This is a genomic window from Billgrantia aerodenitrificans, from assembly GCF_021404405.1.
Taxonomy (GTDB): Bacteria; Pseudomonadota; Gammaproteobacteria; order Pseudomonadales; family Halomonadaceae; genus Halomonas; species Halomonas aerodenitrificans.
In genome coordinates this window covers 1-192,436 of record NZ_JABFTV010000011.1, presented here as the reverse complement: position 1 = coordinate 192,436, position 192,436 = coordinate 1, and the positions used below count along the sequence as shown (strand labels likewise).

The following is a 192,436-nucleotide window of genomic DNA, read 5'->3' as shown; positions in this document are numbered from 1 at the left end:
GTGAACAGGCGCAGGGCGATATCGTAGAGCACCACCAGGGTGATGACGGCGATCAGTGGCGCAATGACCCGCCCGAACAGCTCGTTGAGCGTGTCGATCGCCTTGGCAATCGCATTCATGGGTCCAGTCTCCGACGTCGGAACGAAAGCCGCCCCGGGTGGGGCGGCCGGCACAGCCTTACAGACAGGCTTCGATCTCTTCGAGCGAGGGCAGGTTGTCCATGGTGCGGCTCATGTTGAACGGCGCGGAGATGTCACGCCAGGTGGCGTAGTGCTCCAGGTAGCCGATCATGGAGTGGTAGACCTTGGCGTGGTCCGGGTGCTCGCAGGCGCCGCGCAGGATCACCTCGTTGGTGATCTCCTGGATGCGCTCCAGATCCTCGTCGGAGAGCTGATTGATGGTCACACCGGCATCGATGAACTGCTCGGTACCTTCGGTGGAGCCGCGCTCGGACCAGGCGATGGACCAGGCCATGGTGGCATCGGCGGCGATCTTCAGCTTCTCCTGGGTCTCCTCGGAGAGGGCGTCCCAGGCATCGCGATTGATCATCACGCCGAATACGCTGGCAGACTGGTGCCAGCCCGGCACCGACCAGTACTCGACCACTTCGGCGAAGCCGGCATTGTAATCCACCCCCGGGGTGGAGAACTCGGCGCCGTCGACCACGCCACGCTCCACCGCCTGATAGATCTCGCCGCCGGCCAGCGTCACCTGAGAGCCGCCCAGCTGCTCGAGTACGCGGCCCTGGTCACGCCCGGAGAGGCGCAGGCGCTTGCCGTCGAGATCGGCCAGGCTCTCGATGGGCGTGCGGCCCATGAAGCCCGACTCGTTGTTGGTGATGCCGTAGGGCAGGTAGACCATGTCGTACTGGCCGTAGATCTCCTGGTAGAGGTCCCAGCCGCCCCACTGCTGAATCCAGTTCAGGTAGTCCACAGCGTTGAACAACATGGTGGTGGTGGCCAGCGGTGAGAAGGCCGGGTTGCGGCCGGCCCAGTAGCCGGGCCAGTCGCCGGCGGCTTCGATACTGCCGGTCTCGGTGGCGTCGAACACCTCGGTGCCAGGCATCAGGGTGCCGCCGGCGCGGAACTCGATCTGCAGCTCGTCGCCGGCGATCTTGTTGACCAGCTCCACCCAGTGGCGGTCGATCTGGATCAGATCGATGCTGTCCGGCCAGGTGGAGGTCATGGTCCAGCGCTCCTGGGCCTGAGCGGTGGTGGTGAAGGCGGCCAGAGCGATGCCGGCCGCCAGGCCGGAGATGGCGAATTTCGTCTTCATCTTCATGTCGTGCTCCCTTCTGGGTCTTATTGTGCTGCAGTAAAGAGAAGATCTTGCCAGGCGGCGTGCCGCAGTCGTTGTGATTTGCTGAATGATCGGTCAGGCCGCCAGAGAACATCGACAAGCTAGCACGCTGGCATGACCGGAATCGATAGCTGGCTACGGTGCTGAGCAGGGTTGAGCCGAGCATCGGTTACGTTTAATTAAGAAAGAATGGGAGGTGGATCTATCTGTATTGTAAGGTAAAACTTCGGCCTGCCGGCAGGGTGGGGCAGGAGAGAGAAGAGGGTGAGAATAGACCAAAGTCTATCCACATAACGCGGCAGACGGCGCCCGGTCGGGCGCCGTCGCTGTCATCAGCGTCAGCTGTAGACCTGAGCAGGCAGCCAGGTGGCCAGCGGTTCGTAGAAGAACACCAGGAACAGTCCCAGCAACTGCAGGGCCACGAAGGGAGCCACCCCTTTGTAGATGTCGAGCGTCGTGATGCCCGGTGGGCAGACGCCCTTGATGTAGAACAGCGCGAAGCCCACTGGCGGCGTCAGGAACGACGTCTGCAGGCAGATGGCGAAGAGGATGGCGAACCACACCGGATCGACGCCCAGGCTGAACACTACCGGGGCGACGAGCGGCAGGATGATCAGCGTGATCTCCACCCAGTCGAGGAAGAAGCCGAGCAGGAACACCACCAGCATGATGGTCAGCACCACGCCGGCCGGGCCGAAGGGCAGCCCGGTAATGGCGTTGCGAATCACGTCGTCGCCGCCCAGCCCGCGCAGCACCACGGCGAAGATGGTGGCGCCGACGAAGATGCCGAAGATGAAGGCAGTGGTGCGGGTGGTCTGATAGAGCGCCTTTGACACCACGTCGAAGTTCAGGCGGCGATTGAACAGGGCCAGCAGCACGGCGCCCAGCGCGCCCACCGCGGAAGCTTCTGTGGTGGTGGCAAAGCCGGTGAAGATCGAGCCGAGTACCGCCACGATCAACGCCAGGGGCGGCAGTACGGCGATCAATACCTCGAGCAGGGCGCGGGCATTGAGGGGCTGGCGGTTCTCCGGAGCCGGGGCCAGATCCTTCTTGATATAGGCGGCGATCACGATGTAGGCGATGTACATCACCCCCAGCATGATGCCGGGAATCAGTGCGCCCATGAACAGTCGGCCCACCGAGGCTTCCGAGGTGCCCAGGCGGTCGGCCATCAACACCAGCATGATGCTGGGCGGCACCAGGATGCCGAGGGTGCCCACCGAGCAGGCGGTGCCCACGGCCAGCGACTTGTTGTACTTCGCTTGCAGCATGGGGCCGATGGAGAGCATGCCGAGCAGCACCACTGAGGCGCCGACGATGCCGGTGGAGGCGGCCAGCAGCACGCCGACGATGACCACCGTGACGGCATAGCCGCCGCGCAGCCCGCCGAGAACGCGCACCAGGGAGTTCATCAGCCGCTCGGCGATGCCGGAGCGGTCGAGCATGATGCCCATGAAGATGAAAAGCGGCAGGGCCACCATCAGCTCGTTGGCAATGATGCCGTAAAGACGCCGGTCGAGAACGCCGATGGTGCCGCCCCAGGAGAACCACAGATCGGCCCCCATGTGCTCGACCAGCACATGGCCGATGACGGCGAACAGGAAACCGATGCCGGCCAATGCCCAGGCCACGGGGAAGCCGATCAGCAGTAGCCCCATGAAGCCGGCGAACATGCCGATGACGAGAATTTCTTCGAGACCCATGATCTTCCTCGCACAGGCACGTTAGCGGTGGTCCACCGGGCGCCGCAGAGGCAGCTGCCGGGGGAATCCGAAGAGATAGGTACAGCAGCGCAGCGCTCGTGATGACAAGGCGATGGCGATCAGCGCCATGCCGATCGGCAGGGTGCTCTTGATGATGAAGCGGTAGGGTAGGCCGCTGGGCGCCTGGGAGCGTTCGCCGCGGGCGAAGGAGCGCTGGGCGTACTCGGTGAGCCCGTCGACCATGAAGTAGAGCACCGGCAGCACCAGCAGCACGATACACAGCAGCTCGACCCAGGCCTGGAAGCGCAGCGAGAACTTGTCACGCAGCACGTCCACGCGTACGTGGTCGTCGGTGACCACGGCGTAGGCCAGAGTCAGGATCATCGTCGCGCCGAAAAAGTGCCACGAGAGCTCTTCCAGGGCGATGGAGCCGCGGCCCAGGATGAAACGACTGAACACATTGGTAAGCACCACGGCGAGCGTGACGAGCCATAGCCAGGAAAGCAGCTTGCCGAGAACGGCAATGGCCGTGTCGATCACATGGCTGACACGGTTGGTGGGTAGCTCCGGGCGCAGCGGGGTGTCGTCCGGGGGAGCGTCGGGAAGCGGTATAGACATCGTGCAGCCTCTTGCATGTTGCCGCTAGCCGGGAGGCCGGGTGCCGGTGGCAATGCCACCGGCACCCGGCACCCGGCGCCCGGCGCTTGCCGTCAGTTGGAGTTGGGCGAATAGTAGGAGCGCGGCAGGTAGCCTTTGGCGTGCCAGTTGCCATGGACCTGCATCCATTCACGCTGGCTCTCCAGCACGCGGGCGAAGAGCTCGTCGTTACTGGCCATCTCGTCCAGCACGCCCATGGTGACGCTTTCCAGCTCGGCCAGGATCTCCGGCGACAGGGTCTGGGCGTTCACGCCCTCGGCTTCGAAGCCGGCCAGGGCCTGGGGGTTCTCCCACTCGCTCTCGGAGAAGCCGAACAGCGTGGCGGAGCGGCAGCCGATCTCGATCTGGGCGCGGCTCAGGTCGGAAAGGTCGTCCCAGGTCTCCTGGTTCACCAGCAGGTGCGAGGTGGTGTAGGTCTGGTGCCAGCCCGGCATGATGTAGTTCTGCACGATTTCCTGCATGCCCAGGATGCGGTCTACGGCCGGAGCGGAGAACTCCAGGGCGTCGATGGTGCCGCGCTCCATGGCCTGGTAGAGCTCGCCACCGGGCAGCATGGTGACCGAGGCGCCGAGCTGCTCCATGACGCGGCCGCCGATGCCGGCAAAGCGGATGCGCAGGCCGTCGATCTGATCGAGAGATTCCAGCGGCTCGGCGAACCAGCCGGCGGCTTCCGGCCCGATCACGCCGCACAGCAGCGCCTTGACCCCGTAGGGCGCGTACACTTCCTGCAGCAGCTCGTTGCCATCGCCGAAGTAGTGCCAGGCCATGAAGGCGGGCGGCTCCATGCCGAAGGGAGGGCCGGAGAGCAGCGGCAGTACCGGGATGCTGCCCTGGTCGTAGCCGATCCAGGTGTAGCCGGCCGGGTAACGGCCTTCCGAGACGGCATCGAGGATCTCGAACGGCGGGATCAGCTCGCCCGGCTCGTAGTAGCGCAGGTTGATGTTGCCGCCGGAGATCGCTTCCAGCGTTTCGGACAGATGAACGACCGGCGTACTCAGGCCCACCAGGTGTGAAGGAAAGGCGATGGGCACCTGCCAGCGAACGCGCTCCTGAGCGCTGGCGGTGCTGGTCATGGCGGCGCCGGCCAGGATCACGGCGGCTGTCGTGCCGGCCAGCTTGAAGCGTGTGGACACCTTGGGGCCAGTTGAGGCTTGCATAGACGCGACTCCACTTGTTGTGACGGGTATTGTTTTAGGGAAAGGCCTATTCCAGCGCTGAATTAGCCATGCAACTCAAAGGGAAAGCAATAATGGAAAATTGGTCAGACCAATCGGCGTGCGTGAGACCTTGCTAAGGTGAATCATGTTTCGATAGGTAACTGATGGTGTTTTGTTGTGATCTCCCGGAAAAATTGCGCTTTTCCTCTAGATTCTGTGCTTATTTTTAGCGTGCTTAGGCTTTTCGGTGTGTTTGGAAGTGCGACCAATTGTTAATGCAAAGAGGCGTGTGGGGAGAGTGAGCGGTGAGGGGCGGAGCGATGTGCGAGCGAGAGGCGAGAGCAATATTTAATTGGTCTGACCAAATGGCTGCGCGTGGATGGCGCGGCCTTGTGTGGTCGACCTCGCCTGCCGACACGGCGCGGCAGCAAGCGCTGGCCATCTGGCAGGCCCGCGCTTGGCAGCGCCCCTGCTGGGTGTCGTCGGCGGCACCCGAAAAGGCGTGGCAGCAGGGATGGCTGCCGCCGGCCAAGGCCCGCACCCATCTGGGCGGCGAGCACGACCTGATCGTCTACGATGCCGCCAGTGAAGCGGGTTTCGATGCGGACGCGTTCGGTGCTCTCAGCGGTACCCTGCGGGCAGGCGGCCTGCTGCTACTGCTGCTGCCAGCGGCCGCTGGCGACCAGACGGCCAGCCACTACATGGCCCGCTTGCGTGAACGCTTGGCGCAGGCGACGGATGCCGTGCACTGGACACCCGGCGAGCCGCTGCGGCTGCCCGAGCCCAAGTCCGAGCCCGACCGGCCCCGGCCGCTACCCGACAGCGGCGACCCCGATTGCCTTACCCGCGACCAGCGCCAGGTGGTGGAGCGCCTGGTTGGCCTCAGGCGCCGGCGACCGCTGGTGATCACCGCCGACCGGGGCCGCGGCAAGAGCGCCGCGCTGGGTATCGCCTGCGCCCGCCTGCTGAGCGAAGGGCAGGAGAAGATCTGGGTGACGGCGCCGCGCCTGGCGGCGGTCGAGGCGCTGTTCGAGCGCCTGGAGGCGCTGCGTCCCGCGGGCCACCGTCATGGCGGACGCTTCGACGATGAGGGCGGCGGACGCGTCGAGTTCGTGGCCCCCGACGAGCTGAGCGCCCGGGTCGAGCGCGGCGAGGCAGGCGGTCAGGGAAGCTGGCTGCTGGTGGACGAGGCCGCGGCCATACCCGTCGCCCTGCTCGGGCAGTGGCTCGAGGCGTTTCCGCGCATCGCCTTCGCCACTACCGTGCACGGTTACGAAGGCTCCGGGCGCGGTTTCGCCCTGCGCTTTCGCCCGCGGCTCGAGCGCCAGACGCCGGACTGGCGCGAATGTCATCTCGCCGTGCCGATACGCTGGGCCGAAGGCGATCCGCTCGAACGACTGGTCGGCGACCTGCTGCTGCTCGATGCCGAGCCGCCGGGGGTGACCTCGAAGCCGCTGCAGGAGTGGATCTGGCAGCCCGAGGTGCTGGCTGGTGACGAGCCCGCGTTGCGCCAGATATTCGGCCTGCTGGTGCAGGCCCACTACCGCACTGCGCCGAGCGACCTTCAGCGGCTGCTCGATGCGCCGGAGCTCAGGGTCAGGACGCTGACGGACGGCCCCCATACCCAGGCGGTGGCAGTGTGCGCTGACGAAGGGGGCTTTACGCCCGAGCTGGCGGAAAAGGTGGCGCGAGGCGAGCGGAGGCTGCCGGGGCATCTGCTGGCCCAGTCGCTGGCCGCCCATGCCGGCTGCCGTGAAGCGCTCACGGCCCGACTGCGGCGGGTGCAGCGTATCTCGGTGCATCCCCAGCGTCGCCGCGAGGGGCTGGGGGCGCGGCTGCTGGAGGGCGAGCGCGCAGCGGCGCGGGAGGCCGGCGTCGACCTGCTGGGCGCCAGTTTCGGCGCCGAGCCGGGGCTGCTCGCCTTCTGGCGCTCTCAGAGATTTCACACGGTGCGGCTGGGGCTGTCGCGGGAAACCTCGACCGGAGAGCATGCCGTCATGGTGGTGGCGCCGCTCACGGCCAGGGGGGAAGCCCTGTGCGCAACGTTGACGCGGCGCTTCCATGAGTTGCTGCCGGTTCTGCTCGCCTTCGAGCTGGCCGAGCTGGAGCCGGAGGTCGCCCTGGCGCTGCTGGCGGAAGGGGAGCGAGCGGAGCTCGATGCGGCCGAGTGGTGCGACCTGGACGATGTGGCCCACGGCCACCGCGAGCCGGCGCTGGCGCGTCTCGCCCTGCAGCGGCTGATACGCCGCGCGGCCGTGGCGGGGCGGCATGACCCCGAGCTGGCATGGCTCGCCGCCTGGGCCTTCCAAGGGCGCGACATTGCCTGGCTGGCCGCCCGGGCCGGGGCCGACGGACGACGACAGGTCATGGCGCGGATGCGCGATATCGTGGCCACGCTGCTGGCCGGCGAATCGCCCGGTCGTTGAGCGGGCTTTTCCCGGCGTTGTCGGCCCGGTAAGGTAGGCCGGTTACCCTCATGCAGATCGAACATGAACGAACATCTCGAGCAACTCTCGCCACAACCGCTGTGGCGCCATTTCCGCACGCTGTGCAATACGCCTCGTCCGTCAGGGCACGAGGCCGAACTGGTGGCGATCCTCGAGCGCTGGGCAGAGCAGCATGGGCTCGCCCACGACCGCGACGACTACGGCAACCTGCGCTTGAGCAAGCCCGCTACGCCGGGCCATGAAGAGGCGCCGGGCATCATCCTGCAGGGCCATCTCGACATGGTGGCCCAGGCCAACGCCGATCATCCCCACGACTTCACCCGCGACCCGATCGACACCTACGTGGACGACGGCTGGCTGCGCGCCCGTCATACCACGCTGGGTGCCGACAATGGCCTCGGGGTGGCGGCGGCGCTGGCGATCCTGGAGGACGACACCCTGGTGCACGGCCCGCTGGAGGCACTGTTCACCCTTGAGGAAGAGAGCTCCATGGGCGGCGCCTTGCAGCTGGCGGAGCACTGGCTGCAGGGCAGCGTGCTGCTCAATCTCGATTCCGAGGACCGCGGCGAGGTCTTCATCGGCTGCGCCGGCGGTGCCGACATCGTGGTGGAGGCGCAACTGCCCACCGCCGATTCGGGAGCCGACGAGGTGGCCCTCGAACTCGCCCTGACCGGGCTGGTGGGCGGCCACTCCGGCATCGACATCCATCGCGGGCGCGGCAATGCCAACCGCCTGCTGGTGCGCGTGCTCAGGGCGCTGGAAGCCTACGACATCCGCCTGGTCAGCTATCGTGGCGGTACGCTGCGCAATGCCATCCCGCGGGAAGCCTTCGCCACCGTCGTGCTGCCGGCCGATGAGGTCTCCGCCGCCGAAAACCGGGTGAAGGCGCTCGAACAGCAGCTGCGTGCCGAGCTGGCCGGTGTCGACGAAGGGCTGGCCGTGACCGTGGCGCGAGTGGCGCAACGGCCCGCTCAGGCGCTCAACGCCCATGCCAGCAGCATGCTGCTGGCGGCACTCAACGCCGCACCCTACGGCGTGGAACGCATGAGCAGCGCGGTGCCCGGCGTGGTGGAAACCTCGAACAATCTGGGCGTGGTGAACCTCGACGAAGGGCGCTTCCATCTCTGCGCCCTGGTGCGGTCGCTGCGCGACAGCGCGGTGGCGGATCTGGCCGATCGTTTCCGCGGTCTGTTCGATCTGATCGGGGCGCGCACCCGGGTGGAAAACGCCTACCCCGGCTGGACGCCTGCCCCCGACAGCGCCCTGCTGGCGCGCTTCGAGCGTCTGCATCGGCAGCTGGTGGGACGCGAGCCGGCGGTCAAGGTGATTCATGCCGGGCTCGAGTGCGGCATCCTGGCCGGCAAGTATCCCGGCCTCGAGATGATCTCCTTCGGCCCCTCGATTCGCGGCGCCCACTCGCCCGACGAGCGGGTGGAGCTGGACTCCGTGGTGGAGTTCTGGAACCTGCTGCGGGCGTTGATCGAGGATCTGGCCGCGGACAGCGCTTGAGGCTGCTGGGCTTGAAACGACCCGGCGCCGCGCCCGATGGGCGGCGCCGGGCAGTGCCTCAGGCGTGCTGGCGGCTGTGCTTGCCCTCGGCGATCTCCTCGACCAGCTTGCTGCAGAAGGCGTCGAGGTCGTCGGGCTTGCGGCTGGTCACCAGGCCGCTATCCACTACCACCTCCTGGTCCACCCATTCGGCGCCTGCGTTACGCAGGTCCATCTCCACCGAAGGGTAGGAGGTCATGCGGCGGCCCTTGGCCACGCCGGCGTTGATCAATACCCAGGGGCCGTGGCAGATGGCGCCCACCGGTTTGTGCTGCTCGAAGAAGCGCCGGGTGAAGGCCAGCGCCTGCTCGTTCTGACGCAGGGTGTCGGGGTTGAACAGGCCGCCGGGAAGCTCCAGGGCGTCGTAGTCGCCGGCATCGACTTGGTCGAGCTTGCGATCGACGTCATAGGAAGGCCCCCAGTCGGTGCCGGCCCAGGCACGGATACTGTCCTTGTCCGGCGCGATGACGTGCACCGTGGCCCCTTCGCGCTCGAGCGCGGCCTTGGGCTCGGTGAGCTCCGACTCCTCGAAGCCGTCGGTGGCCAGGATGGCGACGGTCTTGCCTTTCAGCTTCTCGCTCATTCGCTACCTCCTTGCTCCTTGTGCGACGCATAGGGTTGTGCGACGCATAGGGCATCACTGCCCCTTACTCACCATAAAACGGCAAGAGCCGAAGGCAAGGGAAGTGGGGTATCGGACCGTGACTCGATGTAGTGGCCTGTGAGTCCAAGCGTCAGTGGTTGACCTGGATGCGAACCACGGGATAGCCCCCTACGGTGACCAGCGGGACATCGGTGTGGCCTCGGTAGTGATGGTCGTATCTAGGAGGAGCGTAATAGTGGTGCTCCACGACGCGATGGGCGGGTCGGGAGTGACGATGGGCGCGATGATGGCGCCGATGCTTCGGTGGTTTGCCGCGATGGTCGCGCACGTAGTAATGGTGATGATGAATCTGGGTGCCATGAGCGGCATATCGGCCATGGTCGGCGCTTGCCGACATTGAGAAAGGCAGCGACAAGGCGGCTACCAGAGCGGTGAAGATCAGACGTTTCATGGGGGGTCTCCTCAAGTGCCAACGACACGTTACGGTCACCCCTTCTTTTCCCTGACCCCATTATAGCGGTGAAAAGCGAGCATAGTGAACACTGTTCGACTATGCTCGTCGCTCCTGATCACCGCTTGTTACCCTGCGACCTCTTTGGACTGCCTATGGGCAGGTTCTCAGCCCAGGTAGGCGTTGAGCATCCAGACGGTTTTTTCCTGCTCACGGATGTAGTCGCCGGCCTGGGCGGCGGTGCCCTCGTCGTCGGCATCCGAGGCCAGTGCCAGCAGCTCGCGCTGCAGCTCGATCAGGGTCTGATAGCCCTGGAGCACACCGCGCACGCAGGCTTCGCCGTCGTGTACGTCCTTGTCCTCACGGATCTGCGACATGGCCACGTAGTCGCTGTAGGCGTGCACCGGCTTGTGTCCCAGGGTCAGGATGCGCTCGGCCACCTCGTCGACCTTGGTCAGCAAGTCGGTGTAGAACTCCTCGAACTTGGTGTGCAGCTCGAAGAACTGCGGCCCCTTCACGTTCCAGTGATAGCCGCGAACGTTCATGTAGAAGATCTGATAGTTCGCCAGCAGAGCGTTGAGCTTCTCGGCGAGCTGACTGGCGCTGCTCTCGTGCAGACCGATGGCATTGGTGTCACTCATGCGCGTTCTCCTTGTCGCGTAATGGGATTTCCTCAAGTCTACGTGTCGATATGGCGTCGCTTAAGCAATATCTCAACATCGGCACGATAGCCGCTCTGCATGATGTGCGCATGACGCCGGCGACGGTCAAGCGGGGGCGGCTCGTTGACGCAGTGACGATGCTCGGGAACCCCAGCGGCCGTTGGCACTCTCAAGACGGCAGCGGCACCCTTGCAAGGTGGGCTGTGCGGCGTAGACTGCGCCCTATGACGAAAGGAGACACCTCATGCGCCAGTGGTGGTGGATGATGCCCGGATTGGCCTTGCTGGCAGGCTGCCAGACGACACCGACGATGCTGCCCACCGCAGAGCCGCAGCCGGCCGCGGAGTGCCGCTGGGAGGCCGATGGCATCGAACCGCGTGAATGGGTGCGCCGTGCGCTCAACGCGCTTGAAGCGGACGGCTTCGTCGTGCGCGACACCGAGCCGGCGGTGGGGCTGGTCAGCGCCGACCGAACTCGGACGATACCCGGCTACGGCGATCGCTACGACAGCTGGGAGCGCACCGGCTTCTTCGGTGGCGTGGGTATCGGCGCTGGCCGCGGGGTTTCCACCGGCATGATGATCGGCTTCGGTGGCGCCGGCGGCAGCATCGCCCAGGACGCCACCCAGCTCGAGCGCGTATCGGTGATCGCCGACCCGGGCGGGGTGCGGGTCAGTCGCGACATTCAGGTGATCGACTGGCGCGGCGAACTGCGCGAGACCCGCAGCGGTAGCGACGCGCCCTTCTGTGGTTCGCTGCGCCAGGCCATGACGGCCGGGGAGGCGCTGTGATGCGTCGTGCTGTTCTGGTGTCGCTGTTGGCCCTGCTGCTGGCGGGCTGTGCGACGACCACACCGGCCCCGGAACCGCGTGAGCTGGCGTTTGCCGCAGCGCCGGAAGCGGTACTGCAAGAGGCCCTCGGCGTGCTGGCCGACGAGGGCTACGTGATTCGCCGTGCCGATGCCGAACGGGGCCGCGCAGAGGCGGCGCTGGCACGTTGGCCCGGCTATCGGGTCGACGTTGCTGTGGTGCCGGAGGGCCAGGGAGCCCGTGCTTCGTTGAGCGCCACCCGCGGCGGCAGGCCGCTGCCGCCACATCTGCTAGACCCTCTGTTGGCCGAGCTTCAGCGCCGGCTGGGCTTGGCGCCTTGATCGACGTCATTGGTTCTCATGAGAGACACGTTGAGACATGAATCGCTTGCATGATCTTTTTTCCATCAGGGCAAAACGTGCCTGGCTCGCAATCCTGCTGCTGGGCCTGCTGCCCGGCCTGGCGCTGGCCCACCCCCATGGCTGGATCGACATTCGCGTACGCCTGGTGGTCGACGACGAAGGGCGCCTGGAGGCGCTGCATCAGGCCTGGCGGATGGATCCCTTCTACAGCCTGGTGCTGCTGGAGGAGCTGAGCCGCACCGAGGGCGGCCTGGAAGCGGGCCTCGACCGCCTGGGCGGCGAGATCCGTGGCAACCTGGCACCGTTCGACTACTTCACCGAGATTCGCCTGGGCGAGGAGCGGCTCGGTCTGGGTGACGTCTCCGAGTACACCGTGATGGAGCGTGGCGGTCGGGTCGAGTTCATCTTTCTGCTGCCGCTGGAGACGACCCAGCCGCTCAATGGCCAAACGCTGCAGTACAAGGTGTTCGATCCCACCTATTACCTCGAGGTGGTACATGAGGCAGAGGGGGAAACGCCGCTCGACGACGCCTTGCTGGTGAGCGGCGAGCTGGGCTGCAGCACCCGGATCGTTCCCGCCAATCCCGATCCCGAGCTGGTGATGCAGGCCGCCATGCTGGACGTCACCGACGAGGCGGAGCCCGGCTTGGGGCGTCACTTTGCCGAGACCGGAGTCGTCAAATGCGAGTAGTGGCAAGAGCGCACCCCCGTACCCGTACCTGGCTTCTCGGGCTGGGCCTATTGGTCGTGGCCGTGCTGTTACTGAGCTTCTTCGTGCAAGGCGGTCTGCAGTCGCTGAGCCTGCAACTGGTGGCCTGGCAGCGCGACTTCCACCGCGCCCTGACCATGGCGATCACCAACTTTTCCGGCACCCCATCAGCGAGTGCCTGGGCGGCGCTGCTGGGCATCAGCTTCGCCTACGGGGTCTTTCATGCCGCAGGCCCGGGGCATGGCAAGGCGGTGCTGACGACTTATCTGCTCTCCCAGGGCGGCGCGGTGCGCCGGGCGTTGGGTCTCTCCTTTGCCGCTTCGATGCTGCAGGGGGTGGTAGCCATCAGCCTGGTGGTGGTGCTGGTGCATGGCTTGGGCTGGGTCACCCGGCAGGCGATGGGCAGCGTGGTGTGGGTCGAGCAGGCCAGCTTCCTGATGGTGGCGCTGCTGGGGGCCTGGCTGTGTTGGCGAGCGATTCGTCAACTGCGTCGGACGTCGCCGGCAGCAGCAGAGCGCTCTGCCCAAGCGCACGACCATGCACATGGGCATGCGCACGACCACGACCACTCACATGACCATGACCACGCTCACTGCTGCGGCGGGCATCATCACGTCGATCCCCAGCAGGCTGCCGATTGGCGCACGGCGCTGGCTACGGTGGTCTCTATCGGCATCCGTCCTTGCAGCGGCGGGGTTCTGCTGCTGGGGGCCGCCAGCCTGCTGGGTCAGTTTGCCGTGGGCGTGGCGGCGGTCATGGTGATGGCGCTGGGCACGGCGCTGACCGTTTCCGCGCTGGCGTTGGCCAGCGTCTTCGCCCGGGGCTGGGCCGAAAAGCAGCTGGCGAGGCAGAACGGTCTACAGCGGGCCAGCCGCCTGCTCGGCTGGGTGGCCCTGGCGGGCGGGCTCGCCATCATGTCGTTGGGTATCTCGCTCTCGGTGACCGGAATCACCCAGCCGACTTCTGCCCCCATGCTGGGCGAGCCCCCGGCCCGTAGTGCGCCGGCGCAGCCGCCGACCGGTGGGCACCCCTTAGGCGGCTGAGGGAATCACAGGCGCGACTTCAACCCACCCAACTGGGCCAGCAGGTGATCGCGCATGTTGGCCAGTTCATTCAGGTCGTAGGGCTGCGCCTCGCCCTGCCCCCACACCGGCCCCGGCCAGGCCGCGTCGGCCTGCCGGCGGGCCACCACGTGCACGTGCAGTTGGGCGACCACGTTGCCCAGGTTGGCCACGTTGATCTTGTCGGCCCCGGTCATCGCCTTGAGCATGCGGCCCATCTCGCTGGCCTCATGCCACAGCTGGCGCTGGTCCTCCTCGTCCAGGTCGAATACCTCGCTCACCCCCTCGCGCCGCGGGATCAGAATCAGCCAGGGAAAGCGGGTATCGTCCATCAGTCTGAGCTGACATAGCGGCAGCTCGGCGACCGGGTAGCTGTCTCTGACCAGGCGTTCATCCAGCTCCACTGACGACATATCGACTCTCCCTCACGATGGCGATAGCCCATCATGGCACAAGCGCGGGGGAGCGTCTGCCAGCCTCGGTGGGCGCTTCGCTGCGTTAGCGACTAAAGTGAAGGGGTCAGGCCAGACGAACAGGAGAACGACGATGAAACGGACGGTGGCGACTATGCTGGCATTGCTGCTCGGGCTGTCACTGCTCAGCGGGTGCAACACCATGCGCGGCATGGGCGAGGACATCGAGGCCGGCGGCGAGGCGATTCAGCGGCAGTCGAATTCATATTAGCGTTTTTCAAAATGGCAACCGGCTGTTACGCTGACAAAGGCCATTGCTTCACGGCAAGGAATGGAATTCCCGAAAGTTATTTCAAGGAGATACGACCATGAAGAGAGCGATTGCCTTGGGCTTTGCCCTGCTGATGACAGCCGGTGCCCTGGCGGGGTGCAACACCATGGAAGGCGCGGGCCAGGACGTCGAGCGTGGCGGACAGCACGTGCAAGACGCCGCCCAGTAAACCCTAGCGGTCCGGCTTGGCAGCATGCGGGCGACCTGGCAGTCTCCCCGTGTGCTGCCTGAATCAATAGACCCTTCCCCTCCCCTTTAGTGAGATCTTCGCATGGTTAGCCCATTGCGTTTTTGCCTGGCTTCTTTCAGTGCGTTGTTGTTGGCAGGATGTGCGCCTATGTCCAATTCGAATCCATCTCAAGCCCATGACCCTGCGCCCAAGCCGCCCGAGGTCAGTGAGGGAGAGGATGCCTGTGGCGCCCGTCACGTGCAGGATCGCGTCGGCCGGCGCTATGACGAAGCGCTGGGCGAGTCGATCCAGCGCGAGAGCGGTGCCGCCACGCTGCGGGTGATCCGCCCGGGCCACGCTTATACCATGGAGTACCGCGGCGACCGCATCAACGTCCATATCGACGACGGCGATACCATCACCGACATCGGCTGCGGCTGATACGGGCGCGGTCGGTCATACCTGGCCGTGCTCCGCCTGTGCGCGGCGCTCGGCCTCCTCGGCCTGCTTGCGCAATTTCTTGCGCAGGGCGGCTTTCTCGAAGCGTAGCTTCTGCAACGGCGTTGCCAGCTTCAGCGGTGGTACCGGCGCCGGTTTGCCGTCGGCGTCTACTGCCACCATGGTCAGGTAGCAGCTGTTGGTGTGGCGGATCACCTTGTCACGAATGTTCTCGGCCACCACCTTGATGCCGATCTCCATCGATGAGCGGCCCACGTGATTGACGCAGGCCAGGAAGGTGACCAGTTCACCAACGTGGATCGGCTGCTTGAACAGCACCTGGTCGACCGAGAGTGTCACCACATAGTGGCCGGAGTAGCGGCTGGCGCAGGCGTAGGCCACCTCATCGAGCTTCTTGAGGATGGCGCCGCCGTGCACCTTGCCGCTGAAGTTGGCCATGTCGGGCGTCATCAGCACGGTCATGCTCAACTCGTGCTGGCCGGGAAGTTCCAGGGGAAGACTGTCGGCGCCTGCCATGTGCATACCTCTCTCGGTCATCTTTTCGCGATTGCCATGTTACATGAGAACAGCAGCGCCGCCGGCGAGCCGGGGCGCTGCTGCGATTGGCGCCAACCTGGACTAGAACCAGGTCAGGCCCACCGAGATGATCACCCCGGTGATCACCAGCTGAATCAGACAATAGCCCATGATGTCCTTGGCTTTCAGCCCGGCGATGGCAAGTACCGGCAGGGCCCAGAACGGTTGCAGCAGGTTGGTCCAGGCATCGCCCCAGGCCACGGCCATGGAGACGCGCGCGACATCGACGCCGAGCGCTTCGGCAGCCGGCAGCATGACCGGTGCCTGCACGGCCCACTGGCCGCCGCCGGAGGGCACGAACAGGTTGACGATACCGGCACTGATGAAGGACCAGAACGGCAGCGAAGTTTCGGTGGCGAACGAGATCAACCCCTGAGACATGGACTCCGCCAGTCCCGACTGCACCATGATCGCCATGATGCCGGCATAGAAGGGGAACTGAATGACGATGCCGGCCCCGCCCTTGATCGCCTCGTTGAGGCTCTCCAGCAGGCTGCGTGGCGTGCGGTGCAGCACGATGGCCAGCGACAGGAACAGGAAGTTGACGATGTTCAGGTTCAAGCCGCCGCCGCGGAACACGAAATGGTCGAGCAGGAAGATCACCCCGGGTATGCCGACCAGCCAGGCCAGGGTGACGCTGTTCTCGAGACGTTCGGCAGGGCGGGTGATGCGCACCCGGGCGGCCGGGGCATCGTCGAGCAGTTTGGGGTCGACGTAGACGCTCTCTTTTTCATCGGGGAGCATGGCCCGGTTGACCAGGGGAATGGCGACGAACAGGCACACCACGATGGCCAGGTTGAAGAAGGCGAAGATGGTCGAGCCGGTGCCGATCACGCCGATCTGCTCGGCGGTGAAGTGGCCCTCGGTGGCGATGGTCAGCGGAATGGAGCCGGCCAGGCCGCCGTGCCACACCACGAAGCCGGAGTAGGCGCTGGCCACCAGCAGGCGATAGTCGACCCGTATCAGGCGCGCCAGCTCCTTGGCGAACAGCGCACCTACCACCAGGCCGAAACCCCAGTTGATCCAGCTGGCCACCAGCGACACATAGGTCACCAGCAGGATGGCGCCGCCCGGCCCGTTGGCCAGCGCGGCGAGACGCTGCAGCAGCTTCTTGACCGGCGGCGAGCTGGCCAGCATGAAGCCGGTCACCAGGATCAGCAGCATCTGCATGGAGAAGGTCAGCAGGTTCCAGAAACCGTCGCCCCACATCCGCATCACGGCAAGCGGCGTCTGGCGTTCCACGCCGATGGCGGCGGCCGCGGCCACCACCGTCAGCAGCAGCACGAAGATGAAAGGGTCCGGCAGATAGCGGTCGACCAGCCTGACGGCGGGTCTCGAGAGGAATCTGAGCATGGCAGCGTCGCTTCTTCTGGTTGTCGGGTGTGCGTCTGAGAAAAATAGCGCAAACTCATCAGCTTGCCCTAATTAAATGGCGCTCGGCTCAACGGGAGCGGTTGGCCGTTGCCGGTGGCGCTGGCTCATTGGGCTGGTGGCACCACCGGGTACGTCGATGGTGCCAATAGTAGCCGACCAGCACTGCCGATCGCACCACGGAGAAGGTGAGGAACGCCAGCCACAGAGCGTGGTTGACGTATTCGAGCGGTGCGATCGTGCTGGCTACCCACCATACCGGCAGATAGCTCGCTAGAGCGATAAAGATACTGTTGCGCATCTCGCGAATCGCCGTAGCGCCGATGAAGACGCCGTCGAACAGATAGCTCCATACCGCGATCAGCGGCATGGCCACCATCCAGGGCAGGTAGATGCCAGCCGTTTCCCGCACTTCGGGCAGGCCGGTCAGCAGAGTGATGAGATACTGGCCGCCAAGGGCGAAGGCGAGTGCCGCGGCACCTGCCGTTACCAGCGAGAACCAGGCCGCGGCGCGTACGGCATGACCGAACTCGTCCCAGCGCCGGCGGCCGACGCTGCGCCCGATGGTGGCCTCGGCGGCGTGGGCGAAGCCATCCAGCGCATAGCTGGTGAGAATGATGAACTGCAGCAGCACGGCGTTGGCGGCCAGCACGGTGTCGCCCTGCACTGCGCCGCGGGAGGTGAAGAAGGCCATGACGAACAGCAGGCCCAGGGTGCGCAAGAAGAGATTGGCATTGACCTGGAACAGCTCGCCATAGGCGACAAGCCGCAGCAGACGCTCGCGCATGAAACGACCTTCCAGCCGCTTCAGCTGGCGAAGCACCAGCCAGATGCCGAAAACGAATGCAGTGTAGTCAGCGATCACCGTGGCCCAGGCCACGCCGTCGCTGGTCATGCCCAGCCCCACCACGAACAGCAGGTCCAGGGCGATGTTGACGCTGTTGGTCAGCATCAGGATCGCCAACGTCACCCGCGAGTTCTGCTGGCCCAGGAACCAGCCTAGTATGGCGTAATTAGCCAGCACCGCCGGGGCCGAGAGGATACGGATCTGGGCATATTCGGCGGCGATTTCGGTAGCTATCTCGCTGCCGTCGAGCAGCCACAGCCCCAGTGATATCAGCGGCTGAGAGAACAGGATCAGCAGTGTTCCGATCCCCATGGCCAGCAGCAGTGCCTGCCCCAGCAGGTTGCGCACTTCACTGTCGCTTTCGCGGCCCACTGCCTGGGAGGTCAGCCCGGTGGTGCCCATGCGCAGGAAGCCGAAGCCCCAGAACAGGAAGCTGAACAGGGTGGCCCCCAGCGTGACGCCGGCCAGATAGCGCGAGTCCGGCAGGTGGCCGACCACGGCGGTATCCACCAGGCCCAGCAGCGGCACGGTGATGTTGGATAGTATGATTGGCCACGCCAGCGTCCAGATGCGCCGTCTTGCCGCCGCGGGTGTTTCGCTATGCAGGGTCGTCATCGTACGTTTTCAAGAGAAACGAACCGAGCAGCATGGCGACAGAGGCGGCAGAACGCAACCGCGGTTGGCTACACTGGGAGCGGGCGTCGCCTGTAGCGGCGAGACGTGAGGATTAGTCCGTTCGCGGCAGCGAGGACGTACAGGCAAGTGGCACGGCGCAAAGGGGGAAAGATGATACGCATGACGAGAATCGTGACGGCGCTGGCGGTGGCATTGGCTCTGCTGCTTGGCAGCCTGCAGGTGCAAGCCCAGCAGCAGCGTATGGAGGCGCGGCCCAGCGGCGGGGCGATGATCGCCGACGCGCTGATTGCACGACCCTTGCTGCTGGTGGCGACCCTCGGCGGTACGGCGCTGTTCGTCGTTTCGCTGCCGTTCTCGGCGATGGGGGGCAACGTCGACCAGGCGGCCGAAACCCTGGTGAAAACCCCGGCCGAGGCGACCTTCCGCCGCTGCCTGGGCTGTACCTCGATCAACCCGCGACCTGCGCCGGCGGAGCGCTGAGCGAGCCGCGGCGAGCGGCGAGTCAAGCCGCGGTGATCAGGCGGTACTTGGCCATCAGCTCGTCGCGGCTCTCGCGCCGCTCCGGGTCGAGGGGAATGCAGTCCACCGGACAGACCTGCTGGCACTGCGGCTCGTTATAGTGACCGACGCACTCGGTGCACAGGTTGGGGTCGATGACGTAGATCTCTTCCCCCGCCGAAATGGCATCGTTGGGGCATTCGGGTTCGCAGACGTCGCAGTTGATGCACTCGTCGGTGATCATCAGAGCCATTGGGGCTACCTCGCGATCGGGCGGGCCGTTTCGGCCGCGCGCCCAGGTAAGGTGGCTCGGGAAAAGCCGAGTATTACGGTCAGGTATTGTAATGCTTGCGCAGCGCTTCGGCGACCTTGGGATGCACCAATCGCGAGACGTCACCGCCAAGCTTGGCGATCTCGCGCACGATGGTGGAGGAGATGTAGGAGTTCTCCACCGCTGGAGTAAGGAACACGCTCTCCAGCTCCGGCGCCTGGGCCCGGTACATGTTGGCCAGCTGCAGCTCGTACTCGAAATCGGAGACCGCACGCAGGCCGCGCAGGATGATGTGTGCCTGCTGCTCGGCCATCATGTCGGTGAGCAGGCCCGAGAAGCCGATCACTTCGACGTTGTCGAGGTTGGCCGAAACCTCGCGGGCCAGGGCGATACGCGCATCGAGGTCGAGCGCCGGGTTCTTGCCGGGGCTGGCCGAGATGGCGACCACCACCTTGTCGAACAGCAGCGAGGCGCGCTCGATCAGGTCGTAGTGGCCGTGGGTGATGGGGTCGAAGGTGCCGGGATAGACCGCGATTTTCATGGCGCTCCGCTCACTTGCACAGCTAAGGGGGGCTCAGGGTAACCGCCAGCGGCCGAGCCGACAACGTCGGCGGGCCGCCTCGAATCACTCTTCCAGCTTGCCGAAGGGGTTGTCCACTGCAAGCGATACCGGGCGTGCGTAGCCGGGGATGACGATATGGGTATCGTTGACCTCGAGCTCGGGCCCTTCCAGCACACCCTCGCCGAAGCGATAGCGCACCTCGTACTCGCCGCGATCGGCTGCGGCCAGATAGGCCTGGCTGGCCTCGCGCACCGCTTCGCGCCGTTGGCGCCAGGCCGCGACGGCGGCCTCGCCATGGCGCTGCGCCAGCAGCCGCTCGGTCACCATAGGGGAGAGAACGACGCCGGTGGCGTTGTTGCCGCCGAACCCCTTGGCGTTGATGAAGGCGGCATCGGCCGTGAACCGCTGCGGCTCGCGGGAGAAGTGCAGCCGCTCGGCGTAGACGTCGTCGGCCACCGCATCGAGAGTGGGAATGCCCGGCAGCAGGCCGTGGGCGAAGCTGCCGAGTGCGCTGGCCAACTGGTCGCCGGCGGCGCTGCCCTGGGAGTGGCCGACGAAGGCCTTCACCGCCACCACCGGCCAGTTTTCGATACCGTTCGCCTGGGCGACCAGATCGAAGACGTGGGACTCGGTCACGCGGTTCTTGGGTGTGCTGGTGCCGTGGGCATGCAGAAAGGTGCGCTCGCGCAGGGCAGTGTCGCCCAGCATGTCGCGGACCAGCGCGGCCGCCTTGCCCAGAGTGATGTAGTTGCCGATGCCGGGTGCGGAGATGGAGCGCTTCCAGCCGTCGGCATTGACGTACACGCCCGGCACGCTGCCGAGGATCTCGGCGCCCAGCTCCAGCGCCAGGGCATCGTCGAGCAGCAGAATGAACTGGCTGGCTTCGGCGATGGTGAAGCCGCAGTTGCGGGCGAAGGGGCGGCAGGCGCGCTGATAGTCGGCATCGGTGAGCAGCTCCAGGGCGTCCAGCGCCTTGAGGCTTTCGTCGTCGGCCAGCGCGCCCATGGCGCGGAAGCCCTCGATGATCTCGGGCGTCACTGGGGCGTCGGAGGTGCCCACCATCACGGCACGACGATGGCCGTTGCGAATGTCCTCCACGCCCAGGCGCAGGTTGTAGAGGAAGCTGGCGCAGGCGCCCAGGGCCGCCCCGGTGCCGCCCACGCTGCCGAGCACGTAGGCGTTGAGGAAGTCAGCCGGCATCTGCCCGTAGCCCAGCGGCATCTGCTTGGAGGTGGCCCGGTTGCCCGACACGAAGCTCTTGAGCAGCCCGCCCCAGCCTTCATCGTCGAGCTGGCCGATGGAGTTGCCGGCATACACGGCGATGTCGTCGGGGTCGAGACGGTCGCGCAGCTCATCCCACGCCAGACCGCTGCTCGCCAGGCAGTCGCTGGCGGCAAAGATCGACATCGAAAGACCGCGCGGATGGTGCACGCTGCGGTAGTAGCGGCTGGGATCGAAGCCGCTGGGCAGCTGACCGGCGGCACGCACCAGAGCCGGCCGGGTTTCCGGCAGCAGCACGTCGAGTTCGCCGGCTGGCACCGTGACTTCCAGAGTGTGGCGGTCCAGCTCGCGCACCTGCCAGGTCGGCGGCAGCCGCTCGGGCAACTGACGGCGGCGGATACTGAAGGTCAGCTCCGAGCCCAGGCCCAGGCTGGCGCGGCGATTGGCCGGTAGCCCGTCGTCATTGAAGAGGGGATTCTCGATACGTCGGATCAGCGTATGGTCGAGCACCTGCGCGCGGCAGTTCTCGGCCAGGCGAGCGGCCTCGATAGGGTTTCCGGCGGTATCGTACCAGGTGCCTTCCCGGCAGGTGCCCAGCCCCATCATGGCGGCCAGGCCGAGCAGCAACGCCTGCTGCTCAACTTCGGGAAGGGCATCGATCACGGTGCGACGAAACGCTTGATGGCCAGAGGTACGACCGGCGGCGTTGACGCCACCCATGCCGACGATCACCGGTAAGTGAGACAAGCCGCTTTCCTCGTTGTGCTGTTCGTGCGAGTCGGTAATGTAAATATAGGACTGGCGATCATAGCACCCGCTTCGGGATGTCGTCATGGGCGTAGCGTGCAAGTTACGGCCAGCAAAGATAAAACAAACGTTTGAAATGTGACGGGAAACACGCTATCCTGATTCCGCTGTTTGAGTCATACGAGTGGGTATGTGGGCGCTTCCTTGTCGAAGCGCCTTTTTTTCGCCTTATCTCGTCCTTCTCTACCACCCTCTCTCGCCCCCCTCGCGCGCGCCGACATGGCTGCTAGAATGGCCGTTCGTCCGCTACCGATCGATCTGCCTAATGCATGCCACCTCCCGCCCCATCGCGACCAACCAGAGCGGCCCCCATCGGGATGTCGAGAAGCGCGTCGACCGCGCCCTGCGCCATCCGCTGCGCAAGCCCGTGGCCGAGCACACGCGGGAGGCGTTCGAGCAGGCCCGTGCGTGGTACGAGCGTGAAGCCGGGGATGAACAGCGTCCGCTGATACTCGACGCCGGCTGTGGCGTGGGGGTTTCCACCCGCGAGCTGGCCCGGCAGTTCGACGACCATCTGGTGATCGGCGTGGATCGCAGCGCCGAGCGGCTTTCCCGCGAGCACGGCGAGGTGGGCGACAATGCGCTGCTGGTACGTGCCGACCTGGTCGACTTCTGGCGCCTGGCACTGGCCGCCGGCTGGCAGCCGACGCGGCACTATCTGCTCTACCCCAACCCCTACCCCAAGTCGGTGCATCTCAAGCAGCGCTGGCATGGGCACCCTGTGCTGCCGACGATCCTGGCGCTCGGTGGCCGGCTGGAGCTGCGCTCCAACTGGCGGCTCTACGTCGAGGAGTTCGCCCTGGCGCTGGCGCAGGCGACCGGCACGGCCGCTGCGGTGGAGTCGTTCGACCCCGGCTCCCGGTACCTCACTCCTTTTGAACGAAAATACCACGCCAGCGGTCAGTCACTCTGGCGTCTGGTCGCCGAGCTGCCCCATGCTCCCGAGCTGGTACCCTGCGACACGGAGAGAAGCTGATGGCATTCGTGTATCTGGCCCTGGCCATCGTCGCCGAGGTCGTGGCAACCAGCGCGCTCAAGGCGACCCACGGCTTCACGCGGCTCGTTCCCAGCCTGGTGGTGGTAGTCGGCTATGCAATCGCCTTCTACATGCTGTCGCTGGTGCTGCGCACCATTCCGGTGGGTATCGCCTATGCCATCTGGGCCGGTCTGGGTATCGTGCTGGTGGCCCTGGTAGGCATCGTGGTGTACGGCCAGCGTCCCGATCTGCCGGCGGTGCTCGGTATCGCTCTGATCGTAGCCGGCGTGGTGGTGATTCAGCTGTTTTCACGTATGTCCGCCCACTGAGAAAGGTCACGTGGGCTTGAGATGGAAGGTTCGATGATTTCGAGAACTGTTGCTGGGCTGAGCTGCCTGCTTCTTCTGTTTGGCGGTTCGATGCTGCCGGTGGCGGCGGTCGGATCGGGTTTTGCCGAACTTGGAAAGATGACCGAGAGCGGCTTTCGTATCAGCGCCGAAGCGCGCCTGCTGGGCGACGGTGGGCGTGACGGCGTCCTGCTCGGCGCCATCGAGCCGCAGCGCCAACTGTCGCCGGCCTCGGTGTCCAAGGCCTACCTGGCGGCGGCTGCGCTCGACCGCTGGGGCCCTCAGCACCGCTTTGCCACCCGGCTGGTCAGCACCGCTGAGCTCGACGCCGACGGCGTGCTGCGCGGCGACCTGATACTCGACGGCGGCGGCGACCCGGGGCTCTCCAGCGAGGACCTGTGGCGGCTGACCCAGCGGCTGCATCAGGCCGGCGTGCGCGAGGTCGAAGGGCGCCTGGTGATCAGCCAGTGGCGCTTCGGCCCGGTGGAGTGCATTACCACCGATCGCTGCGAGGGGCAATCGCGCACCGCCAACAGCTACAGCGCGCTGCTCTCCTCGGCCGGGGTCAACCACGGCAACTGGTGCGTCAACGTCGCGCCGGGAGCGGCGGCGGGCGAGCCCGCTCGCATCACCAGCTGCGACAGTCAGGGGCTGATCCTGGAGGTCGACAACCGGATCGAGACGCGCCCGCCCGACAGCGGCACCGAGTTCAGCGCCGAGCGCGTGACCCGCGAAGAGGGCGACGTGATGCTGCTGCGCGGCCAGATTTCACTCAACGCCTCGCCTCGGGACGTCTACCGCGCCAGCGGCGACCCCGCCCGCCAGACCGCCCGCACGCTGATGGCCATGCTCGAGCAGGCCGGTATCGGCGTGGGCGGGGGCTACGTCACCAGCATCGATCAGCCTGCCGCTTCCGCGCGAACGCTGGCGCAGGTGGAGAGCAGGGCGCTGCAGGAGCTGCTGCTGCATGTGATGAACTACTCCAACAACTTCATGGCCGACGTGCTGGCGCTCAACCTGGTGGATACCCCCAGGGCGGACCTGCTCCAGGCCGGCGAGGCGATTCAGCAGTACGTGGACGGCCTGCCCGATCACGGCCCGGTGATCATGCTCAGCGGCAGCGGCCTGACCACGGAGAATCGCACCTCGGCCCATGGCAGCAACGTGCTGCTGGAGAGCATGTTCCACCGCTCATCGCTGTTCCCCAGCTTCGTCGCCAGCTTCCAGTCGCCGGCCAACGGCGTGTCGCGCTTCATTCGCCGCGGCTCGCCGCTGTTTCAGGACCACATCATGCTCAAGACCGGCACCCTCAATCAGCCCTATGCCGTGCGCGCCGTGAGCGGCTATTTCCGCACCCGCTCGGGGCGCTGGGGCGTGTTCACGGTGATGGTCAACGGCACCTCGTCCACGCCCTGGCTCAACTGGGCGCAGGTGCTGGACCCGCTCTCCGAAGACCTGGCGCGCATGATCGAGGCGCACTGAAGCCGACTCAACCCGCAACTCAGGATGCGAGACGATGAAACCAGCACGAACCGGATGGCGCCACCTCATCGATGCCACGGGCTACTCGATCAAGGGGCTCAGGTTCGCCTTTCACCACGAGACGGCCTTTCGCCAGGAGCTGGCCCTCTGTGTGGTACTGCTGCCACTGGCCTGGTGGATCGGCGCAGGGCCGGTGGAGTGGATCTTGCTGGTAGGCAGCTGCCTGCTGGTGCTTACCGTGGAGCTGATCAACAGCGCCATCGAGAGCGTGGTGGACCGCATCGGTACCGAGCATCATGAGCTGTCCGGCCGGGCCAAGGACATCGGCTCTGCAGCGGTGATGGTGGCACTGATCGCCGCCGGTCTGACCTGGGGCCTGCTCGCCTGGCAGAAGTTCTTCGGCTAAGGGCCTCGTTGGGGGTGCCGCGGCGTCGGCGCCTTCGATATGCTGGGGGCAATTCCGCTGCGACAAGGCGAGTTGCCCATGGCTCTTCCCGCTGATTTCCTGTCCGTCGATGACATCCCGACCGCGCTCAGGCCCGCCCTGGAAAAGGCGTGGCAGCGCCTGAGCGAGAGCCTGGCCCGTGCCGACAACGTGGCCGAGATGACCGGCCAGGAGCCGCCCTCGGAGAACTGGCTGGCGCTGGGGGCAGAGCGCCGTCGCCAGCTGGCCCACGTCATCGTCATTTCCGACTTCGCCCTCGACACCCTGGTGCGCTACCCCGAATGGCTGCTGCACCTGGACGCCGGCGGCGAGCTGGACGAGTCGCCAACGGCCGAGACGCTCACGGCCTGGCTCAGCGAACGGCTGGAGAGCGCCGAGGACGAGGCCGGCCTGCACGCCGTGCTGCGGCGCTTCCGCCGGGCGCGCATGCTGGGCATCGTGTGGCGTGACCTGGTGCGACCGGCGGGCACCGACATGTGGGCCACCGCCGCGGCGGTGTCTCAGCTGGCCGAAGTGTCGCTGGAAGGCGCCCTGGGCTGGCTCGAGCGTCACTTCGAGCCGCGCTGGGGGCGCCCGGCGGCGCGCAGCGACGGCAGCGAGCAACGCCTGGTGGTGCTGGGCATGGGCAAGTTCGGCGCCGGTGAGCTCAACCTCTCTTCCGATATCGATCTCATCTTTGCCTATCCCGAGCAGGGTGACACCGAGGGCGGGCGCACCTCCCTCGCGCATCAGGAGTACTTCACCAAGCTGGGGCAGAAGCTGATCGCCGCGCTGGATGCGGTCACCGCCGATGGCTTCGTCTTTCGCGTCGACATGCGCCTGCGTCCGCTGGGCGAAGGCGGTCCGCTCGTCGGCAACTTCAGCTCGCTGGCCGCCTACTATCAGGACCAGGGTCGGGAGTGGGAGCGCTATGCCATGCTCAAGGCGCGGCCGGTGGCCGGTGACCTGGAGGCCGGCGGCGAGCTGCTCGGCAACCTGCGCCCCTTCGTCTATCGCAAGTACCTCGACTTCGGCGCCATCGAGTCGCTGCGCGAGATGAAGGGACTGATCAACCGCGAGGTGAAGCGGCGCGGCATGCAGGCCAACATCAAGCTCGGCCCCGGCGGCATTCGCGAAGTGGAGTTCGTGGTGCAGGCTTTCCAACTGATCCGCGGCGGTCGCGACACCGAGCTGCAGGTCACCTCGCTGCGCACGGCGCTCTCGCGTCTGCCGGCGCTGGGGCTGCTGCCGCAAGGCGTGGTCGACGAGCTCGAGCCCGACTACGTCTTCCTGCGCGACCTGGAGCATGCGCTGCAAGCGCTGGAGGATCGCCAGACCCAGAGCCTGCCGGACGACGATCTCGACCGGGAGCGCATCGCCCTGGCGCTGGACATGGAGGACTGGCCGGCGCTGCTGGCGCGTCTGGAGGAGGTGCGCGGCCGGGTGCGAGGCCATTTCGATGCGGTGATCGCCGACCCCGAGGAAGAGGTCGAGGAGAACGGCGAGGCGGCAGAAGAAGGCGGCCTGTCGCTGGACGACTGGCGGGCGCTGTGGTGCGGAGAGCTCGAGCCCCAGGAGGCCGAGGCAATGCTCGCCGAAGCGGGTTTCGATGAGGCCGAGACGGCCCTGCGTCGTCTCGTCGGGCTGCGCCAGTCGCGCCAGGTGCAGGCCATGCAGCGCATCGGCTACGACCGCCTCGAAGCCCTGATGCCGCTGCTGCTCGATGCGGTGGCGGCAAGCGACGCGCCCGATACCGCTCTCGAACGGGTGCTGCCGCTGATCGAATCGGTGCTGCGGCGTACCGCCTACCTGGCGCTGCTGCGCGAGAACCCCGAAGCGCTGAGCCACCTGATGGGACTGTGCAGCGCCAGCCCGTGGATCGCCGAGCAGATGGCCCGTTACCCGATCCTGCTGGACGAGCTGCTGACCCCGGCCACCCTCTACACCCCCGCCGACAAGGAGCGTCTGGCCGATGAGCTGCGCCAGGCCCTGGGGCGCATTCCCGAGGACGACGAAGAGGCCCAGCTCGAGGCGCTGCGCGTGTTCAAGCACGCCCACGTGCTGCGCGTCGCCGCCTCCGACATCGCCGGCACCCGCCATCTGATGAAGGTCAGCGACTACCTCACCTACATTGCCGAGGTGCTGCTGGAAACGGTGCTGGCCATGGCCTGGCGCCACCTGGTGCGCAAGCACGGCTACCCGCTGCGCCGCGACGGCTCCCGCGCCGGCGCCGAGCCCGAGTTCCTGATCGTCGGCTACGGCAAGCTCGGCGGTATCGAACTGGGCTACGGCTCCGACCTCGACCTGGTGTTCATTCACGACGGCGACTCCCGCGGCGAGACCGACGGCGTCCGGCCCATCGACGCCTCGGTGTTCTTCACCCGCCTGGGCCAGCGCATCATCCACCTGCTCACCGCGGTGACCCCGGCCGGCACCCTATACGAGGTCGACATGCGCCTGCGCCCTTCGGGCAACGCCGGGCTGCTGGTCACCACCCTCGACGCCTTCGGCGAGTACCAGCGCCGCGAAGCCTGGACCTGGGAGCATCAGGCGCTGGTGCGGGCACGGGTGGTGGCGGGGCACCCACGTCTGGCCGCAGGCTTCGATGCCGTGCGCAGCGAGATTCTCGGCCGCGAGCGCGACCGTGAGGCGCTGCGCGAAGAGGTGGTCAAGATGCGCCACAAGATGCGCGAGCACCTGGGCGGCAAAAGCGAAGCGGGCCAGTTCGATCTCAAGCACGACCCCGGTGGCATGGTCGACATCGAGTTCCTGTGCCAGTTCGCGGTGCTCGCCATGGGCCACGAAACCCCGGAGCTGCTGCGCTGGAGCGACAACATGCGCATCCTCGAAACCCTGGAGAGCAGCGGTCGTCTGCCCGCCGAGGAGTGCCAGCGCCTGCGCGACGCTTACCTGGCCTTGCGCAGCACCGCCCACCGGGCGTCGCTGACCCGCGAGGCCGCCCGCGGGCGCGAGGCCGACTTCGAGGCGCACCGCCAAACCGTCATCGAGGCCTGGCAGCGGCTGCTCGAAACGCAGGCGTGAGGCAGGCATTTTCCTTCGTACACAGCAGAGAAGAAGAACCCATGAACAAGGTCCTGGTACTGCACGGCCCCAACCTCAACCTGCTCGGCAGCCGCCAGCCGGAAGTCTATGGGTATGAAACCCTCGACGACATCAACAACGCGCTCTACGAGAAGGCCGCCATCAACGGCTGGGACATCAAGGCGCTGCAGAGCAACCACGAAGGGGGGCTGATCGACGCCATCCACGCTGCCCGTGAGGACGGCACCGCGGCGATCATCATCAACCCCGCTGCTTATACCCACACCTCGGTGGCCATCCTCGACGCCCTCAACGCCTTCGACGGCAAGGTGATCGAGGTGCATCTCTCCAACGTGCACAAGCGCGAGAGCTTCCGCCACCACTCCTATGTCTCGCTGCGCGCCGACGGTGTGATCGCCGGCCTCGGCAGCCAGGGCTACCTGGCGGCGCTGGATGCCGTGATCAAGGCTGCCGCCCAGACGTGAAGGGCCTGGCGTAAAGCCGCTCGGTCATTGATCTGCCACTGACGGAACGGGCCCTCCCCCACAGGCGGGTCCGTTCCGTATCTTTTTGTAACAAATACTTGGGATGCTGGAATATTAGCTACCCTGACATCAGGAGGCTCAATAATAACTAGTGAGTGACGAGGGGAGAGGCATGGAAGACCCGGATACCATGGCGCCCGAGGAGCGGAAGAAGAAAGAGTTAAAGCTGTTCCTCTTCATCGCCATCCTGCTGTTTCCAATCCTGGCGATAGCCGTTGTCGGCAGCTTCGGCTTCTCGGTATGGATCTACCAGACCTTCACGGGCCCTCCCGGGCCGCCGAGCTGAGGGTCGCATGAACAAGGCGAACAATCACAATACACGTCGCCAGTTCTTTCGCTCCCTCGGCGGTCATGGCCCGCTCCAGCGGCCACCCTGGACCGATCCTGACTTCACCGAACGCTGCGTGCGCTGTGCGGCCTGTATCGAGGCCTGCCCCGAGGGTGTGCTGTTCCATGGCGGCGGCGGTTATCCCGAGATCCGCTTCGACCAAGCGGGCTGCTCGCTGTGTCGCGCCTGCGTCGAGGTCTGCGAGGCAGGCGTGTTCGACACCCAGCGCCCCGCCTTTCCCTGGCGCGCCCGAATCGAGAGCCACTGCCTGGCGCTGGCCGACATTCACTGCCAGAGCTGCCAGGATGCCTGCGAGTGGCAGGCCATCGTCTTTTCCCCCCAGTTGGGGCGCCCGCCCAAGCCGCGCCTGAACGGCGAAGCCTGTACCGGCTGCGGTGCCTGCCAGGCCCTGTGCCCCAACCACGCCATCACAATGACAAGCGAGGAGATGGCCCATGCCGAATGAAACCCTCCACATCGCCAGTCTGCTGGTACATGTCCGGCCCGAGCACGCCCGGGAAGTGACGCGATGGCTGGCTGCCCAGCCCGAGAGCGAGGTCAGCGCCGAGGATCCCAGCGGCAAGCTGGTGGTGGTGGTGGAGAGCTTGCGCGAGGCGCGGATTCTCGAGCTGATCGATGCGATCCAGATACGGCCAGGCGTGCTGGGAGCGGCGCTGGTGTATCACCAGGTGCTCGATACCGCGTCTGCCGATGAACCCGCCGATCCCGTCCCATCCCAAGCCGCTGCAGAAGGAATGCCGACATGAAGATGACGCGTCGTGAATTCGCCAAGGCCAACGCAGTGGCCGTGGCGGCGGCCACCGCCGGTATGGCCATTCCGGCCGGCGCCACCAATCTCATCACCAATGCCGACTTGACGCGGCTGAACTGGAACAAGGCACCCTGCCGCTTCTGTGGGGTGGGCTGCAGCGTGATGGTGGCCACCCAGGGCAACCGTATTGTGGCCACTCACGGCGACATGCACTCGGAGGTCAACCGCGGGCTCAACTGCGTCAAGGGCTACTTCCTGTCCAAGATTCTCTACGGGCAAGACCGCCTGCAGCAGCCGCTGCTGCGCAAGCGCAACGGCGTCTACGACAAGCGCGGCGACTTCGAGCCGGTCTCCTGGGACGAAGCCCTCGACCTGATGGCCGACAAGTTCAAGTCCGCCATTCGCGAGCACGGCCCCGAGAGCGTGGCGATGTTCGGCTCCGGCCAGTGGACCATCTGGGAAGGCTATGCCGCCAGCAAGCTGTTCAAGGCCGGGCTGCGCTCCAACAACATCGACCCCAACGCGCGGCATTGCATGGCCTCGGCGGTGTTCGCCTTCATGCGCGCCTTCGGCTCCGACGAGCCCATGGGCGTCTACGACGACATCGAGCACGCCAATGCCTTCGTGCTTTGGGGCTCCAACATGGCGGAGATGCACCCGATCCTCTGGACCCGGGTCACCGACCGGCGGCTCTCCTATCCGGAGACCCAGGTGGCGGTGCTCTCCACCTTCCAGCACCGCAGCTTCGACCTGGCCGACATCCCCATGGTGATGAAGCCCAACGCCGACGTGGTGATCCTCAACTACATCGCCAACCACATCATCCAGACCGACCGCGTCGACCGCGATTTCGTCGAGAATCACACCAACTTCGTGCGTGCGGTGGACGACATCGGCTACGGCCTGCGCGACGAGCACCCGCTGCAGCAGGCGGCCGCCAACGCCGACGAGCCCAACCGCTGGACGGAGATGAGCTTCGACGAATTCGCCGACCACGTCGCCGACTTCACCCTGGAACGGGCGGCACGGGAATCCGGGGTGTCCGAGAGCCGCCTGGAGCGGCTGGCCGAGCTCTACGCCGACCCCGACATCAAGGTCATGTCGTTCTGGACCATGGGGGTCAACCAGCACACCCGCGGCGTGTGGGTGAACAACCTCATCTACAACCTGCACCTGCTCACCGGCAAGATCTCCGAGCCCGGCAACAGCCCCTTCTCGCTGACCGGCCAGCCCTCTGCCTGTGGCACCGCTCGCGAGGTGGGCACCTTTGCCCATCGCCTGCCGGCGGACCGGGTGGTCACCAACCCCGAGCATCGCCGCGATGCGGAGCAGATCTGGAAGCTGCCCGAGGGCACCATTCCCGAGCGCGTGGGCTTTCATGCCGTGGAGCAGAGCCGCAAGCTCAAGGACGGCGCGATCAAGGTCTACTGGACCCAGGTCAACAACAACATGCAGGCCGGGCCCAACACCCAGCAGGAGATTCTGCCGGGCTGGCGCAACGAAGAGGCCTTCGTCATCGTCTCCGACATCTACCCCACGGCCTCGGCCCAGGCCGCCGACCTGATCCTGCCGGCTGCCTCCTGGGTCGAGAAGGAGGGCGCCTTCGGCAACTCCGAGCGGCGTACCCAGTTCTTCCATCAGCTGGTCGATGCCCCTGGGGAGGCGCGCTCCGACCTCTGGCAACTGGTGGAGTTCTCCAAGCGGATCGACGTCGCCGACGTGTGGCCGAGCGAGTTGCTCGACAAGGCCCCCGAGTACCGCGACAAGACGCTGTTCGAGCTGCTTTACGCCAACGGGCAGGTCGACAGCTACCCGCTCTCGGACATGGAGGAGGGCTACGCCAACCAGGAGGCCGAGGCGTTCGGCTTCTATATCCAGAAGGGGCTGTTCGAGGAGTACGCCCGCTTCGGCCGCGGCAAGGGCAAGGATCTCGACGCCTTCGACAACTATCACCAGAACCGCGGCAAGCGCTGGCCGGTGGTGGATGGCCAGGAGACCCTGTGGCGCTATCGCGAAGGCTACGACCCCTACGTGGAAGAGGGTCGGGGCGTGCAGTTCTACGCCAAGCCCGACGACCGCGCGCTGATCTTTGCCGTTCCCGACGAGCCGCCCCCTGAGTCGCCGGACGAGGAGTACCCCTACTGGCTCTCCACCGGGCGGGTGCTCGAACACTGGCACACCGGCTCCATGACCCGCCGCGTGCCGGAGCTGCATCGGGCGGTGCCGGCGGCGCTGCTCTACATGCACCCGGAGGATGCCCGTGAAGAAGGCATGCGGCGCGGCAGCGAGGTGAAGGTGATCAGTCGTCGTGGCGAGGTGCGCCTGCGGGTCGAGACCCGCGGCCGGGTCACGCCACCGCGGGGGCTGGTCTACGTGCCCTTCTTCGATGCCAACCGGCTGATCAACAACGTGGTGCTGGACGCCACGGACCCGATCTCCAAGCAGACGGACTTCAAGAAGTGCGCGGTTCGTCTCGAACTGGTCAGCCTGGCCTGAGGCCGAGACAGAAGGAGAAATGCGATGAAATGGCTCACTATGCTCAGTCTCTCGCTGGCGCTGGTCGTTGCCGGACTGGTAATCGCCGAAGAGCATCGGGACGATTCGGCACCGGATGGCTTGCGGCCGGGCGGTACCCTCAGCCAGTCCCTGCCGGCACCGCCGTTGGCCGGCGAGCCCCGGGACGCCGGGCGCGAAGTGCTCAACTACCCGGAGCAGCCGCCGGTCATCCCCCACGGCATCCGCGACTATCAGGTGGATACCCGGGCCAACCGCTGTCTCACCTGCCACAGCCGCGAGCATGCGGTTCAGGCCGGTGCGCCCATGGTCAGCATCAGCCACTTCCGCGACCGCCACCAGCAGGTGCTGGCGGCGGTGTCGCCCGACCGCTACTTCTGCACCCAGTGCCATGTGCCGCAGACCGATGCCAGCCCCATCGTTCCCAACACCTTCCTCAACGTCGACGAGGTGCTGGGAGAAATGCTCCAGCAGCAGCGTGAGGGAGGTGGCCAATGAAGCGCTGGTTGCTCACCTATTGGCGTATCCTGATGCGCCCCAGCATGCACTTCAGCCTGGGGTTCCTGACGCTTGGCGGCTTCATTGCCGGGATCTTCTTCTGGGGCGGCTTCAACACCGCGGTGGAGGCCACCAATACCCAGCAGTTCTGCATCTCCTGCCATGAGATGGAGCGCAATCCCTACCGTGAAATGCAGGGCAGGATCCACGACGTCAACCGCTCCGGGGTCGGCGCCCAGTGTGCCGACTGCCATGTGCCCCATGGCTGGACGCACAAGATGGGGCGCAAGATGGAGGCTTCCAAGGAGGTGTGGGGCTGGATCTTCGGCACCATTCGCACCGAAGAGCGGTTCGAGGACAAGCGGCGCGAGCTGGCGGAAAGGGAGTGGGCCAGGCTGGAGGCCAACGACTCGCTGGAGTGCCGCAACTGCCACGACTTCGAGTCCATGGACTTCACCCAGCAGAGCTCACGGGCCGCGCTTGCGCACTCCACCACCCTCGCCGACGGGGAGGCAACCTGCATTACCTGTCACAAGGGCATTGCCCATGAGCTACCCGACATGAGTGAGTTCTATCAGAGTACCGCCACGGGGCTACCCGGCATCGAATCCTGGGTCGCTCACTTGAAGCGGGATGCGCCGGTGCCGGGCTACCCGGCCGATTGAGTGGGGTGGGTGTGCCTCGCCTCGCGTGGGCGAGGGACATGCCCTTCACAGCCGCTCCAGGGCCGCCTCCAGGCCATGCAGGTCGCAAATAGTGACGGTGTCATCGGGGAAGGGCGAGGCTTTGGGGTCGGCGGTGACGCCGACGAAACGAGTGCCGTTGGAGCGGGCGGCGCGAAAGTCATTGTATGAGTCGCCGATCATGACCGTCTCCTGTGCCGCGAGCCTCCGGCGAGTCAGGAGGTTGCGCAGCCCGGTGACCTTGTCGGGAGGTGCACCGATGACCTCGCGAAAATAGCAACTGAGCTCGCGTTTCGCGACGATCGCTTTCAGCTCGGCTTCGGGGGTGGCCGAGAGCAGGTAGAGCGGACGCACAGTAGCCCAGCGCGAGAGAAACTCCACGGCACCGGGAATCGCCGGAGCCTCGAGCAAGCGCTGTTCGACGCTGGCCTTGAAGCGTGTGCATAGCTCCTGAATACGCGCTTCACTGGGTGGGCGTCCGAAGATCTGGCCCTCGATGTGACGAAACTTGACCTCGCGTGGCTGGCCCCCCTTGCGCCCCAGGTAGGCACACACCGCCTGGTATTGCGATTCGGGTGCCTCGGCATAGAGGTCGGCAAAGGCTTGGCGCTTGAGGGTGGCCGAATCCAGTACCACTCCATCGAAGTCGAAAACCAGCGCGTGGTGGCGGGTTGGGCCGGTCACACTCGCACCTCTCGTCACTCGTTTGTGGTCGCCGACGCGGCGGTGAGGCCGCGCCGGGGTACTTCAGCTTCTGCCGAAGCGCCGGGACAGCCAGCCCTTGAGCGGAGTGTTGCTCAGCAGTACCAGCGTGATCACGCTAGTCAGCACCAGCGACAGCGGATTGGTGACCAGGGCCAGCAGGAAGTCGCCGCCACGGTCGCCCACTGAGGACATGGCCTGACGATAGGACTCGTCGAGCAGTGGCCCCAATATGACGCCCAGAATGATGGGCCCCATCTGAAAGCCGAACACCTTGAGCCAGTAGCCGAGGATGCCGAAGCCGAGCATCCAGTAGACTTCCGTCATGTTGCTGTTGATGGAGTAGGTGCCGACCACGCAGAGCACCAGAATCAAGGGGATCAGCACGGCCTTGGGCACCTCGACGATCTTCGAGAAGATCTTGATGCCGGTGAGGCCGAAGATCAGCAGGAAGATGTTCGCCAGGGCCAGATTGCCTACGGTGAACCAGAAGATGTGCGGCGTTTCGATCATCAGCATCGGGCCGGGGTTGAGCCCGTGAATGACCAGCGCGCCGATGATCACGGCTGTGACCGCATCGCCCGGCATGCCCAGCGTCAGCATCGGCACGTAGGCGCCGCCCACTGCCGCATTGTTGGCGGTTTCAGGCGCCACCAGGCCTTCATAGGCGCCTTCGCCGAAGGGCCGAGTCGGATTCTTGACGCTGCGCTTGGCGTGATCGTAGGCGAACAGCGAAGCAATGTCGCCACCGGTGCCGGGCAGGGCGCCGACGATGACCCCAATCACCGAGGTGCGTACCGAAAGCGGCAGGAACTTCAGTACCATGTTCAGCGGCGGTACGATCTTGTCGACCTTCTGCTTGACCGGCACCTTGGCCAGGTTGTGCAACTGGTAGAGGGCCTCGGCCACGCCGAACAGCCCGATCATCACCACCACGTAGTGAATCCCGCCGAGTAGCTCCATCTGACCCAGGGTGAGGCGTGGCTGCGCAGTTACCATGTCCATGCCCACCAGACCGATGATGCCCCCCAGCGCCACCGAGAAGATACCGCGTGACAGCGACTTGCCGGACAGCGAGCTGACCAGCAGTAGGCCGAGCACGGCGATCAGGAAATAATCGCGAGGAGCGAACTGCAGTGCCAGCCCGGAGAGATAGGGCGCGGTGCCGGCCAGTACCAGCACACCGATCAGGCCGCCGATCACCGACATTACGGTGCTCAGGCCGATGGCGCGCCCCGCCTCGCCGCGCTGGGCCAGGGGATAGCCGTCGAAGGCGGTAGTCACCGCCGAAGGGGCTCCGGGAATGTTGAGCAGGATGGCGGTGCGCGATCCCCCGTAGACACCGCCGACGTAGATGCCGACCATCAATGCCAGGGCGTTGTCGATGTGCCAGGAAAAGGTGAAGGAGATCAGGATCGACACCGCCATGGTCACCGAGAGGCCGGGAATGGCGCCGATATAGATACCGGCCAGCACGCCGAGGGCGGTCAGGCCGAGCAGGCCGGGGTTGAGCCAGGCCATGAGCAGGAAGGAGAGAGTGTCACTCATCGAAGGCCTCGAGGGTCAGGGGAGGTAGACGCGGAAGACCACGGTGAAAAGGACGTAGATGACGGCAATGGCAACTGTCGTGATGATCAGCGAACTCACCACTCGGCCTTGGCGGAAATAGATAAACATCGCGGCCAGAAAGATGAAGGTACTGATGTAGAAGCTCGCCCAGACGATGGCGGCCAGGTAGATGATGGCAGCAATGGAAAAGACCACGATATGTGAGCGGAAGTGGTCGCTGAGAAATACCTGACATTCCTGCAGGGCGCTTTTGATGCTCTCGTCGCGACGCTTGTAGCGGTGGCTGACGATCAGGGCCAGGGAAGAGACCAGCATGACCAGCGCCAGACCGACCGGAAAGGAGCCGGCCGAGTTGAGTCGAAGTCCGCCATCGATACGATAGGCTTCGATCAATACGCCGATGCTCAGCAGCAGCAGCAGCCAGTCGAAGACCTTCTCGCCGGCCTGTACGCGTTCGATTTTTTTGCTCATCACATACTCCAAGGGGGGCGACGGAGCCACCCCCCTGCGCCACGGGGCGTGTTACGGACGCGGAATACCCAGCTCTTCAGGCGTGGCTTCCAACGCATCGGCATCGGCCTCGTACATGGACCAGGCGGTGACGGATTGCCAGTTGCTCAGATACTCCTGCGCTTCTTCGCCGCGCAGGTTGAGCGGTTCGGCACCGAAGTTCTGCAGGAATTCCGTGAACTCCTCCTTGCCCACGGCCTGCTCATAGGCGTCTTCCAGGGTGGCCTTGATCTCGTCTGGGGTATCCTGATGCACGAAGACGCCCCAGAACGGACCCCACGGCAGGAAACCCTCGATGTCGGGCAGCGCTTCGGTGATCGGCGGCACACCCGGCAGCGATTCAATCTCTTCGGCGGTGAGGATGGCCAGCCCCTTCAGCTTGCCGCCCCGAATCTGCTCACCGGCGGCGGCAAGACTCAGCGGCATGAAGTCGATGTGGCCGCCCAGCATGGCGGTGATGCCCGGGCCGTCGCCGCCAAAGGTGACGGTGCGCACGTCGAGTTCGTCCACGGCGTTGATCATGGCGTGAACCGTGCTCGGCAGGCCGCCGGCGCCGGTGCCGCCCATGCGCAGCTCGTTAGGATTCTCGTGGGCATATTCGAGCAGCTCGGCGAAACTATCGAAAGGGCTGTTTTCGGGAGCGGCGATTACCACCAGCCCCTGGCCGATGATATTGACGGTATGCATGTCGTCGTAGGTGAAGTCGGCCAGACCCATCAGCGGGTAGAGCTGCGGATTTTCTGCACCGAAGAGCATGTTGTAGCCGTCGGCGCGCTGGCGCATTACGTGGTTCATGCCGATCACGCCGGTACCGCCCGGTCGATTGGTCAGTACGATGGTAGTACCCAGGATCTCTTCGACATGGGGGGTCAGGCTGCGCACCACGTTGTCGGTGGCACCTCCGGCGCCCCATTGGATGGTGCCTTGGATGTTGCGCTGGGGATAATCGGCCAGGGCGCTGCTTGCCAGGGCAAGGGAGCCGAGAGAAACGGCCAGTGATGTAAACAGTGGCTTGAGCATGAAATCCTCCGGGGTGGTTGTTGTGCGTGCCGCTCGTCGGCGGCCTTCTGTCTCTGCAGAAGTGAACATGTGTTCGCTTTGCGAACGGTAGTGCTTTTAGCGAACACTAGAACTCCCTTCCAATAGTGTCAATGCTCGAAGGGTTTTATACGACGAAGGTTTAATGCCCGCCGACGCCGATCATCCGAATGGCGCGGACATCGCCAGGGACGCCGAATCCTCATGGTAGCCGCAGGCGCTTGGCAAGGGCATGTCCTGTTCGCTTGTGTTGCGAACTAAAGAACGCTATGCGAACATTGAAACCAAGTTCTATTTCCGTCCCTCGAGTGGTGGGGGCGGGTTTCGAGCCAACCACAAGGCTGCCCATTGCGACCAGACGATGGGCCGGGAGAGGTAGAAGATGCGTGCCATTGCCACGGTCTGCCTGAGCGGCGACCTCAGGACCAAACTTGAAGCCATCGCTCGGGCGGGTTTCGAGGGGGTGGAAATCTTCGAAAATGACCTGCTCTCCTTCGATGGGTCCCCCGAGGAGGTGCGTCAGCTCTGCGAGCGTCTGGGGTTGGCCATCGTGGCCTTCCAGCCGTTCCGCGACTTCGAGGCCATGCCCGAGCCGCAGCGCAGCCGCAACCTGCAGCGGGCCGAGCGCAAGTTCGACCTGATGGAGCAGCTCGGCACCGACTTCATGCTCGTCTGCAGCAACGTCTCTCCTCAGGCCAGCGACGACATGGAGCGGGCCGTGGCCGACCTGCGTGAACTGGCCGAACGTGCGGCCAGACGCAACCTCCGGATCGGCTTCGAGGCGCTGGCCTGGGGGCGTCATATCTCCGACTATCGCGATGCCTGGGAAGTGGTGCGCCGTGCTGACCACCCCAACCTCGGCGTGGTGCTCGACAGTTTCCATATTCTTTCCCGTGGGCACGATCTCTCCACGATCGCCAAGATACCCAAGGAAAAGATCTTCTTCGTCCAACTGGCCGATGCACCGCTGCTCGAGATGGACGTCCTCCAGTGGAGCCGTCACTTCCGCTGCTTCCCCGGTCAGGGACGTCTACCGCTCAAGGATTTCATGGCGGCGCTCGCAAAATCGGGATACGACGGTCCTCTGTCGCTGGAAATTTTCAGCGATGCCTTCCGCGCCGCGCCGGCTGACATCACTGCACTGGATGGGCTTCGTTCACTGATCTGGCTCGAGCATCTTGGTCAGCACGGGCTTGCCGACACCCTGCCTCAGGCGCCGTACTACCACGGGGTTCACTTCATCGAATTCACTCTCGACGAGGAGAGCGCCGCTCCCCTGGGCGAGTTCATCAATGCGCTGGGATTTCGTCACGTGGGTCGCCACCGCTCCAAGAACGTTGAACTGTGGAAGCAGGGTGAGATCCATCTGGTGCTCAATTTCGAAACCGACAGCTTCGCCCACACCTTCCGGTTGCTGCACGGCACCTCGGTGTGCGCCGTGGGCTTTCGGGTCGACGACGTGTCGCGTGCGCTGGAGCGCGCTCGTGCCTTCAAGGCACCGCTGTTCCGCAGCCAGGTGGGCGAAGGAGAGATGGAGATTCCGGCGATCCGCGGGGTCGAAGGCAGCCTCATCTATCTGGTGGACGAGTCGGCGGCAGACGACCTCCAGTGGCGCACCGACTTCGAGTTGTTCGACCAGGAGAGTCGCAACGAGGCAGGGTTGGTGCGCATCGACCATCTCTCCTATGTCTTGCCGGCCACCCAGCTGCTGAGCTGGCAGCTGTTCTACCGTACCGTGTTCGGCTTTGCCGCCGAAGCCGAGAACGAGATCGTCGATCCGCACGGCATGATGATCAGCCAGGCGGTGCTCAGCCCCGATCGCAGCATTCGCCTGCCGCTCACCGTTTCTCAGGCGCAGGAGACCCAGCCGGGACGTTTCCTCAGCGAGTTTCGCGGCGGCGTGCAGCAGATTGCCTTCGAAAGCAACGACATCATCGCCACCGTGGATGAGCTTCTGGCTCGCGGGCTGCCCCTGCTACGGATACCGGGCAACTACTATGACGATCTCGAGGCACGCTTCGACATCGACCCGGCGCTGCTCGACGCCATGCGCTCGCGCAATATTCTGTTCGACCGCAGCGAGGAGGGCGACTTTCTCCACGCCTATACCGAGACCTTCTCGGGACGCTTCTTCTTCGAGATCGTCGAGCGTCGTGGGCGCTACCAGAAGTTCGGTGAGGCCAATGCCGGCATACGCCTCGCCGCTCAGGCGAAGTCCGGCTGAAACCGCCAGCACTGGAAGCCGATCCGAGATTCATTTTCGAGTTCTTCGAGCGCATCACGCTCGCCCCGTTCAGGAAACAGCGCTATGAAACTGGGACTGATAGGAAAGGCCATCATGAACTCCAGCTCGCCGGACTTGCACGTGCGGCTTGGCGGGCTGACGGAGATTCCCACCACTTACGATCTGTTCGACGCCAACGAGCAGCCCATCGATTCGCTCGAGAGCCAAGTGCGTAAAGTGGTGGCCGCCGGGTACCGGGGCGTCAACGTCACCTATCCCTGGAAGGAGGAGGCGGTGCGCCTTGCCGATCGTACCAGCGAGGGCGCACGAATGGTGGGTGCTGCCAATACCCTGGTCTTCGAGGCAGACGGTATCTTCGCCGAGAACACCGATTTCACCGGCTTCATCAGCGGCTACCGTGCCACGCTGGGCGAGCGTCAGCCTGGGCGTGCGCTGGTGCTGGGTACCGGTGGCGTGGGCAAGGCGGTGGCTTTTGGCCTGGGGCGCCTCGGCGCCTCGGAGGTGATCCTGATGGATCTGGATCCGGCCAAGTCGAAACGGCTGGCCGAGGAGCTGCAGGCCCAGGGCTTCGCTGCTTCCACCATCACGCCCGACCAGCTGGCCGAGACGGTGTCGGCCTGCGACGGCCTGGTCAACTGTACCCCCATCGGTCACGAAAAGAGTCCCGGCTGTCCGCTGCCCAAAGAGCTGGTGGCGGCGCATCACTGGATCTTCGATGCCGTCTACGTGCCCGCGGTGACGGAGTTCGTCGCCGCCGCCAAGGCGGTCGGGGCGGAGGTGATGAGCGGCGTGGGCCTGTTCGTGTTCCAGGGCATCGACGCCTTCAAGCGGTTTTGCGAGGACGACGGCAAGCGCGCCGCGGTGGATGAACAGGCTACCATTCTCTATGCCCACTACCGTCGTGAGCTTCTGGGGGAGCTCTGAGGTGCTGACCGCAAGCGCCGGCACTCAGCGCTTGCGGGTTGCCAGGAAGATGCCCGCGCCGATGATCAGCACGGCGCCCAGGTAGGTTTCCACCAGCGGTACGTCGCCGAACACCAGATAGCCCGACACGGTGGCCCAGACGATCTGCAGGTAGAGGAAAGGCGAGACCAGGGATGCCGGGGCGCAGCGCATGGCCATGATCAGGCCGAGCTGGCTGACGGCACCCAGGGCGCCGACCAGCAGGAACAGCGGCACGTCGCCGCCGGCGATGGGTGTCCAGAAGAAGGGTACCACCACCGAACTGACCATGGCGCCGGCCAGTCCGGCATAGAACAGCGACGCCAGCGGATGGTCGTTGCGCCCGAAGCGCCGCGTGGCCAACTGGTAGAGCGCGAAGCACAAGGCCATGCCGAAGGGTAGCAGGGCGGCGGGTTGGGCACGCCAGTCCACGGGTCCCACTGCAATCACTACACCGACGAAGCCGGCGGCGACCGCGGCCCCGCGAGCCAGCGTCACGCGCTCCCCCAGTAACGGTATGGCCAGCAGGGTAACCAGCAGCGGCGAGCTGAAGTTGATGACGTAGACCTGCAGCAGCGGAAGCTCGCGGAAGGCCAGGAAGGCAAAGGTACTGGCAGCGAGCAGTAGCAGGCCGCGCACGAACTGCCCCGGAAGCGATTCGACGGACGCCATGATGGCCCGGCAGCGGGGCCAGCCCAGCATCAGCAAGTATCCCCCCAGCACCAGCATGTGGCCCGCATAGCGCGCCCACACCACCTGAACCGGCGAGTAGCTCTGGGTGAGCCACTTGACCCCGGTGTCGAGCAGGGTGAAGAGCAGGCCCGCGCCCAGCATGAAGGCGATGCCCAGCAGCGGACGGTCTGCAGCCCCGGCGGCGGGTGTGGCGATGCTCGTCGACATGGCCTTCGGTATCTCTTTGAAGAAAACTTAATGGTAGCAGGCTAACAGATTGGCGCCGGTAAGGCGCCATTCTTTGGATCAGCGCTGGTGAACGAGGCTGCGGGCCTTGTCGAGGGCCCGGCGGGCTCGCTCCAGCGGGGTGACGCCCTGACGGCGCAGCGACTCGGTGGGTATTTCGAGGCTCAGCGGCCGGCCAGCGGGCAGGGTTGCCAGCAGTGCCTCGAGATCGATGTCGCCGTCGCCGGGAAAGCAGCGCTGCTGCCTCGCCTCGTGAAGGATCTCTTCCATGCTGGCCGGGATCGGCCCAGCCACGTCGCATAGCTGCACGTAGCGCAGCCAGTCCGGTGGCACGTGCGCGAGTTCCTCCAGACGGCTGGCAGAGCGGTTGAAATGAAAGGCATCCACCAGCAGGCAGGCGTTGGCGTGCCCGGCCTGACGTGCCGCAGCCACGATACGATGTGCCTGGTGTAGGTTGCGCACACCCGTCCAGGGCATGAACTCCAGATGCGGATGCAGGCCCAGCGGGCGAGCCAGCTCACACAGCGCGGCGAAATTATCGATGGTGCGCATTTCGTCGTCGTCATTGCCGGCCACCAGCACCTCGCTGGCGCCCAGCTCGGCACCGATCTCCAGCACCTCGCGAAAATCCCGGGTCACGTCGCTATCGGGCTTGAGCCGCAGGATCTCGATGTCGAGCACCTTCAACCCCGTCTCCCGCAGCCGCTGCCGAGTCTGATGCCTCAGGGAGGGATCGCTGGCCAAAGGATAGTGATGCTCTTCCGGTGTGGCGGGAATCAACCGCAGGCCCACGGCTGCATAGCCGGCTCGGGCCGCTACCTCCACCATGTCCGGCGGCGACAGCTCGAGCACGGTGAGGGCGGCCAGAGAAAAGGTCGTGTCATGCATGGGCGGCATCGCCTTCGGCCATGCTAGCGGCGTTGTGCTGCTTGTCGGCGACATGCAGGCCGGCAATATAACCGAAGGTCATGGCCGGGCCGAGATTGATTCCTCCGGCCGGGTAGTGGCCGCCCATGATACTGGCCATGTCGGCGCCTGCGGCATAGAGGCCCGAGATGGGGCTTCCATGTTCATCAAGCACTCGGGCATGTTCGTCTGTCTTGAGGCCGGCGAAGGTGCCGAAGCAGCCCGGTACTACCTTGACCGCATAGAAAGGGCCTCGCTCCAGTGGCGCCACGCAGGGGTTGGGTCCGTGAGCTGCATCGCCGGTCTTGCGATTGTAGAGCGTGGAGCCGCGGCCGAACTCGGGATCTTCGCCGCGAGCTGCGTGGCGGTTGAACTCGGCCACGGTGGCTGACAGGCCTTCCGGGTCGATGCCGCACGCCAGGGCCAGTTCGTCGAGCGTCTTGCCGTGCTTGAGATAGCCCTTGCGAATCCAGTGACGAAAGGGCACCGGCGCCGGGCGAGTGATGCCGAGACCATAACGCCGCTGGAAGCAGTGGGTACAGATGAGCCAGGAGCAGACTTCCTCACCTTCGGGTGCCGCCTTGACCATGGCCTCCACGTAGTCGTAGTAGCCGTGGGCCTCGTTGACGAAGCGTCTGCCGTTTTTCAGTACGCCGATGATGCCCGGCTTGGCGCGGTCGATGATATGCGGGAAGTGACCGATGCGGCCGTTGCCCCAGGGCACCAGCGAGACCGGCGCCCAGGCCACCGGCGAGTAGTGGCTGCTGTCCACCACACCGCCTACCGCCTCACCCAGGCGCAAGCCGTCGCCGCTGGCTGAGGGCGGTGGCAGCGGCCAGTGCTCCTGGCCGGTGGGGGTGCGCGGGAAGAGCTCGCGGCGACGTTCGACGTCCCAGGGAAAGCCGCCGGCGGCCAGCATCACGCCGTAGCGGGCGTGCAGCGTCTCCTTCCCCTCGGGGCCCTCGATCACCACGCCGGTGACCCGCTCGCCTGCCTTGATCAGGCGTGTCACCGGCGATGAAACGCGAAACGTCACACCCAGGTCGTCGGCGGACTTGGCCAGTCGTCCGACCAGCGCTACGCCGTTGACCAACTGCATGGCACGGCCGTAACGGGCCAGGTCAAGAAAGTGACGAGCCAAGCGCCGGGCGACATGTGCGAACGACTTCAAGGAACGCGTGCAGGTGAGGAACGCCGCCAGATCCGGACCGGCCTGGATCGGCATGCCCAGGAACGCGGTCTCGGGCATGGTCCTGCGCAGCATTTTCAGCGTTCCAGGCGCAATCTTGCGGCCATCGAAAGGGGCGGCAATCACCGAGCGCCCGCCGGTGCCGGCACCGGGCGTGTCGCCATGGATGTCGGCAATGGCGTTGCCGTCGGCGAACTGCAATGCGGTCTTCTCATGAAAGAACTCGACCATCCGCGGTGCGCCATCGAGAAAGGCGTCGATCTTTGCCTCGTCATAACTCTCGCCCAGCTCTGCGCGGAGATAGGTGCGCACCGTTTCCGCCTCTTCGACGATACCGGCGGCGCGGGCCAGGGGATTGAGCGGCGCCCACATCCAGCCGCCGGACCAGGCAGTGGCGCCGCCCAGGGTATCGGCTTTTTCCACCACCGCCACTTTCAGGCCGTGATGGGCCGCAGTGACGGCAGCGGCGAGGCCTGCGGCACCCGAGCCCACCACTACCAGGTCATAGTCGTATCGCGAATCGGTCATTCATATTCTCGCTGGAACTTGGCTCTATTGAATCTAGAACCATGTTCCAGTTTTTTCAATAGCAGACAAACATTTTTCTGATGAGACGGTAGGCGGCATTAACGGGTGGGCAGTAGGCTGGCGAGGTCCATCAACCAAATGCCCATGCTCAGTGTCACGAAGGCGGCCAGGGTGGCGACCATCAGCGTGGCGGCGCTGACGCCGGCCAGGCCATAGCGCTGGCCCAGCAGCGGGAAGACGCTGATCATGGGTGCACAGGCAAACAGCAGCGCGCCAGCAAGCAATGCTGGGTCCGCTTCCGGCATCAGCAGGAAGATGCCGAGCACCGCCAGCGGGTGCAGGATCAGCTTGCCCGCCACGATTTGGCCTACGTCGTTCATCATGCCGCGCACCTGGAGGCCGAACAGGGTACCGCCGATGACGAACAGCGCCGCGGGGCCGGAGGCGTTGGCCAGCATGTCGACGGCCTGGGCCAACGGTCGGGGCAGGGTGGTGTCGGTCACCGCCAGTAGCAGACCCAGCGCCAGCCCTACCAGAATGGGGTTGCGTATCAGGCGGAAGAGGGTCTTGCGTGCCACCGTGGCGATGCCGGCGCCGCGCTGGCGACCTACCTCGGCGAGGATCAGTGCCATCGGGATGATAAGCAGGTTTTCGATCAGCATGTTCAGTGCCAGAAAAACCGCCGCCGGAGAGGCGCCCAGCACCATGGCCGCCACCGGGAAACCGATGAAGCCGCTGTTGGAAGCGGACATGCCTAGGGCATGAATGGCCCCTTCGCTGAGCGGCTTGCGCTGCAGGCCGAGGGTCAACAGCAGGGCGAAGGCGAACACCGCCAGCGAACCGAGGCCATAGGCCAGCAGATAGTGAGGCTGAAGAACCTCGTCGAGGGGGTTCTGGGTCACGGCGCGGATCACCAGAGCCGGCAGGGCAAAGTAGAGCACGAAGGTGGCCACTCCCTGCATTTGCTCCCGGTTCACCAGGCGCGTGCCCATGGCCAGGTAGCCGGCACCGATCAGCAGGAAGATCGGCGTGGTGATGGCGAGTATTTCCAGCATGGGGCCTCCTTGCCGGCGGCGAGCATGAGCGAGCCCCAGGTTATCCCCGGCTCCCACGAGCTCTATAGCTGAAGTGCGTCAGGTGAAGAGTTGTGAAGTTGGCGTGGCCTGGGAAAGCTCCTGGGCGGCGGTAACCAGCGCCTGCCCCAGTTCCTTGACCCGCTCGGCATCGAGCCGCACGCTGGGGCCGGCAATGCTGAGCACGCCCTGCGGATGCCCATCCAGGGGATGACGCACCAGGGCCGCCATGGCTGCGGTGCCGGGGCCCATGCTGTCGTGGGTCCAGCTGTAGCCGCGCTCACGGGTCTCACGCAGGTGGTCGAGCAGCGCCTGCTTGGTGCGAGGCGCATTGGGCCCCAGTGGGTGGTCGGTCTCCATACCCTGGGTATCCACCAGCGCGAGGGCCTGCTCATCGCTCAGGGCTGCCAGCCAGGCGTGACCGCTGGCGGTGCAGAACAGCGGCGCCTCCTTGCCCATGTCAGGATCGTAGCGCAAGCCGCTGCGGGCCCCCTGAGCCTTGGCGATCCAGGTCAGCCGGTTGCCCTCGATCACCGAGAGCCGTACCAGTTCGCCGCTCTGCTCTGCCAGGCGGTCGAGGATGGGTTGTACGATGTCGCTGGCACCGGTGCTCGAGAGGTAGCGAAAACTCATGGCCACCAGGCGGGTAGTCAACTGATAGCGCTGGCTGGCGGCGTCCTGGCGCACATGGCCGAGGCGAATCAGCTCATGACAGATACGGTGAGCGGCGCTCTTGGGAATAGCCAGCCGCTCGGCGATGACCAGCAGTGGCAAACCGTTGGCATCTTCGGAAAGGGCTTCCAGCACGCCCAGGGTGCGTTCGATCAGGCTGCCCGCCATGGGAAGGTCTCGCTTGGCAAAAATATTATTCTAGAACGATGTTCAAGAAACGTCATCCGCAGCCATTCAGCTGACGGTTTCGCGAATCTCCCGCGCCTTTCTCTGCAGCAGCGGCAAGTATTCCCGCATCAGGGTGTCGAGATCGACCCGGGCGGCGTTGGTGCTGATGTTGATCGCGCCGAGCAGCTTGCCGTTGGCGTCGAAGGCCGGTACCGCCAGCGAGCGCAGCCCCGAGTCGAGCTCCTGATCGGCAATGGCATAGCCCTGCTGGCGCACCTTGAGAATGCACTTCTTCAGCAGCGCCTTGTCGGTCACGGTCTTGTCGGTGTAGCGCTCCAGCGTGACCCGCTCCAGGAAGGCATCCAGTTCGGCGTCGGGCAGCTGAGCCAGCAGCGCCCGACCCATGGAAGTGTGAGCCGCGGGCAGCCGGGTGCCTACCGAGAGGGTGATGGCCATCAGCCGATGGGGAGCGGAGGAGCGCGCCACGTAGGTAACGGCGTCGCCGTCGAGTACGCCCAGGGACGAGGATTCGCCGCTTTCTGCGGTGATGTCCTCCAGTACCTGCTGGATCACGCTACGATAGTTGTTGGCGGAGAGAAAGGCGTAGCCAAGCTGCAGCACCCGTGGGGCCAGCTCGAAGTAACGGCCCTGCTTCCTCACGTAGCCCAGCGCGTGCAGCGTGAGCAGGAAGCGCCGGGCGCGGGCGCGGTTCATGTCGGTGCGCGCCGCCACTTCGCTGAGCGTCATGCGCGGGTGCGCCTCGTCGAAGGCCAGGATGACCTCGAGGCCGCTGGCCAGGGCGGTCACGAAGTCGCGGTCGTCTGGGCTGAGAACCTCTTCCTCTGGTGTCATTGTCGTTCCGTTATCGTGAGTTGCTCCCGGGTCGCACCCAATCTAGCATAGTGTTCGAATCACGAACACTTGTTCGACTATAGGCTGAGCGATTGGCAAGACCAAGCCGTGAGTCCGAGCCTGATCCCGGAACATGTTACCGGAGACATGATATGTCCGACGCCCTGCTTCAGCATCCCTTCATGAGCCAAGTTGCGCTGAGCGAATGCAACGCCGAGGCCATGGTGGCCGGCATGCTGGCCTTCGAGCTGGCCCTGGCCGAAGTGCAGGAGGCGCGTGACCTTCTGCCCGAAGGTACGGCGGCGCAGATGCGTAAGGCGCTCGAAGGGCACGCCTTCGATACCTCGGCCATTGGCGCCGGTGTGGCCAGCGGCGGCAACGCGGCGATCCCCTTCGTCAAGCAGGCGCGCGCAGCGCTGCCCGCCGAGCTGCGGCGTCATTTCCACCTCGGCGCCACCAGCCAGGACGTGGTCGACTCGGCGCTGATGCTGATGCTCAAGCCGCGTCTGGCGGCGCTGGATGCGCTGCTGCGGCGCTGCCGTAGCGCTGCCCTCGCTCTGATGCAGGCTCACGAAACCACGGTGATGGTGGGGCGCACCCTGATGCAGCAGGCGCTGCCGCTCACCTTCGGCGTCAAGGTAGCGCACTGGGGCATCGGCCTGGAGCAGGCGCGCCGTCGTCTTGCCACCCTCGAGCTGCCGGTGCAGTTCGGCGGTGCGGTGGCCGTTCACTCGGGCTTGGATGGTCCGGGCTTGGACGGGCAAGGATCGGATGGAGCCGATCCGGGCGGGCTGGGCCTGGAGCTGATGGATGCCCTGGCGCAGCGCCTCGAGCTGAGCGTTCCGGTGCTCCCCTGGCATACCGACCGCCAGCCGATCCATGCGCTGGCCACCGCGCTGGACGCCGTGGCCGGCGCCGCCGAGAAGCTGGCGCTGGACGTCGCGCTGCTGACCCAGACCGAAGTGGGCGAGGTGAGTGAGCCCGGCGGCGAAGGCATGGGCGAGTCCTCCTCCATGCCGCACAAGCGCAACCCGGTACGCTGCGCGCTGATTCGCGGCGCGGCGCGTCAGGTTCACGGCCATGTCTCGGTCATTCTCAACGCCCAGGCCCAGCCGCTGGAGCGTGGCCTGGGCGAGTGGCACGCCGAGTGGACGCCACTGCTCGACAGCGCGCTGCTGGTGGAGGGAGCCCTGGAGCAGGCCGCCGTGCTGCTCGAAGGGCTCGAGGTGCACCCCGAGGCCATGCGGCGCAACCTGGCGGCGACCGGTGGCGGCATCATGGCTGAGCCGGTATCGCGCCTGCTGGCGCCCACGCTGGGCCAGGAGGCGGCCAAGCGCATCAGCGCCGAGGCTGCCGAAACGGCCCGCCTGCAGGGCGTGGCCTATGCCGATGCGCTGCAGGCTCACCCTGAGCTGCAAGGGCAGGTGGAAGCGCAAGCGCTGCGCCAGGCAACCGATCCCGCCTTATACCTTGGTAGTAGCCAAGCTCAAGTGCGCCGTGCGGCTGCCTGGCTGCAGCGCGAATAATGTCCTGAAAACCCACCGGTTTCGTTGAACCCAACGAGGGGAGGCCTGGCCTCCCCTCGTTTTTTCATGTGCAGCGCATTTGACGATCAAGGGAGCTTGGCGTTAACTTGTTCGCATCACAAAACAAAGTTCGCTATTCGAACTTTTAACGAGAGCGCCCAGGAGAACACCATGGCCGAATTCCTGAGCCTCCGTGACGCGGTGGCACGCTACGTCGAAGACGGCGCCACCGTGGCCATGGAGGGCTTCACCCACCTGATTCCTTTCGCTGCCGGTCACGAAATCATCCGCCAGAAGAAGCGTGACCTGACCCTGATCCGCATGACCCCGGACCTGGTCTACGACCAGATGATCGGCGCCGGCTGCGCCAGGAAGGTGATCTTCTCCTGGGGCGGCAACCCCGGCGTGGGCTCGCTCCACCGCCTGCGCGATGCGGTGGAGAAGGGCTGGCCGCACAAGGTCGAGATCCTCGAACACAGCCACGCTGCCATGGCCTGCGCCTTCGAGGCCGGTGCCGCCGGGCTGCCGCTGGCCGTGCTGCGCGGCTACGTGGGCAGCGAACTACCCAGCGTCAACGACCAGATCAAGTTCATCGAGTGCCCCTTCACCGGCGAGCGTCTGGCCGCGGTGCCGGCGGTGCGCCCGGACGTCTCCATCGTCCACGCGCAGAAGGCCGACCGCGCCGGCAACGTGCTGGTGGAAGGCATCGTCGGCGTGCAGAAAGAAGCCGTACTGGCGGCCAAGCACAGTATCGTTACCGTCGAAGAGATCGTCGACGACCTGCGCACCGAGGCCGACTATCACCCCAACGCCTGCATCATTCCGGGCTGGGCCATCAGCGCCATCGCCGTGGCCGAGAAGGGCTCGCTGCCCTCCTATGCCCACGGCTACTACCCGCGCAACAACGCCTTCTACAAGGAGTGGGACGGTATCGCCCGCGACCGCGACACCTTCACCCGGTGGATCGAAGAGAACGTCATGAATGCAGGGGGGAACGCCTGATGAGTACCGTCGATAAGGGCCTGGACTACACCTCGTCAGAGATGATGACCGTTACCGCGGCGCGCGCGCTGGAGAACGGCATGACCTGCTTCGTCGGCATCGGCCTGCCCAGTGAGGCGGCCAACCTGGCGCGCCTGACCCACGCCCCCGATGTGGTGCTGATCTACGAATCCGGCACCCTGCAGACCAAGCCCGACGTGCTGCCGCTCTCCATCGGTGACGGCGAGCTGGCCGAGACGGCGCTCACCACCGTTGCGGTGCCGGAGATGTTTCGCTACTGGCTGCAGGGCGGCAAGATCGACGTGGGCTTTCTCGGCACCGCTCAGATCGACCGCTACTGCAACCTCAACACCACCCTGATCGGCTATTACCGCGAGCCCAAGGTGCGCCTGCCGGGCGGCGGCGGTGCGCCGGAAATCGCGACGAATGCCGGTGAGGTGTTCATCACCCTGAAGCACTCCAAGCGCGCCTTCGTCGACCGGGTCGACTTCGTCACCACCCTGGGCTTCGGCCGCGACGGCAAGGGCCGCGACGGCGTGCCCAACATCGGCAAGGGGCCGACCCGGGTCATCACCGACCTGTGCGTGATGAAGCCCGACCCCGAGACCAAGGAGCTGGTGGTGGTCTCGCTGCACCCGGGCGTGAGCCGCGAGGACGTGATCGAGGCCACTGGCTGGGAGATCCGCTTCGCCGAGACGCTGGAAAGCACCCCGGAGCCCTCGGCCCGCGAGCTCGAGGTCCTGCGCGAACTCAAAGACAGGACCGCCCGTGCCCATGCCGGTGCGTGACGCCGCGACGGCGCATTAGAGGAGATAAGGTATGACCGACGTATTCCTTTGCCATCCGCGGCGCACCGCCATCGGCCGCTTCGGCGGCACCCTGGCCAGCGTGCGCCCCGACGATTTCGCCGCCACCATCTTCAAGGCGGTGCTGGCCGAGGCACCGGGTCTCGACCCGGCCGCCATCGAAGAGGTCTTCATGGGCTGTGCCAACCAGGCCGGCGAGGACAACCGCAACGTGGCGCGCATGTCCGCCCTGCTGGCAGGCCTGCCCACCTCGGTGCCCGGCACCACCATGAACCGCCTGTGCGGCTCCGGCATGGACGCGGTGGGCACCGCCTTCCGCGCCATCAAGGCCGGCGAGATGGAGCTGGCCCTGGCCGGCGGCGTGGAATCCATGTCCCGTGCGCCCTACGTGCTGGGCAAGGCCGACAGCCCCTTCTCCCGCGGCCAGAAGATCGAGGACACCACCATCGGCTGGCGCTTCGTCAATCCGCTGATGAAGAAGGCCTACGGCATCGACTCCATGCCGGAGACCGCCGAGAACGTGGCCGAACAGTTCAACATCTCCCGCGAGGACCAGGACGCCTTCGCCCTGCGCTCCCAGCAGAAGGCCGCCGCCGCGCAGAAGGCGGGTCGCTTCGCCATCGAGATCACGCCCATCGAGATCCCCCGGCGCAAGCAGGAGCCGCTGGTGTTCGATACCGACGAGCACCCGCGGGAGACCACCCTGGAGAAGCTGGCCGGGCTGCCGACGCCGTTCCGCGAGGGTGGCAGCATCACCGCCGGCAACGCCTCCGGCGTCAACGACGGCGCCGCCGCCATGCTGGTGGCAAGCCGGGCCGCGGTGGAGCAACATGGGCTCAAGCCCATGGCCCGCATCATCGGCATGGCCACGGCCGGCGTCGAGCCGCGCATCATGGGCTACGGCCCGGTGCCGGCGGTACGCAAGCTGCTCGAGCGCACCGGCGTGACCATGGACGAGATCGACATCTTCGAGTTCAACGAGGCCTTCGCCGCCCAGGCACTCGCCTGCACGCGGGACCTGGGGCTCGCCGACGACGACCCGCGGGTCAACCCCAACGGCGGCGCCATTGCCTTGGGCCACCCGCTGGGCATGTCCGGCGCGCGCCTGCTGCTCACTGCCGCTCACGAGCTGCAGCGCACCGGCAAGCGCTACGCGCTGTGCACCATGTGCGTGGGCGTGGGGCAGGGGATTGCCACGCTGATCGAAAGGGTCTAAGCGAGACTGAGATTGGAACCAGGCCGGCGGTGAGGAACTGCCGGCTTTTCCCGTTGCACTGCAGGGAGAAGGAACATGGCATTTCTGAACGTCGACGGCCGCAGCGTCGCCTATCGCCTGCTCGGCCCCGAGGCACTGCCGCTGGTGGTGCTGGCGCATCCGCTGGGCATGAGTCAGGCGGTGTGGGACGAGCTGCTGCCGGCGCTGCTGCCGCGCTACCGCGTGCTGACCTGGGACCTGCCCGGCCACGGTGCCAGTCAGGCCTGGCCGGCCGAGGGCGGCGAGATCACCCCGGCGGCCCTGGCCCGCGAGGCGCTGGCGCTGGTCGAACATGCCGGTGCCTCGCGCTTCCACTTCGTCGGCACCTCCATCGGCGGCGTGGTCGGCCAGCAGCTGATCAGTGAGCACGCCGAGCGGCTCTACTCCGTCACCCTGACCAATACCGGCGCGGTGATCGGCAATACCGAACTCTGGACCACCCGCGCCGGGCGCATTCGTCAGGAAGGCCTGGCGGCCATGGCCGAGGAGATCGTGCCGCGCTGGTTCGCGCCGGCCTGCTTCGAGGCCGAACCGGCGCTCAAGGCCGGCTGGTGCACCCAGATGGGCCGCGGCGACGACGAATCCTACGCCCGCCTGTGCGAGATGCTCGGCCGCACCGACTTCCGCGGCAAGCTGAAAGGGCCGCTCGCCGAGCATCCGGGCATCGGCGTGCACCTGCTCGGCGGTAGCGCCGATGTGGCCACTCCGCCGGAGACCTTGCAGGCCCTGGCCGCCGAGTGTGACGGGGCGCCGCTGGAGATCCTCGAAGGCATTGCCCACGTGCCCTCGGTGGAGGCGCCCGCCGCCATGGCCAAGCGGCTGCTGCTGTGGATGGCCAGCGAGCGTGAGGACGTCGGCGAGCATGGCGTGAGCTATGCCGAGGGTCTCGAGACCCGCAAGCAGGTGCTCGGCGAGGAGCACGTTGCCCGCGCCAGCCGGAACGCCAACAGCCTCGACGCCCCCTTCCAGCAGATGATCACCCGGCTGGCCTGGGGCGAGCTGTGGAGCAACGACGACCTCACCCGCCGCGAGCGCAGCCTGATCACCACCGGCATCCTCGCCGCCCTGGGCCGTGAGGAGCTCACGCTGCACCTCAAGACCGCCAAGCGTATCGGCCTCTCCGAAGCGGAACTGCGCCAGGTACTGATGCATGTGGCGATCTATGCCGGGGTGCCGGCAGCCAACCATGCGTTTGCATTGGCGAAAGAGCTGGGCTGGGGCGAGGAGCTGGGCTGACTTGGGGCAGGACAGGAAGTCATCCGAGGCTTCCTGCCCGGTTCTCGATCTTGTGACGAGAAATAAAAAACCCGCGCAATTTTGAGCGTGAGGACCGAAGTCCACATAGGCTTGGCGGGTGTATTGATGCAAATGTTAGTAGCGGTGAGGATGTGACACAAGGGGGCAGGAGGCACGTGCTTTCTAAGATTTTTATTAGAGTGCTAATTAGCTGTGCCGCACGCATGGCATGATCCGAACCGGCCGCCTGGCCGGTTTCGGCTTTCCATGGTCGTCATTTCGTTCTTCGGGTACCTTCTGATATTCGCTGATAGCCGCTGATAGTCGGTTCGCCTCACGCCAGTAGGAAAACCCCATGCTCAACGCCCGTATCAAGCTGCGCCATTTGCAGGCCTTCCTCGAGGTGGCCCGCCAGCGCAGCTTCGCCCGGGCCGCCGAGCGGCTGGCAATCACCCAACCGGGTATCTCCAAGACCATTCGCGAGCTGGAGGAGAGCCTCGGCGCGGCGCTGTTCGAACGCACGCCCCAAGGCGTGGCGCTGACCCAGGCGGGCCTGACCCTGCTGCGCCATGCCGGGCCGGCCATGCGCGCGCTGGAAGAGGGCGTGGCGGCGGTCGGCGACGTGCACCTGGGCGCCCACGACCTGCGCGTGGGGGCGCTCTCCACGGTGGAGAGCCGGCTGCTGCCCGAGGCCATCCGGCGCTGGCACGCCGCCCCCGGCGGGCAGAACGCGGTGGGCGTCAACGTGGTGACCGGCGCCAGCGCCTTCCTGCTCTCACGCCTGCGCCGCGGCGAGCTGGATCTGGTAGTGGGGCGCATGACCGAGGCCCGCGAGATCCGCGACCTGGCCTTCGAGCACCTCTACTACGAGCCGCTGCTGCTGTGCGTGCGCAGCGGCCACCCGCTGGCCGGCATCGCACCGCTCGCCGCTGAACGGCTGGGCGAATTCCCCTGGGTGCTGCCGCCGCTGCAGACCACCCTGCGCCAGCAGGTCGACAGCTTCTGCGTGCGCCACTCGCTGACGCTGATGAGCCAGCGACTTGAGACGCTCTCGCTGCCCATCAGCCGCCACTACACCTTGGAGAGCGACGCCATCTGGGTCGTGCCCGAAGAGGCCGTGGCCGAAGACCTGGCGGCGGGGCGGCTGTCTCGCCTCGGCATCGAGCTGGAACCCCGCGGCGGCTCCGTCGGGCTGTGCTACAACGCCAGCATGCAGCCCTCGCTGGCGCTGGAAGCCTTCTGCGAAGTGCTGCGCGAAGTGAGCGCCGAGCGCGGCGCCGGGAGCAACTGAAAAACAGTCGCCATAACGGCGGTGCAGCATAACCCGGCGGTTATGAGGGGTGCCCGAGTCGTCAATTGGCGGGCCTTTGGCGAGAGGTCACACTGGGTGAGACAAGACCACTCTCCCCAAGAGACGACACGCCATGCAAGATCACAACAAGCGCTTCGTGGAGCGCGACCGTAACTGGCATCCCCCGGCCTACGCCCCCGGCTACAAGACCAGCGTGCCCCGCTCGCCGCAGCAGGCCCTGGCCAGCATGCAGCAAGCCACCGCTTCCGAACTCACCGGCCCCGACTTCCGCCACCTGCGCATGGGCCCCCACGACAACGACCTGCTGCTCAACTTCCGTGAAGACCCCTCGCTGACGGGCGCGGCGGGCTTGCCCGTGGGCGAGCGCATCATCATGTTCGGCCGCGTGATCGACCAGTTCGGCAAACCGGTGCCGCACACCCTGGTCGAGATGTGGCAGGCCAACGCCGGCGGGCGCTACCGTCACAAGAACGACCGCTACCTCGCCCCGCTCGACCCCGGCTTCGGCGGCGTGGGCCGTACCCTTACCGACGAGCAGGGCTGGTACCGCTTCCGCACCATCAAGCCCGGCCCGTACCCCTGGCCCAACGACCCCAACAGCTGGCGCCCCTCGCACATTCACGTCTCGGTGATGGGCCCCTCGATCTCCACCCGCCTGATCACTCAGATGTACTTCGAGGGCGATCCGCTGATTCCGCTGTGCCCCATCGTCCACACCATCAAGGATCCGGCCGCGGTCGAAACCATGATCGGACGCCTCGACCTGGCACGCAGCAAGCCCATGGACTGCCTGGCCTACCGCTTCGACCTGGTGGTACGCGGCGAGCTGCAGACCTTTTTCGAAAACCAGTAAGCGGGTTCGAGAATCAGTAAGGGGAAATCACATGAAACAGCCAAACAGCGTTCCCACCAGCGAACTGATGCTGCGCGAGACCGCCTCCCAGACCGCCGGGCCCTACGTGCACATCGGCCTGGCCCTGGCCGCCGCGGGCAACCCGACCCGCGACGAAGAGATCTGGAACGAGATGGCCCAGGAAGGAGCCGAGGGCGAGCCGATCGAAGTCGTCGGCACCGTGATCGACGGCAACGGCGACCTGGTACGCGACGCCTTCCTCGAAGCCTGGCAGGCCGACGCCAACGGCGTCTACCAGCCCGAGTTCGACCTCAAGAAGCCGTTCAACAGCTTCGGGCGCACCGCCACCACCTTCGACCACGGCAGCGAATGGTCGCTGAAGACCGTCAAGCCCGGCCCGGTGGCTCACCCCAACGGCCAGCTCATGGCGCCGCACATCAACCTGGCGATCTTCGCCCGCGGCATCAACATCCAGTTGCAGACCCGCCTCTACTTCGAGGACGAAGCCGAGGCCAACGCCGCCTGCCCGGTGCTCTCGCGCATCGAATCGCCGACCCGCCGCCAAACCCTCATCGCCAAGCGCGAAGAGGCCGACGGCAAGGTGCGCTATCGCCTCGACATCAGGCTGCAGGGTGAAGGCGAGACGGTATTCTTCGATTTCTGATTCGCCATCACCGCAGCGAATCTGCCCCAAGAGGGCCGCAAGACACCGAGAGCCGGCGCACGTGCCGGCTCTCGGTTTTTTTGGCTATTGGTATGACGCAGGTCATGCGACTAAAGGCGAATAAATCAGACCAAAGTCTAAATTTCGGGTATTCTGTTAGCATCCTCATGAAGTAACCGAGATACCCAGCCATGACCACTCAGACGCTTTCCCACACCGCAGTCGCCACCCAAACCAGCGCTCCTCTGATCAAGCGCATCGGCTCTGCCACGTACCGTCTGCTCGAGCGGATGAGCGAAGCTGCCTACCGCCAGCATGCGCCCCGTCTGCGCAACAACTACTACCTCTAACGGCCGAAGCCGTTTCAGGCCTGGCCCGGGAGCGGCCGACAGCGAGACACATCGAGAAGAGCCAGCGCCCTGCGCTGGCTCTTCTCGTTAGGGGGTGTCGATAGCGGGCGCACCCGTCCGATGAGTTCCGGAGACATGCGAAACGGCAAATGCCTGCCAATCGATGGAGCCGGAAAATGATGAAACTCTACGGAACGCCGCCGACCCGTACCCTGCGCGTCATCTGGTTGCTCAACGAGCTGGGCCTGGAGTATGAACAGGTCCCGGTGGATCTCATGCAAGGAGAGCACCACCAGCCAGACTTTCTCGGGCTCAACCCTGCCGCCAAGGTTCCGGTGCTGGTCGACGGCAACCAGATAATCACCGAATCGGCCGCGATACAGCTCTACCTGGCCGAGAAATATCCACAGGCGGGTTTCATCCCCAGCGCTGTGGAAGAACGCGCCCAGATGTACCGCTGGATCTTCTTCCTGATGACCGAGATCGAGCCACCGCTGTGGCGCATCGCTCGCCATACCTTCCTCTACCCGGACGAGATGCGCATACCCCAGGACGTCGACCTGGCCAGGCAGGAGTGCCTGGAAATGGTGGCGGTGCTCGAGCGACACATGAAAGAGCGCGAGTACCTCGTCGGCGACCGGCTCAGCGTCGCCGACTTCAACGCCGCCTTTACCCTGGACTGGGCAAACGAAGAGAACTTGCTCGACGACGCTCCGCGGCTAAGAGAGTACCTGGCAGCGATGTACGCACGCCCCACGGCACCGCCCACCATCGCCGTGGCGTTCGCGGCGATGGCGAGTTAGCCGCCCGGCGAGATCAGTGAGCGAGTCAGCACCGAGAGCCAGCCACTGCGCTGGCTCTCGGCTTTTTGGCGCTGCGTTGACATAGGTCGCTGGTGGGGGCTGAGTGAGCGTTTAGGCTTGTTGTATGGGTTCGTTTTCCTTTTCAGACTGCGACGAAGCCGCCGTCCACCAGCAATTCCTCACCACCGACGAAGCTGCTTTCGCTCGACCCCAGAAACAACACAGCCTTGGCAACTTCTTCGGTTTGGGCAAGCCTGCCGAACGGAATGGCCTGCTTCATCCACTCCTCCGCGCCGTCATTGGCTTGAAGATAAGTCTGCATGGCCGGGGTTAGGACCATGCCAGGTGAGACGACATTCACGCGTATCCCCCGACTTTTAAGGTCAACCGTCCATGTCCGGGCAAAGGAGCGGATCGCAGCCTTCGTTGCGCTATAAACCGAAAGGTTGGGAAAGCCCTTGCTCCCTGCGCCGGAGCCCGTTAGCACGATGGAGCCACCAGCAGACATTAGCGGCAAAGCCTTCTGGACCGTGTAGACCGTTCCCTTGACGTTGATGTCGAACAGACGGTCGAAGTGGTCGTCCTGAATGTCATCGATTGACGCGGATTCCGACACGCCAGCGTTGGCGTAGACCACATCTACGCGACCGTGTTCGCTTTTGATCTGGTCAAAGAGGCGGTCCATATCTGCAGGATTGCTGACATCCCCTTGAACCCCGATCGCACCATGGCCGATCTCGGCGAGCGCCTCTGCAAGACGGTCAGCGTTGCGCCCTGTGATGTAAACGAAGGCACCCTCGGCAGCAAAAGCCTTGGCCGTTGCGAGGCCAATACCATCCGTTCCGCCCGTGATCACCACGACTTTTTTGTCAAATCTCATTTTCATTCCTCTACCTAGCATAAGTGGAGAGTTGCTCCACTTAATATATGGAGGCATCGTCCACTTCGCAAGCCCCCGTGTTGAAGGAAACAGTCTTGACCGATGAAGCCCCCTAGTGGACTTCCCACCCGAAAACGGACACCCGGATAAGCACGGGGTGTATTGCTGGGACAATGCCGTGGCCGAGAGCTTCTTCGCCACGCTGGAGTGGGAGCTGATTCAGGAGAGCTACTGGCATACGCACGAGGAGACCCGCCGAGCGGTGTTCGACTACATTGAGGTGTGGTACAACCGTGAGCGTCTGCACTCCAGCCTCGGGTACTGCTCGCCGGCAGAGTACGAGGCTCAGCTCGCCCTCACCCCGAGGGTGGCTGCTTAACTCCGTGTCCGCTCACTGGGGGGAAGTCCATTGAGAGCCGATGCCAAGCGCAATCGGGAACGCATCCTCTCGGCCGCAGAGGAAGTGTTCGTGGAACAAGGTGCTAACGTAGCGTTGGAAGAGGTAGCGAAGCGTGCCGGAGTTGGAATTGCGACGCTCTATCGACGGTTTCCGACGCGCGAGGAGCTCCTGGCCGCAGCCTATAGCGCTCGGTTCGAGACGTTCGCGGAAACAAGTCTGTCGCGGGATGCCGAGCTTGATCCCCTTAGCGCAATACGTGCCTACCTGGAGGGGCTGGTCCAACACAGCAACGTCTATCGCGGGCTTGCGGCATCGCTTGGAACGGTCCTAGCTGTTGGCACGCCCGGTTGTGTCGCTACCAGTAATGAAGGTGCCCGGCTTCTGGATCGTGCACAAAAGGCGGGAGTGGTTCGGCCTGATATTAGCTTCGACGATCTCGTCTGCGTTGCGATGGCGATCTCTCTGGCGACCGAAAAACAGGAATCACCGAAAGCTCACATCGCTCATTTGGTGGGGGTATTTCTGGATGGAATAGGCATCCGCTGATTGCGGCTCCAGATGACCGCTTGTGGCCGGTTACTGACTTTCGTACAACTATGAAAAGCATGATCGGCGCCGGGCCAGGTGATGGCCCCCAATTTTGCTACGCTACCAGAACGACAGCGGGCGAGACGACTGATGGCCTTCCATAATCCCGATCCGAAGATGCGTGCCATCGAGCGGCGCAATGCACGGTTGCGCGCCGAATTCTTTACCAAGCTGTTTGGTGGTGCCTGGCGCGGGTTGCGCAAGGTTCGGTCGTGCCTTCGATTCCGTCGGCGCCAACATCGAGGCTGAAGGAACAGACTCATGAATCGCCTAAACAGGGGATGCTCACGCATTCGAAGCCCGTGCAACCGACGCTGATCTTGAGGATCTACGGGCGCGACTAGTCGCGGCGCGGCTACCGGAAGCGGAGACGGTCTATCGCGCCTCGCCTGACCCTCGCCGCTGGGATCAGGACGTGCCTCTTCTTGCTCCCAGCACTGTCACGACTCTGGCCGCGGCGGTGGTAAAAAACAGGTAGGCAAGCCTGATCGGTGCAATGAAGATGGCGAACCATCGCCTAGTGGAACGAACGAGCGGGAAGTGCCCGCTCAACGCATGGTCCAGCGCTCCATTCTCTCCCTAGGGTGCTGAGCGGGGCGCTCCTGTGGTTCCACCCCGGGCATGTCTACACCACGCCAGGCGAAGAAGCGGTAATGCCGGCTGCCCACGCTGGCATTCGCGCCCCCGGCCTGAAATTGCAGTTCCTGGTCGTCGGCATGGCGGTCATGAATGCCATAGCGGAACAGGTATGCGACATCACTATTTCGCGTGAAGGTCTCCTCGAGCTCGTTTCGCGCCGACTCGCTGCCGACCCGGGCCATCCATAGCTCGGCGAGCTTTCCTTCCGTTGCCAGGTGTCGCCGAGCATAGCCGCCAATTTCATTGTTCCCTGTCCGATGCTGGGCACTGATGCTTCGAGCCTCTCGGTCGACTTCCTTCAACCAGCCCCACTGGACTTCCAGCTCCGCCAGTGCCTGCTCGATCTCCTCGGCAGTGGCAACGATATCCTCCCACTCGGCCGGCCGGGTCAACGAGGCCGCAGGCACGCCCAGCACACCGCTTGGCGTACGGCTCGGCAACGCGCCGAGACGAGCCTCCAGCGCGGCCCTGGTGTCGCGGTAGATCAGGTAGCGCTTGGCCAGCCAGGACAGGTACAGCTCGGCGTGAAAGAGGAAGCTCTCGGCGCTTGGCTCCCGGTACTTGCGGGTCGCTGCAGCGTAGGCCGCCGCCAGCGAAGGCAGCGTATGTCCATCGATCTCGTCATCGACTTCAAAGTATCGAGCATTCAAAACGTCGCGCTCACGAAGCGATTCGAGGCTTGGGATCGGTACACCAGCCCGATGCGCCATACGGTACATTCGATGCAATGCATAGCGCGACAGTTCAGCGCTTACCTTCTGCTCGCCGGGCTTGAGGCCTCCACCAATATCCTCACTGATGCCTGGCAGCAGCTCCTCGCGCCAGTTGGCCCGCTGCCCGCCAAGCGGGCGGCAGCGGCGGGTGATCCGCCGCTCCTGGGCGGCGATCAGGTGCACGGCACGTCGGCAGGCGGGATGCAACGGGCCACCGTCATCGATCTCCGTGGCGGCCGGTGTCAGGGCTTCTAGCGGCCCCATATCAGGGTGGGTACGATGCACGCAGTCGAACAGTCCGGCAAAGGCGACCACCACTTCGGCGTCCTGGTAGCGGTAGGTATCGCCCTGGCGTTCGCATTTCTTGTCGAGCAGCTCACGGATAAAGGCCTTGGCCAGGGCCGCGCCGAAATCGAAGCCGAACACCGAGACGCGAATGGTGCTCAGAGGCATTGCGGCCGAATTCGCCTGGGCTACCAGGCGCTCGAAGTCGCTCATCGCCTTGGTCAGCCGTGAGGTCGCACCGCTGGTCAGCAGGTGCGCCATCAAGGGGCTATCACGCATCGGCGCCCAGGACTCGACGCCGATGCGTGCGATAGCGCCACTCGGTGCCTTCAGCCACCCCTTGAATGAGCTGAACTGCTGGACAAGGGTACGCCGAGAGGTCTCCCACCAGGCACGCCCACTCTCTTCCAACAGCCCACGTCCTACGGTCTGACGGGCACTACCGCTCAGGTGCCCCTCGATGGTGCTACGTGCCTCACCGGGCGCCATTCGCCCCACCGCAGCCAGGCTCTCGGACGCCTCGCTCTCCAGCGGTGTGCCCAGGCCAGGAAGGTAGAGTTTGCGGAAACGTCGACCTGGCTGATCGCTCGTCTGATCGGGGAATGTTTCGTAGAGACGTGCCACATTGCTAAACCGTCCATCAGGCTCATCTCTTTCAGCGTGGCGCCCAATACCATCGAAGAAAATGCCGATTTCCAGTCTACTGTGACAGGTCATGGCGTCCATGGCGGTTGAATCCTCGGCGATAGCGCTCAGTGCTTCGCAGTTGGCCAGGATTTCCTCTTCGGTCATGGGGCAGCTCCCTCTTCGACTTGATCCAAGCGCTTTGGCAAATGGGCGTAAGGCGAAATCAAGTCCGAACTCCAGCCCAGCTTGACCTCGTGATTGGGCAGGAAGTGCACGTGCAGGTAGCGATCCTCCCGCGTGCGCTCCGGCATCGGTAGGGTGATGCTATGTCGCTCGACTTCCATTCCTTGTCGCTCCTGCTCCCCTGTGATGCTAAGGATCCACTCCACTTCGGCGGTATCGCCGCTGATACGCTGGCAGCAAACGACCCCACCTCCACCATAGGGACCAACATTCCCCCCCCAGCGACCATTGACCCAAAATCGATGGATAGGGCGGTCGATATGGCTGCGCCCTTCAATAGAGGTATCCGTGGGCATGGGGTGCAAATCGGGCAAGAAAAACAGCCACACGAAATAGCCGGCAAACAGCGCGCCCAATCCCCAGCGTGCTCCCTTGGGTAGGCCATTCCAGATTTGGTTGAACAGCCAGTTCCAGATCCATCTCACCAGCATTTATTGCTCCTGATAGCGGGCCACGTCCTGGCGCTTCGGCAAATGGGCGTAAGGTGAAACCAAGTTCGAGCTCCAGCCCAGCTTGACCTCGTGATTGGGCAGAAAGTGAACATGTAGGTAGCGGTCTTCCCGCGTGCGTTTCGGCATGGGTAGTGTCACGTGGTGCCTTTCGGGCTCATCGCCACGTTCGAACTCCTCGACGGTCCGCCCATACACCCACACCATCTCAGCGGTATCGCCGCTGATAGACTGGCAGCATACCGTTCCCCCACCACCATAAGGATCTAGATTTCCCCCCCAGCGGCCATTAATCCAGAAGTTGTGAACAGGGCGGTCAATATGGCTATGCCCACGTATCGAGGTGTCCGTGGGCATGGGATGCAGGTCGGGTAGGAAGAATAACCACACGAAATAGCCGGCAAACAGCGCGCTCAACCCCCAGCGCGCACCTTTGGGCAGGCCGTACCAGGTTTGATTGAACAGCCAGTTCCAGATCCATCTCACCAGCATTTATCGCTCCTGGTTTTCGGCCAGCAAGCGGCGATAAACATAAGCTAGGCGCTCGCCGGGTTGAACCAGACCCGCCTCGGTCGCGGCCGAGAGCGCAGCTTCCACTCGCTGAGAGCGAGCACAGGAGCACATGCCAGCAAATAGCTCCGGGTACTGCTGGGTGAGCACGCGAGTCGCGGTGCGTACCTCCGGATCGCCTTGCAGCGCCTGGTAAAGCGAGGCAGACAAGGTCAGCTGCCAAGGGGATTCCTGCGGCGCTTGCTCGGGCATGACGCCTAGCGGCTGCCAGCCTCGGTTATCGTCCCGCTGCCACCACTGCTCGATGCCACCGAAGAGTGAGTGGTGCCAATCGGCTTGGGTCTCGGCATGCAATTGCCGGATGACCTGGGGCAAATAGAATCTCAACAGTGCCGGTGGCTCACCAGCCGGATAGGCCACCATGGCGGGTGCCAGTTGGCTGGCCAGACGCTGAGTCGCCATGCGACTCTCGATCCAGGCATGCAGAGCGCAACCAAGCACATGCTGTGCTGACAGTGCGGCCATCGACTCGAGCGTCACCTCGAACAGGCATGGCCCTTCAGCGGCCAGATGCGGCTGCCGGTCATCCTGCAGCAAAGGCCAGGCCGTGATGCCTGATGTCTCGAACAGTGCGGTGCGCGCAGCCGGATCGAGAAGGCCCAATTCGATCAGAGCGAGGCGCTTGGGTGCCTCATCCGCTGGCCAAGGGGTCCGTTGCCAGTCGACGGGTATCGTTGCGACCTCAGCCATGCGCTATTTCCCTGCCTGAACCATCGTTTTCCCCGAGGCCAACGCTTCCCGCCAGCACTCTTCGCAGATCTCCGGCAACTTGAGGTGCGTGGTAAGCCGTGCCTCGTGCGTGATGCCCTCAATACGCTGATGCGCTTCAGCCATTGCCCGCCCCGGCAGCAGCGGCGTCTCGACGGCCTGGCCGCTTCCCGAGCCGGGGCTGCCTCCGGCGTTGATCTTGACCTTGGGGCCGACCAGGGTGACGCCGCCACCGTCGAGCTTGAGGAAGCTGCCGCCGGCGTTGAGCGTCATTTCGCTACCGGCTTCGAGCACCACCTTGTGGCCGGCCTTGATGTGCAGCTCGCGGCCGCATTCGCTGAGCCAGGCTTGGCCGGCCTTGAGGTGCAGGGTGCCCTGTACCGTGAGGTGCTGGTTGGCGACGGTTTGCTCATGGCGCTCGCCGCGCACGGTGTGGTGATCGTCGGCATGGATCTCGCCGATGCGGTCGTGGTGCACGGTGAGGAAGCTGTCGTTACCGATCTCTTCGGTGCGGTCGTTGTTGGTCAGCAGCTCCAGATCTTTCTGGGCGTGGAGCCAGATCTGTTCCTGGCCCGCTTCGTCCTCGAAGCGCAGCTCCTGGAAGCCCTCGCCTTTGTGACTCTGGGTGCGGAGGACGGTACGGGTCTTGTGGGCCGGGAGTTCGTAGGGCGGTGTGTTGACGGCGTTATAGACCCGCCCGGTGATCAGCGGCTGATCCGGATCGCCCTCCAGAAACGAGACGACCGTCTCATGCCCAATCCGGGGGATCGCCATGCTACCGTAGCCGCCGCCAGCCCAGCCCTGGCTCACGCGTACCCAGGCACTCGCCGTTTCGTTGGGTTCGGCATAACGATCCCAGGGGAACTGGACCTTGACCCGGCCGTGCTCGTCGCAATAAATCTCTTCGCCCTCGGGACCGACCACCACGGCGATCTGCGGGCCGTCGACGCGGGGCTTGGGGTTGGGCTTGGGGCGCCAGGCCTGGTCGGCGGGCATCAGCACCAGTTCATTATGGTACTTGGTCATGCCGCCTTGATCGGTTTGATCGCCTCCCTGAACGAAGCCATCCTCTTCCAGCGCCTGGAGCTGCTTGCCGTGGTGAACGACCTGGATGACCTGCCAGTCGCGGTTGAGCTCATCGATGTCGTGGTCGGTGAGCGCAAAGCGCACGCCCGGGGCGAGTTCGGGCAGGTCGCTCTCGGCGTCGGCGGTGCTGGCCTTCTGGCGCAGCGCTTCGAGGCGGATGCGGGTGAAGGCCTGGCCGGAGGCGTCGGCCTTGTAGCGCCCGGGGTAGTCGTAGTGTTCGTAGTCGTCCCTTTGGGCGTGGTCTTCCAGGTCACCCGCGGCGTGCTCGTGGAGCTTGGCATAGGCGGGGTTCTTGAACGAGTAGTCCTTGAGCGTGACCGAGGCCGGGGCGACCCGGGCGAGCTGCTGCAGCTTGCGCACGTGGCGGCTCGGCGGGGTGCCGCCGGCGCGACCGTGGTAGGTGCGCTCGCCCAGGTGGGCCAGGGTCTGGGGCGCGTCGGCGAAGACCAGACGGTGGGCGCCGTTCGGGGCATCCTCGCCTGTTTCGAAGAACTCGTGGAAGTAGAACAGGCCCTCTTCGGCAGCCAGGCGCTCGACGAAGGCGAGATCGGTTTCCCGATACTGCACGAGGAACTCTCTTTCCGACAGTTCGCGGGTGACGGCGAAGGCGACGTCGGTAAGGCCGCGCTCGTCGCACAGGGTGTTGAGCACGGTGAGCGGCGAGACCTCCTGGAAGATGCGCGAGTTGTGGCGCAGGCCAAGGCGCCACAGAGCGGGGCGGATCTCGACCCGGTAGAAGGTGTGGCGGTGGCCGCGGTCGCCGCGCGCGAACTCGCTGACCACGCCATGGACGCGGCGCAGCACCTCGCCGTCCTGCCAGATCGTCAGGCTGGCCTGGCGATCGAGGATATTGGTAGCGGAGAGGCTTCCGTTACGGCTGGCGAAGCGCACGCTCAGTTCGAAGGGCTGGGACAGCGCTTCGGTGTGAGTGAACTCAATGACCGCCAGGTCGTCGGCCCCGGGCAAGGTCAGGGTGAATTGCCATCCATTTGCGTTGGCCAATGTGCCTCCCTGCGGCGAGATATCAGCGCCAGGTTCCTGGAAAGCGGGTTAGGGTAGCAGGCATTGGGTTTGTAGGCTGTAGGTCACCTTCTCTGCTTTTTGTAAGACATTGACGACAGTAATGTCACTGGCGCACCAAGGTTGCCATTGGGTTTCCAGGCTCAGTAATCGGCGCTCTTGGCGCTTCACGCGCTGCCTCGGCGGCCCGCATCTACTACGCAAGCCACGGTGGCGTTAACACGCTCGGTCCCGGGCTGCGGATCGATATTCCGTCGACCATCACCATCTATCCCTGCGACATCGAGAAGTGCCAGCGCCCCTGCGCAGAGCAGCGGTACCGCCAGATCGTGCGATGGAGGGCGGCCGAAAAGGGAGGGCATTTTCCATCGCTAGAGGTGCCGGAGTCTTTCGTCAAAGACCTGCAGGAAGGCCTCGCGGCGGTGTTGGCTGCTACTAGGTGAAGGCGACTGGGGCATGCGGCGGCCAGGTGCGGTATGTAACCTGATACGACGAGAAGAGCCAGCGCAGTGCGCCGGCTCTTGTCTTTGTTGGCTTTGCGTTGATGTAGGTCTCTGGTGCTGGACTGCCTTGGCATATAGGTTCAGGGACATGGATTTGCATGACAGAGCGGTGGCGGTCGCCGCCCTAAGCAGAAGGCCAACGTCTTTGGAGAAAAACCGCCACCTGAGGAAAAGCGGAGTTAATAAGTGAGCTTAAATCTACATCAAAAATGTAAGGAAAGGCTTGTAGAAATACTGTCTGATCAATTTTTGAATATAAGTGTTTCTAACAGAATGTTTATTGAGAGGCATTCTGCGATTGGGTTGGTTCTTGCTGAGGATGTACTTCCAAAAACAGGGCGCTCAAAGGAGATGATAGAGCAGTATATAGGTGAACTGCCTCTGTTTGATTTTGTTTATGAATCCTTGTCTAGGGAGTTGTTTGAGTGCCAACAGTATGATTCGGAAAATCCTAATTTAAGGCTCGTTGATATCGAGGGGTATGAAAATGCTCGCGAAGTGGCGGCGAGAATGGTGGATGAGTTTGATAGTTTGCCATGGGAGTATACTTTTACCCTTTTGCTTCATAATGATTTGGCTGATATGGTTAGGTTGAAAGTTTCTGATTTTTGCCTGTCTGATGATATCAGGATTAGTGCGGTTGATGAAGATTTCAAAGAGTCCTATCCTCTTGTTTCTGGTATTGAAAGGCGCGATAAATCTTTATCTGTTGGTGGGCTGCTTTCTTTGTTGCCAGAAAACAAGTGGGAGGATGGAGCTGGTGTGATACAGATAAAAGCCCAAGGTTTTGTCGGGAGGTATGGTGAAACTGAAACAGTAAGATGTGTTAATGAGGTTCTTAAATCTATTTGCGGCCTTGGAGTTGCGCTAAGATTGTTCAAAGTTGATAAAAAGTATCGCTCCACCCCTGCTAAGGCTAAATTTTACGTGCATAAAAAAGAGGATGCGAGGTGGACAGTTTTAGGTACGCAGGAGCTTGATATTTCCGAGTCCGATACTTTTCATGACCTTGTCCTTTATGATTTTGGAGGGAGGCTAGATGATTCAGAAAAAAAGGCTGGTTGGGTTGCGGAAGTATTGAAGGACATGAAAGTTGTTTTTGCCAGCGAAAGCAAAAAAAGGAAAAGTAAACTTCTTCTGGCTTGTCAGTGGTTGTACGAAAGCTATTGTAGTAGAAGTGAGTTGTTATCTTTCGTTCAAACTACTGTTGTTATCGAAATTCTGCTCGGGGAAAAGTCAAGCTCTGATCAAATTGGCTTGGGGGTGCTGTTAAGGAACAGATGCGCCTATCTTATTGGTTCAAGTCAATCTGAAAGAGATGCAATATTGAAGGATTTTCAAGACATATATGATGTGCGGTCTAAGATTGTTCATGGCGGTAAAAGTAGAATGAATATTAATGAAAAGAGGCTGTTAAGCAAGCTGCAATGGATGTGTAGGCGTGTTATCCAAGAAGAAGTGAAGTTGTTGAGTGAAGATGCAAAAAAACTAGCGGGAAGCGGATAAATATATTTAGCCTGGCGTTGTTCGAAGTTAAATTACAGCAATGGTCTGCTAGTGGTGCAAAGATAGTCCGTTAGCATATAAAACTGGTTTCCTTTAAGCTCTATGAAAGGAAAGGCTGAATATTTCACGTTTGATACAGATATGTCGATGGAGAAGTGTTTGTCATCTTTTTCTAGCTTAGAGGCTTGAGTAGGATAAGTTGATTTTCCTTTCTCGGCAATCATAAAAGCTATAGGGTGAAATGACAGCAAGCTAAGCGTTGATGTGACGCCGTTATTGTGAAATCCAATAAGTTTTGCGCTAAGATGGCGTTCGTAAGGATAAAGCCAATAATAAATATCATGGGTGTCAAATAGTTTATTGTCTTTGTGTATAACATGGCTTTTTAAGGGGTCAAAGAATGTCGAACTGACTTGTTCTTTTTGACATTCAATAGAGGAGGTTGCAGCCAATATGTGACCAGCCATTGCTCTGACATATGTTGAGGCATCGAATCTGACGCTAGCCAAAGGATAAATTGATTTGCCCATATAGTAATCGGCCACTTGGCTTGAGATCGATTTGTGCACTCTTTTAACCTCTTCGTCTCCGCTTCCAACTCTAACGCCGTTGCATATCTGACATATGGTCTTGAATTTGCTTCCATTGGGAGACGGTACTCCTTTGATTTTCTTTTCAAGGTTTATTCCAGATAGTTCTGATATTAGGTGCTGCTCTGTCTTTGTTATTGTAATGGATCCCTGTGGTGGGACATGATCAAAAGTAAGTTTCCCATACTCGCCACATATGACACAAAATCCTTGGTGCAGCCCTTTTCCAGTATGCCTGAATCGCTTGGTCAGTTGCTTGGAATAATTTCCCATTTAGACGTCTCCTTTCTTTTTTGCTTAAAGTTGATGCTGCCAAAAAATTCTAGGCTTGTCGAATGATTGCTTTTTTAGCCCATGGATTTCTATCTAAGTTGTGAGCTCTGTCTCGCGGAATGATAAGCCCCTTGAACTAAGCAGCCTAGAACGATGGTCTCCTACCGACACCGCTTCTGCTACAAAAGAGCCTCATTTGGGGGCGAGACTTAGTCATAAGGTTCGTCGACCGGAGGAGGACAAGGCAAATCATTCGCCGGGCTAGTATTCTCATGCCCCTGCCTCACCCCACCCTCTCCCCAATCGCCCCGATAACGCACTCGCAAAACCAGCGCTGTGAGGGGGAGCGGCTGGCCTGGGCCTGCCAGTGCAGCGCGACCTCGAACTCGGGCACGTGGAAGGGCAGTTCTTGGATGGTCAGCGGTGACTCTTCTGTGAAGCTGGCGGCGACCTGCAGCGGCATGATCGCGATCAGGTCGCTGTCGTGCAGCACCTTCGGCAGCACCGAGAAGTGCGGTATCTCCAGGCTCACCTTGCGCTGGATGCCGTGCTGACGCATCACTTCTTCGGCAAGGCCGTGCCCGGAGGAGGAGGTGACGGCGACGTGGCGGGCGGCGATAAAGCGCTCTCGCGTCAGGGGGCCTTCTCCGAAGCGTTCCTGGTTGAGCAGGCACACGTAGCGATCCCTCAAGAGTACGTGGCGCGCAATCGCGGCACCGGTCAGCGGCCGGCTGCAGATCAGCGCGTTGACCCTGCCGGCGGCGAGCCATTCCTCGGCGTGTTCGATCTCCAGCGGTACCACTTCCAGCTCGGCCTGGGGCGCCTGCTCGTGCAGGTGGCGCATCAGCTTCGGCAGTAGTGCCATTTCCCCCAGGTCGGTCAATGCCAGGCGGAAGCGTCGCGTGCAGGTGGCGGGCTCGAAGTCGCGGCTGCTCTCGATGGCATCCTGAAGCTGCTGCAGGGCATCGCGCAGGGAAGGGTAGAGCTGGCGAGCGGCAATGGTGGGCTCCATGCCCTGGCGGGTGCGCACGAACAGGCGGTCCTCGAAGAGCTCGCGCAGTCGGGCCAGCGCGTAGCTGACCGATGGCTGGGTGACGTAGAGGCGCTCGGCCGTCTGGGTGACGCTACCGGTCTCGTAGAGCAGCACGAAGGTGCGCACGAGATTGAGGTCGATATGGCTCATGTATAAATACGCTTTATTTTTGATAGCAAAAGTATCGATTTGCTTGATTGTAGCAGGCGCGACTAGCGTGAAGGCACGCGCTAAACAAGGACAAGGAATCCAGCATGCCGAGCGTTCACGCCGTCACCTATTCGCTCCTGCGTCATCAAGGAATCACCACCGTTTTCGGCAACCCCGGCTCCAATGAACTGCCATTCCTCAAGGGATTTCCCGAGGATTTTCGCTATGTGCTGGGGCTGCACGAAGGCGTGGTGGCGGGGATGGCCGACGGCTACGCGTTGGCCAGCGGTAAGCCGGCATTCATCAACCTGCACGCCGCGGCGGGCACTGGCAATGCCATGGGGGCGCTGACAAACGCCTGGTACTCCCACTCGCCGCTGGTGATCACCGCCGGGCAGCAGGCGCGCTCGATGATCGGCGTGGAGTCGATGCTGGCCAACGTGGATGCCCCGCAGCTGCCGAAGCCGCTGGTGAAGTGGAGCTACGAGCCGGCCTGTCCCGAAGACGTGCCCCGGGCGCTGAGCCAGGCCATTCATAGCGCCTCGCTGCCGCCACGGGGGCCGGTCTATGTCTCGATCCCCCACGACGACTGGGATCGCGAAGCGGGTGATGACGCGGCACTGGTCATAGAGCGCGAGATCGCCCACGCCGGGGTGCCATCATTCGAGCAGCTCGAGCGCTTGGCGCAGCGGCTCAATGCTGCCGAGAACCCGGTGCTGGTACTGGGGCCGGAGGTCGATGCGCGCCAGGCCAACGGTCTGGCCGTGGAGCTGGCCGAGCGACTATGCCTGCCGGTTTGGGTAGCGCCTTCCGCCTCGCGCTGTCCGTTTCCCAATCGACACCCGTGCTTCCGCGGCGTGCTGCCGGCGGCCATTGCCGGCATTACCGCCCACCTGGAAGGGCACGATCTGATCGTGGTGGTCGGGGCGCCGGTGTTCCGCTATCACAAGTACGCACCGGGGCGTTATCTGCCCGAAGGGGCGGGTCTGGTGCATGTCACCGGCGATGCCAACGAGGCGGCTCGTGCTCCCATGGGCGATGCCCTGGTGGGCGACGTTCACGCCACACTTGAAGCGCTGCTGCCGCGCATCGAACAGAGCGCACGGGCCATGCCCGAAACGCTGCCCAGGCCGGCAGCAGTGGAAGACGGCGAGGGGCGCCTGGCCCCGGCCAACGTGTTCAATACCCTGGACATGCTGGCGCCGGAAGATGCCATCTACGTCAAGGAGTCGACCTCGACGGTGGAGATCTTCTGGGAGCGCGTGGGCATGCGTGAACCCGGCAGCTACTTCTTCCCCGCCGCGGGCGGGCTCGGTTTCGGCCTGCCGGCGGCGCTCGGCGTACAGCTCGCCCAACCCCGGCGACAGGTGATCGGCGTGATAGGCGACGGCTCCGCCAGCTACGCCATCACTGCACTGTGGAGCGCCGCTCAGTATCGCATTCCGGCGGTGCTGATCATCCTCAAGAACGGCACCTACGGCGCCCTGCGCGGCTTTGCTCGGCACATGAAGGTCGACGATGCGCCGGGTCTCGACGTGCCGGACATCGACTTCTGCGCCCTGGCCCGTGGCTACGGAGTCGAGGCGCGTCTGGCCGATACCCACGAGGCTTTGGTCCAAGCGCTGCAAGAAGGCTTTGCGATGGATCGCCCTCTGCTGATCGAGGTGCCGACCCTGCCCACCTGAGCCCGCATCACATCACCACTACAACGATAAGAGAGGACACACCATGAATCACGCCATCTCCCGCAGCCTGCTCGCCGCCTGTGCGGCGGGCATCGCCTTCAGCGCGCAGGCCGACACCCTGCGCATGTCCCATTTCTGGCCGGCCAACTCCGACGTCAATAAGGAGATCTTCGAGGCCTGGGCCAAGCACGTCGAAGAAGCCACCGGCGGCGAGCTGACCATCGAGAACTACCCCTCCCAGACTCTGAGCCGCTCCGAGCAGGCCTACCAGGGCACGGTGAACGGTATCTCCGACATCGCCATCACCATGCAGGGCTACACCGCCGGCCGCTTCCCGCTGTCGGAGATCGTCCAGCTGCCGGGGGTTTCCGGCAGCGCTCCCCAGGGTGGCTGCATTCTGCAGACGCTGTACGACGAGGGTCACATCGCCGACGAGTACGACGACGTGAAGGTGCTCTACCTGTTCACCACCGGCCCCGCTTATCTGCACACCCGGGGCCATGCCATCGAGACGCCCGATGACCTGCGCGGCCTGCGCATCCGTCGTCCCAGCGACGTGGCCGGGGAGATCCTCGAGCGTCTGGGGGCCAATCCCGTGGGCATGCCGGCGCCGGACATCTACACCTCGCTGCAGCGCGGCGTCATGGATGGCCTGAGCTTCCCCTGGCAGGCGATGAAGACCTTCGGCATCAACGAGCTGGCCGATCATCATCTCGAGGTGCCTTACTACACCGGCGTGGCGGTGGCAGTCATGAATCATGCGAGCTACGAGCGTCTTTCGCCGGAGCAGCAGGCTGCCATCGACGAGGTCAGCGGCATGGCCTGGACCCGTCGGGCCGGCGAGGTGTATGCGCGGCTGGATCGAGAGGGGCGCGAGGAGGCCGAGGCTCAGGGCGGCACCATCAACACGGTGGAAGACCCATTGAACGATCCTGAGTGGTCGGGTCCGCTCAACGAGGGAACGGAGGCCTACCTGGTTCGCCTCGAGCAGCGCGGTATCGACAATGCGCGCGAGGTTTACCAGCGGGCGCTCGAACTGCGTGACGAGTGCCCCGTGGAACCAGATTGAGTGCGCGACTAAAGTCCAAACTCGATACGGGAAAAGTCCAAGTAATCCCGCTGATATTGCCTTATGTGGCGCATGGCTTCGGGGAAAATGAGAAGCGGGCAATGCCAAAACAATGCAATGGAGTGACCCATGACGACTCTCGGATTGCTGATCGGCGGCCAGGCCAAGGCTGCCTCTGGAGAAGGAACGTTCGAACGTCGCAACCCGTTCACCGGTGAGGTGGCGACCACGGCGGCGGCGGCTTCGGTGGAGGATGCCAAGGCGGCGGCGGATGCCGCGGGCCGCGCCTTCGCGACCTGGTCGCAAACGGGCCCCGGCGAGCGGCGCGGCAAGCTGCTCAAGGCGGCGGAGCTGATGGAGGCGCGCCAGGCGGAGTTCATCGAGCGCATGGTGAACGAGACCGGCGCCACGCCGGGCTGGGCCGGCTTCAACGTGATGGTGGCTGCCGGCATGCTGCGCGAGGCGGCATCGCTGACCACTCAGATTCAGGGCGACGTGATCCCTTCCAACGTACCCGACAACCTGGCCATGGGCATCCGCGTGCCCTGCGGCGTGGTGGTGGGTATCGCGCCGTGGAACGCGCCGATCATCCTCGGTACCCGCGCCGTGGCCACGCCGCTGGCGTGCGGCAATACGGTGATTCTCAAGGCCTCGGAGCAGTGCCCGGCGACCCACCACCTGATCGGTGAGGTGCTGGTGGAGGCCGGCCTCGGTGAGGGCGTGGTCAACGTGGTGACCAATGCGCCCCACGAGGCCCCGCAGATCGTCGAGACGTTGATCGCCCACCCCGAGGTGGCGCGCATCAACTTCACCGGTTCTACCGGGGTGGGGCGGATCATCGCCGAGAAGGCGGCGCACCATCTCAAGCCGGTGCTGCTGGAGCTGGGCGGCAAGGCGCCGTTCCTGGTGCTGGACGATGCCGATCTGGATGCCGCGGTGGATGCGGCGATCTTCGGTGCCTTCTTCAACCAGGGGCAGATCTGCATGTCCACCGAGCGGCTGATCGTCGATGCCTCGGTGGCCGATGCCTTCGTCGACAAGCTGGCTACCCGTGCCGCGGCGCTCAAGGTCGGCGATCCGCGCGGCGAGGGCAACGCCTTGGGCACCCTGATCAACGCCGAGTCGGGGCAGAAGCTCAATGCGCTGCTCGACGATGCCGAGAGCCACGGCGCGCGCCTGGCCGCCGGCGGCCGGGCCGATGGGGTGATCATGCCGGCCACGGTGGTGGATGGCGTGACGCCGGCAATGCGTCTCTACAGCAAGGAGTCCTTCGGGCCGGTGGTGGCGGTGATCCGCGTCGATGGCGAGGAGGAAGCGATTCGCATCGCCAACGACAGCGAGTACGGCCTCTCGGCGGCGGTGTTCAGCCGCGACACGGCGCGGGCGATGAAGGTGGCCGGGAAGATCCGCTCGGGCATCTGCCATATCAATGCGCCAACGGTGCACGACGAGCCGCAGATGCCTTTCGGCGGCACCAAGGCCAGCGGTTACGGGCGCTTCGGCGGCAAGGCGGGCATCGAGGAGTTCACCGAGCTGCGTTGGATCACGGTGCAACTGGGCCCACGGCACTATCCCATTTAGGCTCGCCCGAAAACTGGCTGCGCTCGACCATACTGCGTGGGGGCAGTTGTAGCCGCCCCCATGCCTTTCCGACGACGGGCCTTAGTTGCCCTTGCGGTGATCGATGATGCGGTCGAGCAGGTCGAGCAGCCATTCGCGCTCGCCCTCTTTCATGAACTTGTCGAAGCGGTCTTCGCCCGCCGAGACCTTGCGGTTGAGCCGCTCGGTGAACTCCTTGCCCTTTTCGGTCAGGTAGAGCGCATAGGAGCGGCGGTCGTTCTTCGACTTGCGCCGCTCCACCACCTCCATGCTCTCCAGCTTGTCGATGGCCGCCACCATGGCGGAGCGGTCCACGTTCAGGGCCGTGGAAACCGCCGACTGGGTCAAGCCAGGGTTGTGGTAGATGATGGCGAGGATGCTGAACAGCCCGGGCGTGATGCCCTCCTGCGCACAGGCCTCGAAGAAGACGTCGAAGTAGACGAGCTGCGCCCGGCGTAGCTTGTAGCCAAGGCGGGATTGCAGCATGGAGTAGTCGATTCCGTTCTGGTCGTCGTTGCTCATGGATATGTGGGTCCTGACCTAGGGTGAGCCACGCGGGCGGATCAGTGAATAACCTATCGGGATAGCGGCTGGCGGGGCCTGCTTGGGATCAACTTTAGTCGTATCCAAGCGTGGTGAACATCACCTGCCAATCCTTGTATCCTATTGATATTCTTTTTCTTTCTCCGCTCATTGATGGCGTTTCCGGGCATAATGTTATGCTGGTTAAATGTTTGACTATCCAACAATTTAAAAAAATACTGGACCCATGTTACCAAGGCTCCCAGGCCGAGGGTAGCGAATGCCCCTTTCGACCCTGACAACGATCACAACAGCAGGAGCGCCCATGCTTCACCCCTTTCGCGATGTTCACCTGGGCACCGCCACTGCCCGACTGGTCTCGCGCGATGACGGCACCCAACTGCTCAGCATCGAGGAGCCTCTTGGCGACTATCCCGCTACGCTGCTCGAGTGTCTGGAGCGCTGGGCCGACGAGGCGCCGGAGAGAACCTTTGTCGCGCGACGCGATGCCAGCGGCGAATGGCTGCGCTTGAGCTATGCCGACACCCTGAGCCGCGTGCGCTGCCTGGCCCAGGCGCTGCTGAATCACCAGCTGAGCGTCGAGCGGCCGCTGGTCATCCTCAGCGGCAACTCCATCGAGCACCTGCTGCTGGCCCTGGCGGCCATGTACGTGGGCGTGCCGTTCGCTCCCATCTCGCCGGCCTATTCGCTGGTCAGCCGCGACTACGCCAAGCTGCGCCATATCGTCGAGCTGCTGACCCCCGGCCTGCTGCTGGTCGACAAGGCCAAGGATTTCGCGCCGGCGCTGGCGGCGGTGCAGCCGGCCGACTGCGGTTGCGTGGCGGTGGATACCACCGGCTTTCCCGGCATCGATGCCTTCGAGTCGCTGCTGGATACGCCCCCCACCGAGGCGGTGGAGGCGGCCCGCGCGGCGGTCATTCCCGATACCATCGTCAAGTTCCTGTTCACCTCGGGCTCCACCGGCATGCCCAAGGGGGTGATCAATACGCACCGCATGCTCTGTTCCAACCAGGAGATGCTGGCGTCGCTGATGCCCTTCATGCGCGACGAGCCGCCGGTGCTGGTGGACTGGCTGCCGTGGAACCACACCTTCGGCGGCAACCACAACGTCGGCATCGTGCTCTACAACGGCGGCAGCCTCTATATCGACGACGGCCGCCCGGTGCCGGGGGAGTTCGAGAAAACCATCGCCAACCTGCGCGAGATCGCGCCCACGGTGTACTTCAACGTGCCCAAGGGCTTCGAGATCTTGGTGGATTACCTGAAGCGCGAGGATGCCCTGCGCGAGACCTTCTTCTCGCGGCTCAATCTGATGTTCTTCGCCGCCGCGGGGCTCTCCCAACACATCTGGGACGAGCTCGACCGGCTGGCCATCCAGACCCTGGGCTGCAAGGTGGGCATGCTCACGGGGCTGGGCGCCACCGAGACCGCGCCCTCGGCCATGTTCGCTTCGCTGGAGGAGTCCAAGTCGGGGGTGGTGGGCCTGCCGGCCCGCGGTGTGACGATCAAGCTGGTGCCCAACAGCGGCAAGCTGGAGTGCCGGGTGAAGGGGCCCAGCGTGATGCCGGGCTACTGGCGCCAGCCGGAGCTCACCGCCAAGAGCTTCGACGAGGAGGGCTTCTACTGCCTGGGCGATGCGGTCAAGTTCATCGACCCGGACGACCCCCAGCGCGGCATGCGCTTCGACGGTCGCATCTCCGAGGACTTCAAGCTCGATACCGGCACCTGGGTCAGCGTCGGGCCGCTGCGGGCGCGCATCATCGAAGCCGGCGCCCCCCACGTGAAGGACGTGGTGATCGCCGGCATCGACAAGCCCTATATCTCGGTCATGGTCTTCCCGGATCTGGAGAAGTGCCGCGAGCTGGCGGGGCTGGGCCGCGAGGTCGATGCCGCCACGGTGCTGACAAGCGAGCCGGTGCGCGAGCGCTTCCGGCAGATGCTGCGCGACCTGGACGCCCACAGCACCGGCAGCTCCACTCGGGTGCGGCGCCTGGTACTGCTCGACGAGCCGCCGCGGCTGGATGCCCATGAGATCACCGACAAGGGCTCGATCAACCAGCGTGCGGTACTCGATAACCGGGCCGCCATCGTCGACGAGCTGTATCGCGAGCCACCGCCGCCGAGCGTCCTGCATCTCGGCTGAGCGTGATCGGGTAAGGTCGCGGTGTTCTGAGGCCGAAAGGCAGGTGACGACATGAATGACAACAATGACAAGACATCTGTTTCCGTGGTCGATACGCGGGTGCTGCAGCGCTTCAGCCATGAGGTGCTGGGATTGGCCGAGATACCCCGCTGCCCCTCATCCGGAAGCTGGCTGCACGCGGCGATCCAAGGCTTCGGCAATGTCGTGAGCTTCGATACGGCATGGTGGGGGCAGGTTTATCTGCCGACAGGGAATGCGGCTCCGAAGAACCTGATGCACGGCAGTCTTGGCCTAGGCCCTTCGTTCGCGGAGGAGTGGAACCGCATAGCGGAAATAGACCGCTTCGCCAACGTCTCGATCTCCCAACTGGGCAAGGCCATCAGGTGCCAGGGCGACTGGCCTGGAGATGAGAAAACGGCGGTGGGGGCGTTCTGCGAGCGGCATGACATCTACCACAGCATGGCCGTGACGCTGGATTTCCCTGCCAGCGGCATGCTGTTCTTCGTGTCGATCTACAGGGGAAGGTCCCGATTCGGCTTCGACGAGGTCGACGCCCTGCTGATGGAGGAGTTCGTCCGGCACCTGGCTCGCTGCTGGCAGGCGCACCTGACGGCGGTCCGCTCCGACGCCATGTCGAACGATTGGGGCGACTATGCGCTCTCGAGCCGGCAGGGGGAGTTGCTCTATATCGGCAGGGAGGTGGGGACGGCGCTCGACGCAGAGTATGCCGGCTGGCAGGGTTCCAGCCTGCCGGGCCAGCTGTCCGGCATGTTGGACCGCGCGCCCTGTACCTTGTCCCCGACGGGTGGGAAAGGGATAGTGGTGCAGCCCTGCGGCGAGCTGGTTTCTCTGATGATGTGCTCGCGCCGACGCTCCTCCGTGCTCTCGCCCCGGGAGCTCAGCGCCGCGAGGCTCTACTCCCAGGGCAGCTCCTACAAGGAGGTGGCCCGTACCCTGGGCATCACCCCTGCCACGGCGAGAACCTATCTGCGCAATGCCTACGTTCAACTGGGGGTCAGCAACAAGGTGGAGCTGATCTCGGCGCTGCGCCAGCCCGGCGGGGAGTGAACGAGGGCGGCCACCCGGCTGGGTGGCCGATGCTGCGCTCGGGTTCGGGTTCGGGTTCGGGTTCGGGTTCGGGTTCGGGTTCGGGTTCGGGCTCAAGGCGTCAGCTGCGAAACCTTCTCGAAGAAAGCCAGGGTATCCTCTTCCCAGCCTTGGGCATCGGGCGTGTGGCTCAGTTTGACGATCACCGTCTGGCTTTGCGGATCGATGTAGACGAACTGGTTGTTGATGCCGATGGCGGAGTAGGCTTCCCGATCGGGGAAGGTCCACCACTGATACTGGTAGCCGATGGTGGCTCCGTTCTCGATGCGCTCGTAGCCGGGGTCGGAAACGGTGGAGGCTTGCACCCAATCGCCGGAAATCACTTGGGTGCCGTTGGCCGTACCCTCGTCGAGCATCATCAGGCCGAAGCGGCCGAGGTCGCGCAGCGTGGCATTGAAACCGGCACCGTAGAACTCGTCCCCCACGGGCTCCGGTCCGTCCATGATCCAGTAGGCGTCGAACTCCATGCCGGCGGGCTGCCACAACTTCTCGGTCATGTACTCTGCCACCGTGGTGCCCACGGCGCTCGCCAGCACGCAGCCGAGCACGCTGGTGTCCAGGGTCGAGTAGTTGAATCTCTCGCCGGGCTCGTACTTGCCCTCGGCGGATGAGACCGCGTAATCGCACCAGCGGTACCGGTAGCCGACCAGGGCGTTGTCGTGCACCTCGGTGAGCTGGGTGGTGCCGCCGAACTCGTACACCTCTTCCCAGTCCACGCCGGAGCGCATCCTCAGCACATCGAGGATGCTGACATCCTCGTAGCCGGTGCCTGCCAGGGCCGGCAGATAGTCCACCACCTTGTCGTCGAGGCTGGCGATGCTGCCATCCTCGACGGCCAGGCCGACCAGGGTGGCGAGGATCGATTTCGAGACCGAGAAGACCGCGTGCGGGGTCGTTTCGTCGAGGCCGTTGCGGTAGCGCTCGTAGGCGATCTTGCCGTCCTTGATGACCAGCAGGCCGTTGGTTGTCGTCCCTTCCAGAAACTCCTCGAGGGAGACGTCTTCGCCTTCCAGGGTGAAGGTCTCGTCGAGCTTCAGCGGCGCTTCTTCCAGCTCCCATGGGGTAGGCGATGCCGCCACGGCCCGTGTGGAGAACATCTTGTTCAGCGATTGAAAAGTCAGGTGGTTGAGCGCGGGGTGAAACATGTTGGCCCGCGATTCGATCAGCGTTGCCGTCGTCCAGGCGCTCTCGGGGGCTTCCGGTGCAGCCGCTAGGGCCGCGGTGGAAGTGAGGGAGGCCAGGGCAGCGAGGGCAATGGCGTTGTTCTTGTTGGTGCTACGCATGGGGTCGTCCTTTCTTGGGTGGAGAGGTACGAGAGCCATGCTAGGAAAGGGCGAAGCAGAAAGAACCTCTGCAGATGCAGGGGCTATGGCATTCGACTTTAGCAAGGGAGGTCGTGTGAGCAATTGACGATACACGCTCTGGGAAGCCCTTTAACCCTTTGTATGGAAGGTGTTTTTATACTTCCTCGAATTGTTCGTTATGCGGACGATATGTTGATATAAACATTGTGTTTGACAACAATTTGTTTGTTGGAAAGTATTGTTATGCAGCGTTTGAGCGCGCTGCTCGCCAACAAGACACATAATGGGAACACACAATGACAACGCTCCAACGACTGACCTTGACGCCTCTCGCTTTCGCCCTGGCCGCTGCGGTTTCCGGCCAGACCCTGGCCGACACCCAGCACAATGGCCCCACCTTCTCCGGCAACGTGACCGGCGGCGTGCTCGACGTAAGCGACCGCGATCTCGATCTATGGGCCTTCCGGGCCGAGGCCGGCGTGGGTGGGATCTATACCGTTAATCCCAGCCTGCGTATCCGCTACGACCTGGTGGCCGACTTCGCCAATGCCATCAACTCCGTGGATGAGCAGACCTGGACACCGGGCGCCCACCGCCAGGATGACGGCGAGATATATATCCGCACCGCCCGCGTGCTGCTGCTGACCGACTTCGGCAGCTTCGGTTTCCAGCCCCGCGTGCCGTCCGGCTTCTGGGGACAGATCTACAACAACATCGATGTCTTCGAGTACAACCGCTTCCATGCCCAGACCGGGCAGAACGCCATCTTCGGCCAGGCTGAGCAGGGCAGCGACGTGCTCTCCTACGGCACGCCGCGCTTTGGCGGCTTCCAGTTCATCGGTGCCGTACTCACTACCAATGCGCAGAATGACCAGGACTTCGATGTCTATACCGGGCGACTGATCTATAACCAAGGGCCGCTCAACTTCGGCATCGGCCATACTCAGGTGCGCCGCCCGGGCATCGACAACCTGCACCGTACCTCGTTCGGTATCGGCTACGACTTCGGCATGGTGCAGCTGGGTGGGGTCTACGAGCACAACGACGACCGTGAGAACAGCGGCGCCGCTTCTGACTTCGATGCCTGGGGCGTGAACGTCTCGGCCAATCTGAGCGATGCCTGGTCGGTCTCTCTCGGCTACGCCGAGAACAACCGCAACCTCGATCTCGACAATGATGCCTGGGTGGGTATCGTGCGCCACCACTTCAACGACAAGGTGTATGGCTTCCTCGAGGCGGCTCACTACGACCGCACCGACAACAACGTGGCGGCGGGTCTCAGCGTCAGCTTCTGAAGGTAACGTGCTCTGTATCCGACTAGCTTGCTTTCGGCCCGGCGAGAACGCGACTCGCCGGGCCTTTTATCGGCACCTGTCTCGAGAGGTCGCTGGCCAAGCGAGCTTAGACCAAAGTCGGCTATCGAGGGGGGTTGATGAGTGGACTATAATCAGATCAAAGATAGGTGATAAGAACCATTGTTTAACACACAAACAAATATAACCCATCTGGAGAGACCCATGACGAATCACACGCTGCTCAAGACCGTTGCCATTGCCGTCACCGTGGGGAGCCTGGCGCTCGCCAGCCATGCCCAAGCCCGTGAGCTGCGCATGGCGCCGGGGGTGCCGCCAGCTCATCCCGCCTACAACCCGATGTTCACCCAATTCGCCGAGCGCCTGGAGGAGAAGACCAACGGCGAGCTGAGGGGCAACCTGCTGGGCACCGAGGTGGCCAACATCGGCAACATGCGTAATGCCATCCGCAGCGGCCTGGTGGAGGCGGGGCTGTTCCTGCCGGCCTATTTCCCGGCCGATTTGCCCGAGATCAACCTGGTCGGCGACATGGCCTTCCTCGGCACCACGCCCCATGCCATGGCGGCGGCGGTAATGGAATATATCGTTACCTGTGCGGAATGTCAGGAAGAACTCAAGGCGCTGGGTATCGTCTACACCAGCTCGCATGCCTCTGACCTCTATCGCATTCTGAGCACCAAGCCGGTGCGCTCCCTCTCCGATCTGCGCGGCCTGCGCATGCGCGTCGGCGGCCCGCAGTACTCACGTTGGGCCGAGTCGGTCGGCCTCACACCGGCGACCATGTCGGTGGGTGAAACCTATGAGTCGCTCTCCCAGGGCGTGATCGAGGGTACCATCGCCTCCATCGCCGACATCATTTCCTTCCGCCTCGACGACGTGCTCAATTACGTGACCGACGTCGAGCTGGGCACCTTCCACAGCACCATCTCCCACGCCGTCGGCCAGCAGGCCTGGGACAGCCTGACGGAAGAACAGCGTGAGGCGATGATCCACGCTTCCGTCGAGGCGAGTGCCGCCATCACCCAGCGCTGGGGTTACGAGATGGCCGAAGAGGCGCGCGAAATTGCCAAGGAGAGCGGCATCGAGATTCTCGAGCCCGAGCAGGATCTTCTCGATGCCATCCCGGCCTTCATCGAAGAGGACCTGGTCTACGCCGCGGAGCAGGCCGAGCGTCGCTATGGCGTGGAAGATGCCGAGGGCAAGATCGAGCGCTTCCAGGCACTGGTCGACAAGTGGACCGAGATCGTCGAGGAGATCGGCGACGACCACGAGGCCATCGCCGAGGCGATGAAGCGTGAAATCTGGAGTGACGTCGACTTCGCCGCCTACGGCAGCTGAGTAGGTGGTCTACCTCACGAATGGCCGGCCTTCGGGCCGGCTTCGTGCCCCTGATGGAGATGCCCATGGCCGTTCTATATCGCCTGACCAACCTCGCCGCTGTCGGCTTGGCGCTGCTTGGCACTTTGGGGATTCTGCTGATGGTGGTGCACATCACGCTCGATGTGGTGCTGCGCTCGACGCTGTCGATCTCCATTCCCGCCACGCTGGAACTGGTCACCCGCTACTACCTGATCACCTTGGCGCTGCTGCCCCTGGGGTGGGTCGAGTGGCGCCGCAACATGATCAGCGTCGAAGCGCTGGAAGGCCTGATGGGCCCCAGGCTGATCCGCATTTCCGACGTTCTGGTATCGCTGCTCTCGGCGGCCATCTACGCCACGCTGGCCGTGGCCACCTGGGGCAAGGCCATGGAGCAGTACCAGATCGGCGCCTACGTCATGTCACTCAACGTGCCGATGCCCGTCTGGCCGACCTATTTCGTACTGCCCGTGGCCTTTGCGCTGGCTGCATTGGTCTGCCTGGTCAGGCTGCCGCTGCTGGCGACGGGAACGACGTACGATTCTCCCGCGCAAGAGGAAAGGTAATTCATGTCCGTTGCGACCGGTTTCTATGGCTTGATCATTCTCCTTGTCCTGCTGGCACTTCGCGTACCGGTTGCGCTTGCTCTGGTGTCGGTCTCATTGGGCGGCATGACCATGATGTTCGGCTGGAACACCGCCATCGGCATGCTCTCCTCGACGCCCTATGAGTTCATCGCCAAGTGGACGCTCAGCGCGGTACCCATGTTCCTGCTGATGGGCTTCGTTTGCTACCACGCTGGGCTGACCAACGGCCTGTTCAATGCGGCCAAGGTGGTGTTCCGCTGGCTGCCGGGCGGCGTGGCCATCTCCAGCATCTTTGCCAGCTCCGGCTTTGCCGCGGTGAGCGGTTCCAGCGTCGCCTGCTCGGCGGCCATGGGGCGCATCGCGATTCCCGAGATGGTGAAGGGCGGCTACAAGCCCAGCTTCGCCTGCGGCACCATTGCCGCGGGTGGCACCATCGGGGCGCTGATTCCCCCCAGCATCCTGATGATCGTCTACGGCGTGTTCGCCCAGGTCTCGATCACCCAGGTGTTCCTGGGCGGCATCACCATCGGCCTGCTGACCGCGGTGAGCTACTGCATCGTGATCCTGGTGGTGAGCTGGTTGCGCCCCGACATCGTGCCCCGGGAGGCCGTTGGCGCCCGCGAGGTGTCTCCGCGTCAGGCGCTGCTCGATATCTGGCCGGTGCTGGCGCTCGGGGTGCTGGTGTTCGGCGGCCTCTTCTCCGGCTTCTTCACCGCCACCGAGGCCGGTGCCGTCGGCGCTGCCGGGGCGATTCTGATCGGCCTGGTGCTGCGGCGGCTGAATGGCAGGGCCATGAAGGCGGCGCTGCTCGAGACGCTCTCCACCACCTCGGCGCTGCTGATCATCGGCGTCGGTGCCAGCATGTTCACCATGTTCCTGAGCCTGAGCGGTGTGGCCGGCTACATCACCGGTGCCGTCAGCGGCTGGGACCCCACCTATCTGGAACTGATGCTGGTGGTGGTGTTGATCTATCTCTTCCTCGGGCTGTTCATGGAGCCGTTCGGCGCCATGCTGGTGACCCTGCCCGTGCTGCTGCCGGTCTTCGAGCTGTATGACGTCAGCCTGATCTGGTTCGGCGTGCTGCTGGTCAAGCTGCTGGAGATCGGCATGATCACGCCGCCGGTGGGCATGAACATCTTCGTCATCAAGGGAGTGGCCGGGCAGTACGCCTCGCTGATGGACATCTTCCGTGGTGTGTCGACCTTCCTGGTGGCCGACATCCTGGTGGTGGCCCTGGTGATCTTCTATCCCCAGATCGTGCTGGTACTGACCGGCTGACCGTAATGCCCCGGTCACTGTGGCCGGGGCGTCCGAACGGGATTTTCATGAGTCACTATGTTTGTTGATTCAACAATATATGTCTCCATGTTAATGGTGATTTCGCAAGAGGGCCGACGAAAGTGAAGCCGACAAGTGTGAAGCCGACAAGTGTGAACAAGATCATCGACAGCGCTGCCGCGGCGAACCTGATCCAGGACGGCGACACCGTCATCTGGACCACCGCCGGCCTGTGCGGTTTTGCCGAGGCCGTGGCCACGGCGCTGGAGCAGCGCTTCCTGGAGAGCGGAGCGCCCCGCGATCTCACCGTGGCGCACAGCTGCGGCTGCGGCGATGGCAAGAGCCGCGGCATGAACCATCTCGGCCACGCCGGTCTGGTCAAACGCTTGATCAGCGGCCATACCGGGCAGGCGCCGCGCATGGGCGAGCTGATTCGCGAGAACCGCGTCGAAGGCTACCTGCTGCCCCAGGGCGTGCTGGCGCACCTGTGGCGGCATATCGCCGGTAACAAGCCCGGCGTACTCAGCAAGGTGGGGCTCGGCACCTTCGTCGACCCGCGCCTGGAGGGCGGCAAGGCCAATACCGCTGCCGAGGAGGACCTGGTCAAGCTGGTCGAGCTGGAAGGCGAGGAGTGGCTGCTCTATCGCTCCTTCCCGGTGGACGTGGCGGTGATCCGCGCCACCACCGCCGACGAGCGCGGCAACCTGAGCATGGAGCGCGAGGCGCTGTTCCTCGAGCAGCTCTCCATGGCCCAGGCGGCCAGGAACAGCGGCGGCATCGTCATCGCCCAGGTGGAGTATCTGGCCACCCAGGGCAGCCTGCACCCCAAGCAGGTCAAGGTGCCGGGCGACCTGGTCGACTACGTGGTGGTGGCCGAGCCCGAACACCACATGCAGACCATCACCACTACCTACAATCCGGCGCTGGCCGGCGATCTCAGGGTGCCGCTGGGCGGCATCAAGCCGCTGCCGCTGGACCCGCGCAAGGTGATCGCCCGCCGCGCCGCCATGGAGCTGGTGCCGGGCGGGGTGGTCAACCTCGGTATCGGCATGCCCGAAGGGGTCTCCAGCGTGGCGGCGGAAGAGGGCGTCAGCGATCTGATGACGCTGACCACCGAACTCGGTACCTACGGCGGCGTGCCGGCCAGCGGCGGCGATTTCGCCACCGCCTACAACGCCGAGGCGATCATCGATCACGGCTACCAGTTCGACTTCTACGACGGCGGCGGCCTGGCCGTGTGCTTCCTGGGGCTGGCCCAGACCGACCACGAGGGCAACCTCAACGTCAGCAAGTTCGGCGACAAGGTGGTGGGGCCGGGCGGCTTCATCAACATCAGCCAGAACGCCCGCAAGGTGGTGTTCTGCGGCACCTTCACCAACGGCGGCAAGGTGGCGGTCGAGGATGGCAGCCTGCGGATTCTCGAGGAGGGGCCGCGGCGCAAGTTCGTCCAGCGGGTCGACCAGATCACCTTCAGCGGTCGCTACGCCCACGAGACCGGCAAGCCGGTGCTGTTCGTCACCGAGCGCTGCGTGTTCGAGCTGCTCGACGGCGAGATCACCCTAACCGAAATTGCCCCCGGGCTGGACGTCGAGCGCGACATCCTGGCGGCCATGGACTTCGTGCCGCGCATTGCCAGCGAGCTGCGCGAGATGCCGGCGGAGCTCTTCCAGCCCCAGTGGGGCGGCCTGCGCGCGCATCTGACCCGCGACTGAACGGTATTTGGAGATAGCGTCATGTTCAAGAACGCCTACATCCCCTACGGCGGCTACTACACCACCCCCTTCTGCAAGTGGATGGGCAGCCTGGCCAACGCCAACTCCATCGAGCTGGGCGCGGCCACCAGCAAGCGCTGGTTCGCCGCCCGCGACATCGATCCCACGCTCATCGACTACCTCTACCTGGGGGTGTCGGTGGGGCAGAAGTCGATCTTCTACGGCGCGCCCTGGGCCGCGGCCATGATGGGCGCCGGCCAGGCCCCCGGCCAGAACATCACCCAGGCCTGCGCCACCGCCACCACGGCGGTGTTCAATGCCGCCCTGGCGGTGGACTCCGGCAGCTTCGACACCACCTATTGCCTGCTGGCCGACCGGCCCTCCAACGGCCCGCACACCATCTGGCCCAATCCCAACGGGCCGGGCGGCGAGGTGATCGCCGAGAACTGGAACATGGACAACATCGCCGCCGATCCGGCCACCGGCAAGGACATGCTGACCACCGCCGAGAACGTGGCGCGGGAGCACGGTTTCAGCCGCGAGCAGGCCGATGAGCTGACCCTGCGGCGCTACGAGCAGTACGCCGAGGCCCTGGCCAACGAGCGCGCCTTCCAGAAGCGCTACATGTTCCCGGTGGAGGTGGCGGTCTCGCGCAAGGAGACCAAGCTCGTCGAGGCCGACGAAGGGGTCACCGCGACCTCCGCCGAGGGGCTCGCCAAGCTGCGCTGCGTGCAGCCGGACGGGATCCATACCTACGGGGCCCAGACCCACCCGGCCGATGCCAATGCCGGCATTCTGGTCACCACCCGCGAGCGGGCCGTCGAGCTCAGCCGTGACCCGCAGATGGCGGTGCAGGTGGTGGCTTACGGCCATGCCCGCACCAAGCCAGCACACATGCCGATGGCGCCGGCCACTTCGGTCAAGCGCGCGCTCGACCGGGCGGGCCTGACGATCGACCAGATCAAGACGATCAAGAATCACACGCCCTTCATCGCCAACGACCTGCACCTTTCGAGGGCGCTGGGGCTCGACGCCTACAGCTTCAACAACTACGGCACCTCGCTGGTCTACGGCCACCCCCAGGCGCCGACCCTGGCGCGCCTGCTGATCGAAGCCATCGAGGAGACCGCACTCAAGGGCGGCGGCTACGCCCTGGTGACCGGCTGCGCCGCCGGCGACTCCGCCGCGGCGCTGATCGTCAAGGTGGGGTAACGGCCGACACCAGCGTGTCGATACCGCCGTAGAGGGCGCTCGAATCGACCACGCGAGCGCCCTTTTCGTCGCTGACGACCAGGGTGGGAACGCCATTGGCACCGACGCGGCGCATCCATGCCTTGCCCGCGTCGATGCGCGTCTGGTTGGCAGCTGTCAGCTCGTCGTCCGGCGTGCGGAAACGGCGCGCCGCCTCCTCCAGACCCAGCGACTCCAGTACGGAGGCCACTACGGCTGGGTCGGCATTGTTGCGACCTTCGACATAGCGTGCGCGCTGGAGGACGTGCAGCGCGGCGAACTCACGTGCAGGCTCGGTCAGGCACACGGCGGTGAGCGCCAGCGTTGCCGGACCGGAGTCGACCCGCCACTCACGATTGCCCAATACCCGATCGCGATAGGCGTCGCTGAACGGTTGGCCGGTGAGTCGCGCGATACGCTGATCGGCCGCCCAGGCATGAGCGGCGAAGCCATCATTCATGGCAAAGGCGCCCTCGCCGGCAAAGAGTCCGGTCGGGATCAGTTGGACATCGTGGTCGCCTCGTTCCAGCAGAGCCTCCATCGACGCTGAGGCACCGTAGCACCAGCCGCACTGCGGATCGAACAGATAGATGAGACGAGTAGGGGAGGTCATTGGGATTTCCTCGACATGGCGTTGACCGCCGATCTAATCCCAACGAGAAGGGCACCACAAGAAGTCAGCGCCCGGTGAGCAGGTCAGCACGATGTGACCTTTGCTGAGCGAGAGACGCGGCGGAATGCCTCTTGCTTGGCAGGTGGCTCAGAGTGCTTGTTCTGAAAAGCGGCTCAGCACCGCACCAGCGTGGCGCAGGGTGTGGCCGTGGGCGTGAGCCTGGGGTGCCTGGGTGGCCAGGTAGAAACGGGCCAGTTCGCTCAGCCCCGTCAGGTAGTCGGGGTCGCCGTCGCCTGCCGTGCGGCGGGCTTCGGCGGCCAGCGCCAGGCGCGCCATCTGCCAGGCGCCGCAGGCGATGCCGAGCAGGTGCAGCAGCGGCACGGCACCGGCATAGAGCTCAGCGGTGTCGGCCTGGTGGGCCAGCAGCCAGTCGGCGCTCTGGTCGAGCAGGGTGGCCAGGTCGTGGAGCGGCTGCGCCAGGTCGCCCAGGTGCTCATGACCGTCGAGCCGACCGGCCGTCTGACGAATATCCGCGATCAGCTCGCGCAGGGTGGCGGCGTCCTCGCGCAGGATCTTGCGCCCCAGCAGGTCGTTGGCCTGGATGCCGGTGGTGCCCTCGTAGATGGTGATGACACGGGCGTCGCGGAACAGCTGGGCCACCCCGGTCTCCTCGACGAAGCCCATGCCGCCGAACACCTGGATCGCCTCGTCGCAGAGGTCGTTGCCCACCTCGGTGCACCAGCCCTTGGCCACCGGCATCAGCAGGTCGACGTAGCGGCGGTACTTGTCGGCAGCCTCGGCCTCGGGATGATGACGGGCGAGATCGAACCAGCCGGCGGCGCTGTAGAGCAGGCCGCGCATGGCCATCAGCCGGGCGCGCATCGATACCAGCATGCGCTTGACGTCGGGGTGGGTGAGGATGGCCTTGCCGGCTTCGCCGGTGACGATGTCGCGCCCTTGAACACGCTCCCGGGCGTAGGCGAGGGCGGCCTGATAGGCGCGCTCACCCAGCGCCAATCCCTGAATACCCACGTTGAAGCGGGCCTCGTTCATCATCACGAACATGGTGGCCAGGCCCTGGTGCGGCTCGCCCACCAGATAGCCCAGGGCGCCGCCGTCATCGCCGTAGCTGAGGGTGCAGGTGGGGCTGCCGTGGATGCCCATCTTGTGCTCGATGGCGATGCAGCGGATGTCGTTGCGCTGCCCCGGCTCGCCCTGCTCGTCGAGCAGGTACTTGGGCACCAGGAACAGCGACAGGCCCTTCACCCCCGGCGGGGCGTCGGGCAGCCGGGCCAGCACCAGATGCACGATATTGGGGGTGAGCTCGTGCTCGCCGTAGGAGATGAATATCTTCTGGCCGAACAGACGGTAGGCGTCATCGCCCTCGGGCTCGGCGCGCATGCGCGTGGCGGCCAGGTCGGAGCCGGCCTGGGGCTCGGTGAGGTTCATGGTGGCGGCCCACTCGCCGCTGACGATCTTGTCGAGCCAGGTGGCTTTCTGTGCCTCGTTGGCGGCGATGGTCAGCGCCTCGGTCTGGCCCACGTTGAGCTGGGGCAGCATGGCGAAGGCCATGTTGGCCGAGAACCACATCTCCCACACCGGGGAGGAAACCAGCTTGGGCAGCCCCTGGCCGCCATGCTCCGGCGGCAGCGAGAGGCCGATCCAGCCGGCCTCGCGGAACTGGTCATAGGCCGCCTGCCAGCCCTCGGGAGTGACCACTCGCTCGCCTTTCAGGCGGCAGCCCTGCTGGTCGCCGACCGGGTTGAGCGGGGCGAGTACGCCGGCGGCGAACTTGCCGGCCTCCTCCAGCACGGCGCTGACCAGATCCGGCAAGGCGTCCTCGCAGCCGGGCAGCTCGCCGATCCGCTCGAGACCGGCCAGCTCCTCGAGGATGAACTGCATATCGCGCAGCGGCGCCTGGTAATCGAGCATGGTGGCATTCTCACTGGAATAGTGGTCGGGCGTGAAAAGGAGAAGACTGCCGTCACCTGTTCAAAGGAGGCTTGAGTTTTTCCACTAGCCCGGCGAGATGAGCGCCGGGGACAAGCCGAAGCGAGGGTCTTTTGCCATGGATGGCAAAAGTAGCGCCCAGGGATGGGTTCACAGCGCCCTCGCGGAGGCTTGTTGCCGGAAAAGCTCATTTCCTTCAGCGAGCTGTGACAGAACGGACTACCGCGGAGCCATACGAATCGCCCCATCCACTCGAATGGTCTCGCCGTTGAGCATGGGGTTATCGACGATATGGCAGGCCAGGCGCGCGAATTCGTCGGGCTCGCCCAGACGGTTGGGGAAAGGGATGGATGCGGCCAGGGATTGCTGCGCCTCTTCCGGCAGCGCCTCCATCAGCGGGGTCCTGAACAGTCCCGGGGCGATGGTCATGACGCGGATGCCGTGGCGGGCCATTTCCCGGGCGATGGGCAGGGTCATGGCCACGATGCCGCCCTTGGAGGCCGCATAGGCGGGCTGGCCGATCTGGCCGTCGAAGGCCGCCACCGAGGCGGTGTTGACGATCACTCCGCGCTCGCCGTCGGCCTGGGGCTCGCCCTTGGCCATGGCGGCAGCGGCCAGGCGCAGCATGTTGAAGGTGCCCAGCAGGTTGATGTTGACGATGCGGGCGAAGGCTTCCAGCGGCAGCGGCTCGCCGTGACGATCGACCACCTTGGCGGGATCGCCGACCCCGGCGCAGTTGATCAGCCCGTGCAGGCCGCCGAAGGTGTCCACGGCCAGCGCTACCACGGCCTGGGCATCGGCCTCGCTGGTAACGTCGGTGCGGCGGAACAGCGCGCGGTCGGTGGCGCTCCTGGCGTTCAGCTCGCCCGCCAGCGCTTCGCCGCGCTCGGCATTGAGATCGGCGATCACCACGTTGCCGCCGGCATCGTGCAGGGCGCGGGCGGTGGCTTCTCCCAGCCCCGAGGCGCCGCCGGTGACGATGAAGGTGTTGTCCTGAAACTTCATGGTGTTCTCCTCAGGTGCGCGGGCCCTGGCCTTTCTTGGTAAAGAAACTGCCGATACGTTCGGCCACCTCGGGGCTGGTCTGGGTCAGAGCGGCGGTGAGCGACTCCACGAACAGGCCGTCGTCGCTGGCCATGTTGTCGATGCGCGAGATGGCGGAGACCATGGCCCAGTTGGCCATGGGCGCGTTCTCGGCGATGCGCTCGGCGAGCTGGCGGGCCTTGTCGAGGCTCTCGCCGTTACCGACCACGTAGTGGGAGAGGCCGAGGCGCTGCCCTTCGTCGGCGTCCATGACGCGGCCGGTGAGCATCATTTCGCACATGCGGCCGGGGCCGATGATGTTGGAGACCCGCACCGAGGCGCCGCCGCCGACGAAGATGCCGTGGCGGCCCTCCGGCAGCTGATAGACGGTGCTGGATTCGGCGACCCGCACATGGGTGGCGGTGGCCAGCTCCAGCCCGCCGCCGATGACGGCCCCCTGCATGGCGGTCACCACCGGCAGGCCGCCGTTCTGCAGGCGATCGAAGATGCGGTGCCAGCCGCGGGAGTGCTGCACCACGCCGAAGGGGTCGCGATGCTGATGTTCGGCGAGGTCCAGACCGGCGCAGAAGTGCTTGCCCTCGGCGGCCAGAATGATGACTCGAGCCTCTTCCGGCGTGGCCACCAGGGCCTCTTCCAGAGCGCTGAGCAGACGGTCGCTGACGGCGTTACGCTTCTCCGGGCGCGCCAGGGTGATGGTGTAGATGGTGTCGTCCAGAGTCGTCTTGACGAGCGTTTCGGTCATGTGGGCCTCGGCAATAATCGTCAAGCTGAGCGCTTGTTGTTCGAAAATACTGTTGTGTAACTAAACAATGGATAGAGTACAGCAGTCGCCGAGCCGGGTCATTCCTGCCTTTCTTCGACTTTAGTCTTACGAGAAGCGTGCTGGAGGAGAAACGAGGACGGCAGCCCGAGGGCTGCCGTAACGAAGGGTGACTTAGCGAATGGGGAGTGGCGGGTAGAGTGTGGCGAGTGAAGCGACTAGCGATGAACTCAGGCGCGGCACTCGTCCTGTAGCGCGAGGGCGGCTTCGTAGATCTCCCTGCCCTCCTCGCCGACTTCATCCAGGTAGCGTTCGATGGTTTCGTTCAGCACCGGCCCCCAGTCGGCATGCTCGAGGGCATCCTCGATGACCAGAAACTCGTGGCCGGCCTCTTCGGCATCCTGGCGGCCCTGGCGAATCAGCTCGTCGTAGACCTCGGCGGCGCGCAGCGACCACTCCAGACCGCTATGGTCGTCGATCACCTGCTGCAGGTCCTCGGGCAGGCTGTCGTAGGTGCGCTGGTTCATGGTGGCGAACAGCGACAGATCGTAGAGCGGCACTTCGGTGTGGTAGCTGGCCAGCTCGTTGAGGCGGAAGGTCTTCATGCCCTCCCAGTTGAAGCTCAGCCCGTCGACCACGCCGCGTTGCATGGAGGTGAACACTTCTGGAGCCGGCATGCCCACGGCCTGGGCGCCGAGGCGGGTGAACATGTCGCCGACCACCGGCGTGGGCCGGCGCAGGCGCAGCCCTTCCAGGTCCGCCGGCGTCTCTATCAGGCGCTCCTTGGTGTGCAGGTAGCCGGGGCCGGTGGTGAACATGAACAGCGGCCGGGTATCGGAATACTCCTCGTCGAAGTGTCCCTGCTCATAGAGCGACTGCAGGATGCACGAGCCCTGGTGGCTGCTGGCCGAGACGCCGGGTAGTTCGACCACCTGAGTCAGCGGGAAGCGACCGGCGTTGTAGCCCTGGGCGGTGGCGCCGATGTCGGCGATACCGTTGACCACGCCCTGGTAGGCGTTGTCGGCACCGGTGAGGGTGGCGCCGGGGAAGATCTGCACCTGCAGACGGCCGTCGGAGGCCTCCTCGACGCTTTCTGCCCAGGCCTGGAACAGCTCGCGATCGATCAGCGAGCCGCCGGGCCAGACGTGGGCGATGCGCAGGGTGGTGGCCTCGGCCAGAGCCGGTGCGGCCAGCAGCGTGGTTGCCAAAGCGATACCGGTGACGATCTTGCTGGGTGTCATGGGGGTGTTCCTCTTGTCGTTATGGGGGCGTCATGTAAAGCGCCTACAGGTCCAGCACCAGCACCTTGCTCTTGGCCCGCGAGCAGCAGGGGGTGAACTGGTCGTTGGCGGCGTGCTCGTCGTCGTCCAGGTAGAGGTCGCGGTGGTCGGGCTCGCCTTCCAGTACCCGGGTCAGGCAGGTGCCGCAGACCCCCTGTTCGCAGGAGACCATGATCTCGATGCCGTTCTCGGCCAGCACCTGGTGCACCGTCTTGTCGGCGGGCACGCTGAAGCTGGCGCCGCTGCTGGCGATCTTGACCTCGAAGCTGCCGTCGTCCGCGGTGTCGGTCACGGCCCCGGCGAAGTACTCGGTGTGTAGCCGCTCGCCGGGCCAGCCCGCCGCCTTGCAGGCCGACAGCACCGCCTCGATGAAACCGGTGGGGCCGCAGACGTAGACCCGGGCCTCGGGGTCCGGCGTGGCGACCAGCCCCGCGAGGTCGAGCTGCTGTGCCGGCTCGCCGTCGTCGAAGTGGAAGTGCACCCGCTCGGCGAAGCCGGAGGCGGCGATGCGCTCACGGAAGGCGGTGCGCTCCGGGGAGCGCGTGCAGTAGTGCAGCTCGAACTCGGCATCGGTGTGGGCCAGGCGTTCGGCCATGCACAGCAGCGGCGTGATGCCGATGCCGCCGGCCAGCAGCAGGGTGCGCCCGGCCGGCTTGAGCGGGAAGTGGTTCTTGGGCGCACTGATCTGGATCAGATCGCCGACCTTGATTTCCTCGTGCATGGCCACCGAACCGCCCCGGGAGGCGGGGTCGCGCAGCACGCCGATCAGGTAGCGGTCGCGCTCCTCGGGGTGGTTGCACAGCGAGTACTGGCGAATCAGACCGCTCTTGACCTGTACGTCGAGATGGGCGCCGGCGCTGAACGCCGGCAGCGGCCGACCGTGAGGGTCGGCCAGCTCGAAGGTGACGATGTCGTGGGCCTCGTCGTGGCGTGCCTTGACCTCGACGATCAGCGAGAGGGGAACGCTGCTCATGGCGTGACGCCCTCCCTGGCGGTGCGCTCCTCGGCCAGGATGCGATCGATGATGCGCCTGGCCTGTACCCCGCCGCCGTCGATGTTGAGCTTGAGCAGCTGGCGCTCCGGATAGCGCAGCAGGTTGCGCTGCTGGGCCTCGAGCATGTCCAGGTCCTCGGCGAAGATCTTGCCCTGACCCTCGCGGATCTTCTCGGTGAGCTCGCCGTCTTCGGGCTTGAAGTTGCGCGCCATGCCCCAGAAGTACCAGATCGAGGTGTCGGTTTCGGGGGTGATGAAGTCGACCACGATGCTCGATGCCTTGACCGCCGCCGGGGCGTCGTAGCCGCCATTGCCGGCGTGGGCCACGCCCACCTCGATCAGCACGTGGCTCGGCGGGGTGAAGCGGCAGATCTGCCAGCGATCCACCGGCACGTCGTCGGCCAGGCCGCAGCCGCGCAGGGCCGCCTGCCAGAAGGGCGGCGCCGGGATGTTTTCCATATGCCGGCTGGTGATGACCTCGTCCCCATCCACGCTGGTCTCGGGGGCGGCCTCCTCGATCTCCGGCTGGCCGATGCTGGAGGCGTGCACGTAGGTCTCATGGGTCAGGTCCATGAGGTTGTCGACCATCAGGCGGTATTCGCAGTGGATGTGGTAGAGCCCGCCGCCGTAGGCCCAGTCGGGATTGTTGGCCCAGTGCAGCTCGGGGATCAGGCTCGGGTCGGCCTGTTCGGGATCCCCCGGCCACAGCCACACGAAACCATGGCGCTCCACCACCGGGTAGGCACGGATGCTGGGGAAGCCGCGCACGCGCTGGCCGGGCATGCCGGCGCACTTGCCGTCGCAGCCCATCTCCAGGCCGTGGTAGCCGCACACCAGCTTGCCGTCGCGCACGAAGCCCAGTGACAGCGGGGCACCTCGGTGGGGGCAGAAATCCTCCACCGCGGCAACGCGGCCTTCGTCACCGCGAAAGAGTACGATGGGCTCGTTGCAGATGGTGCGTCCCAGCGGCTTGTCCGCGATCTCGTCCGGGGTGCAGGCGACGTACCAGGTGTTCTTGGGGAAGGGGGCCTGTTGACTCATGGTTCTCTCCTTGGCGGGGCCGGCATGCCGGCGGCATGACGCCACGCTCGGTCACGGTCGTGATATTATGTTTGGATCCAAAGTAGAGCTTTTCAGCCTTGTGATGGTCAACTTATGCTTTAGTTGGATCCATTGGTAATTTCGAAAGGGCAGCAAGGGTGGTGATCGAGTGAGCGACAGCGACAAGAGCGTGGTGAGCCGATTGCGCAAGCTGATCGGCGAGGGCTTCTATCCGCCCGGTGAACGTATCGGCGAGGTGGCGGTGGCGGAGCAGCTGGGCGTCTCGCGCACCCCGGTGCGCCTGGCCTTCCGTACCCTGGAGCAGGAGGGGCTGCTGCAGCGGGCCGGCAAGCGCGGCTTCATGGTGCGGGAGTTCACCGAGGCGGACGTGCTCTGCGCGGTGGAGGTGCGCGGGGTGCTGGAGGGGCTGGCGGCACGGCGCCTGGCGGAACAGGGGCTGAGCCCGGCCTTGGCTGAAGAACTGACGGTTTGGATCCAAAAGGGGCGCGAACTGCTGGCCAAGGGCTATCTGGAGGAACGCGACGTCGACGTCTGGAGCGAGCTCAATCGGCGCTTCCACGAAACCATCGTCGGTTCGGCTGGCAGCCCGGTGATCGGCGACGCCATCGCGCGCAACAACCATCTGCCGTTTGCCGCCGCGGACTCCATCGTCATCGACAGCGAGGCGCTCGATCGGGAGTACCGCAAGCTGCAGCTGGCCCAGACCCAGCACGAGCTGGTGCTCCAGGCGCTGAGCCACGGCGAGGGCGCCCGCGCCGAGATGCTGATGCGCGAGCACGCCTTCATTGGCCTGCGCTACGGCGAGCTGCTGGGGTTGGGACCCGGGCTCGGCCAGCCGCGAGCCGACGACTGAGCGCTGCCCAGGGCATGAACGTGTCCGGGGCAGGCGCACCGCCGGAGTGGCGCTGCGTCTGCCCCGGCCGTGTTCACGGGGCTTTATCGCGGGGCTTTATCAGGCTGAGGGAAAGCGTACGATGGGTTTGATGACGCGGCCGTGCTCGGCGTCATCGATGGCCTGGTTGATCTGCTCGAACTCGTAGTAGGTCACCAGCCGGTCGAACGGGAAGCGGCCCCCTTCGTACAGGCGGATCAGTGCCGGGATGAAGTGATCCGGCAGCGAGTCGCCCTCGACGATGCCCCTCAGGCTGCGGCCCGCCGACATCATGTGGCTCAGATTCAGCTCCAGGTGACTGCTGGGATCCGAGGCGCCGAGGATGCCGCAGGTGCCGCGGGGCGCCAGTACCGCCACGGCCTGCTGGATGACCGGCGCCAGGCCGGTGGTGTCCAGGGCGTGATCGACACCCGCGCCGCCGGCGGCCTGGCAGATCTGCTCCACCACCCCGGGGGAGTCGGCCACGAAGGCGTGGCTGGCGCCGAGTTCCAGGGCCAGTTCCAGGCGCTGGCGGTTGCGGTCCACCGCGATGATGGTGGTCGCTCCGGCGACCACGCCGGCCATGATGGCCGACAGGCCGACCGACCCCGTACCGAACACCGCCAGCGAGTCGCCCGGCGCGACCCGCAGCGAGTTGAGCACCGCACCGGCACCGGTTTGCACCCCGCAGGCCAACGGCCCCAGCAGCTCCAGCGGAGCCGAGCGGGGCACCTTGACCACATTGCGCTCATGGCACAGCGAGTGGCTGGCGAAGGAAGACTGGCCGAAGATGTTGCCGTATATCATCTTGCCCGCCTGAGACAGGCCGCTCGAGCCGTCCGCCCGGGTGCCGAGGAAGTTGCGCGGGAAGAAGTCGTGGCAGTAGCTGGCCTGGCCTTTGTCGCAGCTGGCGCAGTGGCCGCACGAGTTGTAGGTCATGACCACGTGATCGCCGACGGCGACCTTGCTGACGCCGCTGCCCACCTGCTCGACGATACCGGCTCCCTCGTGGCCCAGCACCACCGGCTGTGGCGTGGGGAGATGTTGATCGCGCATGACGATGTCGGTGTGGCAGATGCCGGTGGCCACCAGGCGTACCAGGATCTCACCGGCCCGGGGCGGCTCCAGCTGCAGTGTCTCCAGGGAGAGCGGGGCCTGTGGCGTGCGGGCCACGGCTGCGTTGATTTCCATGCTGTGCTCCTCTCACTGGGCCGACTTGGCGACTACCACCGACTGAATGGCGGTGTATTCGTGCAGCCCCGCCTCGGAAAACTCCACGCCGATGCCGGACTGCTTGTGGCCGCCGAAGGGAATGTGCGGCGCCATGGCAAAGTGCTGATTGACCCAGGCGCTGCCCGTTTGCAGCCGGCTGGCGATGCGCTCGCCCCGCTCGACGTCACGCGTCCATACCGAGCCGCCCAGGCCATAGGGCGAGCGGTTGGCGCGGCGTATCGCGTCCTCGACGTCGTCGAAGCGCAGCAGCGAGCGCACCGGGCCGAAGATCTCCTCGTCCACCACCGGGTTGCCCTCCTCGATGTCCCGGATCAGCGTCGGTTCGACGTAATACCCCGGGCCGTAGGTGCGGCCGCCGGCGATGATGCGTCCGTACTGCGGGGCGAGCTCGAGCGCTCGCTTCACCGCGTCGAACTGGCGGCGGTTCTGCACCGGGCCGAACTGGGTGGTCGGGTCCAGCCCATCGCCCACCTTGGCGGAGCGCGCCAGCTCGGCGAGTGCGTCGCACATCGGCTCGTAGATGGCGGAGTGGATGTAGAGCCGCTTGATCGACATGCACACCTGGCCCGAGTTGACGAACGCCAGGCCGAACAGCTGCGGGGCCACGGCCGCCACGTCGACGTCGTCGAGCACGATGGCGGCGTCGTTGCCGCCCAGCTCCAGTGTGAGACGTTTCAGGCTGTCGGCGGCGGAGCGCATCACCGCGCGTCCGCTGGCGGTGGAGCCGGTGAAGGAGATCTTGTCGATGTCCGGATGGCCGGCCAGCAGCGGGCCGATGTCGCCGCCGTCCGGTACGACGTTGACCACTCCCGGTGGCACCAGGTCGGCGATGAGTTCGCCGAGGCGCAGCGTGGCGAGCGGCGTGGTGGGGCTCGGCTTGACCAGGCAGGTATTGCCGGCAATCAGTGCGGGGCCGAGCTTGTAGCAGGCCATCACCAGCGGGAAGTTCCAGGGCACGATGGCGGCCACCACACCCAACGGGCGGCGGTGCAGCTCGGCGCGCTGCTGCGCGTCGTCCTGCAGTATTCGCGGCGAGAGATCGACATTGGCGAAGAAGCGCAAGATCGCCGGTGCCTGAAAGGTTTCCACCTTGGAGCCGGCCAGGGGTTTGCCCTGCTCGAGGGTGATCAAGTGCTCCAGCTCCTCGGCATTCGCCTCGATGCAATCGGCGATGGCAAGCAGCACCTGGCGCCGCTGCTCCAGCGGCGTGTCCCGCCAGGCGGGCCAGGCTTCGCGGGCGGCGCGAATGGCGCGCTCGGCCTCTTTCGGGGTGGCGCGTGGGCAGTAGGCCACTGTCTCTTCGTTGCTGGGGTTGATCACCGCCATCTGGTGAGTGCCCGTGGTCAATTCGCCGTCGATCAGGGCATGGAAGGTGTGGGAAGTAGGCATGGCGTGCTCCTGTTGTTATTTACGTCATTTACGTCATTTACGTCTGTTATGTACGTCCGGGGTAAGGACCATTCAGCCTCGCCATGCCATGCCGGTCTTGCGTATCCGTGCAGAGACGTTGTCGAATCCTGCAGCGATCGCTTGCCAAGTCGGGTCGTCTTGGACCACCCTGTAAGGCAGTTTTGTTGTAAGTGGCAATAAATAACGTCAATAACAATTGCTACGGAGACGCCGGAGATGAACGCCTTCGCCCCTCGCAGCGATGAGCGTCCCGCTGGGATGCCGTCGCCAGCCCCATCCGACGCCAGCCTGTGTGCCACCAGCCTGCGCACCACCAGTCTGGAGCGCTTCGTCAGCGCCAGCGGCGCCCATCTGCCACCCTTGGAGGTGGTGCCTCAGACAGCGACATTCCGCGCCAGCCTGCGGGGCCGAAACCTGCACAGCGGTCAACTGGTTCAACTGGCCAGCTCGCCGGTGCGGGTCACGCGCACGCCGCGCATGGCCAGCCATACCAGCGCCGACCACACCTTCAAGCTGGTGTGGCAACTGCAGGGTGGGGCCGAGATGGAGCAGGGTAATCGCACCATCCGACTGGGCGCCGGGCAACTGGCGATCTATCGCCTCTCGACGCCCTACCGTTTGCATACCTTCGGCGATTATCGCGTGCTGATGCTGAGCCTCGATCTGGCCGACATGCCGGAGTGGCGGCAACTGGCCGAACGCTGCCAGGGCCAGGTGCTGCCCTGGGATGCCACCGTGCAGGGAGCCCTGGCGGCGCTGCGTTCGCAGCTGGTGTGGGGTGACGACCCCATGGTGGCAAAGGTAGAGGGGGTGGCGCTCGAGCTCGTCTTCGACTTCCTCTGGCGGCATCAACGTCAGCAGTTGCACTGCGCCCCCATGCCGAGCGAGCGGCTGGTCAGGGCGCGGCGCCTGGTGCTGGAGCGGCTCGCCGACCCGACCCTGGCGCCGGAGGATCTGGCCAGCGCCCTGAACCTGTCGATGCGCGCGCTCTACGACGAGTTTCGTCGACACCAGTTGGCGCCGCCGGCCACCTTTATTCGCGAGTTGCGCCTGGAGCGCTGCTACCTGGCGCTGCTGGACGCCGCGAATCGACGCAACACCATCACCCACATCGCCCTGGAGCATGGCTTCGTCGATGGCGCGCACTTTGCCCGGGTATTCCGCCAGCGCTACGGGATCTCTCCCGTGGAGCTGCGCAGGCGGCAGGGACCGCTGGAGCACTGAAACCACGGCGCGCCCCTGGCCCGTGTTACGCCACCTTTGAAAAGTCCTAGTTGATATTCCTTTTGTCCTGTTTTGTGGGCAATAGGGTGCTTTTTGTTTGTCAAAAATAACGAAAAATCCAAGCGGCATAGACTAATGTCGATTATCGGGTGGGTCAGTGGTGGGGTAGCTTAGTCGCTAGGCCGAACGTGTGTTCGTTTTGCGAACAAACACGCTGCAAATCGACGACAACGACCCTGGAGGCACCCATGAACCGTGTCCTGTCCCGCTGCCTGTTGGCGGCTTCCATCGCTGGGCTCACTGCCGCTTCCGCCGCGCAGGCCTCCACCACCCTGCGCATGTCGCATTTCTGGCCGGACGGTTCCGGCATCAACCAGGAGATCTTCCAGGCCTGGGCCGATGCCGTGCAGGAGGCTTCCGGCGGCGAGCTGCAAATCGAGAACTATCCGTCCCAGACCCTGACCCGCGCCGACCAGGCCTATCAGGGCGCGGTCAACGGTATCTCCGACATCGCCATCACCGCCCAGGGCTACACCGCGGGCCGCTTCCCGCTGTCGCAGATCGTCGAGTTGCCAGGGGTTTCCGATACCGCCAGTCAGGGCGCCTGCATCCTGCAGACCCTCTACGACGACGGCCACCTCGCCAGCGAGTACGACGACACCAAGGTGCTGTTCATGTTCACTACCGGGCCGGGCTACCTGCACACCGTGGACAACGACATCCAGTCGCCCGCCGACCTTTCCGGCCTGCGCATTCGTCGCCCCACCGCGGTGGCCGGCGAGATGCTCGAGCAGCTCGGCGCCCAGCCGGTCGGCATGCCGGCGCCGGACATCTATACCTCGCTGCAGCGCGGCGTGATCGACGGCCTGAGCTTCCCCTGGGAGGGCATGAAGGTCTTCCGCCTCAACGAGCTGGCCAACTATCACACCCAGGTACCGTTCTACTCGCTGATCTTCGTCGCCACCATGAACCAGCGCAGCTTCGACCGCCTGAGCGAAGAGCAGCAGGCGGCCATCGAGGCCAACATGGGCATGCAGTGGAGCGAAGTGGCCGGCGGCGTGTTCGACGGCCTGGACGAGGCGGGCAAGCAGGAAGCCGAGGAGGCCGGGCACACCATCCGCGTGATCGATAATCCGCTCGAGCACGACGACTGGGCCGGTCCGCTCCAGGCGGGGATCGAGAACTACCTGAGTGAGCTCGAAGGGCGCGGCCTGGACAACGCTCGTGACGTCTATGAAGCCGCCATGGCGGCGCGTGAGGCCTGCTCGGCCGAGCAGAGCTGAGCCGGGAGGCCATGATGCAACCCTTGCTGTTCGCAAGCCGCCAACTGGCACGCCTCTGTCTCCTGGTGGCGGGTCTGGCGCTGTTGGCGCTGATGAGCGTGACCATCGTCGACGTGCTGCTGCGCATGACGTTCCGCCTCTCCGGCGGGGCGCTCAACTGGAGCGTGATCGGCAGCGTCGAGCTGGTGCGCTATCTGCTAATGTTCTCGCTGCTGGCGGCCATGGCCGCCAGCGTGGAGCGTAGCCAGGTGGTGGTGGAGGCCTTCTCCCATGGCCTCTCGCCGGTGCTCAAGGAGCGTTTGGGCGGCCTGTTCCTGTTCGGCTTCGTGGTGCTGGGCGCGGTGATGGCCATCGGCCTGTGGCAGGAGGCCGGTATCGCCGCCCAGCGTGGTCAGGTGACCCAGGACCTGAGGATTCCCATGGGGCCGATCTATCAGTTCGGTGCCGTGCTGTGCGCGCTGCTGGCGCTGCGCAGCCTGCTGCATGCCATCCTGGGCGCCTTCTTCGCCACCGAAGGGGGAGGTGTCCATCATGAGTAGCGAAATGATCGGTGGCATCGGCCTGATCGGTCTGCTGGTACTGTTGATTCTGCGGGTGCCGGTGGCGCTGGCGATGTTGATCGTCGGCGTGGTGGGCTTCGCCCAGGTGATCTCCTGGGGTGCGGCGCTCTCCATGGTCAAGTCGGTGCCGGTGGACGTGCTCTCCAGCTACAGCTTCAGCGCCATTCCGATGTTCATCCTGATGGGGGTGCTGGCCGCTCATTCGGGCATGGCCGGGATGCTGTTCAACTCCACGCGCACCATTTGCGGCGGCTGGAAGGGCGGCATGGCGATCGCCACGGTGGGCTCCTGCGGGGTATTCTCGGCCATCTCCGGTTCGTCGCTGGCCACCGCCAGCACCATGACCCGGGTGGCCCTGCCCGAGATGGAGAAGCACGGCTACAAGCGCTCGCTGGCCACCGGTACGCTGGCCGCCGGCGGCACCCTGGGCATCATGATTCCGCCCAGCATTGCGCTGCTGATCTATGCCGTGATCACCGAGCAGTCCGTCGGCGACATGTTCGCAGCGGGGATCATCCCGGGCCTGATGGGGCTGGTGTTCTACGCCCTGACGGTCAGCGTGGTGATGCGCATCTGGCCCGACATGGCGGTGCCCGGCGAGCCGACTTCGCTGAGCGAGAAGCTGCGCTCGATCTCCGGGCTGCTGCCGTTCTTCGCCGTGTTCGTGATCATCATTGCCGGCATCTACCAGGGCATGTTCACGCCCACTGAGGGGGCCAGCGTGGGCGCCTTCGCTACCATGCTCTACGCCTTCTACAAGGGCATGCGCCTGGCCGGGCTGTGGCAGAGCGTGCGGGAGACCCTGGCACTCTCGGCGGTGGTGTTCTTCATGCTGGTGGGAGCCGAGACGCTGGGCTACTTCATCTCGGTGTCGCGCATCTCCTTCACCATCAGCACCTTCCTCGGCGGGCTGGACGTGCCGACCATCGTCATTCTGCTGCTGATCCTGCTGCTCTACTTCGTGCTCGGCATGTTCATGGACTCCATCGCCATGCTGGTGATCACGGTGCCGGTGGTGTTCCCGATCATCACCATGCTCGGCATCGACCCGGTGTGGTTCGGCATTCTCACCGTGCTGACGGTGGAGCTGGGGCTGGTAACGCCACCGGTGGGCATGAACGTGTTCGTGATCAAGGCGATGGCGCCCCATGTGGGGCTGGGCGAGATCTACCGCGGCGTGGCGCCCTTCATCGTCGCCGACCTGCTGCGCCTGGCGCTGTTGATCGTCTTCCCGGTGCTATCGCTATGGATGCTCTAGTTTCTGTCCGAATACTGGCTGCGCTCGTCGACTTTTCAGGCAGAGCCTAGCCTCGCACCTTTGATCTCCTGCCCCGGTTCAGCATGTCTGACCGGGGCCTTTTCATATGGGCGAGGCTTTGGCGTGCTGGCGCAGGCGGAAGTCCCGCGGCGAGAGCCCGGTGTTGCGCTTGAAGAAACGGGTGAAGTAGGCCGGTTCGGAGAAGCCGAGGCTGTCGGCGATCTGGCTGATGGTCATGTTGGTGTAGGTGAGCTGGCGCTTGGCCTCCAGCAGCAGGCGTTCGTGGAGCAGCTGCAGCGCACTGCGATTCGCCAGGCGGCGGCACAGGGCATTGAGGTGCGCGCTGCTCATGCCGAGCCACTCGGCAAACTGCTCGACGCTGGGCTGCTGGCGGTACTGCGCCTCGATCAGCGTCTGGTACTGGGCGAGGTGCTCGTGGCCGCGGTCGCGGCTCCGTGGCTCCGCGGTGGCAGGGCCGTGCGGTTCGGCCAGGCGCGCGAGCTCCACGCACAAGGCCTGCACCAGCGCACCCAGCATGCGGTCGCGGCCCGCGGCGGGCTGGCGGTACTCGGCGTCGATCTGCGCTACCAGCGTGGCCAGGCGGTGCGCCTGAGTCGCCTGCTCCAGCGGAAAGTAATTGGCCTGACGCAGCGTCTTGGCCTGCTCCTCGAGCTGCTGGCCGAGCTGTTCGGCCAGCGGCTGGGCCAGGGTGACGATATGCCCTTCGACATCCTGCGAGAAGCGGAAGCCGTGGATGCTCATGGCCGGCACCACGATGGCCAGCGGCCCGCCCAAGGCATGCTGGGTGCCCTCCAGCTCCAGTTCGACCTTTCCGCTGGCGATGTGCAGCACGTGCACCAGGTCGGCGTGCCGGTGGGGGCGGATGTGCCAGTCGTGTAGCCGGCTGCGCTCGGGGATCGATTCGCAGTGCAGCAGGTCCGGCGTCGGCCAGGGGTGGGTCTCGCCGTAGAGCTTGAACACGGGCACCGAGGCGTGGGGTGTGTTCGACATGAGGGCACCTGCACGACTAAAGTCGATAAAGGATGTGCGAAAAGTCCAACTATTGATCTTTATCTTGCCTTAATAGCCTCGCCTTTTCATTGAAAAATGCAACTCATGTGTCGCCCCTGACAACAATGAGGCTTTTTTCATGAAGACCCAGGTAGCCATCATCGGTGCCGGCCCCTCCGGGCTGCTGCTCGGCCAGCTGCTGAGCCGCCAAGGCATCGACAACGTGATCCTCGAGCGCAAGAGCGGCGAGTACGTGCTCAGCCGCATTCGCGCCGGCGTGCTGGAACAGGGCATGGTCGACCTGCTGCGTGAAGCGGGCGTCGATGCGCGCATGAACGAGGAGGGCCTGCCCCACGACGGCGTCGAGCTGGCCTTCGACAACCGCCGCGTACGCATCGACCTGGCCGGGTTGACCGGCGGCAAGACGGTGATGGTCTACGGTCAGACGGAAGTGACCCGCGACCTGATGGAGGCCCGCGCGGCCGGCGGCGGCACGACGATCTACGAGGCCGACAACGTGCAGCCGCACGATCTCGAAACCGACGCTCCCTACGTCACCTTCGAGAAGGACGGCGAGACCGTGCGCCTCGACTGCGACTACGTGGCCGGCTGCGACGGCTTCCACGGCGTATCGCGCCAGTCGATCCCCAAGGACCGCATCAAGGAGTTCGAGAAGATCTACCCGTTCGGCTGGCTGGGCCTGCTGGCCGATACGCCGCCGGTCTCCGATGAGCTGATCTACGCCCGCCACGAGCGCGGCTTCGCCCTGTGCAGCATGCGCTCGCCGACCCGCAGCCGCTACTACGTGCAGGTGCCGCTGGACGAGAAGGTCGAGGACTGGTCCGACGAGCGCTTCTGGGCGGAGCTCAAGCGTCGCCTGCCCGAGGAGGTGGCGGCCAAGCTGGTCACCGGCCCTGCGCTGGAGAAGAGCATCGCGCCGCTGCGCAGCTTCGTGGTCGAGCCCATGCAGTACGGCAGGCTGTTCCTGGTCGGCGATGCCGCCCACATCGTGCCGCCCACCGGCGCCAAGGGGCTCAACCTCGCCGCCAGCGACGTCAACACGCTCTACCGGCTGATGGTGAAGGTGTATCAGGAGGGCCGCACCGACCTGATCCCCAACTATTCGCAGACCTGCCTGAAGCGCATCTGGAAGGCCGAGCGCTTCTCCTGGTGGATGACCTCGCTGCTGCACAAGTTCTCCGACGAGGAGGACTTCGAGACCCGCATGCAGCAGGCCGAACTGGACTATCTCACGTCTTCGGAGGCGGGCCTCAAGACCATCGCCGAGAACTACGTGGGCCTGCCCTACGAGTCGCTCGAGTAGCGCATCTTGCGTGCTCCTCCTTGCCCGGGCTGAGGTGGTTGGCCCGGGCTTTTTCGTGCCTATCCAGGCTCCCGGGTAAGACTAAGGTCGGGTTTGGGGCCCGGTCGGAACCCAGTACTCTCGATTCGTCAACGAATAAGTGTACGCTTAGCGAACAATTCCAATCGGCGATAGAGGTGGCGTGATGAGGGGCGTAAACAAGAGCTGGCTGAGAACGGCATGCCTGGCGGCATGTGGCGCAGGTCTGACGATGGCGGTCTCCGTCTCGACGGCGCATGCCAATGAATGGCCGACCGGCGATGTGCGTCTGGTCGTGCCCTATGCGCCGGGCGGTACCACCGACGTACTGTCGCGTCGCGTGGCCGACCTGCTGCAGGATGAGCTCGACGCCAACGTGGTGGTGGAGAATCGGCCGGGAGCGGGTTCCACCGTGGCCACCGGTCGCCTGGCGCGCGGTGGGCGCGAAGCCGCTCATACCATTCTGATGGCCTCGCCCGGGCATACCATCGGGGCGGCAATCTATCCCGACCTCGACTACGACCCGGTCGAGGATTTCGTCTTCCTGCAGAACCTGATCGACATCCCCAACGTGATGGTGGTGCCGGCCAGCAGCCCCTATGACAGCGTCGAGGAGTTCGTCGAGGCGGCCCGCGAGCAGAACATGACCTTCAGCCACAGCGGTGTGGGCAGCTCCATCCACATGTCGGGCGAGCTGTTCAAGACGCTGACCGAGACCAACCTGACCGCCGTGCCGTTTGCCGGCAGCGGTGCCGCGCTTCCGGCTCTGCTGGGTGGCGATGTGAACGTTTCCTTCGAGAATATGCCCACCGTGCTGTCTCACATTCGCTCCGGTGATCTCAAGGCGCTGGCGGTGACCTCTGCCGAGCGTTCCGAGCATCTGCCCGACGTGCCCACCCTGGTGGAGATCGGCGACTACAACCTGGACCAGTTCGTGACCACCGCCTGGTTCGGCCTGATCGCTCACGAGTCCTTCTCCGAGGAGGCTCAGGAGGCCATGCGCGAGGCGCTCGATGCCGTGATGCAGCGCGAGGAGTTCGTCAGCTTCGCGGACCAGCTGGGTGCCGAGCCGGGCCAGGTGGCCGGCGAGGAGTTCAAGCAATTCGTCGCCCAGGAGGTCGAGCGCTGGCAGGAAGTGGCCGAGCAGGCCGGCATCAGTCAGTAAGCGAGTCGACCGCTTTCACCGTTCGTCGAGGCGAGGCTCTGTCCTCGCCTCACCTGTCCTCTGGAGGGTGTCATGTCGTCCTCGTCGTCCAAGCGTGTCATGGCGGTTCGCGACCCCGGAGACGTTCTCTCGGGGTGTGTGCTGCTGGTCGCTTCTATCATCCTGCTGTTCTATCTGATACCCAACTACATCAGCGAGCCGCCCATCATGCAGAGCCCGCTGATGTCGCCGCGCTGGCTGCCGCGCATCGTGGGTGGGTTGATGCTGCTCTTCTCCTGCCTGCTGATCGTGCAGGGGCTGCTGGTGGACAACACCGACAAGGAGGATGGACGCCGCATCGAGAAGGGGCCCCGGCTGCGTTTCGCCATGATGGCGGCGGCGCTGGTGGTCTATGTGGGGCTGTTCGAGTCGCTGGGTGCGGTGATCAGCGGCATCCTGGCCACGCTGATCCTGTTCGCCGCCCATCCGGTCAGGACCTGGTGGGTCTACAGCCTGGCCTTCGTGTTACCTGCCGCGGTCACCTTCGTCTTCGTGAAGGTCATGAACGTGCCGCTGCCGCTGATGCCGTTCTGACGGCAGGCGCTACTGCCCCTGGGTGAATGCATGGATATGTTTTCGGAAGTCCTTCATCTCTTTCTCAGCCTGGACAACTTCTTGGCCATTGCGCTGGGGGTGGTCATCGGCGTCGTGGTCGGCTCGATTCCAGGACTGACCGCCACCATGGCCGTCGCGCTGGCGCTGCCGTTCACCTTCACCATGGAGCCGGTGGCGGCCATCCTGCTGCTGGTGGGGATCTACAAGGGCGGCATGTACGGCGGCTCGATCACGGCCATTCTGATCCGTACCCCGGGCTCGCCGGCCTCCGCCTGCACCCTGCTCGACGGCTATCCGATGGCCCAGCAGGGCCATGCCAAGAAGGCGCTGAAGACGGCGCTCTACTCATCGGTGATTGCCGATTTCATCTCCAACATTGCGCTGATCTTCTTCGCCGCCTACCTGGCCAAGATCGCGCTCAACTTCGGTGCGCCGGAGTTCTTCTGGCTGATCTGCTTCTCGCTGACCATCATCATCTCGTTGGCCAGCGGCTCGATGATCAAGGGCCTGCTCGCCGCCTTGATGGGCATCCTGCTCTCGCTGGTGGGGCTGGACGAGGTCTACGGTTCCCAGCGCTTGACCTTCGGCAACTACAACCTGATGGATTCGATCTCGTTCATCCCGCTGCTGATCGGGCTGTTCGCCATCCCCGAGATCATCGAGTTCTACCGCAAGAAGGCGCTGCCGCACCTCAAGGCCAAGGCCAGCGGGGTGGGCATGACCCTGGCGGAGCTCAAGCGCTGCCTGAAGAGCATCATTCGCGGCAGCCTGATCGGCGTGATCATCGGGGCGATTCCCGGCACCGGGGCCACCGCAGCCGCGTTCATCTCCTACAGCGATGCCCGGCGCCGCTCGCCCAACCGTGACAACTTCGGCAAGGGTGAGGTGGAAGGTGTGGCCGCCTCGGAGGCAGGCAACAACGGGGTGGCCGGAGCGACCATGATTCCGCTGCTGTCGCTGGGCATTCCCGGCGACGTGATCACCGCCATCATCCTCGGTGCCTTCATGGTCCACGGCCTGACCCCAGGCCCGATCATGTTCCAGGAGAACCTGACGCTGATCTACGCGCTGTTCGTCGGCATCATGTTCAGTTCGCTGGTGCTGCTGGTGGTGGGCAACGGGGCGATCAAGTACTTCTCGCTGATCGCCGACATTCCCAAGTCGATCCTCTTCCCCATCGTGCTGATGTTCTGTGTCTACGGTGCCTACGCGGTGAACAACGATACCTTCGACGTGTGGTTGATGCTGGGCTTCGGCGTGCTCGGCTACATCTTCAACCGGGCGGCGATACCGGCGGCACCGTTCTTGATCGGCTTCATTCTCGGGCCGATGTTCGAGGACAACCTGCGCCGCTCGCTGCTGATCGGGCACAACGATCTCTCGATCTTCGTGCGCGGTCCGATCACCTGGTTCTTCATCGCCCTGACGCTGGGGTCGATCCTGCTGGCGCTGTATCGCTATGCCGCGGCGCGCCGTCAGTCCGCCAGCGCCGCCACGACGCAGGAGAGCCCGTGAGTGGCATCGAGCGCACGAGAGAAACGCAAGAATCGGGAGAGGTGATATGGCGGGACCGCTGACAGGCCTGCGCGTGCTCGACCTGAGCCGCGTGATGGCCGGGCCCTGGTGCACTCAGATACTCGCCGACATGGGCGCCGAGGTGATCAAGGTCGAGCGCCCGGTGAGCGGTGACGACACGCGCCACTGGGGCCCGCCCTGGCTCAAGGATCGCGACGGCAACGAGACCCGCGAATCCGCCTACTATCTCTCGGCCAACCGCGGCAAGCACTCGGTGACCGTGGATATGAGCAGGCCCGAGGGCCAGGCGTTGATCCGCCAGCTGGCCGCCGAGAGCGACATCCTGGTGGAGAACTTCAAGAGCGGCGGGCTGGCGCGCAAGGGGCTCGACTACGCCACGCTGGAGGCCATCAATCCCGGGCTGATCTACTGCTCCATCACCGGTTTCGGCCAGACCGGACCGATGGCCGCCATGGCCGGCTACGACTATCTGATCCAGGCCCAGGGCGGGCTGATGAGCATCACCGGCGCGGCTGACGGCGAGCCCGGCGCGGGACCGCAGCGAGTCGGCATGGCAGTAGCGGACCTGACCACCGGCATGAACGCGACCATCGCCATTCTCGGCGCGCTGCATCATCGCCACCTGACCGGCGAAGGGCAGTACATCGACATGGCCCTGCTCGACGTCCAAGTGAGCTGGCTGGCCAACCAGGCGCAGAACTACTTCTGCAGCGGTACGCCACCCACCCGCACCGGCGAATACCATCCCAACCTGGTGCCCTATCAGCCGTTTCCCACCGCCGACGGCGAGAAGGTGATCATCGCCATCGGCAACGACGGCCAGTTCCAGCGCTTCTGCCAGGCGGTGGGGCGGCCCGAACTGGCCGAGGACCCACGCTTCGCCACCAATCCGGTGCGGGTGAGACATCGCCTCGAGCTGGTACCGATCATGGTCGAGATCACGCGCAGCCGTACCGCCGCCGAGTGGATCGCGCTGCTGGGCGAGATCGCGGTGCCCTGCGGGCCGATCCAGAACATCGCTCAGGTCTTCGACGACCCTCAGGTCAAGGCGCGGGAGATGCAGATCGAACTGGAGTCGCGCCACGGGCCGGTGCCCGGTGTGGCCAACCCGATCAAGTACTCGCGTACGCGGCTGGAGTATCGCAAGGCCCCGCCCGCGCTAGGCGAGGATACCGAGGCCGTGCTGGCGAGGCTGCTCGACAAGGCGCCGGAGGAGATCGCCGAGTTGCGTCAGCGCGGTGTGGTCTAGCGCGGATCAGCCGACGCTGACCCCGCCGCAGACGAACAGGGTCTGGCCGGTGACGAAGCCGCTGTGCGCGTCGCAGAAGAAGCTCACCGCCTGGGCCACGTCCTCGGGCTGGCCCATGCGCCGCGCCGGGATGTTGTCGATGATGCGCCGCGCGCGCTCGGAGTCCGGCGGGTTGTTCTCCCAGAAGGCGCTGGTGGCGATGGGGCCGGGAGCGACGCAGTTGACGGTGATGCCGTCGCCGGCCAGCTCCAGCGCCCAGGTGCGGGCCATGGACTGCAGCGCACCCTTGGTCGCGCTGTAGAGGCTGCGCGCCTCCTTGCCCAGCACCACGCGGCTGGCGTTCATGACGATACGGCCATGGCGGCGCTCGCGCATGCCCGGCAGCAATGCCTGGGTGCAGACCAGCGCCGAGCGCACGTTGAGGTGCATCAGGCGATCGAAGTCCGCCACTCGGGTTTCATCGAGCAGCGCTGGCGCGACGATCCCCACGTTGTTGACCAGGCAATCCACGCTGTGATTCGCGATGATCTCGGCAAGCATTTCTCGGGTCGCTTCCACCTCGGCGAGATCGACCAGGCGGGCATCGGCCCTGAGCGATTCCGCCTCGGGCTCGACGATATCCAGCACGATGGTGCGATAGCCGTCCTGTTGCAGGCGCAGCGCGATGGCCTGGCCGATGTTGCGGGCGCCGCCGGTGACGATTGCGCAGGGTTCGGTCATGTGGGGTGGTCCTTGCAAGAGCTTCCGGTTGGTGACGCTGCAGAGGGGGATAGATCGTACGCAATGCGTACATAAGTTCGTTTCAAGGCTGAAGGTTGCGCCCTATCGCCACAATGCGACCTTCGTCTTGAGCGTTGATGGGTGACCTCAAGGCCCCCGCCGCCCGGCCGATATACCTCTGTTACCATTTGCAAATATGATTATCGGCGTCGGGTGGGGTCATGCTGTCGTGAGGCCTACTTTCTCGAGAAGTGGCGACATCAGGGGCGGGGGAGCAATGAAGACACCACTAGCGCGGAGGTGGCGGGTCGAGAGCGACACTGACTTGGGAGCGGACTCGCGACGATTCTGGCTGGCCAACTGCTTCTTGATCATCGTTGCGCTGACCTCCCTGGCGTATGCCTTGATCAACTTCTTCTACTTCAAGGCTATCCCTTTAGCGGTCGTCGAGCTGGGGTTCTTCGTCATCGTCGTGTTGGCGCTGGCAGATATGCGCATCAACCGTAACATCGAGCGATCGGCTTGGGTGACGGTCCTGTCCTGCGGTGTCCTCTCTGCCTTCTTCTTTTGGTATGTGCAGGCGGGTGTCTCTGCAGCGGTATGGACGGTTTTCTTTGCTATCGTCAACTTTTTCCTGCTCGGCACGCGCAAGGGCTTGCCCGTTTACTTGGTTTTTTTCGCAGTCATCCTGTCATTGACCCTGAGCTACCGAAACGACTGGCCGGCGCTGTCTGGGGCCGCCCTGACCAATATCATCGGCGCGATGATGGCCTTCGGGGCCGCGGCGTATTACCAGGAACGGTCCCGGGAAGCCGCCCACGATAGAATCGAAACGCTAGCCAACCAGGACAGCTTGACCGGCATCTCGAACCGCCGCCATTTCTTACAGCGCTTCGAGCGGGTTCGCCAAGCTCTGTGCGACCTGGATCGTCCGTATGCTCTCGTTCTCATCGATATCGACAACTTCAAGGCGATCAATGATGCCCACGGGCATGCCGTCGGGGACCAGGTCATCATCGCCGTCACCCAGCGGTTGCTTTCGGCCGTCCGTGCACAGGATCTGGTAGCCCGGTTGGGGGGAGAGGAGTTCTGTGTCCTGCTTTACGACTGCGGGGACAGTGCTGCCTGGCGCCGCGCCGAGAAGCTTCGCCTGGCCGTGGGGGCGGAACCTGTGTCGGTGGAAAGTCAGCGTGTACACGTGACGATCAGTGCGGGTGTCGCTGTCGGGGACCCGCAATCTCAAGGGTTCAACGAGATGTTTGCGGATGCGGACAGGCACCTCTATGCCGCCAAGGCAAAGGGGCGCGACCAGGTGGTGGATCAGCTGTAGTCCTGATGCCGTTTGGCTTCGGGGCATTCGGTATTGCTTCTTCGCTTTCGTCAGCGACGCCCGCAGGCCCAGGGGCGCCGCATCGGAAGTCCAGCTTTGTGGGACTGTTTCGTGTGATGCGTCTAATCTCCGTGAAATCTGGCGATGCTTCCCACCGGTTTACGCTCGGTGATGAAGTGGTTCTCCGGTGCCTCGGGGTCTTCGTGGCCCACGGCGATGGCGCACAGCACCAGCTCGCTGTCGGCCAGCCCCAGCTGTTCACGGATGATCCGGTGATACCAGGCCAGCGCGGCCTGGGCGCAGGTGTGTAGGCCCTGGCCTCGGGCGGAGGTCATCAGGCTCTGGATCAGCATGCCGGCATCCATGTAGCTGCCGGTCTCGAGGCGTCGGTCGATGGTCACGATCATGGCCACCGGGGCGTCGAAGAAGTGAAAGTTGCGGCGCATCTGTTCGTGGCGCCGGGCCTTGTCTTCACGCCTTATGCCAAGGGTCTCGTAGAGGCCGTAGCCGCAGCGCTGGCGGCGCTCGCGATAAGGTTCGAACCACTGGGTGGGGTAGTAGGTGTACTCGGGTTGATGCTCCTCGCCGCTGTCGAAGGCGGCGAGAATGGCAGCGCTGAGCCGGTGCAGTGCTTCGCCCGCCACCACGTGAACCTGCCACGGCTGGATGTTGCTGCCGCTGGGCGCGCGCCCGGCGACTTCTACGATATGGGCCAGAGTGTCGCGGCTGACCGGGTCGGGCAAGAAGCGGCGAACGGACTTGCGGCTGCGGATGGCGTCGTCGACGTGCATGCAGTGCTCCTCATGAAGCTGCCGGACCGCTGGCGGAGCGGTCCGGCAGGTGCTCAGGAATTGACCAGATGACAGCCGCTCTGCGCCAGCGGCAGAAAGGCCTCGTCTCCCGGGATGGTACGTACGATCCGATAGAGATCCCACTCGCCTTTGGACTCGGCGGGCGACTTCACTTCTACCAGGTACATATCGTGGACCATGCGCCCATCCTCGCGGATCACGCCGTTGGGAGTGAACATGTCGTTGACCGGCGTCTCGCCCATCCAGGCGCGCAGCGTGGCGGCATCGTCCGTGCCGGTGGCCTCGATGGCGTTGAGGTAGTGCATGGAGCTCGAATAGACACCTGCCTGGACCATGGTCGGCATGCTGCCCATGCGCTCGTAGTAGCGCTGGGCCCAGGCGCGGGCCTCGTCGTTCATGTCCCAGTACCAGCCGGTGGTGAGCTGCATGCCCTGAGTGGTCTCCAGCCCCAGCGCATGGATGTCGTTGAGGAACACCATCAGTCCTGCCAGGGCCTGACCCGACTCCGCCAGGCCGAACTGGCCGGCGGTGTTGATGGCGTTGACCGTGTCGGCGCCGGCGTTGGCCAGGCCGACGATCTTCGCCCCGGAGCCCTGGGCCTGCAGCATGTAGGAGGAGAAGTCGGCGGTGTTGAGCGGGTGGCGCACCTTGCCCAGAACCTGGCCGCCGCTCTCTTCCACCACCTTCTCCACATCGGCCTCCAGTGAGTGGCCGAAGGCGTAGTCGGCGGCGATGATGTACCAGCTGTCGCCGCCCTCCTCGACAATGGCCCGGGCCGAGCCGTTGGACATGGCGTGGGTGTCGTAGACCCACTGGATGTGGTTGGGCGTGCAGTGCTCATTGGTCACGCTGAGCGCAGCGGCGCCGGACACCATGCCGATCTTGTCGTGCTCGGCCAGCAGACGGGTGGCGGCAATGGTCACCGACGAGGCGACCAGCCCCGCCACCATGTCGACGTTGCGCTGGTCGATCCACTCGCGCACGGTGTTGGCGCCCACGTCGGCGCTGTTACGGTCGTCGGCGCTGAACACCTCGATGGGGGCGCCGTGAATGCTGCCGCCGTGGTCCTCCACGGCCATGCGCAGCGCCTCTAGCCCGCCGGGGCCGGCCAGGTCGCGGTAGGGGCCGGACATGTCGGCGAGATAGCCGATGCGGATCGCGTCATCGCTGATCTCGGCCTGGGCAGTGCTGGCAACAAGGGCCACGGTCAGGCCCAGCAGGCCGCTTTTCAGGGTGAATTGGCGTTTTGCGGACATACGAACTCTCCTACCTCGTCGCATGACGAGGCTATTTGTTGTTGGCGTTGTGGGGTCGTGCGTCGTGATGGGGTGCGTTTGGGCTCTGGGTGGTTCAGCTCTCCTCGCGCTCGGCGTTGGGTGCTTCCTGCATGGCGATGGCCTCCAGGTCCTTCTGGAACTTGTTGAGGTAGTGCAGCAGGCTCACCGTCTCGTCGAAGGTGAAGTTGGCGAGCCCCTGGGCATAGAACTCGTGGATCTTCGGCTGCAGGCTCTCCCAGAAGGCGCGGCCTTTATCGGTGAGCAGGATCAGCCGGGCGCGCTTGTCGTCGGGATGGGGGATGCGCTTGACGTGGTCGTCCCGCTCCAGCCGCTTGAGCACGCCGTCGAGGTTCTGGCGGCTGACGATCAGGTACTCGGTGAGCTGATTGAAGGAGATGCCGTCCTCATATCCCTTGCGCGACAGGGCGCCGAGCACGGCCCACTGGACCGTACTCAGGCCGACCTGGCCCACCGTCTGCTTCTGCAGGATGTTGCTGGCCTGGAAGAGACGGAAGAACAGCCGGTTGGCTACGCTCTTGTCGTCCTGAATCGCCATCGATGGCACTCCTTTGTCGAGCAGCGCCGCCAGGCGGGAGTCAGGGCGTCCGGTCGCGATGAGGCTGGTCATCTGGGCACCGCCTGGCGAGCGATGATGTTTTTCATGATCTGGGCGGTACCGTCGCCGATCTGCAGCCCCAGCACGTCGCGCATGCGCTGGGAGAAGGGCATGTCCTCGCCCCAGCCGGTGTGGCCGTGGGCCAGCATGCACTGCTTGATCACGTCGAAGGCAAGCTTCGGCCCCCACCACTTGTTCATTGCCGCCTCGCTAGTGTGGGGCAGTTCGTTGTCCTTCAGCCACAGCGCGTAGTAGCACTGCAGACGGGCGGCCTGAACGTAGGTCTGGTACTCCGCCAGCGGATGGGTCAGGCCCTGGAAGGCGGCGAGCTTGTGGCCGAAGGCCTCGCGCTCGGTGAGCCACTGCCAGGTTTCGTCCAGCGACTGCTGCGCCACCGCCAGGCACTGCAGGCCGATCAGCGCGCGGCTGTAGTCGAAGCCCTGCATCACCTGCTTGAAGCCCTGACCCTCGTCGCCGAGCATGTGATCGGCCGGTACCGCGACATTGTCGAAGAAAATCGAGCCCCGGCCAATGGCGCGCTGCCCCGAGTCCTCGAAGCGGCTGGTGGAGATGCCGGGCGAATCCATCGGTACCAGGAAGGCGCTGATGCCGGAGGCACGCTGCTCCTGGGTGCCGGTGCGGGCGAACACCACCGCCACGTCGGCCTGATCGGCCATGGAGATCGAGGTCTTCTCGCCGCTGAGCAGGAAACGCTCGCCGTCGCGGGTGGCCTTGAGCTTGAGGTTGGCGGCATCGGAGCCGCCGTGGGGCTCGGTCAGCGCGATACAGGCGATCTTGCGTCCGGAGGTGATGCCGCCGAGCCACTCCCGGGCCAGCTCGGGGCGGGCGTAGCGGGCGATGATCTGGCCGTTGAGCGAGGCCAGCAGTGGCAGGTAGGCGACATTGAAGTCGCCGCGGGCGATCTCCTCGACGATGATGCCGCTGGTCACGCAGTCCAGGCCGCTGCCGCCGTACTCCTCAGGTAGTTCGCCGCCCAGGCAGCCCATCTCGCCAAGCTGGGCGACGATTTCGCGCTCGATGCGCGCCTCCTGCTCGCGGGCTCGGTAGCGCGGGGCCAGGGCGTCGGCGGCCAGCCGCGCCACGCTCTCGCGAATGGCCTGCTGCTGTTCGGTAAAGGCAAAGTTCATGCTGTCGTCCTCGCGGCAGGGGCCGTCACTTGTAGAACTTCCTGAACTCGGGCCGGCGCTTCTCCTTGAAGGCGGCCACCCCCTCCCGCGACTCGTCGGTGTCGTAGTAGAGGCTCAGTGCCTGCATGCCCATGGCGCCGATGCCGGCGATGTTCTCGCTGTCGGCATTGAACGAGCGCTTGGCGATGGAGAGCGCGGTGGGGCTCTTCTCGAGTATCTCGTCGCACCACTGGCGCACCTCCTCGTCGAGCCTGTCGGCGGGTACCACGGCGTTGGCCAGGCCCCACTCCAGCGCCTGGACGGCGCTGTACTTGCGGCACAGGTACCAGATCTCGCGGGCGCGCTTCTCACCGATCACCCGCGCCATGTAGGCGGTGCCGAAGCCCGGGTCCACCGAGCCCACCTTGGGGCCCACCTGACCGAACACGGCGTTCTCCGAGGCGATGGTCAGGTCGCACACCAGTGCCAGCACGTGACCGCCGCCGATGGCGAAGCCCTGCACTCGGGCGATGACCGGCTTGGGTACCTGTCGGATCAGCGTCTGAAGCTCCTCCACCGGCAGGCCGATGATGCCGCGGCCGTCGTACTGGCCCTCATGGGCGCCTTGGTCGCCGCCGGTACAGAACGCCTTGTCGCCGGCGCCGGTGAGCACGATCACCCCCACCGACTTGTCCCAGCCGGCGCGGTTGAAGGCGTCGAGCAGCTCCATGCAGGTCTGGCCGCGGAAGGCGTTGTAGCGCTCCGGACGGTTGATGGTGATGGTCGCCACGCCGTCAGTGACGTCATAGAGAATGTCTTCGTAGTTCGGTGTCTGCAGTGTCATGAGTGTCTTCCTGAAAGCGTTGTGAGGCTGAAAGCGTCGCTGGGGCGTCAGCCCGCCATCGTGAGGCCGCCGGAAACGCTGATTACCTGGCCGGTGATGAAATCGGCGTCGTCGCTGGCGAGCAGGGCGATGATTCCCGGGTAGTCCTCGGGCTGGCCGATACGGCGCATGGGCACCGCGTTGCGGAACGCCTCGAGCAGCTTCTCCGGATCGCGTGAGGTCTCGGCAAAGCCCTGCAGCAGAGCGGTATCGGTGGGGCCGGGGCAGACCACGTTGAGGGTCACACCCTTGGTGGCGAGCTCCCGGGCCAGGGTCTTGCTCAGCCCCAGCAGGCCGGCCTTGCAGGCGGCGTAGACTGCCTCACCGGAGGAGCCGACCCGGGCGGCGTCGGAGGCGACGTTGATCACCTTGCCGCCGCCGGCCTCGATCATCCGCGGCAGCACCACGTGGTGCATGTTGAGCGCGCCGGTGAGGTTCACCGCGATCAACGACTCCCACAGCGCGGGCTCGGTCTTGAGGAACGGCATGAAGCGGTCGAAGCCAGCGTTGTTGACCAGTACCCGAGGCACGCCGAGCTCGGCCTCGATGCGCTCGAGCGTGTCGACGATGGCGGCGTAGTCGGTGATGTCGGCGCCATAGGCGCGGGCCTGGCCGCCAGCTTCGGCGATCACCTCAACGGTGCTGCGGGCGGCGTCGAGATCGCGGTCGAGCACCGCCACCTTGCTGCCTTCCTCGGCGAAGCGACGACACACCGCGCGGCCGATGCCGCCGCCGCCACCGGTGACGATGACGGTCTTGTCCTGAAGTCCTCTCATGCAGCTCTCTCTCGTTGCGGATTGGATGAGCGGTGGCCTCGCGTCACGCCACGCTTTGGCCGGCCTGCTCGCGCAGCTTGAATTTCTGAATCTTTCCTGACGGCGTACGCGGCAGCTCGTCGAGCACCACGAGGAACTCAGGCTGGTACTGGCGCGTCACCTGGCGCTCACTGAGAAAGGCGGTGATATCCGCCAGCGTCAGCGACTCGATGCCTTCCTTGAGGCTCACGTAGGCGCACAGGCGCTCGCCGAGGCGTTCGTCGGGACGACCCACCAGGGCCACCGCCTGGATCGCCGGGTGCTGGTAAAGCGCGTTCTCGATGTCGACGATGGGGATGTTCTCGCCGCCGCGGATCACCACATCCTTGGAGCGCCCGGTGATGCGCACGTAGCCCTGCTCGTCGAGGCGGGCCAGGTCGCCGGTGGGAAACCAGCCTTCGGCGTCGACGCCATAGAGCTCGGGCTGCTTGAAGTAGCCGACGAACAGGCTGGCGCCGCGAACATAGAGCGGCCCCTCCTGGCCGGGTGGCAGGGTATTGCTCTCCAGGTCGGTGACTTTCAGCTCCATGAAGGGCAGGGGCAGGCCGTCGGTGTGCACCGCGCGTGAGGGGTCGTCACCAGGGCGGGTGGTGGTCACCGCGCCGTTCTCGGTCATGCCCCATGCGGAGATGATGCGCGTCGGCAGGTTGCGTGCGGCCTTCTCCACCAGCGGGCTGGGGATCGGTGCGCCAGCGCACATGAAGAGCTTGAGCGACTGCAGGTCGGGACCGTGGGCCTCGGCCTGCTCGGCGATGTCGGCCAGGAAGGGCGTGGAGCCGAGCATCAGGCTGGGCCGCTCGGCACGAATGATGTCGACGGCCTCGGCCGGTTTCCAGGTGTCCTGCAGCACCGCGGTGGCTTGGAGGTAGACGGGCAGCATCAGGCCGTAGAGAAAGCCGAGCTGGTGCGCCAGCGGCGAGGGCATGAACACCGTGTCGTCGTTGCCCAGCCCCAGCCGGGTGGCGAAGGGGCGGATGTGGCTCATCAGGGTGTTGGAGGTGTGCATCACCCCCTTGGGCTTGCCGGTGGTGCCGGAAGTGTAGAGCAGCTGCACCACGTCGTCGCCGCCGGGGCGGCGTTCGCGGAACAGCGCGGCGGTATCCGTTTCCCGCTCCCAGGCGCGCTCCAGCAAGGTGTTCTCGAAGCTGTCCGGGCCCTCACCGCCTACCACCAGCACCTGCTCGAGGGCGGTGAGTTCGGCCTTCAGGCCTCGGGCCATGGCGGCATGATCGAAGCCGCGAAACACTCCGGGGACGACGAATACCTTGCTCTCGGCCTGGGCCAGCATGAAGCGCAGCTCGTGTTCGCGGAAGATCGGCATCAACGGGTTGAGCACCGCGCCGATGCGGATACAGGCCAGGTGCAGCGCAGTCATCTGCCACCAGTTGGGCAACTGGCAGGAGACCACGTCACCCTTGGCCACGCCCAGACCGGCCAGGCCCGCCGCCATGCGGGTGACCTTCTCGTTCAGTTGGGCGTAGGTCAGCGACGCATGAGTTCCATCGGCCATGCGGTAGGTGACGATGGCCTGGCGGTCGGCGGCGCTGGTCACGGCCTCTTCCAGATAATCCGTCAAGAGCATGTCATTCCAGGCGCCTAGAGCGATCATCGCTTGCCTGCGCTCGGGAGTCAGATTCGTCTCGATAGGCATACGAGCTCCTGATGTTGCCGTTGTTTCGTTGTTGTGGCGGGCGCCAGTGCTTGGTGCGGCTCGGCGCGTCTTGAGAATCAAGCTAGGCGAGTCGAAATTTTATGTCAATACATTGTCTTTTATTTCGGTTTGGCTAAACTCTCTCCATGAGCTATCGATGCCGTGAAGAAGAAGCTGTGACAACAAGTTGTCAGTAATGCTGCGATGAGCCGGTCCTTTATCACACAGCGAGACGAGCCATGAGCCGAGCCGTAACCTTGATTCGCGAGGGCGACTGCGCGCGGATCACCCTGTTCAACCCGCCGGTCAATGCTCTGACCCAGCGGCTGCGCAGCGAGCTGCGCCAGGCCCTCATCGAAGCCGAGAACGACCCGAAGGTGAGGTGGATCCTGCTCAAGGCGGGAGGCCGCTGCTTCTCGGCGGGCGCCGACATGGGCGAGCTCGACCGACTGCATGAGGCGCCCTCCCTGCCGCAGCTGACACTGGCCATCGAGAGCGGCACCAAACCCTGCGTGGCCTGGCTGCACGGGGCAGTGCTCGGCGGCGGCCTGGAGCTGGCCATGGCCTGTCACTACCGGTTAGGCCCCCCCGAGCTGCGCCTGGGGTTGCCGCAGATCGCCCTGGGCTTGATACCTTGCGCCGGTGGCACCCAGCGGCTGCCCCGGCTGATGGGGCTGGCCGCCGCGCTGCACCTGCTGCTCTCGGGTGAGACCATTGGGGCGACCCAGGCACGGCGGCTGGGGCTCATCGATGCCGTGACGCCGCGGCTGCACGTGGAGGCGCAGCAGCAGGCTGAGGCGTGGAAACTGGTGGCGCAGGGGGTGAGACGAACCCGCGACCGACGCATCAAGGTACCCGTTGCCGATGTGGCCGGTTGGCTCGAGCGCCAGTACCGCGCGCTGTCTGACGAGGCGCGCGACAACCCGGCCTGTGCCAGACTGTTCGAAGCGTTGAAGACCGCCGTTTACCAACCCTTCGACGAAGGGCTGCGCCGCGAATGGGCGCTACATCTGGAGTGCCTTTCCCTGCCGCAGCTGCGAGAGCGCGCCGAGGCACGCCTGGCAGCCCGGCGTAGCGGGCGGCGGCGAGCGTCGGTCAAGCTGTCGTCGTAATTCGCGACAGCCTTGAAACCTTAGCTTCCTTATTAATTTTTTCTTATGCTGTGATCAGGCCCTTAGCCTCGAGGAGAGCGATCATGGCAACCGACATCACCACGTCTCGGCGAGAGGGCGGGATCGAGCTGCTCAGAATCAGCTGTCCCGAGCGGCGCAACATTCTGGATGCGGCGAGCTATGCGCGGTTGATCGAAGCGCTCGATGCGGCCGAGGCGGATGCCGAGGTCAAGGTGCTGGTCATCACCGGCAGCGAGAACTGCTTCACCGCCGGCAACGACCTGAATGACTACAAGGCGCTGGCGGATGCCGAAAGCGTGCCGGCCATCGCCTTCTTGCGCCGCCTGCGCGCCTTTCCCAAGCCCGTGGTGGCTGCCGCCGAGGGGCTGGCGCTGGGGCTCGGCACGTCGATCCTGCTGCACTGCGACTTCGCCTATGCCGGTCACTCGACCCGCTTCTGCCTTCCCTTCGTCAACCTCGCCCTGACTCCGCTGGGCGCCACCACCTACCTGCTGCCGCGCCTGGTCGGCAGCAAGGCCACCACGGCGATGCTGATGCTGGGCCAGCCGTTCACCGCGGCCCGTGCCGGTGAGCTGGGCCTGATCACCGACGTCGCCCCCGACGGCAAGGCGCTGATGCAGGCGCTGGACTGCGCCGAACGGCTCGTGGCCAAGCCCGCTGAGGCACTTCTTGCCATCAAGGCGCTGCTGCGTGAGGGTGACGAAGCTGCCGTCGAAGACGCTTTCGCCAGGGAGGAGCGGCGCTTGCTCGAGCGCTGCGGCTCGCCGGAGGCTCAGGGTGCCATCGATGCTTTCTTTGCCAAGCGTGGCCGCTGAGCCATGCTGCGCAGCCTGATCTACGACGCCCTGATCCTGAAGCTGACTTCCCGCTGGTACGCCGCGGTACTCGAACGGCTGCCCGAGGAGGCGGCCCTGCTGGACGTCGGGGTCGGCACGGCCGGGGCGCTGGCGGCCAACGCCGAGACGGTGAGGCGCAAGGGGCTGCGCATCACCGGTATCGACATCGATGCCGACTACATCGACCGCGCCCAGCGCCGGCTGGAGGAGGAGTCGCTCTGCGCCCATGCCGAGGTGCGTCTCGAGTCCGTCTACGATCACGATGGGGGGCCCTACGATGCGGCCTATTTCTCCGCCAGCCTGATGCTGCTGCCGGAGCCCGAGCGGGCGCTTCGCCACTGCGCGGCACTGTTGAACCCGGGCGGACGGCTCTATTTCACCCAGACCATCCAACTGCGGCCCTCCCGTGGGATGGAGTGGCTCAAGCCCATGCTCAAGCGGCTCACCAGCATCGACTTCGGCCGGGTGACCTATGAGGATGCCTTCAAGGCGCAGCTCGACGCCGCCGGCCTGCGGCTCGAGGAGTTCACGGTGCTGTCGCGTCACGGCAGCCGGGCATCGTGCCTGGCGGTGGCCGCCCCTCAGGGATAGCGCCCGCTGCGGCGGTTCTCCACCAGCACCTCGAGGATGGCGTTGGCCTCCTGCATGATCGGCGAAGGCGCTTCGCCCTTGCGCCGGCTGCAGATCACCGGCGAGGTGAGGCCCGGGTCGGCGAGGTAGACATAGACGATGCCGTCGCGCTGCACGCGCTTGACCTGCTCCGGCACCAGGGTGATGCCGATCTCCGAGGCGACCAGCGCCAGCGCCGTCTGCAGCTCGTTGGCCTCCTGTGCCACGGTGACCTTGAGCCCACGGCGACGAAACAGCCCCAGCGTCATGTCGGCCAGGCTCGGGCGCGGCTGGGCTGGAAACAGCACCAGCGGGTACTCGGCGAGCTGGGCCAGGGTCGGCTTGGTATCGGCCAGCGGGTGGCCTTCGGGCAGGGCGGCCATCAGCGGCTCGTCGAACAGGTTCTCCTGCTCCACGTCGGGGTCGTCGATGCGCATGCGACCGAAGCCGAGGTCGATGCGGCCGCTCTTGAGCGCCTTCACCTGCTGCACCGTTGTCAGCTCGGCCAGCACCAGCTCAACATTATCCTTTTGTCGTAATTCCCTCACCAGCAGCGGTAGCTGCCCGTAGAACACCGACGGCACGAAGCCGATGCCGAACATCACGCGCTTGCTGCGGGCCAGACGCTGGGTCGCGGCGATGGTGGTGTCGACCTTGTCCAGTATCTGCAGGGTATGCTCATGGAAGAACTGACCTGCCGGGGTCAGGCGCAGCCCGCGTGCGCTGCGCTCGAACAGCTCGGCACCGACTTCGCTTTCCAATTGCTTGATCTGTCGAGATAAAGGCGGCTGTGCCATGTGCAGCTTGGCGGCCGCTCGGGTCAGGTTGAGCTCCTCCGCGACCATGCAGAAGTAGCGTAGATGGCGCAGCTCCATGATACCTCCAGGGTATGGCTCCGGACCTAAACGATATTGGTTCGGCCGCGCCGTGGCAATCAGACTGCTTCGGTATCGAAACACCGAACCGCCGGAGCGCGCATGTCATCTGTCATCGAGTCCATCGAAACGCTGCTGGTCGATCTGCCGACCATCCGCCCTCACAAGCTCTCCATGACCACCATGGCCTGCCAGACGCTGGTCATCGTGCGTCTACGCGACTCCGACGGCGTCGAGGGCCTGGGCGAGGGCACCACCATCGGTGGGCTCGCCTATGGCCCCGAGAGCCCGGAGAGCATCAAGCGCAACATCGACAGCTACCTGGCGCCGCTGCTGATCGGCCAGTCGGCGAGCGCCGTCGCCACGCTGCGTGCCCGCCTCGACCGACACGCCCGCGGCAACGCCATCGCCAAGTCGGCGCTGGAGACCGCGCTGCTCGACGCCCAGGGCAAGCGCCTCGGCTTGCCCATGGCCGAGCTGCTCGGCGGTGCGCGCCACGACCATCTGCCGGTGCTGTGGACCCTGGCCAGCGGCGATACCGCCCGCGACATCGACGAGGCCTTCCAGCGCCTGGAGCAGCGCCGCCACTGCGACTTCAAGCTCAAGATCGGCGCCAACGCCGTGGACGACGACGTGCGCCACGTGGCCGCGATCAAGGCGGCGCTGGGCGAGCGGGCCAGCGTGCGCGTCGACGTCAACCAGGCCTGGAGCGAGAGCACCGCCGTGCGCGGTATCGCCGCGCTGCAGGCCGCCGGTATCGAGCTGATCGAGCAGCCGGTCTCCGCCCGCGAGCATGCCGGGCTGGTGCGCCTGGCCAAGCGCTTCGAGGTGCCGATGCTGGCCGACGAGGCGGTGGCCGACGCCCGCGACGGCTTCGCCCTGGCTGCCGCCGGCTTCAGCGGCGCCTATGCGCTGAAGATCGCCAAGGCCGGCGGCCCCCGCGGCGCCCTGGCGTTGGCCGAGGTGGCCCAGGCGGCGGGCATCGGTCTCTACGGCGGCACCTTGCTGGAGGGCACCATCGGCACCGCCGCCTCGCTGCACGCCTGGGCCACGCTGCCCGAGCTGGCCTGGGGCAGCGAGATGTTCGGCCCGCTGCTGCTCAAGGACGACATCGTCGCCGAGCCGCTGGCCTACGGCGAGTTCGGCGTGGAGCTGCCGAAAGGCCCGGGGCTGGGGATCGCCCTGGATGAAGACAAACTGGCGCATTACGCCCGCCGTTGAGGAGAAACGCATGCTTTTCCAAGTGGAAATGACCGTCAAGCTGCCGCCGACGATGCCGGCCGACGAGGCCGCCGCGATCAAGGCGCGCGAGAAGGAGTATGCCCAGGAGCTGCAGCGTCGGGGCAAGTGGCGCCACCTGTGGCGGATCGCCGGCAGCTACGCCAACGTCAGCATCTTCGACGTGCGCGACAACGCCGAGTTGCAGGAGCTGGTCGCGGGCCTGCCGCTCTTCCCGTGGATGGAGATCGGCGTCAAGCCGCTGTGCCGCCATCCCTCATCCATTCGCGACGACGACAGCTGACCCACGAACCAACACGCCAGCCCTGCGGGGCCTCCAACGACAACGAGGTATGACCCATGACCGTGAAGATCCATGACACCCCCGACGTACAGAACTTTCTCAAGGCCGTGGCCGGCTTCGACGAGCAGGGCGGCAGCCACCGTGCCAAGCAGGTCCTGCATCGCCTGCTCTCCGACGTGTACCGCCTGATCGACGACTTCGACGTCAGCCCCGAGGAGTTTTGGTCGGCGGTGAGCCTGCTCAATGAGCTGGGCAAGGAGAGCCAGTTCGGCCTGCTGGCCCCGGGGCTCGGCTTCGATCACTTCCTCGACATGCGCATGGACGCTGCCGACGAGCAGGCCGGCCTGACCGGCGGTACGCCGCGCACCATCGAAGGCCCGCTCTACGTGGCCGGTGCGCCGGTGAGCGAAGGCGAGGCGCGCATGGACGACGGCAGCGATGAAGGCGCCGAGGTGATGTGGCTGACCGGCCAGGTGCGCGACACTCAGGGCAAGCCGGTGGCCGGCGCCCAGGTCGAGATCTGGCACGCCGACTCCAAGGGCGGCTACTCCTTCTTCGATCCCTCGCAGTCGCAGTACAACCTGCGCCGCACCATCATCGCCGATGCCGAGGGCCGTTACCGCGCGCGGAGCATCATCCCCTCCGGCTACGGCGTGCCGGCCGGCAGCCCCACCGACCAGGTGCTCAAGCTGCTGGGCCGTCATGGCCAGCGTCCGGCGCACATCCACTTCTTCGTCTCCGCCCCGGGCCACCGTCACCTGACCACCCAGATCAACCTGGCCGGCGACGAGTACACCTGGGACGACTTCGCCTTCGCCACCCGTGAAGAGCTGGTGGTCGACGCCACCCGCATCGAAGAAGCCGCCGAGGCCGCCAAGCGTGGGCTCGAAGCGCCCTTCACCGAGGTGGTGTTCGACGTTGAGCTGGCGCCCACCGCCGACCCCGAGCAGCAGAGCCGCCACAAGCGCCCGCGGGCGCTGGAAGACGAGGCGGCCCCGGCCAAGCGCGAATCTGCCGAGGCCTGATCCCCGACGCTTTTTCGCTAGACACCAGACGACACGAAGCGCTCCGCCCGCCGGCCCCCGCCGGCGGGTAGGGGAGCCTCGTCCCTGACAAGAGCAACGAGGAGTTGGAGCAATGACCGCACAGCTTGATCGTCTCGAGAAACGCGTTCGCGGTGCCGTCGTCGACGACGCCGAGAGCGGTATCTTCCGCTGCCACCGCAGCATGTTCACCGACCCGGCCTTCTTCGAACTGGAGATGAAGCACATCTTCGAGGGCAACTGGCTGTTCCTGGCCCACGAGAGCCAGGTCGCGGAGCCGGGCGACTACTTCACCGTGACCATGGGCCGTCAGCCGGTGGTCATCACCCGCGACAAGAACGGCGAGCTGCACGGCCTGATCAACGCCTGCGCTCACCGCGGCGCGACCCTGTGCCGGCGCAAGCAGGGCAACAAGGGCACCTTCACCTGCCCGTTCCACGGCTGGACCTTCAAGAACGACGGCAAGCTGCTCAAGGCCAAGAACGAGAAGACCGGCGCCTATCCCGAGGGCTTCAAGCAGGAGGGCTCCCACGACCTCAAGCGCCTGCCGCGCTTCGAAAGCTATCGCGGCTTCCTGTTCGGCAGCCTGAGCGCCGACGTGCTGCCACTGGAGGAATACCTGGGCGAGACCCGCAAGATCATCGACAACATCGTCGACCAGGCCCCGGAAGGACTCGAAGTGCTGCGTGGCACCTCCGCCTATACCTTCAACGGCAACTGGAAGCTGGGCGCCGAGAACGGTGCCGACGGCTACCACGTCAGTACCGTGCACTGGAACTACGCCTCGACCATGGATCGCCGCAACTATGACGCCGGCGGCACCAAGGCGGTGGACGCTGACGGCTGGTCGAAGAGCCAGGGCGGCTTCTACTCCTACGACCACGGCCACATGATGCTGTGGACCCGCCTGCTCAACCCCGAGGTGCGTCCGGTCTACACGCAGAAGGGGTGGATCGAGCAGGAGTTCGGCGAGGCGCGGGCGGACTCCATCGTCAACCAGACGCGTAATCTCTGCCTCTACCCCAACGTCTACCTGATGGATCAATTCTCCACCCAGATTCGCGTCATTCGGCCCATCGCCGTGGACAAGAGCGAGGTCACCATCTACTGCTTCGCGCCCAAGGGCGAGTCCGCCGAGAACCGCGCCCTGCGCATCCGCCAGTACGAGGATTTCTTCAACGTCAGCGGCATGGGCACCCCCGACGACCTGGAGGAGTTTCGCGCTTGCCAGAACGGCTACGCCGGCGAGGCCGCCGAGTGGAACGACCTCTCCCGCGGCGCCAAACAGTGGGTCGAGGGCGCTGACGACAACGCGAAGGCCATCGACATGAAGCCGCTGCTCAGCGGTGCCTCCCCCGAGGACGAAGGGCTCTACGTGCTGCACCACAAGCACTGGGTCCAGGAAATGCTGCGTGCCATCGAACGCGAGCGCGGCCAGTTCATCGCCACCCAGAGCGCCTGAGCCAGGCCTTACCGAGAAGGGGAGACATCACATGAGCATCAGCTATCACGACATCCAGGCCTTCCTCTATCGCGAGGCGCGCCTGCTCGACGACCGCCAGTGGGACGAGTGGCTGGCGTGCTACCGCAAGGACGCGGTGTTCTGGATGCCGGCCTGGGACGACGACGACCGGCTGACCGAGGACCCGCAGCGCGAGATCTCGCTGATCTACTACCCCAGCCGGGAAGGGCTCGAGGATCGCGTCTATCGCATCAAGACCGAGCGCAGCGGCGCCAGCACCCCCGAGCCGCGTACCACGCACCAGATCTCCAATCTGGAGGTGCTCTCTCAGACTGGCGATACGGTCGAGCTGCGCTTCAACTGGCACACCCTGAGCCACCGCTACAAGCAGACCGACGGCTACTTCGGCAGCTCCTTCTACACCCTGGACGTGAGCGGCGGCGAGCCGCGCATCGTCAGCAAGAAGGTGGTGCTCAACAACGACTACATCCACCAGGTCATCGACGTGTATCACGTCTGAACGATCGTGAACCCGGTGGGGGAGGAGACGACCATGAGCTATACCATCGCACTCAACTTCGAGGACGGCGTGACCCGCTTCATCACCTGCAACGCAGGAGAGACGGTGCTCGACGCTGCCTATCGCCACAAGGTCAATCTGCCGATGGACTGCTCCGACGGGGTCTGCGGCACCTGCAAGGGGCACTGCGAGCAGGGTGAGTTCGATCTCGGCGACGAGTATATCGACGAGGCGCTCTCCGACGAGGAACTCGCCGAGGGCAAGGTGCTGACCTGCCAGATGGTGCCCTCTTCGGACTGCGTGGTGCAGGTACCGGCGGCCTCGACCCTGTGCAAGACCGCGGTGGGCGAGTTCCCGGCCAGAGTCGCCGAGGTCGAGCGTCTCTCCGAGGACAGCTTCGAGCTAGTCATAGATCTTGATAAAGAGTATCTCGATGAAGGCGAGGGGGTGGTCTTCCTGCCGGGCCAGTACGTCAACATCCAGGTCCCGGGCAGCGACGAGACCCGCTCCTACTCGTTCAGCTCGCTGCCCGGCGAGCGCCGCGCGACCTTCCTCATCCGCAACGTGCCGAACGGCCTGATGAGCGGCTATCTCAGCGGTGCGGCCAAGCCCGAGGACACCCTGACCCTGACCGGGCCGATGGGCAGCTTCTACCTGCGCGAGGTCAGACGCCCGGTACTGATGCTGGCCGGCGGTACCGGCCTGGCGCCGTTCCTGGCCATGCTGCGCCAGCTGCAGGAGCAGGGCTGCGACCGGCCGGTGCGGCTGCTCTACGGCGTCAACGTCGACGATCACCTGGTCAAGCTCGACGAGCTCGACGGCTTCGTCGAGGCGCTGCCCGACTTCGCCTACACCACGGTGGTCGCCGATGCGGCGAGCGAGCACATGCGCAAGGGCTACGTGACCCACCACATGGCCCCCGAGCTGCTGCACGACGGCGAGGTCGACGTCTACCTGTGCGGGCCGCCGCCGATGGTGGACGCGGTGCTCACTCACTTCCGCGAGCAGGGGATTTCGCCCGCGAGCTTCCACTACGAGAAGTTCACCCCGAGCCTGGCCCCGGAAGAAGCAAAGAAGGAGGCGGTGGCATGAGCGCGCGTTTTGCCGAGCAGGTGATGGTGATCACCGGCGCCGCCCAGGGCATCGGTAAGCGCGTCGCCGAACGCGCCGGGGCCGAGGGCGCCCGGCTGGCGCTGGTGGACCGCGCCGAGCACGTCGACGCCGTGGTGGCAGAGCTGCGCGAGGCGGGAATCGAGGCCATTGCCATTCAGGCCGACCTGGAAGCCTGGGAGGGCGCCGAGGGCGTGATGCGTCAGGTTCACGAACACTACGGTCGCCTCGACGTGCTGATCAACAACGTCGGCGGCACCATCTGGGCCCAGCCCTACGCCCACTACACGCCCGAGCAGATCGAGGCCGAGGTGCGCCGCTCGCTGTTCCCCACCCTGTGGTGTTGCCGCGCGGCGCTGCCCTATCTGCTGGCGAGTGAGGGCAACATCGTCAACGTCTCTTCGGTGGCGACTCGTGGCATCAACCGGGTGCCCTACGCTGCCGCCAAGGGTGGCGTCAACGCCATGACCGTGGCGCTGGCCTTCGAGTACGCCGAGTACGGTATTCGCGTCAACGCCACCGCCCCCGGCGGCACCGAGGCGCCGCCGCGACTGACGCCACGCAACGCCGCCGAGCCCAGCGAGCAGGAAACGGCGTGGTACCAGCAGCTGATCGACCAGACCAAGGCCACCAGCTTCATGGGTCGCTACGGCACCCTCGACGAGCAGGCCGGCCCGATCCTGTTTCTGGCTTCCCGCGATGCCAGCTACATCACCGGCAGCGTATTGCCGGTGGCGGGAGGTGACAACGGCTGAGAGATCGACGACGCCACGCACCTGTTCGCCACGCTCATCTGCACGCACCAAAAAACCAACGATAAGAACATCCCCTGGAGCACACCGTGAAACATATCGAGAAAGGCACGAGCCTGAAGCGCCTGCCCGGCGATTTCATCCGCGACCTGACGCCCGAGAATGTCAGCGCCGGCCTGGTGGCCGGCGTGTTCGGCCTCAGCGCCGGCGTCATCCATATCAGTGCCGGCACCGCGGCCGGCCTGGACTCCTCGTTCATCATGATCTGGGTGATCAGCTACCTGATGATCAACGGCCTGTTCGGCCTGCTGGTGCCGAGCTACTACCGGCTGCCCCTGCCCATGGCCAACTCGATTCCCGGTGCGCTGCTGTTCGCCGCGGTGATCCCGGTGGTGGGGCTCGAGGCCGCGCTGGGGGCGACCCTGATCGCCGGGGCGATCTCGCTCATTGCCGGTCTTACCGGGGTGATGGCTACGGTGATGCGGCTGATCCCGATGCCCATCGTGATGGGCATGATCGCCGGGGTGCTGCTGAGCTTCGGCACGCGCATGGTCGGCTCGCTGGACGATGCGTTGCTGCCGGCCTCGATCATGATCCTCAGCTTCTTCCTGGCGGCTCGGCTGTTCCGCCGCGTGCCGCCGCTGCTGGTGGCCATGGGCGCGGGCATCGCCTACCTGATGGCCACCGGCGTCGACTTCTCCGGCATCCAGGCCACGGTGCGCTTCCCCGAATTCGTCGTGCCCGAGTTCACCCTGGGCGCCTTCCTCGCCTACGGCCTGCCGCTGGCGATCATCCTGGTGGGGATGGAGACCCCGGCCGGCGTCGGCCTGGTCAAGGGCATGGGCTACGACAAGGTACCGGCCAACGGCATCACCGCGGTGGGCGGCCTGGGCACCATGATCTCCTCGTTCTTCAACCTGCACAGCACTTGCATCGCCGCGCCGATGACCGGCATCTGCTCCTCGCCGGAAGCCGGCGAGCGAGACAAGCGCTGGGTGGCGGCGGTGATCACCGGGGCCATCTTCGTGGTGTGCGCGCCCTTCTACGGCTACGTGGTCAGCCTGATCGAGGCCACCCCGGGCTACTTCATCGCCATCATCGCCGGCCTGGCGCTGGTCCGCGTGCTGACCTCGGCGCTGGCCATCGCCTTCTCCGGCAAGAAACACGAGATGGGCGCGCTGTTCGCCTTCCTGATTGCCGCCTCGGGCATCCAGATCCTCGGCATCGGCGCCTCGTTCTGGGCACTGGTGCTGGGGGTGCTGATCTCGATGATCTTCGAGACCAAGGACTTCGAGTTCATCGTCAAGCGCGAGACCGCCGCGGCGCGCTAGCGTAGCGGCCGTACGTCCTCCATTGGTCCGCGTGCGATCCCTCGCCGCGGACCTTTTTTCCCGTTTCGACTCTCCATCCCACTCACGCGAGGTGAACCATGTCATTGCGCCAGGACTGGTCGCTGTCGGCCGTGACCGCCGGCTTCGTGGCGGTGCTGATCTCCTACGCCGGCCCGCTGGCGATCTTCTTCCAGGCCGCGCAGAGCGCGGACATCTCCGCCCAGATGATGAGCTCCTGGGTATGGGCGATCTCCATCGGCGCCGCGGTGTCGGGTATCGGCCTGAGCCTGTGGCTCAAGGTGCCGGTGATCACCGCCTGGTCGGCGCCCGGCACGGCGCTGTTGGTCACGCTGTTTCCCGGGCTGTCGTTGAACGAGGCGGTGGGGGCCTATCTCACCGCCGCCTTGATCGTCTTCGCGGTGGGGGGGAGCGGCACCTTCGACCGCTTGATCGCGCTGATCCCGCCCGGCATCGCCGCGGCGATGATGGCCGGCATCCTGTTCCAGTTCGGCGTCGGCGTGTTCACCTCGCTGGAAGTGGCGCCGGCGCTGGCGGTGGGTATGCTCGCCGCCTACCTGGTGTTCAAGCGGCTCTTCCCGCGCTACTTCCTGGTGCTGTTGCTGCTGATCGGGATCGTGCTGGCGGTAGGGCTGGAGGGCGCCAGCCTGGCAGGCGTTTCATGGCAGCTGGCCGCGCCCGCGCCGATTCGCCCCGAGTGGACGCTGAGCGCCACCCTGAGCCTGGCGCTGCCGCTGGCGCTGGTCAGTCTCACCGGCCAGTTCCTGCCGGGCATGGCGATCCTGCGCGGCGCCGGCTACGCCACCCAGGCCCGGCCGATCCTCACCGTTACCAGCCTGGTGTCGATGCCGATGGCGCTGTTCGGCGGCATCACCACGGTGGTGGCGGCCATCACCGCGGCGCTGTGTACCGGCAGGGCGGCCCACCCCGATCCCGCCAGGCGCTATGTGGCCGGGGTGGCCAACGGCGTGTTCTATCTGTTCGGCGCGCTGTTCTCGGGCAGCATCGTGCTGCTGTTCACCTCGCTGCCGGTGACCTTCGTCGCCCTGCTGGCGGGACTGGCGCTGATCGGGGCGATCAGCGGCAACCTCAGTGCCGCGGCAGCCGAGAAGCAGCACCTCGAGGCCTCGATCATCACCTTCCTGGCCACCGCCTCGGGGATGAGCCTGTTCGGTCTGGGCTCGGCCTTCTGGGGTGTGGCGATCGGCTGTGCGGCTTACCTGATCCTGCATCGGCCGTGGGCGCTGCCGCGGGAGCGGGCGGTGGCCGTCGACGAAAAGACGTGATTGCTCCGCATGAGAAATTCGGCCAATGTCGAGGCATGACTGCCGAACGTCGGCCTGAAACCTCAGCATGTGCGTGGCGCCTATGCTTGATCGAGATGCTCCCGAGAATTCGGCCTGGAATCCCGGCCTCGAGGCCGACCTGCCCAGGCGCTACCAGCCCCTGGAAACCATCCATCGCGAGGAGAACGTCTCTACCCGGCTGGCCGAGATCCCCGAACTGAGAGCCCTCACCGGCCTCGAGGAGGAGGAGCTGGTGGCGTTTCGCGCCGAGCGTCTGGTGCTGCACGAGCTGATCGTGCGGGTGACCGCCGATATCCGAGTGGCCGAGGGGGAAGAGGAGGAGATGCTGGGGCGCAACTTCCGCCGCATCACCCTGCAGATCCTCAGCGGCTACCTGCTGCCCCACATGCCGGCGCTGCGTCAGGCCTTCGACGAGCTCTACGCGACGATCCGGACCGGAGTGGGGCAGATCCTGGAAGCGGCCTTCGCCGTCGAGCCGGAAGCGGCCGAGCCCGAGCCGGTCTCGCTGCTGACCCGCTGGCTGGGCAGGCGCCCGGCACCGCAGCGGCAGGCCGACCGCCGTACCCTGGAGGAGCGCCACCACGATGCCATCCAGGGCATCAAGCAGCGGGGGCTGGCTGCCCAGGACGAGCTCGAACAGGCCATCTACAAGAGCGCCTATCGGGTGATGAGCTCGATTGCCGCGGCCCAGGGGCATATCGGGGTGGACCGCGAGGTGCTGGCGACGTTGATCGCCCGCCACGCGTGCAACGACTACGGCAGCCGTGAGATCGGCAACCTGCTGGCGCCGCACGTCGAGCGGGCCATCGAGCAGGAGGGCTACGCCCAGGTGCCACTCGCCGACGAGCCGATCCTGATCAGCCTCAAGGGCGCCTCGGCGGCCGGCAAGAGCTCCCTGCGCCACCTGCTGCGATACACCCTGCAGGATCTCGGTATCCCGCCGGAGCAGTACGGCACCATCACGCCCGATATCTGGCGTCGCCTGCTGCTCGACTACGAGACCCTGGGTGAGGCCTACAAGTACGCCGGTCGCCTGGCGGGCAAGGAGGTCAAGCTGATCGACGCCAAGCTGGACCGCTACATTCGCGACAAGGCGCAGCGGGACCGCACCATTCCCAACCTGCTGATCGACCGCTTTCGCTTCGACAGTTTCTCCTCCGACACGGTGCCGCGGCTGCTGGATGGCACTTACGCCAAGTACGTCTCCACCATGCACATGTACTTCATCATCACCCCGCCGGAGGCCACGGTGGAGCGGGGCTGGCTGAGGGGGCTGGAGCGCGGGCGCTACAAGGCGGTGTCGGACTTCCTGGGGCACTGTGTGGAGGCCTACGACGGCATGCCCAGGGTGTTCTTCAAGTGGATGGACAGCCCGCGGCCGCGCTTCAAGTACGTGTTCCTCGACAACAGCGTGCCCCGGCACACCCCGCCGGAGGTCGTCGCCCACGGCACCCGCGAAGTGCTGCACGTGCTGGACCCTGTGGGCCTGGTCAACCTCGACCGCTACAAGAAGATCAACACCGCGGCGACGTGTCCGGAGGAGGTCTATCCCGCCGGCGACACCCTGGCCGTGGCCGCCAACTGCACCTTCCTCAAGCAGTGCCTCGCCAAGGTGCCGGAGGTGCGCTTCGCCGACCGCGCCAGCGGCAAGGTCTACCTGAGCGCCACCGCGGGCCGCTTCACGGTGGAGGACGCTGCACTGCTACGCGCCAAGCGGCAGGAAGCGGAGCTGGCAGCGTTGTTTGCGGCGCTGGGAGTGTCCGAGGGGGAGTGAAATTCAGCCCTGGGCTGGGCCGGCGGGAGCGCCCAGGATCTCGACCAGCTCGATCAGATTGCAGAGTGCCGGGGAGTCGTTGCCGGGCCGCCAGGCGAACCACAGCGGCATGGCGCAGGCGTCGAGCTCCGGCAGGTGCAGGAAGCGGATCCCCGGCATGGGGTGATGGCTGCTGGCGGCAGGCAGAATGGCGATGCCGAGCCCCGCGGCCACCATGCTCAGGATGGCGATGTTGTCGGCGCCATACTGCACCACCCGGGGGTGGAAGCCTAGACGCTGGAAGTGGGCCTGCATGCGGTCGAAGTAGACCGGCGAAGCGCTGCGAAACCCCCACACGAACTCGGCGTCGGCCAACTGCTCCAGCCTCGTCGGCGGGACCTCGGCCCAGGAAGAATTTGCCGGCACCGCCAGCACCAGCGAATCGTGCTGCAGCAGGCGTGTCTCCAGCCCCGGCTGGCCGCTGTCGTCGAGGTAGAGGATGCCGGCATCCAGGGTGCCCTCCCGCAGCCGCTCCAACTGCGGCCCCGAGAGCAGCGGGAAGACCTCGAAGGCAACCTGAGGGAAGCGCTCGCGATAGCGCCCGAGCAGCCCGGCCACCTGCGGAACCCACAGGTGGGTTACCGTCACGCCCAGGCTGACCTTGCCGACCACCCCCTGTCCCAGCGCGGTGAGGCGTGCCTTGAGCCGGGTGCGGCGGTCGAGCAGCTGCTGTGCTTCCTCATAGAGCGCCTGGCCGGCCACCGTCAGGCGTATGCCGCGGGCATGCCGCTCGAACAGCCGCGTCTCCAGGTCCTCTTCCAGCAGGTGAATCTGACGGGTCAGGGCGGGCTGGGCGACATGCACGCGACGGCTGGCGGCGGAAATGGAGCCGGCCTCGACGACGGCGACAAAGTAGTGCAGTTGGCGGAATTCCATCGGCTCCGATACCTGAATGGCATGGCTTTCATCGATTATTGGTATTTTTCCTATGGATTCCCAGCGCGGATAGTGGCATGACTGATAGTGCGACAGCGGGAGAGACCGGTCCGCGAGCTGCGGCACCGGCGCCGAAGGAGCAACTGCCCCGGAAACTCTCAGGCCACAGGACCGCTTCGCATCACTGATTCCGAAGAGCGGCCGACGACTGCGTCCGTCGGCACACCGAAGGAGCAAGCGGGCGTTGCGCGCGTGAATCTCTCAGGTTCCATGACGGATGGGGTGCTCGTTGCCGGCTGGCGGCGAGTTTGACCCGACGCGTCTGGAGAAACGCAATGCAACGTATCGCCGTCATCGGCGGTGGCATCACGGGTGTCACCACCGCCTACGCGCTGCTCAAACGCGGCCTGGACGTCACGCTCTACGAGCGCAATCGCTATGCAGCCATGGAGACCTCCTTCGCCAACGGCGGCCAGCTGTCGGCCTCCAATGCCGAGGTGTGGACTCACTGGCCCACGGTGCTCAAGGGGCTGCGCTGGATGCTGCGAGCCGATGCGCCCCTGCTGGTGAATCCCCGGCCTACCTGGCACAAGCTGAGCTGGTTCGCCGAGTTCATCGCCGCCATTCCCCGCTATGCCGACAACACCACGGAGACGGCACGCCTGGCGGTCGCCGCCCGGGAGTATCTCTACCGCTGGGCGCGCGACGAAGAGATCGAGTTCGACCTCGAGCGGCGGGGCATTCTGCACATCTACCGCGACCGGGCGAGCTTCGAGCATGCAGCCAGAGTCACCAGGTTGCTGGCGAATGGCGGGCTCGAGCGGCGGCCGGTGACGCCCGAGGAGATGCGCGCCATCGAGCCGAATCTGGCCGGCGACTACCATGGCGGCTTCTTCACCGAGAGCGACGCCACGGGCGACATCCACAAGTACACCCAGGGCCTGGCGGCTGCCGTCGAGCGTCGCGGCGGGAGCATTCGCTACGGCCAGGACGTGTCCGGTGTCGGGGCCGATGCCGGAGGAGCCTGGGTCGGCGTGCAAGGCGAGCGGGAGGCGTACGACGGCCTGGTAGTGTGCGCCGGTGTGGCGAGTCGTGGCCTGGCGGCCAGTCTCGGCGACCGTCTCAACGTCTATCCGGTGAAGGGCTACTCGATCACCGTGCATCTCGACGACGCGGCCTCTCGAGATGCGGCGCCGATGGTGAGCCTGCTGGACGACGAGGCCAAGCTGGTCACCAGCCGGCTGGGCGCCGAGCGTTTCCGCGTGGCCGGCACCGCCGAGTTCAACGGCCTCGACCGCGATATCCGTCACGACCGAATTCGTCCGCTGATCGACTGGGTCGAACGCTGCTTCCCCGGCGTCGGTACCCGGCGGGTCGTGCCCTGGGCGGGGCTGCGCCCCATGCTGCCCGACATGATGCCGCGGGTGGGAAGAGGGCGGCAGCCACGGGTGTTCTACAACACCGGCCATGGCCATCTGGGCTGGACGCTGTCGGCGATCACCGCCGAGCTGGTGGCTGACTCCGTGATGGTGGCCAGAACGGAGCAGGTACGCCCCAGCCTGGCTCAGTAACCGCTCCGCACGGCTTCAGAACGGAAGCCTTCCACGAGCCATGCCGTCATGGCATGGCTCGCATCCCAAATCCCTATTTTTTCGATCGCGCCGTCTGTCCCATAGTCAGGAGACAACCCACAACAAGACTCGCTGCGGCGAGCTGGACTCTCCCGATGACCAAGACCTACCATCTCCTGACGGGGCTGCACTTCGCCCTCTGCACGCTGGCCATGATCTGGCCCGGTGCGCTGATTGCCAACCGCATCGAGCCCATCGTGCTGGGGCTGCCCTTCCTGTTCTTCTGGTACATCCTGTGGATGCTGGTGCTGTTCGCCGGCATGTGGCTTGCCTACGTCGTACGTCACGGAGGCGGCCGTCATGACTGATTCGCTGATCGTGGTCGGTATCACCCTGACCTATCTCGCCATGGTGCTGTGGGTGGGCCTGCGCGCCCGCGGTCAGCAGAGCTCGAGCCTCGAGGGCTATGTGGCCGGCGGACGCCACGTCGGCGTGGTGATCCTGTTCTTCATCCTCGGTGCCGAGATTTTCTCCGCCTTCGCCTTCCTCGGTGCGCCGGGCTGGGCCTATCAGCACGGCTCGCCGGCCTTCTACATTCTCGCCTACCTGGCGCTGGTGCCGATCACCATCTGGGCGATGGGGCCTCGGGTCGCCGAGCTGGGCCGCCAGAAGGGCTATCTGACCCAGGGCGACATGATCGCCGACCACTACCGGAGCAAGGCGCTGGGTATCCTGGCCGGCACCATCGGCGTGCTGGCGCTGGTGCCCTATCTGACCATCCAGATCGCCGGGGCCGGGCTGCTGTTCCAGGCCGCCACCGATGGGCTGATTCCCTTCTGGCTCGGCGCCCTGCTGGCCTTCATGGTGGTGGCAGCCTACGTGTTCTGCAGCGGCCTGAGCGGCATCGGCTGGACCAACCTGGTACAGGGCATCATGATGATCGCCATCGCCTGGTTTCTGGGTCTGGCCGTGTCGCAGCGCCTCTACGGCGGGGTCGGCGAAATGTTCCTCCAGCTCCAGCAGGCGGCGCCCGAGTACCTGACCATGCCCGGCGCCAGCGGCATGAGCTGGGGTTACTTCAGCACCGCGGTACTGGTCAGCGCCTTCGGCGGGGCCATGTGGCCGCATCTGTTCATGAAGTTCTACTCCGCCGACAGCGGCCGCACCCTGCGCAAGGTCAGCGTCTTCTATCCGCTCTACGCCTACCTGCTGGTACCGCTGCTGTTCATCGGCTTTGCCGGCGTGCTGGTGTTCGCCGACGAGCCGCTGGCACGCTCGGATACCGTGCTGCTGCGCATGGTCATGGACGTGGCCAATTTCTCCCCCTGGGTGATCGGGCTGATGCTCTCCGGTGCGCTGGCGGCGGCCATGTCCACAGGCGCCAACCTGGCCCATACCGCGGCCATCGTACTGGTACGCGATGTGCTGGGGCCCACCGTGATGCAGCGCGCCAGTGAACGGACCGTGGTCAGCGCCACCCGCTGGAGCGTGGTCGGGCTGTCGCTGATCGCCTATCTCTTCGCCCTGGCCAATCCCGCTTCCCTGGTATTGCTGCTGCTCGGCGCCTACGGACTGATCGTACAGCTCTTCCCCATGGTGATCGGCGCCCTGTTCCTGCCGCGGCTGCGTCGCACCAGCGTCATGGCCGGCGCCCTGGTGGGCAGCCTGGCCTATCTGCTGATGGACTTCGTCTGGAGCTCGCCGCTGGGCTGGCACGCCGGCGTATGGGCGATGCTGCTCAACGTAGGCGTGGTAGCGGCCTGGCAGGGGCTATCCCGCTCGGCTCGCCATGGCCACCCCTTATCCAGCACTCCAAGTCACTGAACCGCCACGGAGGCCATGATGACGATCTTATCCCCCACTCGGGACCTCAAGGGCGCCGTTCGCGCCCAGGTGGAGGCTGGCTTCGATGAGGTGCAGGCGCTTTACCGCCAGCTGCACCGCTACCCCGAGCTGCCCTTCCAGGAGCACAAGACCAGCGCCCGCCTCGCCGAGGCGCTGGAGAGCCTGGGGTTCGAGGTGACCCGCGGCGTGGGCGGTACCGGTGTCGTGGCCCTGCTGCGCAACGGCGAAGGCCCCACCGTGATGCTGCGCGGCGACATGGATGCTCTACCCATCGAGGAGCGCACCGGGCTCGAGTTCGCCAGTCGGGAGAGCGCCGAGAACGCTCAGGGAGAGCGGGTGCCGCTGATGCACGCCTGCGGCCATGACCTGCACAGCAGCTGCGTGGTCGGTGCCGCCGGTGTGATGGCAGCACTGAGAGAGCACTGGAACGGCACCCTGATGCTCATCTGCCAGCCTGCCGAAGAGATCTTCGGTGGTGCCAGGGCCATGCTCGACGACGGCCTTTACGAGCGCTTCGCCCGGCCGGACGTGGTGCTGGGCCAGCACAACATGCCGGCGCTGGCCGGCACGGTCGGGCACATTGCCGGCCGCGCCATGGCCGCCTGCACCAACCTGGCGGTGACGATTCACGGCGCCGGCGGGCATGGCTCCATGCCCGCCCAGACGGTGGACCCGGTGGTGATCGCCGCTCACGTGGTCACTCGCCTGCAGACCATCGTCGCTCGTGAGGTGCCGCCGGAGGAGACGGTGGTGGTCACCGTCGGCAAGCTGCAGGCCGGCACTCAGGCCAACATCATCCCCCATTCGGCCGAGCTCGAGATCAACGTGCGCAGCTTCGACGACACCCTGCATCGCCAGGTGGTAGCCGCCATCGAGCGCATTGTACGCGCCGAGTGCGAGGCCGGGCGCTCGCCCAGAGCGCCGGAGTTCCGTGTGCTGAACGAGACCATCGCCCTGCACAACGACCCCGTGGCAGTCGACCACGTGCGCCGGGCTCACGCCGAGCACTTTGAGTCGGAGCGTCTCTACGAGATGCCACGGCTCAACGGCAGCGAGGATTTTCCCTTCTTCGGCAATGCCGAGGCCGGCGGGTTCGGCGGCGAGGACATTCCCTACGTCTACTGGTTCATCGGCGCGACGCCGGAATCACGCTGGGAGGAGACGCCGGGAGCGAGCGTTACCGACAAGATGCGCCACCTCGAGATGCCACACTCCCCCTATTACTTCCCGGGCAACCCCGAGACCCTGCGCACCGGTATCGAGGCGCTGGCGACGGCGGCGCTGGCCTACCTGGGCTGAGCGTCATACAGCCAGAAACGCCAACGGGCCACCCTGAAGGTGGCTCGTTGGCGTTAGAGCAAGGGCGTGTCACAGCACCCCCTTGGCCTTGGCGGTATGCGTGGCGATGGCGTCCATCAGCGGCGGCGAGAGGCAGTCGTAGGGCGGCAGGCCGAGCTCCTGTAGCCGTGAGCGTACCGCACCCATGTTCTGCGGATCGGCGCCGGACTCGATGATCGACGAGACGAAGGCGGCGAATTCGGGGCCGGCCCAGCCCTCGTCGTGGGAGAGCTCGGTGTGGATGAAGTCCAGCCCGTGGAAGGGGTGGCCGGTGTTCTCGATGCGGCCGTACATGTGCACGCCGCAGCCGGTGCAGGCATGGCGCTGGATAGCCGCGGCCGGATCGACCACCTGGAGCTTCTCCTCGTGGGCGCTGACCCTTACCTTGTCGCGGGGTACCACGGCCACCATCGAGAACAGCGCGCCCTCGGGTTTCCAGCACTTAGTGCAACCGCAGACATGGTTGTGGGCGCACTGGGCGTCGATCGTCACCTCGACCTGTTCGCCGCTGCAGTGGCAGTGGAGCTTGCCGCCGGTGAAGCTGTCGCTGCCGCGCTTGACGCCGTCGTCCACGGCGGGATGGATGTGAACGTTGTGGTGGCTCATGGTGGGTTGACTCCCCTGTGTTGTCGTTTTTTCGGGGTTTCTCGCCGCAGGCGGCGGTCGGGGCGTGCTCTGTGTCGCGGCGGCGGGCTTGCCGCCGAACCAGCGCTGGATGATGTCCATCAGGCTCATGCTGCCTCCTTGTCCCTTGGACGCGTGTCGTGTTCGTTGCTCTTGTGTGCGACGTTCAATAATGGAGTACCGTCCGAATGCTCTTGCCCGCGTGCAGCAGCTCGAATGCCTCGTTGATCTGCTCGAACGGCATGTCGTGGGTGATGAACTCATCGATCTTGATCTCGCCATCCATGTAGCGCTGCACGTAGCCGGGCAGCTCGCTGCGCCCCTTCACCCCGCCGAACGCCGAGCCGCGCCACACCCGCCCGGTCACCAGCTGGAACGGCCGCGTGGAGATCTCCTCGCCGGCCCCGGCCACGCCGATGATCACCGATTCGCCCCAGCCCTTGTGGCAGCACTCCAGCGCCGAGCGCATCACGTTGACGTTGCCGATGCACTCGAAGGAGTAGTCGACCCCGCCGTCGGTCATGTCGACGATCACCTGCTGGATCGGATCGGAATGCTCCTTGGGATTGACGAAGTCGGTGGCACCGAACTGGCGCGCCAGTTCGAACTTGTCCGGGTTGACGTCGATGGCGATGATGCGGCTGGCCTTGGCCATCTGCGCGCCCTGGATCACCGCCAGGCCGATGGCGCCGAGGCCGAACACGGCGACGGTGGCACCCGGCTCCACCTTGGCGGTGTTGAGCACCGCACCGATGCCGGTGGTCACGCCGCAGCCGAGCAGACAGATCTTGTCCAGCGGCGCCTCCTTGGAGACCACCGCCAGGGAGACCTCGGGCAGCACGGTGTATTCGCTGAAGGTGGAGCAGCCCATGTAGTGGTGCAGCATCTTGCCGTCGAGCGAGAAGCGCGAGGTGCCGTCGGGCATCAGTCCCTGGCCTTGGGTGGCGCGCACCGCCTGACACAGGTTGGTCTTGCCCGAGCGGCAGAACTTGCACTTGCCGCATTCGGCGGTATAGAGCGGGATGACGTGATCGCCGGGCTTGAGGCTGGTCACCCCTTCGCCCACCGCCTCGACGATGCCGGCGCCCTCGTGGCCCAGCACCGAGGGGAACAGACCCTCGGGGTCGGCGCCGGAGAGCGTGAAGGCGTCGGTGTGGCACACGCTGGTCGCGGCGATACGCACCAGCACCTCACCCGCCTTGGGATCCTGTACGTCGATTTCGGTGAGCTCGAGGGGCTTGCCCGCGGCCATGGCGACTGCAGCGCGAGATTTCATGGGCAGCTCTCCCTGTGTTGTTGTGATATAGGGCGCTGCGGCGCCCGTCATGGGATGACGCTGATGTCAGTCTAGGAGAGTCGGGGCGGGGCGATTGTGGCGCAGCGGCATAACACAGTTGCTGGTGGGCAACATTCCTTAAGGAAACACTACACAAATGCCTGCGCGAGCGAATCGCTGCGTTGCGCGGTGCGCGGAATCCTCACATATACCCCATATGCTCCGGTTCCTGTGCTCCGTGCGCCTTGCGCTTCATCTCGCTCGTCAATTTGTGCAGCGCTTCCTTCACAGACGTTACGTGTCGGTATCACCTGGTCTATGCAGCCACCAGCGCTGCGCCAGACGGCCCTCGGCGATGGCGCTGGCCATCGCCGTGAGCTCATCGGCATGCAGAGAGGCCAAGGCCTGGCTTTCGGCTTCCCAAGGCAAGGGCTGCCAGGCATCCGCCAGGGGGTGGCGGCGCAGCGCATGCCACAGGCGGGCCACGGCCTCGGCGTGGGTTTCGGGCGGGCCGGCGGCGGCGAGCAGGGCGCGTTTGCGGCTGGTCATCGTCGCTTGGTCGAGGCGCGCCAGTGCCTCGCCCTGGCAGGTCAGGAATTGGCCGATGGCCTGGCGTAACGCGTCCACGCTTGTGCCTGGTGACTGCACCACGTAGCCCAGCCGTGGGTAGCCCGCCGCTTCGCGGTAGCGTACCGCCGCGACATAGCCGAGGCCACGCCGCTGGCGCATTTCGTGATGAAAGGCGGCATCGTGACACTGGGCCAGTAGCTGCAGCAGCCAGCGGCTGCGGGGGGTGTCGTCGGGGCCGGCTATCTCGAGCATGGCGGCGTGATCGTCTGCCTGCGCTGAGAGCCAGTGGAGCTCGGCCGGCACTTCATATGAGGTGTCGTCCTCTCGCCGGCGTGCCGCCAGCCGTCGCAGCAGGGCCTCGGCGGCCTGGGTGTCGGTGTCGCCGTGCACCCAGGCGAGCGGCTGCCGGCTCTGCTGGCCGGGCGTGCCGGGCGGGGGCAGGGTCACGAGGCGTGTCAGCATACGCTGGGCCAACAGCCCCTTGGGCGCTTCGTCGCGGGGCCGTGTCACCGTTTCGGGCCAGCACGCCACGGCCAGCTCGACGAGGGCGTCCAGCCGTTCGGCCGGGCCCGTGGCGATCAGCCAGTCGCCGCGAGCGTCGCCGTCGCAGCGCAGTTCCAGGCCGTGGACTGCGGCGGCCTGCCGTAGCGGCAGGGCGTTCTGTCGCCACTGGCTCAGACGTGCGGCCTGGCGTGAGAGCGAAGCTGACCAGCCCAGGCAGAACGATGCCGGCGCTGCGTCGGGCAGCCGCAGCGGATCGCCGGCCCAGAGCTGAAATCCCACGCCCTGATTCACCAGGTACGGGCCGGGCTCGTCAACGCTCGGTCGTAGGGTGCGTGCCGACAGCGCGGGAGCCGCGCGCCAGGGCAGCGGCAGTGTTTCCGATGCCAGTGGCTGAGGGTGCCAGGCCGTACCGGTCTCGGCCAGGCGCTTCCAGCTTCCCGGCGCACTGGGAGATTGCCACAGCAGTCGGCACTGCTCGACGGCGAGCCAGGGCTGCAGAGCTTCTCGCGGCGCTGCCGGACCAGCGCTCGGGTTCCCCGCAGCGGCCAGGCGGCAGGCGCAGCGACGGGGCCAAACATCCAGCTCGACGGGGGCGACGGGACGTTCGGTCAGCGGTGAGGCGAGGGCTCGCTCGAGCGCCATGCGGCAGGCGGCGAGCAGCGTCTGGACGGTCTCTTCGTCGGGTGCCGGCGCCAGGCGCAGGGCAAGGGCCGTTCCGACGCCTTGCGGGGTGAGCGTCACGTCGAAGCTATCGAGCTCCACGGCGGCCTGCAGCGTGGCGGCCAGCCGTCCGTCGCTCAGCCTCGCGGCGACGGCCTCCAGCCATTCGCCATGGGCGGCGGCCAGCGCTTGCGGCAGGGGCCAGATGAGCTCCAGCGCCGAGGTGGCGGGCATGGCCTGGGGGGCATGCCAGGCCACGCCGCCCGGCTCGCCCCAGCGCCAGGGGCGTTGGAGCGGTGAGGGTTCGCCAGTCGGCAGGGGCTCGGCGTGGCGTTCGAGCAGCTCGAGCTGTGCTTCGAGGGGCAGTGGTCCCAGCATGGCCAGCGCCATGCCGCCGCTGCGGTAGTGACGAGTGTGAAAGTCGCTGAGCCGGGTGGTCAGGTGAGCCGCATCGTCGCCCAGGCTCTTGCGGTTGCCGGCGTGGCAGAGCCGGGCTGGATGACCTTCGCGACAGAGCCGGCCGAGTGCCGCCAGCCGGTGCAGGGCGGGGTCGGCCAGCCGGGCGCGGAACTCCGCGTCGAGCACTTCCACTTCATGGGCGATGTGTGCCGGTTCGAAGCAGGGCCGGGCCAGCATGTCCACCAGCCGGGCGAGGCCCTCGTCGGCTTCGTCCGGTGGCAGGTGCAGGTGCACGTCGGTAACGGTTTCGTCGGTACGCGCGTTGTAGCGTCCGCCCCGCTCACCGATCCAGCGTGCCAGTTCGCCCGCCTCGGGAAAATTGGCCGAGCCCAGAAACAGGGCGTGCTCGAGCAGGTGGGCCAGGCCGCGGCAGTCGTCGGGTTCGTCCAGGTAGCCCACTCCCACCGCGCCGACCAGACGCTGCACCCGCGCGCTGGGCACCTGCGCCGCGGCGATCCACAGACCGTTGTCCAGCCGCCTCTCCACAAGGCAACTACCCAGCGGCAGCCCCGCGCTTCTGGCCGCTTCATCGTAGGTGGCGGCAGGCCCATTCATTGGCGACAGAACACCTGCGACTCATGCACGTTGCGTAGCGTGAGTGTCTCCATCGCGGGAGAAGCCGCGTTGGCCTCGCGGCGGGCGGCTTCGATCAGGTGGTGGTCCGGCGACAGCGAGCAGACCGGGTCGGTGGCGGCGGCATCGCCGGTGAGCAAGTAGGCCTGACAGCGGCAGCCGCCGACATCTTTATGACGCTCGTCGCAGCTGCGGCAGGGCTCCTGCATCCAGGCGTCGCCGCGGTAGCGGTTGAACGGTTCGCTGTCGTACCAGATCTCCCTGAGGCCATGGTCGCGCACGTTGGGAAAGCGCATCGGCAGCATGCGCGCACTGTGACAGGGCAGCACCGCGCCGTCCGGGGCCACGGTCATGAAGATCGAGCCCCAGCCGCCCATGCATGCCTTGGGGCGCTCGCCGTAGTAGTCGGGCACCACGAACAGCAAGCGCATGTCGCGGCCGCGTTCGGCCAGTCGCTCGCGCCAGCGCGCGGTGGTGGCCTCGGCGGCTTCGAGCTGTTCACGACTCGGCAGCAGACCCTCGCGATTGAGGTGGGCCCAGCCGTACATCTGGCAGTTGGCCAGCTCCACCGCGTCGGCACCCAGCTCGTCGCACAGAGCGATGATCTCGTCGATGCGGTCGATGTTGTGCCGGTGCAGCACCACGTTGAGCACCATGGGGTAGCCGGCGGCCTTCACCGCTCGCGCCATGGCGAGCTTCTTGGCATGGGCCTTGGGCGAGCCGGCCACCGCTGCGGCCACGTCCGGGTCGGCGGCCTGCAGGCTGATCTGGATATGGTCGAGGCCGGCCTCGCGCAGTGCCTCGATGCGCGCCTCGTCGAGCCCCAGGCCGGAGGTGATCAGGTTGGTATAGAAGCCGAGCCGGCGTGCCTCGGCCACCAGTTCTTCCAGGTCGCGCCGCACCAGCGGCTCGCCGCCGGAAAAACCCATCTGCACCGCGCCCATGGCACGGGCCTGGGTCAGCACCTCGATCCACTCCGCGGTGGTGAGCTCCTCCTCCACCGCGGCGAAGTCCAGCGGGTTGGAGCAGTAGACGCACTGCAGCGGGCAGCGGTAAGTGAGTTCGGCGAGCAGCCACAGCGGCGCGCCGGTTGCGCCATTGACGGCGACGGTATCGGTTCGGTCAGTCATGCTGGATCCACCCTTGTCGGGCGGCATCGAGCAGGAATTCGTGTACGTCCTGCTCGATCGCCGCAGCGGGGGCATCGGGGAACTGGGCCTGCAGGTTGGCCACCAGGCTGGCCACGTCGCGCTGGCCATCGAGCTGGCCGAGAATGGCGCCGGCACTGTCGTTGAGCTGCACCATACCCTCAGGGTAGAGCAGCACGTGGCGGCCCTGGGCCTGCTCCCACTGCAGGCGCCAGCCGGGGCGCAGACGGTAGACGGTGGCGGACTCGATCATGGCCATCACAGCCCCCTGTGGTAGACGCGCCGGTCGGTGACCGAGTGGTAGGGCGGCCGCTCGAGCTGGTAGGCCAGGGTCATGGCGTCGAGCATCGACCACAGCACGTCGAGCTTGAATTGCAGGATCTCCAGCGCGCGCTGCTGGGCAGCGGCGGTGGTGCACACCGCCAGCGCTACCTCCAGGCCATGGTCGACGTCGCGGCGTGCTTCCTTCAAGCGCTTGCGGAAGTAGCCGTAGCCGGCCTCGTCGATCCAGGGGTAGTGGGTCGGCCAGGTATCGAGCCGGCTCTGGTGTGCCTGAGGCGCGAACAGCTCGGTGAGCGAGGAGATCGCCGCCTCCTGCCAGCTCGCCCGGCGCACGAAGTTGACGTAGGCATCCACCGCGAAGCGCACACCGGGTAACACGTGTTCCTGGGCCCACAGCTCATCGCGGGAGAGGCCCACCGCCTCGCCCAGGGTCAGCCAGGCCTCGATACCGCCGCCGCCGTCGTCATGGCCGTCGTGATCGAGCAGGCGCTGGATCCAGCGGCGGCGGGTGGCGGCGTCAGGACAGTTGGCCAGCAGCGCGGCGTCCTTTTGCGGGATCATCACTTGATAATAGAAGCGATTGGCCACCCAGCCGCGGATCTGCTCCGGCGTGGCGCGGCCCTCGGCCATGTCGACCTGGTAGGGGTGATGGACATGGTAATAGGCGCCCTTGGCCAGCAGGGCCTCGCGGAAAGCCTCGGGGGAAAGCGCTAGGTTGTCGGGATCCACCGTCGAGGCGGCGAAGGGGGATGCGATCGAACTCATGAGGCGATTCCTTCCCAGTGCGTGCGAGCGGATGCGCTATGGTTGTGACGCCGTTCGGTGTGTCGGGTTCAGATCTCGAGGCGCATGCCATCGAAAGCGACTTCAATGCCGGTTTCGCTGAGCGTAGCACGCTCCGCGGAGCGCTCGTCGAGGATTGGGTTGGTGTTGTTGATATGGATCAGCACTCGGCGGGTGGAGGGCGGCAAGCGCCCCAGCTCCTCCAGCAGACCGCCCGGTCCGGCCAGGGCCAAGTGGCCCATGTCGGTGCCGGTCGACTTGCCCACGCCGGCACGCAGCAGTTCGTCGTCGTGCCACAGGGTGCCGTCGACCAGCACGCAGTCCGCTTGGCTGAGGTAGCCGCGTACCCGCTCGTCGAGCCGGCCAAGCCCCGGGGCATAGAACAGTCGCGTGCCGCACGCCCGGTCTTCCACCAGCAGGCCGATGTTGTCGCCCGGGGTCGGCGCGCCGCGACGTGGCGAATAGGGCGGCGCGTTGCTGTCGAGAGCCACCGCGGCGAACGACAGGCCCGGACAGGCAGGCACCTCGAAGGTGGCCTCCAGATGAGCTTCATCGATACCGATGGGCCGCCAGTTCAGTCCTCCCCAGTGTTGGAGCATGGTGAACAGCGGGAAGCCGCTGCTCAGATCCTGATGCACGTTGGGCGTGCACCAGACATCGAAGGGGCAGCCTTCACGCAGCGACAGCAGGCCGGTGGCGTGATCGATCTGGGCATCTACCAGCAGCACGCCCGAGATACCGCTGTCGCGGGGGATGCGGCGCGGGTGCAGCTCGGGGTTGGCGGCCAACTGGGTACGAATGTCGGGCGAGGCGTTGCACAGCAGCCAGCGCTCGCCGTCGGCGCTGATGGCGATGGACGACTGGGTACGAGGCGTTGCCTCGACGCTGCCGGTGCGCAGGCCATGGCAGAGCGTGCAATTGCAGTTCCACTGGGGGTAGCCACCGCCAGCGGCGGCGCCCAGGACCAGTACGTGCATTCAGATCTCCGTGCCGATGAACTGAAAAATGAACCGAAAAAACGACGGCTGACGCCCGTGAAGAGCGTCAGCCGGTCGAGTCCTTGCCGAAAGGATGTCTCAGCGATTGGAGATGTATAGCGTCACTTCGAAGCCCAGACGCAGGTCGGTATAAGCAGGTTTGGTCCACATAAGAACTCCTCCACATGGGTGGATCGATGGGCATGCCCATTCAGTAAAGCAGCTAATGGCTTCGCTACCTTGCGACCTAAGTCTAGTAAGCGTGGGGAAGATTCGTCAAAGAATCTCGAAATGAGCACTGCAATGCTCGTGAAACGCCACCGCGGCGGGCTTCGGTCACGGGTGTTACAGGATTGTTGCCCAGGGGCAATAGTCTTTTGATTGCCAGCTAAACCTAAATTAACTGATCTGCCCATGCGCCTGCCAATGTTGTGCTAGACCTGATCTTGTCAATACCTGAAACACAATTACACAAGATGTGCCGCTTTCCCCAGGCACACCTTCAGTGAGACGGAGACAACGCCATGCTTAGGGAGACCGGTTATGCCGTAACGGCCGTTAGTTTGTTGGCTGTGTCGGTGGCGCATGCCAACCAGAATCAACTCGAACTCCAGCAGAACCCGGAATACTGGGCCACTCAGCTGGGTAACTACCAGGGCAACCGCTTCAGCGAACTGGACCAGATCAACCGCGACAACGTGAACGAGCTGCGCTCGGTGTGGCAGTTCTCCACCGGCGTGCTGCGCGGCCACGAAGGCGGCCCCCTCTATGTCGGCGATGGCCGGCTATATATCCACACCCCCTTCCCCAACAAGGTATTCGCCCTAGACCTGGAGGACGAAGGTCGTGTGGTCTGGAGCTACGAGCCGGATCAGGATTCCCGCGTCATTCCGGTGATGTGCTGCGACACGGTCAACCGTGGGCTGGCCTATGCCGACGGACGCCTGTTCCTCGGCCAGGCCGACAACACCCTGATCGCACTGGATGCCGAGAGCGGCGAGCTGCTGTGGGACGTCAGCAACGGCGACCATACCGTCGGCGAGACCAACACCATGTCGCCGCTGGTGGTGCATGACATGGTGATCGTCGGTATCAGCGGCGGCGAATACGGTATCCGCGGTCACATGACCGCCTACAACGTCGAGACCGGCGAGATGGTCTGGCGCGGTTACTCCACCGGGCCGGACGATGAAGTGCTGATCGACCCCGAGAGTACCCTGATGCTGGGCGAGCCCATCGGCGAGGCCGACCTCGGCGTCTCCACCTGGCCGGAAGACGAGTGGGAGCGCGGCGGCGGGGCACCCTGGGGCTGGGTCACCTACGACCCCGACCTCGACCTGATCTACTACGGTACCGGCAACCCCGGAACCTGGAACCCGGATCAGCGTGCCGTCGACGGCGAGCCGGCAGACAACAAGTGGGCCATCACCGTGTTTGCCCGCGATCCCAACGACGGCTCGGTCAAGTGGGTCTATCAGAAGGTGCCCTTCGACGAGTGGGATTACGACGGGGTCAACGAGAATCAGCTGATCGACGTGGAGTTCGAGGGCGAGGAGCGCAAGGGCCTGGCGATCATCGACCGCACCGGCTTCGGCTTCCTGCTCGACCGCGAAACCGGTGAGCTGCTGGTGGCCGAGAAATTCGCCCCCGAGACCAACTGGGCCGACAGCTACGACATGGAAACCGGGCGGCCCAACGTCAACGAGGATTACAGCACCTTCCGCCAGGGGGTGAACGTCAACACCACCGACATCTGCCCCACCGCCATGGGCGCCAAGAACATGCAGCCGAGCGCCTACTCGCCGCGTACTGGCCTGATCTATGCCGGCATCAACCGCATCTGCATGAACTACGAGCCCTACGAGACCGAGTACGTGGCCGGTCAGCCCTATGTGGGTGCGACCCTGACCATGATGCCGTCGCCCACCGAGAACGGCCAGATGGAAGGCCGCATGGGCAGCTTCATCGCCTGGGATCCGGTTGCCGGCGAGACCGTGTGGGAGGTCGACGAGCGTTTCGCGGTGTGGAGCGGGGCGTTGGCCACGGCCGGTGATCTGGCCTTCTACGGCACGCTCGAAGGTCACGTGAAGGCGGTGGACATCGAGAACGGTGAGGAGCTGTGGCGCTTCAAGACGCCCTCCGGGATCATCGGCAACGTCAATACCTTCATGCACGAGGGCAAGCAGTACGTGGCCGTGCTCTCCGGGGTCGGCGGCTGGGCCGGTATCGGCCTGGCAGCGGGACTCGAGGATCCCGAAGAGGGCCTCGGTGCCGTGGGCGTGTTCTCCGCGCTGGGTGACTACACCAAGCTCGGTGGCGTGCTGACGGTCTTCGCTCTGCCCGATTGAGCGGGTCTGGCCGGGGCGGGAATGGCCGTTGCCATTCCCGCCCATCCTCTTTCACTTCGGCAGCAGGTGGTCTCCTCGTGGCCGAAGCGGTTACCAGAAGGATGTGCTGCATGACGGTATTCGCACGTTTTCACGTTGTTCCCGCACTGTTCCTCACCCTGGGGCTGGCTTCCGCCGCCCTTGCCGACGAGCATCGCGTCACCGGCGACGGACCCGGCGCCTTCGTCGTCGAGGATGGCAAGGTCGATCCCGATACCTACGAGGGTTACCTCGTCTATACCCGAGCCTGCATGGCCTGCCACGGGCCTGATGGTATGGGCTCCTCCTTTGCCCCCAACCTGATTCGCGCGGCCGAGCGGCGTGGCTGGGAGAACTTCGCCGGCACCATCGCCTCGGGGCGCGAAGTGCAACCCGGCCAGGTGATGCCCTCCTTCGCCGACGACCCCTATGTCATGGGCAATATTCCCAACCTCTTCAGCTACATGCGAGCGCGCGGCGAGGGTGGGTTGGGGCGCGGTCGCCCGCAGATCATCGAGTCGATGCAGGAGCAGGGCGAGGAGAACGGCGACGACAAGGCCGCTGAGGAAGCGAACGCCAAGGAGTGAGCCCGCTCCATTCGCGACATCATTTCCTGAAGCGGAGGATGCATGAGAGCAGCCTGTCGTCAGACGTTGCAGGCGTTGGCCGTGGCCCTGGGGCTGGCCGCTGCCGTGGGTGCCGTCGCCAATCCCCCCGAACGCCAGGAGCGCGAGGCCCTGCGGGTCTGCGCCGACGGCAACAATCTGCCCTTCAGCAACCAGGCCGGCGAAGGGTTCGAGAACCGTATCGCCGAGCTGATGGCCGAAGACCTCGGCGTGCCGCTGACCTACGTCTGGGCGCCCCAGGTCATGGGCTTCGTACGCAACACCCTGGAGCTGCGCGTGTGCGACGTGATGATCGGCGTCGTGGCGGGCTACGACTTCGTGCAGAACACCAACGCCTACTACCGTTCGGTCTATTCGCTGGTGGTGTCCGAGGACTCCGAACTCGAGGTCACCCGGCTGAGCGACCCGGCGCTGGCCGGAAGGCGCATCGGCGTGGTGGCGGAAACCCCGCCGCTGGTGCCGCTGCGTCGGACCGGCGCGCGCATCCAAGGTTATCCGCTGATGGTCGACACCCGAGTGCGCGCCCCGGTGCGCGATGCCATTGCCGACGTCGCCGAGGGCGTGACCGAGGGAGCGGTGCTGTGGGGGCCGCTGGCCGGCTACTACGCGGCGCGCCAGGATCCGCCGCTCAGGGTCGTGCCGCTGATCGACGACGACTCAGATGCCACCCTCGACTACCGCATCACCATGGGCGTGCGCCGCGGCGAGCCCCACTGGAAGGACTGGATCAACGACTTCATCGAGCGCCGCCAGGGGGAGATCGACGCCATCCTGCGCGAGTATGACGTGCCGCTGCTCGACCGCCGCGGCCGGCTGCTGGATACGGATGAAGGAGATGGGGCATGAGCCGTGTACGACCATCCGCCCCCCTGCTGCTGGGGTTCGGTTTCACGCTGGCGCTGTTCGCCGCGACCGAGGTCGAGGCCCAGCGCGCCGCGGCGGGGCCGCCCGATTGGCCCTGCGTGCAGCGGCTCATCCCCGAGCTGGCCTGGGGCACCATCTGGACCGGGCCCTCGCCGGAGGAACTGGAACAGGCTTGGTGGGAGGACGATGAGGTCGGTCGGGTGGCGCGCTTCGCCACCTCGCGTTCGACGCCGGAGGAACAGGCCCAGGCGCGTGTGCGCGAGTTCGTCGAGTCCCTGCCCGAGGAGAAGGACGAGGAGAAGGGCGAGGAGCAGGCCGACGAAGAGGTCGAGCGACGTCTGACCCTGCTGTTCGCCGGGCTGTTCGAACTCACCAACCGTGAGCGGCGGCGCACCATCGATGGCATTCGCAGTGCTTCCCGCGCCCAGCTGGCGCGCCTGGAAACCATCTCGGGCATGGTCGATGAGCTCGAGGAGCGGCGCGCCGACGAGAGCGCCGACGCCGCGGAGGTCGAGCGGCTTTCCGAGTCGCTGTTCTGGGAGCAGCGCACCTTCCAGCAGCGCCAGCAGGCGCTGCCGGCCATGTGCGAGCAGCCCTACCTGCTGGAAGAGAAACTCTCGCGTATGGTGCGCACGATCATGGCACGAATGCCGTGAGGCAGTGGAGTAAGTCAGTAGGAGCAATAAAAGACAACACTAACGACAACAGCGGCAGCGCGGCTGCCTGAGGAGTCCTTATGGGTACGCTACCGCGAGCCTTTCACTGGCTGGCGCTGGGGGGGCTGACACTGGGCCTGGGGTGGATACCCCTGGCATCGGCCGATACGCCTGCGTCCATCGTCGTGGGGTATCTGGGCATGGAGCGCCCCGACGACCAGGAGCCGCTCTCGGTGCTCGATCCGGTGATCGACGACGAAGGGCTGCAGGGCGCTCGCCTGGGCATCAACGACAACAACGCCACGGCTCAGTTTCTGGGCCAGGAGTTCGTCTTTCACGAGGCGGTGGTGGCTCAGGGCGATGACGTCGGCGGGGCGCTGGAGAGCCTGATCGAGCAGGGCGTCGAGTGGATCGTCAGCGGTTTGCCCGCCGCGGCGCTCAATGAAGTGATGGCGCACCCCGCCCGCGGTGGCCGGGTGGTGTTCAACGCCTGGGCGCCGGACGATGAGCTGCGCGGCGAGGCGTGCCACCCGGAGCTCTATCACACCACCCCGAGCCGGCGCATGCTGGCCGACGCCCTGGCCCAGTTCCTCGGCTTCAAGCAGTGGGACCGCTGGGCGCTGGTCTACGGCAACACCGACGAGGATCGTATCCTGGCCGACGTGCTGCGCGCCTCGGCCGCGCGCTACGGCCATCGCGTCGTGGGCGACAGGATGTGGCCCCACGACCCCATGGCACGCCGCGCCGAGGGTGGGTTCCACGCCATTCAGCGCGAGATCCCGGTATTTCTGCAGGACCTGCCCGAGCACGACGTGTTGGTGATCGCCGACGAGACCGACTACTTCGGCGAATACTTCCCCTTCCAGACCTGGGCGCCGCGCCCGGTGGTGGGCACCCAGGGGCTGATGGCGACTCCGTGGCACCGGTCTCACGAGTCGTGGGGTGCAGTACAGCTGCAGCGGCGCTTCGAGAAGCTCGCCGACCGCTGGATGACGCCGCGGGACTTCGGCGCCTGGCTGGCGCTGCGCTCGCTGGGCGAGGCGGCGGCCCGCACCGGCTCCGTCGAGCGCGATGCTGTGCTCGACTACATGCTCAGCGAGGAGTTCGAACTCGCCGGCTACCTGGGTTTCCCGGTCAGCTATCGAACCTGGAACCACCAGCTGCGCCAGCCCATCCTGATCACCGGGCCGCGCATGGTGGCCTCGGTGTCGCCGCAGGAGGGTTATCTGCATCCACGCACGCCGCTCGATGCACTCGGCGCCGACGAGGGAGAATCACAATGCCGCTTCTGAACCGTATGATCTCGCCAAGCCTGCTCGGGCTGGTGCTGGGGGCCTTGGCGCTGCTGCCCGTCAGCGCTCAGGCGGAGCGCATCTTCGTCTCCAACGAGAAGGACAACACTATCTCGGTCATCGACGGGGCGAGCCTCGAGGTGGTGGAAACCATCAGCGTGGGGCGACGGCCGCGCTCGATGGCATTCAGCAGCGACGGCAGCGAGCTGTTCGTGGCGGTGGGTGACGACGAGGCCATCGACATGATCGACCTGGAGACGCTGCAGGTGGTGCGCAGCCAGGCTTCGGGGGACGACCCGGAGGTGATCCGCGTCGACCCCAATCGGCCCTACATCTACGTCTCCAACGAGGACGACAACATCGTCTCGGTGCTCGACTACGAGCGGCGCACACTGGTCACCGAGATCCCGGTGGGGGTCGAGCCGGAAGGGCTCGGCATCAGCCCCGACGGGCGCTGGCTGGTCTCCACCACCGAAACCTCCAACATGGCCCACATCATCGACACCGAGACCATGGAAGCGGTGTATCACCGCCTGGTGGGCGCTCGCCCGCGCCACGCCGAGTTCACCCATGACGGCCGTGAGGCCTGGGTCTCGGCGGAGATCGCCGGCACCGTGTCGATCCTCGACATGGAAGAGACCTTCGACGTCAAGCACGTGATCCGCTTCGACGTGCCCGGGGTACCGCGTGAGACCGTGCAGGCGGTTGGTGTGGCGCTGACCTCCGACGGCCGCTACGGCTTCGTCGCCCTGGGCCCCTCCAATCGGGTAGCGGTGGTCGACCAGCAGACCTACGAGGTGCTCGACTACATCCTGGTCGGCCAGCGGGTCTGGCACCTGGCGCTCAACGGCGACGAGAGCCGGCTCTACACCACCAACGGGGTCAGCGGCGACGTCACCATGATCGAGGTGGACAGCCTGCGGGCGGTCAAGTCGATCCCGGTGGGCCGCTTCCCCTGGGGCGTGATCGTCGAGCCGTGAGCGAGACGCACGATGCGACCGAAGCTCAGCTCGCGCTGGAGGTACGCGAGCTGAGCTTCACCTATAGCGGCAGGCCGGCGCTGGACGACGTTTCCCTGGCCGTGAGAGCCGGGGAGTTCGTCGTGCTGCTCGGCCCCAACGGCGCCGGTAAGACCACGCTGTTCTCGCTGATCACCCGTTTGCACGACCGTCGCCGCGGCGAGATTCGCATCGGCGGCTTCGACGTGCGCCGTCAGGCGGTACAGGCCCACGCCCGCATCGGTGCGGTGTTTCAGCAGCCGACCCTGGATCTCGATCTCAGCGTGATGCAGAACCTGGCCTACCATGGCGCCCTGCACGGCATGTCGCGGGGCGAGGCGAAGTCGCGCGCGCTGGCTCAGCTCGAACGGGTGGGGCTGGCCGACCAGCGCCGCACGCGGGTACGCCGCCTCTCCGGCGGCCAGCGGCGACGGGTGGAGATCGCCCGGGGCCTGATGCACGAGCCACGCCTGCTGCTGCTCGACGAGCCCACCGTGGGGCTCGATATCGCTTCGCGCCGCGATCTGGTCGCGCATGCCCATCGGCTGTGCGCCGAAGCGGGAGTGGCGGTGCTGTGGGCCACGCACCTGATCGATGAAGTGCGACGCGGCGATCGGGTCGCGGTGCTGCACCGCGGGCGGCTGCTGGCCGACGAGCAGGGCGAGGCGCTCACTGCCCGGCTCGGCGTCGAGACCCTGGGTGAAGCCTTCGATCGATTGGTGGGAGACGAGGAGGCCGCATGCGAGTGATGCCCTGGCTGCACTGTCTGCGCGGCGTGGTGGGCCGCGAGCTGCTGCGCTTCCTGCATCAGCGCAGCCGCTTTCTCGCCGCGCTGGTGCGTCCACTGGTGTGGCTGTTCGTCTTCGCCGCCGGCTTTCGCATGGCGCTGGGGGTGGCCATGACCGAGCCCTACCAGACCTACATTCTCTACGAGGTCTACATCGTGCCGGGGCTGGTGGGCATGATTCAGCTGTTCAACGGCATGCAGAGCTCGCTCTCCATGGTCTACGACCGCGAGATGGGCAGCATGCGGGTGCTGCTGGTCAGCCCCTTCCCGCGCTGGTACCTGCTGGTGTGCAAGCTGCTGGCCAGCACTCTGGTGTCGGTGGTGCAGGTCTATGTCTTCCTGGCCATCGCCTGGGCCTATGGCATCCAGGCGCCGGCGATGGGCTATCTCTACCTGCTGCCGGCACTGCTGGTCACCGGCTTCATGGTCGGTGCGCTGGGGCTATTGCTCTCTTCCTTCATCCGCCAGTTGGAGAACTTCGCCGGAGTGATGAATTTCGTCATCTTCCCGATGTTCTTTCTCTCCTCGGCGCTCTATCCGCTGTGGCGCATCCGCGAGGGCAGCTATCTGGTCTATCAGATCGCCGCGCTCAATCCCTTCACCCATGCCGTGGAGATGATCCGCTTCGCCATGTACGAGCGTTTCAACGGCGAGGCGGTGCTGATCAGCGTGGCGGTGGCGGCGGTGCTGCTGGTGCTGGCGATCCTGGGCTATAACCCATCCCGCGGCATGATGGCCCGCAAGGGAAACGCGGGATAAATGTCTGCGCGTGCGAATCACTGCGTTGCGCGGTGCTGGTGCGTCGAGTCAGGGATGGCATGGCTCTCCTGGTCCTGGCTTTCCAGGCTGCGGTACTCCAGGTAATCGATGATGCGCTGGCGGGTGCGCGGGTCGAGCTCCCACAGCACCATGCGATTGCCGGGCAGGAAGGTGGCGGGACCGGCCAGGAAGGCGTCGAGAGTGTCGCGATCCCATACCAGCTCGGCTCGTTCTAGCGCCGGAGAGTAGTCGAATTCCGCGATGCTGCCTGCGGGGCGGCCGAACACCTCATGCAGACTGGGGCCGGCCAGATGGCGGCCGGGCTCGATGCTGTGGCAGCCGACGCACTGGGCGCGGAACAGCCGCTCGCCCTCGGCGTGTTCGTCAGCCAGGGCCGCCGGCGGAGCGAGCAGCAAGGTGGCGAGAGCCAGGCCGGTGGTGCAGCGGCTGCCGCAGCGGAGGCGGGGCATCAGAAGCAGCGCAGGTTGGCGTCGGCCTGAGCTTGGTGCAGGGCCTGCACCTGATCCTGCATGCCGCGCTCTGTGCGGAACAGCACGCCGAGTTCGCCGCGCTGGTCCTGCATGCCCAGCACCGTCTCGACCTGCTCGTAGGTTTCGTAGGGCAGATGCTCGGCGATCACGTCGATGCTGCAGGAGCACTTCTGCATGGTCAGATAGCTGTTGCCGTTGGCCGCCATACAGGCCAGCACGTAATCGACGCGCGCTTCGGTAGGGTAGTCGTTGGCCAGGCCTGGCGTGGCAAGCGGGAGCAGCAGGCCGACAAGCATCCACGGGCGTAGCAGGCCTGTCGCCGTCTTCCGAAGTCGAGGCATTGTTGTTGTCCTCCGGATGGTAATGGCGCTTTGAGTCGTCGCAGCGTATGGCTTCAAGGTATGGCAGTCAGCGCTGTTTTTCCACCGCGAGCAAGGGCCTATCGCGCCCATGAAGAAAGCCTATGAGCTGTTGCCGGGGTGGCATCGGTAATCTTCCCAGGTCGGCCGAGGCCGATTGTCTGCAATCCCTGCATGACATTTTCGGCCCGTCTCTCGGCGGGCTTTTTTCTGCACGCGAGTTTCATGTGCAAGGAGAGCCGAGTGGCAGATCAGCTCTTGGGCTTGTCGTCGCGCACCTCGTAATCCCCTTCCAGCAACTCGGGCTCGCTACCGCGATAGTGGGCCCCAGAGTAGGTCTCCTGAGTATGAGTCTCGCGGTGGGTCTCGCGATAGTGGTAGCCGCCGCCGGCATCCTTGGCCTGCTCGGCGCGCAGCTGTTCGAGGCGCTTCTTCATGCGGTAGCGCACGATCGGCAGCATGGCCCAGCCGAGCAGCAGGAAGAACAGGCCGAGCACGGTGCCGACGATCAGCAGCATGCCGAACAGCAGCCAGGTCAGGATCAACTTGAGCCCGCTCAAGGGGCCACGGTGCGGCTGGTTGGCCCGGGTGCGCCACTGCTGGGCGGCCTGCCAGGCGGCGTTGCGGCGTAGATCGTTGGGATCGAACATGATCATCTCCGGGCGGTGGGGTTCCGCCTCTCGGGTGTGGTCGGTATCTCTTGGAGACCGCGACACGACAAACGTTCCAGGGCCCCAGGCTATCACAGCCATAGCCGCCACAGAGCGGCAGTGACGATACCGGCAGCGATTGCTGCCAGCGCCTTTTGCGTAGCCAGCATCACGCCGAGCGTGGCAAGCAGCGCCAGGCGGGCGCCCCAGTCGCCCTGTACCGCCATGGGTGTGATCACTGCCACCAGCACCGAGCCGGCCATGGCGTTGATGAAGCGCTCCACTCTGGGTCCGATGGGCACCCGCGACATCACGAACACGCCGCCGGCACGGGTCAGGTAGGTGACCAGCGCCATGATCAGGATGGCGGCCAACGCCCCCATGGTCGTGGCTGGCAGGCTCATGCGGTGGCCTCCTGGGGCGGCCTGGCGGGCACCATCAGGCCGACCAGCCCGCCGGCCAGAGCCCCAACGATCACGTGGGAGTGCGGCGGCAGCCAGACCATGGCGGCAGCCAGGGCGGCGGCGCCCCAGGGTGCGAGCATGGAGAGGTCGCGACGCCCGCCCAGCAGCATGGCCAGGAGGAAGCAGCCCATGATCACGTCGAGACCGAAGCGCTCGGGCTCCTCGATGCCGCTACCGAAGATCACGCCGAGCAGCGTGCCCGCCAGCCAGGTCAGCCACAGGGCGATGCCGCCGCCCACCAGCATGCCGACGTTGGTCTCGCCGCGCTGACGGTCGGCCACCGCCATGGCCCAGTTGGAGTCGCTCATCACTACCAGGCTGCCGTAGCGCTGTGCCGGTGGCAGGTGGGCCAGCCAGGGCTGGATGGCGGCTCCCATCAGCAGATGCCGGGCATTGATGGCGAAGGTGGTGGCGATCAGCGGCAGCAGCGGGATCTCCGGCCCCCACAACTCCAGGGCGGCGAACTGCGAGGCGCCGGCGAACACCAGTGCGCTCATCAGCATGGCTTCGAATCCCGACAGCCCGCGCGCCAGGGCAGCCACGCCGAAGGCCAGGCCGAAGATCACCACGAACAGCGACAGCGGCGCCATGCGCCGGATGCCGACGAGGACGCCGGCGAGATCGAGTTGGGCGCCGGGACGGTCGTTCATGCCCGCCACACCTCGGCGACGATCTCGTAGCTGCGCAGCCGGTCCGCGCTGGCGTAGGTATCGGTATTGAGCATCAGCTCGTCGGCGCCGGTCAGTTCGAGGAAGCGCTCGAGGCCCGCCCGCACGGTTTCGGGCCCGCCAATCACCGCCGCGCCCAGGAACTGCTCGACCTGAACCCGCTCCATGGGCGTCCAGTCGAGGGTTTCGACCGGCGGCAGCGCGCGGGTGCGCTTGCCCCGCACCATGCCGAGGAACTTCTGGCGGGCGGTGGAGGCGAGGAACTCGGCGCGCTCGTCGCTCTCGGCAGCGATCACCGGCAGCCCCACCATGGCGTAGGGCCGTTCGAGCAGGGCCGAGGGGCGGAAGTTGTCGCGGTAGAGGCGCAGGGCCTCGTGCAGGTAGCCAGGGGCGAACTGGGCGGCGAAGGCGAACGGCAGCCCCTCGCGAGCGGCGAGCTGGGCACTGTAGCCGCTGGAGCCGAGCAGCCACAGCGGCACTCGGGTGCCCTGGCCGGGTACGGCACGCACGCGCTGCTCGGGGCGCTCGTCATCGAGGAAGGCCTGCAGCTCGGCGAGCAGCTCGGGGAAGTTCTCGGCCCCGGCGTACGGGTCGCGGCGTAGTGCCGCCATTGTGGCGGCGTCGGAGCCCGGCGCGCGGCCCAGGCCCAGGTCGATGCGCCCCGGGTAGAGGGTCTCGAGGGTACCGAACTGCTCGGCGATCACCAGCGGCGCATGATTGGGCAGCATGATGCCGCCGCTGCCTACGCGGATGCGTGAGGTGGCTCCGGCGATATGACCGATCAGCACCGCGGTGGCGGCACTGGCGATGCCGTCCAGACTATGATGCTCGGCCAGCCAGTAGCGGGTGAAGCCGAGCTGCTCGGTCAACTGGGCCAAGGCCACGCTTTCGGCGAAGCTGTCGGCGATGGTGCCGCCCTGGCGAATGGGCGCCAGGTCGAGCACGGACAGAGGCGTCCGGGAGAGTCGTGACATGAGAGCACTCGAAAAAAATGTTTAGCCTGCTTGGTTTTCCTAGAATCCTCTTCTCCGCGCCCCGATGCAATGCCCAAACGCCGGAAGCAAGGCAGACCGATGGCGGATTGTGTGCCGCTGCGGTCAGGCTGCTAGCATGAAAAGCCCCAAGGACGAATAAGGGAATTCTGTATGGCCAACCATGGAGGGCAGCGGGTCTTCATCGTCTCGGCCCTGATCATCCTGGCGCTGGTGGCCGCCGGCGCCAGCTTTCCGGCGGCCTTCGGCAATGCCGCCGACGCCGCCCTCGCCGGGGTCACCCGGCTGTTCGGCTGGTTCTATCTCATCTCGGTGTTCGGCTTCGTCCTCTTCCTGCTGACGCTGGCCTTCAGCAAGTACGGCAAGATTCGCCTGGGGCCGCAGGACAGTACGCCGAGTTTCAGTTTCTTCTCCTGGGTCAGCATGCTGCTGGCGGCGGGTTTCGGCGTGGGTCTGGTGTTCTACGGCATGGCCGAGCCGATGCTTCACTACGTCGAGCCGCCCTACGGCGACGTGCCGGCCGAAACCACCGAGGCGGCGCGCTATGCCATCCAATACAGCTACTTCAACTGGGGCGTGCACCAGTGGGCCGCTTTCTCGGTGGTCGGCCTGATCATCGCCTACTTCCAGTTCCGCAAGGGGCAGGCCGGGCTGGTCTCGTCGGTGCTGTCGTCGATTTCGGCGAAGTATCCCCGGGTACGACCCTATGCGCCGACCCTGGACGTGTTCGCGGTGGTGGCCACAGTGATGGGGGTGGCCACTTCGCTGGGCCTGGGCGTGCTGCAGCTCAACGGCGGCTTCAACGCCGTATTCGGTCTGCCCGAGAGCGTGCTGTGGCAGTTCGTCATTTTGTTCGTGATGTTCCTGGCCTACATGGCCTCGACCTGGTCGGGGCTGGACAAGGGCATTCGGCGGCTCTCCAACCTCAACATGATCCTGTGCATCGGGCTGATGCTCTATGTGCTGATCACCGGGCCCACGGTGATGATCCTGGAGACCATCACCCTCGGCATCGGCGACTACCTGCAGAACTTCATCGGCATGAGCCTGCGTATCTCGCCCTTCACCGACAACACCTGGGCGGCCAACTGGACGGTCTTCTACTGGGCCTGGGTGATCGCCTGGTCGCCCTTCGTTGGCACCTTCGTCGCCCGGGTCTCGCGGGGACGCACCATCAAGGAGTACGTCTTCGGCGTACTGATCGTGCCGCCACTGCTGGCCTGCCTGTGGATCGGCGTGTTCGGCGGCGCCGCGCTGCACATGGAGCTGGCCGGCGACGCCGGTCTGGCGGCGGCCACCGAGGCCAACATCACCGTGGCGCTGTTCGAGATGTTCGAGCGCATGCCGTACAGCGGCGTGCTGTCGATGATCGCCATGCTGCTGATCTTCATCTTCCTGGTCACCTCGGCCGACTCGGCGTCCTACATCGTGGCCCAGATGACCGACAACGGCTCGATCAATCCACCGCTGTTCAAGCGGGTGCTCTGGGGCGTGCTGATCGCCGCCATCTGCCTGACGCTGATTGCCGCCGGTGGGTTGAGCGGGCTGCAGTCCGCCGCGGTGCTCTCGGCGCTGCCGTTCACTTTCATCCTCTACGGCATGATCGTGGTGCTGATCCGCGAGCTGCGCGCCGACCGCCAGGCCATGCTGACCCAGCTCTACCGCCGTCACGGCGAGACGCCGGTGGGTGCCGACGCCTTCGAGGCCGAGGCGCTGGGCGAGCAGGAGCGCCTGCGGCGGGCGCCCAACGTGGTCAATCGGCGCATTCACCGGCGCGAGGGCGGCTAGATGGTTGACAGCGGCGGTAGCCAGGCGTGGTGACAGGTCGTAAGCTTGAGAAAGAATCGGGTATCGGATGCCTACCATGTCTCTCATCGGCTCACGCCAACGTTCGCTACAGCGCGGCGCCACCCGGCGCCGTCAGCCGCGTCGCCGCTCTCCGGGCGGCTTCGACCGCTGGCTCGACCGCGCGGTGGACGTCGCCGTGATCACGGCTCTGGCGGTGGGGGGCGTGGCGCTGCTCCTGCATCTGCTTCTCTAACCTCGAGGTGAGATGCGTTTCCTGCTTGTCCTGATCGTGCTGATTGCCTTGGCTGCGGCTGCCTGGTGGCAGTTCGAGGAGCGTATTCCTCGCCACTGGCACCCTTGGGCGCCGCTGCACGTCGACGATCCCCTGACCCCGGTGACGAAGTGGAAGCTGCATCGCCTGGCCGAGGATCGCGAAGGCTGTCTGGCGGCGCTGGCAACGGCGCCCGAGGGCGCGCTGCGCATGACGCCGCTCGACGATCACGAGCCGGTGAGCGGCTGTCCGCTGGAAAACGTGGTTCGCGTCCACGGCAGCGAGGTCGAGTTCAACGCCAGCTTCGTGGCGCGCTGCCCGCTGGCGCTGGCCTGGGTCATGTACGAGCGCCAGCGTTTGCAGCCTGCCGCCGAAGCCCACTTCGATGCACGGGTGGTGCGCGTCGAACATTTCGGCAGTTTTGCCTGTCGTAACATCTACGGTCGCGAGGGCGGGCGCCTCAGCGAGCATGCCACCGCGGAGGCGCTCGACGTGGCGGCGTTCCACCTGGCCGATGGGCGACGTATCACGCTGCTCGACCACTGGGGCGACGAGGATGCGCGGGGAGACTTCCTGCGCGATGCGCGTGACGGCGCCTGCGACCTGTTCGGTAACGTGCTGGGGCCGGAGTACAATCGCGCCCATGCCGATCATTTCCACTTCGGCATGCGTGGCTTCCGCCTGTGCCGCTGAAGCCGTCAGGCTCGCACCGCGTCGCCGGCCCCCGTACACTCAGAAGCATCTACCCGCTGGCGCACGAGGCTTATGCTGGGATTTCTGCAGGGATTCGCATACGGGCTGTTCGTCACCTGCCTGCCGTGGTGTCTGGTCGGGCTGGCCAACCCGCGGCTGGCGCTGCCCACCGATAACCCCAATCGTTTCCAGGTGCTGTTTCGCTACTGCCTGCTGGTGCCCTTCATCAGCATGGTGCTGTGGCTGACCTCGCTGTGGGGCGGCTTCGGCCCCAGCCTGGGCGGCTGGCTTGCCGGTCTGGTGGCGGTGGCAGTGGCGCTGCCCGTGGAGCGAGGTTGGCGCCGCTGGCGCAGTCGGCGACATCAGCGGCGCCTGCAGGAGCGGCTCGCGGCCGAGGCCGAGCGCCAACGAGCCGACCGTGAGCGTGCGGCACGGGAAGCGGGTGTGGCCGAACTCGACCCGGCCCGACCGCCGGTGGGGGCCGATGAGCTGACCCTGGCGCTGTGCCGGGCCAAGCAGCAGCTCCTCGACGTCAAGCGTGGCGATCTGGCCAGCCAGGTCGACCGTTTCTACACCCGCTATACCCATGTGATGGAGCTGCTCTCCGCCCGCTTCGACAAGAGCGAACTGGCATTCGAGCGCTCACGCGGTCTGATCACCGAGGTCTGCCTCGGGGCGGTGGACACCTTTACCTCCATGGCGGCCCAGGCGCGGGGGGTGATGGGCCTGGATGACGCATACGTGCGGCGCCGCCTGACCCAGGAGGGCAGCCAGCTCTCCGTCGAAGAACGCATCGCGCTCAAGCGCCGCCTGGAGCTGATCGAGGAGACCGACCGGCGCCTGCGGCGCCTGGTGGCGCGCAACGAGTCGGCGCTGACCCTGCTCGACGATACCGCGGTGGCCCTGGCGCGGGTAGAGACCGGGCGCCCCCAGGCATCGCTTGCCACCGACCGGGCGCTGGAAGAGCTGCGCCGCTTCATCGAGGGCGCGGAGCGCTACAGCCGCAGCGAACGTCGTTGAAAGCCTGGTCAGCTTGCTCGCGCAGCGTCAGGATCGGAATTGCTATGGTAGGGGAAAGGCCTGAATGGGGAAGTACTCATGAAGCAGTCGTCCGAACGCGGCTCGCCGCTCTCGCTGCCGCCGGTGGAGGAGATCGCCAGCGAACTCGAGGAGGTGGCACCCGAACCGAAGGATAGCGAGGAGATCGTCATCGACGACCCCGAGCTGGAGCAACTGGCGAATGCCTTCGTCGACGACGTGCTGTCCAGCGAAGGCGCCGAGTTCGATCGCCAGCGTCGCGCGGTGGACGAGATGGGCCTCGAGCTGCAGCAGCAGGCGGCACATCACAGCGAGATGCTGCAGGCGCCGCTGCGCAAGCTGGCACATCAGGGCGACGAGGGCGGCCCGGTGGCCAAGGCATTGATCGACCTGCGCGGCCACATGCAGGAACTCGACCCGCACCAGCACCGCCTGGCTGCGGGGCCGTTCGACCGGCTGCTGACGCGCATTCCGGGCGCCGGTAGCCGTATTCAACGCTACTTCCGCAAGTTCGAAAATGCCCAGCAGGCGCTGGACGCCATCATCGCCGACCTGGAAGGCGGTCGCGACATGCTGCGCCGTGACAACATCACCCTCAGCGACGACCAGGAGAGCCTGCGCCAGCTGCTCGGTCGGCTACAGCGCCAGATCGACCTGGGCCGCCTGATCGACCGGCGGCTGATACAAGCCCTGGAGCGGCTGGGCGACGAGCACCCTCAGCGAACCTTCATCGAGGAGGAGCTGCTCTTCCCGCTGCGCCAGCGCATCGTCGACCTCCAGCAGCAGCAGGCGGTCAGCCAGCAGGGCGTGCTGGCGCTGGAAGTGATCATCCGCAACAACCGCGAACTGATTCGCGGCGTCGACCGGGCGATTCACGTTACCGTGTCGGCGCTGACGGTGGCGGTAGCGGTGGCGCTGGCGCTGGCCAATCAGCGCCTGGTGCTGGATCGGGTGGAATCACTCAATACCACGACCTCGGAGATGATCGCCGGGACGGCCAAGGCGCTGCGTCAGCAGGGGGTGGAGATCCAGACCAGGGCCGCCTCGGCCCAACTCGACATGCAGGCGCTGGAGCAGGCCTTCGATGACGTGCTGGGTGCCATCGACGACCTGTCGCGCTATCGCCAGGAAGCGTTACCTCAGCTTGATGCCCAGATCGACCGCCTGGCGCAGCTGACGCGCCGGGGCGGGGAGTCGATCGACAGGCTGCAGCGTGGCAACGAGGTCCACTCCCAGGATGCGGAAGGGAAGCAGCTACCACCCAAGGACAAGGGCGGGAGAGAAGGCTAAGGAGAACCGCCCGGCGATCGGGTGCCTGAGCTATCGTCATCCGCTTCGTTGACGTCCTTGGGCGGCGGCTCGTGGCGCTGAGCGTCTCTCAGCGCCTTGCGTAGCAGCTCCCAGGCGTCGTCGAACCCCTGCTGCAGCGAATCCCAGGCCGCCTCGCCGGCGTACTGCAACTCCTCGAGGCGGCGCTGGGTTTCGTCACGGCGCCGCTTGAGGCGCTCGATGTCGTCCTGATAACGGTGCTGCGCCTCGTCGCTGGCCTTGCGTGCGCGGGCGATAAGGGCCTCGATTTCGGCGTTCCATTCGTCCAGTTGGGCCTTCATCTGCTCGATGAACTCGTCGCGTCTGCTCATATGCTTGCTCCGCCTCCGGCTGGGTCTACTCTATCGATTCCTTGCTGCCGGGCCGGTTCCCCGGCGCTGCTCAGGTCTGGACGGCGACCCGGTCACGTCCTTGGCGCTTGGCGCGATAGAGCTGGTGGTCGGCCTCGGCCAGCAGCGCCTCGAAGCCGGCAACGTCGTCCTGTGCTGGGTTGCTGCTGGCCACGCCGAGGCTGGCGGTGACCCGGCCCGCTTCGGTGGCGTGGGCATGGGGAATGTCGAGCGCGCGGATCTCATTCTGGATGCGTTCGGCGACCCGTTGGGCGCCTGCCAGGTCGGTCTCCGGCAGTACGCAGACGAACTCCTCGCCGCCATAGCGTGCGACCAGGTCGGAAGGGCGATGGATCACGCGGGTGAGCGCCTGGGCAACGGCTCGCAGGGTGTCGTCGCCGGCCACGTGGCCGTAATGATCGTTGAACTCCTTGAAATGATCGATATCGATGAAGATTACCGAGATGTCATGATTGGCGCGCTGGGCGCGCTGCCACTCCTGGTTGAGGAAGGCGTCGAAGTGGCGGCGGTTGGCAATGCCGGTCAGGCCATCCATGGTAGAGATCTGCTGCAGCTGGTCGCGCTGGTCGAGTCCGTGTTGAAAGGCCTGCAGCAGCCGGTCGACGCTCTCCACCAGATGTCCCAGCTCATCGTTGCCATGTACCCCCATGACCGGCTTGGACCAGCGTCCGGGTTGGCTGGGATCGGTCTCGGTGATCGCTGCGTGCACCTTGAGCAGGGGGCGGGTGACGAACCAGTGGAAGACCAGTGCCAGCAGCGCCGCAATGGCCAGGGCCTTGGCCACGCCGAGAGCGAAGATCAACTGGCTGCGATCGGTGAAGTCGCGGGTCAGGCTGTCGAGAGAGAGCGTCAACTCCAGCTCGCCTATCGACTTGGGCGCCGTGTCGGAGCCGATCTGATAGACCAGCGGTTTGCGGTAGTGGAGGATATCGGCGAACAGGGCCTGAACCACCCAACTGGAGGTATCGGTGTCGTCGTGCTGACGTGTGGCCATGACACGACCGAAATCGTCGCTGATGGTCACGCTGGCAATCCGTCCGCCGCTGAGCAGGCCTTCGGCCACCTGTGTCGCCAGTTCAGGATTGAGCTGGAAGGCGGCTTCGGCGGCAGTGCCGCGTACCAGATCGATTCGGTACTGCGTTTCGAGAACGATTTCGTGACGCATCGCACGGGCGTCGAGCGCCAGCTCGACGATGCCGGCAATGATGCTGAGCAGCAGTGCAATGGCCAGAGTGAGGCCGGCCTGCTTGGCGGTCAGGCTGCGTCTACCGGCCCGGCGATCCATGCCAGGAACGTATTTCACTAGGGAACCTCCGCTTCGGCATGAATGCGGTCGATGGCGGCCTGCAGCCGCGAGACGAACTGATCGGGAACCGAAGGGTGACAGGCGAGATAGAGATCGACCTCGTTGAAGGTGAACAGAGGGCGCAGTAACAGGTCGGCTTCGGCGGCAAGGTATTCGGCTGCCTGTGCCCCGGTGACCCAGACGTCGATCAGTCCGGCCTGCAGACGAGTGACGTTCTCGCGCTCGGCGCTGGTGACGACGATGGGAATGCCTTGGCTGGCGACATATTGGCCCACTGCGTCCTCGCGAAAGCTGCCGACACGTAGCTCGGACAGGTCCGTCAGCGTGTCGGCTGTGATGTGGGTGTTCTCCAGGGCGAAGGCGGTCCACGTACTGGAAGTCAGCGGCCCGATCCAGGTGAACAGGGATTCGCGCTCTGGAGTACGGGTCGTCGAGTAGACGCAGTGGCGCTCGCGCAGTTGGGCCTCGGTATAGGCGCGAGCCCAGGGCAGCAGGCGGAAGTCGGCCTCGAGTTCGGCGGCGTTCAACGCCGTGCGCAGCAGCTCGGTGGAGGAGCCGATGATCTTGCCCTGCTCGTCCAGGTAGTTGTAGGGGGGATACTCCTCGGTATTGAAGGCGATGGTGCCGCCGAGGATTTCACTCAGCACGCCGCCTTCGCGCAAGTTGTTCAGCGCCGCCTGCATCTTTGCCACCAGCTCGGGATCCGTGTCCGGGTTCAGGGCGTAGTAGAGGTCGGATTCGCTGATGGTCAGGGCCGGGGTGTAGTCAGTGGTCGGCAGGCCTTCTTCGTTCATCAGCCAGAAGGCGACGTCCTCACCATAGGCCCACAGATCGACCCGGCCCCGCTCGAGCATGCGCAGGGCACTGGCACCGGATATCGCTGCATGGATCTGGGTTTCCGGCACCCCGGCTTCCTGCAGGCGCTGGGCGCCGATGTCTTCGCGGATCACCGCAATACGGTAATCGCCGGCGATCACGTCCTCGATATCGTTCAACTGAATGCCGCTGTCGCGGCGAGCGATCAGGGTCACCCTGTCAGTGGCAATCGGCCCCACCCACTGGAACAGCTCCTCGCGCTGCTCGGTGCGGGTGGTGGAGAACAGCACCGTGCCCGGCTCGGAAAGGGCCGTGTCGTAGCCGCGGGCCCAGGGATAGAAGAGCACGTCCTCGCGGGACATGGCGGTACCGGTCTCGGCGAAAATCCGTTCGAGCAGCTCGATGGAAATCCCTTCGAGCCGATCCCCCTGTCGATAATTGTAGGGCGGGTATTCCTCGGTGATGAAGGTCAGCTCCTCCAGGGCAACTGCTGCCGAAAGCGGCAGCAGGGCCAGCATCATCGTCAACCTTTTTCTCATGCGCTAACCCCCCGCCCTGCCAGCTTGTTCTTTTGATTACCGTCTGGTGACGAAAGTCACGCTGTCTTGCGTCGACGTCCAGCAAGGGAGCTGACGCTAATGCCACCGGACAAAGCTGCTTAACCCAGGTTAACAGTGATAATGCCCGCCGGTGCGTGAGAAAGGAAGGACTCCACTCCACGCAAGAAAAGCCGGCCCGAAGCCGGGCCGGCGAAACGTAGCGTGAGTGTTACTGCTCGGGTTCGAGCCGATACAGCGTACCGTTGTCGTCACCGATGAGTGCATACAGATAGCCCTCGGGGCTCTGGCGGATGTCACGCACCGGACCCAGCGGCTCCTCGAGCAGTTCTTCCATCTCTGCCACCTCATCGCCGTTCACCTCGAAGCGATAGATCTGACCGCTCTCCAGGCTGCCCACCAGCAGATTGCCCTGCCACTGCGGGTAGCGCTCGCTGTCGACCACGGCCAGGCCCGCAGGAGAGACGTCCGAGGAGAAGCGATACACGGGCTCGATGACCTCCTCGTCGGTGAACAGCTCACCGCTGGTGATATCGTCGAGCAGGTCCGCGCCGGCGGCTTCCTCGCTGTCGTCGTCCTCCGGCCAGCCATGGTTCTCGCCGCTGCGGATGAGCATGAGCTCGTCATGACCGTTTCCGCGAGCTTCCACGGCCCAGACGTCGCCACGATCGCGGTCCACGGCCAGCCCCAGCACGTGGCGATGGCCCCAGGAGTAGATCTCGGGCAGGTAGCCCACTTCCTCGAAGCGTGGATTGTCCTCGGGCGCCAGGCCCTGAGGGTTGAGCCGCAGGATCGAGCCGGCGTGATCGTTGGTGTCCTGGGCACGTTCGGGCGAGTCGCGATCGCCGACCGACATCAGCAGGGTATCGTCGTCCATCCAGGCCAGGCGTGAGCCGCCATGGGGGCCGGGTTCGGAGCGGCGGTTCTGCTCGAACAGCTCTTCCACTTCGGTCAGTTGGTTCCCTGCCAGGCGCCCGCGGGCCAGCGCCGTGGCGGTGGAGTCGGCATCGCCGCTGGCATAGGTGAAATAGATCCAGCCGGTATCGGAGTAATCGGGCGAGGCGACAATATCCAGCAGCCCGCCCTGGTCGTCGCTCTGAATGCCGGGCAAGTCGTCGATCGTCTGGCGTTCGTCGTTGTAGAAGGTCTGAATCCCTCCGGTGCGTTCGCTGACCAGATAGAGGCCGCCAGGCAAGATAGCAACACCCCAGGGGCGCTCCAGGCCTTCGGCTACCGCCGTCAGTCTCAGCGTCTGATGTTCTGTCTCCAGCGTTGCTTCGTCGGCGCCGGACGCCGTGGCTACCACGGCCAGCGCCAGTAGAGGGGTACCGCTCCAGCGTCCTTTCATGATTCACCTCCGGTCCATGTGTGACCCTCAGTGTAGCGAAAGCCGTTCCAGCGTCATTTCTGCTGCGAATTGCTGGTAGGCTAGCGCTTCGGGAAGGCCCCGCAGTCAGAGGAGAGTGGGATGAGCGTGATACCGGCGGTCGGCAGTGCTGGCGCCAGGCAGCGGGCATCGAAAAAGGAGATCCTGGGCTGGGCGATGTTCGACTTCGCCAACCAGGCCTATACGCTGCTGATCATCACCGTGGTGTTCGGCGAGCTGTTCACTACCGTCATCGTCGGGGACCGCGGCGACGGCTTTCGCCTGGCCAATCTGCTGTGGAGTCTGGCGCTGGCGACGAGCTATCTGCTGGTGGTGATCACCGCACCGCTGTGCGGCGCGGTGATGGACTACCGGGCGGCCAAGAAGCGTTTTCTGTTCATCAGCTACATCGTCACCGTGTTCGCCACGGCGTTGCTCTATTTCGTAGCCCCTGGCTACGTCATGCTGGGCGTACTGCTGATCGTGGTGTCCAACTACGCCTATTCGATGGGCGAGTCGTTCATTGCCGCCTTTCTGCCCGACCTCGGCCCGCCACAGGATCTGGGCAAGATCTCCGGCTTCGGCTGGGCGCTGGGCTACGTCGGAGGTCTGTTCGCGGCAGGCTTCACCCTGGTGGCGCTGGGTGAGGCAAGCGCCGATAACTTCGAGCGTATACGCTGGGTCGGGCCCTTTGCCGCGGCGTTCTTCCTCATTACCGCCATCCCCACCTTTCTGTGGGTGAAGGAGCGCGGCACGCCGCAGCCGCACCGCAAGAGCTATCGCGAAATCGCCTGGGAACGGGTCTCCACCACGCTGCACGAGCTACGGCACTTTCGCGATCTGGGCATCTTCCTGGTGTCGCTGCTGTTTTCCATGGCCGGGGTCTACATCATCATCGCCTTCGCCTTCATCTACGGCGCCCAGGTGATCGGCTGGGACGAGGCGGTGCGCAACATCATGTTCATCATCGTGCAGATCACGGCGGCCGCCGGGGCGCTGGGCTTCGGCTTCATCCAGGATCGCATCGGCACCAAGTTCACCTACCAACTGACCCTGCTGCTGTGGGTGGCGGCGATTCTGGCCATCTGGGCCACGCCGGAGGTCACCGCCTTCCTCAATGCCGCTTTCGGCCTCGACTGGGAGGCCCAGCACCTGTTCCTGTTCGTCGGCTGCCTGGCGGGGCTCTCGCTGGGCTCCAGCCAATCGGCCAGCCGCGCCCTGGTGGGGCTGTTCTCGCCGACGCGCAAGGCCGCGGAGTTCTTCGGCTTCTGGGGGCTGGCCAACAAGCTGGCCGGCGTCTTCGGCATCATCGCACTCGGACTGCTGCAGTCGGTGGTGGGGCTGCAGGCGTCGATTCTGCTGTGTGCGGCGCTGTTCATCGTGGCCATGCTGATCTGCCTGGCGGTCAACCAGGCCCGCGGGGAGCAGGCGGCGGCCGCGTGGGAGGCGCGCAACGGAACCGCTGTAACCGACAGGGAAGCGACCACATGACCCTCGACCCCGTACTGCTGGCGCTGGTCACGTTCACCTTCGTCGTGGCCGGTTTGGTCAAGGGGGTGATCGGGATGGGCATGCCCACGGTGTCGCTGGCGCTGCTCGCGGCCACGGTGGGACTGCCGTCGGCCATGGCGCTGCTGCTGGCCCCCACCATCATCACCAACGTCTGGCAGGCGCTGGTGGGGGGCTACCTGAAGCAGATCGTGTGGCGCCTGTGGCCCTTCCTGCTGGCTTCGGTGGTCACCGTGTGGCTGGGTGTGGCCATTCTGGCCCGGGTCGACGTACGTTGGCTTTCCGGACTGCTCGGGGTGCTGATCGCCTTCTACGCCCTGGCCGGCCTGTTCAACCTCGGCCTGGGCAAGCTGGTCAGCCGCGGCCGGCATGCCGCACCGGTCAACGGGGCGCTGACTGGCCTGCTCACCGGCATGACCGGCTCCTCGGTGTTTCCCGGCGTGGCCTATCTGCAGTCTCTCGGCCTGCCGCGTGACATGCTGATCCAGGCCATGGGAGTGCTGTTCGTGGTCACCACCATGGCGCTGGGACTCTCCATGGGCGGACAGCGTCTGCTCAGCGTGGAGCTGGGCCTGCTCTCGCTGGGGGCGGTGGTGCCGGCTCTGGTGGGCATGCAGCTTGGCCAGCGGCTGCGCCAACGGCTCTCGGAAACCACCTTCCGGCGGGTCTTCCTCAGCGGCCTGCTGGCCATGGGGGGCTATCTGCTGGTGCGCTCCCTGGCGGGCTGATATGCCAGGAAGCGGCCGGCTCACTCGGTGAGTGGCACGGATTTCGCTTGTACTCGGTATCGTGATGGATAGCCAGTCAGGAGAAGCCGATGCCCAGTGATGTCACTGCCCCACGTTTAGATGCTCCTCGTGAACCGATCGCCCGGCCGATACAGGCCGACCTTTCGGGGGAGGTATTCGCCGGCCTGATCAACCTGTCGGGGCGCCGGCGCTTCACGTCTCAGCGTCTGGTGCTCTATGCCGTGCTGGCCGCCCAAGGGCACTCGGAAGCGCTGGATACGGCGCGCGATGCACTAAAATTGTTCCGCGACGCGCACCTTGCCCTTATCGAAGGCAAGAATGGACATCCCGGGGTCTTCTGCGAGGAGTTGCATGAGGCCTATTACGGGGCCTTGGACGGTGATCGCATCATCGCTGAGTTCATGGCTCTGGCCGAACGTGTGCTGAGCGCTCTCGAAGCTGGCGGTGAGGTGCAGATCTGGCTCGATGAGCTGATCCGTTCGGCCACGCCGCTGCTTGCGGTGCTCAACCAGTTGACCCTGATCTACGAGGAACTCTCTCAGCGCCATTCCATGGCCCTGCGGGGCCAGGCGCGTGAGCTGCTCGGCACGATCACCGCCATTGCGCGCCAGGCGCGTATCGTCTCCTTCAATGCGCAGATCGTCGCCTCGAGTGCCGGTCAGGCCGGCCGAGCGTTCTCGGTGATTGCAACCGAGCTGTCCGGGATCACGGGCGAGATCGACAAGTTGGCCCGCGAGGCACTGGGCAATGCCGCGTCCTGAAGCGTCGGCCGGCTGGCCATGGGGGGCTATCTGCTGATGCGGTCGCTACTCGGCTAGGCGGGTAGCGACCGCGTGCTTCACTCGGCCAGGAAGGCGCGGATGCGTTCGCCGGCCTGATCGATGCCGAGTACGCCGTCCAGGTGGCCACGCTTGCCTTCGAGGGTCATCAGCTCCACTTCAGCTCCACCGGTTTCGATAAGCTCGGCGGTCTTGCGTACGCCTTCCGGGGCGAAGACCAGGTCGTTCTCGCTGTAGAGGATCAAGGTGGGCGCCTCTATCCGGGCGAGCCCCTCTTCCAGGCTTTCGCCGTGGCCGGCGATGAACGCCTGGTTGGCCTTGACCAGATAGAGCAGGTGGTTGGCATCGGCCAGTTCGGCACGGGCGGCGGCGATGTCGTCGAGGGTCTGCTCGATGGCGTAGCGCGCGTCTAGCTCACGGGCCGGATCGGCGTCCTCGTCGGCCCAGCTGCGGTCGAAGGTCTCGTTGGCCCACAGCCAGTGGTTGGCGTTCAGCGTCACCAACTTGAGCGCTTCGCGCAGCCCGTCCAGCGGTGGCTCGCCGTCGTAGTAGTCGCCTTCGTTCCAGTTGGCGTCCAGGCGAATGGGGGCAGCCCAGGCGCTCAGGGTCGCCAGCAGCCAGGGGTCGGCAACGCCGCCGCCGATCACCGGGACCAGCCGCTCGACCCGCTCGGGATAGGCGCTGGCCCACTCGTAGGCCTGCAGCGCTCCCATGGAAGGCCCCATCACGGCATGCAGCCGTTCGATGCCCTGGCTCTCGAGCAGGGCCTTCTGTACCTCGACGAAGTCGCGAATGGTGACCAGCGGGAAGTCGGTGCCCCAAGGTTCGCCGGTCTCGGGGTTGGGAGTAGCCGGTCCGGTGGTGGTGACGTTGGGGTCGTGGGCGTTGAGGTTGACCAGGGTGTCCGAGGCGATGATGTAGTACTCGTCGGTATCCAGTGGTTTACCGGGGCCGATGATGGCATCCCAGTAGCCGGGTGCCGCATCGTCTTCGGCGTAGCGGCCTGCGGCATGACTGGTGCCGGAGAAGAAGTGGGTGATCAGGATGACGTTGTCCTTCTCCTCGTTGAGGGTGCCATAGGCCTCCCAGCCGATGCGCACCGGTGCGATGGTGTCGCCGCCGACGGTGGTGTATTCGTCCATCTCGAAGACTTGCTTTTCCACCATTCCGTCCCATGCCGCCAGCGGCATGCTGGCCAGCAGGGCCGTGATCATGGCAGCACCGATCAGCGCCGGGGCGAGGGGGGAATGGCGGCGAGCAATCATGGTCGAATGTTCGATGCGGTCGTGCATGTGGCTATCCTTGTCGTTATTGAATAGATGGACGTTATTGAATCGATAGACGTCATTGAAGCGAGAGTCGTCGAAGCGCAGCCAAGGGCGACGCAGCGCCGTTCAGTACAGACAGCCAGACCCAAAGTGTCAAAGCGGGCGAAGCCTGCCAACCGGGAGAGAAGACATGAACCGACAGAACGGTTCTATCAGGCGCGCCGGCATGGGCATGATGCTGCTGTTCTGGGTATCGTTCATCGGCGTTGGCAGCTGGTGGTTCCACGGCTTTCTGGAGCAACAGCGCAATCCCAACGCGCACCTGGTCAATGCCGTGACCGGCTCCGACGAGCCGATCGTGCTGGAGCGAAGTCGCTCCGGTCACTTCGTCGCCACCGGACGTATCAACGGTGAGCCGATCGAGTTCCTGCTCGATACCGGTGCCACCTACGTGGCCGTACCTGCCGAGTTCGCCGAGCGGCTTGGCCTGCAGAGTGCCGGCTCGGCCTGGTTCAACACCGCCAACGGGCGTGTACGCGGCGATCTTACTCGGCTCGACGAGGTCAGCCTGGGTGGCTTCACTGCCACCAACGTCAATGGCTCCATCAGCCCCGGGCTCGAGGGCGAGGTGGCGCTGCTGGGGATGAGTTTCCTCAATCGTTTCGACATCGAGATTCGCGATGCCCGCATGATACTGCGCCCGGCGCAGCAGCCCTGAGGATGTCATGTCAAAGGAACTGAGAGGCCGCAAGGCCGGCAAGCCGAACCAGATACCCGCTCCGGGGTGGCTGGACGTGATCTGGCGGGTCAAGGAGCAGCTTGCGGACGATCACGTCAACATGCTGGCAGCCGGCATCGCCTTCTATTCGTTGCTGTCGCTGTTTCCCGCCATGGCGGCGGTCATCTCGCTGTGGGCGCTGGCCTTCGATCCGGTGGAGCTGGCTGAGCAGATCGCTGAACTCGGCCGTTTCATGCCGCCCGGTGGGGCTCGCTTGATTACCGAACAGGCCGAGGAGGTCGGCGCCAATACCGACACTGGGCTCAGTCTGGCGGCGCTGTTCGGCCTGGCGGTGGCGATGTTCGTGGCATCCAAGGGGGTGCGCGGTCTGCTGGTTGGGCTCAACGTGGTGTATGGCGAGGAGGAACGGCGCGGCTTCGTGCATCGCATGCTGGTGGTGGCCACGCTGACCATCGGGCTGATCGTGATCTCGCTCGGGGCGATCGGCGTCGTCGCGCTGTTTCCGCTGGTCGTCGGCTGGCTGGCCCTGGAGGGGCCCGTGGTCACCTTGATCAATTGGCTACGCTGGCCGGCCCTGCTGCTGTTGATGATGTTCGTGATCGCGGTGCTCTATCGCTATGGCCCCTATCGCAGCTCGCCGCGCTGGGAGTGGGTCAGCGTGGGTACCCTGGTGGCCACGCTGTTGTGGCTGCTCGGCTCCGGCGGTCTGTCGCTCTACGTGAGCCAGTTCGCCAACATGGATGAGCTGTATGGCTCGCTCGGGGCGGTGGTGATCCTGATGCTATGGTTCTGGCTCTCCTCGTTCGTCGTATTGCTGGGCGCCGAGATCAACGCTGAAATGGAGCGCCAGACCAAGCGCGATACCACGGTTGGCGAACCCCGGCCCATGGGCGAGCGGGGCGCCTACGCCGCCGACACGCTGGGGCAGAAACGCCCCTGGCAGCGCAACAAACGACAGCAGGGAGAGCAGGGAAAATGACCATGAATCTGACTCGCCGGCTCGGCATGGAGCTTCCCATTCTTCAGGCGCCCATGGCCGGCGTGCAGGGCGCCGAGCTGGCCGTGGCCGTGAGCGAGGCGGGAGGGCTTGGCGCCTTGCCCTGCGCCATGCTCACACCCGAGGCCATGGTGGATGAGCTCCAGCGCATTCGCGCCGCCACCGCGCGGCCCCTCAACGTCAACTTCTTCTGTCATGCGTCGCCGGTGCCGGACGAGACGCGGCTGGCGCGCTGGCATCGGCTGCTGGCGTCTTACTACGCCGAGTACGGCCTCGATATCGACAGCGTGCCGGCCGGTCCCGGGCGGCGTCCGTTCGATCAGGCGGCGTGCGATGCCCTGGAGCACTTCCGCCCCGAGGTGGTCAGCTTCCATTTCGGCCTGCCGGAGGCGGCGCTGATCGAACGGGTCAAGGGCTGGGGGGCCGTGGTGCTCTCGTCTGCCACCACCGTCGAGGAGGCACGCTGGCTCGAGGCCCATGGGGCCGATGCGATCATCGCCCAGGGGCTGGAGGCGGGAGGCCACCGTGGCATGTTCCTCGACGAGGACGTCACCACCCAGCTCGGCACCTTTGCCCTGCTGCCGCAGGTGGTGGCGGCCGTGTCGCTGCCGGTGATCGCCGCCGGGGGCATCGCCGATGCGCGTGGGGTGGCGGCAGCACTGGCGCTGGGTGCCGAAGCGGTACAGGTCGGCACCGCCTTCATGTGCTGCCCCGAGGCCACCACCTCGGCGCTGCATCGCCGCGCGCTGCAGAGCGAGGCCGCGCGCCATACGGCGCTGACCAACCTGTACACGGGGCGCCCCGCGCGGGGCATCGTCACCCGGCTGATGCGCGAGCAGGGTCCGCTCAGCGAGGCGGCACCGGCCTTCCCGCTGGCCACTGCCGCCATCGCCCCGCTGCGCAGTGCCGCCGAGGCCGCGGGCAGCGCCGATTTCTCGCCGCTGTGGGCCGGACAGAACGCCAGCAGCTGTCGTGACGTGCCGGCGGCCGAGGTGGTGCGCGCTCTCGCCGCAGGTTTTAGCTGAGGCAGAGCTGGCGGGAGGCGGTGAGACTGATATCATGGATGCATGAACAGTATTTCAGGCTCCGCTGCAGCTACGGCCTCCCTCGACGACCCCTTCTACTACCTGGCGAACTTCCGTTTCGTCCTGGGCTGGGTGGGCACGCATCACGCCGACCTGCTGACCCGGGAGGAGCGTGGTCTTCTCGCCACGTTCGACGCCTTCCCGCAGCCGTCCCAGGCGCTGCTGGTGCGCATGGTGATGCGCAAGGGAGAGCTCTTTCGTACCGGTAGGCTCGTCTACCCCGAGATCGGCGACACCGAGCGCGCCCTGGCGCCGCTGGTGGATGCCGGCTGGGTCGAAGCGGATCCCGAGCTGGGGTTCGCCGAGCTGTTTCGTCTGCTGCGCCTGGCCGAACTGCGCCGGGCGCTGAAGGCGGAGATCGCCGCGGCGGGGCTCGCTCCCGGAGCGAGCAAGACGGCAATCAGCGAGGCGTTGTCGGTGCAAGAGTTCCAGGCGAAGAGCCTGAGCGAATGGTGGCCGGAGACGAGGGAGGCCCTGAACGGCGAGCGCATCGTGCGGCTGACGGTCATGCCCTGGTGCGACCGCCTGCGGCTGATGTTCTTCGGCAACCTGCGCCAGGACTGGGCCGAGTTCGTGCTCGCCGAGCTCGGCCTGCAACGCTTCGAGCGAGTCGAGCTGACGCCGGGCTCCCGCGCCTTCCAGCATCGCGAAGAGGTCGATGCCTACCTGGCACTGCACGTGCTGCGCGAGCGCCTGGAGCAGGGCGAACCGCTCGCGGCGCTGGTGGCCGAACTGCCGAGCGTGCCGGAAAAGAACGTTTGGCTGGCGCAGCGGCGAGGCAAATTGGCGTTCCTGCTGGGCCAGGCCGCCGAACGAAGCGGGCAGGAAGCCTTGGCCCTGAGGCTTTATGTCGAAAGTGGCGAGGGCGCGGGCGGTCAGGTGGAGGCGCGCATACGCCGCCTGCGGCTGCTGGAGCGGCTGGGTGAATATCGTCAGGCTCATGCGCTGGCCAGCCGGGCATGGGCAGCGGCCGTCGGCGAGCAGGAGCGCCAGGCGCTGGCACGCCTGCTGCCCAGGCTGTGTCGGCGGTTGGAGCTGGCACCACCGAGCCGCGAGCCCGACGCTGCCGTTCGGCGTCTCGATCTCTGTTTGCCGATGGCCGGCGCGATCGGCGTCGAGCGGGCCGTGGCCGAACACCTGAACCGCCCCGAAGCACCGGCTCATTACGTCGAGAACGCGCTGCTCACCGGCCTGTTCGGCCTGCTCTGCTGGCCGGCACTGTTCGCCCCGCTGCCGGGTGCCTTCTTCCACCCCTTCCACGTCGGCCCGGTGGATCTCTATCGCGACGACTTCGTCGCGCGCCGGCGCGAGCGGTTCGCCGCCTGCCTGGCGCGTCTCGACGACGGCAGCCACGGTGAGGCGATATGGCGCGTCTGGCACGAGAAGCGCGGTGTGGCCTCGCCCTTCGTCTACTGGGACGTGCTCGACGAGGGGCTGCTGGAGCAGGCGCTGGCCTCTATTCCGGCGACCCACCTGCGGGCCTGCTTCGAGCGCCTGCTCGCCGATCTCAAGGCCAATCGCGCCGGTCTGCCCGATCTGATCCAGTTCCTGCCCGGCGCGGCCAGCGGCGAGCCTCGCTATCGCCTGATCGAGGTGAAGGGGCCCGGCGACAGGCTGCAGGACAACCAGCGGCGCTGGCTGGCGTTCTTCCAGGCCCAGGGCATCGAGGCGATGGTCTGTCACGTCACCTGGCAGCAGGGCGGGGCGTCATGAGCGCTGCCGCGACGAGCGGTGAAGCGCCGCTCTATCGCGTGGCGGTGCGGGCGCTGTGCGACTTCACCGCCCGCGAGGGCGATCTCGACCTCCGCTTCACTCCTTCGCCCAGCGCTCGCGAAGGCATCGCCGGCCACGCCCTGGTGGCGGGGCGTCGCGGCGAGCGTTACGAGCGCGAGCTGGCCCTGAGCGGGCATTACCGCGGCCTTGCGGTCAGCGGTCGGGCCGACGGCTTCGACCCGGCGCTGAACCGCCTCGAGGAGATCAAGACCCATCGCGGCGACCTCTCGCGCATGCCCGCCAATCAGCGGACCCTGCACTGGGCCCAGGTCAAGGTCTACGGGGCGCTGCTGTGCGCCGAGCGGGGGCTCGCTTCGCTGACCCTGGCGCTGGTCTATTTCGATATCGGCAGCGAGCGCGAGACCCTGCTGACCGAGAAGGCCAGCGCCACCGAGCTCAGCGCCTTCTTCGAGGCCCAGTGCGAGCGCTTCCTGAGCTGGGCCGAGCAGGAGGCAGGCCATCGCCAGGCCCGCGATACCGCCCTGGCCGGGCTGAGCTTTCCCCACGCCGAGTTTCGTCCCGGGCAGCGCGAGCTGGCCGAGAGCGTCTACAAGGCGGCGGCCACCGGACGCTGCCTGCTGGCTCAGGCGCCTACCGGCATCGGCAAGACCGTGGCCACGCTGTTCCCGACCCTGAAGGCGATGCCGCGCCGGCGGATCGACCGGCTTGCCTTCCTGACCATGAAGACCCCGGGACGGCGTCTGGCGCTGGAGGCGCTGGCGCGACTGGGGGCGGCCAGCGACTGCGGTGAGGACGGGGAGGGGCGCCTGCCGCTGCGGGTGCTGGAGCTGACGGCGCGCAGCAAGGCCTGCGAACACCCGGACAAGGCGTGCCACGGCGATGCCTGTCCGCTGGCCGCCGGCTTCTACGACAAGCTGCCCGCCGCGCGCCAGGCCGCAGCCGAGCGTGGCTGGCTCGACCGCGAAGCGCTGCGCGAGGTGGCCCTCGAGCATGACGTCTGCCCCTACTACCTGGGCCAGGAGCTGGCGCGCTGGAGCGACGTCTGCGTGGGCGACGTCAACCACTACTTCGATGTCTCGGCGCTGCTGCACGGTCTGGCCCAGGCCAACGGCTGGCGCCTGGCGCTGCTGGTGGACGAAGCCCACAACCTGGTGGAGCGGGCCCGGGGCATGTACAGCGGGGAGCTGGATCAGCACGCTTTCGCGACGCTGCACCGCAGTGCCCCTGCGCCCCTGGTGAAGCCCCTCGGCCGGCTGATGCGCCAGTGGCAGGCGCTAGTGCGCGAGCAGGGCGGCGCCGACGAAGGGCAGCGGGGCCGCCCCGCCTACCAAGTACTCGATGACCTGCCCGGCCGCCTGGTCGGCGCGCTGCAGCAGGTGGCGACGGCGATCGGCGACTATCTGGCCGAGCATCCCGGCGGCGCCGACCCGGTGCTGCAGGAGCGGCTGTTCGATGCCCTCGGCTTCGGCCGTCTGGCCGAGTCGTTCGGCGAACACTCGCTGTGCGACCTCTCACGCCATGGCCGCGGGCGCGCGGTGCTGGGGCTGCGCAACCTGATACCGGCCGACTTCCTGGCCCCGCGTTTCGCCCAGGCACACAGCTGCGTGCTGTTTTCGGCCACGCTGTCGCCGGCCCACTACCATCGCGACCTGCTCGGGCTGCCGGACGACTGTGTGTGGCAGTCGGTGGCCTCGCCGTTTCGCAGCGATCAGCTCGAAGTGCGCATCCCGGGCGGTATCTCGACCCGTCTGCGCGACCGCGAGGCCTCGCTCGAGCCCATCGTCGCCGAGCTGGCCGGGCAGTACCGCAGGCAGCCGGGGCTCTACCTGGCCTTCTTCAGCAGCTTCGCCTACATGGCGGCGGCGGCGGAGCGACTGGCGCGGCTCCACCCCGAACTGCCTCATTGGTGTCAGACCCGCGGCATGCGCGAAGACGAGCGCGACGCCTTCCTGGCCCGCTTTCGTGCGGGCGGGCAGGGCATCGGCTTCGCGGTGCTGGGCGGGGCCTTCGGCGAGGGTATCGACCTGCCCGGCGAGCGGCTGATCGGGGCTTTCATCGCCACCCTCGGCCTGCCGCCGTTCGATCCCTTCAACGAGACCCTCAAGGCCAGGCTGGAGGCGCGGTTCGGCAGCGGCGATGCCTACGCCTATCGCATACCGGGGCTAATCAAGGTGATTCAGGCCGCCGGTCGGGTGATTCGCAGCCCCGAGGACCGCGGCACGCTGGTGCTGATGGACGATCGCTTTCAGCGCGCGGAGGTGCGCCGGCTATTCCCCGACTGGTGGCAGCTCGGCTGAGATGAGTTACCTGATATTACCTGGCGTAACAGTTTCGGATTGTTACCTTTACAGCTGCGTGCTACTTCTTGAACAACACCGACCGCTGGACAAGGAGATGTCTGATGGGAATCGAAGTAGGCGGCCTTTTGGGTCTGATCTGGCTGATCATCCTGGTCTGGGCCATCGTCAAGGTGGCCAAGAGCCCGGCCGGCCCCATTGCCAAGCTGTTGTGGATCATCGTATTGCTGTTGTTCCCGCTGGTGGGGCTGATCATCTGGCTGCTGATGGGACCCAAGGGGTAGCGGGCTCTAAGAGGAGCAGTGTCATGGGGCGGGGCCGGGTCATGGATTGTCCCGCGGCTCGCCCCGCTCGCATTTCTGGCATTCGAGTTCGAGGCCTAGGCGTGTACGCCGCCCGGCCTCGGTCGTGACCCAGGGGCGCTCTATCCAGGGCGGCTGATGGCGCACGTGCTGGTTGTGGCCACATGCCAGCTCCGCGACCCAGTGTCCTTCGTCGTCCCGGTGGTAACCTACGATGGCTTGACGCATCTCTCTGCTCGTCAGATGTGCGGGGTCAGCAATCGATGGCGTTGCCTGCGCGCACTCTACCGAAATTGCTCAGTACCAGCTCGGCGCCCTGCCCATGCCGACCGCAGATGTGGAAGGTGCCGTTGTGCCCCGACGACCGGCCCAACTGAGTGAAGCGCACCGGCTTGCCATCCTGACGATAGCTGACGCTGACGCCGCGGCCGGCCTCCAGCACCCTGAGCAGGGCATCCGGGGCGAAGTCTTCACCCGACAGCGGGCCGAGCACGATGACCAGCGGGGCGCTCCAGTCGTCCATGTGGCAGCGCTGCCGGTCCGGGCTGGGGCAGACGATGACCGTGCTGCGTCGGGTAATGGCGCTGTTGCGTGCCAGCGAGAGCGCCATGCGCAGACGGTGCGCTTCGGCGACCACTTCCTGGCGGGCGTTCATCGCCTGCAGGCCGGGCACCGCCCAGCCCATCAGGATACCGGCCACGACGATGACGACCAGCAGTTCGATCAGGGTCAGGCCACGTTGGCGTGGGGCGGTGAAAACCGGGGCGTGAGCCGCATCCATGGCGCTCTCCAGGGTGGTCTCCTCAATGAGGCATCCACTCTAGTCGAGCTGGGCAGAGCGTCTATCAGTCATCGCCGATGGAAACTGTAGGCGATTGCCGCTATGGCCTGACAGCTTACTCCTCGGGGCGCTGTTCCTGCAGGTAACGGTCGCGATGAGCGCTGCTGCAGAACCATTCGCCCTGCTCGCGCAGCGCCTCGCTCTCCGGCACGTGCACCTGGCACCAGCTGCAGCGCACCATCTGATTGCCTTCCTGGTGCGATGCATCCTCCAATTGCCCTTCGCGGTCGAGCTTCCACTCGCGGTACATGCGATAGAGTTTGAGGCCGGCGAAGAACAGCACGGCGAAGATGATCAGGCGAATGAGCAATAGGTTCATCCTTTTCTGGCTCCCTTCTGGGTTGGCGGCTTTGCCAGCCGGACGCCCTTGCGGGACAATGTCATGACATCGATTCTCAAGAGATTCCTACGCCCATGCAAGACTTGACGCTGGTGATGGCGCAGCTGGACCCGCTGGTGGGTGACATTCCCGGCAACGCCGAGCGTGCCATCGAGGCCGTGCGCGAGGCACGCATCGAACACGGTGCCGACATCGTGGTGTTCCCCGAGCTGTTCCTGAGCGGTTATCCGCCCGAGGATCTGCTGCTGCGTCCTTCCATGGAGACCCGCCTGCGTGAGGCGCGCTCGCGCATGGCGGCCAAGATGTCCCGCGACGTGCTGGTGATCATCGGCTATCCCGGCCGCCGCGAAGGGCTCGGCTACAACCTGGCCGGGCTGCTCTACAACGGTGAGTGGATCGGCGAATACGCCAAGCAGGTGCTGCCCAACTATCAGGTCTTCGATGAGCGGCGCTATTTCGCCACCGGAGAGCAGAGTCTGGTCCTGGAACACAAGGGAGCCAAGCTCGGCGTGCTGATCTGCGAGGATCTGTGGGACGGCGCGCCGGTGCGTGCCGTACGCGATGCCGGCGCCGACATCGTCGTCACGCTGAATGCCTCACCCTATCACCAGGACAAGCCGGCCGAACGCCTGCGCCTGCTCGAGCAGCGAGCCGCCGAGGTGTCGCTGCCACTGGTCTACGTCAACACCATCGGCGGTCAGGACGAGCTGGTGTTCGACGGCGGCTCGGCCTGCGTCGATGCCGGTGGCCAGGTGCGGGTCGTGGCACCCTACTGGCAGGCGGGGCTGATGCCGGTGCAGTTCGTGCAGGAGAATGGCGTCTGGGCACCGGTGGAGGGCGAGATCGAATCCCTCGAGGAGCCCGAGGAGAGTCTCTACTGTGCGCTGGTCAGCGGCGTGCGCGACTACGTCAACAAGAGCGGCTTCGAAGGCGTGGTGCTGGGGCTTTCCGGCGGCATCGACTCGGCCCTCACCCTGGCCATCGCCGTGGATGCGCTGGGGCCGCAGCGGGTGCATGCGGTGATGATGCCCTACCGCTATACCGCCGACATGTCCCAGGAGGATGCGGCCGAGCAGGCCCGGCTGCTCGGTGTGCACTACGAGGTGCTGCCCATCGAGCCGATGGTCGACGCCTTCATGGCCACCCTGGCCGACACCTTCGCCGGCACCGAGCGCGATACCACCGAGGAGAACCTGCAGTCGCGCTGTCGCGGCGTGCTGCTGATGGCGATCTCCAACAAGAAGGGCCTGATGGTGCTGACCACCGGCAACAAGAGCGAGATGGCGGTGGGCTACGCCACGCTCTACGGCGACATGGTGGGTGGCTACAATGCGCTCAAGGACGTCTACAAGACCTGGGTCTATCGTCTGGCCCGCTGGCGCAACGAGCAGGAGCCGGCAATTCCCGAGCGGGTGATCACCAGGCCGCCCTCGGCCGAGCTGGCGCCGGGGCAGCAGGACACCGACTCGCTGCCCGACTACGATACGCTGGATGCCATTCTCATGCGCTACATCGAGGGCGACATGAGCGCCGAAGCGATCATCGAGGCCGGCTTCGAGCGCGATGACGTCTACCAGGTGGTCAAGCTGGTCGATCGCAACGAGTACAAGCGGAGGCAGGCGCCGGTTGGCGTACGGGTGACCCCGCGCGGCTTCGGACGCGACCGCCGCTATCCCATCGTCAACGGCTGGCAGCCCGGCGACTGACCGAGCCGGAGCGCCCAACGCAAGAACCCGAGAGCAAGCTCGCGGGTTCTTGGTTTCCAGCCGGGGCTGACGGGCTCAGGCGGAGAGCGACTGGGCGCGCACGTGCTGCGGCTGGAAAGTGCGACCCCGCAGGCGCTCGTTGCCGGGATCGTTCTCGATCAGCACCTGCAGCACTTCGCGGGCACGGTCGCGCATGTCGAGCCCCAGGTAGCCCTCGACCATCACGGCCAGCGCATCGCGGGTGGCCTCGGCTTCCGGGTAGTTCTCGACGACCCAGCGGCCGCGCTCCACGGCGGCCAGATAGGCGCCCTTGCGCAGGTAGAAGTCGGCCACGTGCAGCTCGTGACGGGCCAGCACGTTGCGCAGGTAGACGATGCGCTGCTCGGCGTCGGGAGCGTATTCGCTGGCCGGGTAGCGCGATACCAGCTCGCGGAAGTCGGAGTAGGCGTCGCGAGAGGCGCCCAGGTCACGCTTGGAGATGTCGATCAGGCGCAGGCGCTCGAGGCTGAAGCGACCCGCCTGCCAGGAAGACAGCCCGCGCATGTAGAGCGCATAGTCGGCCTGCGGATGAGTGGGGTGCAGGCGGATGAAGCGGCTGGCTGCGGCGCGGGCGGCTTCCCAGTCCTGGGTCTGGTAGTAGGCGTAGATCAACTCGAGCTGAGCCTGTTCGGCATGACGCCCGAAGGGATAGCGCGTATCGATGGCCTCGAGGCGCGTAATAGCGGTGGTGTAGCGGCCGCCTTCGAGCGCGTCGCGCGCCTCGTCGTAGAGCTGCTGTTCGGCGACGCCTTCGAATTCGTCTTGTTCTTCCGTGCCAGACCTGCCGGCACAGCCCGTGATCAGGGCGGCGGCCAGAAGCAGGGCGACAAGGCGTGTGGCGATGGGGGAAACGCGCATCGTGATCCTCGTATCTAACAACTCGTGTCGGCCATGGTAGAATTGGCCATAACCCGTCCACTATAAAGCACCTCGCGCCAAAACGCAGTCCGAGGATGCTCTCCAACGACAGTCCATCATGCCCCAGACCGTGGAAGCCCAGCAGCGTGTGCCCATCTCCCTGGCCGGCAGCCGTCTCGACCAGGCCGCCGCCGAACTCTTTGCCGACCATTCCCGCGAGCGGCTCAAGGGCTGGATCAAGGCGGGCGCACTCACCGTGGACGGCCGACCGGGCAAGCCCAAGGACAAGATGGCCGGCGGCGAGTGGCTCGAGCTGGTGGCCACGCTCGAGGAGGAGACTCGCTTCGAGGCCGAGGACATCCCTCTCGACATCGTCCACGAGGACGATGAGGTGCTGATCATCGACAAGCCGGCCGGCCTGGTAGTTCACCCAGCCGCCGGAAATCCCGATGGCACCCTGCTCAATGCCCTGCTGCATCACTGCCCCGGTCTCGCCGCCGTGCCGCGTGCCGGTATCGTGCACCGGCTGGACAAGGACACCACCGGCTTGATGGTGGTGGCCAAGACGCTGGCGGCCCAGACCGCCCTGGTGGAGCAACTGCAGGCCCGCACCATGTCACGCGAGTACGATGCGGTCTGCGTCGGCGTGATGACCTCCGGCGGCACCGTGGATGCTCCCATTGGCCGCCACCCCAAGGATCGCAAGCGCCAGGCGGTCCACCCCAGCGGCAAGCCGGCGGTGACCCACTATCGGGTGGTCGAGCGTTTCCGCACCCATACCCACGTGCGCTGCCGGCTCGAGACCGGTCGCACCCACCAGATCCGCGTGCACCTGGCCCATCGGCGCTTCCCGCTGGTGGGCGATCCGGTATACGGTGGACGCCTCAAGCTGCCGGCCGCAGCCAGCGAGGAGCTCAAGACGCTGCTGCGGGAGTTTCCCCGGCAGGCACTGCATGCCCGCAAGCTGGCTTTTCTGCACCCTGCCAGCGGCGAGACGGTGGAGTTTCGGGCGCCGCTGCCCGACGATCTGCTGCTGTTGATCGATTATCTGCGTGACGACCACGAGGTCATGCGCTGAGGAGCCTGGATGAGCGATGCCCCCCACCTGCAACCGACCCTGATCGAACCCGACTGGCCGGCGCCGGCCAATGTCGGCGCGTTCGTCACTACCCGCGAGAGCGGCCCCAGCCAGGGGGAGTTCGCCTGTTTCAATCCGGCCGATCAGGTGGGCGACAATCCGGCTCACGTGGCGCTGTGCCGCCGTTTGCTGGCCGATGAGATCGACGACGAGCGGCCGCTGCTGTGGCTTCGGCAGGTGCATGGTGCCCGGGTGCAGTCGAGCTATACCGACAGCGTACCCGAGGCGGATGCCTCGGTGGCCTTCGACCGCGGCCACGCCTGCGTGGTGCTCACCGCCGATTGTCTGCCGGTGTTCTTCTGCGACCGCACGGGAACCCGGGTGGGGGTGGCCCATGCCGGCTGGCGCGGCCTGGCCGGCGGCGTGCTCGAGGCGGCGGTGGCTGCGCTCGGCGTGCCCTCGGAAGAGATCATGGTCTGGCTGGGGCCGGCGATCTCCAATGCCCAGTTCGAAGTCGGTCCCGAGGTGCAGCGGGCGTTCGTCGGCATCCATCCCGAAGCGGCGGCGGCGTTCGACCCCAGCCCCTATCGCCTGGGTCACTACATGGCCGATCTCTACAAGCTCGCCCGTCTGCGCCTGGAGCGGCTGGGAGTCGCCCATATCAGCGGGGGTCACTTCTGCACCGCCTGCGAATCCCGCTTCTACTCCTACCGCCGCGACAACGGCAAGACCGGACGCATGGCCAGCGTGATCTGGTTGAGATGAAGATTCCTGCATATCGGTAAGCGGCTTCCGGGGCCGCTCTGATCTACGTCAACCTTCGCTTCCTTTCCCTGGCCGGCGACTTGAAAGCCGGCCACGCTGACTCCATTGAATCTGTCAACGATACGACAGGGCCAAGCGGCGCGTCCGAACGCGCCGCCACCCCGATGGAGGAAAGCGAATGCGTTTCGACAAGTTCACCGCCAAGCTGCAGAACGCCGTGGCCGACGCCCAGTCGCTGGCCGTAGGCCGTGGTCACAACCAGCTCGAGCCCGGCCACCTGCTGCTGGCGCTGCTCGATGCCCGTGACACCGGCATCAAGGCACTGATCCAGAAGGCCGGCGGCGACGCCGCACGGCTGCGTGACGCCCTGGTCGGGCATCTCGACGACCTGCCCAAGGTTTCCCAGTTCACCGGCGAGGTACAGCCCTCGCGGGACCTGATCAAGCTGTTCAACCTCACCGACCGCGAGGCGCAGAAGCGCGGCGATCAATACATCGCCAGCGAGCTGGTGCTGCTCGCTGCGCTGGAGCTGAGCCATGCGGTGACCAAGCTGTTGACCCAGGCCGGCGTGACCCGCAAGGCGCTGGAGCAGGCAGTCGACAGCGTGCGTGGCGGCGAGCGGGTCGACGATCCCAACGCCGAGGAGAGCCGCGAGGCGCTGGAGAAGTACACCCTGGACCTCACCGCGCGTGCCGCCGACGGCAAGCTCGATCCGGTGATCGGCCGCGACGACGAGATCCGCCGTACCATCCAGGTGCTGCAGCGGCGCACCAAGAACAACCCGGTGCTGATCGGCGAACCCGGCGTGGGCAAGACCGCCATCGTCGAGGGGCTGGCCCAGCGCATCGTCAACGGCGAGGTGCCGGAAGGGCTCAAGGACAAGCGCGTGCTGTCGCTGGACATGGGCTCGCTGCTGGCCGGGGCCAAGTTCCGCGGCGAGTTCGAGGAGCGCCTGAAGTCGGTACTCAAGGAGCTGGCCCAGGAAGAGGGCCGGGTGATTCTGTTCATCGACGAGCTGCATACCATGGTCGGTGCCGGCAAGGCCGAGGGCGCGATGGACGCTGGCAACATGCTCAAGCCGGCGCTGGCCCGCGGCGAGCTGCACTGCGTGGGCGCCACCACCCTCGACGAGTACCGCAAGTACATCGAGAAGGATGCCGCCCTGGAGCGGCGCTTCCAGAAGGTGCTGGTCGACGAGCCCAGCGAAGAGGATACCGTGGCGATCCTGCGCGGGCTCAAGGAGCGCTACGAGGTACACCACAAGGTCGACATCACCGACGGTGCCATCATCGCCGCGGCCAAGCTCTCGACCCGCTACATCACCGACCGCCAGTTGCCCGACAAGGCCATCGACCTCATCGACGAGGCGTCGTCGCGCATTCGCATGGAACTCGACTCCAAGCCCGAGGAGATGGATCGCCTCGACCGCCGCCTGATCCAGCTCAAGATGGAGCGCGAGCATCTCAAGAAGGAGACCGACGAAGCCTCGAGGAAGCGCCTCGAAAGCCTGCAGGAGCAGATCGATGAACTCGAGCGCGAGTATGCCGACCTCGATGAGATCTGGAAAGCCGAGAAGGCCAGCATCCAGGGGGCGGGGCAGTTCAAGGAGGAACTCGAAAAAGCCAAGATCGAGCTGGAGCAGGCGCAGCGCAAGGGTGACCTGACCCGCATGTCGGAGCTGCGCTACGGGGTAATTCCCGAGCTGGAGAAGAAGATCACCGAGTCCAGCGAAGCCGAGGCCGATACCTCGAAGCACAAGCTGCTGCGCTCCAGCGTCACCGAGGAGGAGATCGCCGAGGTCGTATCGCGTTGGACCGGTATCCCGGTGGCCAAGATGCTCGAGGGCGAGCGCGACAAGCTGCTGCGCATGGAGGAGGCGCTGCACCGGCGCGTGATCGGCCAGGAGGAGGCGGTCACTGCAGTAGCCAACGCCGTGCGTCGCTCCCGCGCCGGGCTCGCCGATCCCAACCGGCCCAACGGTTCGTTCCTGTTCCTCGGTCCCACCGGGGTGGGCAAGACCGAGCTGTGCAAGGCGCTGGCCAACTTCCTGTTCGACACCGAAGAGGCCATGGTGCGTATCGACATGTCGGAGTTCATGGAGAAGCACTCCGTGGCGCGGCTGATCGGTGCGCCGCCCGGCTATGTCGGCTACGAGGAGGGCGGTTATCTGACCGAGGCGGTGCGGCGCAAGCCCTACTCGGTGTTGCTGCTCGACGAGGTGGAGAAGGCCCATCCCGACGTCTTCAACATCCTGCTGCAGGTGCTGGAGGATGGACGCCTCACCGACGGCCAGGGGCGCACGGTGGATTTCCGCAATACCGTGATCGTGATGACCTCCAACATGGGCTCGGACATCATCCAGCGTCTTGGCGGAGACGACACCAAGTACGAGGAGATGAAGCAGGCGGTGATGGACGTGGTGAGCATGCACTTCCGTCCCGAGCTGATCAACCGCATCGACGAGGTCGTGGTGTTCCACGCCCTGCGTCAGGCGCAGATCGAGGCGATTGCCGGCATTCAGCTCGACCGGCTGCGGGCACGTCTGGCCGAGCATGGCATGCAGCTCGAGGTCAGCGACGAGGCCATGGCCCAGCTTGCCCTGGCGGGCTTCGATCCGGTATTCGGTGCGCGGCCGCTCAAGCGGGCGATCCAGAGCCGTATCGAGAACCCGCTGGCGCAGGATCTGCTGGCCGGCCGCTTCGCTCCCGGCGACACCATTCACGTCGAGGTGGAAGAGGAAAAACTGGTGTTCCACCGCTGATACATAACGTTACGTATTGGCCGCTGCTCGATCCAGCAAACGGCTACACTACTAGTAGGTTGCGTCCTGTAACCCCCCTTGCCCGCCCGCACTAGCCGGCGGGTTTTTTTTATCTCCTCAGCCTCCGTGTGGCGGCTCACGGTTGACACTTCCGCAAGGCTGTTGGAATCTTGAGCGTTCCTGATTTGCGGGCGCGGATTCCAGCGGGCAACCCCCCATCCCCGCGCGAAGGGTAGGCCACATTGGCCTCTACCCGCCGAAGGACTACCGGATGCGGCCAACCGCCGCTTCTGGCCAATGCCCCGACGCGGCGATCCGCCGTGATGGGAACGCCCGGCTACCGCTAGCGCGATCGGCCCAGTGCGTTCCCGATGAGAGTGCAGGCCCCAACAGGGCTAAATGCCAGGGTTTGGCATCAGGTGTCGGCTCGGCCGACAGCGGCATACCGCCGCACTCGAACCCGTGCCCATCAAGGGCGCGGATCGCACTCGAGACCTCCAGGGGAGATACACAAGTGGAATTGCTTTCCGGCGCGGATATGATCGCCCGATTCCTGCAGGATGAAGGCGTCGAATACATCTATGGCTATCCCGGCGGCGCGGCACTGCATATCTACGATGCACTGTTCCGTCAGGACAAGGTCAAGCACATCCTGGTGCGCCATGAACAGGCGGCCACCCATGCCGCCGATGGCTATGCCCGGGCCTCCGGCAAGCCAGGCGTGGTACTGGTCACCTCCGGCCCCGGTGCCACCAACGCCGTCACCGGCATCGCTACCGCCTACATGGATTCGATACCCATGGTGGTGCTGTGCGGGCAGGTGATGAGCCACCTGATCGGCGACGACGCCTTCCAGGAAACCGACATCATCGGCGTGACGCGGCCGATCGTGAAGCATAGCTTCTCGATCAAGCATCCGACCGAGATTCCCGAAGTGCTGAAGAAGGCCTTCTATCTGGCCGCGACGGGTCGACCCGGCCCGGTGGTGGTGGACATTCCCAAGGACATGACCGCTCCCACCGAGCGCTACGAGTACGTCTATCCGAAGAAGGTCAAGCTGCGCTCCTACAACCCGGTGGCGCGGGGCCATACTGGCCAGATCAAGAAAGCCGTGGAGATGATGCTCAAGGCCAAGCGGCCGGTCTTCTATACCGGCGGCGGGGTCATCACCGGGCGTGCCTGCGAAGGGCTCACCGATCTGGTCAAGCGGCTCGGCTACCCCATCACCACCACACTGATGGGTATCGGGGCCTATCCGCAGAGCGACAGGCAGTGTCTGGGCTGGCTGGGCATGCACGGCTCCTACGAGTCGAACATGGCCATGCACCATGCCGACCTGATCATCGCCATCGGCGCGCGTTTCGACGACCGCGTGACCAACAACACCTCCAAGTTCTGTCCCACGGCCAAGATCATCCATGTCGACATCGACCCCAGCTCCGTCTCCAAGACGGTGCGTGCCGACGTGCCCATCGTCGGGCCGGCGGCCAGCGTCATCGACGAGATGATCAGCCTGGTGCAGGGCAAGGAGATCGGCCATCCCGAGGCGCTGACCGAGTGGTGGCAGAAGATCGATGGCTGGCGCGAGGAGCGTCGCGGCAAGCTCTACGAGCCCTCGAAGCCCGGCGAGCAGCTCAAGCCTCAGGAGGTGATCGAGGCGCTGTGCGAAATCACCCGCGGTGAGGCCTATGTGACCACCGACGTGGGCCAGCATCAGATGTTCGCCGCCCAGTACTACAAGTTCGACAAGCCCAACCGCTTCATCACCTCGGGCGGGCTCGGCACCATGGGCTTCGGCTTTCCGGCGGCCATGGGCATCAAGCAGAACTTCCCGGACGAGCAGGTCATCTGTGTCACCGGCGAAGGCAGTTTCCAGATGATGATGCAGGAGCTCTCCACCTGTAAGCAGTTCGGTGGTGGGGTCAAGATCATCAATCTGAACAATGCCTCGCTGGGCATGGTGCGCCAGTGGCAGGATCTCAACTACAAGTCCCGCCACGCCCACTCCTATATGGAGTCGCTGCCGGATTTCGCCAAGCTGATCGAGGCCTATGGCTTCACGGCGCTGCGGGTGGAGACGATGGACGAGCTGCGCCCGGCGCTGGAACGCACCTTCGCCGACAAGCATGAGCTGGTGTTCGTCGATGTCATCGTCGACCCGCGCGAGCACGTTTATCCGATGCAGGTGCCCCTCGGCTCCATGCGTGACATGCTGCTTTCCAAGACGGAGCGGACCTGATGCGCCATATCATCTCGATTCTCATGGAAAACGAACCGGGCGCACTGTCTCGCGTGGTAGGGCTGTTCTCGCAGCGCAACTTCAACATCGAGACGCTCAACGTAGCGCCCACCGAGGACCCGTCGCTGTCGCGGCTGACCGTGACCACCGTCGGTGACGACCGGGTGATCGAGCAGATCACCAAGCATCTCAACAAGCTGATCGACGTGATCAAGCTGGTCGATCTCACCGAGGGCAACCACATCGAGCGCGAGCTGATGCTGGTGAAGGTCAAGGCGCTGGGGGCGGCCCGCGATGAGGTCAAACGTACGGTGGACATCTTCCGCGCACAGATCGTCGACGTCACGCCGAGCCTCTACACGGTGCAGATTACCGGGGACGCTCCCAAGCTCGATGCGTTCCTGCAGGCCATGGGGCCGGTGGGGATTCTCGAAGTGGCGCGGACCGGGGTGTCGGGTATCGCCCGCGGCGACAAGGTGCTTTCGCTCTGAGTTACGACTGCGTTCGTGACGTAAATCTACCTTCTGCAGTATGTCTAGCCGCCCTACGGGGCGGCTTTTTGTTGGCTGGCTCTGTCAGCGCTCCTCGACTTCGTCCCACAACGCCTGGATCAGAGGGCTCTTCAACTGGCGGTGGAGAACGCAAAGCCCGACATCGTAATGGGGCAGCTCGGGTTTCACCGGCAGTACCCGCACCCGCTGGGCCAAGGGGCTGTTGTCGAGCACGATCCGCGGCACCACGCCGATGCCGAAGCCGAGCCCCACCATGCTGACGATCGCTTCGTGACCGGCCACCTGGGCGTAGATGCTGGGTGGCACGCCCAGAGCGCGAAACCAGGTGTCCGTATACTCCCGTGACAGTCCCGCCTCGGAGAGAATCATCGGCACGTTGCGCCACTGCCCGATGGAAGGGGAGTCGGGCGTGGCGGGAACCCACTCGGCCTGGGCCATCGGGGCAATGAACACCAGCGGTGAGCGGGTCAGCGACTTGAAGGCCAGTCCGGCCGGCATGCTGCGGGGTCGCGGCGTGATGGCCATGTCCTCCTCGCCGGCCAGCACCCGCCCCATCGATTCCGCCGGATCGCCGGTATGCAGCTTGAGCTCGATACGCGGATGGCGCTGACGGACGTCGCTGAGCAGGTCGTAGAGGAAGCTGTAGCTGGCGGTGACTGAGCAGTAGATGCTGATTTCACCGGCAAGCTCGCCGGCCTGGCTGCCCAGGGCGTGGCGCAGCAACTCCCATTGGTGCAATGCCTCACGAGCATATTGCTGAAAGAGTTGGCCCTGGCGGGTCAGGGCGACATGGCGGTTGTCGCGCACGAACAGCGGCGCATCGAGCGTCTCTTCGAGCTGGCGGATCGTCCGTGAGAGCGTCGAAGGGCTGACGTGACAAAGCTCGCTGGCACGACCGAAGTGCAGCGTATCGGCCAGGGAGAGAAACTGCTTGAGGGGGCGCATGTCCATCGAGTGATTATTGCACATGATGGCATGTCGTGTTGCAAATATAGCGTTTTACGCAACATGTGCATGGCGTTAAGGTAGCCACATCGAAAGAGCCGACTCCCAGCGCCGCGACAGACGGCGCGGGTGGCCGTCAACGCTGACACGACACTTCGCCAATCTTCGCTTCAGGAGCAATACGCATGCACGTCTACTACGACAAGGACTGTGACCTCTCCCTCATTCAGGGCAAGAAGGTCACCATCGTGGGCTACGGCTCACAGGGTCACGCCCATGCCAACAACCTCAAGGAGTCCGGTGTCGACGTCACCGTCGCGCTGCGCTCGGGCTCTTCCTCCGCGGCCAAGGCCGAAGCTGCCGGCCTCAAGGTTGCCAGCGTCGAAGAAGCGTGTAAGGCGGCTGATGTAGTCATGATCCTGGCGCCGGACGAAAATCAGAAGGCGATCTACGAAAATCAGATCGAGCCGAACCTGAAGCAGGGCGCCACCCTGGCCTTCGCCCACGGCTTCAACATCCACTACAACCAGATCGAGCCGCGCAAGGATCTCGACGTGATCATGGTCGCGCCCAAGGCGCCGGGCCATACCGTGCGCTCCGAGTTCGTCAAGGGCGGCGGTATTCCCGACCTGATCGCCATTCATCAGGATGCTTCCGGCAAGGCCAAGGAGCTTGCGCTCTCCTATGCCGCAGCCATTGGCGGCGGTCGCAGCGGCATCATCGAGACTACCTTCAAGGACGAGACCGAAACCGACCTGTTCGGTGAGCAGGCCGTTCTCTGCGGCGGCGCGGTCGAGCTGGTCAAGGCAGGCTTCGAAACCCTCACCGAAGCGGGCTACGCACCGGAGATGGCCTACTTCGAGTGTCTGCACGAGCTCAAGCTGATCGTCGACCTGATGTACGAAGGCGGCATCGCCAACATGAACTACTCCATCTCCAACAACGCGGAGTATGGCGAGTACGTGACCGGCCCCGAGGTGATCAACGAGCAGTCCCGCCAGGCCATGCGCAACGCACTCAAGCGCATCCAGACCGGCGAGTACGCCAAGATGTTCATCCAGGAAGGCAACACCAACTACCCCTCGATGACTGCCCGTCGTCGCCTCAATGCCGAGCATGAGATCGAGCAGGTGGGTGCCAAGCTGCGTGGCATGATGCCGTGGATCGCGGCCAACCAGCTGGTGGACAAGTCCAAGAACTGACTGTCCGTTTGGCGCATGTGTTGCACCCAAGGGCGCGGATTTTCCGCGCCCTTGGCGTTCTGGTGGTCCGCATGTGCACTGTCCGCTGCGATATCTCGGTGTAGAATGGTGATTAATACCTTCGGGTGAACCCATTCTGGCAATGGACGAGACGAATGAGTCAGGAGCCCCGCAACACCGAGCACGACAATTCCCGCAATGCCCCGGAGTCTTGCCCCACTGAGGGCAAGAGGGAGCAGCCGGCCGAAGAGGATCTGGCTGCCGCCTTCGTGCGTGAGACGGAGGTGATCGAAGAGTCGATCGAGAATGGCAAGAAGGTGCGGCGCAAAGGCATCTATCTGTTGCCCAACCTCTTCACCACATCAGCCCTGTTTGCCGGCTTCTTCTCGGTGGTGGCGGGTATCAACGGCGACTTCACCGCTGCTGCCGTGGCCATTTTCATCGCCATGGTGCTGGACGGGCTGGACGGACGGGTGGCTCGCCTGACCAATACCCAGAGCGCCTTCGGTGCCGAATACGACAGCCTTTCCGACATGCTCTCCTTCGGCGTGGCGCCGGCATTGGTGGCGTTTACCTGGATACTCCAGGACATCGGCAAGACCGGCTGGGTGGTGGCCTTCCTCTACGTCGCCTGTGCGGCGCTGCGGCTGGCGCGCTTCAACGTTCAGCTCGGTAGCGTCGACAAGAAGTGGTTCATCGGCCTCCCCAGTCCTTCGGCGGCAGCCTTCGTGGCCGCCAGCGTGTGGACCTTCCACAGCTTCGATGCCGAGGCCTTCGGCTTCAAGCTGCTGATGCTGTTCGTGGTGGCGACCGCCGGTATCCTGATGGTCAGCAATATTCGCTACTACAGCTTCAAGGAAATCGATCTCAAGGGGCCGGTGCCTTTCGTGGTACTGCTGGCCATCGTGCTCGGCTTCGTAGTGATCTCGGTCGAGCCTTCGGTGATGTTGCTGCTGCTGTTCGGCGCCTACGTGGCTTCCGGCCCGACGCTTGCCGCCATGCGCAAGATGAAACACTCACCGCCCTCGAGCTGAGTGGCTGCGTGATCTTCGACGCCCGCCCCGTGCGGGCGTCGTCGTCTTCACTCCTGGGGCAAAACCATCCACAGCCCCTCGCCTGCGAGCGGCTGTGGATAGCTGACTCGCCCGCGTCTCGTCACCGCTTCGCCATC

At 65.4% G+C, this 192,436-nt stretch carries 183 protein-coding genes, 2 pseudogenes and 1 riboswitch; of the genes and pseudogenes, 106 read left to right on the top strand and 79 right to left on the bottom strand.

The genetic code is table 11. From position 1 onward, the window contains the following. The 5 genes and pseudogenes from HOP59_RS19610 to HOP59_RS19590 all read right to left on the bottom strand — a co-directional run. A pseudogene (locus HOP59_RS19610) lies at positions 1-119 on the bottom strand (TRAP transporter small permease subunit); the annotation flags it as partial. A 58-nt stretch (positions 120-177) separates the two neighbouring features. Next, the gene (gene dctP, locus HOP59_RS19605; protein WP_234255206.1) at positions 178-1,281 is read right to left on the bottom strand and encodes a TRAP transporter substrate-binding protein DctP; all 1,104 of its coding nucleotides are present in this window, start codon (positions 1,279-1,281) and stop codon (positions 178-180) included. A 356-nt stretch (positions 1,282-1,637) separates the two neighbouring features. After that, a complete protein-coding gene (locus HOP59_RS19600; protein WP_010627450.1) occupies positions 1,638-3,002 on the bottom strand; it encodes a TRAP transporter large permease in 1,365 nt (454 codons plus the stop codon). 21 nt (positions 3,003-3,023) lie between these two features. Beyond that, positions 3,024-3,620 (bottom strand): TRAP transporter small permease subunit, encoded by a 597-nt coding sequence (locus tag HOP59_RS19595; protein ID WP_010627451.1) that lies wholly within the window; start codon positions 3,618-3,620, stop codon positions 3,024-3,026. 92 nt (positions 3,621-3,712) lie between these two features. After that, entirely contained in the window at positions 3,713-4,816 is a 1,104-nt protein-coding gene (locus HOP59_RS19590) for a TRAP transporter substrate-binding protein (protein ID WP_010627452.1), read from the bottom strand. A 320-nt stretch (positions 4,817-5,136) separates the two neighbouring features. Here HOP59_RS19590 and HOP59_RS19585 point away from each other — a divergent pair, with 320 nt between their 5' ends. Further along, positions 5,137-7,242, top strand: coding sequence for a tRNA(Met) cytidine acetyltransferase TmcA (locus tag HOP59_RS19585; protein WP_479688662.1), 2,106 nt, complete (start codon positions 5,137-5,139; stop codon positions 7,240-7,242). Positions 7,243-7,305: 63 nt separating this feature from the next. After that, positions 7,306-8,772 carry an aminoacyl-histidine dipeptidase gene (locus HOP59_RS19580; protein ID WP_010627454.1) on the top strand — a complete coding sequence of 489 codons (1,467 nt, stop codon included), beginning with the start codon at positions 7,306-7,308 and terminating at the stop codon, positions 8,770-8,772. Positions 8,773-8,830: 58 nt separating this feature from the next. On the opposite strand, the gene HOP59_RS19575 is transcribed toward HOP59_RS19580, so the two are convergent. The 3 genes from HOP59_RS19575 to HOP59_RS19565 all read right to left on the bottom strand — a co-directional run bounded on the left by HOP59_RS19575 (position 8,831) and on the right by HOP59_RS19565 (position 10,507). Then, positions 8,831-9,394, bottom strand: a complete 564-nt coding sequence (locus HOP59_RS19575) for a type 1 glutamine amidotransferase domain-containing protein (protein ID WP_010627455.1) — start codon at positions 9,392-9,394, stop codon at positions 8,831-8,833. A gap of 151 nt (positions 9,395-9,545) precedes the next feature. After that, positions 9,546-9,866 (bottom strand): hypothetical protein, encoded by a 321-nt coding sequence (locus HOP59_RS19570; RefSeq protein ID WP_141638551.1) that lies wholly within the window; start codon positions 9,864-9,866, stop codon positions 9,546-9,548. Between the two features lie 167 nt (positions 9,867-10,033). Continuing rightward, positions 10,034-10,507 (bottom strand): Dps family protein, encoded by a 474-nt coding sequence (locus tag HOP59_RS19565; protein WP_010627456.1) that lies wholly within the window; start codon positions 10,505-10,507, stop codon positions 10,034-10,036. A 265-nt stretch (positions 10,508-10,772) separates the two neighbouring features. Between HOP59_RS19565 and HOP59_RS19560 the strand changes: the two genes are divergently transcribed. The 4 genes from HOP59_RS19560 to HOP59_RS19545 are packed head-to-tail and all read left to right on the top strand — an operon-like array spanning position 10,773 to position 13,450. After that, positions 10,773-11,318, top strand: coding sequence for a hypothetical protein (locus tag HOP59_RS19560; protein WP_010627457.1), 546 nt, complete (start codon positions 10,773-10,775; stop codon positions 11,316-11,318). After that, positions 11,318-11,677, top strand: a complete 360-nt coding sequence (locus HOP59_RS19555) for a hypothetical protein (RefSeq protein WP_010627458.1) — start codon at positions 11,318-11,320, stop codon at positions 11,675-11,677. The genes HOP59_RS19560 and HOP59_RS19555 overlap by 1 nt, the downstream gene beginning before the upstream one ends. A 37-nt stretch (positions 11,678-11,714) precedes the next feature. Continuing rightward, entirely contained in the window at positions 11,715-12,389 is a 675-nt protein-coding gene (locus tag HOP59_RS19550; RefSeq protein ID WP_010627459.1) for a DUF1007 family protein, read from the top strand. Continuing rightward, the gene (locus tag HOP59_RS19545) at positions 12,380-13,450 is read left to right on the top strand and encodes a nickel/cobalt transporter (protein WP_234255203.1); all 1,071 of its coding nucleotides are present in this window, start codon (positions 12,380-12,382) and stop codon (positions 13,448-13,450) included. Before HOP59_RS19550 ends, HOP59_RS19545 begins: the two co-directional genes overlap by 10 nt. Positions 13,451-13,455: 5 nt before the next feature. Here the strand turns inward: HOP59_RS19545 and HOP59_RS19540 are convergent, their stop codons facing one another. Next, on the bottom strand, positions 13,456-13,881 hold the full coding sequence (locus HOP59_RS19540) for an HIT domain-containing protein (protein WP_234255201.1): 426 nt from the start codon (positions 13,879-13,881) through the stop codon (positions 13,456-13,458). Positions 13,882-14,014: 133 nt separating this feature from the next. Here HOP59_RS19540 and HOP59_RS19535 point away from each other — a divergent pair, with 133 nt between their 5' ends. The 3 genes from HOP59_RS19535 to HOP59_RS19525 all read left to right on the top strand — a co-directional run bounded on the left by HOP59_RS19535 (position 14,015) and on the right by HOP59_RS19525 (position 14,822). After that, positions 14,015-14,152: an entericidin A/B family lipoprotein gene (locus tag HOP59_RS19535; protein WP_010627462.1), complete on the top strand. Its 138-nt coding sequence runs from the start codon at positions 14,015-14,017 to the stop codon at positions 14,150-14,152. A 97-nt stretch (positions 14,153-14,249) separates the two neighbouring features. Beyond that, positions 14,250-14,381, top strand: coding sequence for an entericidin A/B family lipoprotein (locus HOP59_RS19530; protein WP_010627463.1), 132 nt, complete (start codon positions 14,250-14,252; stop codon positions 14,379-14,381). A gap of 168 nt (positions 14,382-14,549) precedes the next feature. Next, entirely contained in the window at positions 14,550-14,822 is a 273-nt protein-coding gene (locus HOP59_RS19525; protein WP_010627464.1) for an I78 family peptidase inhibitor, read from the top strand. A 15-nt stretch (positions 14,823-14,837) separates the two neighbouring features. Here the strand turns inward: HOP59_RS19525 and HOP59_RS19520 are convergent, their stop codons facing one another. The 3 genes from HOP59_RS19520 to HOP59_RS19510 all read right to left on the bottom strand — a co-directional run bounded on the left by HOP59_RS19520 (position 14,838) and on the right by HOP59_RS19510 (position 18,249). Next, positions 14,838-15,356: an acyl-CoA thioesterase gene (locus HOP59_RS19520; RefSeq protein ID WP_010627465.1), complete on the bottom strand. Its 519-nt coding sequence runs from the start codon at positions 15,354-15,356 to the stop codon at positions 14,838-14,840. A gap of 102 nt (positions 15,357-15,458) precedes the next feature. Further along, positions 15,459-16,769 (bottom strand): short-chain fatty acid transporter, encoded by a 1,311-nt coding sequence (locus HOP59_RS19515; protein WP_010627466.1) that lies wholly within the window; start codon positions 16,767-16,769, stop codon positions 15,459-15,461. 88 nt (positions 16,770-16,857) lie between these two features. Continuing rightward, complete coding sequence (locus HOP59_RS19510) at positions 16,858-18,249, bottom strand: MATE family efflux transporter (protein ID WP_010627467.1); 1,392 nt, start codon at positions 18,247-18,249, stop codon at positions 16,858-16,860. A 180-nt stretch (positions 18,250-18,429) separates the two neighbouring features. On the opposite strand from HOP59_RS19510, the gene HOP59_RS19505 reads away from it, so the two are divergent. Beyond that, positions 18,430-18,750: a hypothetical protein gene (locus HOP59_RS19505; RefSeq protein ID WP_010627468.1), complete on the top strand. Its 321-nt coding sequence runs from the start codon at positions 18,430-18,432 to the stop codon at positions 18,748-18,750. Positions 18,751-18,772: 22 nt separating this feature from the next. Here HOP59_RS19505 and HOP59_RS19500 read toward each other — a convergent pair whose 3' ends face one another. The 3 genes from HOP59_RS19500 to HOP59_RS19490 form a co-directional block, all read right to left on the bottom strand. Beyond that, entirely contained in the window at positions 18,773-19,021 is a 249-nt protein-coding gene (locus tag HOP59_RS19500) for a YfhL family 4Fe-4S dicluster ferredoxin (RefSeq protein WP_010627469.1), read from the bottom strand. A 79-nt stretch (positions 19,022-19,100) separates the two neighbouring features. Then, on the bottom strand, positions 19,101-19,580 hold the full coding sequence (gene coaD, locus HOP59_RS19495) for a pantetheine-phosphate adenylyltransferase (RefSeq protein WP_010627470.1): 480 nt from the start codon (positions 19,578-19,580) through the stop codon (positions 19,101-19,103). 84 nt (positions 19,581-19,664) lie between these two features. Continuing rightward, positions 19,665-21,542: a beta-ketoacyl synthase gene (locus tag HOP59_RS19490; RefSeq protein WP_035590623.1), complete on the bottom strand. Its 1,878-nt coding sequence runs from the start codon at positions 21,540-21,542 to the stop codon at positions 19,665-19,667. 352 nt (positions 21,543-21,894) lie between these two features. Here HOP59_RS19490 and trmB point away from each other — a divergent pair, with 352 nt between their 5' ends. The 12 genes from trmB to HOP59_RS19430 all read left to right on the top strand — a co-directional run bounded on the left by trmB (position 21,895) and on the right by HOP59_RS19430 (position 33,222). Next, positions 21,895-22,605, top strand: coding sequence for a tRNA (guanine(46)-N(7))-methyltransferase TrmB (gene trmB / locus HOP59_RS19485; RefSeq protein WP_234255200.1), 711 nt, complete (start codon positions 21,895-21,897; stop codon positions 22,603-22,605). After that, positions 22,602-22,934, top strand: a complete 333-nt coding sequence (locus tag HOP59_RS19480; protein WP_234255216.1) for a DMT family transporter — start codon at positions 22,602-22,604, stop codon at positions 22,932-22,934. Before trmB ends, HOP59_RS19480 begins: the two co-directional genes overlap by 4 nt. Positions 22,935-22,967: 33 nt before the next feature. Continuing rightward, positions 22,968-24,434: a D-alanyl-D-alanine carboxypeptidase/D-alanyl-D-alanine endopeptidase gene (dacB, locus tag HOP59_RS19475; protein WP_234255198.1), complete on the top strand. Its 1,467-nt coding sequence runs from the start codon at positions 22,968-22,970 to the stop codon at positions 24,432-24,434. Positions 24,435-24,468: 34 nt separating this feature from the next. Further along, positions 24,469-24,840 carry a diacylglycerol kinase gene (locus HOP59_RS19470; RefSeq protein ID WP_234255196.1) on the top strand — a complete coding sequence of 124 codons (372 nt, stop codon included), beginning with the start codon at positions 24,469-24,471 and terminating at the stop codon, positions 24,838-24,840. Between the two features lie 78 nt (positions 24,841-24,918). Continuing rightward, complete coding sequence (glnE, locus tag HOP59_RS19465; RefSeq protein ID WP_234255194.1) at positions 24,919-27,900, top strand: bifunctional [glutamate--ammonia ligase]-adenylyl-L-tyrosine phosphorylase/[glutamate--ammonia-ligase] adenylyltransferase; 2,982 nt, start codon at positions 24,919-24,921, stop codon at positions 27,898-27,900. A 41-nt stretch (positions 27,901-27,941) separates the two neighbouring features. Continuing rightward, positions 27,942-28,385 (top strand): type II 3-dehydroquinate dehydratase, encoded by a 444-nt coding sequence (gene aroQ / locus HOP59_RS19460; protein WP_234255192.1) that lies wholly within the window; start codon positions 27,942-27,944, stop codon positions 28,383-28,385. 172 nt (positions 28,386-28,557) lie between these two features. Continuing rightward, the gene (locus HOP59_RS19455; protein WP_234255190.1) at positions 28,558-28,731 is read left to right on the top strand and encodes a periplasmic nitrate reductase, NapE protein; all 174 of its coding nucleotides are present in this window, start codon (positions 28,558-28,560) and stop codon (positions 28,729-28,731) included. A gap of 7 nt (positions 28,732-28,738) precedes the next feature. Beyond that, positions 28,739-29,239: a ferredoxin-type protein NapF gene (napF, locus tag HOP59_RS19450; protein ID WP_234255188.1), complete on the top strand. Its 501-nt coding sequence runs from the start codon at positions 28,739-28,741 to the stop codon at positions 29,237-29,239. Then, complete coding sequence (locus HOP59_RS19445; protein ID WP_234255186.1) at positions 29,229-29,540, top strand: chaperone NapD; 312 nt, start codon at positions 29,229-29,231, stop codon at positions 29,538-29,540. The genes napF and HOP59_RS19445 overlap by 11 nt, the downstream gene beginning before the upstream one ends. After that, a complete protein-coding gene (napA, locus tag HOP59_RS19440) occupies positions 29,537-32,041 on the top strand; it encodes a nitrate reductase catalytic subunit NapA (protein WP_234255184.1) in 2,505 nt (834 codons plus the stop codon). Before HOP59_RS19445 ends, napA begins: the two co-directional genes overlap by 4 nt. 24 nt (positions 32,042-32,065) lie before the next feature. Beyond that, positions 32,066-32,557: a nitrate reductase cytochrome c-type subunit gene (locus tag HOP59_RS19435; protein ID WP_234255182.1), complete on the top strand. Its 492-nt coding sequence runs from the start codon at positions 32,066-32,068 to the stop codon at positions 32,555-32,557. Then, entirely contained in the window at positions 32,554-33,222 is a 669-nt protein-coding gene (locus tag HOP59_RS19430; protein WP_234255179.1) for a NapC/NirT family cytochrome c, read from the top strand. The genes HOP59_RS19435 and HOP59_RS19430 overlap by 4 nt, the downstream gene beginning before the upstream one ends. A gap of 45 nt (positions 33,223-33,267) precedes the next feature. Here the strand turns inward: HOP59_RS19430 and HOP59_RS19425 are convergent, their stop codons facing one another. From HOP59_RS19425 to HOP59_RS19410, 4 genes are all read right to left on the bottom strand, one after another. Beyond that, positions 33,268-33,924 carry an HAD family hydrolase gene (locus HOP59_RS19425; protein ID WP_234255177.1) on the bottom strand — a complete coding sequence of 219 codons (657 nt, stop codon included), beginning with the start codon at positions 33,922-33,924 and terminating at the stop codon, positions 33,268-33,270. Between the two features lie 63 nt (positions 33,925-33,987). After that, positions 33,988-35,490, bottom strand: a complete 1,503-nt coding sequence (locus tag HOP59_RS19420; RefSeq protein WP_234255176.1) for a tripartite tricarboxylate transporter permease — start codon at positions 35,488-35,490, stop codon at positions 33,988-33,990. Positions 35,491-35,505: 15 nt separating this feature from the next. After that, the gene (locus HOP59_RS19415; RefSeq protein WP_234255174.1) at positions 35,506-35,982 is read right to left on the bottom strand and encodes a tripartite tricarboxylate transporter TctB family protein; all 477 of its coding nucleotides are present in this window, start codon (positions 35,980-35,982) and stop codon (positions 35,506-35,508) included. Between the two features lie 51 nt (positions 35,983-36,033). Continuing rightward, complete coding sequence (locus HOP59_RS19410) at positions 36,034-37,041, bottom strand: tripartite tricarboxylate transporter substrate binding protein (protein WP_234255172.1); 1,008 nt, start codon at positions 37,039-37,041, stop codon at positions 36,034-36,036. 400 nt (positions 37,042-37,441) lie between these two features. On the opposite strand from HOP59_RS19410, the gene HOP59_RS19405 reads away from it, so the two are divergent. Both HOP59_RS19405 and HOP59_RS19400 read left to right on the top strand, forming a co-directional pair. Beyond that, the gene (locus tag HOP59_RS19405; protein ID WP_234255170.1) at positions 37,442-39,283 is read left to right on the top strand and encodes a bifunctional sugar phosphate isomerase/epimerase/4-hydroxyphenylpyruvate dioxygenase family protein; all 1,842 of its coding nucleotides are present in this window, start codon (positions 37,442-37,444) and stop codon (positions 39,281-39,283) included. 84 nt (positions 39,284-39,367) lie between these two features. Then, the gene (locus HOP59_RS19400; RefSeq protein ID WP_267965977.1) at positions 39,368-40,228 is read left to right on the top strand and encodes a shikimate dehydrogenase family protein; all 861 of its coding nucleotides are present in this window, start codon (positions 39,368-39,370) and stop codon (positions 40,226-40,228) included. A 24-nt stretch (positions 40,229-40,252) separates the two neighbouring features. Here the strand turns inward: HOP59_RS19400 and HOP59_RS19395 are convergent, their stop codons facing one another. The 6 genes from HOP59_RS19395 to HOP59_RS19370 all read right to left on the bottom strand — a co-directional run bounded on the left by HOP59_RS19395 (position 40,253) and on the right by HOP59_RS19370 (position 46,552). Further along, positions 40,253-41,146, bottom strand: coding sequence for a DMT family transporter (locus HOP59_RS19395; RefSeq protein WP_234255167.1), 894 nt, complete (start codon positions 41,144-41,146; stop codon positions 40,253-40,255). 78 nt (positions 41,147-41,224) lie between these two features. Beyond that, positions 41,225-42,052: a sugar phosphate isomerase/epimerase family protein gene (locus HOP59_RS19390; RefSeq protein WP_234255165.1), complete on the bottom strand. Its 828-nt coding sequence runs from the start codon at positions 42,050-42,052 to the stop codon at positions 41,225-41,227. Continuing rightward, entirely contained in the window at positions 42,045-43,787 is a 1,743-nt protein-coding gene (locus HOP59_RS19385) for an FAD-dependent oxidoreductase (RefSeq protein ID WP_234255163.1), read from the bottom strand. Before HOP59_RS19385 ends, HOP59_RS19390 begins: the two co-directional genes overlap by 8 nt. A gap of 98 nt (positions 43,788-43,885) precedes the next feature. Continuing rightward, a complete protein-coding gene (locus HOP59_RS19380; protein ID WP_234255161.1) occupies positions 43,886-44,842 on the bottom strand; it encodes an AEC family transporter in 957 nt (318 codons plus the stop codon). Positions 44,843-44,920: 78 nt separating this feature from the next. Continuing rightward, the gene (locus tag HOP59_RS19375) at positions 44,921-45,700 is read right to left on the bottom strand and encodes an IclR family transcriptional regulator (RefSeq protein ID WP_010627494.1); all 780 of its coding nucleotides are present in this window, start codon (positions 45,698-45,700) and stop codon (positions 44,921-44,923) included. Positions 45,701-45,766: 66 nt separating this feature from the next. Continuing rightward, complete coding sequence (locus HOP59_RS19370) at positions 45,767-46,552, bottom strand: IclR family transcriptional regulator domain-containing protein (RefSeq protein ID WP_086508616.1); 786 nt, start codon at positions 46,550-46,552, stop codon at positions 45,767-45,769. Positions 46,553-46,704: 152 nt separating this feature from the next. Between HOP59_RS19370 and HOP59_RS19365 the strand changes: the two genes are divergently transcribed. The 10 genes from HOP59_RS19365 to HOP59_RS19320 all read left to right on the top strand — a co-directional run bounded on the left by HOP59_RS19365 (position 46,705) and on the right by HOP59_RS19320 (position 56,359). Further along, positions 46,705-48,078, top strand: coding sequence for a class-II fumarase/aspartase family protein (locus HOP59_RS19365; protein WP_234255159.1), 1,374 nt, complete (start codon positions 46,705-46,707; stop codon positions 48,076-48,078). A 171-nt stretch (positions 48,079-48,249) separates the two neighbouring features. Continuing rightward, positions 48,250-49,080 (top strand): CoA transferase subunit A, encoded by an 831-nt coding sequence (locus HOP59_RS19360; protein ID WP_234255157.1) that lies wholly within the window; start codon positions 48,250-48,252, stop codon positions 49,078-49,080. Then, a complete protein-coding gene (locus HOP59_RS19355) occupies positions 49,080-49,868 on the top strand; it encodes a CoA-transferase subunit beta (protein ID WP_234255155.1) in 789 nt (262 codons plus the stop codon). Before HOP59_RS19360 ends, HOP59_RS19355 begins: the two co-directional genes overlap by 1 nt. A 31-nt stretch (positions 49,869-49,899) precedes the next feature. Beyond that, the gene (pcaF, locus tag HOP59_RS19350; protein ID WP_234255154.1) at positions 49,900-51,102 is read left to right on the top strand and encodes a 3-oxoadipyl-CoA thiolase; all 1,203 of its coding nucleotides are present in this window, start codon (positions 49,900-49,902) and stop codon (positions 51,100-51,102) included. A 75-nt stretch (positions 51,103-51,177) separates the two neighbouring features. Continuing rightward, a complete protein-coding gene (locus HOP59_RS19345) occupies positions 51,178-52,377 on the top strand; it encodes an alpha/beta fold hydrolase (RefSeq protein ID WP_234255152.1) in 1,200 nt (399 codons plus the stop codon). Positions 52,378-52,732: 355 nt separating this feature from the next. Further along, on the top strand, positions 52,733-53,668 hold the full coding sequence (gene pcaQ, locus HOP59_RS19340; protein WP_234255150.1) for a pca operon transcription factor PcaQ: 936 nt from the start codon (positions 52,733-52,735) through the stop codon (positions 53,666-53,668). A 133-nt stretch (positions 53,669-53,801) separates the two neighbouring features. After that, positions 53,802-54,542, top strand: a complete 741-nt coding sequence (gene pcaH / locus HOP59_RS19335) for a protocatechuate 3,4-dioxygenase subunit beta (RefSeq protein ID WP_234255149.1) — start codon at positions 53,802-53,804, stop codon at positions 54,540-54,542. Positions 54,543-54,573: 31 nt separating this feature from the next. Next, the gene (gene pcaG, locus HOP59_RS19330; RefSeq protein ID WP_234255147.1) at positions 54,574-55,206 is read left to right on the top strand and encodes a protocatechuate 3,4-dioxygenase subunit alpha; all 633 of its coding nucleotides are present in this window, start codon (positions 54,574-54,576) and stop codon (positions 55,204-55,206) included. 191 nt (positions 55,207-55,397) lie between these two features. Continuing rightward, entirely contained in the window at positions 55,398-55,556 is a 159-nt protein-coding gene (locus tag HOP59_RS19325) for a hypothetical protein (protein ID WP_234255145.1), read from the top strand. A gap of 176 nt (positions 55,557-55,732) precedes the next feature. Beyond that, positions 55,733-56,359: a glutathione S-transferase family protein gene (locus HOP59_RS19320; RefSeq protein WP_234255144.1), complete on the top strand. Its 627-nt coding sequence runs from the start codon at positions 55,733-55,735 to the stop codon at positions 56,357-56,359. A 142-nt stretch (positions 56,360-56,501) separates the two neighbouring features. Here the strand turns inward: HOP59_RS19320 and HOP59_RS19315 are convergent, their stop codons facing one another. Next, the gene (locus HOP59_RS19315; protein ID WP_010627510.1) at positions 56,502-57,239 is read right to left on the bottom strand and encodes an SDR family NAD(P)-dependent oxidoreductase; all 738 of its coding nucleotides are present in this window, start codon (positions 57,237-57,239) and stop codon (positions 56,502-56,504) included. A gap of 163 nt (positions 57,240-57,402) precedes the next feature. Between HOP59_RS19315 and HOP59_RS19310 the strand changes: the two are divergent. Both HOP59_RS19310 and HOP59_RS19305 read left to right on the top strand, forming a co-directional pair. After that, a pseudogene (locus tag HOP59_RS19310) lies at positions 57,403-57,618 on the top strand (IS3 family transposase); the annotation flags it as partial. Between the two features lie 30 nt (positions 57,619-57,648). Beyond that, a complete protein-coding gene (locus HOP59_RS19305; protein WP_234255141.1) occupies positions 57,649-58,185 on the top strand; it encodes a TetR/AcrR family transcriptional regulator in 537 nt (178 codons plus the stop codon). A 590-nt stretch (positions 58,186-58,775) separates the two neighbouring features. On the opposite strand, the gene HOP59_RS19300 is transcribed toward HOP59_RS19305, so the two are convergent. Genes HOP59_RS19300 through HOP59_RS19280 form a run of 5 tightly spaced genes read right to left on the bottom strand, consistent with a single transcriptional unit; the run spans position 58,776 to position 64,549 of the window. After that, a complete protein-coding gene (locus HOP59_RS19300; RefSeq protein ID WP_234255139.1) occupies positions 58,776-60,656 on the bottom strand; it encodes a DUF2235 domain-containing protein in 1,881 nt (626 codons plus the stop codon). Continuing rightward, a complete protein-coding gene (locus HOP59_RS19295) occupies positions 60,653-61,165 on the bottom strand; it encodes a DUF3304 domain-containing protein (protein ID WP_234255137.1) in 513 nt (170 codons plus the stop codon). The genes HOP59_RS19300 and HOP59_RS19295 overlap by 4 nt, the downstream gene beginning before the upstream one ends. Then, positions 61,166-61,675 carry a DUF3304 domain-containing protein gene (locus tag HOP59_RS19290; RefSeq protein WP_234255135.1) on the bottom strand — a complete coding sequence of 170 codons (510 nt, stop codon included), beginning with the start codon at positions 61,673-61,675 and terminating at the stop codon, positions 61,166-61,168. Then, entirely contained in the window at positions 61,676-62,443 is a 768-nt protein-coding gene (locus tag HOP59_RS19285; RefSeq protein ID WP_234255134.1) for a DUF4123 domain-containing protein, read from the bottom strand. It lies immediately after the preceding gene. Positions 62,444-62,446: 3 nt separating this feature from the next. Continuing rightward, the gene (locus tag HOP59_RS19280; protein ID WP_234255132.1) at positions 62,447-64,549 is read right to left on the bottom strand and encodes a type VI secretion system Vgr family protein; all 2,103 of its coding nucleotides are present in this window, start codon (positions 64,547-64,549) and stop codon (positions 62,447-62,449) included. 707 nt (positions 64,550-65,256) lie between these two features. Between HOP59_RS19280 and HOP59_RS23620 the strand changes: the two genes are divergently transcribed. Further along, a complete protein-coding gene (locus HOP59_RS23620; protein WP_234255130.1) occupies positions 65,257-66,576 on the top strand; it encodes a HEPN domain-containing protein in 1,320 nt (439 codons plus the stop codon). Positions 66,577-66,608: 32 nt separating this feature from the next. On the opposite strand, the gene HOP59_RS19270 is transcribed toward HOP59_RS23620, so the two are convergent. Both HOP59_RS19270 and HOP59_RS19265 read right to left on the bottom strand, forming a co-directional pair. Beyond that, the gene (locus tag HOP59_RS19270; RefSeq protein WP_234255128.1) at positions 66,609-67,439 is read right to left on the bottom strand and encodes a hypothetical protein; all 831 of its coding nucleotides are present in this window, start codon (positions 67,437-67,439) and stop codon (positions 66,609-66,611) included. Between the two features lie 283 nt (positions 67,440-67,722). Next, positions 67,723-68,622, bottom strand: a complete 900-nt coding sequence (locus HOP59_RS19265) for a LysR family transcriptional regulator (RefSeq protein ID WP_234255126.1) — start codon at positions 68,620-68,622, stop codon at positions 67,723-67,725. A 104-nt stretch (positions 68,623-68,726) separates the two neighbouring features. Here HOP59_RS19265 and mdlC point away from each other — a divergent pair, with 104 nt between their 5' ends. The 3 genes from mdlC (at position 68,727) to HOP59_RS19250 (ending at position 72,957) form a co-directional block, all read left to right on the top strand. Beyond that, the gene (gene mdlC, locus HOP59_RS19260; protein WP_234255124.1) at positions 68,727-70,307 is read left to right on the top strand and encodes a benzoylformate decarboxylase; all 1,581 of its coding nucleotides are present in this window, start codon (positions 68,727-68,729) and stop codon (positions 70,305-70,307) included. A 43-nt stretch (positions 70,308-70,350) separates the two neighbouring features. Further along, on the top strand, positions 70,351-71,376 hold the full coding sequence (locus tag HOP59_RS19255) for a TRAP transporter substrate-binding protein (RefSeq protein WP_191223197.1): 1,026 nt from the start codon (positions 70,351-70,353) through the stop codon (positions 71,374-71,376). 129 nt (positions 71,377-71,505) lie between these two features. Then, on the top strand, positions 71,506-72,957 hold the full coding sequence (locus tag HOP59_RS19250) for an aldehyde dehydrogenase (protein WP_234255123.1): 1,452 nt from the start codon (positions 71,506-71,508) through the stop codon (positions 72,955-72,957). An 81-nt stretch (positions 72,958-73,038) separates the two neighbouring features. On the opposite strand, the gene HOP59_RS19245 is transcribed toward HOP59_RS19250, so the two are convergent. Further along, positions 73,039-73,497 carry a MarR family winged helix-turn-helix transcriptional regulator gene (locus HOP59_RS19245; RefSeq protein ID WP_010627531.1) on the bottom strand — a complete coding sequence of 153 codons (459 nt, stop codon included), beginning with the start codon at positions 73,495-73,497 and terminating at the stop codon, positions 73,039-73,041. A 325-nt stretch (positions 73,498-73,822) separates the two neighbouring features. On the opposite strand from HOP59_RS19245, the gene HOP59_RS19240 reads away from it, so the two are divergent. Both HOP59_RS19240 and HOP59_RS19235 read left to right on the top strand, forming a co-directional pair. Then, on the top strand, positions 73,823-75,661 hold the full coding sequence (locus HOP59_RS19240; protein WP_234255121.1) for a feruloyl-CoA synthase: 1,839 nt from the start codon (positions 73,823-73,825) through the stop codon (positions 75,659-75,661). 51 nt (positions 75,662-75,712) lie between these two features. After that, positions 75,713-76,729 carry a helix-turn-helix transcriptional regulator gene (locus tag HOP59_RS19235; RefSeq protein WP_234255119.1) on the top strand — a complete coding sequence of 339 codons (1,017 nt, stop codon included), beginning with the start codon at positions 75,713-75,715 and terminating at the stop codon, positions 76,727-76,729. A 92-nt stretch (positions 76,730-76,821) separates the two neighbouring features. Here the strand turns inward: HOP59_RS19235 and HOP59_RS19230 are convergent, their stop codons facing one another. Beyond that, entirely contained in the window at positions 76,822-78,051 is a 1,230-nt protein-coding gene (locus tag HOP59_RS19230; protein ID WP_234255117.1) for a serine hydrolase domain-containing protein, read from the bottom strand. Positions 78,052-78,368: 317 nt separating this feature from the next. Here HOP59_RS19230 and HOP59_RS19225 point away from each other — a divergent pair, with 317 nt between their 5' ends. The 6 genes from HOP59_RS19225 (at position 78,369) to HOP59_RS19200 (ending at position 85,530) form a co-directional block, all read left to right on the top strand. Further along, on the top strand, positions 78,369-79,367 hold the full coding sequence (locus tag HOP59_RS19225) for a porin (protein ID WP_234255116.1): 999 nt from the start codon (positions 78,369-78,371) through the stop codon (positions 79,365-79,367). A gap of 222 nt (positions 79,368-79,589) precedes the next feature. Beyond that, positions 79,590-80,723 (top strand): TRAP transporter substrate-binding protein DctP, encoded by a 1,134-nt coding sequence (dctP, locus tag HOP59_RS19220; RefSeq protein ID WP_234255114.1) that lies wholly within the window; start codon positions 79,590-79,592, stop codon positions 80,721-80,723. 65 nt (positions 80,724-80,788) lie between these two features. Then, complete coding sequence (locus HOP59_RS19215) at positions 80,789-81,307, top strand: TRAP transporter small permease (RefSeq protein WP_103969798.1); 519 nt, start codon at positions 80,789-80,791, stop codon at positions 81,305-81,307. Positions 81,308-81,310: 3 nt separating this feature from the next. Continuing rightward, positions 81,311-82,606, top strand: a complete 1,296-nt coding sequence (locus tag HOP59_RS19210; RefSeq protein WP_234255112.1) for a TRAP transporter large permease — start codon at positions 81,311-81,313, stop codon at positions 82,604-82,606. A gap of 152 nt (positions 82,607-82,758) precedes the next feature. Next, positions 82,759-84,318, top strand: a complete 1,560-nt coding sequence (locus HOP59_RS19205) for an acyl CoA:acetate/3-ketoacid CoA transferase (RefSeq protein ID WP_234255110.1) — start codon at positions 82,759-82,761, stop codon at positions 84,316-84,318. A gap of 21 nt (positions 84,319-84,339) precedes the next feature. Continuing rightward, positions 84,340-85,530, top strand: coding sequence for a thiolase family protein (locus HOP59_RS19200; protein ID WP_234255108.1), 1,191 nt, complete (start codon positions 84,340-84,342; stop codon positions 85,528-85,530). Here the strand turns inward: HOP59_RS19200 and HOP59_RS19195 are convergent. The 7 genes from HOP59_RS19195 to HOP59_RS19165 all read right to left on the bottom strand — a co-directional run bounded on the left by HOP59_RS19195 (position 85,517) and on the right by HOP59_RS19165 (position 93,229). Then, positions 85,517-86,161 carry a DsbA family protein gene (locus HOP59_RS19195; protein ID WP_234255106.1) on the bottom strand — a complete coding sequence of 215 codons (645 nt, stop codon included), beginning with the start codon at positions 86,159-86,161 and terminating at the stop codon, positions 85,517-85,519. The two genes, HOP59_RS19200 and HOP59_RS19195, sit on opposite strands and share 14 nt — an antisense overlap. Positions 86,162-86,308: 147 nt before the next feature. Next, positions 86,309-88,093 (bottom strand): acyl-CoA dehydrogenase, encoded by a 1,785-nt coding sequence (locus HOP59_RS19190; RefSeq protein WP_234255104.1) that lies wholly within the window; start codon positions 88,091-88,093, stop codon positions 86,309-86,311. A gap of 237 nt (positions 88,094-88,330) precedes the next feature. Next, the gene (locus tag HOP59_RS19185; protein WP_234255102.1) at positions 88,331-89,116 is read right to left on the bottom strand and encodes a 3-hydroxyacyl-CoA dehydrogenase; all 786 of its coding nucleotides are present in this window, start codon (positions 89,114-89,116) and stop codon (positions 88,331-88,333) included. Between the two features lie 10 nt (positions 89,117-89,126). After that, positions 89,127-89,897, bottom strand: a complete 771-nt coding sequence (locus tag HOP59_RS19180) for a crotonase/enoyl-CoA hydratase family protein (RefSeq protein ID WP_234255101.1) — start codon at positions 89,895-89,897, stop codon at positions 89,127-89,129. Between the two features lie 248 nt (positions 89,898-90,145). Continuing rightward, a complete protein-coding gene (locus HOP59_RS19175) occupies positions 90,146-91,156 on the bottom strand; it encodes a TRAP transporter substrate-binding protein (RefSeq protein ID WP_234255099.1) in 1,011 nt (336 codons plus the stop codon). Positions 91,157-91,199: 43 nt separating this feature from the next. After that, entirely contained in the window at positions 91,200-92,168 is a 969-nt protein-coding gene (locus HOP59_RS19170) for a PDR/VanB family oxidoreductase (protein ID WP_234255097.1), read from the bottom strand. Continuing rightward, the gene (locus HOP59_RS19165) at positions 92,165-93,229 is read right to left on the bottom strand and encodes an aromatic ring-hydroxylating dioxygenase subunit alpha (protein ID WP_234255095.1); all 1,065 of its coding nucleotides are present in this window, start codon (positions 93,227-93,229) and stop codon (positions 92,165-92,167) included. The genes HOP59_RS19170 and HOP59_RS19165 overlap by 4 nt, the downstream gene beginning before the upstream one ends. Before the next feature lie 169 nt (positions 93,230-93,398). On the opposite strand from HOP59_RS19165, the gene HOP59_RS19160 reads away from it, so the two are divergent. Further along, the gene (locus HOP59_RS19160) at positions 93,399-94,103 is read left to right on the top strand and encodes a GntR family transcriptional regulator (RefSeq protein ID WP_234255093.1); all 705 of its coding nucleotides are present in this window, start codon (positions 93,399-93,401) and stop codon (positions 94,101-94,103) included. Between the two features lie 99 nt (positions 94,104-94,202). On the opposite strand, the gene HOP59_RS19155 is transcribed toward HOP59_RS19160, so the two are convergent. Further along, the gene (locus HOP59_RS19155) at positions 94,203-95,312 is read right to left on the bottom strand and encodes an NAD(P)-dependent alcohol dehydrogenase (protein ID WP_234255091.1); all 1,110 of its coding nucleotides are present in this window, start codon (positions 95,310-95,312) and stop codon (positions 94,203-94,205) included. 12 nt (positions 95,313-95,324) lie between these two features. After that, positions 95,325-96,743, bottom strand: a complete 1,419-nt coding sequence (locus HOP59_RS19150) for an aldehyde dehydrogenase family protein (RefSeq protein ID WP_234255088.1) — start codon at positions 96,741-96,743, stop codon at positions 95,325-95,327. A 237-nt stretch (positions 96,744-96,980) separates the two neighbouring features. Between HOP59_RS19150 and HOP59_RS19145 the strand changes: the two genes are divergently transcribed. The 4 genes from HOP59_RS19145 to HOP59_RS19130 all read left to right on the top strand — a co-directional run bounded on the left by HOP59_RS19145 (position 96,981) and on the right by HOP59_RS19130 (position 101,089). Beyond that, positions 96,981-97,988, top strand: a complete 1,008-nt coding sequence (locus HOP59_RS19145; protein WP_234255086.1) for a helix-turn-helix domain-containing protein — start codon at positions 96,981-96,983, stop codon at positions 97,986-97,988. 248 nt (positions 97,989-98,236) lie between these two features. Then, complete coding sequence (locus HOP59_RS19140) at positions 98,237-99,271, top strand: TRAP transporter substrate-binding protein (RefSeq protein WP_234255084.1); 1,035 nt, start codon at positions 98,237-98,239, stop codon at positions 99,269-99,271. Positions 99,272-99,285: 14 nt separating this feature from the next. Then, positions 99,286-99,810 (top strand): TRAP transporter small permease, encoded by a 525-nt coding sequence (locus tag HOP59_RS19135; protein ID WP_234255082.1) that lies wholly within the window; start codon positions 99,286-99,288, stop codon positions 99,808-99,810. Further along, positions 99,803-101,089 carry a TRAP transporter large permease gene (locus tag HOP59_RS19130; protein ID WP_234255080.1) on the top strand — a complete coding sequence of 429 codons (1,287 nt, stop codon included), beginning with the start codon at positions 99,803-99,805 and terminating at the stop codon, positions 101,087-101,089. The genes HOP59_RS19135 and HOP59_RS19130 overlap by 8 nt, the downstream gene beginning before the upstream one ends. A 102-nt stretch (positions 101,090-101,191) precedes the next feature. On the opposite strand, the gene HOP59_RS19125 is transcribed toward HOP59_RS19130, so the two are convergent. After that, the gene (locus HOP59_RS19125) at positions 101,192-102,100 is read right to left on the bottom strand and encodes a helix-turn-helix domain-containing protein (protein ID WP_234255079.1); all 909 of its coding nucleotides are present in this window, start codon (positions 102,098-102,100) and stop codon (positions 101,192-101,194) included. Positions 102,101-102,239: 139 nt separating this feature from the next. Here HOP59_RS19125 and pobA point away from each other — a divergent pair, with 139 nt between their 5' ends. From pobA to HOP59_RS19100, 5 genes are all read left to right on the top strand, one after another. Further along, on the top strand, positions 102,240-103,424 hold the full coding sequence (gene pobA, locus HOP59_RS19120) for a 4-hydroxybenzoate 3-monooxygenase (protein ID WP_234240132.1): 1,185 nt from the start codon (positions 102,240-102,242) through the stop codon (positions 103,422-103,424). Positions 103,425-103,674: 250 nt separating this feature from the next. After that, the gene (locus HOP59_RS19115) at positions 103,675-104,607 is read left to right on the top strand and encodes a Bug family tripartite tricarboxylate transporter substrate binding protein (RefSeq protein ID WP_234255076.1); all 933 of its coding nucleotides are present in this window, start codon (positions 103,675-103,677) and stop codon (positions 104,605-104,607) included. Between the two features lie 72 nt (positions 104,608-104,679). Further along, positions 104,680-105,180 carry a tripartite tricarboxylate transporter TctB family protein gene (locus HOP59_RS19110; protein WP_234255074.1) on the top strand — a complete coding sequence of 167 codons (501 nt, stop codon included), beginning with the start codon at positions 104,680-104,682 and terminating at the stop codon, positions 105,178-105,180. 30 nt (positions 105,181-105,210) lie between these two features. Further along, positions 105,211-106,716 (top strand): tripartite tricarboxylate transporter permease, encoded by a 1,506-nt coding sequence (locus HOP59_RS19105; RefSeq protein WP_026038017.1) that lies wholly within the window; start codon positions 105,211-105,213, stop codon positions 106,714-106,716. A 46-nt stretch (positions 106,717-106,762) separates the two neighbouring features. Further along, positions 106,763-107,986, top strand: coding sequence for a CaiB/BaiF CoA transferase family protein (locus tag HOP59_RS19100; protein ID WP_234255072.1), 1,224 nt, complete (start codon positions 106,763-106,765; stop codon positions 107,984-107,986). 6 nt (positions 107,987-107,992) lie between these two features. Here the strand turns inward: HOP59_RS19100 and HOP59_RS19095 are convergent, their stop codons facing one another. Then, complete coding sequence (locus HOP59_RS19095; protein WP_234255070.1) at positions 107,993-108,706, bottom strand: SDR family NAD(P)-dependent oxidoreductase; 714 nt, start codon at positions 108,704-108,706, stop codon at positions 107,993-107,995. Positions 108,707-108,983: 277 nt separating this feature from the next. Between HOP59_RS19095 and HOP59_RS19090 the strand changes: the two genes are divergently transcribed. Then, positions 108,984-110,036 (top strand): GGDEF domain-containing protein, encoded by a 1,053-nt coding sequence (locus HOP59_RS19090; RefSeq protein WP_234255068.1) that lies wholly within the window; start codon positions 108,984-108,986, stop codon positions 110,034-110,036. Positions 110,037-110,158: 122 nt separating this feature from the next. Here the strand turns inward: HOP59_RS19090 and HOP59_RS19085 are convergent, their stop codons facing one another. From HOP59_RS19085 to HOP59_RS19055, 7 genes are all read right to left on the bottom strand, one after another. Continuing rightward, positions 110,159-110,827, bottom strand: coding sequence for a nitroreductase (locus tag HOP59_RS19085; RefSeq protein WP_234255067.1), 669 nt, complete (start codon positions 110,825-110,827; stop codon positions 110,159-110,161). 53 nt (positions 110,828-110,880) lie between these two features. Continuing rightward, entirely contained in the window at positions 110,881-112,104 is a 1,224-nt protein-coding gene (locus HOP59_RS19080) for an ABC transporter substrate-binding protein (RefSeq protein WP_234255065.1), read from the bottom strand. A 94-nt stretch (positions 112,105-112,198) separates the two neighbouring features. After that, the gene (locus HOP59_RS19075) at positions 112,199-112,753 is read right to left on the bottom strand and encodes a MarR family winged helix-turn-helix transcriptional regulator (protein ID WP_010627578.1); all 555 of its coding nucleotides are present in this window, start codon (positions 112,751-112,753) and stop codon (positions 112,199-112,201) included. After that, entirely contained in the window at positions 112,750-113,889 is a 1,140-nt protein-coding gene (gene aliB, locus HOP59_RS19070) for a cyclohexanecarboxyl-CoA dehydrogenase (RefSeq protein ID WP_234255063.1), read from the bottom strand. Before aliB ends, HOP59_RS19075 begins: the two co-directional genes overlap by 4 nt. 25 nt (positions 113,890-113,914) lie before the next feature. Continuing rightward, a complete protein-coding gene (locus HOP59_RS19065) occupies positions 113,915-114,712 on the bottom strand; it encodes an enoyl-CoA hydratase-related protein (protein WP_234255061.1) in 798 nt (265 codons plus the stop codon). 47 nt (positions 114,713-114,759) lie between these two features. Next, positions 114,760-115,527 (bottom strand): SDR family NAD(P)-dependent oxidoreductase, encoded by a 768-nt coding sequence (locus HOP59_RS19060; protein ID WP_234255059.1) that lies wholly within the window; start codon positions 115,525-115,527, stop codon positions 114,760-114,762. Between the two features lie 43 nt (positions 115,528-115,570). Further along, positions 115,571-117,217, bottom strand: coding sequence for an AMP-binding protein (locus HOP59_RS19055; protein WP_234255057.1), 1,647 nt, complete (start codon positions 117,215-117,217; stop codon positions 115,571-115,573). Positions 117,218-117,456: 239 nt separating this feature from the next. Here HOP59_RS19055 and HOP59_RS19050 point away from each other — a divergent pair, with 239 nt between their 5' ends. From HOP59_RS19050 to HOP59_RS19040, 3 genes are all read left to right on the top strand, one after another. Beyond that, a complete protein-coding gene (locus tag HOP59_RS19050; protein ID WP_234255056.1) occupies positions 117,457-118,329 on the top strand; it encodes an enoyl-CoA hydratase-related protein in 873 nt (290 codons plus the stop codon). Positions 118,330-118,412: 83 nt separating this feature from the next. Then, entirely contained in the window at positions 118,413-119,165 is a 753-nt protein-coding gene (locus tag HOP59_RS19045) for an enoyl-CoA hydratase/isomerase family protein (protein ID WP_234255054.1), read from the top strand. 3 nt (positions 119,166-119,168) lie between these two features. Next, on the top strand, positions 119,169-119,777 hold the full coding sequence (locus HOP59_RS19040) for a class I SAM-dependent methyltransferase (protein ID WP_234255052.1): 609 nt from the start codon (positions 119,169-119,171) through the stop codon (positions 119,775-119,777). On the opposite strand, the gene HOP59_RS19035 is transcribed toward HOP59_RS19040, so the two are convergent. Then, positions 119,768-120,670: a LysR family transcriptional regulator gene (locus HOP59_RS19035; RefSeq protein WP_234255050.1), complete on the bottom strand. Its 903-nt coding sequence runs from the start codon at positions 120,668-120,670 to the stop codon at positions 119,768-119,770. The genes HOP59_RS19040 and HOP59_RS19035 overlap by 10 nt on opposite strands. Before the next feature lie 102 nt (positions 120,671-120,772). Between HOP59_RS19035 and HOP59_RS19030 the strand changes: the two genes are divergently transcribed. From HOP59_RS19030 to HOP59_RS18985, 10 genes are all read left to right on the top strand, one after another. Next, on the top strand, positions 120,773-121,891 hold the full coding sequence (locus HOP59_RS19030; protein WP_234255047.1) for a muconate cycloisomerase family protein: 1,119 nt from the start codon (positions 120,773-120,775) through the stop codon (positions 121,889-121,891). A 10-nt stretch (positions 121,892-121,901) separates the two neighbouring features. Then, the gene (gene catC, locus HOP59_RS19025; RefSeq protein ID WP_234255045.1) at positions 121,902-122,192 is read left to right on the top strand and encodes a muconolactone Delta-isomerase; all 291 of its coding nucleotides are present in this window, start codon (positions 121,902-121,904) and stop codon (positions 122,190-122,192) included. Positions 122,193-122,248: 56 nt separating this feature from the next. After that, on the top strand, positions 122,249-123,217 hold the full coding sequence (catA, locus tag HOP59_RS19020; RefSeq protein ID WP_234255043.1) for a catechol 1,2-dioxygenase: 969 nt from the start codon (positions 122,249-122,251) through the stop codon (positions 123,215-123,217). A gap of 112 nt (positions 123,218-123,329) precedes the next feature. After that, complete coding sequence (locus tag HOP59_RS19015) at positions 123,330-124,697, top strand: Rieske 2Fe-2S domain-containing protein (RefSeq protein ID WP_234255041.1); 1,368 nt, start codon at positions 123,330-123,332, stop codon at positions 124,695-124,697. 31 nt (positions 124,698-124,728) lie between these two features. Beyond that, positions 124,729-125,217: a benzoate 1,2-dioxygenase small subunit gene (gene benB / locus HOP59_RS19010; protein WP_103969839.1), complete on the top strand. Its 489-nt coding sequence runs from the start codon at positions 124,729-124,731 to the stop codon at positions 125,215-125,217. A gap of 33 nt (positions 125,218-125,250) precedes the next feature. Next, positions 125,251-126,309 carry a benzoate 1,2-dioxygenase electron transfer component BenC gene (benC, locus tag HOP59_RS19005; RefSeq protein ID WP_234255039.1) on the top strand — a complete coding sequence of 353 codons (1,059 nt, stop codon included), beginning with the start codon at positions 125,251-125,253 and terminating at the stop codon, positions 126,307-126,309. Then, positions 126,306-127,082, top strand: coding sequence for a benzoate diol dehydrogenase BenD (benD, locus tag HOP59_RS19000; protein ID WP_234255038.1), 777 nt, complete (start codon positions 126,306-126,308; stop codon positions 127,080-127,082). The genes benC and benD overlap by 4 nt, the downstream gene beginning before the upstream one ends. Positions 127,083-127,168: 86 nt before the next feature. Next, positions 127,169-128,410 (top strand): benzoate/H(+) symporter BenE family transporter, encoded by a 1,242-nt coding sequence (locus HOP59_RS18995; RefSeq protein WP_234255036.1) that lies wholly within the window; start codon positions 127,169-127,171, stop codon positions 128,408-128,410. Positions 128,411-128,508: 98 nt separating this feature from the next. Next, positions 128,509-129,714, top strand: coding sequence for a benzoate/H(+) symporter BenE family transporter (locus HOP59_RS18990; RefSeq protein ID WP_234255034.1), 1,206 nt, complete (start codon positions 128,509-128,511; stop codon positions 129,712-129,714). A gap of 82 nt (positions 129,715-129,796) precedes the next feature. Beyond that, positions 129,797-131,509, top strand: coding sequence for a zeta toxin family protein (locus tag HOP59_RS18985; protein WP_234255032.1), 1,713 nt, complete (start codon positions 129,797-129,799; stop codon positions 131,507-131,509). Between the two features lie 3 nt (positions 131,510-131,512). Here HOP59_RS18985 and HOP59_RS18980 read toward each other — a convergent pair whose 3' ends face one another. Further along, positions 131,513-132,424, bottom strand: coding sequence for a LysR family transcriptional regulator (locus HOP59_RS18980; protein ID WP_234255030.1), 912 nt, complete (start codon positions 132,422-132,424; stop codon positions 131,513-131,515). An 85-nt stretch (positions 132,425-132,509) separates the two neighbouring features. Further along, positions 132,510-132,608, top strand: a riboswitch (glycine riboswitch). A 151-nt stretch (positions 132,609-132,759) separates the two neighbouring features. Between HOP59_RS18980 and HOP59_RS18975 the strand changes: the two genes are divergently transcribed. From HOP59_RS18975 to HOP59_RS18960, 4 genes are all read left to right on the top strand, one after another. Continuing rightward, on the top strand, positions 132,760-133,995 hold the full coding sequence (locus HOP59_RS18975; protein ID WP_234255028.1) for a D-amino acid dehydrogenase: 1,236 nt from the start codon (positions 132,760-132,762) through the stop codon (positions 133,993-133,995). A gap of 155 nt (positions 133,996-134,150) precedes the next feature. Further along, positions 134,151-134,363, top strand: a complete 213-nt coding sequence (locus HOP59_RS18970) for a DUF3311 domain-containing protein (RefSeq protein ID WP_234251736.1) — start codon at positions 134,151-134,153, stop codon at positions 134,361-134,363. Next, the gene (locus tag HOP59_RS18965; protein ID WP_103969848.1) at positions 134,356-135,819 is read left to right on the top strand and encodes a sodium:solute symporter family protein; all 1,464 of its coding nucleotides are present in this window, start codon (positions 134,356-134,358) and stop codon (positions 135,817-135,819) included. The genes HOP59_RS18970 and HOP59_RS18965 overlap by 8 nt, the downstream gene beginning before the upstream one ends. 18 nt (positions 135,820-135,837) lie before the next feature. Continuing rightward, on the top strand, positions 135,838-137,139 hold the full coding sequence (locus tag HOP59_RS18960; protein ID WP_234255026.1) for an amidohydrolase: 1,302 nt from the start codon (positions 135,838-135,840) through the stop codon (positions 137,137-137,139). Positions 137,140-137,208: 69 nt separating this feature from the next. Here the strand turns inward: HOP59_RS18960 and gfa are convergent, their stop codons facing one another. The 8 genes from gfa to pqqA form a co-directional block, all read right to left on the bottom strand. Continuing rightward, positions 137,209-137,913, bottom strand: coding sequence for an S-(hydroxymethyl)glutathione synthase (gene gfa / locus HOP59_RS18955; protein ID WP_234255025.1), 705 nt, complete (start codon positions 137,911-137,913; stop codon positions 137,209-137,211). Positions 137,914-137,968: 55 nt separating this feature from the next. Continuing rightward, positions 137,969-139,078 (bottom strand): S-(hydroxymethyl)glutathione dehydrogenase/class III alcohol dehydrogenase, encoded by a 1,110-nt coding sequence (locus HOP59_RS18950; RefSeq protein ID WP_234255023.1) that lies wholly within the window; start codon positions 139,076-139,078, stop codon positions 137,969-137,971. Between the two features lie 294 nt (positions 139,079-139,372). Next, a complete protein-coding gene (locus HOP59_RS18945) occupies positions 139,373-141,826 on the bottom strand; it encodes an insulinase family protein (protein ID WP_234255021.1) in 2,454 nt (817 codons plus the stop codon). Then, positions 141,823-142,974: a pyrroloquinoline quinone biosynthesis protein PqqE gene (gene pqqE, locus HOP59_RS18940; protein ID WP_234255018.1), complete on the bottom strand. Its 1,152-nt coding sequence runs from the start codon at positions 142,972-142,974 to the stop codon at positions 141,823-141,825. Before pqqE ends, HOP59_RS18945 begins: the two co-directional genes overlap by 4 nt. Continuing rightward, on the bottom strand, positions 142,967-143,251 hold the full coding sequence (gene pqqD / locus HOP59_RS18935; RefSeq protein WP_010627632.1) for a pyrroloquinoline quinone biosynthesis peptide chaperone PqqD: 285 nt from the start codon (positions 143,249-143,251) through the stop codon (positions 142,967-142,969). Before pqqD ends, pqqE begins: the two co-directional genes overlap by 8 nt. Continuing rightward, positions 143,251-144,039, bottom strand: coding sequence for a pyrroloquinoline-quinone synthase PqqC (pqqC, locus tag HOP59_RS18930; RefSeq protein WP_234255016.1), 789 nt, complete (start codon positions 144,037-144,039; stop codon positions 143,251-143,253). Before pqqC ends, pqqD begins: the two co-directional genes overlap by 1 nt. Before the next feature lie 68 nt (positions 144,040-144,107). Next, on the bottom strand, positions 144,108-145,034 hold the full coding sequence (gene pqqB, locus HOP59_RS18925) for a pyrroloquinoline quinone biosynthesis protein PqqB (protein ID WP_234255014.1): 927 nt from the start codon (positions 145,032-145,034) through the stop codon (positions 144,108-144,110). 99 nt (positions 145,035-145,133) lie between these two features. Beyond that, complete coding sequence (pqqA, locus tag HOP59_RS18920; protein ID WP_081786101.1) at positions 145,134-145,205, bottom strand: pyrroloquinoline quinone precursor peptide PqqA; 72 nt, start codon at positions 145,203-145,205, stop codon at positions 145,134-145,136. Between the two features lie 353 nt (positions 145,206-145,558). Here pqqA and HOP59_RS18915 point away from each other — a divergent pair, with 353 nt between their 5' ends. From HOP59_RS18915 to HOP59_RS18880, 8 genes are all read left to right on the top strand, one after another. Beyond that, positions 145,559-147,382, top strand: coding sequence for a methanol/ethanol family PQQ-dependent dehydrogenase (locus HOP59_RS18915; protein ID WP_010627636.1), 1,824 nt, complete (start codon positions 145,559-145,561; stop codon positions 147,380-147,382). Positions 147,383-147,492: 110 nt separating this feature from the next. Then, positions 147,493-147,987 (top strand): c-type cytochrome, encoded by a 495-nt coding sequence (locus HOP59_RS18910; protein WP_234255011.1) that lies wholly within the window; start codon positions 147,493-147,495, stop codon positions 147,985-147,987. Between the two features lie 42 nt (positions 147,988-148,029). Beyond that, positions 148,030-148,872, top strand: a complete 843-nt coding sequence (locus tag HOP59_RS18905; protein WP_234255010.1) for a quinoprotein dehydrogenase-associated putative ABC transporter substrate-binding protein — start codon at positions 148,030-148,032, stop codon at positions 148,870-148,872. Beyond that, positions 148,869-149,546 carry a hypothetical protein gene (locus tag HOP59_RS18900; RefSeq protein ID WP_234255008.1) on the top strand — a complete coding sequence of 226 codons (678 nt, stop codon included), beginning with the start codon at positions 148,869-148,871 and terminating at the stop codon, positions 149,544-149,546. Before HOP59_RS18905 ends, HOP59_RS18900 begins: the two co-directional genes overlap by 4 nt. An 80-nt stretch (positions 149,547-149,626) precedes the next feature. After that, positions 149,627-150,838 carry an ABC transporter substrate-binding protein gene (locus HOP59_RS18895; protein ID WP_234255006.1) on the top strand — a complete coding sequence of 404 codons (1,212 nt, stop codon included), beginning with the start codon at positions 149,627-149,629 and terminating at the stop codon, positions 150,836-150,838. Further along, positions 150,826-151,818 (top strand): PQQ-dependent catabolism-associated beta-propeller protein, encoded by a 993-nt coding sequence (locus HOP59_RS18890; protein ID WP_234255004.1) that lies wholly within the window; start codon positions 150,826-150,828, stop codon positions 151,816-151,818. Before HOP59_RS18895 ends, HOP59_RS18890 begins: the two co-directional genes overlap by 13 nt. After that, the gene (locus HOP59_RS18885; RefSeq protein WP_234255002.1) at positions 151,815-152,585 is read left to right on the top strand and encodes an ABC transporter ATP-binding protein; all 771 of its coding nucleotides are present in this window, start codon (positions 151,815-151,817) and stop codon (positions 152,583-152,585) included. The genes HOP59_RS18890 and HOP59_RS18885 overlap by 4 nt, the downstream gene beginning before the upstream one ends. Beyond that, a complete protein-coding gene (locus HOP59_RS18880; protein WP_338073352.1) occupies positions 152,576-153,382 on the top strand; it encodes an ABC transporter permease in 807 nt (268 codons plus the stop codon). The genes HOP59_RS18885 and HOP59_RS18880 overlap by 10 nt, the downstream gene beginning before the upstream one ends. 17 nt (positions 153,383-153,399) lie before the next feature. Here HOP59_RS18880 and HOP59_RS18875 read toward each other — a convergent pair whose 3' ends face one another. The 6 genes from HOP59_RS18875 to HOP59_RS18850 all read right to left on the bottom strand — a co-directional run bounded on the left by HOP59_RS18875 (position 153,400) and on the right by HOP59_RS18850 (position 156,988). Then, entirely contained in the window at positions 153,400-153,852 is a 453-nt protein-coding gene (locus HOP59_RS18875; protein ID WP_234255000.1) for a c-type cytochrome, read from the bottom strand. After that, positions 153,852-154,214 carry a hypothetical protein gene (locus HOP59_RS18870; RefSeq protein WP_234254998.1) on the bottom strand — a complete coding sequence of 121 codons (363 nt, stop codon included), beginning with the start codon at positions 154,212-154,214 and terminating at the stop codon, positions 153,852-153,854. Before HOP59_RS18870 ends, HOP59_RS18875 begins: the two co-directional genes overlap by 1 nt. A gap of 269 nt (positions 154,215-154,483) precedes the next feature. Next, positions 154,484-154,888: a hypothetical protein gene (locus tag HOP59_RS18865; protein ID WP_234255212.1), complete on the bottom strand. Its 405-nt coding sequence runs from the start codon at positions 154,886-154,888 to the stop codon at positions 154,484-154,486. A gap of 86 nt (positions 154,889-154,974) precedes the next feature. Further along, complete coding sequence (locus HOP59_RS18860) at positions 154,975-155,286, bottom strand: AzlD family protein (RefSeq protein ID WP_234254996.1); 312 nt, start codon at positions 155,284-155,286, stop codon at positions 154,975-154,977. Next, positions 155,283-155,996, bottom strand: coding sequence for an AzlC family ABC transporter permease (locus HOP59_RS18855; RefSeq protein ID WP_234254994.1), 714 nt, complete (start codon positions 155,994-155,996; stop codon positions 155,283-155,285). Before HOP59_RS18855 ends, HOP59_RS18860 begins: the two co-directional genes overlap by 4 nt. Then, positions 155,993-156,988 (bottom strand): LLM class flavin-dependent oxidoreductase, encoded by a 996-nt coding sequence (locus HOP59_RS18850; RefSeq protein ID WP_234254992.1) that lies wholly within the window; start codon positions 156,986-156,988, stop codon positions 155,993-155,995. The genes HOP59_RS18855 and HOP59_RS18850 overlap by 4 nt, the downstream gene beginning before the upstream one ends. A 171-nt stretch (positions 156,989-157,159) precedes the next feature. On the opposite strand from HOP59_RS18850, the gene HOP59_RS18845 reads away from it, so the two are divergent. The 5 genes from HOP59_RS18845 to HOP59_RS18825 all read left to right on the top strand — a co-directional run bounded on the left by HOP59_RS18845 (position 157,160) and on the right by HOP59_RS18825 (position 162,086). Then, positions 157,160-158,794: a BCCT family transporter gene (locus HOP59_RS18845; protein WP_010627651.1), complete on the top strand. Its 1,635-nt coding sequence runs from the start codon at positions 157,160-157,162 to the stop codon at positions 158,792-158,794. A 76-nt stretch (positions 158,795-158,870) separates the two neighbouring features. Continuing rightward, the gene (locus HOP59_RS18840) at positions 158,871-159,047 is read left to right on the top strand and encodes a hypothetical protein (protein ID WP_162832593.1); all 177 of its coding nucleotides are present in this window, start codon (positions 158,871-158,873) and stop codon (positions 159,045-159,047) included. Positions 159,048-159,059: 12 nt separating this feature from the next. Further along, positions 159,060-159,758, top strand: coding sequence for an extensin-like domain-containing protein (locus tag HOP59_RS18835; protein WP_234254990.1), 699 nt, complete (start codon positions 159,060-159,062; stop codon positions 159,756-159,758). A gap of 72 nt (positions 159,759-159,830) precedes the next feature. Then, positions 159,831-160,778 carry a cobyrinic acid a,c-diamide synthase gene (locus tag HOP59_RS18830; RefSeq protein WP_234254988.1) on the top strand — a complete coding sequence of 316 codons (948 nt, stop codon included), beginning with the start codon at positions 159,831-159,833 and terminating at the stop codon, positions 160,776-160,778. Between the two features lie 78 nt (positions 160,779-160,856). Next, positions 160,857-162,086 (top strand): toxic anion resistance protein, encoded by a 1,230-nt coding sequence (locus tag HOP59_RS18825; protein WP_010627656.1) that lies wholly within the window; start codon positions 160,857-160,859, stop codon positions 162,084-162,086. Here HOP59_RS18825 and HOP59_RS18820 read toward each other — a convergent pair. The 4 genes from HOP59_RS18820 to HOP59_RS18805 all read right to left on the bottom strand — a co-directional run bounded on the left by HOP59_RS18820 (position 162,083) and on the right by HOP59_RS18805 (position 166,502). After that, on the bottom strand, positions 162,083-162,436 hold the full coding sequence (locus HOP59_RS18820; protein WP_010627657.1) for a sll1863 family stress response protein: 354 nt from the start codon (positions 162,434-162,436) through the stop codon (positions 162,083-162,085). The genes HOP59_RS18825 and HOP59_RS18820 overlap by 4 nt on opposite strands. A gap of 70 nt (positions 162,437-162,506) precedes the next feature. Next, the gene (locus HOP59_RS18815; protein ID WP_234254986.1) at positions 162,507-163,778 is read right to left on the bottom strand and encodes a GGDEF domain-containing protein; all 1,272 of its coding nucleotides are present in this window, start codon (positions 163,776-163,778) and stop codon (positions 162,507-162,509) included. Next, positions 163,778-165,118, bottom strand: a complete 1,341-nt coding sequence (locus HOP59_RS18810) for a substrate-binding periplasmic protein (RefSeq protein WP_234255210.1) — start codon at positions 165,116-165,118, stop codon at positions 163,778-163,780. Before HOP59_RS18810 ends, HOP59_RS18815 begins: the two co-directional genes overlap by 1 nt. Before the next feature lie 247 nt (positions 165,119-165,365). Then, the gene (locus HOP59_RS18805; protein ID WP_234254984.1) at positions 165,366-166,502 is read right to left on the bottom strand and encodes a PQQ-dependent sugar dehydrogenase; all 1,137 of its coding nucleotides are present in this window, start codon (positions 166,500-166,502) and stop codon (positions 165,366-165,368) included. A 120-nt stretch (positions 166,503-166,622) separates the two neighbouring features. Between HOP59_RS18805 and HOP59_RS18800 the strand changes: the two genes are divergently transcribed. The 3 genes from HOP59_RS18800 (at position 166,623) to HOP59_RS18790 (ending at position 169,539) form a co-directional block, all read left to right on the top strand. Further along, positions 166,623-168,011, top strand: coding sequence for an MFS transporter (locus HOP59_RS18800; protein ID WP_234254982.1), 1,389 nt, complete (start codon positions 166,623-166,625; stop codon positions 168,009-168,011). Next, positions 168,008-168,757 carry a sulfite exporter TauE/SafE family protein gene (locus HOP59_RS18795; RefSeq protein ID WP_234254980.1) on the top strand — a complete coding sequence of 250 codons (750 nt, stop codon included), beginning with the start codon at positions 168,008-168,010 and terminating at the stop codon, positions 168,755-168,757. Before HOP59_RS18800 ends, HOP59_RS18795 begins: the two co-directional genes overlap by 4 nt. 89 nt (positions 168,758-168,846) lie before the next feature. Further along, positions 168,847-169,539 carry a type IV pili methyl-accepting chemotaxis transducer N-terminal domain-containing protein gene (locus HOP59_RS18790; RefSeq protein WP_234254978.1) on the top strand — a complete coding sequence of 231 codons (693 nt, stop codon included), beginning with the start codon at positions 168,847-168,849 and terminating at the stop codon, positions 169,537-169,539. Between the two features lie 77 nt (positions 169,540-169,616). Here the strand turns inward: HOP59_RS18790 and HOP59_RS18785 are convergent, their stop codons facing one another. Continuing rightward, positions 169,617-170,849: an E22 family MetX-like putative esterase gene (locus HOP59_RS18785; RefSeq protein ID WP_234254975.1), complete on the bottom strand. Its 1,233-nt coding sequence runs from the start codon at positions 170,847-170,849 to the stop codon at positions 169,617-169,619. 166 nt (positions 170,850-171,015) lie between these two features. On the opposite strand from HOP59_RS18785, the gene HOP59_RS18780 reads away from it, so the two are divergent. The 6 genes from HOP59_RS18780 to HOP59_RS18755 all read left to right on the top strand — a co-directional run bounded on the left by HOP59_RS18780 (position 171,016) and on the right by HOP59_RS18755 (position 177,961). Next, positions 171,016-171,543, top strand: coding sequence for a retropepsin-like aspartic protease family protein (locus HOP59_RS18780; RefSeq protein ID WP_010627665.1), 528 nt, complete (start codon positions 171,016-171,018; stop codon positions 171,541-171,543). A gap of 7 nt (positions 171,544-171,550) precedes the next feature. Continuing rightward, positions 171,551-172,543, top strand: coding sequence for a YihY/virulence factor BrkB family protein (locus HOP59_RS18775; RefSeq protein WP_234254972.1), 993 nt, complete (start codon positions 171,551-171,553; stop codon positions 172,541-172,543). 2 nt (positions 172,544-172,545) lie between these two features. Next, positions 172,546-173,586 carry an NAD(P)H-dependent flavin oxidoreductase gene (locus HOP59_RS18770; RefSeq protein WP_234254970.1) on the top strand — a complete coding sequence of 347 codons (1,041 nt, stop codon included), beginning with the start codon at positions 172,546-172,548 and terminating at the stop codon, positions 173,584-173,586. Positions 173,587-173,628: 42 nt separating this feature from the next. Then, complete coding sequence (locus HOP59_RS18765) at positions 173,629-175,359, top strand: VRR-NUC domain-containing protein (RefSeq protein ID WP_234254968.1); 1,731 nt, start codon at positions 173,629-173,631, stop codon at positions 175,357-175,359. Then, entirely contained in the window at positions 175,356-177,677 is a 2,322-nt protein-coding gene (locus tag HOP59_RS18760) for an ATP-dependent DNA helicase (RefSeq protein WP_234254966.1), read from the top strand. Before HOP59_RS18765 ends, HOP59_RS18760 begins: the two co-directional genes overlap by 4 nt. Positions 177,678-177,781: 104 nt before the next feature. Beyond that, entirely contained in the window at positions 177,782-177,961 is a 180-nt protein-coding gene (locus HOP59_RS18755; RefSeq protein ID WP_010627671.1) for a PLDc N-terminal domain-containing protein, read from the top strand. Positions 177,962-178,000: 39 nt separating this feature from the next. Here HOP59_RS18755 and HOP59_RS18750 read toward each other — a convergent pair whose 3' ends face one another. The 3 genes from HOP59_RS18750 to HOP59_RS18740 form a co-directional block, all read right to left on the bottom strand. Continuing rightward, on the bottom strand, positions 178,001-178,207 hold the full coding sequence (locus HOP59_RS18750) for a DUF3565 domain-containing protein (RefSeq protein ID WP_234254963.1): 207 nt from the start codon (positions 178,205-178,207) through the stop codon (positions 178,001-178,003). 25 nt (positions 178,208-178,232) lie between these two features. After that, positions 178,233-178,760 carry a GspH/FimT family pseudopilin gene (locus tag HOP59_RS18745; protein ID WP_234254961.1) on the bottom strand — a complete coding sequence of 176 codons (528 nt, stop codon included), beginning with the start codon at positions 178,758-178,760 and terminating at the stop codon, positions 178,233-178,235. A gap of 115 nt (positions 178,761-178,875) precedes the next feature. Next, the gene (locus HOP59_RS18740; protein ID WP_234251888.1) at positions 178,876-179,139 is read right to left on the bottom strand and encodes a PP0621 family protein; all 264 of its coding nucleotides are present in this window, start codon (positions 179,137-179,139) and stop codon (positions 178,876-178,878) included. A gap of 95 nt (positions 179,140-179,234) precedes the next feature. On the opposite strand from HOP59_RS18740, the gene HOP59_RS18735 reads away from it, so the two are divergent. Further along, the gene (locus HOP59_RS18735) at positions 179,235-180,866 is read left to right on the top strand and encodes an NAD+ synthase (protein WP_010627675.1); all 1,632 of its coding nucleotides are present in this window, start codon (positions 179,235-179,237) and stop codon (positions 180,864-180,866) included. Between the two features lie 75 nt (positions 180,867-180,941). On the opposite strand, the gene HOP59_RS18730 is transcribed toward HOP59_RS18735, so the two are convergent. Then, a complete protein-coding gene (locus HOP59_RS18730; protein ID WP_010627676.1) occupies positions 180,942-181,763 on the bottom strand; it encodes an outer membrane protein assembly factor BamD in 822 nt (273 codons plus the stop codon). 118 nt (positions 181,764-181,881) lie between these two features. On the opposite strand from HOP59_RS18730, the gene rluD reads away from it, so the two are divergent. The 5 genes from rluD (at position 181,882) to ilvN (ending at position 189,097) form a co-directional block, all read left to right on the top strand. After that, positions 181,882-182,841 carry a 23S rRNA pseudouridine(1911/1915/1917) synthase RluD gene (gene rluD, locus HOP59_RS18725; RefSeq protein WP_010627677.1) on the top strand — a complete coding sequence of 320 codons (960 nt, stop codon included), beginning with the start codon at positions 181,882-181,884 and terminating at the stop codon, positions 182,839-182,841. 9 nt (positions 182,842-182,850) lie between these two features. Beyond that, entirely contained in the window at positions 182,851-183,606 is a 756-nt protein-coding gene (pgeF, locus tag HOP59_RS18720) for a peptidoglycan editing factor PgeF (protein WP_234254960.1), read from the top strand. Between the two features lie 178 nt (positions 183,607-183,784). Further along, the gene (gene clpB, locus HOP59_RS18715; RefSeq protein ID WP_234254958.1) at positions 183,785-186,367 is read left to right on the top strand and encodes an ATP-dependent chaperone ClpB; all 2,583 of its coding nucleotides are present in this window, start codon (positions 183,785-183,787) and stop codon (positions 186,365-186,367) included. Between the two features lie 514 nt (positions 186,368-186,881). Beyond that, positions 186,882-188,606: an acetolactate synthase 3 large subunit gene (locus tag HOP59_RS18710; protein WP_234254956.1), complete on the top strand. Its 1,725-nt coding sequence runs from the start codon at positions 186,882-186,884 to the stop codon at positions 188,604-188,606. Further along, positions 188,606-189,097: an acetolactate synthase small subunit gene (gene ilvN, locus HOP59_RS18705; protein WP_010627682.1), complete on the top strand. Its 492-nt coding sequence runs from the start codon at positions 188,606-188,608 to the stop codon at positions 189,095-189,097. The genes HOP59_RS18710 and ilvN overlap by 1 nt, the downstream gene beginning before the upstream one ends. 84 nt (positions 189,098-189,181) lie before the next feature. Here the strand turns inward: ilvN and ilvY are convergent, their stop codons facing one another. Next, on the bottom strand, positions 189,182-190,069 hold the full coding sequence (ilvY, locus tag HOP59_RS18700) for an HTH-type transcriptional activator IlvY (protein ID WP_234255208.1): 888 nt from the start codon (positions 190,067-190,069) through the stop codon (positions 189,182-189,184). 179 nt (positions 190,070-190,248) lie between these two features. Between ilvY and ilvC the strand changes: the two genes are divergently transcribed. Together ilvC and pssA are read left to right on the top strand one after the other, a co-directional pair. Further along, positions 190,249-191,265, top strand: a complete 1,017-nt coding sequence (gene ilvC, locus HOP59_RS18695) for a ketol-acid reductoisomerase (RefSeq protein WP_234254954.1) — start codon at positions 190,249-190,251, stop codon at positions 191,263-191,265. 155 nt (positions 191,266-191,420) lie between these two features. Continuing rightward, positions 191,421-192,299, top strand: a complete 879-nt coding sequence (gene pssA / locus HOP59_RS18690) for a CDP-diacylglycerol--serine O-phosphatidyltransferase (RefSeq protein WP_234254951.1) — start codon at positions 191,421-191,423, stop codon at positions 192,297-192,299. The last annotated feature ends 137 nt before the right edge of the window (positions 192,300-192,436 follow it).

Coding starts and splice junctions, on each gene's coding strand:
- HOP59_RS18905 (WP_234255010.1), top strand. CDS start 148,030: ATGAGAGCAGCCTGTCGTCAGACGTTGCAGGCGTTGGCCGTGGCCCTG.
- HOP59_RS18980 (WP_234255030.1), bottom strand. CDS start 132,424: ATGGAATTCCGCCAACTGCACTACTTTGTCGCCGTCGTCGAGGCCGGC.
- HOP59_RS19185 (WP_234255102.1), bottom strand. CDS start 89,116: ATGAAGTTTCAGGACAACACCTTCATCGTCACCGGCGGCGCCTCGGGG.
- benC (WP_234255039.1), top strand. CDS start 125,251: ATGAGCTATACCATCGCACTCAACTTCGAGGACGGCGTGACCCGCTTC.
- HOP59_RS18830 (WP_234254988.1), top strand. CDS start 159,831: ATGCTGGGATTTCTGCAGGGATTCGCATACGGGCTGTTCGTCACCTGC.
- HOP59_RS19600 (WP_010627450.1), bottom strand. CDS start 3,002: ATGGGTCTCGAAGAAATTCTCGTCATCGGCATGTTCGCCGGCTTCATG.
- HOP59_RS19500 (WP_010627469.1), bottom strand. CDS start 19,021: ATGGCTCTGATGATCACCGACGAGTGCATCAACTGCGACGTCTGCGAA.
- HOP59_RS19530 (WP_010627463.1), top strand. CDS start 14,250: ATGAAGAGAGCGATTGCCTTGGGCTTTGCCCTGCTGATGACAGCCGGT.
- HOP59_RS19095 (WP_234255070.1), bottom strand. CDS start 108,706: ATGACCGAACCCTGCGCAATCGTCACCGGCGGCGCCCGCAACATCGGC.
- HOP59_RS19015 (WP_234255041.1), top strand. CDS start 123,330: ATGACCGCACAGCTTGATCGTCTCGAGAAACGCGTTCGCGGTGCCGTC.
- HOP59_RS18895 (WP_234255006.1), top strand. CDS start 149,627: ATGGGTACGCTACCGCGAGCCTTTCACTGGCTGGCGCTGGGGGGGCTG.
- HOP59_RS19230 (WP_234255117.1), bottom strand. CDS start 78,051: ATGCGTAGCACCAACAAGAACAACGCCATTGCCCTCGCTGCCCTGGCC.
- HOP59_RS19240 (WP_234255121.1), top strand. CDS start 73,823: ATGCTTCACCCCTTTCGCGATGTTCACCTGGGCACCGCCACTGCCCGA.
- HOP59_RS19300 (WP_234255139.1), bottom strand. CDS start 60,656: ATGACCGAAGAGGAAATCCTGGCCAACTGCGAAGCACTGAGCGCTATC.
- HOP59_RS19090 (WP_234255068.1), top strand. CDS start 108,984: ATGAAGACACCACTAGCGCGGAGGTGGCGGGTCGAGAGCGACACTGAC.
- HOP59_RS19515 (WP_010627466.1), bottom strand. CDS start 16,769: ATGCTCAGATTCCTCTCGAGACCCGCCGTCAGGCTGGTCGACCGCTAT.
- ilvC (WP_234254954.1), top strand. CDS start 190,249: ATGCACGTCTACTACGACAAGGACTGTGACCTCTCCCTCATTCAGGGC.
- HOP59_RS19130 (WP_234255080.1), top strand. CDS start 99,803: ATGAGTAGCGAAATGATCGGTGGCATCGGCCTGATCGGTCTGCTGGTA.
- HOP59_RS19265 (WP_234255126.1), bottom strand. CDS start 68,622: ATGAGCCATATCGACCTCAATCTCGTGCGCACCTTCGTGCTGCTCTAC.
- HOP59_RS19030 (WP_234255047.1), top strand. CDS start 120,773: ATGTCATCTGTCATCGAGTCCATCGAAACGCTGCTGGTCGATCTGCCG.
- HOP59_RS19505 (WP_010627468.1), top strand. CDS start 18,430: ATGACGAGAATCGTGACGGCGCTGGCGGTGGCATTGGCTCTGCTGCTT.
- HOP59_RS18825 (WP_010627656.1), top strand. CDS start 160,857: ATGAAGCAGTCGTCCGAACGCGGCTCGCCGCTCTCGCTGCCGCCGGTG.
- HOP59_RS19040 (WP_234255052.1), top strand. CDS start 119,169: ATGCTGCGCAGCCTGATCTACGACGCCCTGATCCTGAAGCTGACTTCC.
- HOP59_RS19150 (WP_234255088.1), bottom strand. CDS start 96,743: ATGCCTACTTCCCACACCTTCCATGCCCTGATCGACGGCGAATTGACC.
- HOP59_RS19155 (WP_234255091.1), bottom strand. CDS start 95,312: ATGGAAATCAACGCAGCCGTGGCCCGCACGCCACAGGCCCCGCTCTCC.
- HOP59_RS19555 (WP_010627458.1), top strand. CDS start 11,318: ATGCGTCGTGCTGTTCTGGTGTCGCTGTTGGCCCTGCTGCTGGCGGGC.
- HOP59_RS19270 (WP_234255128.1), bottom strand. CDS start 67,439: ATGGGAAATTATTCCAAGCAACTGACCAAGCGATTCAGGCATACTGGA.
- HOP59_RS19250 (WP_234255123.1), top strand. CDS start 71,506: ATGACGACTCTCGGATTGCTGATCGGCGGCCAGGCCAAGGCTGCCTCT.
- HOP59_RS19215 (WP_103969798.1), top strand. CDS start 80,789: ATGGCCGTTCTATATCGCCTGACCAACCTCGCCGCTGTCGGCTTGGCG.
- HOP59_RS19375 (WP_010627494.1), bottom strand. CDS start 45,700: ATGGCGGGCAGCCTGATCGAACGCACCCTGGGCGTGCTGGAAGCCCTT.
- HOP59_RS19110 (WP_234255074.1), top strand. CDS start 104,680: ATGTCGTCCTCGTCGTCCAAGCGTGTCATGGCGGTTCGCGACCCCGGA.
- HOP59_RS19580 (WP_010627454.1), top strand. CDS start 7,306: ATGAACGAACATCTCGAGCAACTCTCGCCACAACCGCTGTGGCGCCAT.
- HOP59_RS19550 (WP_010627459.1), top strand. CDS start 11,715: ATGAATCGCTTGCATGATCTTTTTTCCATCAGGGCAAAACGTGCCTGG.
- HOP59_RS19520 (WP_010627465.1), bottom strand. CDS start 15,356: ATGGCAGGCGCCGACAGTCTTCCCCTGGAACTTCCCGGCCAGCACGAG.
- HOP59_RS19050 (WP_234255056.1), top strand. CDS start 117,457: ATGAGCCGAGCCGTAACCTTGATTCGCGAGGGCGACTGCGCGCGGATC.
- HOP59_RS19360 (WP_234255157.1), top strand. CDS start 48,250: ATGGCCGAATTCCTGAGCCTCCGTGACGCGGTGGCACGCTACGTCGAA.
- pobA (WP_234240132.1), top strand. CDS start 102,240: ATGAAGACCCAGGTAGCCATCATCGGTGCCGGCCCCTCCGGGCTGCTG.
- HOP59_RS18970 (WP_234251736.1), top strand. CDS start 134,151: ATGACCAAGACCTACCATCTCCTGACGGGGCTGCACTTCGCCCTCTGC.
- HOP59_RS18965 (WP_103969848.1), top strand. CDS start 134,356: ATGACTGATTCGCTGATCGTGGTCGGTATCACCCTGACCTATCTCGCC.
- HOP59_RS19295 (WP_234255137.1), bottom strand. CDS start 61,165: ATGCTGGTGAGATGGATCTGGAACTGGCTGTTCAACCAAATCTGGAAT.
- HOP59_RS19595 (WP_010627451.1), bottom strand. CDS start 3,620: ATGTCTATACCGCTTCCCGACGCTCCCCCGGACGACACCCCGCTGCGC.
- HOP59_RS19510 (WP_010627467.1), bottom strand. CDS start 18,249: ATGACGACCCTGCATAGCGAAACACCCGCGGCGGCAAGACGGCGCATC.
- HOP59_RS19245 (WP_010627531.1), bottom strand. CDS start 73,497: ATGAGCAACGACGACCAGAACGGAATCGACTACTCCATGCTGCAATCC.
- HOP59_RS19355 (WP_234255155.1), top strand. CDS start 49,080: ATGAGTACCGTCGATAAGGGCCTGGACTACACCTCGTCAGAGATGATG.
- HOP59_RS18805 (WP_234254984.1), bottom strand. CDS start 166,502: ATGAAAGGACGCTGGAGCGGTACCCCTCTACTGGCGCTGGCCGTGGTA.
- HOP59_RS19415 (WP_234255174.1), bottom strand. CDS start 35,982: ATGAGCAAAAAAATCGAACGCGTACAGGCCGGCGAGAAGGTCTTCGAC.
- HOP59_RS19060 (WP_234255059.1), bottom strand. CDS start 115,527: ATGAGAGGACTTCAGGACAAGACCGTCATCGTCACCGGTGGCGGCGGC.
- HOP59_RS18860 (WP_234254996.1), bottom strand. CDS start 155,286: ATGAGCCTGCCAGCCACGACCATGGGGGCGTTGGCCGCCATCCTGATC.
- HOP59_RS19170 (WP_234255097.1), bottom strand. CDS start 92,168: ATGAGCAGCGTTCCCCTCTCGCTGATCGTCGAGGTCAAGGCACGCCAC.
- HOP59_RS18880 (WP_338073352.1), top strand. CDS start 152,576: ATGCGAGTGATGCCCTGGCTGCACTGTCTGCGCGGCGTGGTGGGCCGC.
- HOP59_RS18820 (WP_010627657.1), bottom strand. CDS start 162,436: ATGAGCAGACGCGACGAGTTCATCGAGCAGATGAAGGCCCAACTGGAC.
- HOP59_RS18735 (WP_010627675.1), top strand. CDS start 179,235: ATGCAAGACTTGACGCTGGTGATGGCGCAGCTGGACCCGCTGGTGGGT.
- HOP59_RS19395 (WP_234255167.1), bottom strand. CDS start 41,146: ATGTCGACGAGCATCGCCACACCCGCCGCCGGGGCTGCAGACCGTCCG.
- HOP59_RS19410 (WP_234255172.1), bottom strand. CDS start 37,041: ATGCTCAAGCCACTGTTTACATCACTGGCCGTTTCTCTCGGCTCCCTT.
- HOP59_RS19290 (WP_234255135.1), bottom strand. CDS start 61,675: ATGCTGGTGAGATGGATCTGGAACTGGCTGTTCAATCAAACCTGGTAC.
- pqqE (WP_234255018.1), bottom strand. CDS start 142,974: ATGACTGACCGAACCGATACCGTCGCCGTCAATGGCGCAACCGGCGCG.
- mdlC (WP_234255124.1), top strand. CDS start 68,727: ATGCCGAGCGTTCACGCCGTCACCTATTCGCTCCTGCGTCATCAAGGA.
- HOP59_RS18800 (WP_234254982.1), top strand. CDS start 166,623: ATGAGCGTGATACCGGCGGTCGGCAGTGCTGGCGCCAGGCAGCGGGCA.
- HOP59_RS19210 (WP_234255112.1), top strand. CDS start 81,311: ATGTCCGTTGCGACCGGTTTCTATGGCTTGATCATTCTCCTTGTCCTG.
- HOP59_RS19195 (WP_234255106.1), bottom strand. CDS start 86,161: ATGACCTCCCCTACTCGTCTCATCTATCTGTTCGATCCGCAGTGCGGC.
- clpB (WP_234254958.1), top strand. CDS start 183,785: ATGCGTTTCGACAAGTTCACCGCCAAGCTGCAGAACGCCGTGGCCGAC.
- HOP59_RS18740 (WP_234251888.1), bottom strand. CDS start 179,139: ATGAACCTATTGCTCATTCGCCTGATCATCTTCGCCGTGCTGTTCTTC.
- HOP59_RS18790 (WP_234254978.1), top strand. CDS start 168,847: ATGCCCAGTGATGTCACTGCCCCACGTTTAGATGCTCCTCGTGAACCG.
- HOP59_RS18765 (WP_234254968.1), top strand. CDS start 173,629: ATGAACAGTATTTCAGGCTCCGCTGCAGCTACGGCCTCCCTCGACGAC.
- HOP59_RS19055 (WP_234255057.1), bottom strand. CDS start 117,217: ATGCCTATCGAGACGAATCTGACTCCCGAGCGCAGGCAAGCGATGATC.
- aroQ (WP_234255192.1), top strand. CDS start 27,942: ATGAACAAGGTCCTGGTACTGCACGGCCCCAACCTCAACCTGCTCGGC.
- HOP59_RS18760 (WP_234254966.1), top strand. CDS start 175,356: ATGAGCGCTGCCGCGACGAGCGGTGAAGCGCCGCTCTATCGCGTGGCG.
- HOP59_RS19045 (WP_234255054.1), top strand. CDS start 118,413: ATGGCAACCGACATCACCACGTCTCGGCGAGAGGGCGGGATCGAGCTG.
- HOP59_RS19405 (WP_234255170.1), top strand. CDS start 37,442: ATGCGTGCCATTGCCACGGTCTGCCTGAGCGGCGACCTCAGGACCAAA.
- HOP59_RS19190 (WP_234255104.1), bottom strand. CDS start 88,093: ATGCTCGATTACCAGGCGCCGCTGCGCGATATGCAGTTCATCCTCGAG.
- HOP59_RS19420 (WP_234255176.1), bottom strand. CDS start 35,490: ATGAGTGACACTCTCTCCTTCCTGCTCATGGCCTGGCTCAACCCCGGC.
- HOP59_RS19370 (WP_086508616.1), bottom strand. CDS start 46,552: ATGACACCAGAGGAAGAGGTTCTCAGCCCAGACGACCGCGACTTCGTG.
- HOP59_RS19135 (WP_234255082.1), top strand. CDS start 99,286: ATGCAACCCTTGCTGTTCGCAAGCCGCCAACTGGCACGCCTCTGTCTC.
- HOP59_RS18770 (WP_234254970.1), top strand. CDS start 172,546: ATGAATCTGACTCGCCGGCTCGGCATGGAGCTTCCCATTCTTCAGGCG.
- HOP59_RS19100 (WP_234255072.1), top strand. CDS start 106,763: ATGGCGGGACCGCTGACAGGCCTGCGCGTGCTCGACCTGAGCCGCGTG.
- HOP59_RS19390 (WP_234255165.1), bottom strand. CDS start 42,052: ATGCATGACACGACCTTTTCTCTGGCCGCCCTCACCGTGCTCGAGCTG.
- dctP (WP_234255114.1), top strand. CDS start 79,590: ATGACGAATCACACGCTGCTCAAGACCGTTGCCATTGCCGTCACCGTG.
- HOP59_RS19385 (WP_234255163.1), bottom strand. CDS start 43,787: ATGACCGATTCGCGATACGACTATGACCTGGTAGTGGTGGGCTCGGGT.
- HOP59_RS19255 (WP_191223197.1), top strand. CDS start 70,351: ATGAATCACGCCATCTCCCGCAGCCTGCTCGCCGCCTGTGCGGCGGGC.
- glnE (WP_234255194.1), top strand. CDS start 24,919: ATGGCTCTTCCCGCTGATTTCCTGTCCGTCGATGACATCCCGACCGCG.
- HOP59_RS18950 (WP_234255023.1), bottom strand. CDS start 139,078: ATGAAATCTCGCGCTGCAGTCGCCATGGCCGCGGGCAAGCCCCTCGAG.
- HOP59_RS18915 (WP_010627636.1), top strand. CDS start 145,559: ATGCTTAGGGAGACCGGTTATGCCGTAACGGCCGTTAGTTTGTTGGCT.
- HOP59_RS19065 (WP_234255061.1), bottom strand. CDS start 114,712: ATGACACTGCAGACACCGAACTACGAAGACATTCTCTATGACGTCACT.
- catC (WP_234255045.1), top strand. CDS start 121,902: ATGCTTTTCCAAGTGGAAATGACCGTCAAGCTGCCGCCGACGATGCCG.
- HOP59_RS19115 (WP_234255076.1), top strand. CDS start 103,675: ATGGCGGTCTCCGTCTCGACGGCGCATGCCAATGAATGGCCGACCGGC.
- HOP59_RS19585 (WP_479688662.1), top strand. CDS start 5,137: ATGTGCGAGCGAGAGGCGAGAGCAATATTTAATTGGTCTGACCAAATG.
- HOP59_RS19540 (WP_234255201.1), bottom strand. CDS start 13,881: ATGTCGTCAGTGGAGCTGGATGAACGCCTGGTCAGAGACAGCTACCCG.
- HOP59_RS18775 (WP_234254972.1), top strand. CDS start 171,551: ATGTCAAAGGAACTGAGAGGCCGCAAGGCCGGCAAGCCGAACCAGATA.
- aliB (WP_234255063.1), bottom strand. CDS start 113,889: ATGAACTTTGCCTTTACCGAACAGCAGCAGGCCATTCGCGAGAGCGTG.
- HOP59_RS19165 (WP_234255095.1), bottom strand. CDS start 93,229: ATGAGTCAACAGGCCCCCTTCCCCAAGAACACCTGGTACGTCGCCTGC.
- dctP (WP_234255206.1), bottom strand. CDS start 1,281: ATGAAGATGAAGACGAAATTCGCCATCTCCGGCCTGGCGGCCGGCATC.
- HOP59_RS18750 (WP_234254963.1), bottom strand. CDS start 178,207: ATGCGTCAAGCCATCGTAGGTTACCACCGGGACGACGAAGGACACTGG.
- pssA (WP_234254951.1), top strand. CDS start 191,421: ATGAGTCAGGAGCCCCGCAACACCGAGCACGACAATTCCCGCAATGCC.
- HOP59_RS19455 (WP_234255190.1), top strand. CDS start 28,558: ATGGAAGACCCGGATACCATGGCGCCCGAGGAGCGGAAGAAGAAAGAG.
- pqqB (WP_234255014.1), bottom strand. CDS start 145,034: ATGCACGTACTGGTCCTGGGCGCCGCCGCTGGCGGTGGCTACCCCCAG.
- HOP59_RS19175 (WP_234255099.1), bottom strand. CDS start 91,156: ATGACACCCAGCAAGATCGTCACCGGTATCGCTTTGGCAACCACGCTG.
- HOP59_RS19345 (WP_234255152.1), top strand. CDS start 51,178: ATGGCATTTCTGAACGTCGACGGCCGCAGCGTCGCCTATCGCCTGCTC.
- HOP59_RS18985 (WP_234255032.1), top strand. CDS start 129,797: ATGCTTGATCGAGATGCTCCCGAGAATTCGGCCTGGAATCCCGGCCTC.
- HOP59_RS18990 (WP_234255034.1), top strand. CDS start 128,509: ATGTCATTGCGCCAGGACTGGTCGCTGTCGGCCGTGACCGCCGGCTTC.
- pqqC (WP_234255016.1), bottom strand. CDS start 144,039: ATGAGTTCGATCGCATCCCCCTTCGCCGCCTCGACGGTGGATCCCGAC.
- HOP59_RS19570 (WP_141638551.1), bottom strand. CDS start 9,866: ATGAAACGTCTGATCTTCACCGCTCTGGTAGCCGCCTTGTCGCTGCCT.
- HOP59_RS19325 (WP_234255145.1), top strand. CDS start 55,398: ATGACCACTCAGACGCTTTCCCACACCGCAGTCGCCACCCAAACCAGC.
- pcaG (WP_234255147.1), top strand. CDS start 54,574: ATGAAACAGCCAAACAGCGTTCCCACCAGCGAACTGATGCTGCGCGAG.
- trmB (WP_234255200.1), top strand. CDS start 21,895: ATGCATGCCACCTCCCGCCCCATCGCGACCAACCAGAGCGGCCCCCAT.
- HOP59_RS18845 (WP_010627651.1), top strand. CDS start 157,160: ATGGCCAACCATGGAGGGCAGCGGGTCTTCATCGTCTCGGCCCTGATC.
- HOP59_RS19490 (WP_035590623.1), bottom strand. CDS start 21,542: ATGGGTGGCGTCAACGCCGCCGGTCGTACCTCTGGCCATCAAGCGTTT.
- ilvN (WP_010627682.1), top strand. CDS start 188,606: ATGCGCCATATCATCTCGATTCTCATGGAAAACGAACCGGGCGCACTG.
- HOP59_RS19105 (WP_026038017.1), top strand. CDS start 105,211: ATGGATATGTTTTCGGAAGTCCTTCATCTCTTTCTCAGCCTGGACAAC.
- HOP59_RS19430 (WP_234255179.1), top strand. CDS start 32,554: ATGAAGCGCTGGTTGCTCACCTATTGGCGTATCCTGATGCGCCCCAGC.
- HOP59_RS18870 (WP_234254998.1), bottom strand. CDS start 154,214: ATGCCTCGACTTCGGAAGACGGCGACAGGCCTGCTACGCCCGTGGATG.
- HOP59_RS19365 (WP_234255159.1), top strand. CDS start 46,705: ATGTCCGACGCCCTGCTTCAGCATCCCTTCATGAGCCAAGTTGCGCTG.
- HOP59_RS19320 (WP_234255144.1), top strand. CDS start 55,733: ATGATGAAACTCTACGGAACGCCGCCGACCCGTACCCTGCGCGTCATC.
- ilvY (WP_234255208.1), bottom strand. CDS start 190,069: ATGGACATGCGCCCCCTCAAGCAGTTTCTCTCCCTGGCCGATACGCTG.
- HOP59_RS18875 (WP_234255000.1), bottom strand. CDS start 153,852: ATGCCCCGCCTCCGCTGCGGCAGCCGCTGCACCACCGGCCTGGCTCTC.
- HOP59_RS19380 (WP_234255161.1), bottom strand. CDS start 44,842: ATGCTGGAAATACTCGCCATCACCACGCCGATCTTCCTGCTGATCGGT.
- HOP59_RS18795 (WP_234254980.1), top strand. CDS start 168,008: ATGACCCTCGACCCCGTACTGCTGGCGCTGGTCACGTTCACCTTCGTC.
- HOP59_RS19225 (WP_234255116.1), top strand. CDS start 78,369: ATGACAACGCTCCAACGACTGACCTTGACGCCTCTCGCTTTCGCCCTG.
- HOP59_RS19085 (WP_234255067.1), bottom strand. CDS start 110,827: ATGCACGTCGACGACGCCATCCGCAGCCGCAAGTCCGTTCGCCGCTTC.
- HOP59_RS19140 (WP_234255084.1), top strand. CDS start 98,237: ATGAACCGTGTCCTGTCCCGCTGCCTGTTGGCGGCTTCCATCGCTGGG.
- HOP59_RS19575 (WP_010627455.1), bottom strand. CDS start 9,394: ATGAGCGAGAAGCTGAAAGGCAAGACCGTCGCCATCCTGGCCACCGAC.
- HOP59_RS18855 (WP_234254994.1), bottom strand. CDS start 155,996: ATGAACGACCGTCCCGGCGCCCAACTCGATCTCGCCGGCGTCCTCGTC.
- HOP59_RS18945 (WP_234255021.1), bottom strand. CDS start 141,826: ATGAATGGGCCTGCCGCCACCTACGATGAAGCGGCCAGAAGCGCGGGG.
- HOP59_RS18730 (WP_010627676.1), bottom strand. CDS start 181,763: ATGCGCGTTTCCCCCATCGCCACACGCCTTGTCGCCCTGCTTCTGGCC.
- HOP59_RS18960 (WP_234255026.1), top strand. CDS start 135,838: ATGACGATCTTATCCCCCACTCGGGACCTCAAGGGCGCCGTTCGCGCC.
- HOP59_RS18745 (WP_234254961.1), bottom strand. CDS start 178,760: ATGGATGCGGCTCACGCCCCGGTTTTCACCGCCCCACGCCAACGTGGC.
- HOP59_RS19445 (WP_234255186.1), top strand. CDS start 29,229: ATGCCGAATGAAACCCTCCACATCGCCAGTCTGCTGGTACATGTCCGG.
- HOP59_RS18850 (WP_234254992.1), bottom strand. CDS start 156,988: ATGTCACGACTCTCCCGGACGCCTCTGTCCGTGCTCGACCTGGCGCCC.
- benD (WP_234255038.1), top strand. CDS start 126,306: ATGAGCGCGCGTTTTGCCGAGCAGGTGATGGTGATCACCGGCGCCGCC.
- pcaQ (WP_234255150.1), top strand. CDS start 52,733: ATGCTCAACGCCCGTATCAAGCTGCGCCATTTGCAGGCCTTCCTCGAG.
- catA (WP_234255043.1), top strand. CDS start 122,249: ATGACCGTGAAGATCCATGACACCCCCGACGTACAGAACTTTCTCAAG.
- HOP59_RS18755 (WP_010627671.1), top strand. CDS start 177,782: ATGGGAATCGAAGTAGGCGGCCTTTTGGGTCTGATCTGGCTGATCATC.
- HOP59_RS18840 (WP_162832593.1), top strand. CDS start 158,871: ATGTCTCTCATCGGCTCACGCCAACGTTCGCTACAGCGCGGCGCCACC.
- HOP59_RS18900 (WP_234255008.1), top strand. CDS start 148,869: ATGAGCCGTGTACGACCATCCGCCCCCCTGCTGCTGGGGTTCGGTTTC.
- HOP59_RS18835 (WP_234254990.1), top strand. CDS start 159,060: ATGCGTTTCCTGCTTGTCCTGATCGTGCTGATTGCCTTGGCTGCGGCT.
- rluD (WP_010627677.1), top strand. CDS start 181,882: ATGCCCCAGACCGTGGAAGCCCAGCAGCGTGTGCCCATCTCCCTGGCC.
- dacB (WP_234255198.1), top strand. CDS start 22,968: ATGATTTCGAGAACTGTTGCTGGGCTGAGCTGCCTGCTTCTTCTGTTT.
- HOP59_RS19145 (WP_234255086.1), top strand. CDS start 96,981: ATGAACGCCTTCGCCCCTCGCAGCGATGAGCGTCCCGCTGGGATGCCG.
- HOP59_RS19525 (WP_010627464.1), top strand. CDS start 14,550: ATGTCCAATTCGAATCCATCTCAAGCCCATGACCCTGCGCCCAAGCCG.
- napA (WP_234255184.1), top strand. CDS start 29,537: ATGAAGATGACGCGTCGTGAATTCGCCAAGGCCAACGCAGTGGCCGTG.
- HOP59_RS19200 (WP_234255108.1), top strand. CDS start 84,340: ATGTTCAAGAACGCCTACATCCCCTACGGCGGCTACTACACCACCCCC.
- HOP59_RS18865 (WP_234255212.1), bottom strand. CDS start 154,888: ATGATCATGTTCGATCCCAACGATCTACGCCGCAACGCCGCCTGGCAG.
- HOP59_RS19400 (WP_267965977.1), top strand. CDS start 39,368: ATGAAACTGGGACTGATAGGAAAGGCCATCATGAACTCCAGCTCGCCG.
- napF (WP_234255188.1), top strand. CDS start 28,739: ATGAACAAGGCGAACAATCACAATACACGTCGCCAGTTCTTTCGCTCC.
- gfa (WP_234255025.1), bottom strand. CDS start 137,913: ATGAGCCTGATGGACATCATCCAGCGCTGGTTCGGCGGCAAGCCCGCC.
- pcaH (WP_234255149.1), top strand. CDS start 53,802: ATGCAAGATCACAACAAGCGCTTCGTGGAGCGCGACCGTAACTGGCAT.
- HOP59_RS19545 (WP_234255203.1), top strand. CDS start 12,380: ATGCGAGTAGTGGCAAGAGCGCACCCCCGTACCCGTACCTGGCTTCTC.
- HOP59_RS19080 (WP_234255065.1), bottom strand. CDS start 112,104: ATGTCCGCAAAACGCCAATTCACCCTGAAAAGCGGCCTGCTGGGCCTG.
- benB (WP_103969839.1), top strand. CDS start 124,729: ATGAGCATCAGCTATCACGACATCCAGGCCTTCCTCTATCGCGAGGCG.
- HOP59_RS18890 (WP_234255004.1), top strand. CDS start 150,826: ATGCCGCTTCTGAACCGTATGATCTCGCCAAGCCTGCTCGGGCTGGTG.
- HOP59_RS18780 (WP_010627665.1), top strand. CDS start 171,016: ATGAACCGACAGAACGGTTCTATCAGGCGCGCCGGCATGGGCATGATG.
- HOP59_RS19560 (WP_010627457.1), top strand. CDS start 10,773: ATGCGCCAGTGGTGGTGGATGATGCCCGGATTGGCCTTGCTGGCAGGC.
- HOP59_RS18785 (WP_234254975.1), bottom strand. CDS start 170,849: ATGCACGACCGCATCGAACATTCGACCATGATTGCTCGCCGCCATTCC.
- pcaF (WP_234255154.1), top strand. CDS start 49,900: ATGACCGACGTATTCCTTTGCCATCCGCGGCGCACCGCCATCGGCCGC.
- pgeF (WP_234254960.1), top strand. CDS start 182,851: ATGAGCGATGCCCCCCACCTGCAACCGACCCTGATCGAACCCGACTGG.
- HOP59_RS18975 (WP_234255028.1), top strand. CDS start 132,760: ATGCAACGTATCGCCGTCATCGGCGGTGGCATCACGGGTGTCACCACC.
- coaD (WP_010627470.1), bottom strand. CDS start 19,580: ATGAAAATCGCGGTCTATCCCGGCACCTTCGACCCCATCACCCACGGC.
- HOP59_RS19315 (WP_010627510.1), bottom strand. CDS start 57,239: ATGAGATTTGACAAAAAAGTCGTGGTGATCACGGGCGGAACGGATGGT.
- HOP59_RS19125 (WP_234255079.1), bottom strand. CDS start 102,100: ATGTCGAACACACCCCACGCCTCGGTGCCCGTGTTCAAGCTCTACGGC.
- HOP59_RS19285 (WP_234255134.1), bottom strand. CDS start 62,443: ATGGCTGAGGTCGCAACGATACCCGTCGACTGGCAACGGACCCCTTGG.
- HOP59_RS19590 (WP_010627452.1), bottom strand. CDS start 4,816: ATGCAAGCCTCAACTGGCCCCAAGGTGTCCACACGCTTCAAGCTGGCC.
- HOP59_RS19075 (WP_010627578.1), bottom strand. CDS start 112,753: ATGACCAGCCTCATCGCGACCGGACGCCCTGACTCCCGCCTGGCGGCG.
- HOP59_RS19535 (WP_010627462.1), top strand. CDS start 14,015: ATGAAACGGACGGTGGCGACTATGCTGGCATTGCTGCTCGGGCTGTCA.
- HOP59_RS18810 (WP_234255210.1), bottom strand. CDS start 165,118: ATGATGCTGGCCCTGCTGCCGCTTTCGGCAGCAGTTGCCCTGGAGGAG.
- pqqD (WP_010627632.1), bottom strand. CDS start 143,251: ATGGCCATGATCGAGTCCGCCACCGTCTACCGTCTGCGCCCCGGCTGG.
- HOP59_RS18910 (WP_234255011.1), top strand. CDS start 147,493: ATGACGGTATTCGCACGTTTTCACGTTGTTCCCGCACTGTTCCTCACC.
- HOP59_RS19470 (WP_234255196.1), top strand. CDS start 24,469: ATGAAACCAGCACGAACCGGATGGCGCCACCTCATCGATGCCACGGGC.
- HOP59_RS19180 (WP_234255101.1), bottom strand. CDS start 89,897: ATGACCGAAACGCTCGTCAAGACGACTCTGGACGACACCATCTACACC.
- HOP59_RS19035 (WP_234255050.1), bottom strand. CDS start 120,670: ATGGAGCTGCGCCATCTACGCTACTTCTGCATGGTCGCGGAGGAGCTC.
- HOP59_RS19565 (WP_010627456.1), bottom strand. CDS start 10,507: ATGAGTGACACCAATGCCATCGGTCTGCACGAGAGCAGCGCCAGTCAG.
- HOP59_RS19235 (WP_234255119.1), top strand. CDS start 75,713: ATGAATGACAACAATGACAAGACATCTGTTTCCGTGGTCGATACGCGG.
- HOP59_RS19435 (WP_234255182.1), top strand. CDS start 32,066: ATGAAATGGCTCACTATGCTCAGTCTCTCGCTGGCGCTGGTCGTTGCC.